Below are 224,423 nucleotides of genomic sequence, written 5' to 3'. Positions count from 1 at the left end.
GAAGGAAGGCTGGGCCGCCTCGCGCAGGGCGACGGCGATGGCGGCGGTGGTCTGGTTGTGCGGGCCGCCCTGGAGGCCGGGGAAGACGGCCTTGTCGAGGGCCTTGGCGTGCTCCTCGCGGCACATCAGCATGGCGCCGCGCGGGCCGCGCAGCGTCTTGTGGGTGGTCGTGGAGATCACGTCGGCGTGCGGCACCGGGGAGGGGTGGGCGCCGCCCGCGATCAGGCCGGCGATGTGGGCGACGTCGGCGACGAGGACGGCGCCGGCCTCGCGGGCGATCTCGCCGAAGGCGGCGAAGTCGATCGTGCGGGGCAGCGCGGTGCCGCCGCAGAAGATCACCTTCGGTCGCTCCCTGAGCGCGAGGTCGCGGACCTGGTCGAAGTCGATGAGCCCGGTGTCCTGGCGTACGCCGTACTGCACGCCCCGGAACCACTTGCCGGTCGCGGAGACGCCCCAGCCGTGGGTGAGGTGGCCGCCCATGGGCAGGGCCATGCCCATCACGGTGTCGCCGGGCTCGGCGAAGGCGAGGTAGACGGCGAGGTTGGCCGGGGAGCCGGAGTAGGGCTGGACGTTGGCGTGGTCGACGCCGAAGACGGCCTTGGCGCGCTCGACGGCGAGGGTCTCGATCCGGTCGATGTTCTGCTGGCCCTCGTAGTAGCGGCGGCCGGGGTAACCCTCGCTGTACTTGTTCTGCAGGACGGTGCCGGAGGCTTCGAGCACGGCGTGGGAGACGTAGTTCTCGCTGGGGATCAGCCGGAGCGTCTCGGCCTGCAGCCGCTCCTCGGCGCCGACGAGCGCGGCGAGTTCGGGGTCGGCGGCGGACAGCGCGGGGTGGTGGTCGGGGTGGTTCACGGTGTTCCTCCGGGCGTTCGGCGGGTCCCGGGGCACTGCGTCGTATCGCGGCGCCACACGGGAGGGGGTCCCGTGGTGCCCAGGCGGGCGGCACCTCGTGCGGTCTGCCGCGCACGGCTCCCCCGGGGTCTCTTCCCCGTACGCCAGTCGCCGTGCGTGTTTCCAGCCTATCGGGCGAGCCGTCATCCAAGTTTCCTCGCCCGTCATCCGAGCGACGATAGGAAAGGGGGCCACACCCACCCCCGGGCCGCAGGACGAACGGAGAACCCGTGTCGAGGACGCAAGACGCGATCGCTTCCGCGGAGGCGCGCAGCGCACACAACTACCACCCCCTGCCCGTCGTGGTCGCCTCGGCGGACGGGGCATGGATGACCGATGTCGAGGGGCGCCGCTATCTCGACATGCTCGCCGGGTACTCGGCGCTCAACTTCGGGCACGGCAACCGCCGGTTGATCGACGCCGCGCGGGCCCAGCTGGAGCGCGTGACGCTCACGTCGCGGGCGTTCCACCACGACCGTTTCGCCGAGTTCTGCGAGCGGCTCGCCGAGCTGTGCGGCAAGGAGATGGTCCTGCCGATGAACACGGGCGCTGAGGCGGTCGAGACGGCCGTGAAGACCGCGCGGAAGTGGGGGTACGAGGTCAAGGGCGTGCCGGACGGGCACGCGAAGATCGTGGTCGCGGCGAACAACTTCCACGGCCGTACGACGACGATCGTGAGCTTCTCCACGGATCACGAGGCGCGGGACCACTACGGCCCGTACACCCCGGGGTTCGAGATCGTTCCGTACGGCGATCTCACGGCGATGGAGGCCGCGGTCACCGAGAACACGGTCGCGGTGCTCCTGGAGCCGATCCAGGGCGAGGCCGGGGTGCTGGTGCCGCCGGCCGGTTATCTGCGCGGGGTACGGGAGTTGACCCGGGCGCGGAACGTGCTCTTCATGGCGGACGAGATCCAGTCGGGGCTCGGCAGGACCGGGAGGACGTTCGCGTGCGAGCACGAGGGCGTGGTGCCGGACGTGTACATCCTGGGCAAGGCGCTGGGCGGCGGTGTCGTCCCGGTCTCGGCGGTGGTGGCGGACCGCGACGTCCTCGGGGTCTTCCGGCCGGGCGAGCACGGTTCGACGTTCGGCGGCAATCCGCTGGCCTGCGCGGTGGCCCTCGAGGTGATCGCGATGTTGCGGACCGGCGAGTACCAGCAGCGCGCGACCGAGCTGGGCGAGCATCTCCACGCCGAGCTGGGGCTGCTCGTGGGCGGAGGAGCCGTGGAGCGGGTGCGCGGTCGCGGGCTGTGGGCGGGGGTGGACGTCGTCCCGTCCCGGGGCACGGGCCGGGAGATCTCGGAGAAGCTGATGGCCCGGGGGGTGCTGGTGAAGGACACGCACGGTTCGACGATCCGGATCGCTCCCCCGCTGGTGATCAGCAAGGAGGACCTGGACTGGGGTCTGGAGCAGTTGCGGACGGTCCTGTCGGACTGAGCCGAGCAGACGGAGGGAGGGGCGCCGGGGCGGCTGTCACATACAGCGCTCCGGCGGCCCGTCCCTCTCGCGGTCTCACAGGATGACGTGCGGCAGGAAGCGGGCGTACTCGTCGGTGATCAGGCCCGCCGACTCCCGGATGCCGAGCCCGGCCGCCTCGTCCTCGACGACCCACGCGCCGAGCACGACCCGGTTGCCGTCGAAGTCCGGCAGGGGGCACAGCTCCTGGTAGCAGCACGGCTCATCGCGTACGACGGCCGGGGCGCCGGGCTCGTGGATCGTGACGCCCGCGCCCTCGCGGCCGAGGAGCGGCTTGGCGACATAGCCGCCGTGCGCGGCGAGTTCGCGCGGTCCGTCCAGGTAGGCGGGGAGCAGGTTCGGATGGCCCGGGTACAGCTCCCACAGGACCGCGAGCAGCGCCTTGTTGGACAGGAGCATCTTCCAGGCGGGCTCGATCCAGCAGGTGGTGCCGGTGCCACCGCCGTTGTCGAGGGTGTCGAGGACGTAGGGGCCGAAGCGGTCCGTGGTCAGCCACTCCCACGGATAGAGCTTGAAGCAGCTGCGGATGAACCGCAGCCGGTCGTCCACGAACCGCCCCGAGAGGCGGTCCCAGCCGATGCGCTCGACCGAGAGGGCCTCCGTGTCGAGTCCGGCCTGCTGGGCGGTCTCACGCAGATACGCGACCGTCATCAGGTCCTCGCCGAGCTCGTCCCCGTCCGAGTGGACGAAATGGACCGGGCTGCCGGGCGGGAGCAGCGCCGCCTGCCGCTTCCAGGCGTCGACGAGCCGCTCGTGGAGGGAGTTCCACTGGTCGGCGCCGGGGAAGCGCTCCTCCATCCAGAACCACTGCGGGCTCGCCGCCTCGACGAGGGAGGTCGGGGTGTCGGCGTTGTACTCCAGCATCTTGGCCGGGCCCGTGCCGTCGTAGCGCAGGTCGAAGCGGCCGTAGAGGGAGGGGAGTTCGGCCCGGCGGCGCCAGGACTCGGCGACGAGGGAGACGAGCCGGGGATCGGTCAGGCCCAGATCGGCGAAACGGTCCTTCTCGACGATGTGGGCGGCCGCCGCCAGACACATGGCGTGCAGCTCCTCGACGACCTCCTCCAGCGCCTCGACCTCGGGGAGGGTGAAGGAGTAGTACGCGCTCTCGTCCCAGTACGGGCGCAGCGAGCCGTCGGGGTAACGGGTCAGGGGGTAGACGAGTCCCTGCTCCTCCACGGTCCGCTGCCAGCCGGGGCGGGGTTCGATGGTGTGCCGTTGCATGGGCGTGGGTCAGCCGCCGCCGGAGCCGGAGCAGCCGAAGCCGCCGGTGTCGACAGCCGACTTGTCGAAGCTGCCGCCGCTGACCCGGTTGTCGCTGACGCTGCCGCCGTAGTAGTACGTGCCGCGCGTGGTGCTTCCGCCGCGGCTCTCGCACTCGTAACTGGGCAGCTTCTCCCGGGTCACCGGGTCGACGCACCGCCTGTCCGGCTCGGAGCCACAGGAGGTGATCGTCGCCGCGAGCACCCCCATACCGCCGAGCACCACGGTGCTCGACCTCAGCCTGCGCATGTCCGTCCTCCCCATCCCGTGGTCGCGACCGCACAGTGTAGGCCGAGGGGTGTGCGCGCTACGGCAGCACCCGGCACAGCGCCCGCAGTGCCCCCGCCCAGCCGCTGTCGGGAGGCGTCGCGTAGCCGACGACCAGGCCGTCGAGCGTCCGGGGAACGTCGGGGTGGCGGAAGCGGTCCAGGCCGAGGACGGCGAGGCCGTGCCAGGCGGCGGAGCGCAGGACGTCGGGCTCGGTTCCGGGGCGGAGCCGCAGGACGGCGTGGAGACCGGCCGCGATGCCGCTCACCCGCGTGTCCGGGGAGTGCGCGGCCACCGCCGCCACCAGCTCGTCGCGGCGCCGCCGGTAGCGCAGCCGCATCGCCCGTACATGGCGGTCGTACGCGCCCGAGGCGAGGAACTCGGCGAACGTCAGCTGCTCCAGCGCGCTGGACATCCAGTCCACCGTTCCCTTGGCCGCCGCGACCTCGTCCACCAGGCTCTCCGGCAGCACCATCCAGGCCAGCCGAAGGCCGGGCGCCAGGGACTTGCTGGACGTGCCCATGTAGACGACCCGCTCGGGGTCGAGGCCCTGGAGGGCGCCGACGGGCTGGCGGTCGTAACGGAACTCGCCGTCGTAGTCGTCCTCCAGGACGAGGCCGCCCGAGGCGCGCGCCCAGTCGATGACGGCGGCCCGCCGGTCCGGCGGGAGGGCGCCGCCGAGCGGGAACTGGTGGGCGGCCGTCATCAGGACCGCGCCGACGTCCGCCATCCCGCCCAACTCCTCGGTGCGGGTGCCGAGTCCGTCGAAGGGCAGTGGCCGTAGCCGCAGGCCCGCGCCGGTCAGCACGTCCCGGTGCACGGAGAGTCCGTACGACTCGACAGCCACCTCCCGCGCCTTCCCGCCGGGTCCTGAGGGCGTGGCGGAGCTCCCGGCCCGCAGCACCTGTGCCATCAGCATCAGCCCGTGCACGAACCCGGAGCAGACCACGATCCGCTCCGGCCGCGCGTACACGCCCCGTGCCCGGGCGAGGTATTCGGCCAGTACGGTGCGCAGTTCGATCCGGCCGCGCGGATCGCCGTAACCGAACGCCTCGTGCGGCGCGGCCGTCAGGGCGCGCCTCGACGCCTTGAGCCACTCGGCGCGGGGGAAGGAGGCGAGATCGGGGACCCCGGGCTTCAGGTCGTACGTCGGGCGGGAGGTGACCGGGCGGGCCGGTGCCGGCCGCGTGCCGGGCCCGGCAGCCGGGCGGGGGGCCGCCCTGCGGGCGACGCGCGTTCCGGAGCCCTGCCGGGCGGTGAGCCAGCCCTCGGCGACCAGCTCGGCGTAGGCGTCGGCGACGGTGTTGCGGGCCACCCCGAGGTCGGCGGCGAGCGAACGCGACGACGGCAGCCGTACCCCCGCCTCCAGACGGCCGCTGCGGATCGCCTCCCGCAGGGCGTCCATCAGCCCCGTGCGCAGCTTCGGACCGCGCAGCTCCAGATGGAGGTCGGCCCCGAAAGTGGCCCAGCCGTTTTCCATGGAAGTGGACCATACTCCCGGGCCATCCGACTCGTACGGTGATCACCATGACCACGATGCCGCAGCACACCGCACCGACCGGACACGCCCACGAGCACGGCCCCCGCCTCCCCTTCGCCGAGCTGGTCCCGGACTTCTACCGGGCGATGGTCCGGCTGGACGCCGCCGCCGCGAAGGATCTCGACCCGACGCTCTACCACCTGATCAAGCTCCGGGCCTCGCAGATCAACCGCTGCGCGTTCTGCATCGACATGCACGCCAAGGACGCGCTGGCGGAGGGCGAGTCGGTCGAGCGGATCGTCCAGCTGTCCGCGTGGGAGGAGTCGCGCCACTTCTACACGGAGCGCGAACTCGCCGCCCTGGCGCTGACGGAGGCCGTCACCGTCCTCACCGACGGCTTCGTCCCCGACGAGGTGTACGCGAAGGCGGCCGCCCACTTCGACGAGACCGAACTCGCCCGCGTCATCAGCGCGATCACCGTCATCAACGCCTGGAACCGGATCGGCGTCACCACCCGTATGACGCCCGGCCATTACGTCCCCGGGCAGTACCGGAAGTGAGTGCGCCGGCGCCCGCCGGGGGCGCCGGGCGGAACGCGGAGCGCCCCCGGCCCTGAAGGGCCGGGGGCGCTCCGCGGCGCTCAGTGCGCGGGGCTCAGTTTCGCCGGGCTCAGATGAGGCCGAGCTCGCGGACCGCGTCGCGCTCCTCGGCCAGCTCCTGGACCGAGGCGTCGATGCGGGCGCGGGAGAACTCGTTGACGTCCAGGCCCTGGACGATCTCGTACTTGCCGTCCTTGCAGGTGACGGGGAACGAGGAGATCAGGCCCTCCGGGACGCCGTACGAGCCGTCCGACGGAATGCCCATGGAGGTCCAGTCGCCCTCGGCGGTGCCGTTGACCCAGGTGTGGACGTGGTCGATGGCGGCGTTCGCGGCCGAGGCGGCCGAGGACGCGCCACGGGCCTCGATGATCGCGGCGCCGCGCTTGGCGACGGTCGGGATGAAGGTGTCGGCCAGCCACTGCTCGTCGTTGACGACCTCGGCGGCGTTCTTGCCGGCGATCTCCGCGTGGAAGATGTCCGGGTACTGGGTCGCCGAGTGGTTGCCCCAGATGGTGAGGCGCTTGATGTCGGTGACCGGGGCGCCGGTCTTCTTGGCCAGCTGCGAGATGGCGCGGTTGTGGTCCAGGCGGGTCATCGCGGTGAAGCGCTCGGCCGGCACGTCCGGGGCGGCGGCCTGGGCGATCAGGGCGTTGGTGTTGGCCGGGTTGCCGACGACGAGGACCTTGATGTCGTCCGCTGCGTTGTCGTTGATGGCCTTGCCCTGCGGCTTGAAGATGCCGCCGTTGGCGGAGAGCAGGTCACCGCGCTCCATGCCCTTGGTGCGGGGGCGGGCGCCGACGAGGAGGGCGACGTTGGCACCCTCGAAGCCCTTGTTCGGGTCGTCGAAGATGTCGATGCCGCGCAGCAGCGGGAACGCGCAGTCGTCGAGCTCCATGGCGGTGCCCTCGGCGGCCTTGAGGCCCTGCGGGATCTCGAGGAGGCGCAGCTTGACCGGCACGTCCGCGCCGAGCAGGTGGCCGGAGGCGATGCGGAAGAGCAGCGCGTAGCCGATCTGGCCGGCCGCGCCGGTCACGGTGACATTCACGGGAGTGCGGGTCATGGCGATCTCCGTAAGACAGCTGGCGGTGGGGGTCCCTGCCCCTGATCCGGACGTCTCTCTTGATCGATCGGTGTCTCGACGTGAAGAGATATCCAGCGGTCAGGCTATCCGACCCGGGCCCGGTCCAACCCCCACCCCCTTGTGGTCCGGCTCACTGCCACCCAAGTGCCCGCCCGCGCGCCCCCGGCAAGTACCGGAATGGTCACCTCCATGCCACAGGCCGCTGACGCCCCTTGAAGCCCTGTTGTCGCGTCCATGACCCTGAATACCGGACGGCGCCCGTCCTCCCTCGGGGGAGAGGACGGGCGCCGTCGTCCGTTCCGGACCGGGGTCGGTGGCTACGTGATCGTGAGGTGGAGGACGTCCTCCAGGAACGGGATCCGCAGCCAGGGGGCCGGCTGCACCATGAGGGCGAGCAGCACGATGAGGGTGCCCATCAACCCGTACGTGATCATGTCGGTGAAGCGCGACCGTACGGCCAGCATGCCCACCGAGGGCAGCGCGCGGCGCAGTCCGGCGCCGGTGAGCAGGGCGACGCCGACGAGGAGCGTGCCCACCCGGAACGACTGCGGGAACAGGTCGGTCCCGACGACGAGCAGGCCGAGGGCGGCCAGGCCCAGGACCGTGAGCAGCGGCCACTGCCGGGCCGGCGCGGGGGCGTCCCCGGGGGCGGCGCGCCCGCCGCCCTCCGGCCGGGCGGTGTCGGTGGTCATGGTGGGCGGCCGCCGCGTCCGCGCGGAGGCCGCGCCTCCACCTGCCTGCGCCTCGGCAGTGGGCGCCTTGGCGGCGGGCCCCTCGGCTCCGGTCCCCGCCCCGGTCCCGTCCGGAGCGGGGGTACGGGCGGCCATCGTCAGAGCGCCGCGGCCGCGCGCTCGGCGGCCTCGACGACGTTGACCAGGAGCTGCGCCCGGGTCATCGGGCCCACACCACCCGGGTTCGGGGAGATCCAGCCGGCGACCTCGGCGACGCCGGGGTGCACATCGCCGACGATCTTGCCCTCACCGTCGCGCGAGACGCCGACGTCGAGCACGGCCGCGCCCGGCTTCACGTCCTCCGGCCTGATCAGGTGCCCCACACCGGCGGCCGCGATGACGATGTCGGCCCTGCGCAGGTGCGCGGCCAGGTCCTTCGTGCCCGTGTGGCACTGCGTCACGGTCGCGTTCTCCGAGCGGCGGGTCAGCAGCAGCGGCATCGGGCGGCCGATCGTCACTCCACGTCCGACCACCACGACCTCGGCGCCCTTGATCTCGACACCGTGCCGGCGCAGCAGCGTGATGATGCCGTTCGGCGTGCACGGGAGCGGCGCGGGCTCGTTGAGCACGAGACGGCCGAGGTTCATCGGGTGCAGGCCGTCCGCGTCCTTGGCCGGGTCCATCAGCTCCAGGACGCGGTTCTCGTCGATGCCCTTGGGCAGCGGGAGTTGGACGATGTACCCCGTGCACGCCGGGTCCTCGTTGAGCTCCCGTACGACGGCCTCGATCTCCTCCTGGGTGGCGGTGGCGGGCAGTTCACGCTGGATGGAGGCGATGCCGACCTGCGCGCAGTCGCGGTGCTTGCCGGCGACGTACTTCTGGCTGCCCGGGTCGTCGCCGACCAGGATCGTGCCGAGGCCGGGCGTGACGCCCTTCTCCTTCAGCACCGCCACGCGGGTGGTGAGATCGGACTTGATCGCGGCTGCGGTGGCCTTGCCATCGAGAATCTGGGCGCTCATACGGCCATCCTCCCGGATGGACCCCGCCTTGTTCCAATTCGGCGGCGGCGGACCTCGGGCGCGCGGAGCCCGAGTTGCACTTGCACAACACCCGGGCAACCGACTGGACAAAAAGTCGACGTTGCGACGACGATGATCCGCGCAGTGTCGCGGCAGCGCAGGGGGGCGGACCGCTCAAGATTCAGTGATGTTCCTCCGCTCGGACCGCACAGTCCCCGCACCACCCCCACGGAGGAAACCCGTCATGAGCTTCGGTGAACCGAACAACCCGTACGGCCAGCAGCCGCAGCAGCCTCAGCAGCCCCAGGGGCAGCCGGGTTACGGCTACCCGCAGCAGGCTCCCCAGGGGGTTCCGCCGCAGTACGGCTACCCCCAGCAGCAGCCCGCCCAGCCGTACGGCGCGTACCCGCAGGCTCCGCAGTACTCCCAGGCTCCGATGGGCTACGGCGGCATGCCGCCGCTGGCGCACTGGGGCTGGCGTGTCCTGTCCCGCCTGATCGACAGCGCGGTCCTGCTCGGCCCGTTCTACCTGCTGTCCGGCATCGGTGCCGCCATCGGTGGCAGCGAGGGCAGCGCCGCCGCGACCGTCCTCGGTCTGATCGGCTTCCTGTACCTGGTCTTCATGTTCTTCTTCCAGATCTACAAGGAGGGCGCCACCGGTCAGACGATCGGCAAGCGGGCCGTCGGCACCCGCACGCTGCGCGAGTCGGACGGCCGCCCGCTCGGCTTCGGCATGGCGTTCGTGCGTCAGCTGGCGCACTTCCTCGACGGCATCGCCTGCTACATCGGCTACCTGTGGCCGATCTGGGACTCGAAGAAGCAGACCTTCGCCGACAAGGTGTGCAGCACCCTGGTCATCAAGGAGAACGGCTGACAGCGGCCGCTCCCCCGCAGAGCGGAAGGGCCCCCGGTTCGACGAACCGGGGGCCCTTCCGCTCTGCGGGGCCTCCGCGGGATCGCCCGGGGCTCGCCGGTCAGACGCGCCGCAGCACCACGAAGTGGCCCGCCTGGAACGACACCGTGTAGCGCGCCTCCGGATGCAGCGACGCCGCCAGTCCGACCGGGTCGGAGACGGGCTGCGACCAGCCAGAGGCGAGGTCGAACGCCAGGTAGTCGGGGGTGACGCCCTTCGCGCCGCCGACCCAGTAGACCGTGTGGTCGGCGGTGAGATGCGCCATGAGCGTCACATTGGTCTCCACGCTCGCCCCCTCGGGCACCGCCTCCACCGCCTTGCGCGCCTCCAGCGTCCGGCTGTCCGTGCGGTACGTCTCCGGTCGCAGCAGGTCCCGCAACGGCAGCTCCAGGGCGAGCACGACCGAGACGGCCGTGACGACCGGCACGACGACCTTCCCGTACGAGACGAGCCAGCCGCGCCGCGAGGTGCGCACGGCCCGGACGGCGTCGACGAGGGCGAGGAAGACGACCGGCATCAGGATGGCGCTGTAGTGCCAGAGCATCCCCCAGTGGTTCGGGTCCTGGGAGAGGAAGCGCCAGCCGAGCGTCGGCAGTACGAGCAGCATCAGCGGCGAACGCAGGGCGAGGAAGCCGGTGATGCCGACGAGGAAGAAGAGCATCTCCCACTTCTCGCCGGCTCCGAGCGCGGTGAGCAGCACCTCGGTGAAGGGGACGTCCGCGCCCGCGCTCGACTTCTCGATCTTGGCCCAGTAGTCGTACTGGCCGACCCGGCTCGCGGCCGGGATCAGGACCAGGACGGTCAGGGCAAAGGCGGCGACGCCGAAGGCGGCAAGGGCGGCGCCCAGCCGGCGGCTGCCGCGCAGGAAGAGGACCGCGCCGACCATGGCGACGGTGAGCCCCATGTCCTCCTTGACCAGGACCAGGGGGGCGGACCAGGCGACGGCGGCGGTCCACCGTCCCAGGAGCAGGGCCCGGCAGGTCAGGGCCAGCATCGGGACGGCGAAGGCGATCTCGTGGAAGTCGGACTTGACCGCTTCCTGCAGACCCCAGGACAGGCCGTAGGCGACGGCGATGCCCAGACCCGCGGCCCGGCTGCCGAGCACCTGCTGGGCGGTACGGCCCACGACGGCGGCGGAGGCGGCGAAGAGCGCGGCCTGGGCGAGGAGAAGCGCGAGCGGAGAGGACCAGATCCAGTACAGGGGCGCCAGGAGGGCGGTCACCGGACTGAAGTGGTCCCCGAGTATGAGGAAGCCCGGCCCCTTGATGTCGACGATGGGCGCGCGGAGCTCGGAGTAGGCCCGGACGGCCTGCTCGAAGATCCCGAGGTCCCAGGAGGGGGTACGGAACCGCTCGTACTGCACCCAGGAGTAGAGGAAGTAGAGGACGCCCAGGGCCCCGGCGAGAAGCGCGTACGGGCGGACGGGCGGGCCGGGCCGGCTCTCCGCGGCCCCGGTGGGGACGGTCTCGTGGCTGGGCGTCGCGGGGGCGGGGATCGCCGTCGCGGCCCCGTTCTGCACATCCAACACCGCGAGCCCCCACTACCAGCCGCCGACAAAAGAGCAACCCATTAGACCAGAGAGCCCGAGGCCGGTGGAATCACCGAGCCGAGCAGGCCGACGGGCCGCCGGACGGGGGCCGGCGGGACACCGGACGGGGAGGGCCCGCCGGTACGTTCTCGTACCGGCGGGCCCTCGGACCCTTCGCGGATCAGCGGATCGCGATCAGCGGATCAGCGGATCAGTGGATCAGTGGAAGAAGTGGCGCGTGCCCGTGAAGTACATCGTCACGCCCGCCTTCTTCGCCGCCTCGATCACCAGCTCGTCCCGGACCGAGCCGCCCGGCTGGACGACCGCCTTGACGCCGGCCGCCGTGAGGATCTCCAGGCCGTCGGGGAACGGGAAGAACGCGTCCGACGCGGCGTACGAGCCGCGCGCCCGCTCCTCGCCCGCGCGCTCGACCGCGAGCTTCGCGGAGTCGACGCGGTTGACCTGGCCCATGCCGACGCCGACCGAGGCGCCGTCCTTGGCGAGCAGGATCGCGTTGGACTTGACCGCGCGGCAGGCCCTCCAGGCGAAGGCGAGCTCGGCGAGCTCCTCGGCGGACAGCGCCTCGCCGGTCGCCAGGGTCCAGTTCTCCGGACGGTCGCCGTCTGCCTGGAGGCGGTCGGTGACCTGGAGCAGCGCACCGCCGTCGATCGGCTTGACCTCGACCGGGGCGGCCGGTGCGCCCTCGGCGCGCAGGACGCGGATGTTCTTCTTCCTGGCCAGGATCTCGACCGCGCCGTCCTCGTACGCCGGGGCGACGATGACCTCGGTGAAGATCTCGGCGACCTGCTCGGCCATCGCCACGGAGACCGGACGGTTGACCGCGATCACACCGCCGAACGCCGACAGCGGGTCGCAGGCGTGCGCCTTGCGGTGGGCCTCGGCGACATCGGCGCCGATCGCGATGCCGCACGGGTTGGCGTGCTTGATGATCGCGACGCAGGGGTCGGAGTGGTCGTACGCGGCCCGGCGCGCGGCGTCGGTGTCCGTGTAGTTGTTGTACGACATCTCCTTGCCGTGCAGCTGCTCGGCCTCGGCGAGGCCGCCCGTGCCGTCGACGTACAGCGCTGCGCCCTGGTGCGGGTTCTCGCCGTAGCGCAGGACGTTGTCGCGCGCGTAGGTGGCGCCCAGGAAGTCCGGGAAGCCGCTGTCGTCGGCGGCCGCGTAGTCGTCGGCGAACCAGGAGGCGACGGCGACGTCGTACGCGGCGGTGTGCTGGAAGGCCTCGGCGGCCAGGCGCTTGCGGGCGGCGAGCTCGAAGCCGCCCTCACGGGCCGCGGTGAGCACGTCGGCGTAGCGGGCCGGGCTGGTGACGACCGCGACGGACGGGTGGTTCTTGGCGGCGGCGCGGACCATCGAGGGGCCGCCGATGTCGATCTGCTCGACGCACTCGTCGGGGGTCGCGCCGGAGGCGACGGTCTCCTTGAACGGGTAGAGGTTCACGACCACTAGGTCGAAGGGCTCGACGCCCAGCTCGGTGAGCTGGTGGCGGTGGTCCTCCAGGCGCAGGTCGGCGAGGATGCCGGCGTGCACGCGCGGGTGGAGGGTCTTGACGCGGCCGTCCAGGCACTCGGGGAAGCCGGTGAGCTCCTCGACCTTGGTGACCGGGACGCCGGCGGCGGCGATCTTCGCGGCGGTGGAGCCGGTGGAGACGAGGGAGACACCCGCCTCGTGCAGACCGCGGGCCAGCTCCTCAAGGCCGGTCTTGTCGTAGACGCTGACGAGTGCTCGACGAATGGGGCGCTTCGTACCTTCGGCGGTCACGGGATTGTTACCTTTCGTCCCTCAATGCGGTAGCCGTGCCGGGCCAGACGCCCCACGACCTCGACGAGCAGTGAGCGCTCGACTTCCTTGATGCGCTCATGGAGAGCGGCTTCATCGTCCTCGTCCCGGACCTCGACCACGCCCTGGGCGATGATCGGTCCGGTGTCGACGCCGTCGTCGACGAAGTGGACGGTGCATCCGGTGACCCGCACGCCGTAGGCGAGTGCGTCGCGCACTCCGTGGGCACCGGGAAAACTGGGCAGCAGCGCGGGGTGCGTGTTGACGATCCGGCCGCCGAAACGGGAGAGGAATTCCTTCCCGAGGATCTTCATGAAGCCCGCCGAGACGACGAGGTCCGGCGCGTGGGCGGTGGTGGCCTCGGTGAGCGCGCGGTCCCACGCCTCACGGGTCGGGTGGTCCTTCACCTTGCACACGAAGGTGGGCAGTCCGGCGCGCTCGGCGCGCTCCAGGCCCGCGATGCCCTCGCGGTCGGCACCGACGGCGACGATCTCGGCGCCGTACCCCCCGGGGTCGGCGGCGATGGCGTCGAGCAGGGCCTGGAGGTTGGTGCCGGACCCGGAGACCAGGACGACGAGGCGGGCGGGGGCCACTGAGTCACTCTTTCCGTGGGTGTTTGTGCGGTCGTACGAACGAATCGTGCCCCTCGATACGGGGAACCCTACGAATGGCTCGACCGTCAGCAACGATACCGGCACACCGGACAGCCCCCACGGGACGGGGGCGGGGCCGGGAGGTAGCGTCTGGGTTCAACGCCAGATGAGACATCCGTTGAGACAGCACGTGCGGCCGTACGCGCGAGCGCACGTGAGACCGCAGTTGCGACGACAGAGGGAAGACGTTCAGCAGATGCCGGAACGCCAGTCCACGGACGACAACAATCCGTTCGCGCCGCCGCCCGAGGGGCAGCCGGACCAGCCGTGGCAGCCACGGCGGCCGGAGGGCTCGGACGACGACTCGTCGTCCGATTCGTCGGGATCCTCCGGGTCCTCCGGGGGCCGTTGGAGCAGCCGCCAGCCCGGCCGCTCCTCCGACGGCTGGGGCCGCCGCCCCGAGCGCCCGACGGGTCAGGGCGGCCCGGGAGAGGGTCAGGGGCCCGGCCTGAAGTGGGACCCGACCGACCCGGCACAGCGACGGGCGCGCTACGCCCTGCTCGCCGGCATGTGGGCGTTCTTCTTCGCCGTCTTCGAGATCCGGGAGCTGGCCCTGCTCCTCGGTGCCCTGGCCCTGTACTGGGCGGTCAGCGCCCTGCGCGCCAAGCCGAGGACGGCCGCGGCCACCGATCCGTCCACTCCGCCGGCTCCCGCCACCCCCGCCGCCACCGCCGCCGGCGGTGCGGGCGCCCGGAGCGCCCCGGCGCGGGCGCAGCGCACGGCGGCCGTCAGCGGTCTGGTCGCCGGAATCCTCTCCCTGCTGATCGTCGCGGGCGGCTTCACCCTCCAGCTCGTCTACCGCGACTTCTACACCTGTGCCGACGACGCCCTGACGGTCTCGGGCCAGCTGGCCTGCAACGACCTGCTGCCGGAACCGCTGCGGGACGTCTTCGGGGTGCGGGAGTGACCTCCGCGCCAAGCGCACCGGAGCGGTAGGCCCCGCGGCTACGCGAAGGGCGCGGGGCGCTCGGGCGGCGGCGGGGGCGGGGGCTGGGCCTGCGACTCGGGCGGAGTCTCAGGCATCGGCGGGGCGGCCGGAGGCGGAGGCTGAGGCGGCGTCGAGGGGAGCGGCGGGGTGGACGGGGGCGGCGGCGGAGCCGGCTCCCAGGCCGCCGGAAGATAGTCGTACGGCTCGAAACCGGAGTCGTCGTCGTCCTCCATCTCGGACTTCCGGCGTCCGGCGGCTTCGCCCGGCAGCGGCTCCGGGACCGTCCCGCGCCCCGGCGCCGGAACCGAGCCCGGGGGAACCGAGCCGGGCGGCGCGGAGGCGCCGGCCGGTGCCGCCGGTCGCGGCCGGGGTGTGAGTCCGCGGCGCGCCCAGAGCCGTACCCCGAGCGCCGTCGGCACCCCCACCACCACGCTCCACAGCACCGCCGCGGCGCCCGTCCGCCACCACACCGGGCCGAACTCCGCCAGCCGGCCGGAGCCCAGCGGCCCGCCGGCGACGGCCGCGAGCACCGCCATCGCGGCTCCGCACAGCCCGGCGGCCACGAGGACCGTCAGAGCCGCCTCCCGGGCCTTCCACAGCCGCGCGGCCCGTCCCACGCTCCAGCCCGGTGCGAGCGCCGCCGCCAGCGGCACGACCGCCGCCGCCCACTGCGGCCAGGAGCCCGGCCCCTCGGGGGGCAGCGCGGCCAGCAGCGGGAACGGCGGAACGGCCGCCGTGCCCGTGAACTCCAGTGGCGTCGCCACGGCGCCGGTACCGAGCGCGAAACCGGGGCCGAGTCCGTACGCCGCTCCCCAGACGGCCGCGTTCGGCAGCAGCGTCACGGCGAGGAGCAGCAGGGAGACCCGCCCGGGCCAGTCCCCCGCGAGGTTCGTGAAGGACTCGCGCGTCGCGCTCGCGTGCCAGCCCAGGGAGACGCCGATCAGCACCGCCCCGCCGCCGAGCAGGGCCAACAGGGCCGGCACAGCGGCCCGCAGTGCCGCGGCGGCGTGCTCCCGCTCCGGCAGCGGTCGGCCGACCGCCGTCCAGACGCCGAGCGCCGCCGACGCCACCACCACGGCGGGCGGCCACAGCGCGGTCGTGAGCGGGTCGGGCGACAGCGGGCCGCTCGCCGCGTAGACCACCACACCAGCCGCGACCAGCAGGTACCCGGCGGTGACCGCGGCCACCGCGCCGCCGATGGAGGGCTTGGGGCCGTCCTCGTCCGATTCCAGCGTGTCCCGAGCGGCGCGGTGCGCCAGCCAGCCCGGCAGGACCATCAGCAGCAGCGGGGAGACCCCGAGGGGCGCGGGCGCTCCGGACAGGGTGTCGCCGCGCACCAGATCGGCGCCGTGGGCGAGCAGCCAGAGCCCGGCGGCCGTGTGCAGCGCCCCGCCCGGCCCGCTGTCCGGGTACGGGGAGCCGATCCACGCCGCCATCACCAGGACCGCCACCGCGCCGAGCCCGAGCCCCGCCGCGACCCCGCCCCGCACGAAGGCGGTACCCAGCGCCGCAGAGCGGCCGCCCCGGACCAGCGGATCGGCCGCCGACGACAGGGGGCGCTCGGTCATTTCGGTCACGCGCCCATGCTGCCAACGACACGCGCTTTTCCCGCGTAACAGGCAAACCGCCGTGGTGTCGCTCAATATACGTTTATGTACTTTTCCGCCCAGAGGAGCTCTGCGGGAGGTCGTCACCGATGAGTCCGAGTCGGAGCACCGCCGATTCCGTCTCCTCCGCCGCGCTGCCCTCGCCGAAGGAGCGGCGCAGACTGCGGGAGGCTCTGGCCCTGAGCGAGGACCAGGTCGCCGATGCCATGGGGGTCACCCGGGCCACCATCCGGTCCTGGGAGACGGGACGGACCGACCCGCGGGGCCGGAAGCGGGAGGCGTACGCGAAGCTTCTCGGCGCGTACGACGAAGAGTCCGCGCCCCCTGGTGCGGACCCCGCGCCTCTCTCGGAGGCGCCCCGGCCCACCCCCGCCGAGCCCCTGGCGCGCACCAAGACCGCCGCGCCCACCCGTCCGAGGACGGCGGTCAAAGGGGCCGCCAAGCCCCCGAAGACCCCGTTTCCGGGCCGCGAGGCGGCCCGGAAGCCGCTGGAACGCCTGAAACCCGCCGGGGACGACCGGGCGGTCCCGGCCGGCCATGAGGCCGACCCGGCGCCGGCCGCCACGGCCACCGGGACCCTGACGGAGCCCGCCCCCGAAGCAGGGGCAGAGCCCGCCGCGCAGCGCTCCTCCCTCACTCCGGAGGAGGCCTTCGACGCGCTCTACGCCTACGCCGCCCCCGCCCTCGTCCACCAGACGTACCTGCTCACCGGCCGCCGCCGGCTCTCCCGCGAGTCCGTGGAGCGGGCCTTCCACCACGCCTGGCAACACTGGCCCGAGGTCGCGGTCGACCGGGACCCGGTGGGGTGGGTGCGGGCGGCCGCGTACGAGTACGCGCTCTCCCCCTGGCACCGACTGCGCCGCGCGCACCGGCACCCCGACGCCCTGCCCACAGAGGCCGGGCGACGGGCCCTGCTCACAGCCCTGCTGGAGCTGCCGCCGCCGTACCGCCGCACCGTCCTGCTCTACGACGGGCTCGGCCTCGACCTGCCGGACACCGCCGCCGAGACCGAGGCGAGCACCCCCGCCACCGCCAACCGGCTGATGCACGCCCGTACCGTCATCGGGCAGCGGGTGCCCGAACTCGCCGACCCGGACGCCCTGCACAGGCGGCTCGTCGCGCTCGTCACCGAGGCGCCGACGGCGACGCTTCCGGCGGCCGGGACCGTACGGACGAAGAGTGAGCGGCGCGCGCGGCTGTGGACCCGGGCGGCGCTCGGCGCCACGGCGGCGCTCATCGGTCTTACGGCCTTCACCCTCGCCACCGCGCCGACCCAGTACCTGCCGGTCCACGCCCCCGGCGAGACGGTCAACGGCGTCCCGGTCCGCGGCGGTTCGCCGAAGCTCACCCCGGAGGACAAGGAGCTGCGGGAGATGCTCCGCGCCCGGCCGCATCCTGGCCCGGAGCGGCTGGTCCCCGACCCGCACTGATGACCGTGTACGCGCCCTGTACGCGAGAGGGCCCCGCCCTTCCCGGAGACCGGGAGGAGCGGGGCCCTCTCACCTGTGCGGCAGTCTGGTTCAGCCCGCGAGAATGGCGCGCGCCAGCTTGGCCGTCTCGGTCGGCGTCTTGCCGACCTTGACGCCGGCGGCCTCGAGGGCCTCCTTCTTCGCCTGCGCGGTGCCGGAGGAGCCGGAGACGATGGCGCCGGCGTGGCCCATGGTCTTGCCCTCCGGCGCGGTGAAGCCCGCGACGTAGCCGACGACCGGCTTGGTGACGTTCTTCGCGATGAAGTCGGCCGCACGCTCCTCGGCGTCGCCGCCGATCTCACCGATCATGACGATCAGGTCGGTGTCGGGGTCGGCCTCGAACGCCGCGAGGGCGTCGATGTGCGTCGTACCGATGACCGGGTCGCCACCGATGCCGACGGCGGACGAGAAGCCGATGTCACGGAGCTCGTACATCATCTGGTACGTCAGCGTGCCGGACTTCGAGACCAGGCCGATGCGGCCCGGCTTCGTGATGTCGCCCGGGATGATGCCGGCGTTGGACTGGCCGGGGGTGATGAGACCCGGGCAGTTGGGGCCGATGATCCGGGTCTTGTTGCCCTTCGACTGCGCGTACGCCCAGAAGGCGGCGGAGTCGTGGACGGCGATGCCCTCGGTGATGACGACGGCCAGCGGGATCTCGGCGTCGATCGCCTCGACCACGGCGGCCTTGGCGAAGGCCGGCGGGACGAAGAGGACGGAGACGTTGGCGCCCGTCTTCTCCATCGCCTCGGCGACGGTGCCGAAGACCGGGACCTCGGTGCCGTCGAAGTCGACGGACGTGCCGGCCTTGCGCGGGTTCACGCCACCGACGATGTTGGTGCCGTCACCCAGCATGAGCTTGGTGTGCTTCATGCCCGTGGCACCGGTCATGCCCTGGACGATGACCTTGCTGTCCTTGGTGAGGAAGATAGCCATGGTGTGCTGTGACCTCGTCCCTTACTTCGCAGCCGCGAGCTCGGCGGCCTTGTCGGCCGCGCCGTCCATGGTGTCCACGCGCTGCACGAGCGGGTGGTTCGCGTCCGAGAGGATCTTGCGACCCAGCTCGGCGTTGTTGCCGTCGAGGCGCACGACCAGCGGCTTGGTGACCTCTTCACCCTTGCTCTTGAGGAGCTCCAGGGCCTGGACGATGCCGTTGGCGACCTCGTCGCAGGCGGTGATGCCACCGAAGACGTTGACGAAGACGGACTTGACGTCCGGGTCGCCCAGGATGATCTCCAGGCCGTTCGCCATGACCTCGGCGGAGGCGCCGCCGCCGATGTCGAGGAAGTTGGCCGGCTTCACGCCGCCGTGGTTCTCACCGGCGTACGCGACGACGTCCAGGGTCGACATGACCAGGCCGGCGCCGTTGCCGATGATGCCGACCTCGCCGTCGAGCTTGACGTAGTTGAGGTTCTTGGCCTTGGCAGCAGCCTCGAGCGGGTTGGCTGCGGCCTTGTCCTCGAGCGCCTCGTGCTCGGGCTGACGGAAGTCGGCGTTCTCGTCGAGAGACACCTTGCCGTCCAGGGCCAGGACGTCGCCGGAGGCGACCTTGGCCAGCGGGTTCACCTCGACGAGGAGCGCGTCCTCGGCGATGAAGGTGTCCCACAGGGTCACGAGGATCTCGGCGACCTTCTCGGCCACGTCGGCCGGGAACTGCGCCTGCGCGACGATCTCGCGCGCCTTCTCGATCGTGACGCCCTCGTTGGCGTTGACCGGGACCTTGGCGAGCTTCTCGGGGGTCGTCGCGGCGACCTCCTCGATGTCCATGCCGCCGGCGACCGAGGCCATGGCCAGGAAGGTGCGGTTGGTGCGGTCGAGGAGGTACGAGACGTAGTACTCCTCGAGGATTTCCGGAGCGGTCTCCGCGATCATCACCTTGTGGACCGTGTGGCCCTTGATGTCCATCCCGAGGATGTCCGTCGCGCGAGCGACGGCCTCGTCCGGGGTGGCGGCCAGCTTCACGCCGCCGGCCTTGCCGCGGCCGCCGACCTTCACCTGCGCCTTGACGACCGACTTGCCGCCAAGACGCTCGGTGGCCTCGCGCGCCGCCTCAGGCGTGTCGATGACTTCACCGGCCAGCACCGGTACACCGTGCTTGGCGAAGAGGTCCCTCGCCTGGTACTCGAACAGGTCCACGCGCGTCCGTCCCTTTTCTGATGATCGCGGTTCGTTGTCTGCGTGGGCGTGCCGCGAAGGGCAACGTGACTGCGCTGTCACAAGGGAGGCGTACACGGTGTCCGTGGACGCGGCATGTCCGTCTCGCAGGTTATCCCCGAGGGACGTGGGTCCCTAAATCGCAGATCACAACGGAGCGGTGATACGGGTCACAGATCGTAGGGGTGGCGAGGCGTTCCGTAGGGGATCCCGAGGGTGCCCTCGATGCCCACCGCACAGGTGGGGACAGGTCGTTGCGGACCTCACGCCACACCGGTCCCCCAGGTGAGGGGCCCGCGGTGCCGGTTGTGACATGGACCTCAGTGCGCCCTGGCACCCCGGTCGGGTGGTGCCGGGACTACGGATTCCGCAGCCCCGGCACGGAGCGTCCGGACCTGTCCTAGAGGGTGTCCGGCACCGGCAGGGGGCGTTTCTCGATCGCCGCCGCCATCACCTCCGGGAAGAGGTCCGGTGTGCAGGCGAACGCGGGGGCGCCGAGCGCGGCGAGCGCGGCCGCGTGCTCGCGGTCGTAGGCAGGGGCTCCCTCGTCGGAGAGCGCGAGGAGGGCGACGACCTGGACCCCGGACGCCTTCATCGCCGCGACCCGCTTGAGCATCTCGTCGCGTATCCCTCCTTCGTAGAGGTCGCTGATGAGGACGACGACGGTGTCGGCGGGCCGGGTGATCCGCGACTGGCAGTAGGCGAGGGCCCGGTTGATGTCGGTGCCGCCGCCGAGCTGGGTGCCGAACAGGACGTCGACCGGGTCGTCGAGCTGGTCGGTGAGGTCGACGACCGCCGTGTCGAAGACGACGAGCCGGGTCGCGATCGACCGCATGGAGGCGAGGACCGCGCCGAACACCGAGGCGTACACCACCGATGCCGCCATCGAGCCGGACTGGTCGACGCAGAGCACGACGTCCTTCTTCACCGACCGCGCGGCCCGGCCGTAACCGATGAGCCGTTCGGGGACGACCGTGCGGTGCTCGGGCAGGTAGTTCTTGAGGTTGGCGCGGATCGTGCGGTCCCAGTCGATGTCCCGGTGCCGTGGCCTGCTGATCCGGGCGGAACGGTCGAGGGCGCCGGTGAGCGTGGCCCGGGTGCGGGTGGCGAGGCGCTTCTCCAGGTCGTCGACGACCTTGCGGACGACCGCGCGCGCCGTCTCCCTGGTCGTCTCGGGCATGGCCTTGTTGAGGGAGAGCAGGGTGCCGACGAGATGGACGTCCGCCTCGACGGCCTCCAGCATCTCTGGCTCCAGGAGCAGGGTGGAGAGGCCGAGGCGGTCGATGGCGTCGCGCTGCATGACCTGGACGACGGAGCTGGGGAAGTACGTGCGGATGTCGCCGAGCCAGCGGGCCACGGAGGGGGCCGAGCCGCCGAGTCCGGCCGAACGGTCCCGTCCGCCGGACGCCCGGGGGCCCGCGCCCGGGCCGTGTCCGTAGAGCGCGGTGAGCGCTCCGTCCATCGCCGCGTCCGTACCGGTGAGGGAACACCCCGTGCCGTCCGCCTCGCCTCCGCCGAGGACCATGCGCCAGCGGCGCAGCCGCTCGTCCTGTCCGGTGCCGTTCACGGGCCGACCTCCAGGGGCGTTCACGGGCCCACCTCCACGGGAGTGGAGAGGGGCTCCCTCACCGGTGGGTTCACGGGGTCCTGCATGGGGCTCTCCATGGGGTCCTCCATGGGACCGGCGGGGTTCTCCACGGGTTCGGCGGGGTTCTCCACGGGTTCGGCGGGGTCGAGCAGCAGGCGCAGGACGGGCAGGATCGCGTCGGCCCGGGCCTCGTCGAGGTCGGGGGCGAAGCCGGGCACGCCTGCCTCCAGGTGCGCCCGGCCGCCGGAGGACGGACCACGGGCGACCAGTTCGCCCAGGGTGCGGCGGACGCCCGGTTCGTACGCGGAGAACGTGCGGCGCAGCAGCGGCAGCACGTCGGTGAAGGCGTGCGCGGGCACCGAGGTGAGCCAGGCGTCGACCAGGGCGAGGAGGCGTTCGTCGTGGACGAGGAGCATGCCTCCGCCCGAGGCGCCGCCGACGAAGCCCTCGATCCAGGCGGCCGCGTCGGCGGGCGGGGTGCCGGGTGAGAGGGCGAGGCCCATGAGGCGGGCGGCCTCGCCCTCGTCGAGCCGCCCCTCGTCGAGAAGGAGCCGGGCGCATCGGCCACGGAGGGTGCCGGGGACGGTGTCGCGGGTGGCGAGCCCGCGCAGCACGCCCGACCAGCGGTCGGTCAGCCGGGCGCTGTCGGGGAGCAGTCCGAGGGCGGTGTGGACGCCGTCGAGATGGCCGCGCATCTCGGCGGCGGCGTCGGTGTCGAGTCCGGTGCAGGCGGGCGGCAGTCCGACGCAGATCCGCTCGGCGAGTCCGGCCGCGACCTCGCCGAGCGCGGCGGTGTCGGTGGCGCGGACGTCTCCGTAGCGCAGGGAGCGGGCGAGCGCGGGGAGGGCCTGGGCGAGGTGGCCGACGTCGGTGTCGAGCGCGGCGCGGTCGGCGAGCGCCGTCATGACCGTGGGCAGCGCCTCGGCGAGTCCGGCGAGGAGGCACCGCTCGGCCAGGGCGGTGATGTCGGCGAGGGCGGTGGCCTCCCGGGCGCGGCTCTCGGCCTTGGCGGTGGCGGCGGAGGCGACGGTGGTGCCCCAGACGCCCGCTTCCGCGACCCGCACATGCAGTTCTGGTTGCCAGCGCAGCCGCCAGCTCTCGCGGAAGGTGCCGGTGCTGCCGCGGCCGGCGACCGGCTCGCCCCAGCCGACGGCGAGCAGGGTCAGCCGGTGCAGGAGCCGGCTGCGGGCGGCGTCGTTCTCCTTGCGCAGATCGAGCTCCAGTTCGCGCTCCCGCGCCTCGGGTCTGAGGCGCAGACCGCGCTGGAGCCTGGTGAGGTCCCGCTGGAGCGGTACGGCGGGGGCGGCGGCCGGGACCTCCCCGAGGACGTCGCCGACGACGAGCCGGTCGCGTACGAGGTCGAGCGGGACGTCTGAGCCGTCGCACATGACGGCCCGTACGGCGTCGGTGGTCTCGCCGAGTCCGGCCAGCGGGCGGCCGCGCATCGCCGCGAGGGTCTCCGCGAGCCGAACGGCTTCGATGACGTGGGCGGAGGACACCATCCGGTCCTCCTCCCTGAAGAGGCGGGCGACCTTGGTCATCCAGCGTTCGACCGGCCGGTCGGGGGCGGCGAAGAGGTGTGCGTACCAGCCGGGCGAGTCGATGCCGGCGCCGTACCCCGAGCGGCGGGCCAGCCGGCGGTGGGTCCAGGGCACCCACGTCATCTCGGTCTTCACCTTGGGCAGGCCCTTGAGCAGGGCGCGGTCGGCGGTGGCGGTGGTCCTCGCGGTGAGCGCCGGCACGTGCCAGGCGCCGCACACGACGGCGACTCCGTCTCCGAACTCCTTGCGGGCGGCGCGCAGCCGGAGCCGCATATGGGCCTCGCGCACGAGGTCGCGGGGGCGGCCGCCGTGGCCGTAGGCCTCCCGCAGGGCTCCCATGGCCTCGGCGAGCGCGGTGAACGGGGCCAAGGGGTCGCCGGGGCCGCGGTGTTCGACGGCGTCCTCCCACCAGCGCTCGGGGTCGTCGTAGCCGGCGGCGTCGGCGAGTTCGGCGATCGGGTCGATACGGACCGCCCGGTCGGCCGCCTCGCCCTCGCTGTCGCCCTCGCCGTCGCTCCAGGTCGGGTCGGTGGCGGCCAAGGTGTGAGCGGCGGGCAGGTCGATGAACCGGACGGGGACGTCGTGGGCCAGCGCCCAGCGGAGGGCCACCCATTCGGCCGAGAACTCGGCCAGCGGCCAGAAGGCGGCACGGCCGGGATCGTCGACCGCGTGCGCGAGCAGCGCCACGGGCGGCCGCATGGCCTCGTCGGCGGCGAGGCCGAGCAGCCCGTCCGCCTCGGGCGGTCCTTCGATCAGCACGGCGGCGGGCCGCTCGGCGTCGAGTGCAGCCCGCACGGCCCGGGCGGACCCGGGGCCGTGGTGCCGGACGCCGAGGACGAGCGGCTCCCGGCGCGGTACGCCGCGGCCCGGGGGCCGGGTCTCGGCCACGGGCCCGGACTCGGCTCCAACTCCGGCTCCGGCTCCGGCTTCGGCGGGGCGCGGGCCGTGGGGGCCGGCCGCGTCGTGGGCGGAGACGGGCGTGAGCGCGCGGGTGGCGGCCGTCATGCGCTCACCTCGCGGCAGGCGCGGTAGAAGTCCTTCCAGCCGTCTCTCTCCCGTACGACCGTCTCCAGGTACTCCTGCCAGATGACACGGTCCGCCGCGGGGTCGCGGACGACCGCGCCCAGGATGCCGGCGGCGACGTCGCCGGGGCGCAGGACGCCGTCGCCGAAGTGCGCCGCCAGGGCGAGGCCGCCGGTGACGACGGAGATCGCCTCGGCCGTCGACAGCGTCCCCGAAGGAGACTTGAGCTTGGTGCGGCCGTCCGTGGTGATCCCGTCGCGCAGCTCGCGGAAGACGGTGACGACCCTGCGGATCTCCTCGACGCCCTCCGGTACGGCGGGCAGGTCGAGCGAGCGGCCGATCTGGTCGACGCGGCGCGAGACGATGTCGACCTCCGCCTCCGGGCTGGCGGGCAGCGGCAGTACCACCGTGTTGAAGCGGCGGCGCAGCGCGCTGGAGAGGTCGTTGACCCCTCGGTCACGGTCGTTGGCGGTGGCGATGAGGTTGAAGCCTCGGACGGCCTGCACCTCCTGCCCCAACTCCGGTACGGGCAGGGTCTTCTCGGACAGGATCGTGATGAGTGTGTCCTGCACGTCCGCGGGGATGCGGGTGAGCTCCTCGACGCGGGCGGTCAGGCCCTCGGACATCGCGCGCATGACGGGGCTGGGCACGAGCGCGTCCCGGCTGGGCCCGTGGGCGAGCAGACGGGCGTAGTTCCAGCCGTACCGGATCGCTTCCTCGGGTGTGCCGGCGGTGCCCTGGACGAGCAGGGTGGAGTCTCCGCTGACGGCGGCGGCGAGGTGCTCGGAGACCCAGGTCTTGGCGGTGCCGGGCACGCCGAGCAGGAGCAGCGCCCGGTCGGTGGCGAGTGTGGTGACGGCGACCTCGACGATCCGGCGCGGCCCGACGTACTTCGGCGTGATCACCGTCCCGTCGGGGAGCGTGCCGCCGAGGAGATAGGTGGCGACGGCCCAGGGTGAGAGCTGCCAGCGGACGGGCCTCGGCCGGTCGTCGGCGGCCGCGAGCGCCTTGAGCTCGTCGGCGAAGGCGTGCTCGGCGTGCGGCCGCAGCACCTCGCTCCCGGCGTCGGGCACAGCGCTCGCGATGGTTTCGGGCACGGTCATGGATCCCCCTCCAGATCGTTCGACCTGATGTGGGATCCACCGTGCACCATGCCACTGACAATCGGCCGTCGCCGCAGCTCAGGGCCGCAACTGGGCGATCTGGGAAGGGCGTCAGCCGGCGATCGGGGAGACCGCGACACAGCCTCCGCTCATCGCCTCCTCGCCCTTCGCCTCCTTGATGACCTTGCCCTCGTGGATGACCTTGCAGGTGATGTCGCCGGGGGTGAGCGAGACCGGCATGACGGCGGGCGGCATGACCCCCTTGAGCGTCACCGTCTTCTTCCACGGCGTGATCGGCTTCTTCTCCGACTCCATCTTCGGCTCCATCGCCGTGCCGCCGCCGGCGTGGTACTCGATCGACTCGATGCCCTTGCCGCTGACTTCGTACGTGACCTCGTAGGTCTCGTTCACTGCCTTGTCGACCTGGTCGACGGCCGTGGAGCAGGCACCGAGGCCGAACGCCAGGCCGGTGACGGCGAGGGCGGAGGCGGCGGTGCGGACGGTGCGTGCGGTGCGCTTCATTGCGGGGTCCCCCTGAACTGCCGCGTGTGCGGCGGATGGTGTGGTGAGCCCTCGCAGAAAATCGTAAAGAGAGAGTAAAGTCAAGCGGCCTTTCGGTCGGCCGCGGGGCGGGAAACAGCAGGCCGGGGGCGTTGTCAGTGGGGCCCCCTACCGTCGGGGGCATGGACACACAGGGGGTGCGCTGGACGGCGGATCAGGTGCTGGCTCTGGCTCCTGACGACGCCTCGCGCAGAGCGGGAAGCAAGCTGGGGACGGCCGGGCCGTGGTCCGGCGCGGGCAGCAGCGACGAGGGCGCCGTCTGGGGCCTGTGCCGGGGCAGCGGCGGCAAGCCGTACCGGACGGTGGTCGACACCACGGGCCCGGCGTACAGGTGCAGTTGCCCGAGCCGGAAGTTCCCGTGCAAGCACGCGCTGGGGCTGCTGCTGCTCTGGGCCTCGGACGGCACGGCCGTCGGCGGGGATGAGGTCCCGGACTGGGCCGCGTCATGGCTGGAGGCGCGGCGGGAGCGCGCCGCCGCTCGCTCGGGCGACGGGGGAGACGGGGCCACTGCCGCGCCCGCCGACCCGGAGGCCGCGCGCCGCCGGGCCGAGCGCCGGGCGGCCAGGATCACGGCGGGGGCCGAGGAGTTGGAGCAGCGGCTCGCCGATCTGCTCTGCGGGGGCCTGGCGTCGGCCGAGCGGTCCGGTTACGCCCTGTGGGAGGAGACGGCGGCGAGAATGGTCGACGCCCAGGCCCCCGGACTGGCCGGCCGTGTCCGCGAGTTGGGGTCGATCCCGGGCTCGGGGCCCGGATGGCCGGTGCGGCTCCTGGAGGAGTGCGCGCTCACGCATCTCCTCGACAGGGCCTGGCTCGGCGTCGACCGGCTGCCCGGCCCGCTCGCGACGACCGTCCGCGCCCGGGTGGGCCTCACCCCGACCGCGCAGGGCCCGACGGTACGGGACCATTGGCTGGTTCTCGCCCAGTACGACGCGGCCGACAGCCGACTGACGACCCGCCGCGTCTGGCTCCAGGGCCGGGAGAGCGGACGGACGGCCCTGCTCCTCTCCTTCGGAGCGGCGGGGCGAGCACCTCAGCTGTCCCTCCCGGTGGGCTCCGTCCTCGACGCGGCGGTCACCCTCCACGCGGGCGCGGGCGCGCTGCGGGCCGAATGGGCCGAGCAGTTCTCCGCCCCCGCGCCACTCGACGCCCCGCCTCCGGGCGGCACGGTCACCGACGCCCTCACGGCCTACGGCAACGCCCTGCGGGAGGACCCGTGGCTGGACTCCTGGCCGGCGACCCTTACCGATGTCGTGCCGATCCCGACGGAGTACGGCTGGCAGCTGGCGGACGCGAGACCGGCGGGCCGCGGTGACCTCGCCGGCGCCTCCGGAGGCCAGGTCGGCGGCGAGGCGGTGCCGTTGAGCGCCCCGGCGCTCGCGCGGCCCGGCCTGTGGCGGTTGGCGGCGCTGTCGGGTGGCCGGCCGGTGACCGTCTTCGGCGAGTGCGGGCACCGCGGCTTCACCCCACTCGCCGCCTGGTCCCCGGAGGCCCCGGGCGAAACGGTCCCACTCCACTGACCGTCCGACCGCCCGGCGAGACCGCTTCGGTGCCGACGCGACTCCCTGCCGGGGGCCGCTCGGCAGCGTTCCCTCCCGACGCCGCCCCGGGTGGCCGCTCAGCCGGCCCGGTCACCACCCGCCTGGGAGCGCCAGGGTCCGGCGCGACTGCCTCGCCGTACGGCGACGGGTCCGGCACCGGCGCCACCACCACGCCCGTAAGGCGACCGGCCCCGCACCAGCGCCGCACCACCGCCACCGCCACCCACCCGGTACGGCGGCCCCTTGAGGCCGAACCGCCTGACACCAACCCACATCCGGCGGCCACCGCTCAACCGACGACAGCCTGGAGGACTTTCATGGACGCCTGGGAAGAGCTCGTCACCTCGGCCCTGCTCGGCACCGATCGACGACCGCCCGCGTCGCCGGCGCTGTCCGGTGCGGCGACGGCCGCTGACGACGCGCCCGTCGTCCTGCTCGACGCCGCGGCCCTTCACACGGTGCGCCGCAGGGCGGGGCTGCGCCCCGGGCCCGCCGCCCCCGCGCCGGAGCCCGCGCCCGCCGATGACCGCCGGCCGCTGCCGGAGGCGGCCCGTCGCCGCCTCGGCCGGCTGCTCGCGGACCGGGCGGCCCCGGCCCCGTCCGGCGGGCGCCGGGGAGCCGCGCCCGACCTCGCCGAGCTGCTCCCGCAGTGGCTCGCCGCCGCCAACGAGCACGGCTACAAGGCGCCCGCGTCCGCGCTGCCCGCCCTCCTCGACGCCGCCCGCGCCCGCACCGACCTGCGGCCCCAGGCCCTGGCCCTGGCCGGGCCGCGCGGACTGTGGCTCGCCGGGCTCAACCCGGAGTGGAAGTTCGCCCTGCGCGGTGCGTCCGGCAGCGCCGTACTGCCCGACGCCCGGGACGACGAGGCGGTCCGGGCCCTGTGGGAGGAGGGCCTGTTCGCCGAACGGGTCGCGCTGCTCTCCTCCCTGCGGGCGGCGGACCCGGCGGCGGCGCTCTCCCTGCTCCGCTCCACCTGGCCTGCCGAACGGGCCGAGGACCGGCTGATGTTCGTGGACTCCCTCCGGAGCGGACTCTCCGACGCCGACGAGGAGTTCCTGGAGGCGGCCCTCTCCGACCGCAGCCGCAACGTCCGTTCCACGGCCGCCGAACTGCTCTCCGCACTGCCAGGATCGGCGCTCGCCGGCCGCATGGCACGCCGGGCCGCGTCCTGCGTCAGCCTGGACCGTACGGAGGGGGCCGAGACGATCGTCGTCGAGGCGCCGCACGAGTGCGACGCGGGCATGCGGCGGGACGGCCTGATACCCACCCCGCCGACCGGGCGGGGCGAGCGGTCCTGGTGGCTCGGCCAGCTCGTCGAGTCGGCGCCGCTGGCCTGCTGGCCGGCCCGGTTCGGCGGGCGCGGCCCCGAGGAGATCGTGGCCCTGCCCGTCGCCGACGAGTGGCGGGCCGAGCTGCACGCGGCCTGGTGCCGGGCCGCCGTACGGCAGGGCGACGCCGCTTGGTCGAGGGCGCTGCTCGGGCGCCCGTCGGCTCCGCCCGCGACGGGGCCGGGCACGGCGTCCCTCGCCGAACGCGCGAAGCTCCTCTCGACCCTGCCGGACGAGGAGCGGGCCCGCTGGGTCGCCTCCTTCATCGCGGCGCACGGCCTGTCGGAGGCGTTCCAGCTGCTCGGCGTCTGCGCGGTTCCGTGGGCGGAACCCCTAGGCGGCGCGGTGATCGACGCCCTGGACATCGCGCGGGAGGCGGGCAGCTACCCATGGAGCTTCAGCGGCGTGATGGGCCTGGCCGAACGCTGCCTCTCCCCCGACGCGGCACCCCAACTGGAGTCCCTCACCGCTCTCCCCGCCGAACCGGAGGACGCCTCACCGGGGGCGGGCGGTTACTGGTCCGAGGCGTTCCAGCGCCTGGTGTCCACGCTGCGCTTGCGCGCGGAGATGCTCGCCGAGCTGACGGCCTGAGACCGGCCCCGGAACTGACGCACAGGCCCGACAAACCCGCCCATCCGGCCCCGGCTACCGGCTACCGGCTGTCGAGCCCGACCGCTCGACAGCCGGTGGTCCGCCGGCTCGGATGCTCTGAGCCCGCGTCACGCCGTACACCACGGCTGCCCGAGGCGCACCTCGGCCGGCCGGCGCCTGAAGGTCCACGACCTCCAAGCACCCGCCGCGCAGCGGCCTCGCGGCCCCGCCGCTACGCCGCGACCCGTACGTTCGCGTTGACCCAGTCGACGATCGACGCCGTCGTCGCGCCCGGGGTGAAGATCGCCGCGACGCCCTTCTCCTTCAGCGGCGCGATGTCCGCGTCGGGGATGATCCCGCCGCCGAAGACCTTGATGTCCTCCGCGTCGCGCTCCTTCAGGAGCTCCAGGACCTTCACGAAGAGCGTGTTGTGCGCACCCGAGAGGATCGACAGGCCGATCGCGTCGGCGTCCTCCTGGATCGCCGTGTCGACGATCTGCTCGGGCGTCTGGTGCAGGCCGGTGTAGATGACCTCCATACCGGCGTCGCGCAGCGCCCGCGCGATCACCTTGGCCCCGCGATCGTGGCCGTCGAGACCCGGCTTGGCCACCACCACGCGGATCGGACCGGTCACACCCATCACTGCCTCCACATGCGACCCCCGGGCCTGGTGGCCGGGGAGGTGAACGAACGTTATCGCCAGCATCCCGCAAGCGGCCGTTTCGCGGTGGGCAGCGAGGGGGAAATCACACGGAGGGACATGTTCGCTCTGCGCCGCACCCTTCCCGGGCCCTCCCTCCTGGGCCCTTCAGCCGCAACCGGGTCGTGCGCAAGGGAGCCGCGACGGGGATCGCGGGCCCCGGGCCGTAGGCACGGGCGCCCGGCGCACCGACCGCCGTACGGCGCCCGCGTGCCGTTCGGGAGGCCGCTCATGGTGCTCACCAGGCTCACCAAGGTCACGACCGCGCTGAAGGCCAACGCCCTGGAGCTGGCGATCCTCACCGGCCACATGCTCCTGTACCCCTCCGGAATCGTCCGGGAGCGGCCCGTGACCGTGTCCGCCTCGGGGCAGGGCTCCGGCCGCCCCGTGGTCCTCCTCCACGGCCTGGTCGACAACCGGTCCGTCTTCGTCCTCCTGCGCCGCGCGCTCATCCGCAACGGCCGTGACTGCGTCGACTCGCTCAACTACTCTCCGCTCACCGGCGACCTGCGGACGGCGGCCGACCTGCTCGGCCGCCGGATCGAGGAGCTCTGCTCCCGCACCGGGCACGAACGGGTCGACCTCGTCGGGCACAGCCTCGGCGGACTCATCGCCCGCTATTACGTACAGCGACTGGGCGGTGACGCGCGGGTACGCACGCTGGTCATGCTCGGCACCCCGCACGCCGGAACCACCGCCGTCCCCTGGGCCGGCGCTCATCCCCTGGTGCGGCAGATGCGGCCCGATTCCGAGGTGCTGCGGGAGCTGGCCGGGCCCGCCCCCGGCTGCCGGACTCGCTTCGTCAGCTTCTGGAGCGATCTGGACCAGGTGATGGTCCCGGTCGAGACGGCCTGCCTCGACCACCCCGACCTGCTGGTCCACAACGTGCGCGTCAGCGGGATCGGGCATCTCGCCCTGCCCGTGCATCCGACGGTGGCCGCCGGGATCCTGGAAGCGCTCGACGAGGAGGAGCGGGAGAGCGACGCGCCGGGGGAGCCCGGAGCCACCTCCGTCGCCTGACGTTCCGCCAGAAGAAGTCTGTTCTTCGAACGTTCCTCGAACACAGAGCCAAAGCTCTTCCCTCAGGCCGCCGAAACACGGCCGATTGCCCGTTTCCTGCGGACCCAAAACCCTCCGAAGATTGTCGCTTGCGCATACCGCCGGGTACAGTCGCGCCACTGCTTACCCCCGGGACACCCCTCGTCGGGCCCGCCCCGGACTGGTCCTGCCGCCGAGGCGAGAGAGAAGTTGGTGAACGACCAGCACCCCCACGCCGGATACGTCGGAGACGACGCCCACACCACCGGCAGCTTCGCCACCGACCCGCTGTTCGGCGCCCTCCCGGGCGGTTACGAAGCAGGTCACAGCGGTCAGTACGACACCACCCAGTGGAACGGCGGCCAGCAGTGGGACGCCGGCACGTACGACACCTACGTCGCGCCACAGCCGATCCCCCAGCAGTACGACGCCACGGGTCAGTACGACACCACCGGGCAGTGGGACGCCACCGCCTGGAGCGAGGCGCAGCAGACCGGCCAGTACGAGACGGCGCACCTCTCCTCGTACGACACCACCGGTCAGTGGACGACCCCCTCCTTCGACACCGGTACGTACGACGCCACCGCCTGGAACTACGCCGCCGCGCCCGAGCCCGAGCCGCAGGTCGCCGAGCCCGTCGTTCCGCAGCAGTACACCCCCGCGTACGAGTTCGTCCCGGACCAGGGCGCCGGTCACGGCACCGGCCACGGTGACGAGCACACCACGGAGGCCGAGCACACCGCGCAGTTCGAGGCCGTTCCTGCCGACGAGCAGCCGTACGACTACGGCTACGACTACGAGAGCCCGGCGGAGGCCGCGGAACCGACCGTCGAGATCCTCACGGAGTCTCCGGCCACCCCCGCCGCCCGCCCCGTACGCCGCTCCTCCGGCGGCAGCCGCGGCCGTCGCCGTACCCCCGCCAAGCGTTCGGCGCTCCTCACCGTCGCCGTCCCGTCTGCCTGCGTGATGGGTGTCGCCGGCATCGCCGCCGCCTCCGTCGGCGGGCTCGCCGAAGCCGGCGAGACCAAGGACGACACGACCGCGCTGGCCGCGGCCGATCCGTCGTCGGTGAAGCCGGTCGCCGCCAACAACGAGCTGGACACCCAGCTCGCGGCGCTGAGCGCCGAGGCCCGCGACTTCGGCGACCGCGCCAGCCGCACCCAGGAGCGCATCGACCTCAAACTGCGGCAGGAAGCCGAGCGGAAGAAGCGCGAGGAGGAGGCGGCCCGCAAGGAGGCGATGCGTCCGAAGTTCGCGCTGCCCGTGAAGCTGCACCAGCTCAGCGCCCGTTACGGCCAGGCCGGCGTCAACTGGATGTCCGTGCACACCGGTATCGACTTCCCGGTCCAGTACGGCTCCAAGGTGATGGCCGCGACCGACGGCACCGTCCGTACTCAGTGGAACAGCGCCTACGGCAACATGGCGATCGTGACCGCCGAGGACGGCACCGAGACCTGGTACTGCCACCTGAGCAGCACCAAGATCCGCTCCGGCAAGGTCAAGGCCGGTGACGTCATCGCGTACTCCGGCAACTCCGGCAACTCCACCGGCCCGCACCTCCACTTCGAGGTACGGCCGAACGGCGGGGCGGCGATCGACCCCGAGTCGTGGCTGCGCAGCCACGGCCTCAGCCCGACCGGCTGACGTACACCCGGCACAGAGCGAAGGGCCCCGGCCGAAGCCGGGGCCCTTCCTCGTGTGCGTACGGTCAGCCGTTCAGAGCTTCTCGACCGGCGCGTACCGCAGCAGCAGTCGCTTCGGCTTCTCGTCGCCGAAGTCGATCGTCGCCTGGGCGTCCGCGCCCACGCCCGTCACCTGCATGACCGTGCCGAGGCCGAACTGGTCGTGCGTGACCCGGTCGCCGACCTGCAGTGCGATCACCGGCTTCTCGCCGGCGCGGCGCGTCGCGAAGCCCGAGGGGCCGGTGCGCGAGCGCGAGGAGGAGAGCTGGGAGGTGATCCCCGAGGTCGGCCCGGCGGGCTTCACCATCGGACCGGTCCGCTTCCACTCCAGATACGTCGCCGGGATCTCCTCCAGGAAGCGCGAGGCCGGGTTGTACGAGGGCTGGCCCCAGGCGCTGCGCATCGAGGAGCGGGTCAGATAGAGCCGCTCGCGGGCGCGCGTGATGCCCACGTACGCCAGGCGCCGCTCCTCCTCCAGCTCCTTGGTCTGGCCGAGCGCGCGCATGTGCGGGAAGACGCCGTCCTCCATGCCGGTCAGGAAGACCACCGGGAACTCCAGGCCCTTGGCGGTGTGCAGGGTCATCAGCGTGATGACTCCGGACCCCTCCTCGTCCTCGTCGGGGATCTGGTCGGAGTCGGCGACGAGGGCGACCTGCTCCAGGAACTCGGCGAGGGTCCCGCCCTCTTCCCCGCGCTCCTGCTCGAACTCCAGGGCCACGGCGGCCAGTTCCTGGAGGTTCTCGATCCGGGTCTCGTCCTGCGGGTCGGTGGAGGCCTGCAGCTCGGCGAGATAGCCGGTCCGCTCCAGTACGGCCTCGAGGACGACGGCCGGGCCCGCGCCGGAGTCGACGACGGTGCGGAGCTCCTCCATGAGGGCGTTGAAACGCTTGACGGCGTTGGCGGAGCGGGCCGCCATGCCGTACGCCTCGTCGACCCGCTTCAACGCCTGCGGGAAGGTGATCTTCTCCCGCAGGGAGAGGGCGTCGATCATCGCCTCGGCGCGCTCGCCGATGCCCCGCTTGGGGACGTTGAGGATGCGGCGCAGCGGGACGTTGTCCTCGGGGTTGGCGAGCACGCGCAGGTAGGCGAGGACGTCGCGGACCTCTTTGCGCTCGTAGAAGCGCACACCGCCGACGACCTTGTACGGCAGGCCGACGCGGATGAAGATCTCTTCGAAGACACGGGACTGGGCGTTCGTACGGTAGAAGACGGCGACGTCGCCGGCCTTCGCCTCGCCCGCGTCGGTGAGCCGGTCGATCTCGTCCGCGACGAACTGGGCCTCGTCGTGCTCGGTGTCCGCGACATAGCCGGTGATCCGCGCGCCCGCGCCCGCGTTGGTCCACAGGTTCTTGGGGCGACGGCTCTCGTTGCGCTCGATGACGGCGTTGGCGGCGGAGAGGATGGTCTGCGTCGAGCGGTAGTTCTGTTCGAGCAGGATCGTCGTCGCGTCGGGGTAGTCCTCCTCGAACTGGAGGATGTTGCGGATGGTCGCGCCTCGGAAGGCGTAGATCGACTGGTCCGCGTCACCGACGACGCACAGCTCGGCGGGGCCCAGGTCTTCGTAACCGGTGCCGACCAGTTCCCGTACGAGGGTGTACTGGGCGTGGTTGGTGTCCTGGTACTCGTCGACGAGGACGTGGCGGAAGCGGCGGCGGTAGTGCTCGGCGACGTCCGGGAACGCCTGGAGCAGGTGGACCGTCGTCATGATGATGTCGTCGAAGTCCAGGGCGTTGGCCTCGCGCAGCCGCGCCTGGTACATGCGGTACGCCTCGGCGAGGGTCTTCTCGAAGCCGTCGGCGGCCTGGTCGGCGAAGGTCTCCTCGTCGATCAGCTCGTTCTTCAGGTTGGAGATCTTGGCGCTGAACGACTTCGGCGGGAACTTCTTCGGGTCGAGGTCCAGGTCCCGGCAGACCAGCGCCATCAGGCGCTTGGAGTCGGCGGCGTCGTAGATCGAGAACGAGGACGTGAAGCCGAGCCTCTTCGACTCGCGGCGCAGGATGCGGACGCACGCGCTGTGGAAGGTCATGACCCACATGGCGTTGGCGCGCGGGCCGACGAGATGCTCGACCCGCTCCTTCATCTCGCCGGCGGCCTTGTTGGTGAAGGTGATCGCCAGTATCTGGCCCGGGTGGACGTGCCGGGTGGCCAGGAGGTGGGCGATGCGGTGCGTGAGCACCCGGGTCTTGCCGGAGCCGGCTCCGGCGACGATGAGCAGCGGGGTGTCGGTGTGCGTGACGGCGGCGCGCTGCTGTTCGTTCAGCCCCTCCAGGAGCGCGGCGGCGTCCACGACGGGGCGCGGGGCTCCGTCGCGGTAGTGCGCGTCCCTGGCCGGGGGCACGTCGAACCGGCCCCCGAAGAGGTCGTGCGGGACCTCCGCCTCGGCCGGGGCGCCGTGCTCGTGGTCCTCGGGCGGGGGCGGGGGCTCCTCCGAGGAGTGGTTCTGGAGGCTTGCCAGGAAGCTGTCGTCAAAGAGGCTGCTCATCGCTTATCGAGTCTAGGCCGCCGCACTGACAGCCCGCTGCCACCTCTCGAAGTGAGGCCGAACTCACCGAGGGTGATCATCCGCTTCAGGTCACGAAAATGTATCGGGCATATCGAACATCGGTCTTCCCAGTGGCCGTACGGGTTGGCTAGCGTGCTCCGCCAAGCAGCCCGTCCCCTTCGACGGCGAATCACGCCGAGCGGGCGGCCCACGCCGAACCCGGCCCTGCCGCGAGGCAGTCGCGCCCGTGGGCACCGGCGTCCACGGAAGGAGATGCCGGTCTTGGCGTCCCATCGCAAGCCGCGCAGCACACGTCAGCACTCCCCCGCCGTCGGGGTCACGACGGCCGCTCTCGCCTCGGTCACGCTGCTGTCCACGCAGAGCGCCGGGGCGGCCCCCGCGGCTCCGGCGAAGCCGACGGTGGAGGAGATCCAGAAGAAGGTCGACGACCTCTACCGGCAGGCCGGCACGGCGACCCAGGAGTACAACCGGGTCAAGGAAGCCACCGACCGGCAGCGGCGCACGGTCGACCGGGTCCTGGACGACGTGGCGCGGCGGACCGACGCGGTCAACGAGTCGCGCCGGACCCTCGGCTCGTACGCGGCGGCGCAGTACCGGGCGGGAGCGGTGGGACCGACGGCTGCGCTGATCTTCGCGGACAGTCCCCAGTCCTACTTCGACCAGACCCACCTGATGAGCCGGCTCTCCGAGCGGCAGCGCGGCGCGGTGGCGGACTACGAGAACAAGCGGGCCGAGGCGGCGGAGCGGCGCGCGGAGGCGACGCGGAGCCTGGAGAGCCTCACCGCGTCGCAGGCGGCGCTGCGCACCAGCAAGCAGACGGTCCAGCGCAAGCTGGCCGAGGCGCGTACGCTCCTGGCCCGGCTCACGGCCGAGGAGAAGGCACGGCTCGCGGAGCTGGAGCGCAGGCGCGAGGCGGAGGCCCGGCGGCTTGCGGAGGAGCGGGCCGAGGCGGAGGCCCGGCGGCAGGCGGCGGCCGTGGCGGAGCGGCGGCGGCAGGAGGAGGCGGCCCGGCGGCAGCAGCCGCCCGGGACGCCCGCGACCACTCCGCCGCCCACCGGCGGCGCCACCTCCCCGTACGCGGTCAAGGCCGCGAAGGCGCTGGCGTTCGCGCGGGGCCAGATCGGCAAGCCGTACGTGTGGGGAGCGACGGGTCCGAGCTCGTACGACTGCTCCGGCCTCACCCAGGCCGCCTGGAAGGAGGCGGGCGTCGACCTGCCCCGTACCACCTGGGACCAGGTGGAGGCGGGGGCACGGGTCGCGACGGACGATCTGCAGCCGGGCGATCTCGTCTTCTTCTACGACGACATCAGCCATGTGGGCCTCTACATCGGCGGCGGGAAGATGATCCACGCGCCGAAGCCGGGCGCGAACGTGCGCGAGGAGTCGGTCTTCTCCATGCCGATCCACGGCGGCGTGCGCCCGGCCTGAGGCGTCAGCGGACGGTCAGGTCCACAGGGTCGTCAGGTCCACAGGGTCGCGATGAAGATGTTGGCGACGGTCAGGCCGCCGACCGCGCCGAAGAGGCCCTTGGCGACCCTTTCCTCGTCCCGCTTCACATAGACGAGGGCGAGGATGACGACGAGCACCGCCATCTTGACGCCGATCTTCACGTTGTCGACGGTCTGGTCGTCCGCCTGGTTCAGGCCGACCAGGGCGATGCCCGTGACCAGCATGGTCAGCGCGCCGTGCAGCATCGCGGGGACGAAGCGGGCCGTGCCCGCGCCCATCGCCTTCATCTGCGTGAGGAACCCGCCGAGCAGGGACGCGATTCCGATGATGTGCAGGGCGACGAAGACATTGATGAGGACGTCCATGGGGCGGAGCCTAACCGGGCCATAGCACCGCCCTCCGGTCGGGGCCGTCTTCTCCGGCGCATCGGTCGCTCCCGAGCCGGAAAGCGGTGCCCACCCGTCGCCGGGGCCGGACGAGATCGGTCCCGGAGCGTCAACTGGCGCCAATAGCGGTCATCTCTCCGCCGGGCCGTGACGGGCGGGTTTAGCGTCCTGCCCCAGGTGGTCGGCTCCCACCACCGCCGGTCCTTCCGGCGGCGCCGACCGCCCCCGCCGAGAAAACCCGGCGGCGGCCCGTCTCCCCTGTGCGGGCCGCCGTCGGGCCCGGCGGGCATCGACCCCCACAGGGAGAGGATGTGACCCGCCCTCGTGGCAGCGCACCGGAAGCCCCAGCAGTACCCCCTCGGCGGCCGGGCGGCACGGACCGCCGCCACACTCGCTCTCGCCTCTGCGGCGACGGCGACGGTGTTCGAGGGCTCCGGGCACGCCGAGCCCCGGCCGCCCCCCGCCCAGGTGAAGGCGCAGGTCGACCGGCTGTACCAGGAGGCCGAGGTGGCCACCGAGAGGTACAACGCGGCGAAGGAGAAGGCCACCGAGGCGCGGAGCTCGCTGGACCGGCTGCGGGACGAGGCGGCTCGCCGGACCGAGCGGCTCAACACCCTCCGCAGCGGCCTGGGTGCGATCGCCACCGCGCAGTATCGTTCCGGCGGTCTGGATCCCGCCGTGCGCCTGGCCCTCACCTCCGACCCCGACCAGTATCTGGCGCGCGCCGCGATCGCCGAGAAGGCCGGGGAGCGGCAGGCCGCCGCCCTCGGCTCCGTACGCCGGGAGCTGACCGGGATCGGACAGTTGCGCGCCGAGTCCACGCGGCGGCTGACGGAGCTGCGCGATCACGAGGCCGAGCTGCGCCGGCAGGAGACGGCCGTACGGGCCAAACTCGGCGAGGCCCGCACACTCCTGGCCCGCCTGACGGCCGAGGAGCGGGCACGGTACGAGGCGGCGGCGACGGGATCGGGGCGGCTCGGGGCGGCGGATCCGAGCAGTGCGTCCGGGGGCCGGGCCGACCGGGACTCCCTGGCACGCGGGCCGGTGACGGCGCCGAACACCCGCGCCGCGCAGGCCGTCTCCTTCGCCCAGGGCCAGCTGGGCAAGCCGTACATGTGGGGGGCCACGGGTCCTTCGGCGTACGACTGCTCGGGGCTGACGCAGGCGGCCTGGCGAGCCGCGGGCGTCGCGCTGCCCCGCACCACGTACACGCAGATCAACGCCGGGCGGCGTATCTCACGCTCCGAACTGGCCCCGGGCGACCTGGTGTTCTTCTACTCGGGCATCAGCCACGTGGGCCTCTACATCGGCGGCGGGCAGATGATCCACGCACCACGACCGGGCGCCCCGGTGCGGGTGGCGCCGATCGACGAGATGCCGTTCGTCGGCGCGACCCGGGTGGGGTGACGCCCCGGCCCGGGCCTCCCGGCCGGCCCGGCCCGGGGGGCGGGGCGTGGGCGCGGGCGCGGGCGCGTCATGGCGCGGCGGGTCAGACCAGGCGGCGGGCGGTCGCCCAGCGGGTCAGCTCGTGCCGGTTGGAGAGCTGCAGCTTGCGCAGCACCGCGGAGACATGCGACTCGACCGTCTTCACCGAGATGTAGAGCTGTTTGGCGATCTCCTTGTACGCGTATCCACGGGCGATCAGCCGCAGCACCTCCCGCTCCCGCTGGGTGAGGCGGTCCAGGTCCTCGTCCACCGGCGGGGCGTCCGTCGAGGCGAAGGCGTCCAGGACGAATCCGGCCAGACGCGGGGAGAACACCGCGTCGCCGTCCTGGACCCGGAAGATCGAGTCGACCAGATCCGTACCGGTGATCGTCTTGGTGACATAGCCACGGGCACCGCCCCGGATGACACCGATGACGTCCTCCGCCGCGTCGGAGACCGAGAGGGCCAGGAAGCGGACCGGGTTCTCGGGCGCGGCCATCAGGTTCGCGCAGCGGCGTAGCACCTCGACCCCGCCGCCACCCGGCAGATGCACGTCCAGCAGGACGACCTCGGGACGGGTGGCGGTGATCACCGTGACGGCCTGGTCGACATCGGCGGCCTCGCCGACGACCTCGACACCGGTGACGTCGGTCCGGCCGATCTCGGCCCGCACGCCGGTGCGGAACATCCGGTGGTCGTCGACGAGGACGACCCGCACCCGGCGCTCCTCGGTCGGCGCCTCCGTCGTCCCGGTCCCGGTCTCGTCGCTCATCCGTCCGCCCTCTCCATCTCAAGCTCCACTTCGGTGCCCCCTCCCGGCACGGACCGCAGCCGCGCCGAACCGCCGTTGCGCTGCATCCGGCCGATGATCGATTCTCGTACGCCCATCCGGTCCTCGGGCACCGAGTCCAGGTCGAAACCCGGCCCCCGGTCGCGGACGGAGACGAAGACCGTACGGCCCTCGACCTCGGCGTAGACCTGCACCGCCCCTCCCTCGCCACCGTACTTGGCGGCGTTGACCATCGCCTCGCGCGCGGCCTGCATCTGCGCGGCCAGTTTCTCGTCGAGCGGGCAGTCGCCGACGACCACGACCTCCAGCGGGACGCCGTGCTGGTCCTCGACCTCGGCGGCGGCCTTCTTCACCGCCTCCGCGAGGGTGTCGGGCTCCTCGTCCTCGTCCTTGCCCGTCCCCTCCGGCTTGTACAGCCAGTTCCGCAGCTCCCGCTCCTGTGCGCGGGCGAGCCGGCGCACCTCCCCGGGCTCGTCCGCGTTCCGCTGGATGAGGGTGAGGGTGTGCAGGACGGAGTCGTGGACATGGGCCGCGACCTCTGCACGCTCCTGGGCGCGGATGCGCATGGTCCGCTCCTCGGAGAGGTCCTGCGACATCCGGACCAGCCACGGCCCGGCGAGCAGGGCGATGCCCGTGAGCACGGCTATCGCGGCGGTGAACGCCGTGCCCAGCTGGGCAGCGGAGCCCCGGACCACCATGAAGGCGGTCAGGCCGAGGCCGACCAGGGCGACGCCCGCGAAGCCGCGGGCGAGTTGGAGCGTGCGCCGCCGGCGGCCCGGCTCCGTCCAGCTGGCCCGGCGGGCGTTGTCCGCCTGCCGCCAGACGAGCACCACACCGACGCCGATCAGCAGCGTCGGCCAGACGTAACGGTCGGCCTGGTTGCCGAAGTCGACGTTGCCGACGAAGACGGCGGCGCCGAGCGCCAGGGCGATCAGCGCGAAGACCTGGCCGCGGTCCGGCTTGCGCAACCGCCGCCGACCGTCCGCCGTCGTCTCGAACACGGGCCGCGGCGTGGCCCGTCCACCGACACCCAGCGGGACGACGATCCAGAAGACCGCGTACAGCAGGGCGCCGAGCCCGTCCGCGAGGAGCAGCGCCACGAACACGGCGCGGACCCAGACGACGGGCAGCCCGAGATGTCCCGCGAGGCCGCGTGCGACACCACCGAGCCACCGTCCGTCGGCGCTCCGGTAGAGCTTGCGCACGGGCGGTTCGTCGGTCTCGGAGACACGGGCGGCTGCTGGCATACACCGATCGTCACACGCCCTCCCAGGCCCGGACATCAGGGTCGGCCCCTGAGATGGCCCCTAGGTGAATGGCCCCGGGGACGCGTCGGGGTGGGCGGGCGGCGGAATATCAGGGTCGGGCCAGGGTCGGTCCCGGTGCCGCCGGGGTTCACGGGCCGTCACCATGGACGCATGACGAGTTCGACGCCTTCCTCGCACGAGGCCCCGCCGCCGGCGGAGGCCCACGCCGTCGCGCCGCTGCGCCGCTCGCCGGGGCACAAGGTCGTGGGCGGGGTGTGCGGTGGTCTCGGGCAGCACTTCGACCTCGATCCGGTGATCTTCCGGACCGCGATCGGTGTGCTGTCGGTGACCGGCGGCATAGGGCTGATCTTCTACGGCTTCGCGTGGCTGCTGATCCCGCTCGCGGGTGAGGAGGAGAACGAGGGCCGCAAGCTGCTCTCCGGCCGGGTCGAGGGTGCCTCGCTCGCCGCGCTGCTGATGGCCCTGGTCGGCTGCGGCGTGTTCCTGTCCATGCTGCACAACGGCGGCACGATCGCGTTCGCGATGATGCTGTCGACAGCGGTGTGCGGGGCGGCCGTCTGGTCGCAGCGGCGTCGGCAGGCCGTGGGCGGCGACGCGGAGAGCCGGCTGGACGCGGCGACCGCCGCCGCGGTCGCCGAGGCGCCGCCGGAGGCCAAGGCGCCGCCGCTCGTGGAGTTCACGTCCTGGTGGAAGGACCCGATCGTCAAGGACGGCTCGACCGGCCCCATAGCCGTCGGCTATCTCTGGGGTCCGCACGGGGTGGACGCCGACGGGCTGACCGCGGACGGCGAGCGGCCGGTGCCCGGCAGCCAGTGGGGCACGTGGGTCCCGGAGTCCGGTCGGCCGGCCCCCGTCACTCCCGCGGCCCGGCGCGGTCCCCGCTCCATCGGCGGCCTGGTCCTCTTCCTGGCCCTGGTGGCGGGCGGCCTGGGCACGTTCCTGGCGTGGGAGGGGCATCCGCTGGGGACGAGCGTGCAGATCGGGCTCGTGGCGGCGCTGGCGGTCTTCGGCCTGGGACTGGTGCTCGCCAGCTTCCTCGGCCGGACCGGCTTCGGCACGATCTTCATGACCGTGGTCACGGCCGGCCTGCTCGCGGTGGCGGCGGCGCTGCCGAAGCAGATATCCACGGACTGGGCCCGTACGGACTGGCGACCGGCGTCGGTCACCGCCGTCCAGCCGCGGTACGAACTGGGCACGGGCGTCGGCACGCTCGACCTGTCCCGGCTGGCGGTCCCCTCGGGCACGACGGTCGGCACCACGGTGGAGGTGGGCGCCGGAAAGCTGGAGGTGGTCGTCCCGGAGAACGTGACCGTGAAGGTGCGGGCGCAGGTGGGTCTCGGAGACCTGCGGCTGCCGCAGCAGCCGCCCGGCGACATCGACATCGCGCCGGACCGCGACGAGACCCGTACGCTCACCCCTCCGGAGGGCACCGCCCCCGCCGGAACGCTCGACCTCTCCCTGGAGGTCGGTCTCGGACAGGTGGAGGTCACCCGTGCTGCTTCATGAGTTCCGTCCGGGGCGTCTCGTCGCCGGCGCGACCGCCCTCGCCCTCGCGGTCCTCTACGCGGGCGACGCCGCCGACGCCTGGGTCGCGCCCTGGTACGGCGTGATCCCGGTGCTCTGCGGCGGGCTGGGCGCGGCCGCCCTGGTGACCTGGGTCGCCTACCGCATACGCCGCCGGTCGGCGCGGACCGCGTCGAGCGAGAACATCGAGGCCCCGGCGAGCACGAGCGGCAGCCAGGACATCAGATAGGCGAGGTCGTTCCCGTAGTAGTACGGGTCGCTCTGCCAGCTGACGGTCAGCCAGAGGCTCAGGGAGATCAGCGCCCCGCCGAGGGCGGCCAGTCTGGCGAAGAGCCCGACCAGGGTTCCGATGCCGACGGCCAGCTCACCCAGCGCGATGGTGTACCCGAAGCCGACGGGGTTCTCGAGCGCCAGGTCGACGAGGGCGGGCACGGCGGAGCTGTCCCGGACGCCCCGCATCATCTCGCCGATCGATCCGTTGCCGGTCTCGGCCATGAAGGAGGAGTCGGTGAGCTTGTCCAGACCGGCGTAGATGAAGGTGACGCCGAGGAAGACGCGCAGCGGCAGGAGCGCGTACCGCGAGGCGGTCTCCCTCCACCCGGCCGCGCCTCCGCCGCGACCGCCCGCGCGACCGCCCCCGCCGGGGCCGTACGAACCGTTCGTCCGCCGCATTCGTGCCATCGCCGGCCCGCCTCTCCACGCCACCCGCCAGTGTCCGGGGAATCGATTGTCCTCGGACGCCCCGTATCTGGATACGTGGGAGACCCGCCGGTGGTTCAGGCGGGCAGGCGGTCCCGCCCGGACGGCTCAGTCGACGACGTCGATCGTGACCCGGTTGGACTCCGCGCCGGCGGCGGTCACCACCCAGACCTCCACCCGTCCCGGCTCGACGTCCGCCGGGAGCGGCACGGTGAGGGACGCGTCGGTCGGGTTGGCGAAGCCGCCGGGGACGGGAACCAGCGGGACGCGGGCGTGGACCGTGCCGATGCGCACGACCAGGCGGGTGAGCGGGTCGGGGCCGTGCCCGCCCGGTGGGACGAAGCCGACACCCCGGATCTCGATGTCGTCGCCGGTACGGATCGGGGCGTCCAGGTCGCCCGCCTCCCGGGAGCGGACGACGGAGAGGATCACGGGCCGGCCGCCCTCGACGCACTTCCCGGCGAGATAGCCCGCCGCGGAGAGGGCGACGAGCAGCACCAGGGACCAGGGAGGCACCGGCAGGCGGTCGGGTTCACGCGCCAGCCGCACGGCGCACAGGAGGAGGACGGCGGTGGAGACCAGGACGTACTGGAGGTCGGTGAAGCAGGCGCGGCCGTCGTCGTCGGAGACGAGGTCGGCGGCCCGGGGGCGGTCGGCCCGGACTTTCTGCAGCCGCTGCCCCAGGATCCTTCCCCACACGATCCGGCGGACGGCGACGGCCACCGCCGACGTCACGGCGAAGGCCGTGAGCAGCCCGGCGGAGCGCGCGAGCCCGAGGCCGACCCCGTCGGCTCCGGTGATCAGGCGCAGCGTGAGGAAGAGGAGGGCGTAGAGGGTGAAGAGGAGCCAGCCGGCGGCGACGGCGCGGGAGGTGGAGAGCCGGTTGTCCTCGCCGATGAGCGGCGCGAGGATTCCTCCGTGTGCCCGGTGGGCGTGGGCGGCGCCGGTGAGCAGGCCGGCCAGGGCGAGCGCGGCGCCCAGCGCCGCGGTGCGCGGACCCGTCCATCCGGTGCCGACCGCGGTGAGCGCCTGCCCGAGGAGCAGCGCGACGACAGCGCCCCAGACGGCCCCGAAGGTGGCCGGACGCACACGCCGGAGCCATGCCTCGCCCGCCTCGCGGCCGCGGGTGGCGACGGTACGGGCGGACTGGCCGAGTTCGTCGGAGACCCACTGGCGGGAGGCGACCGGTGAGTGGGCGACGGCGGCGGGCACGCCGTGCCCCGCGGCGAGATCGTCGCGCAGGGCGAGGAAGGCGGCGACGGCACGCCGGTGCCCCGCTCGCCCGCCCGGTACGCATGGCCCGGCGTCACCGCACAGCGTCGACTCCTGGCACCGTCTCGCCTCTTGCACCGCCACGGCGCTCACTTCCCGATCCGTCAACCAGCCGTCGATCCTTGGCAATTGTCCCGCACCGGAACGCTCCTCGCGTGCTCCGAGCGCCCCGCGCGAGAGTGATTGAACAGTCATCACATTGACGTAAAGGCACGTCCTACGACAGGAGTTCGGGCTCCGTGCGGCTGATCCCGCGCCACAGCGGCTGGTAGTTGATCCATGCGGCGAGATCGGTGCCGAGCTGCTCGCGGGTGGCCAGCGCCTGCCGGTGGCCGATCGGCACCGGCTTGCCCGCGGCTCGCGCGGTCAGCTGCACCTGGGCGCAGCGCTCCATCGTGATGAACCACCAGGCGGCGGCGTCGACGGTGGCGCCGACCGTCAGCAGCCCGTGGTTGCGCAGCACGATCGCCTTGTACGGGCCGAGGGCAATGGCGATCCGCCGTCCCTCCTCCGGGTCCACCGCGACCCCGGTGTAGGCGTCGAACAGGGCGTGGTCCTGGTAGAAGCCGCAGGCTTCCTGGGTGATCGGCTCGATCAGCTCGCCGAGGGCGGCGAGCGCCCGCCCGTAGGTGGAGTGGGTGTGCGCGACGGCGACGACCTCGGGCCGGGCCCGGTGCACCTGGGCGTGGACGGTGAAGGCCGCCTGGTTGACGTGATGAGCGCCGTGGAGGACCTGCCCGTCGCCGTCGACCAGGAGCAGCTCGCTCGCGGTGAGCTCGGCGAACGGCACCCCGAAGGGGTTCACCCAGTAGCAGTCGGGGAACTCCGGGTCCCGGGCGGTGACGTGACCGGACACACCCTCCTCGTATCCCAGCCGCCCGAAGAGTCGAAGGGCGCCCGCGAGTCTCCGCTTGCGGTACGCCCGCTCCTCTTCCGCGGTCTCGTGGACGGGCGGCAGGGCGAAGCGGAGCTGCTCGACCGGTACCGGCGCGGGTGTCTGGCTCATGGGCGGGAAGGTAGCTCCGAGCCGTGCAACTGACCAGAGGGGTCACACGACGACCGCAGCGATCGACCGGGGGTCACACGGCGAAACCGCCGCCCCGTGGAGACGGGACGGCGGTTTCAGACGCGTACGGGAGGGGTCACTCCCACTCGATGGTGCCCGGCGGCTTGCTGGTCACGTCGAGCACGACGCGGTTGACGTCGGCGACCTCGTTGGTGATCCGGGTCGAGATCTTCGCGAGCACGTCGTACGGCATGCGCGTCCAGTCCGCCGTCATGGCGTCCTCGGAGGAGACGGGGCGCAGCACGATCGGGTGGCCGTAGGTCCGGCCGTCGCCCTGCACGCCCACGGAGCGCACATCGGCGAGCAGCACGACCGGGCACTGCCAGATGTCGCGGTCGAGACCGGCGGCCGTCAGCTCCTCGCGGGCGATGGCGTCGGCCTCGCGCAGCAGGTCCAGGCGCTCCTTGGTGACCTCGCCGACGATCCGGATGCCCAGGCCGGGGCCCGGGAAGGGCTGCCGCTGGACGATCTCGTCCGGCAGGCCGAGCTCCTGGCCGACCATACGGACCTCGTCCTTGAAGAGCTGGCGCAGCGGCTCGACGAGCTCGAACTCCAGGTCCTCGGGGAGGCCGCCCACGTTGTGGTGGGACTTGATGTTCGCCGTGCCGGTGCCGCCACCGGACTCGACGATGTCGGGGTAGAGCGTGCCCTGGACGAGGAAGGCGACGTCCTCGCCGGCGCCGGCCGACTCGGCGACGATCTCGGCCTGCGCCTGCTCGAAGACGCGGATGAACTCGCGGCCGATGATCTTCCGCTTCTCCTCGGGGTCGGAGACCCCCGCGAGCGCGGTGAGGAATCGCTCCTGCGCGTCGACGACCTTCAGCTGGACGCCGGTCGCGGCGACGAAGTCCTTCTCGACCTGCTCGGTCTCGTCCTTGCGCATCAGACCGTGGTCGACGTACACGCAGGTCAGCTGCGAACCGATGGCCTTCTGCACGAGCGCCGCGGCAACCGCCGAGTCGACGCCGCCGGAGAGACCGCAGATGGCGCGCTTGGTGCCGACCTGCTCGCGGATGGCCGCGACCTGCTCCTCGATGACGTTGCCCGTGGTCCACGTCGGCTGGATGCCGGCGCCACGGTAGAGGAAGTGCTCCAGGATCTGCTGGCCGTGCGTGGAGTGCATCACCTCGGGGTGGTACTGCACGCCGTACAGCTTCTTCTCGTCGTTCTCGAAGGCGGCGACCGGTACGACGTCCGTGGACGCGGTGACGGTGAAGCCCTCGGGGGCGGCGGAGCAGGCGTCGCCGTGCGACATCCACACGGACTGCTCGGTCGGCGTGCCCTCGAAGAGGGTGGAGCCGGCCTTGGAGACGTGCAGCGGCGTACGGCCGTACTCGCGGGCTCCGGTGTTGTCGACGGTGCCGCCGAGGGTGGTCGCCATCAGCTGGAAGCCGTAGCACATGCCGAAGACCGGGACACCGGCCTCGAACAGTTCTCGGTCCAGGCGCGGGGCGCCCTCCGCGTACACGGACGACGGGCCGCCGGAGAGGATGATCGCCTTCGGGTTCTTGGCCAGCATCTCGGCCACCGGCATGGTGGACGGGACGATCTCGCTGTAGACCCGGGCCTCACGGACTCGGCGGGCGATGAGCTGGGCGTACTGGGCGCCGAAGTCGACAACGAGGACTACGTCCGGGTTGGAGACGTCGGGCGCGGCAGCGGGAGTCGCTGATGACACTACGGCGGCCTTCCGGCGGTAGGAGAGGTTCCCCGAAAGAGGGGGGCTATTTGTCGATTCTACCGGCGCGCCGGTGTCGCTTTTCGTCTCACCATCCGAACCGGGTTTGGCCGCGAGCGCGGGGCGCGGTCCATACTGTCCGCATGCGCAAGCTCACGACCTTCGTCTTTACCTATGGCACCGGCCCGTCCGGCTGCCATGGTCGTGCTGCTTGATCTGACAAGCGACTTCCCAGGCGCCCCGGGCCGACAAGGCCCGGGGCGTTCTGTCGTTTCCGGGCCGTGCCGCTCCGGGGCCCTCCGCACCCGACACCACGAGGAGCCCCCGATGACCACCACGATCACCACGACCGCCGCCACGATCACCACGACCGCCGCCACGAAGACCCCGCCCGCGAAGACCGTGACGGAGAAGACCGTGACGGAGAAGACCGGCGCCCGTACCGACGAGGCCGCCGCGCTCATCGGAGACGCCCGCGAGCGGATCGACGCGCTCGACGACCGGATCATCGGCCTGATCCAGGAACGGATGGCCGTCTCGGCCGTGATCCAGGAGGCCCGGATCGGCTCGGGCGGCCGCCGGGTGAACCTCGCGCGCGAGATGGAGGTCCTCGGCCACTACAGGGACGCGCTCGGCAAGCCGGGCACCACCCTCGCGATGACCGTGCTCGAACTGTGCCGGGGCCGGGTCTGACCCGCGAGGACGGGGGTGCGGACCTGAGTTCGGACCCGCTCTCACCCGTACGGCGCGTGACCGGCTCCCGCACCCCTTCGTTGGTCCCGGTGTCCGTGCCAGCCAGGGGCGGGCCCGAAGAAACCACGCGTGGCTCCGCTGGGGCGTGTGGCGTACCACCGGTACGTCGTGGGACCTCGCCCCAGCGCGTGTGACCGGACGGCAGGGGACAGCAGCCCGGTCACCCATGAAGAGCGGTCGGCCCCGGGGACGCCCTGGGCCGACCGCAACCGGCCCGACGGGTGCCCGGCCGCATCCGCCCAGCACGATGAGATCCACCCCCGCGTTCCGTCCCGCCCCTCCAGTCCCTGAGTCCCCTCCTTCTCCGCTGCGGCGCCTCCTCCCCCCGGGCGCCGCTCTCCGCCGGCACCGCCACCGCCCTGACACCGGTGCCGCCCAAGGGCCCCGCCGCGCGCACCACATCGCGCCGCGGGGCCCTTGCCGTACGCGAAGCCAGCTGGGAGTGACGCGCGTCACACGACGATTCCGTGTATCCGCTACAACCAATCCCCCCGGTCACAGGTCATGCATGCGGCACCACCAGAAGCTGGAGAGGCGCTGCACTCGGAGGGGGGTGCAGCGCCTCTTCCGTGCATGGGGCCTGTCTGGTCAGGTCACGGCGGTGTCGGGGCTCCTCCGCGCCTGCCTCGGCGGGACCGCCGGGATGCCCAGGAACGGCAGGTTCAGCGCGCCGAAGGCGTCCGCCGGGACCGCCGGGGACTTCGGCGCGACCGGGGCGAGCCGGACGTACCCCTCGCCCTGGCGCGGACGCGGATCCTCCTCGCCCTTGTTCGGCCAGAAGGACATCGCCCGCTCCGCCTGCGCCGTGATCGTCAGCGAGGGGTTGACGCCGAGGTTGGCGGAGACCGCCGCCCCGTCGACGACCGAGATGCCCGGGTGGCCGTAGAGGCGGTGGTACGGGTCGATGACACCGGACTCGGCGTCGGCGCCGATCGGGCAGCCGCCGAGGAAATGAGCGGTCAGCGGGGTGCCCATCAGCTCGCCGATGTTCGAACCGGCGAAGCCGTTGATCTCCTCCGCCATCAGGGAGGCGGCGCGGGTGGCCGCCTCGATCTGGGTCGGGTTCGGGGCGCCGTGCCCCTGGCGGGCGGTGAGCAGGCCCTTTCCGAGGCCGCCGGGCTTGCGGTAGGTGGTGAGCGAGTTGTCCAGGGACTGCATCACCAGGCCGATGATGGTCCGCTCCGACCAGCGGCGGTTGGAGAGGGCGCGCAGGGCCAGGGCGGGGTGCTTGACCATCTCCAGGAGCCACTTGCGGACCCGGTGGGCGCCGTAGGGCACCTGGAGGACGGTCAGGCCGCCCATGGAGTTCGAGCCCTTGCCGTAGCGGACCGGCTCGATGTGGGTGTTCTCGTCCGGGTGGATCGACGAGGTGATCGCGACCCCTCTGGTGAAGTCGACCCGGTCCTTGCCGTGCCGTCTGCGGTAGCGCCGGTCGGTGGTCTGCGAGCCCACCAGCGCCTCGGAGTTGGTACGGGTCAGCTCGCCGAGGCGGCCGGAGATCCGGGGCAGCAGGCCGGAGTCCTTCATCCGGTGCAGCAGGGTCTGGGTGCCGTACGTGCCGGCCGCGACCACCACCCTGCGGGCGGTGAAGGTCCGCCCCGCGCCCTTCCTCCGGTTGTCGGTCGGGAGGGTCTTGACGGCGTAGCCGCCGCGCGAGTCCTCGGTGAGGGCGACGACCGACGTCATGGGGTGGACGACGGCGCCGGCCTTCTCCGCGAGGTGGAGGTAGTTCTCGTTCAGGGTGTTCTTGGCGCCGTGCCGGCAGCCGGTCATGCACTCGCCGCACTCGGTGCACGCCTTGCGGGACGGGCCGGCGCCCCCGAAGTACGGGTCGGCCACCTCGCCGCCCGGCTCCGCCCTGGCCGTGCCGTCGGCATCGTCGCCGTCGCCGAAGAAGACGCCGACCGGCGCCATGTGGAAGGTGTCGCCGATCCCCATCGACTGGGCGGTGGCCTTCAGGTGCACGTCGGAGGGGGTCATCGTCGGGTTGAGCCGCACGCCGAGCATCCGCTTGGCCTGGTCGTAGTACGGGGTGAGCTCGTCCCGCCAGTCGGTGATGTCCCTCCACTGCGGGTCCTCGAAGAACGGCGCGAGCGGCTCGTAGAGGGTGTTGGCGTAGTTGAGGGAGCCGCCGCCGACGCCGGCGCCCGCGAGCACCATGACGTTGCCGAGGAGATGGATGCGCTGGATCCCGTACAGACCGAGGGCGGGGGCCCAGAGGAAGTTCTTCAGGTCCCAGGAGTTCTTCGGCAGGGTCGCACGCGTGAAACGGCGGCCGGCCTCCAGGACGCCGACCCGGTAGCCCTTCTCGGTCAGGCGCAGGGCCGTGACCGAGCCGCCGAAGCCGGAACCGACGACGATGACGTCGTAGTCGTACGCACCGTCGTCTTCCTGATTCTGGGCAGGGGGTACCGCGGTCATGGCTCTCCTCGTACGTGAAAGTGCGGGAACGGGCGGATGCGGGCGATGCGGACGGGACGTGCGGATGCGGCGGCGGGTGTCAGCGCAGGCGCAGGGCCTTCATCGCCTTCAGGGACACGCTCATGAACGCGGCGTACTTCTCGTCGTCCATGCCGAAGGACGGCGCGAGTGGGATCAGCCGCTGCTGGGCGACGGTCTGGGCCTCGGTGAACTTGAGGATGCCCTCCGAGCCGTGGCGCCGCCCCAGGCCGGAGTCCTTCATGCCGCCCATCGGCGCCTGGACGCTTCCGTACGCCGGGGCGTACCCCTCGTTGATGTTGACCGTGCCGGTGCGCAGCCGGGCGGCGATGGCGTGGCCGCGGCGCGCGTCCCTGGTCCAGATGGAGGAGTTGAGGCCGTACGGCGTGGCGTTGGCGAGCTCGACGACCTCGTCCTCGTCCTTGAAGCGGTAGATCGAGACGACGGGGCCGAAGGTCTCCTCGGTGCAGACGGCCATCGGCGCCTCGACGCCGTCGAGGATGGTCGGCTCGTAGAAGAGCGGGCCGATGTCGGGGCGGGCGACGCCGCCCGCGACGACCTTGGCGCCCTTGGCGACGGCCTCCTCGACGTGCCGGGTGACCGTCTCCAGCTGCCGACCGCTGACGAGGGAGCCCATGTCGGCGCCGTAGGCGAGGGAGTTGCCGAGCCGCATCGCCTTCGTGCGGGCGGCGAACCGGGCGACGAAGTCGTCGGCGACCGACTCGTGCACGTACAGCCGCTCGATGGAGATGCAGAGCTGTCCGGCCGAGGAGAAGCAGGCGCGGACGGCGCCGGCGGCCGCCTTCTCGATGTCGGCGTCCTTCAGGACCAGCATGGCGTTCTTGCCGCCGAGTTCGAGCGTGACACCGACGAGACGGGCGGCGGCGCCCTGCGCGACCTCGCGGCCGGTGCGGGTGGAGCCGGTGAAGGAGACGTAGTCGGCGTGCTTGACGACCTCGGGGCCCACCACCGGTCCTTCGCCGAGGACGACCTGGAAGACCTCGGCCGGCAGCCCCGCCTCGATGAGCAGGTCCCGGGCCCACAGCGCCGTGAGGGCGGTCTCGGTGTCCGGCTTCATCACCACGGCGTTGCCCGCGACGAAGGCGGGCAGCGCGTCGCCGACGGAGAGCTCCAGCGGGTAGTTCCAGGGGGCGATCTGGCCGACGACCCCGCGCGGCTGGCGCAGCTCGGTGACCTTGGTGAGGGTCGGTACGACACCGGTGTGGTGCTTGGGGCGCAGGTAGGAGGGGGCCTTGCGGCCGTAGTGGCGGGCGGCGACGGCGACCGCCAGGACCTCCTCGTGGGCGTGGAGCCGGGCCTTGCCCGTTTCCAGCTGGATGAGGTCGAGCACCTCGGCCTGGCGCTCCAGGACCAGGTCGTGGAAGCGGAGCAGGACGGCGGCGCGGGCCCGGACCGGGGTCGCGGCCCAGACGCCCTGGGCGGCGCGGGCGCGGGCGAACGCCTCGGCGACGTCCTCGGGGGTGGACTCGGGCAGCTCGGCGAGCTTCTCGCCGGTGAACGGGGTGTGGTTCGCGGTACGGCCGGAGCCGACGACCCCGCGAGTGAGCTGGGCGACCACCTCGGGCGTCACCACGTCGGCCGCGGTGCGCGCACCGGCGGGCGAGGGCGCGAGGGGGTTCGTACCGGTGGTGGTGACCGCCGTGAGCGTGGTGGCGCGAGCCTGCGAGTCCGTCATGAGGGCGAGAGTAGGCCGCATCCCGGTCTTTGGGTACCCGTCGGTAACGCGTTTTCACCGGGTGCGCACAATCGCGCCAGCGATCACTGGCATATAAGCCCTGATCAGGGGCTTACGGTAGGGCGCGCGTGCGATTTCCCGGTTCCGATGGCCACTCGCTCGGCTCGCTCAGTCCGTCTGCTCGCCCGGCGCCCGCCAGTGCCGCAGAACGATGTCGAACTGCTGCCGGGTGGTCTCCCAGCTCGACTCCGGCGAGGACATGTACAGGGCGTACTCGGTGCCGTCGTCCGTGAAGTACAGCTGGTCGATGGCGTGCCTCGGGCCCGGGAACTCCTGCTTCTCGTACCAGGTGAACTCCCACCGGGCGGAGCGGACCTGGTCGCGGTAGGTGTTCTGGTTGAGCTTGATCCGCTGGTACTGCATGCGCTTCTTGAGGGTCTTCTCCAGGTCCAGCACATGCACGTACGGGTTCTCGAAGTCGGGCGTGGGGTCGATGCTGATCCGGATCCGGTGGCGGCCGTTGTCCGGCGTGTAGTCGATGTTGTCGCCGTCGGTCTGCCGCTTCCAGCCGTCGGGGACGAGGAGGCTGAAGCCCTCGGGGTCCTCGACCCTGTGCCAGCCGGCGGGTATCCCGGCCTCGGCCGGGCCGGTGGGGGCCGTGCTCCGCTCCGCGGCACGACGGTCGCGGTCGGCGTCCCGGGCGGCGGAGTAGTTCATCGCGGCGAAGACGGCCCCGCCCGCGACCAGGCCCGCGAGGACGGCCGCCAGGACGGCCGTACGCCACCGTCCGCGGCTCCTGGCGGGGGCGGTGACCGGTACGTCGGCGAGGGTCGACGACGTACCGGCGCCCGTGCCCGCGGGCTCCGGGTGCGGCTGCTGCGCGTGCTCGGGCCGGCCGGTCTCGGGCAGCGACGCGGTGGCGGCGGTCAGCGCCTCCTCCGGCACCCGCTGCGTCGGGACGTACGCCTGCGCCGCTCGCGGCGTGCGGCCCTCCATGGCGTCGAGCAGCATCCGCTCGGCCTCGTCCGCGAGCGGCCGGTGCGCCGGGTCCTTGCGGAGCAGCGCGACGATGACGGATGCCAGCGGCCCGGCCTTCCCGGGGTGCGACGGCTCCTCCGTCACCACCGCCTGCATGGTGCTGATCGGAGAGCTCCGCCGGAACGGCGAGCTGCCCTCCACCGCCGTGTACAGCGTCGCGCCCAGCGACCACAGGTCGGATGCGGGACCGGGGTCCCCGCCCCGTACCCGCTCGGGTGCCAGGTAGTCGATGGAGCCGACGAGTTCACCGGTGCGCGTGATCGTCGAGTCGCCCTCGATCGCCGCGATCCCGAAGTCGGTGAGCAGGACCCGGCCGTCGCGGGCCAGCAGGACGTTGCCGGGCTTGACGTCCCGGTGCAGCACCCCGGCCGCGTGCGCGGCCCGCAGGGCGCCGAGGACGTGCAGGCCGATCCGGGCCGCCTCCCGGGGCTCGATCGTGCCGGACTCCTTTGCGGCGTCGGCGAGCGAGGGCCCGTCGACGTACTGCATCACGATCCACGGACGGTCGTCGTGCTCCAGCACGTCATGGACGGTGACCACGCCGGGGTGAGTGATCCGCGCCGCGGCGCGGGCCTCCTTCTGCGTACGGGCGTGCAGCACCAGGCGGTCGGCCTCGGCCACGAACCGACCCGCCGTCAACTCCTTGACGGCGACGATCCGGTGCAGGACCTCGTCGTGGGCGCGCCAGACCTTGCCCATGCCGCCGCGGCCGATCGTCTCGCCCAACCGGTACCGCCCGGCCAGCAGGAGGCCCTGCCCGGTGTCCGCTCCGGCCCCGGTCCCCGCGCCTGCGCTCTGTGAATGCTCCACTTGCCCCCGCCCGTTCCTTCTGAGGCCAGATTACGGAGGCGGAACGGGCGGCGGAACCTCGGGGCGGGCAACGGAACAAGCCTGTGACCGGGCGGCGGACGGGTCGTCGGGCGAGCGAGTGGCGGGCGGCCGGTAGGCGGGGAGCCGGCCGGTCGACGGTGAGCCGACCGGTAGGCGGGGAGCCGACCGGTCGTCTCAGCGCGTCGCGCGGTACGCCTTCACGGCCTGGTCGTAGATCTCGGACACCTCGTCGCGTTCGGTTTCCGGGCCGATGACCTGGACCACGTGGTAGCGGCCGCCCTCGATCAGGGCCAGGTTGCGGACGAACACCTCGCGGCCCGTGCTGTCCTGCCAGGTGAACTGCCCCACCGCCATGGCCTGTCGGCCGACGTCGATGCGGCGCAGTCCGGAGGCGCTGGACCAGGAGGAGTCCCGCCAGGGCTGGAGCTCGCGCTCCTTGGTGCGCTGGTACGCCATCGGGTCAGCGCCGTGGGTCTGCACGGTGTCCCGTCCGGGCACGACGATGAGGGTGAACTCGCCACCGATGTAACGGACTTGTCCGGCGTCGTTGATGGGGCTGCGCCGCCAGCCGTCGGCGACGCCGACCTGGAAGCCTTCCGGATCCTTGCGCAGTGAGTAACCCGTCGCGAGGTCCGCGCCGGCGGCGGGCGGGGTGGTCGCGCCGGGGCGCGGTGTCGTGCTCGCGCCCGGTTTCGTGCTCGGTTTCGTGCCCGGGGTGGGTTGCGTGCTCGGGGTGGTCTTCGGCGGGCCGGGGTCCGAGGGCACGGTGGACTGCCCGCCCGGCTGCCCGGCGGCTCGTTGGCCCCCCGCGCCACCCTCCTGGGGCATGAACATCACGGCGTACGCGACGGCCCCACCGAGCAGCAGCAGGATCACGAGCAGCAGCGTACGTCCGAGCGCCCGCGGGGAACGGGACACTGCGGGTGACCGCACAGGCCGTGGAGCGCGGGGGGCTCGCTGCGGGAGTTCCTCGTGGAACTCCTCCTGCCGGGACTCCTGGCGGAACTCCCGCCGGGGCTCGTGGCGCCGGTCCTGGCCACGGGCCCGGCGGGGCTCGGCCGGCCCATGGGGCTGAGGGGGCAGGTAGGGCTGCTTGCTCTTCCTCTGCCGGTGGCGGCCGCCGGCCGCTCCCCCACGACGCCTGCGCACCAGTTCGCCACGGCGGCGCACGATGGGCAGCCGGGTGGCGTCGACGGACGGCAGCGGGACGACCCCGACGCCGGCGTCGGGCTCGGGCGCCGACCGGACGAGGGAGCGCAGCCAGCCCCGCACCTCCTCGAAGTCGGGGCGCTCGGTGGGGTCCTGGCGCAGCAGGGACTCGACGACGGGGCGCAGTGGCCCGCACTCCTCGGCGAAGGCGGGGGGCTCGGCGCACACGAGCTGGACCAGCTCGGCCGCGTTGTCCTCCGGGTACGGGGCGTGGCCCTGGACCGCCCGGTAGAGCAGCGCGCCGAGCGCCCAGAGGTCGGTGGCGGGGCCGATGGGCGGAGCCAGCCGCCAGTTCTCGTGGACCGGACCCGCCTGTTCGGGGGCCCAGCGCTCGGTGACGGCGCCGACGACGGCGATCCGCGTCTGGCGGGCCCGCTCGCCGGCGAGCCGGGTGGCGGGACCCCGGTACGGGTGTCCGGGGCCGTCCGCGTCCGGCGCGGGCCCGTCCCAGTGGCTGACGGCCGGCGCGGGCACCGGGGCCGGAGCGGCGGGAACGGGGGCCGTGTGCGGGGCCTGTGGGGCCTGTGCGGGGGTGTAGCCGGCCGGGAGAGCGGGGCGGCCGGAGCCCGGGAGCACCTGGCCGCTTCCCCGGCCTCCGGCCGGACCCGAGCCGCCCGCGGGGATCGGCCCCGAGCCGTCGCGCGAGGCGTGCGGCCCGTCGCTCCAACGGCCCGTGAGCAGCGCGCGGGGCGGTCCGGCGCCCTCGTCCTCGGCGTCGTCGCCCTCGTCGTCCTCGGCCTGGGACCACCACTGCGGCTCGGGACCGAGACCCCGCGCGGGCACGGGCGCGGTTGCGCGGTCCGGGCCGTCACCGGGGCTCAGGTCGGGGCCGGGGCCGGCGTACGGGTCAGGGTGCGGGTCCGCGTACGGGTCGGGGTCCTCGTACGGGTCCAGGTCGGGGTGCGGGCCCGGGTCCGGGCGCGCGTCCAGGTCCGGGTCCGACCGCCGCACCGGCACGGGTCCGGTGTCCGCGAGGCGTGCCGCGGCGCGGGCTCCCGCGCGGTACGCGGCGATGGCACCCGCGCGGGCCGCCCGTACGTCCGTGGTCGGACTCACCACCGGGTTGTCCGACTCGGTGCCCGGCTCGGCGCCCGACTCGTCTGCCGTCCTCGGGCGTTCGGGTCCGGCCGCCTCGATCTCCGCACGCGCGCGTGCGCCGGGCACGGGGACGGGGACGGCCGTACCGCGGTCCGGCCGCTCGGCGGCAGCGGGAACACGCGGCCCCTCGGCGGCCCCGGCGGACCCAGCGGCCCCACCGGGCAGCTCGGCACCCCCCGTGTACCGCCGGTCGTCCTCCTCGGGCTCCGGCACCGGTGCGTACCCGCACAGGGCCTCCTCCGCCGCGCCCGTCGCGAGCCCGGTGAGCACCACCCGTCCGTCGTCGCAGACGAGCACCGTGCGCGGGGTGATGTTCCGGTGGGTCCAGCCATGGGCGTGCAGCGCCCGCAGGGCGGTGAGGACGTCGGCGCCGATCTCCGCCGCCCGGTAGGGAGTGAGGGGGCGTTCGGCGAGGAGCGAGGCCAGCGGCCTGGCCGCCACCAGTTCACTCACTATCCACAGCGAACCGGCTTCGGCGAACACGTCGAAGACCTGGTCGAGTCGGGGATGGTCGGGGATCCGCGCGGCGGCCTGCGCCGCCTCGACGGCCCTCCGCACGGCGGGGTCGGCCGGGCGCCGGGACGCCCGCCCCCGCGCCGGATGAGCCGCGGAACCGCCGCCCGCGTCACCGTCGACGAACTCCGCGTCGAGAAACTCCGCGTCGAGGAACTCGGCGTCGACCACCTCGGGCAGCGGCACCTGGCGGACCAGGACCTCCTGCCCGCTGTACGTGTCGAAGGCGCGCGTCTCCACGGGCTCGTACGCGTCCGACGGCGGCAGCGGCAGGCGGTAGCGGTCGGCGAGCACCCTTCCCGCGTAGTCCTCCACGACGCCTCCCCACCGAGCGCGCTGTGCCCCTGTTCCCACGATCCCATGGACCCCGCACACCCCAGGGATCTCATGGATCGTCGGAACCGTCAATTATGGTCGGAACCCGTGCAGTTGTCGGCTCTGTCCAGCTGCGTACGGTCCCCGACCTCTCACGATACGTGCCGTCGGTCAGTCCTTGGGGCTGAACGTGGCGAACGCCGTGTCCCGCAGCGTCTTGCACTCGGCGGCGTTCCACGCGTCCGCCTTGCAGCTGATCATGATGGAGTAGCCCCGCTTGGCGTCCACCTTGAATCCCCGGTTGAGGATCCGGACCCGGATGCCGCTCTGGTCGCGCTCGAACTCCCAGTCGGCGACGGTCGGATATCCCTTGTACGAGACGGGCTTGATGCCGATGTGGCGGTAGCCGTTGCTGCTGGCGGACACCCCGGCCACGGCACCGGCCCAGGCGCTGGCCGCGTCGTCCTTCGGGCTGTCGTTGAAGTCGACCTGGACGCGCGGGAAGCCGCCGTTCGCGTTGAATATCCCGCCGGAGTTCTGGCCCGCTATGGCGTTGAGCTTGAAGGACGACGGCATCGCCATGCTGAAGTGGAAGCGGTCGTTGGCCACCATGACGTAGCCGGCGGGCAGCGACGCGCCGCCCGTGCCGGGGCCGCCGGTGCTGGGCTTCCCCGACGGCGTACCGCTCTGCTCGCCCGTACCGCCGGGCTGCTCGCCGGGCTCGCTCGGCGTCTGGCCCTGCCCCTGCGTCTGACCCTGCTCCTCGGTGCCACCGTTTCCCGCCGTGGCACCGGCCGAGGTCACCTGGTCGCCGCCGCCCGTGCCACCGCCTTTGTTGCCCGTGCCGTCGTCGCCTCCGCCCAGCGCGACGGCGAGGATGGTGCCGAGCAGGGCGAGGACGACGATCGCGGCGATGATCACCAGCGTGCGGCGCGGCACCACATCCGTGAGCGACGCCCGGGCCTGGGCCGGCCTGTTGCCGCCCCGCACCGGCTTCGGCGCGGTGGCGGCGTTGCGTACGGACTTGAGCGCGCCGAGCATCCGCTCGGCCGCCGCCTCGCCGCTCCGCTCCGTGGTGGCGGGTCCGAACGGCGGCTTCGAGGGCGCCGGCGGCAGGGGAACGACCCGGGTGGCCTCCGGCGACGGCTCGGGCACGAAGGTGGGCGCGGGAGCGTCGAGCACGGCCCTCAGGAGCGCGCGGGCGCCCGCGTCGTCGAGCCGCTGGGCGGGGTCCTTGGCGAGCAGGCCGTAGATGACCTTCTCGAGCAGCGGCCCCGCGTTCTTCGGCGGGTCGACGGGCTCGGTCATCACGGCGGTGAGCGTCGCGATCGCGGAGCCCTTGTCGTACGGCGGGCTGCCCTCGACGGCCGCGTACAGCAGTCCGCCGAGCGACCACATGTCGGCGGCCGGCCCGGGCTTGTGGCCACGAGCCCGCTCCGGCGAGATGTAGGAGGGGGCGCCGACGAGCATGCCGGTGGAGGTGATCGAGGGGTCGCCCTCGACCTGGGCGATGCCGAAGTCGGTGAGGACGACCCGGCCGTCCTCGGCGATCAGGACGTTCGACGGCTTCACGTCGCGGTGCAGGATGCCCTCGCGGTGCGCGGAGCGCAGCACGTCGAGGATGGCGAGGCCGACCTCGGCGGCGCGGTGGGGCGTGAGGGTGCCGTCCTCCCGGACGGCGTCGGCGAGCGACTTGCCCTCGATCAGCTCCATGACGATCCAGGGCCGGTCGTCCTCGTCGACGACGTCGTAGACGGTCACGGCGCCGTTGTTACGGATCCGGGCGATGGCCTTGGCCTCGCGCAGGGTCCGGGTGATGAGGCGTCGCTTCTCGTCCTCGTCGATGCTGTTGGGGAAGCGAAGCTCCTTGACGGCGACGGTCCGTCCGAGCGTCTCGTCGACGGCACGCCACACCGTGCCCATGCCGCCGCGCCCGAGCACGGCGCCGAGGCGGTACCGCCCGGCCAGCAGACTGCCCTCGGCCGTCGCCCCGGCCGCCGCCTTCGCGGCGCGTCCGGGAGCACCGGCCTTCCTGGCGCCCTGGGCCCCTCCGGCGCCGACGCCCGTGCCCTTCACGTCACCGGGCCGCGCGTCGACAGGCGACTTCGCGCCGCCGACAAGCGGCTTCGGGTCGGCAGGCTTGGGCTCGGCCGCCTTCGCGTCGGCCGACCGCGCCTCGGCCGGCTTTTTGAGATCCGCAGGCCTCGCGTCTGCAGGCTTCGAGTCGGCAGGCTTCGAGTCGTCCCGCTGGGCGGACGGTGATCCGGCCGGGCTCTCGCCCTCCGCGACCGCCTTCCCCGGCGCGCTGCCGGTCGGCTTGCCGCCGGCCGTGGCGGCGCCCGACGGAGCCCTGTCCGCGCGTCCCGCGTCCATCTCCGGGGACACGGCGTCCGGGCCCGGCTTCGAGGCCATCGATGCCTCTCCGGCCGTCGCCGGTCCCGGGACCTTGCCCGGCCGGGCGTCCGAGGGTTCGGCGGCGGCTTCGGCGCTGCTCGCGCCGCCCGCCTGATCCCTCTCCGCGCCGTCCGCCTTGCCCGTCTGCGCGCCGGAGCCGCCGTCCCGCTCCGCCTCACGCGCCGCTGGGACCACACCCCGGTCGCCGTCGGTTCCGGCACCCGCGCCGGCGTCCCGCCGAGGGTCCCGCGCCGTGCCCCGCGACTGCTCCGCCTCCGACATGCGTCCCCTCTGCGATCCCTGATCTTCGCCCGCGCCTGCCGCTTCCCGCGCGATGCGGTAACCCGCCCTGGAAGAGAGCCCATTGTCTCTCACTCCGGGACCCGCACTGCTCCCGGGTCCGCAGTCCGAGAAGACGGCCCCGGGGAACGACACTCCCACCATGCCACCCGACGCCCAGCCACCCCCCTGAGGTTCCCCGGCCTCCCGAACGGGGCGTCAGGCGCGGGTGCCAACCCAACGAGCAGCACGGCGAGTTGATGTCGATCCTCCCCCTTGCTTCCCCCTTCCGTACCGACCCGATCCCGACAGGGCGTCAGATCGGCACGATGTCCGGCGCGCCCAGACGCGCCGCGTCCGCCGTCAGGTCGTCCGGCTGCCGCTGCGACTCCCGCTCCGCCTCCACCCGCTTCTCGTAGTGCTCGACCTCCTTCTCGATCTGCTGCGCGTCCCAGCCCAGTACCGGCGCCATCAGCTCCGCGCACTCCCGCGCGCTGCGCGTCCCCCGGTCGAAGGTCTCGATCGAGATGCGGGTGCGCCGGGTCAGGACGTCGTCCAGGTGCCGGGCCCCCTCGTGCGAGGCGGCGTAGACGATCTCGGCGCGCAGATAGTCCTCGGCTCCGGTCAGCGGTTCGCCGAGGCTCGGGTCACTGGCGACCAGCTCCAGGATCTCCTCCGTCAGGGCGCCGTAGCGGTTGAGCAGATGCTCGACCCGTACGACATGGAGCCCGGTTCGGGCGGCGATCCTGGCCCGCGCGTTCCACAGCGCCTTGTACCCCTCGGCGCCGAGCAGCGGGATGTCCTCGGTGACGCAGGCAGCGACCCGCTGGTCGAGCGCGTGCACGGCCTCGTCGACGGCGTCCTTGGCCATCACGCGGTAGGTGGTGTACTTGCCGCCCGCGACGACGACGAGACCGGGGACCGGGTGCGCGACGGTGTGTTCGCGCGAGAGTTTGCTGGTCGCGTCCGACTCTCCGGCGAGGAGGGGCCGCAGCCCGGCGTAGACCCCCTGGACGTCGTCCCGGCCGAGCGGGACCGCCAGCACGCTGTTGACGCGTTCGAGGAGATAGTCGATATCGGCGCTGGACGCGGCCGGATGGGCTTTGTCCAGGTCCCAGTCGGTGTCCGTGGTGCCGACGATCCAGTGCCGTCCCCAGGGGATCACGAACAGCACGGACTTCTCGGTGCGCAGGATCAGTCCGGTGTTCGAGTGAATCCGGTCCTTGGGCACCACCAGATGGATGCCTTTGGACGCCCGTACATGGAACTGCCCCCTCTCCCCGATGAGCGCCTGGGTGTCGTCCGTCCACACCCCGGTGGCGTTCACGATCTGCTTGGCACGGATCTCGTACTCGCCGCCGCCCTCGACGTCCTTCACCCGGGCGCCGACCACCCGTTCCCCCTCGCGCAGGAAGCCGATCACCCTCGCCCGGCTGGCGGCCTTCGCGCCGTAGCTCGCCGCGGTCCGTACGAGTGTGGCGACGAAGCGGGCGTCGTCCATCTGGGCGTCGTAGTACTGCAACGCCCCGACCAGCGCGTCCTTCTTCAGGCAGGGCGCCACCCGCAGGGCGTGACGCCGTGACAGATGCCGGTGGACGGGGAGGCCGCGGCCGTGTCCCGACGACACGGACATCGCGTCGTACAGCGCGACGCCCGAGCCGGCGTAGAGCCGCTCCCAGCCCTTGTGCTTCAGGGGATAGAGGAAGGGCACCGGTTTCACCAGATGGGGTGCGAGCCGCTCCAGGAGCAGTCCGCGCTCCTTCAGCGCCTCCCGCACGAGCGCGAAGTCCAGCATCTCCAGATACCGCAGGCCGCCGTGGATCAGCTTGCTCGACCGGCTGGAGGTGCCGGACGCCCAGTCCCGGGCCTCCACGAGCCCGGTCGAGAGTCCTCTCGTGACCGCGTCGAGGGCGGTCCCGGCGCCGACGACACCGGCACCCACGACCAGTACGTCCAGTTCACGCTCGGCCATCGTCGCGAGCGCTTCCGCACGCTCCGCCGGCCCCAGTGCCGCTGTCCTCACCGCTGCCTCCCGTCGTCCCCCCGTGGTCGGGCTCACAGTCTCGATTCTGTCCCGGCCCTCCGACTTCAGCCACCGCCTGTGGATAACACTCGGCGACCTTCGACCCCACAATCCCGCATATCGGTCATATTTACGCCTAGTCTGACATTGCGCTCGCCCCTCGTTCTGTCCACCGGGCTTGCGCGTCTCGTCCCCTCCGGCTACTGGGAAGGACGTCCCACCTCCATGCCCGCTGATCTCGCCGTCATCGGCCTCGGCCACCACGGACTCCCCCTCGCCCAAGCCGCCGTCGCCGCCGGCATCGACACCATCGGCTACGACACCGACCCGCGCCCCGTCGCCGAACTCGCCGCGGGCCGCCCGCCCGTCGACGGTTCGCTCAGCGCGTCGGAGATCCGCCGGATGCTCGCGGGAGGCTTCCGGCCCTCCACCGACCCGGCGGACCTCGGCCGGGTCCGTACGGCCGTCATCTGCGCCCCCACCCCGCCCGGCCCCGACCGGGCCCTCGACCTCGCCGCCGTCGCCGACGCCGCCCGCGCCCTGGCCGCCCGGCTGCGCCCGCACACCACGGTGCTGCTGGAGTCACCCGTCCACCCCGGCACCACCGAGGGCATGCTGCGCGACCTCCTCGAAGAGGGCTCGGGCCTGCGCGCGGGCCGCGACTTCCACCTCGCGTACTCCCCCGGGCGACTCGACCCCGGCAACCGCACCCACGGCTTCGCCGGGACGCCCAAGGTCATCGGCGGCCTCACCCCCGCCTGCACGGAGTCCGCCGCCGCCTTCTACGGCCGCGTCACCGACAAGGTGGTACGCGCGCGTGGCCCCCGCGAAGCGGAGACGGTCAAGCTTCTGGAGACCAACTTCCGGCACGTCAACATCGCCCTGGTGAACGAGATGGCGGTGCTCTGCCACGAGCTCGGCGTCGACCTGTGGGACGTCATCCGCTGCGCGGAGACCAAGCCCTTCGGCTTCCAGGCCTTCCGCCCGGGCCCGGGCGTCGGCGGCCACGGCGTGCCCGTCGACACCATCGGGGCCCAACGCCCGCTCCGTATGGTCGAGCTGGCGAGCCAGGTCAACGAACGCATGCCGGGGTACGTCATCCAACGCTGCGCCACCCTGCTGAACGAGCACGGCAAGTCGGCCCGCGGCGCCCGGGTGCTTCTGCTCGGCGTCACCTACAAACCCGATCTCGCCGACCGCGAGGGCTCCCCCGCCGACGAGATCGCCCGCCGCCTGATGGACCTGGGAGCCGTGGTCAGCTACCACGACCCGTACGTGCCGGACTGGCGCGTCCGCGACCTGCCGGTCCCCCGGGCGGACTCCCTCTACGAAGCCGCCGCCCACGCCGACCTCACGCTCCTGCTCCAGCACCACCGCACGTACGACCTCCAGGGCCTGTCGGTCAAGGCCCAGCTGCTCCTCGACACCCGCGGCGCCACCCCGGCGGGGGCCGCCCACCGCCTCTGAGACCCGGACACGCGGAAGGGCCCCGCACCACCCGGTGCGGGGCCCTCCGTACGTACGAGAACAGCGTCAGCGCTTGTGCTGCGCGTCCGCGACCGTGACCTCGACCCGCTGGAACTCCTTGAGCTCGCTGTAGCCCGTGGTGGCCATCGCGCGGCGCAGGGCGCCGAAGAAGTTCATGGAGCCGTCCGGGGAGTGCGACGGGCCCGCGAGGATCTCCTCGGTCGTGCCGACGATGCCCAGGTCGACCAGCTTGCCGCGCGGCACGTCCTCGTGGACGGCCTCCATGCCCCAGTGGTGGCCCTTGCCCGGGGCGTCCGTGGCGCGGGCCAGCGGGGAGCCGATCATGACCGAGTCGGCGCCGCAGGCGATCGCCTTCGGCAGGTCGCCCGACCAGCCCACACCGCCGTCGGCGATGACGTGGACGTAACGGCCGCCGGACTCGTCCATGTAGTCGCGGCGGGCCGCGGCCACGTCGGCGACCGCGGTCGCCATCGGGACCTGGATGCCGAGGACGTTGCGCGTGGTGTGCGCCGCGCCACCGCCGAAGCCGACCAGGACACCCGCGGCGCCGGTGCGCATCAGGTGCAGGGCGGCGGTGTACGTGGCGCAGCCGCCGACGATGACCGGGACGTCGAGCTCGTAGATGAACTGCTTGAGGTTCAGCGGCTCGGCGGCGCCGGAGACGTGCTCGGCGGAGACCGTGGTGCCGCGGATGACGAAGATGTCCACCCCGGCGTCGACGACGGCCTTGGAGAACTGCGCGGTGCGCTGCGGGGAGAGCGCGGCGGCGGTGACCACGCCCGAGTCGCGCACCTCCTTGATCCGCTGCCCGATCAGCTCCTCCTTGATCGGAGCGGCGTAGATCTCCTGCAGACGGCGGGTCGCGTTGGCCTCGTCCAGCTCCGCGATCTCGTCGAGCAGCGGCTGCGGGTCTTCGTACCGCGTCCACAGGCCCTCGAGGTTCAGCACGCCCAGGCCGCCCAGCTCGCCGATGCGGATGGCGGTCTGCGGCGAGACGACCGAGTCCATGGGGGCGGCCAGGAAGGGGAGCTCGAAGCGGTAGGCGTCGATCTGCCAGGCGATCGAGACCTCCTTCGGGTCCCGGGTGCGCCGGCTCGGTACGACGGCGATGTCGTCGAACGCGTACGCCCTGCGGCCGCGCTTGCCGCGCCCGATCTCGATCTCAGTCACGATGTGTGGCCTTTCCCTCTATGTCTGCGCCTACCAGTATCCCCGACACAAGCGGGAGGGGCGGTTCCGGCCACATGCCGGAACCGCCCCTCACTCACCCGCGCGTCACTTCCTGCTGTAGTTCGGCGCCTCGACCGTCATCTGGATGTCGTGCGGGTGGCTCTCCTTGAGCCCCGCCGAGGTGATCCGCACGAAGCGGCCCTTCGACTCCATCTCCGCGACGGTGGCGGCACCCACATAGCCCATGGTCTGACGGAGACCGCCGACGAGCTGGTGCAGGACGTTGGAGAGCGGGCCGCGGTAGGGCACCTGGCCCTCGACGCCCTCGGGCACGAGCTTGTCGTCGGAGCTGACCTCGGCCTGGAAGTAGCGGTCCTTCGAGTACGACCTGCCCTGGCCGCGGGACTGCATGGCGCCGAGCGAGCCCATGCCGCGGTACGACTTGAACTGCTTGCCGTTGATGAACATCAGCTCGCCGGGCGACTCCTCGCAGCCCGCGAGGAGGCTGCCGAGCATCACGGTGTCGGCGCCGGCGGCCAGCGCCTTGCCGATGTCGCCGGAGTACTGCAGACCGCCGTCGCCGATCAGCGGGACGCCGGCCGCACGGGCCGCGAGAGAGGCTTCGTAGATGGCGGTGACCTGCGGGACGCCGATGCCCGCGACCACGCGGGTGGTGCAGATCGAGCCGGGGCCCACGCCGACCTTGATGCCGTCGACACCGGCGTCGATCAGCGCCTGCGCGCCGTCACGGGTGGCGACGTTGCCGCCGATCACGTCGACGCTCACGCTCGACTTGATCTTCGCCATCCAGCTCAGGGCGTTGCTGTTGTGGCCGTGCGAGGTGTCGACGACCAGGAAGTCCGCTCCGGCGGCGGCGAGCGCCTGGGCGCGCTCCAGCGCCTCGGGGCTGGCGCCCACGGCGGCGCCGACGAGCAGGCGGCCCTCGGCGTCCTTGGCGGCGTTCGGGTACTTCTCCGCCTTGACGAAGTCCTTGACGGTGATCAGGCCCTTGAGCACGCCCTCGTCGTCGACGAGCGGCAGCTTCTCGATCTTGTGGCGGCGCAGCAGCTCCATGGCGTCGACGCCGGAGATGCCGACCTTCCCGGTGACCAGCGGCATCGGCGTCATGACCTCGCGGACCTGGCGGCTGCGGTCGCTCTCGAAGGCCATGTCGCGGTTGGTCACGATGCCCAGCAGCTTGCCGTCCGGGTTGGTGACGGGGACACCGCTGATGCGGAACTTGGCGCACAGGGCGTCCGCCTCGGCGAGCGTCGCCTCAGGGTGCACCGTGATGGGGTCGGTGACCATCCCGGACTCGGAGCGCTTCACCAGGTCGACCTGGTTGGCCTGGTCCTCGATGGAGAGGTTGCGGTGCAGCACGCCGACACCGCCCAGACGGGCCATGGCGATCGCCATGCGGGACTCGGTCACCTTGTCCATCGCCGCCGAGAGCAGCGGGATCTGGACCCGGACGTTACGGGAGATACGGGACGAGGTGTCGACCGCGTTGGGGAGCACCTCCGACGCGCCCGGCAGCAGCAGCACGTCGTCGTAGGTCAGCCCGAGCGTCGCGAATTTCTCGGGCACTCCGTCGACGTTGACAGTCATGACACCTTCCCCAAATGGCCTTGATCGGTGCGGACGTCCATGCTAACGGGCTACGGCGGTGTCTCATTCCACGAGCAAGATCACCGAGAAGCTTTGTGCGTTCATACGTGTACGTGAGGGCCACCGGCTCTCGTCGACCCTTACTGCTCGGCCAGTGCCCGAAGACGGCTGAGCGCGCGGTGCTGCGCCACCCGTACGGCCCCCGGCGACATGCCGAGCATCTGGCCGGTCTCCTCGGCCGTCAGCCCGACGGCCACCCGGAGCACCAGCAGTTCCCGCTGGTTCTCGGGGAGGTTGGCGAGGAGCCTCTTGGCCCACTCGGCGTCGTCGCTGAGCAGCGCACGCTCCTCGGGGCCCAGTGAGTCGTCGGGCCGCTCCGGCATCTCGTCGGAGGGCACCGCCGTCGACCCCGGATGGCGCATGGCGGCGCGCTGCAGATCGGCGACCTTGTGTCCGGCGATGGCGAAGACGAACGCCTCGAAGGGCCTGCCCGTGTCCTTGTAGCGCGGCAGCGCCATCAGGACCGCGACGCAGACCTCCTGCGCCAAGTCCTCGACGAAGTGGCGGGCATCACCGGGCAGCCGGCTGAGCCGGGTGCGGCAGTAGCGCAGGGCGAGGGGGTGGACGCGCGCCAGAAGGTCGTGCGTCGCCTGCTCGTCGCCGTCGACGGCACGGTGAACGAGTGCACCGATCTCCCCCGGCCCTACGGGCATGGGTGACCCCACGGTCTCGTCGTCGCGCATCGCTCCATGGTGCCTTGACGCCTGAGGATCAGCGGCACCGCGTCCGTAGTTGTGCACCGAAGCGTTATGAGCAGGTGCGCCGGAACTCATCTCCTGCGCCCTCCCCTTCCGCTCGATCGACTCGTCCCCGAGGAACTCCACACCCTCAAGGATGCGGCATCGGGCGAGTTACTGACACAAGCCGCTGCCTCGGTGGGGACAGAAGCCGCCCCGCCCGCCGTGGCGGACGGGGGTGCGACGGGCATGGGACGCCTGGAGCATGTCCGGCGGACCGGGGCCTCACGGACCCCGAGTCACCCGGGCGACGACACCTGAACCCGTCCGGCGGATCAGAGCCGGGCGGATCTAGCGGACCAGGCCCCAGCGGAAGCCCAGCGCGACCGCGTGGGCCCGGTCGGACGCGCCCAGCTTCTTGAACAGGCGGCGGGCGTGGGTCTTGACCGTGTCCTCGGAGAGGAAGAGCTCGCGTCCGATCTCCGCGTTGGACCGGCCGTGACTCATCCCTTCGAGCACCTGGATCTCACGGGCGGTGAGCGTGGGGGCCGCGCCCATCTCCGCCGAACGCAGCCGGCGCGGCGCGAGCCGCCAGGTCGGGTCGGCGAGGGCCTGGGTGACCGTGGCCCGCAGTTCGGCGCGCGAGGCATCCTTGTGCAGATAGCCCCGGGCACCGGCGGCGACCGCGAGCGCGACGCCGTCCAGGTCCTCGGCGACGGTGAGCATGATGATGCGGGCGCCGGGGTCCGCGGACAGCAGCCGGCGGACGGTCTCCACGCCGCCCAGACCGGGCATGCGTACGTCCATCAGAATCAGGTCCGAGCGGTCCGCGCCCCAGCGGCGGAGGACTTCCTCGCCGTTGGCCGCGGTGGTCACGCGCTCCACGCCGGGCACGGTCGCGACCGCGCGGCGAAGCGCCTCTCGGGCAAGCGGGGAGTCGTCGCAGACGAGGACGGATGTCATGGCCGCCCTCCGCAGCTGATGCGCGTCACCTTGAGCCTCCAGGGCTGGTACGTATCGTCACCTGTGCGGTTGACGCCCTCGGACACCTGCCCGAGCGCTTCTTCCTTCAACCGCCTCCGCACTCTCAACGACGGTCACTCGAAAGAGTTACGGGTCGGACGGCCACCTTCGGCACTCTACGTGAGGGAGCGAACGCGGAGCAGAGCGTCGAAGGTCATCCGTCCTCCGTTGGAAGCTATGCCCCATTTAGCGGGTTTTCTTCCCTTTTTGCAGTGTCTGTGGCTAGATTCGCAATGAGTCATATTTACATCTACTTAGACAGTAGTTGTACGGTCGGGTCGAACCCGCGAGAGCGGGTACGCGAGACCCACGGGGGGCGAAGGGCCCCCGCACATCAGCCATCCACCCGCCCACCAATCCGTTCGACACGGTTTCAAGGGGACAAGCGCAATGGCAGATTTCTCCCGCCTTCCCGGACCCAACGCCGATCTTTGGGACTGGCAACTCCTCGCGGCCTGCCGCGGAGTCGACAGCTCCCTGTTCTTCCACCCCGAGGGAGAACGCGGCGCGGCACGGAGTGCGCGTGAGAACTCGGCGAAAGAGGTCTGCATGCGGTGCCCGGTACGCGCGGAGTGCGCGGCACACGCACTCGCCGTACGGGAGCCCTACGGCGTCTGGGGCGGCCTCACCGAGGACGAACGCGAAGAGCTCATGGGACGAGCCCGCAATCGCCTGATCACGGCACCCGCCACGGCATCGGCATCGAGTTCGGCAGGCGTGGGGCGCGCCTGAAGTAACGTTTCTGCAGGTCACTGACATGTTCAGTGAGAGGCCGGGCCCGCACCCCACCCGGCCTCGGAGCACGCGCTACGCGCGCGTGGCCGCGCGGCTCAGCTCGTCGAGCGTCGCCGCGACGGCGGGCACCTGCGCCAGGTCAGGCAGCGTCAGGGCCACGATCTCCCGCTCCACGGCCGGCTCCACGGCCACAGTGCGCGCGCCCTTGGGCCGTACCGATTCGAGGGCGAGCCGCGGCAGGACCGCCACGCCCAGGCCGGCGCCCACGAGTCCCACGACGGCCGGGTAGTCGTCGGTCGCGAAATCGATGCGCGGAGTGAAGCCGGCCTCCTCGCAGACCTCGACCAACTGGCGGCGGCAGCGCGGGCAGCCCGCGATCCACGGCTCGTCGGCCAGTTCCGCGATGGCCACCGACTCCGCGCCGGCCAGCCGGTGCGAGTCCGGGACCAGGCCGACCAGGCGGTCGGCGAGCAGCGGGCGGACGACGAGGTCGTCCCACTCGGCGGGGCCCGCTCCGTACCGGAAGGCGAGGGCCACGTCGCAGTCGCCGTCGCGCAGCATCTCCACCGAGCGCGGCGGCTCGGCCTCCACCAGCGAGACCCGGGTGCCGGGATGGGCCGCGCGCAGGGCGGCGAGGGCGGTGGGGACGAGGGTTGAGCTGCCGCTGGGGAAGGAGACCAGACGGACGCGGCCGGCCCGCAGCCCGGCGATGGCGGCCACCTCCTCCTCGGCCGCGGTGAGTCCGGCGAGGATGCCCGAGGCGTGCCGCACCAGCGCCTCGCCGGCCTGGGTGAGGCGCATCTCGCGACCGGTGCGGATGAGCAGCGGGGTGCCCGCGGAGGACTCAAGCGCCTTCATCTGCTGGCTCACCGCGGGCTGGGTGCAGCCCAGTTCCCGCGCGGCGGCCGAGAAGGAGCCGGTGGCGGCGACGGCGCGCAGGACGCGGAGGTGACGGGCCTCGATCATCCTTCGAGCATAAGCGAGTCTTGGGCTGGGGGGCGAATATCCCTTCCTTGCTTTGGGGCGCCTCCCTTAGGGTGCGCTCATGAAGGTGCTGAGTGTGAATGTCGGCCGGGCCAAGGCCGTGGAGTACACCGACGCCCCCTCGGGGACGACGGGTGTCGACAAGCGTCCGGTCGAGGGGCCGGTACGGGTCGAGGCGCCGGGGCCGCGCGGGGTGGGGGCGAGCGGGGTCGCCGGGGACGACGTGTGCGACCTGCGCTTCCACGGCGGCGACGACCGGGCCGTGTACGCCTTCGCGCGGGAGGACATGGACCTCTGGGAGCGCGAGCTCGGCCGGCCGCTGCCGAACGGCTGCTTCGGCGAGAACCTCACCACGCTCGGGCTCGATGTGAACGGGGCGCTGGTCGGGGAGCGTTGGCGGATCGGCGACGCGCTCCTGGAGGTGACCGGCAGCCGGATCCCCTGCCGTACGTTCGCGGGCTTCCTCGGGGAGAAGGGCTGGGTGCGGCGCTTCACGGAGTCGACGGCGGGGCCGGGGGCGCTGCTGCGGGTGATCGAGCCGGGGGAGCTCATGGCGGGCGACCCGGTGACGGTCGTGCACCGGCCGGACCACACCGTCACGGTCGCGTACCTGTACCGGGCCTCGATGACGGAGCGCGCGCTGCTGCCGAGCACGCTGGTCGCCGCCGAGTGGATGGAGTCGGGCCTGCTGGACCTCGCCCGCACCTACACGGAGAAGTACGGCACCGGCGCCTGAGCCGTACGCGGAGGGGTGCGACGCCCGGGTGTGACCAGGGGTGTGACCGGGGGGTACGACCGGAGGCGGGGCGGGGTGGCGGGGGCGGCTAACGTGCCGCATATGACGACTGCACTGATTACGGGCGCGACGGCGGGGATCGGGGCCGCCTTCGCGCGGAAGCTGGCGGCGGACGGGCACGACGTGGTGCTCGTGGCCCGCGATGTGACGAGACTGCGGGAGCAGGCGACCGAACTGCACGACCGGCACGGGGTGGAGGCCGAGGTTCTCGCGGCGGACCTGGCCGAGGAGAAGGGGATCGCGGCCGTGGAGGCCCGGCTCTCGGATCCGCGACAGCCGGTCGACCTGCTGGTGAACAACGCCGGTTTCGGCAACAAGGGCCGGTTCCTGGACGTGTCCATGGCCGACGAGTTGAAGATGCTGACGGTCCACTGCGAGGCGGTGCTGCGGCTGACGTCGGCGGCGGCCCGGTCCATGCGGGCCCGGGGCCGGGGCGGGGTGGTGAACGTGGCCTCGGTGGCCGCCTTCGTCCCGCGCGGCACCTACGGCGCGTCGAAGGCGTGGGTCGTGCAGTTCACCCAGGGCGCGGCGCGGGACCTGGCGGGCAGCGGGGTGCGGCTGATGGCGCTCTGCCCGGGGTTCGTGCGGACGGAGTTCCACGCGCGCGCGGGGATGGGGACGGAGAACATTCCGGGCTGGATGTGGCTCGACGCCGACAAGCTGGTCACCGAGGCGCTGGCCGATCTGGCGCGGGGGAAGACGCTGTCCGTCCCGGACCCCCGCTACAAGGCGCTGATGGGTGTGGTGAAGCTGGCGCCGCGCGGACTGCTCGGCGGGGTGTCCTCCAAGGCGGGTCGTAAGTACGGCCCCAAGTAGCCCGGCCGAGCGGTCGACGTGGTGGCGGCGGTGGTGGCGGAGAGGGTGGATCTACCGCGCTGCTCACGAAGGATCGAGGGCGAGTCGGGTCGTGGTTCCGTTCCGCCAGGTCACGGCGATCGCGCGGCCGTCGACCCGGACGGTGGCGAGGGTGTCGACCGGGGCCGGTTCGGCTTCGGCGGTGAGGGAGGCCAGGGCGACGAAGAGGGTCTCCGTGCCGGTGGTGGTGCCGTGCAGGGCGGGCGTGCGGCTGTCCGGGCCCTGGAGGGTGGCGCCGGTGGCGAGTTCGACGGTCTCGGTGGCCGGTGGATATCCGTGGACCGGGTGCAGTTGGGACACGGGTCCCCCTGGGGTGGTGGCCCAGCCGGTCTGGCGTACGGGAGTGCCTTCGGGCGCTCCGAGGACGAGATGGGCGCGGACCTCGGCGCGGCCGTGGGCGAGGGTGGCGGAGAGGATCCGGATGCCGGGCCGGGGGGCGTGCAGGGAGGCGGCCCAACCGGGGCCGGTGCCCAGAGGCGTCGCGGGCCCGCGCCGGGTGAGGCGGCCGTCGACCACGAGGGCGAAGTGGTTGTCCGCGGCGGCGGGAGGGGCGGTGGCGCCGGTGCGGGTGGAGTAGGCGAAGCGGGCGTAGCCGGAGTCGTCCTCCCCGGCGGGGTCGCTGCCGACGTGGTTGCTGCCGTGGTTGTGGAGGCGTACGAGTCCGTCGGCGGCGGTGGAGTGGATGAGCAGGCCGGCCGGGGCGACCGGGCGGACGGTGTCGGCCCGTTCGGCGGGCAGGGGCTCTTCGCGGTCGGTCCAGGCCGGGTGTCCGGCGGGGAGGAGAAGTCCCAGGAAGCCCTTGGAGGCCCAGTAGGGCGAGCCGGGCCCGGAGTAGCTCTGGACGATCGGCGGGTGGGGGCCGTGCCAGCCGAGGGTGAGCAGCCCCCGCTCGTCGAGGGCGCCCCGGTCGAGGAAGTACCGCAGGGTGCCGGAGGCGAGTCGGCGGGTGGTCCCCGGGGTGAGCGGGGTGTGGCCGGTGAGGGCTCCGAGCCAGGGTGCGGCGGCCGCGGCGAAGCGGTAGACGAGGGAGCGGCCGTACGGCAGGGGGGCGCCGTGGGTGTCGAAGAGGTGGACGTAGTCGTCGAGATGGGCGCGGAGCCGGGGACCGTAGCGGTCGAGAAGGCCCCGGTCGCCGGCGAGGTGGGCGTGCAGGACGGGGTAGAAGTGCAGGGCCCAGGCGTTGTAGTGGTCGAAGGCGCGGTTGTCGCCGTCGCTGTACCAGCCGTCGCCGAGGTACCACTCCTCGATCCGGGCGAGGGAGCGGTCGATGGTGGCGGCGGCCCGGTCGGTCTCGATGCCGGCGTCCTGGAGGAAGCCCGCGACGGTGAGGCCGAAGAGCCACCAGTTGTTGTCGACGGGGGACGGGGCGAGGGCGGGCAGCAGCCAGTCGACGGCGCGTTGGCGGGTGCGGTCGTCCAGGGTGTCCCAGAGCCAGGGCCGGGTCAGGCGCAGTCCGAAGGCGATCGAGGCGGATTCGACGACCGCCTGGCGGACGTCGGCGAGGAGCGGCCAGGTTTCGGCGGAGGCGATACCGGGCTCCGCCGCGCCCGCCGTACCGGCTGTTCCCGCCGTACCCGCCGTACCCGCCGCGAGGCCTTCGGCATAGCGCGCGAGATGGCCGTGCGGGTCCTGCCCCTGGGCGCCCGCGACGCGGAGTGCGGCGAGGAGGAACGTACGCGCGTACCCTTCGAGGCCGTCGGAGCGGGCGCCGGACCAGCTGGGCCGGGGCCCGGGGAGGTCGACGCGACCATGCCGGGGAGTCGCGTACGGGCGGACGGCGAGGAGGAGTCGGTCGGCGTGGTCCTCCCAGTGGGCGCGGGTCCAGCCGGTGAACGGGCTGAGCTCACGGTTCTCGGGCGGCGCGGGCATGATGCTCCCCTGGGGCGGAGATGGCGCCGCCGGGAATCATGAACGGGGCCTGAGCGAACGTCAATGGTTCGGACCGAATGATCGAAACTCCATACAGTTCGATCATCCTGCATTACAGTCGGGCCGGGGACGGCGCCCCGCCGGACCACCACACCGCGAGGGGAACACGCCGTGCGCGAGAGTGCCGCTGAACGTCACGACCGACTGCTGACCCTGGTGCGCGAGCGCGGTACCGCGCGCGTCGCGGACCTGGCCACCCTGCTCGGGGTCTCCCCCGTCACCGCCCGCCGGGACGTGGAGGCGCTGGCCGGCCGGGGGCTGCTCGACCGGGTGCACGGCCAGGTGTCCTGGCCGGGGCGTCAGAGCGAGCCCGGAGCGGGGCGTTCCGGCGAGGGCCTGGTCCTCGGTCTGCTCGCCCCCTCGGCCACGTACTACTTCGCCGAGGTCATCCGGGGCGCGCACGAGGCGGCGGCGCGGGCGGGCGCCCGGCTCATCCTGCGGATCTCGGACTACCGGCCCGAGGAGGACCGGGCACGCGCGGAGGGCCTGCTGGCGGCGGGCGCCGAGGGCCTGCTCGTGGCGCCCGGCTGGCGCGGGCCCGAGGACAAGCTCGCGTACGGCGACTGGCCGGCCGAACTGCCCGTGCCCGCCGTGCTCCTGGAGCGCCGCGCCGATCCCGGCTCCCCGCTCGACGGCCTGGACCGGGTCGTCTCCGACCACGGCCACGGCGTCCTGCTCGCCCTGCGCCACCTGCTGGGCCTGGGCCATGGCACCCCACTCCTGGTGGCCCGCGCCGACAGCCCGACCGCGCTCGCGGTACGCACCGGGTACACCGAGGCGCTGGCGGCGCTGGGCGTCGAGGCCCCGGGTCCGGTGATCGCCTCCGTACCGGCCGACCAGGACCCGGAGGGATTCGCCCGCGCGGTACGGGCGTTGCACGAGGCGGTCACGTCCGGCCGCGCCAGCGCGGCCCTGGTCCACAACGACGTGGACGCGATCGAGATCGTGCGGCGGCTGGCCGACCTGGGCGTCAAGGTGCCCGAGGACCTGGCCCTGATCGCGTACGACGACGAGGTCGCCGCCCTCGCCGACACCCCGCTGACGGCGGTCGCGCCGCCCAAGCGCCAGGTGGGCCGCCACGCCACGGAGCTGCTGGTGGAGCGGCTGACGGGGGCTCACACCCCGGACGAGGAGCCCGCGCGGCGCCATCTGAGCCTTCTGCCCCGGCTCCGGGTGCGGTCCTCCTGCGGCGCCCCGCGTTCTCCGCTCACCCCAGGGCCCTTCTGATCGAACTGACCTTTTTTCGATCAAACAATCTTTCGCTCTTGACTTCGGTCACGGACGGTCCAAGGATCGCGGCCACAACGTCCTAGCCGCCCGCCTTCAGGAGCTGTGCCGTGAGCCGCAGTTGGAGCAGAACATCCCGTGTCATAGCCGGCACCGCCACCGCCCTCGCCGTCCTCACGGCGTGCGGCGGCAGCGGTGACGACTCCTCCGCCGCCGGGTCCAAGGGGACCGACGGCAAGCCCGTGACCATCACCTTCTGGGGCTGGGCCAAGGGTTCCAAGGACGTGGTGGACGCGTTCAACGCCTCCCACAAGAACATCCAGGTGAAGTTCGAGGAGATCCCCTCCGGCACCGCCGGCGGCTACGCCAAGATCTCCAACGCGGTGAAGGCGGGCAACGCGCCCGACCTGGTCTCCATCGAGTACTCCTCGCTCCCCGAGTTCGTCAGCTCCGGCGCCCTGCAGGACATCGGGGACCAGTTCACCGAGGCCGACCGGAGCAAGCTGCTGCCGCAGGCGGTGGAACTCACCACGCTCGGCGGCCGGATGTGGGCCGTCCCCTTCGACGCCTCCCCGCAGGCCTTCTTCTACCGCAAGGACCTCTTCGCGAAGTACCAGGTCGAGACGCCCACCACCTGGGACGCGTTCAGGACCGCGGCCGAGAAGGTGAAGAAGGCCGACGCCAAGACCCGGATCGCCACCTTCTTCCCCGACGACCCGACGACCTTCGAGGCGATGGCCTGGCAGGCCGGCGCCCAGTGGTTCAAGGCCGAGAACGACACCTGGAAGATCGACACCACGGACCCGGCCACCACCAAGGTCGCCGCCTACTGGCAGGGCCTGATCGACTCCGACCTCGTCCACAAGAACGCCTCATTCAGCCCCGAGTGGACCGGCTCGCTCAAGAACGGCACCACCATCGGCTACCTCGGTGCCTCCTGGGGCGCGGGCGTCCTCAAGGGCACCCTTCCCGAGCAGAGCGGGAAGTGGGCCGTGGCGCCCATGCCGAGCTGGGACGGCAAGCCCGCCAGCGGCATGCTCGGCGGCACCTCCTTCGCCGTGACGAAGGACAGCGGGAAGAAGGCGGCGGCCGTCGAGTTCGCCGAGTGGATGTCCACCACCGAGGCAGGCGTCAAGGCGCGTATCGCCTCCGGCACGTCCAGCGCCTTCCCCGCCGCGACCGCGCTGCGCCCGGTCGCCAAGCAGGTCTTCGACGCCGGCTACTACGGCGGCCAGGACATCTACGCCCTCTTCGAGGAGTCCGGCGCCGCCATCGGCCGGAACTGGGCCTGGGGCCCGACCACCGGCACCACCAACACCGCCATCAAGGACCAGTTCGGCAAGATCACCAAGGGTGGTCCCACCATCGCCGACGCGATCAGGACCGGCCACCAGGCGACCGTCACCGAGCTGAAGAAGCGCGGGCTGAAGGTCGAGGGCTGACCGATGAAGGCCCGCACCCGTGCCGCAGCTTGCCTGCTGACCCCCTTCTTCCTCCTGTTCACCGCGGTGATGGTGGTGCCGATCGGATACGCGGTCTGGCTCAGCCTGTTCACCGAGAAGCAGTCGGGGCTGGGCTTCGGCGGCACCGAGACCGTCTTCACCGGCCTCGACAACTACACCGCGGCGCTGGGTGACCGGGCCTTCCGCGAGGGCTTCGGCGTCCTGCTCGGATACTGCCTCTTCTACATTCCGCTGCTGCTCTCCGGGGCCCTCGCCCTCGCCCTGCTGCTCGACTCGGCGCTCGCCCGCGCCCGCCGCTTCTTCCAGCTCGCGCTCTTCCTGCCGCACGCCGTCCCCGGCATCATCGCGGCGCTGATCTGGGTCTATCTCTACACGCCCCAACTCAGCCCGGTGGTCAAGGCGATGGAGGCCGGCGGCATCGGCTTCGACTTCTTCTCCCCCGAGGGCGCGCTCCCCTCCGTGGTCAACATCGCCCTCTGGGAGTGGCTCGGCTACAACATGGTGATCTTCTACGCGGCGCTGCAGGCCATCGACCGCTCCGTCCTGGAGGCGGCCACCGTCGACGGGGCGGGCGCCTGGCGCATCGCGTTCAGCATCAAGGTGCCGCTGATCCGCGCCTCGCTCGTGATGGTCGGCCTCTTCACCGTCATCGGCTCGCTGCAGCTCTTCACCGAACCGCTGATCCTCAACAAGGGCACGGGCTCCGCCGTCACCTCGACCTGGACGCCGAACATGTACGCCTACACCGCGGCCTTCGACCGCAACGACTACGGACTCGCCGCGGCCGCGTCCGTCCTGCTGGCCCTGACGGCCGCACTGCTGTCCTTCGGCGTCACACGCCTCACCGGACGCCGGAAGGAGAAGGCGGCATGAGCAAGCCCCGTCCCCAGAACGCCTGGCTGTCCAGGACCGCCGTCAACGGCGCGCTCGTCCTCGCCGTCGTCTACATGCTCTTCCCCCTCGTCTGGCTTCTGACCGCCGCCACCAAGGACGCGGGCGGTCTCCTCGCCGGAAACGCCTTCTCCTTCGAGGGCTTCGACCTGGGCGGCAACCTCACCCGGCTCGCCGAGTACAACGACGGCATCTACTTCCACTGGTACGTCAACAGCCTCCTCTACGCGGGCGTGGGCGCCCTCGCCTGCTCCCTGATCAGCGTCGCCGCCGGGTACGCCTTCGACAAGTACGACTTCCCGGGCAAGGAGAAGCTCTTCGGCGTCGTCCTCCTGGGCGTGCTGGTGCCCACCACCGCGCTCGCGCTGCCGATGTACCTCCTCGCCAGCGAGGTGGGCGTCGTCAACACCTACTGGGCCGTGCTGATCCCGGTCCTGGTCAACCCCTTCGGGGTGTACCTCTCCCGGGTCTTCAGCGCCGGCTACATCCCCGACGAGGCGCTCGAAGCGGCCCGTATCGACGGAGCCGGCGAACTGCGCGCCTTCTGGTCGATCGGTCTGCGCATGATCATGCCCGGCTTCGTGACCGTCTTCCTCTTCCAGTTCACCGCGATCTGGAACAACTTCTTCCTCCCCCTGGTGATGCTCTCGGACCAGAAGCTCTACCCCCTGAGCCTCGGCCTGTACGCGTGGAACAGCAACGCCCACGCGGAACCCGACTTCTACCCCCTCGTCGTCACCGGATCCCTGCTGGCCGTCGTCCCCCTCGTCGTCGCCTTCGTCTCCCTCCAGCGCCACTGGAAGGCCGGCCTGACCGCCGGCAGCGTCAAGTGAGGAGCACGACTTCCACCATGCACCACGCCACTGACAACCGGCCGGCGCTCCTGCTCTCCATGGGCCCGGGCATCGCCGAGCGGCTGCTGACCGACGCCCACCGCGAGCGTCTCGCCGCCCTGACCCGCACCGACCCGCACCTGGTCGCCCACGACCTGACCGCGCCCGGCCCCCGCGTCGCCGAAGCCCTCGCGGAGGCCGAACTCCTCCTCACCTGCTGGGGCGCCCCGCCCCTGACCGCCGCCGTCCTGGACCGGGCCCCGCGCCTGAAGGCCGTCGTCCACGCGGCCGGCTCGGTCAAACACCATGTCACCGAGGCCTGCTGGGACCGGGGCCTCACCGTCACCTCGGCCGCGGCGGTCAACGCGCTGCCCGTCGCCGAGTACACGCTCGCCGCGATCCTCTTCGCGGGAAAGCGGATCCTGCACTCGGCGCGGCGGTACGAGGAGGTCCGCGCCGACCACGCCTGGCTCGCCGAGTCGGCGGCCTGGGGCAACTACCGCCGGACGGTGGGGCTGGTCGGCGCCTCCCGGATCGGCCGCCGGGTGATCGAGCTGCTGCGCCCCTTCGACTTCGAGGTGCTGCTCCACGACCCGTACGTGGAGCCCGCCGAGGCCCGCGCTCTGGGCGTGGAGCTCGTCGGCCTCGACACCCTGTGCGCCCGCGGCTCGATCGTCTCGGTCCACGCGCCTCAACTGCCGTCCACGCACCGGATGATCGGGGCGCCCCAGCTGGCCCTGATGCCCGACGGCGCCACCCTGGTCAACACCTCGCGCGGCTCCCTGATCGACGAGAGGGCGCTCCTGCCCCATCTGACGTCGGGCCGCCTCCACGCGGTCCTCGACGTCACGGACCCGGAGGTCCCGGCGCCGGACTCCCCGCTCTGGACGCTCCCGAACGTGCTGCTCACTCCGCACGTGGCCGGCTCTCTGGGCAACGAACTGCACCGGATGGCGGACCGGGCGCTGGAGGAGGTGGCGCGGTACGGGCGGGGGGAGCCGTTCGCGGAGGAGGTGCGGGCGTCGGATCTGACGCGGTCGGCGTAGGGCGACGACGGGGACGGTGCCCGGTTCGAGGCGTGGCCATGCTGCCAGACGGGTCCGACGGCCCTCCGCGCCTAAAATGGAGGTGTCCCACCCGGTCCGGGAGGCGTCATGACATTCGTACAGATCATCGATTGCAAGACCAGCCGGCTCGACGACATGAACCGGCTCATGGACAAGTGGGTCGAACAGACCAAGGGCAAGCGCACCGCCACCCACAGCATCATCGGCAAGGACCGCTCCGACGCCTCCCACCTGGTGGAGATCGTCGAGTTCCCCTCGTACGACGTGGCGATGACCAACTCGCAGCTTCCCGAGACCGACCGGATCTTCCGGGAGATGGTCGCGCTCTGCGACGAGATGCCGAGGTTCACGGATCTGGACGTCGTCCGGGACGAGCAGCTGTACAAGACGACGGCCAGGCGGTTCTTCGAGCTGGCCGCGGCCGAGGGCGGGCTGCCACCGCTCGACGAGGTCTTCGACGAGGACTACCACGACCACGATCCCGCCAATCCGCAGGACGTCATCGGCATGGACGCGGTCCGGCGGGAGCTTGACGAGTGGCGGGGCGGCTTCCGGTTCCGGTTCACCGTCGAGGACCAGATCGCGGAGGGTGACCGGGTCTGCACCCGCTGGACCTGGAACGCCACGCACACCGGCGAGTTCATGGGGATCGAGGCGACCGGCAAGGAGGTCTCGATGTCCGGGACGGTGGTCCACCGGTTCCGTGAGGACGGCAAGATCGTCGAGGGATGGTGGCAGTACGACCTGCTCGGGCTGATGGGTCAGCTCGGCGCCGTGGAGGTCTGAGCGACGGCGCCGTGGAGGTCTGAGCCGCGGGAAAGGCCGAGGCCCGGCGCCCCCCGTCGGGGGCGCCGGGCCTCGGTGATCAGCCGGATGTGCCTCAGTGCGAGTGGCCGTGACCGTGGCCGTGGCCCGCGTCGGCGGACTCCTCTTCCTTCTTCTCCACCACGAGGGTCTCGGTGGTGAGGAGGAGGGAGGCGATCGAGGCGGCGTTCTCCAGCGCGGAGCGCGTCACCTTCACCGGGTCGATGACGCCGGCCTTGATCAGGTCGCCGTACTCGCCGGTCGCGGCGTTGAAGCCCTGGCCCTTGTCGAGCTCCGCCACCTTGGAGGTGATGACGTAGCCCTCCAGGCCGGCGTTCTCGGCGATCCAGCGCAGCGGCTCGACGGCGGCGCGACGGACGACGGCGACACCGGTGGCCTCGTCGCCCTCCTTGCCGAGGTTGCCCTCAAGGACCTTGACGGCGTGGACCAGAGCGGAGCCACCACCGGAGATGATGCCCTCCTCGACCGCGGCGCGGGTCGCGGAGATGGCGTCCTCCAGACGGTGCTTGCGCTCCTTGAGCTCCACCTCGGTGGCGGCGCCGACCTTGATCACGCACACGCCGCCGGCCAGCTTCGCGAGGCGCTCCTGGAGCTTCTCGCGGTCCCAGTCGGAGTCCGTGGACTCGATCTCGGCCTTGATCTGGCTGACGCGGCCCGCGATGTCCTCGGAGTTGCCGGCACCGTCGACGATGGTGGTGGCGTCCTTGGTGACGGTCACGCGGCGGGCGGTGCCCAGCACGTCCAGGCCGGCCTGGTCGAGCTTGAGGCCGACCTCCTCGGCGATGACGGTGGCACCGGTGAGGGTGGCCATGTCGCCGAGCATCGCCTTGCGGCGGTCACCGAAGCCGGGCGCCTTGACGGCGACGGCGTTGAAGGTGCCACGGATCTTGTTCACGACCAGGGTCGACAGGGCCTCGCCCTCGACGTCCTCGGCGATGATCAGCAGCGGCTTGCTGGAGCCGGCCTGGATGACCTTCTCCAGGAGCGGCAGCAGGTCCTGGATCGAGGAGATCTTGCCCTGGTGGATCAGGATGTACGGGTCGTCGAGGACGGCCTCCATACGCTCCTGGTCGGTGACCATGTACGGGGACAGGTAGCCCTTGTCGAAGGCCATGCCCTCGGTGAAGTCGAGCTCCAGGCCGAAGGTGTTGGACTCCTCGACCGTGATGACACCGTCCTTGCCGACCTTGTCCATCGCCTCGGCGATGAGCTCGCCGACCTGCTGGTCCTGCGCGGAGAGGGCGGCCACGGCGGCGATGTCCGACTTGTCGTCGATCGGGCGCGCGGTGGCGAGCAGCTCATCGCAGACGGCCTTGACGGCGGCGTCGATGCCCTTCTTCAGGGCGGCCGGGGAGGCGCCGGCGGCGACGTTGCGCAGACCCTCGCGGACCAGGGCCTGGGCGAGCACGGTGGCGGTGGTGGTGCCGTCACCCGCGATGTCGTTGGTCTTGGTCGCCACCTCCTTCACCAGCTGGGCGCCGAGGTTCTCGTACGGGTCGTCGAGCTCGACCTCGCGGGCGATCGTGACACCGTCGTTGGTGATGGTGGGGGCGCCGAACTTCTTGTCGATGACGACGTTGCGGCCCTTGGGGCCGATCGTCACCTTCACCGTGTCGGCGAGCTTGTTGACGCCGCGCTCAAGGGCGCGACGGGCGTCCTCGTCGAACTTCAGGATCTTCGCCATGGAGCGATTCAGCCCTCTCGGATTTCGTGGTGAAACTGGTGAAACGAACCGCGCCCCCGGACGCCCAGTGCGGGGTCTAGGGGCGCAGCTCAATGCATCTGACTTCGGTGAAGCGGTGTCCGGGAGCGACCCCGGATCCCGGACTACTTCTCGACGATCGCGAGAACGTCGCGAGCCGAGAGGACGAGGTACTCCTCGCCGCTGTACTTCACCTCGGTGCCGCCGTACTTGCTGTACAGCACGATGTCGCCGGTCTTCACGTCGAGCGGCAGGCGCTCGCCGTTCTCGAAGCGGCCCGGGCCCACGGCCAGGACGACGCCCTCCTGGGGCTTCTCCTTGGCGGTGTCCGGGATGACCAGGCCAGAGGCGGTGGTCTGCTCGGCGTCGAGCGGCTGGACCACAATGCGGTCCTCGAGCGGCTTGATGGCAACCTTGGAGCTGGTGGTCGTCACGATCCGACCTCCCCCTTCGGAGATCACGGGGTTGACTGTCTGAGGTGGCGACCAGGTGGATCCGTCGTCGCGGGTGCCGGACCTGCCCGTCGCTGTGTTGGCACTCTCCGGTGGGGAGTGCCAGAGCCGAGACTATGACCGCGGTTAGCACTCGGTCAAGCGGAGTGCCAATTCAGTGCCGCGTGGCGGTTCCCGGAAGGCGGGTCACACGTAGTCCTCCAGCCTGGCGACGGCGTAGCCCTTGGCCGTGATCGTGCTCATCACCCGACGGATCATGTCCGGCATCGAGCCCTTCCAGTCCTCCTTGCCGCGGAAGTGGGTGAGCACGATGTCGCCGGGGTGCAGGTCCCGGTCCCACTCGCGCCACTCCATCCGGTCCGGGAAGGCCTCCGAGGCCCACAGCGGAACCGCCTTCACCCCGCACTCCTTGGCCGCGCGCAGCGTGTTCTCGTTGTAGTTCCCGTACGGCGGCCGGAAGAGCGTCGGCCGCTTCCCGTACCGCTTCTGGATCGTGTCCTGCATCCCGCAGATCTCCCGCTTCTGCGCCGTGTACGAAAGCCCCGGCATGTAGCGGTGGTTGAGGGTGTGGTTGTGCAGGGAGACGCCGGCGTCCTGCATCTTCTTGAAGTAGCCGTAGTCCTCCTTGACCAGGTAGTCGCTGAGGAAGGCGCTGTACGGGATCCGCAGCTCGCTCATCATGCGCAGCAGCTCGGGGTCCTTCTCGGCGCCGTCGTCGATCGTCAGGAAGACGACCTTCTCCTTGGTCGGCACGGTGGTGAAGACGGGCGGCAGACCCTCGCCGCCCGTCTCGAACCCCTTGCGGGTGGTGATCACCGGCTTGACGGCGGGCGGGGCGGGAGCCTCCAGCGGCGGCCGGTCGAGCCCCCACTTCCTGGCGGCGAGCACCCGGGCGGCCCGCTGCTCCCGGACCTTCTCGACGTACGCGTTGAGGGCGGCGGACGCGCCCTGCGGCTGCCCCTGGGGCCCGCCGGGCGCGGGCCCGCCCGGTGCGCCGGGACCGCCACCGGAGCCGTCGGAGGGCGACCCGCAGGCCGAGGCGAGGGCGGCGACGAGCAGCGCCGCGGCCACCGCCCTCCGCGACTGACGCACGCCCCGGGATGCTTGACACCGGAGACCCATTTGCTCTTTTTGTCGTACTAGCTGCATGGCGCCGCATCCTGTCAGCGCCGAGCCCCTCCACCCCCGCGACACCGCCGCGCCACGCGCACCATCCCCCGGCCGGCCCACCGGCGGCCAGGCACCACAATGGGGCGGGTGACCGACCTCGCCGCCTTCACCGCCCTGCTCACCCCGGAGGGCCAGACCCTGCTCGCCGCCCTGCGCGACCACGACCCCGCCCAGGAGCTGGCCGCCGTCTCCCGGCTGCGCCGGGACCACCCGGCGGAGCTGGTCACGGCCGCCGTCGGGCAGGCCAGGCTCCGGCAGCGCGCGGTGGCGAAGTTCGGCGCGGACGACGCGTACCGGATGTACTTCACGCCCCACGGCGTGGAGCAGTCCACCCGGGCGTCGGTCGCGGCCTACCGGGCCCGCCGCTTCAAGGAGCTCGGCGTCCGCTCGGTCGCCGACCTGTGCTGCGGCATCGGCGGGGACGCCATCGCCCTGGCCCGTGCCGGGATCTCGGTCCTCGCCGTGGACCGCGACCCGCTGACGGTCGAGGCGGCCCGCGCGAACGCCGCCGCGCTGGGGCTCGACGAGCTGATCGAGGTCCGCCTCGCGGACGTCACGGAGATCGACACGGCCCCCTACGACGCGGTCTTCGTCGACCCGGCGCGGCGCGGCGGACGCGGCCGGATCTTCGACCCCGAGGCGTACTCCCCGCCACTCTCGTGGGCGATCGAGGCCGCGCGCCGGGTCCCGCACGCGGCGCTGAAGATCGCCCCCGGCGTGCCGCACGAGGCCGTCCCCGAGGACGCGGAGGCGGAGTGGATCTCCGACGGCGGCGACGTGAAGGAGGCGGTGCTGTGGTTCGGCACGTCCCCCGGCACCGTCCGCGCCACCCTCCTGCCCTCCGGCGCCGGCCTGACCGGCCGGGGCCTGCCCGACCCCGCCGTCCGCCCGGTCGGCCGCCACCTCTACGAGCCGGACGGCGCCGTCATCCGCGCCCACCTGGTCGCCGAGGTCGCCGAGACGCTGGACGGCGGCCTGATCGACGAGACGATCGCCTACATCACGGCGGACACGCTCACCCCCACCCCGTATGCCACCGCGTACGAGATCACCGATCTGCTGCCCTTCAACCTCAAGAAGCTGAAGGCGCTGCTGCGCGAGCGCGAGGTGGGCACGCTGACGGTGAAGAAGCGCGGCTCGGCCGTCGAGCCGGAGGAGCTGCGCCGCAGGATCAAGCCGAAGGGCCCGCACTCCGCCACGGTCTTCCTCACCCGTGTCGCGGGCGCTCCGACGATGCTGATCGGTCACCCGGCACGTCATCAGAATCCGGCGAGTGCCCCCGCGAGCCCTCAGGCGCGATGAGCCGGACCGCGAAGCGGTAGTGGCGGATCGCCTTCACGAGCCCGGCCAGACCGGGGATCCACAGCCCCAGGGCGGCGCCCATGAGGTAGGCGACCGTGCCGTACCCGCCGAGGCCCGGCCCGACGAGCTCGGCGGGCGCCGCCAGGGACACCCACAGACCCACCGCGCAGAGCGCGAAGGAGAGCACCAGCCAGGCGGCGCTGAGGACGGGCTCCCGCAGGCGGGCGTCGCCGACGGGGTCGCTGTCCAGGGCGGCCCACCGCAGCAGGCGGTTGTACGCCTCGCGGTCGCGCCACACCCCGCGGGCCAGGAAGGAGACGGCGGGAACGAGGACGCCCAGGCCGATCGCCATGGGGACGAGCACCAGCATGGCCGAGATCAGGTCGATGCTGTCCTCCAGCACGACGAGCCCGCCCCCGGCGAGCCCCCAGCCCAGCTGCAGGGTCGCGACCCACACCAGGAACACCGCCAGCCGTCCGCCGCCCAGCAGACGGCGGTTGAGCTCGCCCATCGCCCGCGCGCGGTCCGCGAGCCGGGCCTCCCGGCCGGGCCAGCTCTGTATCTCTACGGGCGGAGGGGGAGGGGGAAGCGGGGTACGGCGTGACATGTCCAGGAGACTACCGAGCGATCACTCCCCCACCTCGCCCGCCTCATCCGCGGACGAGTCCCCCTCGGACCCGGGCCGCACCCCACCCGCCCGCCGGGCCCGTCCGCGCAGCAGCTCCCGCTCGCGTGCGTTGCGGGTGAGCGAGGCCGCCCGCTCGAACTCCGCCCGGGCCTCCTCCGTGCGCCCCAGCCGCTCCAGCAGGTCTCCCCGTACGCTCGGCAGCAAGTGGTAGTCCGCCAGGGCGGGTTCACCGGCCAAGGCGTCCACGAGCGCGAGCCCCGCCGCCGGGCCCCGCGCCCTCGACACGGCGACCGCGCGGTTCAACTCGACCACCGGCGACGGCGCGACGGCCGCCAGCCGGTCGTACAGCGCGGCGATGGTCCGCCAGTCCGTCTCCTCGTATGTCAGCGCCTTCGCGTGGCAGGCGGCGATGGCGGCCTGGAGCGCGTACGGCCCGTGGACACCGTTCTCGGCCGCCCGTTCCAGGGCCGCGAAGCCGCGCCGGATCAGGGACCGGTTCCAGCGGCTCCGGTTCTGGTCGGCGAGCAGCACCGGCTGCCCGTCCGGGCCGGTCCTGGCCGCCGTCCGCGAGGCCTGGATCTCCAACAGGGCGGCCAGGCCGTGGACTTCGCTCTCCTTGGGCATGAGCCCGGCGAGGACTCTGGCCAGCCGCAGCGCGTCCTCGCACAGCGCCGGCCGCAGCAGGTCGTCGCCCGCCGTGGCCGCGTACCCCTCGTTGAAGATGAGGTAGATGACCTCCAGGACCGACCCCAGCCGGGCCTCCCTCTGCTCTCCGTACGGCACTTCGAACTCGACCCCGGCCTTCGCCAGGCTCCGCTTGGCCCGCACGATCCTCTGCGCGACCGTCGCCTCCGGTACGAGGAAGGCGCGGGCGATCTCGTCCGTCCGCAGCCCGCCGACCAGCCGCAGGGTCAGCGCGGTCCGCGCCTGCGCGGAGAGCACGGGGTGGCAGGCGGTGAAGATCAGGCGCAGCAGGTCGTCGTCGATGTCGCCGGGCCCGGCCGGCTCCGGGTCGTACGCCTCCTCGGTCAGCTCACGCCCCACCTCGGCGAGCTTGCGCGCGTACGTCTCGCGGCGCCGTACGAGGTCGACGGCGCGGTTCTTGGCGGCGGCCGTCAGCCAGGCGCCCGGCCGGTCCGGCACCCCCGTCCGCGGCCACTGTTCGAGGGCGGCGACGAGCGCGTCCTGGGCGATCTCCTCGGCGATGCCGACATCGCGCACGATCCTCGCCACGGCGGCGATGATCCGCGCCGACTCCATCCGGAAGACCGTCTCGACGGCGGCGGGGGCGGGGGCGGGGGCGGTCATGGATCCACCATGACAGCACCCGCCCCGGCGGTGCCTACATCTCTTCGATCTCGCGGACCTCGCAGGTCACCTTCCACTGCGGCGGGTGGATCTCCAGGAAGCGCTTCGCCCACTCGACGGCCTCGGCCATGTCGCGGCACTGGGAGATGGAGTAGCCGCCGACGACCTCCTTCGTCTCGGTGAACGGGCCGTCGGTGTAGCCGATCTTCCCGCCCTCCCAGACGACCCGGGTGGACTCGGCGGTGGGCTTGAGGCCGGCCGTCTCCAGCATCACGCCGGCCTTGGTGATCTCCTCGAAGAGCGCGCCCATGCGCTCGTCGAAGCCGGGGTCGGCCTCCTCCATCTGGAAGGCGCCCTCTTCGATGCGGACCAGCGTCAGGTAGCGGGGCATCGTGTTCTCCTCGGCGGTGCGGTGGGCGGGGCCGTTCCCCGCCTCTCACTCCTGCGTCGATCGGACTCCGCCCGTATCGACACCACCCGGAGATTCTTTTCAAGATTTTTTACGGGTGGGTCCCCGTCACACGTAGTCCTCCAGGCGGGCCACCGTGAAGCCCTGGTCCTGTATGCGGCGGAGCATGTTGGCCGTCATCTCGGTCATGGTCGTGCCCTTGAGCTCGGCCGGGCCGCGGAAGTGGGCCAGGATGATGTCGCCGGGGTGCAGCTTCCCGTCCCCGCGCTGGTACTGCATGTTCGTGATCTGCATCGACTCGCGCCACAGCACGATCGCGTCCACCCCGCAGCTGCCGGCGGCGGCGCGGGTGTCCTCGTTCCAGTTGCCGTAGGGCGGGCGGAAGAGCCGCGGAGCCGTCCCGTACTGCTTCGTCAGCCTGGTCTGCTGGCCGCATATCTCCCGCTCCTGTGCGGCCCGGCCGAGCGTGCGCAGGTTGGGGTGGGTGAGGGTGTGGTTGGCGACGCCGTTGCCGAGGGCGGCGAGCGGCTCGAAGTAGGCGTAGTCGGTGCGGATCGCCGCGTCGGTGAGGAACATCGTCACCGGGACCTTGAGGTCCTTCATCATCTCGACGAACCGGGGGTCCTTCTCGGCACCGTCGTCGACGGTGATGAAGACGATCTTGTCGGTCGTCGGGACGGAGCTGATGACCGGCACGGGCCCGCCCGGCGGCCGTTTCACCGGCTTGGCGGCGGGCGGCGCCGGCGGGGCGGCGAAGGGCTTGAGCCCCCACTTCCGGTACGCGGCGGCCGCCTCGGCCGCCTTGTCGGGGGCCGCGGGTGCCTTGTTCCCGGCCGAGGGCGTCACCGAGGGGGCCGTACGCGGGGCGGCGTCGGCGCCCGACGTGCACCCCGTCACGAGCAGAGCGGCGACGGTCAGCACCGCCCACGCCACGATCTTCTTGTCCACGCCGTGTCTGATGCGGTTTACGGCGAGGAGGTTGCTCCCGTCTCCACGGAGACCGACGTGAAGCGCCACCGGTGCACCGGGCGGGTGACCAGGTCCGCGGCCGGCTCCGGCAGCTCGGGCGGGTCCGCGCCGACGGCGGCGTCCCACCAGGTCAGCACGAGGACCCGGTCCTGCTCGGCGCGGAAGGTCTCACGGCGCAGCGGCGCGTGCGGCAGGGTCTGCGCCCGTGCCCACTCCAGGAGTTCGGCGCCACGGCCCGGAACCGCCCGTGCTTCCCACATCAGGGTCACGGTGGTCACGGATACAGGTTCTCCTTGCTGATCTCGTGCACATGGTCGTGGTCGTGGCTGTGCCCGTGGCCGTGTTCGCCGGGCACGTGCGGGTCCGTCACCGGCAGGGAGGAGTCCGCCGACAGCTCCAGGTCGGAGGCCGGCCGGTTGCGGGCCACCATCTCCGCGCCGAGCGCCGCCACCATCGCGCCGTTGTCCGTGCACAGCCCCGGCCTCGGCACCCGCAGCCGGATGCCCGCCCGCTCGCACCGCTCCTCGGCGAGCGCCCGCAGCCGCGAGTTGGCCGCCACGCCGCCACCGATCATCAGGTGGTCGACGCCCTGGTCCTTGCAGGCCCGGACGGCCTTGCGGGTGAGCACGTCGACGACCGCCTCCTGGAAGGACGCCGCCACGTCCCGTACCGGCACCTCCTCGCCCGCCGCCCGCTTCGCCTCGATCCAGCGGGCCACGGCCGTCTTGAGCCCCGAGAAGGAGAAGTCGTACGCGGGGTCCTTGGCGCCGCTCAGGCCGCGCGGGAAGGCGATCGCGTTCGGGTCGCCCTCCCGGGCGAGCCGGTCGATGACCGGGCCGCCGGGGAAGCCGAGGTCGAGCACGCGCGCGATCTTGTCGAAGGCCTCGCCGGCGGCGTCGTCGATCGTGGCGCCCATCGGCCGCACGTCGGCGGTGATGTCGGGCGCGAGGAGCAGCGAGGAGTGGCCGCCGGAGACAAGGAGCGCCATCGTCGGCTCGGGCAGCGGGCCGTGCTCCAGCTGGTCGACGCAGATGTGCGAGGCGAGGTGGTTCACGCCGTACAGCGGCTTGTTCAGCGCGTACGCGTACGCCTTGGCGGCGGACACGCCGACGAGCAGGGCGCCGGCCAGGCCGGGGCCGGCGGTGACCGCGATGCCGTCGAGGTCCTTCGCGGAGACCCCGGCCTCCTTCAGGGCGCGCTCGATGGTCGGGACCATCGCCTCCAGGTGGGCGCGGGAGGCGATCTCCGGCACCACTCCGCCGTAGCGCGCGTGGGTGTCGACGCTGGACGCGACGGCGTCGGCGAGCAGGGTCGTGCCCCGCACGATGCCGACGCCGGTCTCGTCGCAGGAGGTCTCGATGCCGAGTACGAGCGGTTCGTCAGCAGCCATCAGTCAGTCGTCTCTGTTCCTTGAACGGTCAATCGCATGACAAGCGCGTCCACGTTGCCGGGCTGGTAGTAGCCGCGCCGGAAGCCGATGGGCTCGAAGCCGAAGCGCTCGTACAGCTTCTGGGCCCGGGTGTTGTCCACCCGTACCTCCAGCAGCACCTCGTCGCACTCGAAGGCGGTGGCGTACTGGAGCAGTTCGGTGAGCAGCCGGGCGCCGAGCCCGGTCCCCCACTGGTCGCGGGCGACGGCGATCGTCTGGACGTCGCCGAGGCCGCCGGCGGCGGCGAGCCCGGCGTAGCCGACGAGCCGGCCGCCGGACTCCGCGACGACGTAGCGGCGGGTGGCGCGCGGGCCGCGCGCGTGCGCGAACTCCGACCAGAACATCCCCTCGGACCAGGCGTCCTCGGGGAAGAGCTCGTGTTCGAGTGCGAGCACGGGCTCGATGTCCCACCAGCGCATCTCCCGCAGCACGGCGGCGGTCACGGCGGTCACTTGGGGGTGACCACCTTGTAGTTCTTGGGCACCTGGGCGTCGGGGCGGCGCAGGTACAGGGGCAGCGGGTCGAGGAAGTCCGTCCCGCCGGCCGCCAGCTTCTCGGCCGCGAGGGCGGCGAGCGCACCGGCGGACTGGTGCTCGGGGTCGCGCGGGTCGGCGAAGACCTCGGGGTAGAGGAGCGCTCCGGCGCCGACCGCCGGCAGCCCGGCGACGTCCTCGGCGATGTCGGCGGGGCGGTCGACGGCCGCGTCGCTCACCCGCGTACGGCGGTCGTCGTACCGGGCCCAGTAGACCTCCTTGCGGCGGGCGTCCGTCGCGACGACGAACGGCTCGTCGATCCCGGAGGCGTACGCGAGGCCGTCCAGCGTGCACAGGCCGTGCACCGGGACGCCGAGCGCGGAGGAGAAGGTGGCCGCGGTGACCAGGCCGACCCGCAGCCCGGTGTACGGCCCCGGGCCGACTCCGACGACGACACCGGTGACGGCGTCGAGCTTCAGCCCGGCTTCCTTCATGACCCGGTCGACGGCGGGGAGCAGCAGTTCCCCGTGGCGACGGGCGTCGACCTGGCGCGACTCGGCGACGACGGAGTCGCCGTCGTGGAGAGCGACGGTGACGGCGGGCGTGGCGGTATCCATGGCGAGCAAGAGCACGCGAACAGCCTACGGCTCCCGGCCACCGGGCACGGCGCCCCGTACCGCCGGTCCGCTGCTGCTACCGTCGCCTCGAACAGGACGTGGAGGTACCACCCGGGCCGAAGGCTCCGGGAGAGAAAGGTGGCACGGGTGGGTAGGAGCAGCTCGGGATTCGTGGCCGGGCTCACCGCGGCGGCCGTCGCCGCGGTCGCCTTCCTCGCCTACCAGGCGTCGGCGAACGCCCCGGCCGATGTGTCGGCGAAGCCGCGGACGCCGAGCGCGGCACCGTCGGCGACGGCGACCGGCCCCGCGAAGCCGGTCAGGGACCCGCTGGCCGTCCCGGGGAACTCGGGCACGGGCGCGCGGGTCGTGTACGCGCTGTCCGAGCGGCGGGTCTGGCTGGTGGACGAGAAGAACCAGGCCACGCACACCTTCTCGGTGATGCCGAGCACGGTCCATCCGGCGCCGGGCGCCTACCGCGTGACCTCGCGCTCGGGCGTGGTGAAGGGCTCGGACGGGGTGCGGATCGAACACGTGGTGCGGTTCACGACCGTCGAGGACGTCACGATCGGTTTCAGTGCGGCGGTCGACGGCTCGCTGCCGACACCGGATCCGGCGCGGAAGACGGGCGGCATCCGGATGAAGCGGGCGGACGGCGACGCGCTGTGGACGTTCGCCACCATCGGGGCGAAGGTCATCGTCGTCGGCTAGGGTCTTTCGTTTGGATCAGGCCGGATCAGGGAGCGGGGTCTGGTGCCGGGCTCGCAAGGCGGAGGAGGGAGTCAACGCGGTGGGGGCCCCTCCCGTGCCCGAAGGGCTACGGGGGAGCGGTGCCAGGGCACGCGAGCCCGGCATGATCCCAACGAGAGGCCCTAGGCGCTCACGTCCGCCGTCGCGTGCCCGCGCCGGGGCTCACCGGTCTCGTGCCGGCCGTGCGCGCTCCGGTCGCCCGCCCTCGTACTCCCGCGCGAGCGGTCGGCGCCCGGCCGTCAGGTCGCGGGGCTCGCGGCGGAATCGCTCGTACGGATTACGCCGCCTCGCGCCGGACCGCGCGCCCCTGATCCATCTCGTCGGTCTCCGGCTCGGCCGGTGGCTCCGCCTGCCGCTCGCGCGGCGGAGTCGACACCGCGTCGGCGGCGGCGCAGGACGCCAGCAGATCGCTCATGGAGATCTGGTCCGCTGCGCGTGCCCGCTCTGGCATCGCCATGGTTGCCTCCCGTAGGTTAGGTACACCTAACCAGCTCGTGCCTCCATGTCACCACGGGTCGTACGACCGATGCAACATCTTCCCGACACCTTGTCGGAACCTACGGACGTTCCCCGCCTTTCGGCCGCTCCGAACCGAGCCGCCGTCAGCCGAGTTCCAGGTCCTCGCCGGCCCAGCGGTCGCCGATCCCGCGCAGGACGACCGTGCGCCGGTCGTCGTCCGTGTCCCCGACGACGCGGTGGATCAGCACATGCAGCCGGTCGTCCGTCAGGTCCTCGACCTTGCCGTCGCCCCACTCCACGACGACCACCGACTCGGGCAGCGAGACGTCGAGGTCGAGGTCCTCCATCTCGTCCAGGCCGCCGCCGAGCCGGTACGCGTCGACGTGGACCAGGGCCGGGCCGCCGACCAGGGACGGGTGGACGCGGGCGATGACGAAGGTCGGCGAGGTGACGGCGCCGCGCACCCCGAGGCCCTCGCCCAGGCCGCGGGTGAGCGTCGTCTTCCCGGCACCCAGCTCGCCGGTGAGCATCACGAGGTCACCGGGGCGGAGGAGTTTGGCGAGGCGGCGGCCGATCTCCTGCATGCGCTCCGGGGAGTCGACGTCGAGCGTGGCCGCGGTGTGCCCGGCCGCGTTGTCCGTGGCTGCGTTGTGCGTGGCTGCGTTGTGCGGTGCTTCCATACGGGCCAACTTAGCCGTTGCCCGACCCCGTCTTCGCGCCCGTCGCCGCCGGGACCGCGCCGACCCGGACGAGGAGGTCCGCCAGCCGGTCGGTGACCGCCTCGGGGTGCTCCAGCATGACCAGATGGCCGCCGTCGGGGACGATGACCAGCTCGCTGTCCGGCAGCAGATCGGCGATGGCCTCGGTGTGCGAGCTGGGGGTGACGAGGTCGCGGTCGCCGGCCAGCGCCAGCACGGGGATCTCGCGGAAGACCGGCAGCACATGTGCCCTGTCGTGCTCGGCGAAGGCCGGATAGAACTCGGCGACCACGTCGATCGGCGTCGCCTCGATCATCCGCTCCGCGAACCGGGCGACCGCCGGGTCCACGTCCTTCGACGAGAACGAGTACTTCTTGATGAGCCCGGCGAACAGGTCGGCGGTGGCCCTGCGGCCCCGCTCCACCAGCTCCGCCTGCGAGCCGAGCGCCTTCAGCACGCCGGGCAGCACCCGCCGCACGGCGTTGACCCCCGCCATCGGCAGGCCGTAGTTCACCTCCCCGAGCTTGCCGCAGGAGGTCCCGACGAAGGCGACGCCGACGACCCGTTCCCGGATCAGCTCCGGATACCGCTCGGCGAGCGCCATGATCGTCATGCCGCCCATCGAGTGCCCGACCAGGACCAGCGGCCCCTCGGGCGCGGCCGCGTCGATGACGGCCTTCAGATCGCGGCCCAGCTGGTCGATGGAGACGGGCACTCCGTCGGGCCCGGACTGGGCGGCTCCGCGGGCCGAGCGCCCGTGGCTGCGCTGGTCCCAGTGGACGGTACGGACAAGGCCGCGCAGGGCCGCCCGCTGGAAGTGCCAGGAGTCCTGGCCGAGGCAGTAGCCGTGGCTGAACACGACCGTGACCGGGGCGGGCGACTTGCGGCCGAAGAGGCGCCGCCTGCGCGGAGCGCCGGCCTCCGGGTCCACCTCGTCGACCTCGTAGTACAGCTCGGTGGTGTCGTCGGCGATCGCCTTGCCCGGGGTGCCGCGCAGGGAGCCGTAGGGGCCGGAGGCGTCGAGCGCGAGCCGCGCCTTCTGCCGCATGCCGCGCCCGACCGTGAGCCGCTCTATCGCGACTCCCGCGGCCGCGCCGGCCGCGAGGACGCCCAGCGCGGCGCCGGCGACCCCGGCACGGCGCCAGGTGTCGTTACTGGACTCGCCCACTCCCGCTCCCTGATGACTCGTACCGCTGGTTGCCGGTCGTCCTACCCGTTCAGCTCGTACCGATGGTCGCCGGTCGCGCTACCCGTTCAGATAGACGCGCGGGACGCGCGCGCCGATGCGGGTGACGATCTCGTACGCGATGGTGTCGGCGGCCGCGGCCCAGTCCTCGGCGGTCGGCTCGCCCCGGTCGCCGGGGCCGAAGAGCACGGCCTCCGCGCCGGGCTCGACGGTGTCCCGGCCGAGGTCGACGACGAACTGGTCCATGGCGACCCGGCCGGCCACCCGGCGGACCCGGTCGCCGACGAGCACGGGACCGCGTCCGGAGGCGTGGCGCGGGACCCCGTCGGCGTAGCCGAGGGGCACGAGGCCGAGCCGGGTCTCGTCCTCGGTGACGTAATGGTGTCCGTAGCTGACGCCGTGCCCGGCCGGGACCAGCTTCACCAGGGCGATGCTCGCCTTGAGCGACATCACGGGCCGCAGACCGAAGTCGGCGGGGGTGCCGAGCTCGGGGCTGGGCGAGACGCCGTACATGGCGATGCCGGGCCGGACGAGGTCGAAGTGCGTCTGGGGGAGGGTGAGGGTGGCCGGCGAGTTCGCGATGTGCCGGACCTCGGGCTCGACGCCGGCCTTCTCGGCGTACTCCAGCATCGTGTGGAAGACGTCGAGCTGGGAGGCGATGGAGGGGTGGCCGGGCTCGTCGGCGCAGGCGAAGTGCGACCAGAGGCCGGTGACCCGGACCAGGCCCTGGCTCTCGGCCTTCAGGGCCTCGCCGACGAGCTGGGGCCAGTCGGCGGGCTGGCAGCCGTTGCGGCCGAGCCCGGTGTCGGCCTTGAGCTGGATGCTCGCCCGCTTCCCGGTGGCGCACGCCGCGTCGACGACCTCCCGCAGGGCCCACAGGCCGCTGACGGACATGTCGAGACCGGCCTCGATGCCGTCGGCCCACGGGTCGCCGGGGGTCCACAGCCAGCACATGACCCGGGCGTCCGCCTCCGTGATCCCGGCCGCGCGCAGGGCGAGCGCCTCGTGCGGGGTGGCGGTGCCGAGCCAGGTGGCGCCGGCTTCGAGGGCGGCGCGGGCGCAGCGTACGGCGCCGTGTCCGTACGCGTCCGCCTTGACCACGGCCATGACCTGGGCGTGGGGCGCGACGCGGGCGCGCAGGGTGCGGACGTTCGCACGCAGCGCGCCGAGATCGATCTCGGCGCGGGCTCGGCGGGGCGGCGGTGTCTCAGTCATCGCGCCCAGTCTCTCAGGTGTCGGCCCCCGGACCGCTTTCCCCGGCTGTAGCCCCGGTCACCCCGGGGGCGGCGTCCCGGCGGGCGCGGTCGGCGGGCGCGGCCGGCGGGCGCGGTCGGCCGGGCAGGCGGGCGCGGTCGGGCAGGCGGCCGGGCAGGCGGTCGGTCGGCCGGGCAGGCGGGCGGGCAGGCGGGCGGTCGGGCGGCCGGACAGGCGGGTGGGCGCGGCCGGTCGTCCCAGCGGGCGCGCCCGTGGACGCGCCGGGGCGCCTCGGCGCCGCCCCGCCCGCACCACACCGCACGTGGGGCGGCCCATAGGCCTACCGGCGGCACGCCGACCGGGCCGGGACCGCAGCCGCGCGCCGCCCGTCACGACGTCACGTCGCGCCACGCGTCCGGCAGGGCCGTCGCCACCTGTGCCGCCGTGATCGGGGCGCCGCCGGACGCGCGGCGGGCCGCGAGGCCGTGGAGGTAGGCGGCGGCCGAGCCCGCGTCCAGGGCCGGCAGGCCCGCCGCGAGGAGCGAACCCGCGAGCCCCGACAGCACGTCGCCGCTGCCCGCCGTGGCCAGCCAGGAGGTGCCCGTGGGGTTGACCCGTACCGCCGTGTCCGGCCCCGTCACCAGCGTCGTCGAGCCCTTGAGCAGCACCGTCGCGTCGAAGCGCGCCGCCAGTTCCCGTACCGCGTCGAGCCGCCCCGCCTCCACCGCCTCCCGGGGGACGCCGAGCAGCGCCGCGGCCTCCCCCGCGTGCGGGGTGAGCAGCGTCGGGGCCGTACGGCCGCGCACCACGGAGACCGGCAGGTCGCGCAGACCGTCCGCGTCCACCAGGACCGGTACGTCCGAGGCGAGGACGTCCGCGACGCCGGGGCCGTCCCCGAGCCCCGGGCCCACCACCCATGCCTGGACCCGGCCGGCCTTCTCCGGCGGCCCTGCGTGCACCAGCGTCTCGGGGAATCGGGCGATCACCGCGTCCCCGGCCGGGCCCACGTACCGCACCGCGCCCGCACCGCCCCGCAGCGCTCCCGCCACCGCGAGGACGGCCGCGCCCGGGTAGCGCGCGGACCCGGCGACCACGCCCACCACACCCCGCCGGTACTTGTCGCTCTCCACGCCCGGCACGGGCAGCAGCCGCGCCACGTCCTCGTGCTGGAGCGCCTCCAGGTCGGGCACCGAGGGCAGGAAGTCCGCGAGCCCGATGTCGACGAGCCGCAGCGCCCCCGCGTACTCCCGCGCCGGGTCGATCAGCAGCCCCGGCTTGTACGCCCCGAACGTCACGGTCGCGTCCGCTCGCAGCGCCTCCCCCGCCACCCGGCCCGTGTCCGCGTCGACGCCGCTGGGCAGGTCGACGGCGACCACGACCGCGTCCGAGCCCCGTGCCGCCCGCGCGACCGGGACCGCGTCCGGGCGCAGTCCGCCGCGCCCGCCGATGCCGGTGATCCCGTCCAGGACGAGATCGGCGGCGGCGAGCGGCTCGAACGGGTCCTCCGCGACCCGCCCGCCGGCCGCCCGCAGCGCGCCGAGACCGCCCTCGTGGGCGCGCGAGCCGAGCAGGACGGCCGTCACTCCGGCCCCGCGCCGGGCGAGCCGCGCGCCCGCGTACAGCGCGTCGCCGCCGTTGTCCCCGCTGCCGACGAGCAGCACGACTCTCGCCCCGTACACCCGGCCCCGCCCGAGGAGGGAGACACAGGCGGCGGCAAGCCCCGCCGCCGCCCGGTGCATCAGCGCGCCCTCCGGCAGACGGCTCATCAACTCGGCCTCTGCGGCCCGTACGGACTCCACGCGGTAAGCGGTACGCATGTCCCGCAGTCTGCCGCACGTGCCGCGAGCCCGCCCGCAGAAGCGGGCCGTCAGCCCTCGGCGATCACCACCGCCGAGGCCACGCCCGCGTCATGACTGAGGGACACATGCCAGTGCCGTACCCCGAGTTCGGCGGCCCGCGCCGCCACCGTCCCGCGCACCCGCAGCCGGGGCCGCCCGCTGTCCTCGACGTACACCTCGGCGTCCGTCCAGTGCAGGCCGGCGGGCGCGCCGAGCGCCTTGGCCACCGCCTCCTTCGCGGCGAAGCGGACCGCGAGCGAGGCGGGTCCGCGCCGCTCCCCGCTCGGCAGCAGCAGCTCGCGCTCGACGAAGAGCCGCCCGAGCAGCCCGGGGGTCCGCTCCAGAGAGGCCGCGAAGCGGTCCACCTCGGCCACGTCGATCCCCACCCCGATGATCATTCGCTCATCACTCCACGGTCACAGATTTCGCCAGGTTCCGCGGCTGGTCCACCTCGTTGCCGCGCGCCGTCGCCAGCTCGCAGGCGAAGACCTGCAGCGGCACGGTGGAGACCAGCGGCTGGAGCAGCGTAGGCGTTGCCGGGATACGGATGAGATGGTCGGCGTACGGGACGACGGCCTCGTCGCCCTCCTCCGCGATCACGATGGTCCGCGCCCCGCGCGCGCGGATCTCCTGGATGTTGGAGACGATCTTGTCGTGGAGGACGGACCGGCCCTTGGGGGACGGTACGACCACGACGACCGGCAGATCCTCCTCGATGAGCGCGATCGGCCCGTGCTTGAGCTCACCGGCGGCGAAGCCCTCGGCGTGCATGTAGGCGAGCTCCTTCAGCTTCAACGCGCCTTCCAGGGCCACCGGGTAGCCGACGTGCCGTCCGAGGAAGAGGACCGTGTTCTTGTGGGCGAGCGAGCGCGCCAGCTCGCGTACCGGCTGCATGGTCTCCAGGACCCGCTCGACCTCGTCGGCGATCCGCGCCAGCTCCCGGATCACGGCGTGGATCTCGTCGCCCCACTTCGTCCCGCGCACCTGACCCAGGTACAGCGCGACGAGGTAGCAGGCCACGAGCTGCGTCAGGAATGCCTTCGTCGACGCGACGGCGACCTCGGGGCCGGCGTGCGTGTAGAGGACGGCGTCGGACTCCCGGGGGATGGTCGAACCGTTGGTGTTGCAGATGGCGAGCACCTTCGCGCCCTGTTCGCGCGCGTGTCGCAGCGCCATCAGGGTGTCCATGGTCTCGCCGGACTGGGAGATGGCGATGACGAGGGTGCGCTGACCGAGGATCGGGTCGCGGTAGCGGAACTCGCTGGCCAGCTCCACCTCGCAGGGGATCCGGGTCCAGTGCTCGATGGCGTACTTCGCGATGAGGCCGGAGTGGAAGGCGGTGCCGCAGGCGATGATGACGACCTTGTCGGCCTCCCGCAGCACGGCGGCGGGGATGCGCACCTCGTCGAGCGTGAGCCGGCCCTCCGCGTCGATCCGCCCCAGCAGCGTGTCGGCGACGGCCTTGGGCTGCTCGGCGATCTCCTTGAGCATGAAGTAGTCGTAGCCGGCCTTCTCGGCGGCGGAGGCGTCCCAGTCCACGTGGTACGCCCGTACGTCGGCGGGCGCGCCGTCGAAGTCGGTGACGGTCACCCCGTCCCGGCGCAGCTCGACGACCTGGTCCTGTCCGAGCTCGATGGCGGACCGGGTGTGCGCGATGAACGCGGCGACGTCCGAGGCGAGGAAGCACTCGCCCTCGCCGACGCCGACCACGAGGGGTGAGTTGCGGCGGGCGCCGACGACCACGTCCGGGTCGTCCGCGTGCACGGCGACGAGGGTGAACGCCCCCTCCAGGCGCCGGCACACCAGCCGCATCGCCTCGGCCAGGTCGCCGCAGGAGGAGAACTGCTCGGCGAGGAGATGGGCCACGACCTCGGTGTCCGTCTCGGACGCGAGGTCGTGGCCGCGCTCCTGCAACTCGCCGCGCAGGGCGGCGAAGTTCTCGATGATGCCGTTGTGGACGACGGCCACGCGCCCCGCGTTGTCGAGGTGCGGGTGCGCGTTGGCGTCGGTCGGCCCGCCGTGCGTGGCCCAGCGGGTGTGCCCGATACCGGTGGAGCCGCTCGGCAACGGCCGGTCCACCAGCTCCTTCTCCAGATTGACGAGCTTGCCCGCCTTCTTCGCCGCGGCCATGCCTCCGTCGGAGAGCACCGCGACGCCGGCCGAGTCGTAGCCCCGGTACTCGAGCCGCTTGAGGCCCGCGATCACCACATCAAGCGCCGACTGCCCGCCGACGTAACCCACGATTCCGCACATGGCGGCAGCCTACGGCCGAAGTCGGCCGCGGGCCGGGACTCAGCGCAGCTTGGCGGCCTGCGCGTCGATGACGGCCTTGGGCAGCGCCTTGACCTCGCCACCGAAGCTCAGGGTGAAGAGGGAGGCCAGCGTGTTGCCCTTGCGGAACACCACGAGCTTGGTGACGAAGGGCTGGCCCTCCATGTCACTGGCGACCGTCCAGGCGAGCGCCTCCTCACCGGCGGTCACGGTCTCCGGGGTGACCTTGCTGACCTTGGTCTTGACGCCGCTCGCCATGATCGTGAAGCCGCTCGCGCAGTCGGTCCCGGCGGTCTTGAGAGAGGCGAAGGCCTTCTCGGCGCCCTGACCGTTGTACGAACCGAGGGTCACGGTGGTCACGGGGGTGGCGAGGGCGCCCATGATGTCCTCCGCGGAGGCCCCGGTGCCCTTCTTCGCCTCGGCCGCCTTGCGGTGCGTGCTGACGCCCGCGTCGCCGGGGGCGACGGACGACATGGCCTCGGCGAGCGGCTCGCAGGCGGGCTTGTCGGCGCCGACGTCCCCGGCGTTCAGGACATCGGCGGGCTTGGCCTTCTCCACCCGGTAACCCTTGAGGTCGGCCTGCTCGACGATGAGCTTCTCCAGCTCGGCGGCGGAGAGAGCCTTCACGTCCGGCTTGGCAGCAGCGGACGCGGAGGCGTCGTTCTCGCCCTTCGGCTTGCCGTCGTTCGCGTCCCCACCACAGGCGGTGAGCAGCATCGCCAGCGAGGTGGCGGTGGCGGCGACGGCCGCGGTGCGGCGAAGGGTGGTGGCTCTCATGGTTCAACTCTCTACTCGGGCGCGTGAATCAGTGAGCAGCCTATGCAAGCGATCACCCCGCTGATCATCGGATTACCAACCGGTATGCGATCGCAATCATCGCGCGAGGACTTCCATATTTGCCCCTGTTCGCCGGGAATCGACTAACCGTCAGGGCGGACAAATCGCCATATGACAAGCATCCGATCGGCTCTCGCGGCCGTGATAGCTTCGCGCGGCGGGGGTGGGAGTTGCAACGTAAACCAACCGGTGGTCCGTCTACGGACTTTCCGCGACGCGGGCTGCCGAGTCCCTTCGCCGATCGCACGCCGTCGGACGTGGGGCACATCGAAAGGTGGGCTCATCTCTTCTGTCATCGACCACCGTCACCCGCCGGCACCGAGCGAAGCGCGAGGCGGATCACCACGCTCGCCGCACACCTCGCTCCGGGCGATGCCTCTGGGCGGGACGCGGGTGGACTCGCTGACGGGGCTGCGCTGGTTCGCGGCACTCGGCGTGTTCCTCTTCCACGCACGCTGGTACTTCGGCGAGTCGCCTGAGCTCCTGCAGCTCGCGTCGATCGGATACGAAGGCGTACCGTTCTTCTTCATCCTGTCCGGTTTCGTCATGGCGTGGGTGGCCCGTCCCCATGACACACCCCTGAGTTACTACTGGCGCCGATTCGCCCGTATCTGGCCCCTGCTCGCCGTCACGACGGTGGCCGTCGTGGCGCTCCGGACGTGGTGGTGGCAGCTGCCGGTCTCCAAGACGGACATCCTGTGGACGCTCACGTTCGCGCAGGCCTGGAGCACCGACCACTTCTTCGCCCTGAACGCGGTCACCTGGACGCTCTCCGTGGAGGCGTTCTTCTATCTCGCCTTCCCCCTGCTCTTCCGGCTGCTCGTCCGCTGCCCCTCCTGGCTGCTGGCGGTGGTGGCCCTACTGGCGGTGGCCACCACGGCGGGCACGCGCCTGGTGGCCGAGCGGTACGAGTTCGGCCACCAGCTGGAGCGCCTGGTCGTGGCCTCGCCGCTCGCCCTGAGCCCGATGTTCGTCCTCGGACTGTGTGCGGCGATCCTCGTCCGGCGCGGTCGGCAGCCTGCCTTCGGCTCCGGTGTCGCCCTCGCCCTGACCGCGGGATCGCTGCTGCTGTGCTGGCTCTGGACACGCCATCCCGACGCCGTTCCGTACCTCACCGCGGAGTACGGCGTCTTCGACGCCCTCCTCATGCCGGCCTTCACCCTGCTGATCGTGACAGCGGCGCTGCGCGACGTGCGGGGTGAGCGTTCCGTCCTGCGCGCCAAGCCGCTGCTCAAGCTCGGCGAGTGGTCCTTCGCCTTCTACATCTGCCATGTGGTCGTCCTCGCGGTGTGCGAGCACCTCGGGATGGTGCCGAGCGACGGGCTGGGCCTGGACGCCCTCGAAGTGACGGCGGCGGCGCTGGCCACCCTGGCCGTCGCCGCGTTCCTCCACGAGTACGTCGAGAAGCCGGCCGAGCGACGGCTCAGGTCCCTGCTGCCCGGCCGCGGGCCCCGCCCGGCCGGACGGTCCGCCACGTGACCCAGCCCACCACCCACGACGGCCCCGTACCCCCGACAATGGCGGTGTGATCACTTCGCCGCCACGAAGCGCCCAGGGCAACGGCAACGAGCCCGGCTCCGGCACAGGCAACGGCTCCTCCCCCGGTCCAGGTCCCGCAAACGGACCCGGTCCCGGCAAGGGGAACGGCGCCGGCCAGCGCCGGGCCGAGGCTTCGCCGTACGTCGACCTCACCCGGGCCGAGTGGAGTGCGCTGCGCGACAAGACGCCGCTGCCGCTCTCCGCCGACGAGGTCGAGCGGCTGCGCGGCCTCGGGGACGTCATCGACCTCGACGAGGTGCGGGACATCTATCTGCCGCTGTCGAGGCTGCTCAATCTGTACGTCCAGGCCACCAGCGGTCTGCGGGGCGCCCTGAACACCTTCCTCGGCGAGAACGCCGAGCAGCGCGGCACGCCGTTCGTCATAGGAGTCGCCGGCTCCGTCGCCGTCGGCAAGTCGACCGTGGCCCGGCTCCTGCAGGCGCTGCTCGCCCGCTGGCCCGAGCACCCGCGCGTGGAGCTGGTGACCACCGACGGCTTCCTGCTGCCGATGGAGGAGCTGAAGGCGCGCGGGCTGATGTCCCGGAAGGGCTTCCCGGAGTCGTACGACCGCCGTGCGCTGACCCGGTTCGTCGCCGACATCAAGGCCGGGAAGGACGAGGTCACCGCCCCGGTCTACTCCCACCTGATCTACGACATCGTGCCCGGCGAGCGGCTCGTCGTCCGCCGCCCCGACATCCTGATCGTCGAGGGGCTCAACGTCCTCCAGCCCGCGCTGCCCGGCAAGGACGGCCGCACCCGGGTCGGGCTCGCCGACTACTTCGACTTCTCGGTGTACGTCGACGCCCGCCCCGAGGACATCGAGAGCTGGTACCTCAACCGCTTCCGCAAGCTGCGCGAGACCGCGTTCCAGAACCCCTTCTCGTACTTCCAGCGCTACACCCAGGTCTCCGAGGAGGAGGCCCTCGACTACGCCCGCACGATGTGGCGGACCATCAACAAGGTCAACCTCCTGGAGAACGTGGCCCCGACCCGCGGCCGGGCCACGCTCGTCGTCCGCAAGGGCCCCGACCACAAGGTCCAGCGCCTCTCCCTGCGCAAGCTCTGATCTCCGTGAGAAGGTGCGGCCATGCTGCATCTGCGGATGATCACCCCGGCCGACCGCACGGACGCCGTCCTCGAACTGATCGACAGGACGGTGGGCACCACCCATCTGGCGGTGTTCACCGGTGCCGCGCGCGATCCGGTCGGCGACATCGTCCTGTGCGACGTGGCCCGCGAGGCCGGTGACGGACTCCTCAACGGGCTCCGGGACCTGGGGATCGACAAGGACGGGTCGATCGCGGTCGACCACATCGACCTCTCCCTCTCCTCGCGCGCCGACCACGCCGAGGAGGAGGCCCCCGGCGAAGGGGCGGACGCGGTGGTGTGGGAGCAGCTCACCGAGGCGACCCACGAGGAGTCCAGCCTCAGCATCACCTATCTGCTGTTCCTCACCCTCGCGACGATGATCGCGGCCTGCGGTGTGGTCCTCGACAACGCGATCCTGATCGTGGGCGCGATGGCCGTCGGCCCGGAGTTCGGTCCGCTCGCCGGGATCTGCACGGGTCTGGTGCGGCGCTCTCCCCGGCTGACCTGGCGCTGCCTGGTCGCCCTCCTGGTCGGCTTCGCGGTCGCGATAGCGGCCACCACCGTGTTCAGCGTGGTGATGGACGCCTGGGGCCAGTTCGACGAGGGCATGCTCGAGAACCCGCGCCCGAACACCAGCTTCATCTGGCAGCCGGACCCGTTCTCCTTCATCGTGGCCCTGCTGGCGGGCGCGGCCGGCGTCCTCTCGCTCACTTCCTCGAAGTCCGGCGCGCTCGTGGGGGTGGCGATCTCGGTGACGACGGTCCCGGCCGCCGCGAACGCGGCGGTGGCGCTCAGCTACGGCGACGTGGGCCAGATGTGGGGCTCCGCCGAGCAGTTGCTGCTGAACCTGCTCGGCATCATCCTCGCCGGCGTCCTCACCCTCGTGGGCTGGAAACTGCTGTGGCGCACCCAGCGGGGACGGATGACCCGCCCGCCGGGTGCGCCACGAGGCAGGTAGCCGACGCCCGCGGTCAGCCGAGCGCCGACTTCACCACGTCCGCCAGGCGGCCCGCCACCGCGCGGGCCTGCTCGATGTCGGCGGCCTCCACCATCACGCGTACCAGCGGCTCCGTGCCGGAGGAACGCAGCAGTACGCGACCGGTGTCGCCCAGCTCCCGCTCGGCCTCGGTGACGGCGCCGGCCAGCTCGGCCGAGGTCGTCACCCGCGACTTGTCGACGTCGGGCACGTTGATGAGGACCTGCGGCAGCCGCTCCATCACGGAGGCCAGCTCCGCGAGCGACCTGCCCGTGGCCGCGACCCGGGCCGCCAGCATGAGACCGGTCAGCGTGCCGTCGCCGGTGGTCGCGTGGTCGAGCACGATCACGTGGCCGGACTGCTCGCCGCCGAGCGCGTACCCGTGCTCCTTCATGGACTCCAGGACGTACCGGTCGCCGACCGCCGTCTGGACCACCCGCAGCCCCTCCCGCTCCATGGCGAGCTTGAAGCCGAGGTTGGACATCACGGTCCCCACGACGGTGTCGCCGCGCAGGGTGCCCGCCTCGCGCATGGCGAGCGCCAGCACCGCGAGGATCTGGTCGCCGTCGACCTCGTGACCGTCCGCGTCGACCGCGAGGCAGCGGTCCGCGTCGCCGTCGTGGGCGATGCCGAAGTCCGCGCCGTGCTCGACGACGGCGGCCTTGAGCAGCTCCAGGTGGGTGGAGCCGCAGCCGTCGTTGATGTTGAGGCCGTCGGGGGCGGTGCCGATCGTGACGACCTCGGCGCCGGCCCGCGAGAACGCCTCGGGCGACACGCGCGCCGCGGCGCCGTGCGCCTCGTCGAGGACGACCTTCAGTCCGTCGAGCCGGTTCGGCAGGACGGCGATGAGGTGGGCGACGTACTTGTCGAAGCCCTCGTCGTAGTCCCGGACCCGTCCGACGCCCGCGCCGGTCGGCCGCTCCCACGGGGCGCCGGTGCGGTGCTCCTCGTAGAGGGACTCGATCCGGTCCTCCAGCTCGTCCGCGAGCTTGTGGCCGCCGCGGGCGAAGAACTTGATGCCGTTGTCGGGCATGGCGTTGTGGCTCGCGGAGAGCATCACGCCGAGGTCGGCGCCGAGCGCTCCGGTGAGATAGGCCACGGCGGGGGTGGGCAGCACGCCGACGCGCAGCACGTCCACACCCGCGCTCGCGAGGCCCGCCACGACGGCGGCCTCCAGGAACTCTCCCGACGCACGCGGGTCCCGCCCGACCACCGCGGTCGGCCGATGGCCTTCAAAGGTTCCCGCCTCGGCGAGCACATGCGCCGCGGCGACCGACAGGCCGAGCGCGAGCTCCGCCGTCAGATCCGCGTTGGCAACACCGCGCACGCCGTCCGTGCCGAAGAGTCGTCCCACAACTGTCCTCCGAAACTGCTCCGAAAATGCGATCCCGTGCAGATCCTCTGACCGGCTGAAGCCCGTTTCGATGCCGATGCCGCCCAGAAGTGCCCAAGGTGATGAAAAAACGTACGCCCCGGCGGCACGGACAGTGCCGCCGGGGCGTACGTACAAGCAGACCGAGCAGGCGATTAGCGCTTGCTGTACTGCGGGGCCTTGCGAGCCTTCTTGAGACCGGCCTTCTTGCGCTCGACCGCACGGTCGTCGCGGGAGAGGAAGCCGGCCTTCTTCAGCGCCGGGCGGTTGTTCTCGACATCCGCCTCGTTCAGCGCACGGGCCACGCCGAGGCGCAGGGCGCCGGCCTGGCCGGAGACGCCGCCACCCGCGATGCGGGCGATGACGTCGTAGCGGTTGTCGAGCTCGAGCACCTTGAAGGGCTCGTTGACTTCCTGCTGGTGCACCTTGTTCGGGAAGTAGTCCTCGAGGGTGCGACCGTTGATCTTCCACTTGCCGGTGCCCGGAACGATCCGGACGCGGGCGATGGCGTTCTTGCGACGGCCCAGGCCGGCGGCCGGCTGCGGGTCGCCGAAGCGGGACGCCAGGGACTCGGAGGTGTACTCACCCTCGACGGGGACCTCGGACTCGAAGGTGGTGACCTCGGCGTAGGTCTCCTCGCCCTCGACGGGGTTCTCAACAGTGGTCTCGGCCACGATGCTCCTCAGATTTCTTTTCGTCTTAGGGGGTGGCCGGAACTACTGCGCGACCTGGGTGATCTCGAACGGGACCGGCTGCTGAGCAGCGTGCGGGTGGTTCTCGCCCGCGTAGACCTTCAGCTTCGAGAGCATCTGACGGCCCAGGGTGTTCTTGGGGATCATGCCCTTGATGGCCTTCTCGACGGCCTTCTCGGGGTTCTTCTCCAGCAGCTCGTCGTAACGGACGGAGCGCAGACCACCCGGGAAACCGGAGTGGCGGTACGCCAGCTTCTGGGTCTTCTTGTTGCCGGAGAGGTGGACCTTGTCAGCGTTGATGATGATGACGAAGTCGCCCATGTCCATGTGGGGGGCGTAGACCGGCTTGTGCTTGCCTCGGAGGAGGTTCGCAGCCGTCGTCGCCAGACGTCCCAGGACAACGTCCTGCGCGTCGATGATGTGCCACTGGCGAGTGACATCGCCGGGCTTGGGGCTGTACGTACGCACTTCGTAGCCTTCGCTTCTTCAGTGGATGGAGTCCAGACACACCTGAAGCGATCATGCAGCTGGGGCCTGCACTGCCGGGATCACCACCCGTATGCGAGCCACTGGTAACTGCTCCAGGGAACCTGCGTAAGGGCCCTTCGCGTGAGAACGACGAAGCCACTACGCATAACAAACCGCAACAGTACCCGCGCCGCCCCCGACGGGTCAAAACGCCGGGGGACTCGAGGTCAGCGCGCCCGCTCGACCCTGCGCTCGTCCCAGACCGGCTCGCTGGTCTCCCGTACGACACCGTCGGAGCCGAAGACCAGATACCGGTCGAAGGTCTTGGCGAACCACCGGTCGTGCGTGACCGCCAGGACCGTCCCCTCGTACGACTCCAGGCCGTCCTGGAGGGCCTCCGCCGACTCCAGGTCCAGGTTGTCCGTCGGCTCGTCGAGCAGCAGCGCCGTCGTCCCCGACAGCTCCAGGAGCAGGATCTGGAACCGGGCCTGCTGGCCGCCCGACAGCTTCTCGAAGGGCTGGTCGCCCTGCCCCTCCAGCTCGTACCGCCGCAGGACCGACATCGCCCCGCCCCGGTCCTTCGCGTGCTCCGACCAGAGGATGTCCACGAGCGACCGCCCCTGGAGCTCCGGGTGCGCGTGGGTCTGGGCGAAGTGGCCCGGCACGACCCGCGCGCCGAGCTTCCACGTCCCCGTGTGCGCCACCGACGGGTCGCCGGCGAGCAGCCGCAGGAAGTGCGACTTGCCGGACCCGTTCGAGCCGAGGACGGCGACCCGCTCGCCGTAGAAGATCTCCAGCGAGAACGGCTTCATCAGACCGGTCAGCTCAAGGTTCTCGCAGGTCACCGCCCGCACACCGGTACGGCCGCCGCGCAGCCGCATCCGGATGTCCTGCTCACGCGGCGGCTCGGGCGGCGGCCCGGCCTCCTCGAACTTCCGCAGCCGCGTCTGCGCGGCGGCGTACCGGGACGCCATCTCATGGCTGACCGCCGCCGCCTGCCGCAGGTTGATCACCAGCTTCTTCAGCTGGGCGTGCTTCTCCTCCCAGCGCCGCTTCAGCTCCTCGAAGCGGGCGAACCGCTCCCGCCGCGCCTCGTGGAAGGTCTCGAAGCCGCCGCCGTGCACCCAGACGTCCGACCCGGCCGGGCCAGGCTCGACGGCGACGATCTTCTGGGCGGCGCGGGCCAGAAGCTCCCGGTCGTGGGAGATGAAGAGCACGGTCTTACGGGTCTCCCGCAGCCGCTCCTCCAGCCACCGCTTGCCGGGCACGTCGAGGTAGTTGTCCGGCTCGTCGAGCAGCAGCACCTCGTCGGTGCCCCGCAGCAGGGACTCAAGGACCAGCCGCTTCTGCTCACCGCCGCTGAGCGTCCGCACCTCGCGGAACTGCGCCTTCTCGTACGGGACGCCCAGGGCCGCCATCGTGCACATGTCCCAGAGGGTCTCGGCCTCGTACCCCTGCACCTCGGCCCAGTCGCTGAGCGCCTGCGCGTACGCCATCTGCGCGGCCTCGTCGTCCACCGTCATGATGAGGTGCTCGGCCTCGTCGACCGCCTTCGCGGCCTCGCGGATCCGGGGCTGGGCGACGGAGACCAGCAGGTCGCGGACCGTACGCTCGTCGCGGACCGAGCCGACGAACTGCGGCATCACGCCGAGGCCGCCGCTGACGGTGACCGTGCCGCCGTGCGGCTGGAGCTCACCGGCGATCATCCGCAGCAGCGTCGTCTTCCCGGCGCCGTTGGCCCCGACCAGGGCGACCACCGCGCCCTCCCCCACCCGGAAGGAGGCGTCGGCGAGAAGCACCCTCCCGTCCGGAAGGTAGTACTCCAGATGCGCGGCCTCGACATGTCCCATGGGGTGCATTGTCGCCGCCGACGCCCCCGTCTCCCAACCGGATTAGGATGCGCGGCATGAGCTTTGGGGGACCGCAGTGGCCGCAGGAGCCGCAGCAGCACGGCGCGCAGCCGTACGGACAGCAGCAGCCCAACCCGTTTCCCGGCGCGCACGCGCCGGACACACCGGACTGGAGCGCGCTCGCGGAAGCCTCGGCGGCCCGTAGCCGCCGCAAGCGCCGGATGATCTTCGGCGGCGGCGCGCTCGCCGTCCTCGTGGTCGGCGCGATCGTCGCCACCGCGATCGTGAGCGCCGGCGGGAGCGACGACACGGCCAAGAACGGCTCGGTCACCCCGACCGGCTCCGCCACGCCCGACGACTCCCTCACCCCCACCCCGACGTTCTCCTCCGTGGCGCCGCCGCCCCCGCCCGACCCCAAGGACTTCATCTCGACCGAGACGAAGGACAAGGCGCCGCTCAGCGCCGAGGGCCTCTTCCCGGGCAAGAAGCTCACGATGGACGGCCGCGCCTACAAGAAGGGCGCGACCTCGTCGACGACCAACTGCGCGAGCGTCGCGCAGGGCGCCCTCGGCTCGATCCTGGAGAAGAACGGCTGCGACCGGGTGCTGCGCGCCACGTACGTGAAGGACGGGGTCGCCGTCACCGTCGGCGTGGCCGTCTTCTCCACCGAGGCCGAGGCGCTGAAGGCGAAGCAGCAGGCCAAGGGCGGTATCGCCCCGCTCGCCGGCGCGGGCGTCAACGAGTTCTGCCGCGCGACGGTCTGCCTGCGCCGCTCGAACTCGATCGGCAGGTACGCCTACTTCACCCAGTCGGGCTTCACGAGCGGCAAGAAGGTCACCGAGGCGGAGAAGGCCGTCTACCAGGTCAGCGACGACCTCGGCACCTTCGCCTTCAACCAGATCTACGCCCGCGGCCGCGCCCAGGCCTCAGCAGCAGCCGGCGCTCCCGGGGAGTGACCGCTTGTTCCTGGCCTCCAGATTGCGGGCGGCCAGGAGATCGTCGGCCGGGTAGCCGACCTCTTCGAGGGTGAGGCCGTGCGGGCGGACGACGTGCACGGCCGAGTCCCGTACACCCGCCGCCAGGACCTTCGCCGGCCAGTCGACCGGCCGGTGGCCGTCACCGACGAAGAGCAGCGCGCCGACCAGCGAGCGGACCATGTTGTGGCAGAAGGCGTCCGCCTTGACGGTGGCCTCCAGGATGCCGCCGGGCCGCCGCTCCCAGCGCAGCTCCTGGAGCGTACGGATGGTGGTGGCGCCGTCGCGCTTCTTGCAGTAGGCGGCGAAGTCGTGCTCGCCGACGAGCCGCTCGGCCGCGGCGTTCATCGCGTCCATGTCGAGGGCCCAGTCGTGCCACAGGACATGGCCGCGCAGGAGCGGGTCGACGCCGCCGGGGTTGTCGGTGACGCGGTAGGCGTAGCGGCGCCAGACGGCGGAGAAGCGGGCGTTGAAGCCGCTGGGGGCCTCGGTCAGCCGCCAGACGCGTACGTCGTGCGAGAGGCGCCCGGCGAGCCGCCGCAGCAGCTTGTCCCGGTGCTCGGCCCACAGCTCGACGGGCAGATCGACGTGGGCGACCTGGCCGCGGGCGTGCACCCCGGCGTCGGTGCGGCCCGCGACGGTCAGCTCGTACGTCTCCTTGGAGCGGGTCACGGTCTTCAGGGCGTCCTCGATGTCGCCCTGCACGGTCCGCTGGCCGCGGGCCTGCTTGGCCCAGCCGGAGAAGTCCCTGCCGTCGTAGGACAGGTCGAGCCGGATGCGTACGAATCCGGGCTGCACGTCGTCGCTCACGCGCTGATTCCTCTCAAAACCTCTGCGTACGGGAGCGGGCCCGTACCCCCAGGGGTACGGGCCCGCCCACGAGAAAAACGGAAGAACGCTTACGCGTCCTTCGCCTCCTCGGCCGGAGCCTCGGTGGCGTCCTCGGCCTTGGTCTCCTCGACCTTGGCCTCGTCCTCCTTGACCGCACGCTTGGTGGCGGCCTCGGCCTCGGCGACGGTCGCCTTCTTGGCGATCTCGCCCTCGACCAGCTCGATCACGGCCATCGGGGCGTTGTCGCCACGACGGTTGCCGATCTTGGTGATACGGGTGTAGCCACCGGGACGCTCGGAGTAGCGCGGCGCGATCTCGGTGAAGAGGGTGTGGACGACGCCCTTGTCGGTGATCGTCTGCAGCACCAGGCGACGGTTGTGGATGTCGCCCTTCTTCGCCTTCGTGATCAGGCGCTCGGCGACCGGACGCAGGCGGCGGGCCTTGGCCTCGGTCGTCGTGATGCGGCCGTGCTCGAAGAGCGACTTCGCCAGGTTGGCGAGGAGCAGCTTCTCGTGCGCGGCGCTGCCGCCCAGACGGGCACCCTTGGCGGGCTTCGGCATGGTGTTTCTCCTTGTGATCTGCCCCGGCCGTATCAGGTACCGGGGTCAGGGCCCCGCAGGCGGTCGCCTGCGGGCAGCGATCAGTACTGCTCGGTCTCGACGAAGCCCGCGTCCGCGTCGTCGTCGGCGCCGAAGGCGTCGGCGGCGGCGGTCGGGTCGAATCCGGGCGGGCTGTCCTTGAGGGCCAGGCCCATGCCGGCCAGCTTCGCCTTGACCTCGTCGATCGACTTCGCACCGAAGTTGCGGATGTCGAGCAGGTCGGCCTCGGAGCGCGCCACGAGCTCACCCACGGAGTGGATGCCCTCACGCTTGAGGCAGTTGTACGAACGAACGGTGAGCTCGAGCTCCTCGATCGGCAGCGCCAGGTCGGCGGCGAGGGCGGCGTCCGTGGGGGACGGGCCCATGTCGATGCCCTCGGCGTCGATGTTGAGCTCGCGCGCCAGACCGAACAGCTCGACCAGGGTCTTGCCGGCGGACGCCATGGCGTCACGCGGGCGCATGGCCTGCTTGGTCTCGACGTCGACGATCAGCTTGTCGAAGTCGGTGCGCTGCTCGACACGGGTCGCCTCGACCTTGTACGTGACCTTGAGCACCGGCGAGTAGATGGAGTCGACCGGGATACGGCCGATCTCCTGGCCCACCTGCTTGTTCTGCACGGCGGAGACGTAGCCGCGACCGCGCTCGACGGTCAGCTCCATCTCCAGCTTGCCCTTGCCGTTGAGCGTGGCGAGCACCAGGTCGGGGTTGTGCACCTCGACACCGGCCGGCGGGGCGATGTCGGCAGCGGTGACCAGGCCGGGGCCCTGCTTGCGCAGGTACATCACGACCGGCTCGTCGTGCTCCGAGGAGACGACCAGCTGCTTGATGTTCAGGATGAGGTCGGTGACGTCCTCCTTGACGCCCGGCACGGTGGTGAACTCGTGCAGGACACCGTCGATACGGATGGACGTGACGGCCGCACCCGGGATCGAGGAGAGGAGCGTACGACGGAGGCTGTTGCCGAGCGTGTAGCCGAAGCCCGGCTCCAGGGGCTCGATGACGAACCGCGAGCGGTACTCGTCGACGACCTCTTCGGTCAGCGAGGGACGCTGAGCGATCAGCATGATGTGAATCCTTCAGTCATGGACACCCACTATTTGATGTCCCGAGGTACTGCAAGGGTACGGGCGGCACGCCTCCGAAGAGCCGTACCGCCCAGTCCCTCGGACCGTTGCCGGTCGTGCGTCAGACGCGACGACGCTTCGGCGGACGGCAGCCGTTGTGCGGCGTGGGGGTGACGTCCTGGATCGAACCGACCTCGAGGCCCGTGGCCTGGAGGGAGCGGATCGCGGTCTCGCGGCCGGAGCCCGGCCCCTTGACGAAGACGTCGACCTTGCGCATGCCGTGCTCCTGCGCGCGGCGAGCGGCCGACTCGGCGGCCATCTGCGCGGCGAACGGGGTCGACTTGCGCGAGCCCTTGAAGCCGACGTGGCCGGCGGAGGCCCAGGAGATCACGTTGCCCGAGGGGTCCGTGATCGAGACGATCGTGTTGTTGAACGTGCTCTTGATGTGCGCGTGGCCGTGAGCGACGTTCTTCTTTTCCTTGCGGCGCACCTTCTTGGCAGCGCCCTGACGACCCTTGGGGGGCATCTATATCTCCTACGGGAGGTGGTCGGTCCTACAGCGAAGACCGTGTGGTCAAGCGTCCGCTGAGGACTACTTCTTGCCCGGCTTCTTCTTGCCGGCGATGGCGCGACGCGGGCCCTTGCGGGTACGAGCGTTCGTGCTGGTGCGCTGGCCGTGGACCGGAAGGCCACGACGGTGACGCAGACCCTGGTAGCAGCCGATCTCGACCTTGCGGCGGATGTCGGCCTGGATCTCGCGGCGGAGGTCACCCTCGGTACGGAGGTTGGCGTCCACGTACTCGCGGATCTTGACCAGGTCCTCTTCGGCCAGGTCACGAACGCGGGTGTTCGGGTTCACGCCGGTGGAGGCGAGGATCTCCTTGGACCGGGTGCGCCCGATACCGAAGACGTAGGTGAGTGCGATCTCCACACGCTTTTCGCGCGGGATGTCAACACCGGAAACGCGTGCCATTCAATGGCTCCTGTGTGTTCGGGGGTCTTCCGCAAAGCCACTCCCGCCACGCCGTATGAGGTACGGAACGGGTCCCCGGCCCCCGCCGGAGGTGCCGTCAGCCGTGGAACACGGCCCGACGGGCTCTGCGTATGTACGTTTGCTTGCGTCGCGCGAAGAACTGCGGAGGTGCAGGTCGGTCGGCGTGCGTCAGCCCTGGCGCTGCTTGTGGCGCAGGTTGTCGCAGATGACCATGACCCGGCCGTGACGGCGGATCACCTTGCACTTGTCGCAGATCTTCTTGACGCTCGGCTTGACCTTCATGGGATGTGAGGTTCTCCGGGTCAGTGCCACCACCCGCGCACGGAAGATGCGGGGTGCGGGCAAGATCTACTTGTACCGGTAGACGATCCGGCCACGCGTCAGGTCGTACGGAGAGAGCTCCACCACGACCCGGTCGTCCGGAAGGATTCGGATGTAGTGCATCCGCATCTTGCCGGAGATGTGCGCGAGGACCTTGTGACCGTTCTGGAGCTCCACCTTGAACATGGCGTTCGGGAGGGACTCGATCACGGTGCCCTCGATTTCGATGGCACCTTGCTTCTTGGCCACGCTTCGCCTTTCGAATCGGCTACCTTGATCGACTCCCGCCCCCGTATGCGGACACACGGGTACACGAGAGCCGACGCATCAGTCTACGCCAGGCCCTTGGAAAAGACGAATCCGGGAAGTCTGCCCACCCGGGAAGATCCCTACGCAAGGAGCCACGCGGCGGTTGGAGCCGCTACGCCAGGGGATCGGGCGCCGCGGTGACGCCCAGCTCCGCCAGCTTCGCCTTGCCACCGTCGGGGGCCGTCAGGACCAGCGGTCCGTCCTCCGTGAGGGCCACGGAGTGCTCCCAGTGGGAGGACCAGGTGCCGTCGGTCGTGATGACCGTCCAGTCGTCCGCCAGGACCTCCGTGCGCGGCGTGCCCAGCGAGACCATCGGCTCGATCGCCAGACAGAAGCCGGGGACCAGCTTCGGGCCCTTGCCGCGCTTGCGGGAGACGTAGTTCAGCAGGTGCGGGTCCATGTGCATCTCGGTGCCGATGCCGTGGCCGCCGTAGTCCTCGACGATGCCGTACTTGCCGCCGCCCGGCTTCGGCTGCCGGCGGATGTACGTCTCGATCGCGCGCGAGATGTCCACCAGCCGGTTGCCGTTCCTCATCGCGGCGATGCCGGCCCACATCGACTCCTCGGTCACCCGCGAGAGCTCGATCAGCTCCGGGGCGTGCCCCGTGCCCACGAACGCCGTGTACGCCGCGTCGCCGTGCCAGCCGTCGATGATCGCGCCGCAGTCGATCGAGATGATGTCCCCGTCCTTGAGGACCGTCTTCTCGTCCGGGATGCCGTGGACGACGACCTCGTTCACCGAGGTGCAGATCGTCGCGGGGAAGCCGCCGTACCCCAGGAAGTTCGACTTCGCCCCGTGGTCGGCGATCACCTTCCGCGCGACCTCGTCCAGGTCCTTCGTCGTGGCGCCCGGCACGGCCGCCTCACGGGTCGCCGCATGGATGGCGGCGACGACCAGCCCCGCCTCGCGCATCTTCGCGATCTGCTCGGGGGTCTTGATCTGCACCATCGTGGCCGGGGCCTTTCCATCGAGTACGGGAGACAGAACAACGATACGGCCGCGGCGCCCCTGAGGGGCACCGCGGCCGTATCGCACGAACCGTGTGGGTCAGCTCTTCTTCAGGGCCGCCATCGCGCGACCGGTGACCTCGTCCACCTTGCCGAGCGCCGAGATCGTCACGACCAGGTTCTGCGCCCGGTAGTAGTCGATGATCGGCTCGGTCTGCGTGTGGTAGACCTCCAGCCGCCGGCGGACGGTCTCCTCGGAGTCGTCGTCGCGCTGGTAGAGCTCGCCGCCGCACACGTCACACACGCCCTCCGCCTTCGGCGGGGTGTACGTCACGTGGAAGACGTGCGCGCTGTCGTTGCGGCAGATGCGGCGACCCGCGATCCGCTTCACGACCTCGTCCTCGGGGACCTCCAGGTCCAGGACCGCGTCCAGCTGCATGTCCTCGGCCTTGAGAACCACGTCCAGCGCCTCGGCCTGGGCCACGTTGCGCGGGAAGCCGTCGAGCAGGAAGCCGTTCGCGGCGTCCGACTGCTCCATGCGGTCCTTGGCCATGCCGATGGTCACCTCGTCGGGTACCAGGTCGCCGGCGTCCATGAACGCCTTCGCCTTCAGACCCAGCTCCGTGCCCTGACTGATGTTGGCGCGGAACAGGTCACCCGTGGAGATGTGCGGGATGTCCAGGTTCTTGGCAAGGAACGCGGCCTGCGTACCCTTGCCGGCCCCGGGCGGTCCGACGAGGACGATTCGCATCAGCGGAGGAACCCTTCGTAATTGCGCTGCTGGAGCTGGCTCTCGATCTGCTTCACGGTCTCCAGCCCCACACCCACGATGATGAGGATGCTCGTCCCGCCGAAGGGGAAGTTGGCATTGGCACCGCCGAAGCCCGCCAACGCCATCGTCGGCACAAGAGCGATCAGACCCAGATACAGCGAGCCCGGCCAAGTGATCCGGTTGAGCACGAAGCTCAGATACTCGGCAGTAGGTCGACCAGCCCGGATACCCGGGATGAAGCCACCATACTTCTTCATGTTGTCCGCGACTTCCTCGGGGTTGAACGAGATCGCCACGTAGAAGAAGGCGAAGAACACGATCAGGAGGAAGTACGTGGCGATGTAGTAGGGGTGGTCGCCCTTGACGAAGTGGGCTTCGATCCAGGTCTTCCAGCCCGCGGTGGAGCTGGAGAACTGAGCGATCAAGGCCGGGATGTAGAGCAGCGACGAGGCGAAGATGACGGGAATCACACCGGCCTGGTTCACCTTGAGCGGGATGTAAGTGGACGTTCCGCCGTAGGACCTGCGGCCGATCATCCGCTTCGCGTACTGCACCGGGATACGCCGCTGGGCCTGCTCGACGAAGACGACGAGGGCCACCATCACGAAGCCGATCAGGATGACGGTGCCGAACTCGATCCAGCCCTTGGCGAGCTTGCCGCTCTCCTTGATGGCCCACAGGGCGCCCGGGAAGCCGGCGGCGATCGAGATGAACATCAGGATCGACATGCCGTTGCCGATGCCGCGGTCGGTGATGAGCTCACCGAGCCACATGACGAGGGCGGTACCGGCGGTCATCGTGATGACCATGGTGACGGTCACGAAGATGGACTGGTCGGGAACGACCTGGTTGGCGACGTTGCAGCCACTGAAGAGCGCACCCGTGCGGGCGGTCGCCACGAGTCCGGTGCCCTGGAGGATGGCGAGCGCGATCGTCAGGTAGCGCGTGTACTGAGTGATCTTCGCCGTGCCGGACTGCCCCTCCTTCTTCAGGGCTTCCAGACGTGGGATCACGACGGTCAGCAGCTGCAGGATGATGCTCGCCGTGATGTACGGCATGATGCCGAGCGCGAAGATGGTGATCTGCAGCAGCGCCCCACCACTGAACATGTTCACCAGGCCGAACAGGGAGTTGTTCCCCTGGCTCGCCTGGTCGACACACTGCTGGACGGCCTCGTAGCTGACGCCGGGTACGGGGATGTGTGCCCCGAGCCGGTACAGCACGATGATGCCGAGCGTGAAGAGCAGCTTCTTGCGCAGGTCGGGCGTCTTGAACGCCCGGGCGAACGCGGTGAGCACGGTGCCTCCTGCGACCCCCCGCGCCATGCGCATGAGGTGACGGTCTTGAGGTTCGACGAATAGGTAACGGTCACGAAAACCGTGCGGGCATACCGCACGGAGCCTAGACAGTGCACGCCACCTTACCGGCGAGTGTGCCCCCCTAGGAACGACCAACCGGGGATGCCCCTTTTGGGAGGCATCCCCGGTCGGATGTTCAGGCCATCGAGTCGTCTCAGACGAGCTCGGTGACGGTGCCGCCGGCAGCGGCGATCTTCTCCTTGGCGGAGCCGGAGACGGCGTCGACCGTCACCTGCAGCGCCACGGAGATCTCGCCGGTGCCGAGCACCTTGACGAGCTGGTTCTTACGAACCGCACCCTTGGCGACCAGATCGGCCACCGTGACCTCGCCACCCTGCGGGTAGAGCGCGGCCAGCTTGTCCAGGTTCACGACCTGGTACTCGGTGCGGAACGGGTTCTTGAAGCCCTTGAGCTTCGGGAGACGCATGTGGAGGGGCATCTGCCCACCCTCGAAGCGCTCCGGAACCTGGTAACGGGCCTTCGTGCCCTTGGTACCACGACCGGCCGTCTTACCCTTCGACGCCTCACCACGACCGACACGGGTCTTCGCGGTCTTGGCGCCCGGGGCGGGACGGAGGTTGTGGACCTTCAGCGGGTTGTTCTCCGCCATGTCAGTCGACCTCCTCGACCGTCACGAGGTGGCGGACGGTGTGAACCATTCCGCGGAACTCGGGGCGGTCCTCCTTGACGACCACGTCGTTCAGGCGCTTGAGCCCGAGCGAACGCAGAGTGTCGCGGTGGTTCTGCTTGCTGCCGATGTACGACTTCGTCTGCGTGATCTTGAGGCGAGCCATTACGCACCCGCTCCCGCACGCGCACGGAGCAGAGCCGCGGGGGCGACGTCCTCGAGGGGCAGACCACGGCGAGCCGCGATCTCCTCGGGACGCTGCAGGCCCTTCAGGGCCTCCACGGTCGCGTGCACGATGTTGATCGCGTTGTCGGAGCCGAGCGACTTCGACAGGATGTCGTGAACGCCGGCGCACTCGAGCACGGCACGCACCGGGCCACCGGCGATGACGCCGGTACCGGGGGAAGCCGGCTTGAGCAGGACGACGCCCGCGGCCTTCTCGCCCTGGATCGGGTGAGGGATGGTGCCCTGGATGCGCGGAACCTTGAAGAAGTTCTTCTTGGCTTCCTCGACACCCTTGGCGATGGCCGCGGGAACTTCCTTGGCCTTGCCGTAACCGACACCTACGGTGCCGTCACCGTCGCCCACCACGACCAGCGCGGTGAAGCTGAAGCGACGACCACCCTTGACAACCTTGGCGACGCGGTTGATCGCGACAACGCGCTCAACGTACGCGGTCTTCTCGGCGGCAGCGCCACCGTCGCGGCCCTTCCGGTCCCGCCGCTCGCCGCCACCGGCACCGCTTCCGCGGCGCTGGGGTCCAGCCATTGGATTACCTCTCTCTGTTACGTCCGTTAGTCCCGGAACCGGGGCTTAGAACTTCAGCCCGGCTTCGCGGGCGGCGTCAGCCAGAGCGGCAATGCGCCCGGCGTACCTGTTGCCACCACGGTCGAACACGACAGTCTCGACACCCGCGGCCTTGGCGCGCTCGGCGACGAGAGCGCCGACCTGCTTGGCCTGCGCCGACTTGTCACCCTCACCGCCGCGGATCGACGCGTCCAGGTTCGACGCGGACGCAAGGGTGTGGCCCTTGAGGTCGTCGATGACCTGAGCGGTGATACCGCGGTTGGAACGCGTCACGACGAGGCGCGGACGCTCCGCCGTACCCGACACGTTCTTACGGATGCGGATGTGACGGCGGGCCTTGGCCGCACGCTTGTAAGCGTCGCCCTTGGCGATCTTCACACCGTATGCCATGGCTTACTTACCAGCCTTTCCGACCTTGCGGCGGATGACCTCGCCGGCGTACTTGACGCCCTTGGCCTTGTACGGGTCGGGCTTCCGCAGCTTGCGGATGTTCGCCGCGACCTCGCCGACCTTCTGCTTGTCGATGCCCTCGACCGAGAACTTGGTCGGCGACTCGACCTTGAAGGAGATGCCCTCGGGGGCCTCCACCAGGATCGGGTGGCTGTAGCCGAGCTGGAACTCCAGGTTGGAGCCCTTCGCGGCCACGCGGTAACCGACACCGCTGATCTCGAGCGCCTTCACGTAACCCTGGGTCACACCGGTGATCATGTTGGCCACCAGCGTGCGGGACAGGCCGTGAAGGGCCTTGTTCTGACGCTCGTCGTTGGGACGGGTGACGTTGAGAACGCCGTCCTCACCCTTGACGATCTCGATCGGCGCGGCGACGGTGTGGCTCAGGGTGCCCTTGGAACCCTTCACCGTGACCGTGCGGCCATCGATGGTGACGTCCACGCCGGCGGGAACCTGGATAGGCAGCTTGCCAATACGCGACATTAGCTATTCCTCCGTTCCCGACTACCAGACGTAGGCGAGGACTTCCCCACCTACGCCCTTCTTGCCTGCCTGCTGGCCGGTCAGGAGACCGTGGGACGTGGAGATGATCGCCACGCCCAGGCCGCCGAGGACCTTCGGCAGGTTGGTGGACTTCGCGTAAACCCGGAGGCCCGGCTTCGAGATCCGCTTGATGCCCGCGATGGAGCGCTCACGGTTCGGACCGAACTTGAGCTCGAGGACGAGGTTCTTGCCGACCTCGGCGTCCTCGACCTTCCAGCCCGTGATGAAGCCCTCCTGCTGGAGGATTTCCGCGATGTGAGACTTGATCTTGCTGTGCGGCATCGTCACGGTGTCGTGGTATGCCGAGTTCGCGTTACGCAGACGCGTGAGCATGTCTGCGATCGGATCAGTCATGGTCATGAATTGGCCTTCGGCCTCTCTCGCCGGGGTTTCCAGTGCGCCATCCCTCTCCCCACACAGGGGCGGGACGGGTGCGGCGCGGGGACCTACGGCGTAGTAAGTCGTACGGGCGGCAGACGCCCAACCCTCCTAGCCTAAGCCATGGAGAGGTGGGCCTCCGCCAACCCTCTGCTTACCGAGAGACTCCGGTTATCCCGTGATTACGGGGATTACCAGGAGCTCTTGGTCACGCCCGGCAGCTCGCCACGGTGAGCCATCTCACGAAGGCACACGCGGCACAGGCCGAACTTGCGGTACACGGAGTGGGGACGACCACAGCGCTGGCAGCGCGTGTAGCCGCGCACGCCGAACTTGGGCTTGCGGGCAGCCTTCGCGATGAGAGCCTTCTTCGCCATCTCGCTTACGCCTCCTTGAACGGGAAGCCGAGGTGACGGAGAAGGGCACGGCCCTCAGCGTCGTTGGTCGCCGTGGTCACCACGGTGATGTCCATACCCCGGACACGGTCGATCTTGTCCTGGTCGATCTCGTGGAACATGACCTGCTCCGTGAGACCGAAGGTGTAGTTGCCACGCCCGTCGAACTGCTTGGGGGACAGACCACGGAAGTCGCGGATGCGCGGAAGCGCGAGCGACAGGGTGCGGTCGAGGAACTCCCACATGCGGTCGCCACGGAGGGTGACGTGCGCACCGATCGGCTGGCCCTCACGCAGCTTGAACTGCGCGATGGACTTGCGAGCCTTGGTGACGGCCGGCTTCTGGCCGGTGATCGTGGTGAGGTCGCGGATGGCGCCCTCGATCAGCTTGGAGTCGCGGGCGGCGTCGCCCACACCCATGTTGACCACGACCTTGACGAGGCCGGGGATCTGCATGACGTTCTCGTACGAGAACTCCTCACGCAGCTTGCCCGCGATCTCCTCGCGGTACTTCGTCTTGAGACGCGGAGTGGTGGTGGTAGCCATCAGATGTCCTCACCCGTCCGCTTGGCAACGCGGATCTTGTTGCCCTCGTCGTCGAAGCGGTAACCGACGCGCGTGACAACCTTGTTGCCGTCCTTCTCAACGACCAGCTGGACGTTGGAGACGTGGACGGGCGCCTCGGTCGTGACGATGCCACCGGCCTGCGAGGGGCCGGCCTTGGTGTGCTTCTTGACCCGGTTGACACCCTCGACCAGGACACGGTCCTCACGGGGGAAGGCCGCGATGACCTTGCCCTGCTTGCCCTTGTCCTTACCGGTGATGACCTGGACCAGGTCGCCCTTCTTGATCTTCATGCTTACAGCACCTCCGGCGCGAGCGAGATGATCTTCATGAACTTCTTCTCGCGCAGCTCACGGCCCACGGGGCCGAAGATACGGGTGCCGCGAGGGTCGCCGTCGTTCTTGAGAATGACAGCGGCGTTCTCGTCGAAGCGGATGTACGAGCCGTCCTGGCGGCGGCGCTCCTTGACGGTGCGAACGATGACCGCCTTGACGACGTCACCCTTCTTCACGTTGCCACCGGGGATCGCGTCCTTGACGGTGGCGACGATGACGTCACCGATGCCCGCGTAGCGGCGACCGGAGCCACCGAGAACACGGATGCAAAGGATCTCCTTGGCACCAGTGTTGTCGGCGACACGCAGTCGCGACTCCTGCTGGATCACGTCTATCTCCTGATTGTCTGCCGGTTCCCGGCGGGGACCCGTCCCTGACGAGGCGGGGCCCCACCGAGCCTGGCGGAACTGACCTGAGGGAAACCCCTCAGGTGATTACTTGGCCTTCTCGAGGATCTCGATGACGCGCCAGTGCTTCGTGGCGGACAGCTTCCGGGTCTCCATCAGGAGGACGCGGTCGCCGACGCCGGCAGCGTTCTGCTCGTCGTGAGCCTTGAGCTTGTTCGTACGGCGGATGACCTTGCCGTACAGCGCGTGCTTGACGCGGTCCTCGACGGCGACGACGACGGTCTTGTCCATCTTGTCGCTGACGACCAGGCCCTCGCGGACCTTGCGGGCGTTGCGCTCGGTCTTCTCAGTCACGTTGTTCTCGCTCATCAGGCGCTCTCCACCGTCTCGATGCCCAGCTCGCGCTCACGCATCAGGGTGTAGATCCGCGCGATGTCCTTGCGGACGGACTTGAGCCGCCCGTGGTTCTCGAGCTGGCCCGTCGCCGCCTGGAAGCGGAGGTTGAACAGCTCTTCCTTGGCCTCGCGGAGCTTGTTGAGAAGCTCCTCGTTGCCCAGCTCGCGCAGCTCGGACGCCTTGGTACCGGCCGACATCACAGCTCACCTGCCTCGCGCTTGACGATCTTGCACTTCATCGGCAGCTTGTGAGCCGCTCGAGTCAGGGCCTCACGCGCGATCTTCTCGTTCGGGTAGGACAGCTCGAACATCACCCGACCGGGCTTGACGTTCGCGATCCACCACTCCGGCGAACCCTTACCGGAACCCATGCGGGTCTCGGCAGGCTTCTTGGTCAGCGGGCGGTCCGGGTAGATGTTGATCCAGACCTTGCCGCCACGCTTGATGTGGCGGGTCATCGCGATACGGGCCGCCTCGATCTGGCGGTTGGTCACGTACGCCGGGGTGAGGGCCTGAATGCCGTACTCGCCGAACGCAACCTGCGTACCACCCTTGGACATACCGCTGCGCTTCGGGTGGTGCTGCTTGCGGTGCTTGACCCTACGGGGGATCAGCATTTCGGTCAGGCCTCCGTTCCGGTGCTCTCAACCGGAGCAGCGGCGGCAGCCTCGGCCTTGGGGGCCTCGGCGGCGGGAGCCGACTGCTGCGGCTTGCGACCGCGACCGCCACGCTCGCCACCGCGGCCACCACGGCCGGCGGGGCGCTCAGCGCCACCGCGGGCCGGACGGTTGCCGGCGCGGGCAGCGGCGTTCTCGGCGCGGACCTCGGCGATGTTCTTGACGTCGCCCTTGTAGATCCAGACCTTCACACCGATGCGGCCGAAGGTCGTCTTGGCCTCGAAGAAGCCGTAGTCGACGTTCGCGCGGAGCGTGTGCAGGGGCACGCGGCCCTCGCGGTAGAACTCCGAGCGGGACATCTCGGCGCCGCCGAGGCGACCGCCGCACTGGATCTTGATGCCCTTGGCGCCGGCCTTCATCGTGCCCTGCATGCTCTTACGCATGGCGCGACGGAAGGAGACGCGGGAGGAGAGCTGCTCGGCAACGGCCTGCGCGACCAGCTGAGCGTCCATCTCGGGGTTCTTGACCTCGAGGATGTTCAGCTGGACCTGCTTGCCCGTGAGCTTCTCGAGGTCCCCGCGGATGCGGTCGGCCTCGGCGCCACGGCGGCCGATGACGATGCCCGGACGAGCGGTGTGGATGTCCACCCGCACGCGGTCACGGGTGCGCTCGATCTCAACCTTCGAGATGCCGGCGCGCTCCATGCCGGACGTCATCATCCGACGGATGGCGACGTCTTCCTTGACGTAGTCCTTGTACAGCTTGTCGGCGTACCAGCGGGACTTGAAGTCCGTGGTGATGCCGAGCCGGAACCCATGCGGGTTAACCTTCTGGCCCATTACCGGGTTCCTTCCTTGCTGCTGACGACCACGGTGATGTGGCTGGTCCGCTTACGGATCCGGTAGGCACGGCCCTGAGCACGCGGACGGAACCGCTTCAGGGTCGGGCCCTCATCCACGTACGCCTCGCTGATGTACAGCGAAGAGGCGTCACTGTGGTCGTAGTTGTGCGCGGCGTTGGCAATGGCGCTGTCAAGCACCTTGCCGACCGGCACGCTCGCGGCCTGCGGGGCGAAACGCAGGACCGCCTGAGCCTCCGTGGCGTCCATGCCACGGATAAGGTCCACCACGCGGCGGGCCTTCATGGGCGTGACGCGGATGTACCGCGCCTGGGCCCTGGCTTCCATGGTTGTCCTTCCAGTGTCTGTCATGGTCATTCCACCCCGCTACTAGCGGCGCTTCGACTTCCGGTCGTCCTTCACGTGACCCCGGAAGGTGCGCGTCGGCGAGAACTCGCCGAGCTTGTGGCCGACCATCGACTCGGTGACAAACACCGGAATGTGGGTCTTGCCGTTGTGCACCGCGATCGTGTGGCCGAGCATGGCCGGGATGATCATCGAGCGACGGGACCAGGTCTTGATGACGTTCTTGGTACCGGCTTCGTTCTGAGCGTCCACCTTCTTCACGAGGTGGCCGTCAACGAAGGGTCCCTTCTTGAGACTGCGCGGCATCTAAACCCGCTCCTAGCGCTTCTTGTTCGTCTTGCGGCGGCGGACGATGTACTTGCTCGAAGCCTTCTTCGGCGAGCGAGTACGACCCTCCTTCTGACCCCACGGGGAGACCGGGTGGCGACCACCGGAGGTCTTGCCCTCACCACCACCGTGCGGGTGGTCAACCGGGTTCATCGCCACACCGCGAACGGTCGGGCGAACGCCCAGCCAGCGCTTGCGGCCGGCCTTGCCCCAGTTGATGTTCGACTGCTCGGCGTTGCCGACCTCACCGATGGTGGCGCGGCAGCGGGCGTCGACGAGACGGATCTCGCCGGACGGCATGCGGAGGTGGGCCATCGAGCCCTCCTTCGCGAGCAGCTGCACGGAGGCACCCGCGGAACGGGCGAACTTGGCGCCACCGCCGGGACGGAGCTCGATCGCGTGGATCGTGGTACCGACCGGGATGTTGCGGAGGGCCAGGTTGTTACCGGGCTTGATGTCGGCGCCGGGGCCGTTCTCGACCCGGTCGCCCTGCGACAGGCCACGCGGGGCGATGATGTAGCGCTTCTCGCCGTCCGCGTAGTGGAGCAGCGCGATGCGCGCGGTGCGGTTCGGGTCGTACTCGATGTGAGCGACCTTGGCCGGCACGCCGTCCTTGTCGTGACGACGGAAGTCGATCACGCGGTAGGCGCGCTTGTGGCCACCGCCCTGGTGGCGGACGGTCACACGACCGGTGTTGTTACGGCCGCCCTTGCTGTGCAGGGGGCGGACCAGCGACTTCTCCGGCGTGGACCGCGTGATCTCGACGAAGTCGGCTACGGAGGAGCCACGGCGGCCCGGCGTAGTCGGCTTGTACTTGCGGATTCCCATTTCTCAGTCCTCGTCCGATTCCGGACGACTCGACCGCCGTCAGGCGGTCGGGCCGCCGAAGATGTCGATACGGTCGCCCTCGGCAAGGGTCACGATGGCGCGCTTGGTGTTGGCGCGCTTGCCGAAACCGGTGCGGGTGCGCTTGCGCTTGCCCTGGCGGTTGATCGTGTTGACCCCGGTGACCTTGACCGAGAAGACCGCCTCGACGGCCTGCTTGATCTGGGTCTTGTTGGAGCCGGGCGCGACGATGAACGTGTACTTGTTCTCGTCCAGCAGGGCGTAGCTCTTCTCGGAGACAACCGGCTTGACGAGAACGTCGCGCGGGTCCGTGAAGGTCTTGCTGGTGATCGTGGCCTCGGACATCAGGCCTCGCTCCCTTCGGTGTCAGCAGCCGACGACTTCGCAGCGCCGGACACGAAGGACTCGAGAGCGGCCTGGGTGAAGACCACGTCGTCGGATCGCATCACGTCGTACGTGTTCAGCTGGCCCGGCTCCAGGATGTGCACCTGGGGCAGGTTGCGGGCGGAGAGCCACGCGACCTCGTCCGAGCGCTCGACGACCAGGAGCAGGTTCTTGCGCTCCGAGATCTTGCCGAACAGCGTCTTGGCGGCCTTGGTGGAGATGTCACCCTCGACCACGCCGGTGACGACGTGGATGCGGGAGTGGTTCGCCCGGTCGGAGAGGGCACCGCGCAGGGCGGCGGCCTTCATCTTCTTCGGGGTGCGCTGGGAGTAGTCACGCGGCACGGGGCCGTGGACGACGCCACCGCCGGCGAACTGCGGCGCACGGGTCGAACCCTGACGGGCGCGGCCGGTGCCCTTCTGGCGGTACGGCTTGCGGCCACCACCACGGACTTCGCCACGGCTCTTGGTCTTGTGCGTGCCCTGGCGGGCAGCGGCCAGCTGTGCGACGACGACCTGGTGGATCAGCGGAATGCTGATCTTGGCGCCGAAGATCTCCGTGGGGAGCTCGACGGTCCCGGCCTTGTCGCCTGCCGGCGAAAGGATGTCAATGGTGCTCATCGGTTCCTCAAACCCCCTTGGCCGCGGTGCGGACCAGGACGAGGCCACCGTTCGGGCCGGGGACGGCGCCCTTGATGAGCAGCAGACCCTTCTCGGCGTCAACGGCGTGGACGGTCAGGTTCTGGGTGGTGACCCGCTCGTTGCCCATGCGACCCGCCATGCGCATGCCCTTGAAGACACGGCCGGGGGTGGCACAACCACCGATGGAACCAGGCTTGCGGTGCACGCGGTGGGCACCGTGAGACGCCTTGCCACCACGGAAGTTGTGACGCTTCATGACACCGGCGAAGCCCTTGCCCTTGCTCTTGCCGGTGACGTCGACCTTCACGCCGGCCTCGAAGACCTCGGCGGTGATCTCCTGGCCGAGCGTGTACTCGGAGGCGTCAGCGGTGCGGAGCTCCACCAGGTGGCGGCGCGGGGTGACGTCGGCCTTGGCGAAGTGACCCTTGAGGGGCTTGTTCACCTTGCGAGGGTCGATCTCGCCGAAGGCGATCTGGACCGACTCGTAGCCGTCGATGTCGTTCGTACGCACCTGGGTCACGACATTCGGACCGGCCTTGACGACGGTCACCGGGACGACCCGGTTGTTCTCGTCCCAGACCTGCGTCATGCCGAGCTTCTCGCCCAGGATGCCCTTGATGTTCTTAGCCATCTCGCGCGTCACCTCAGAGCTTGATCTCGATGTCGACGCCCGCCGGCAGGTCGAGGCGCATGAGCGAGTCAACCGTCTTCGGCGTGGGGTCGAGGATGTCGATGAGGCGCTTGTGCGTGCGCATCTCGAAGTGCTCGCGCGAGTCCTTGTACTTGTGCGGCGACTTGATGACGCAGTACACGTTCTTCTCAGTGGGCAGCGGCACCGGGCCCGCGACCGACGCACCAGTGCGCGTCACCGTCTCGACGATCTTCTTCGCCGAGGAGTCGATGACCTCGTGGTCGTAGGCCTTGAGCCGGATGCGGATCTTCTGTCCCGCCATGGCTACTCAGTAGTCCTTTGTCTTGGTTAACGCTCTGGACTCGGGGGTTCTCGTAACTCTGTCTCCGACCCACGCGGTCGGGCGTGTCGCACTCCCTCTACGCAGAAATCCCTAAGGATCTCCCAACCAAGGGGGTGCGGTCCCAGAACCGCGAGCCGGGGGCAGAACACCCACCGAGTGCCTGGTCGGCACCCCGCTGACGCTTCCCCGAAGATTCCCGTACGTCCGCTCCTGAGAAGAAGCGACGAGTACTGTGGGACTCGCTTCAGGTCCTCCCGACGGGAGGCGCGCAGCATCGGCACTCAACCGAGCAACCCCGACAGTCTGCCACACGTGACGCGCCGGTGGCCAATCGGGCCGAAGAGAGTACCCCGGACGTGACGGAGATCAAACCTGGGGTACGACACGCGGGGCACGCCCCGCCAGGTGTTCCAGCGTCGCACACGGGACGCACGCACGACCTCCGCGGGCACTCGCACGACATGCCGGGCATGTACGGATCCCGCCACGCGCGAAGCCGCCCCGTCGCCCTGGTCCCCCGGTGTGCGTCACCCGGGCCGAGCGGGAGCCTCCGAGGACCCGGAGGCGGAAGCCTACGGGGAAGTGCCCTCGAGTCCCGGCAGACGTACCACTCCGACTGGCTTGGGGAGTTGTGGCGCAAGGCGGGGGCGCCCGACCCCCCGTCGTACATCGCGTTCGGGTGGGACGAATGTCTGCGCGCCCTCGACAAGGTGGCCGAGGCCCTGCGGGAGCCGGACATGGGCAGGGACCCCAGCGCAGCCGTCGGGCCCGGCTGGGTCGCCGAGGAAGCCCTGGCGACGGCCCTGTACTGCTTCCTCGTCGTCGGGGGTGATGCCCGCGGGTCGATCATGCGAGGTGCGCATTCGTCGGGGGACTCCGACGCCATCGCCGCCCTCGCCGGCGCGTTCGCCGGGGCCAAGCACGGATCGCACTACTGGCTGCACGAGTGGACCGAGGTACTGGAGTACCAGGACCGCATCCGCGCCCTGAGCCAGCTCTGGGACTGAGTACCGAGGTGAAGGACATGGACGCGGAGGCGGCCCCGGCCCCCGCCGGGCCACCACCGCGCGCGAGACCGCCGCCCGTGTCCGGAACCAGGCGCGCCGGATCAACGCACGTGGCTGCGTGGCCGCCGTGCACTCCGCACTCGGCGGGAACCCGTCGGTCGCCCTGCCCTGGCGGCCCGCCCATGAGGCCCCGGGCTGGTGGGACCGGTTGAACCGCCGGTACTTCGAGGGCTTCAGCCGCGTCCCGGTGGGCGACTGGAACGACGTGATCAGGGCCCTGCGCGGGCCGGGCCCGGACACACGCGGGCTGGTGTGGGTACGGCGTGAGATCGGCGGTCGGGAGCCGAGCGGGAACCTCCTCTACGCCCACGACGACAGCGGCCGGGTCGTCCTTCTGGACGGCGTCACGGGCTCCCTGGCCGTCCTGGACACCTCCCACATCCGCGAGCTGAACCTGCTCCGGGCCCTTTCGGCGCAGCGGGACGGTGCGGAACGCGTCAGATACGGGTGACCGTGCCGCACTTCTTCGGGAGATCTCCGAGGTCCTTGCTGCGGTCGTACGGATCGATCTCCGGTCCTCCGGGGGGCACCGCGCTGATCAGGTCCTCGCTGAACTGGGGACGCAGGAAGCCGTCCCCGTCCCTGGCGCAGTCGCTGTTTCCGGCGGACTCGTCCATCCGCAGCACGAACAGCGCGCCTCGCGTCGCCACGATCTTGGCCGGGTCGTAGAGAGCGAAGGTCATCTGGCGCCGTACGACGGTACGGGCGACCTCGTCGAAGCCGGGGCGGGTCTTCACCAGCGGATAGACGAAGGTGTAGTCGGCGTGCACCTGCACCTCGCCGCTCCGCTCACCCGCCTCGAAGGTCATCCGCCCGCGCGTCTTGACGACGTCACCGGCGAGACGCACCTCGGCCGGGTCGAACCGGCTGAACAGCCACAGCGGGTCGCTGTCCCGGCCCGGCTTCGCGAGCCACCGGTCGATGCGCGGACGGACGTCCTTCTGCAGGGGATCGAGCAGCTCGATCGCGTCGGTCGGCCGTTCCCCGCGCAGCGTGGCCCGGTCCAGGTTCGCGGCGACGAGGAACCGCCCGACCGTGTCGAGCGCGGCGGCGACCTCCTTCTTGGACATCCCTCCGACGGCCCGGGCCCGGGGCAGCTCGATCCCCGCGGCCCCGTCCGCCCACCGGAGAGCCGGCGATCCCTTGAACGGTTCCTTCAGCGTCGGACGGTCCGGGAGGATCTCCTGGGACGGCGCCGCGCTCGGACGTGCGGTCTCCGCGGACAGGGGGGTGGTCGCGCCCGGGCCGCCGAGCCCCTCGGGCCACCGGTCCGTGACGAGGTCCGGGCGCACAGCGAACAGCAGGAGGCCGGCGGCCAGGGTGATCCCGACGGCACCCTTGACCTGGCGCCGCGCCTTGCCCCGTCCGTTCATCTCCCGCCAGGCCGGCCCGGTCCGCCACCCCTCGGGCTCGTGCCGCTTCGGCCGCCGAGGCCGCCGCCGGCGGGGCTCCGGGACAGGGCCGGTACCCACCCCGTCCTTCCTCGCCGCCTCGACGAACGCGGCCCATTCCTCGTCGGAGACCGACGGGTCCTTCTCGCTCATGTTCCCCACCCCTGATCGTGCTCGCGGTCAGGAGGGTTTCACGGGGCGTGGCGGAGGATGCGGGCAGGTCGGGTTCGTTGATCTTTCCGAGATCGGGGGGCTCAGCCTCGGGCGTCATGCGCCGCCCCAGGACCTGCCCCGCTGCCCCGGAGCGGCCTCGGCCGCCCACTGAGACGGCCCCGTCCTGGGCAGTCGACGGGTGTGCACACCAGTGACGAGATCTACCACCGGGTGCTGTGGGACCCCCGCTTCGATCCCGAGCGCTTCGTGATGGGCATCGCCGAGCGCGGTGCCGGGCCGCAGCGGATGCCGTTGGTCGATTTCGTGCCCGGGGGCGAGATCCCCTGGCATCGGGTGGTCTTCTTCGAGGCCGACGGGCGGGTCGTCTGGGACCGGGCGACAGGGGTCGACCGGCTCGACGGGCTTCTCGCGCCCCGGGCCGTCGAGCCGCCCGGTCCCCGGGAGGTTCTGGCCGTCGCGCCGACGAACCGTACGGCCGTGGCCTGGATCCCGCCGTCCGAGCTGTGGCCGCCGATCCAGCACATCCGCCGCGAGCACGACCGTCAGATCCACCGCTGGCCGCCGCACGTCAACGTGCTCTTCGGCTTCGTGCCCGAGGACGACTTCGCGCGGGCGGCCCCGCTCGCCGCCGCGGCGGTGGCCGAGGTGCCGGCGTTCAAGGCCCGGCTCGAGGGCGTGCACTGGTTCGGCCACCGCGAGGACGCCACCGTCTGGCTCGATCCGGCGGCGGCCGGCGAGGAGCCGTGGGCCCGGCTGCGGAACGCCCTGGAGACCCGCTTCCCCCTCTGCGGAGGCCGGCGGGGCGGGGGCTTCACCCCGCATCTCTCCCTCGGTCGCACCCGGGACCCGCACGCTCTCGCGTCGAAGGCCGACGCCCTGCTCGGGGCGGTGACCGCGCGGGTCACCGAGCTCGTCCTGCTCTCCCGCCGGGGCGACGGGCCGATGCGCGTCCGGGCGAGAGTGCGGCTCGGCACGGGCGAGGTGCGATGGTCCGCGCCCGACGCCGAATGAATTCCTCGGGCACACTCGCGACTCCCCGCACAACCTCTCGTACCGGAAATCCGTCTACCAAGGCGCTCAGGGACCGGTACACAGCGCGGGGGAACCTCCACCAGTGGACGACATATCCGTCTCCGGGGCCTTCCGGCCCCGGCGGCGCAGCATGCTCGCGGCCGCCGTCGCGGTGGCCGCCCTCGCCGGGTGTTCCGTGCCCGCGCCCCGCCGCACCGGCCCGACCGCCGATCCCGCGCCCGGGATGGCGATCGCCGGCTCGCGGCGCGCGCAGTTGGTGCAGTTCGCCGCGCACCCGGACGACGACCTGTACTTCATGAACCCGGACACCCAGCGCATGCTCGACGCCGGTGTCCCCCTCGCCTCCGTGTACGTCACCGCGGGCGAGCACACCGGCAGGAACTGGATCAAGGGCATGCCGGAGACCGCCCCGGACAAGGCCGCCTACTCCGCCGCCCGTCACCAGGGCCTGCGGCAGGCGTACGCCGAGGCCGTCGGGCTCCACCGGTTCACGCCCTGGCAGAAGGACGTCATCACCCTGCGCGGCGGACGACGGGCCGAGATCAACACGCTCACCCATGGCGGTCGCCGGGTCGAACTGGTCTTCCTCAACCTGCCGATGCACAGCTCCCGGCGGTACATGGCCCTCCCCGCGCTCTGGCACGACCGGGCCCTCGAACTGAGGACCCACCTTTCCGCCGGCTCCCCCGTCGACCGCTCGGACACCTACGACCACGACCAGCTGATCGACGTCCTCGTCGGCCTCCTGGAGCGGTACCGGCCGACGGTCGTCCAGACCCTCGACCCGGACCCGGACATCCAGCTGAGCGACGAGGCGACGCGCAAGCGGGACAGCGAGCAGCCCGGCTACTCCGACCACGGCGACCACACCGCCGTCGCCTGCTTCTCCTGGGCCGCGCTGATCCGCTGGGTCGCGGAGTCCGCGCGGGACGGCGCGGCCATACCGGCGTTCACGGCGCACGCCTTCCGCGGCTACTACAACCGCCACTGGCCCAAGAACCTCCCCCCGCAGGTCCTGCGAGAGAAGGCCGCGCATCTCGTCCCGTACGGCGGCGATCCGTCCTGGCAGTGCGGCGACCCCTCCGGCTGCGGCGACTACGGCGTCGGCGGCGAGCGCCCCCTCACCAACAAGAAGGGCTGGGTGCGCTCCACGCACCACCGCTGGCCCGGCGCCGGCCCCGCCCTCGTCGCGGAGCCCGACGGGCGGCTCGTCGCCCACGCAGTGCTCGGACTGCGCGCGGTCCGCTGGCGGGAGACGGAGAAGGGCTCCGGCCTCTGGGGCGATCCGGAGGACCTCGGCGGCGGGCCGCTCGTGCCGGAGCTGGGCTCGGCCGTGCTCCCCGACGGCCGGGTGCTGCTCCTCGGCGTGCGCTTCGCCGCGCTCGGCGGCCGCGGTGGCCCGAACAGACGGGAGGTCGTGCTCCTGGAGCAGCCCTCCCCCGGCGGTCCCTTCCTCGCCTGGCGCGGCCTGGGCAATCCCGAGCGCGGCGACGACCGGGGCCGCCGCATCGGTGTGCCGGTGGCCGTGACCGCACCCGACGGCCGGGTCCATCTCTTCGTACGCAACGCCGACAAGGGGGTGTCGACGCGGGTACGGGACACCTCCGGCGCCTGGAGCCCCTGGCAGTCCCTCGACGGGGAGGCGGAGGTGCAGGACGGGCTGACCGCCCTCGTCGACGGTGCCGGGCGCGTCCACCTCCTGGCGGCGGCCCGGGACTCCGTCGCGCACTGGATCGACGGCGCGCCCACCGAGCCGCTGCCCCTCGCCGGCGGCCCCGTCGCCGCCGTCCCCGGCACCGGCGGCGTCGAGGTGTACTACCGCGAACCGGCGGCCGCCGCCCTGCTCAGGACCGGGCAGGACGTCTCCTTCGACGGGTACGGCGCCGTCACCGCGGGGCTCGTCGACGGCGAGACGGTACTCCTCGGCCGGGACCTCCGCGGACGCGTGCGGCTGCGCCGGGGGGCGCGCACCCACACCCGTACGCAGGGGGTCGCCGCCGTCGGGAACGCCGCGCTCCACGGCGCGGCCGCCGCCGGTCTCGGCGCCGACGGCCATCCGTGGCTGTGGCGGCCGACGGAAAGGGCCCGCCTCCCTCGATGAGGGAGACGGGCCCGGGCCCGGCGCCGAGGCGCTCAGGTCACCGCTGTCACTCGCTTCACTTGGTGAAGTAGCCGGTGATGTCGGCGAGCAGGTCGACCGAACCCGACTTGTTGTAGAAGCTGACCTTGCCGTTCACGACCGGGACGACGACCAGGTTCGGGATCGTCTGACCGGCGGTGAAGTTCAGGTTCGACGCGCTCGTACGGGTCGTACCGTCCGGGTAGACCGACACGAAGCTGCCCGCGGTCGGGTTCGTCGCCGTCACGTTCAGGACGACGGCGGTGACGCCGGAGGCGGGAACGCCCTCGACACCCGCGACCGGGAGGGTCACGACGCCGCCGGGACCGACCTTGGCCTTCGGCACTCCGAGACCGGAGCGCGTGTCCATCAGCCGCTTCGGGCCCAGGTTGATGTGGGACGCGCCCTCCTGGCCGGCCGTGAAGTAGCCGGTGATGTCGGCGATCAGGTCGACCGAGCCCGCGCGGTTGTAGAAGTCCACCTTGCCGTTCACGACCGGGACGACGACCAGGTTCGGGATCGTCTGACCGGCGGTGAAGTTCAGGTTCGACGCGCTCGTACGGGTCGTGCCGTTCGGGTACACCGACACGAAGCTGCCCGCGGTCGGCGCGGTCGCCGTCACGTTCAGGACCACGGCGGTGACGCCGGTCTCCGGAACGCCCTGGACGCCCGCGACCGGCAGCGTCACGACACCGCCGGGGCCGACCTTGCCCTGCCGCACACCGAGGCCGGAACGCGTGTCCATCAGCCGCAGCGGGCCGTGGTTGAGGTGCGTGGAACCGGTGGTGTCGGTGGTGTAGTAGCCGGTGACGTCGGCGAGCAGATCGACGGTGCCGGCGTGGTTGTAGAAGCTGACCTTGCCGTTCACGACCGGGACGGTCACCAGGTTGGGGATCGTCTGACCGGCGGTGAAGTTCAGGTTCGACGCGCTCGTACGGGTCGTGCCGTTCGGGTACACCGATACGAAGCTGCCGGCCGTCGGGTTGGTCGCCGTCACGTTCAGCACGACCGCGCCCACGCCCGTGGCCGGTATGCCGTTGGCCCCGGTGACCTGCAGCGTCACGACGCCGCCGGCACCGACCTTGGCCTTGGCCACGCCGAGCCCGGTACGCGTGTCCATCAGCCGGGTCGGCGTGACGGGCTTGAACGTCTTGGGACCGGGGACGGTCACGGTGATCGCCGGGGTGGTGGTCGTCTTCCCGGAGGTGTGGATGCCCCGGATGGCGACCTGGTGGGCGCCGTAGCCCGTGAGCGTCGTCGAGGTGCTCCGCGTGCTGCCGGTGACCCACTTGACCATCTGGCCGTCGACCAGCAGCTCGAAGCGGTGGACGAGGTTGGCCGGCGTGGTCGAGGACCAGTTGAGCGTCAGCGGCCCGGGCGTCTCGTACCCACTGCCGGCGACGGTCGCGCCGCCACCCACGGAGTCGATCTTCAGGTTGGCGACGGTGCCGGTGGCGTAGCTGCGGATGGTGGGCAGCTGGGGGTAGAGCATGGTGCCGGGGCAGGCCGTGTTGAAGCCGTCACGGTGCCCGGAGACCGCGTCGAAGGTGTACGACTGGCCGGACGTGTAGCTGATGCCCGTGCCGCTCTTCTGCGTGGCGCCCGCGACCAGCGTGGTCTTGCCCGCCGGGTTCACGCCGTACTGGCCGAGCTTGTACGCGATGACCCGCGAGGCCGACACGAGCGCGGCGTTCGACGCCGACTGCTCCATGTAGTTGCCGATGACGGCGACGCTGGTCGACTCCGAGTTGAAGCCATAGGTGTGCGCGCCGAGCACCGGCTGGTCGATGCCGCCCTCGCGGCCCTCGAAGATCGTGCCGCACTTGTCGACGAGGAAGTTGTAGCCGATGTCGCGCCACGGCGGGTTCTGGCCCGTGACGTGGTAGACGAGGATGCTTCGGACGATGGCCGCCGACTCCGAGCAGTCGTAGTCGGCACTCGTCGTGTGGTGAACGAAAGCGGCCTTGATCTTGCCGCCCGGCAGATAGACCGGCTCCTCGGGGGTGGCTACGGCCGTGTCCGCACCCCACTCCTCACGAGTGACGATCCTCGGCTGCGGCGCGGTCGACGGCGGACCCGGAACGCTCGGAGGCGTGGTCGGCGGCTCGTCGGCGGCGAAGGCGGCGGGCGCGGCGTTCAGATCGCCGTTCCGCTCCGCGGCCGCTCCGGCGCCGTTCGGGTCGACCATCACCAGCTTGAGGCCGTCGGGGAGCGTGCCGGCGGCCGCGCCGTCGCTCACCCGCGCCTCCGCGCCGTCGGAAGCGCCGACCCAGACGGGCTCGGTCGCGCCGCCTGCTCCGGGTCGCTTGCCGTCCATGCCGACGGGATAGGGCTCGAGGTCGATCCAGTCGGACCATTCACCGGTCTCGACGCTGCGGGTACGGACCTCGATCGTGCCCTTGATCTTCGTGTTCGGGTCCGTCCAGGACACCCCGAGCAGACCGAACGGTGCCGTGTCCCGCTGGGACAGCACCGCCTCGCCCTTGCCCTTGTCGGTCAGCGGCAGCTTGTGCAGCTGGTCCTTCGCCGACCCCTTCTTCGCGACCTCAGTGCTGTACGGGCTGGGCTGGTCCGCGGGCCCGGTGTCCTCGGTCCCGAAGACCGCACCGTTCGCGGCGGCCTGGAAGCCCAGAACCGTGGCGGCTGCGAGGGCAGCACCTATGGCGGTGCGACGGACGCGCTTCCCGGTCGTACGACGTGCTCGACGTCCCGATCTCAAGTTGTCTCCACCCCTAATGGTCATGACACAACTGACCGGCGCATGCTACATGCCGTCAGGTTTGCTTCTGTCACCCGGGGGTAAAACAAAAGGCCCCGCGCCGCCGAAGCGGTGCGGGGCCCTCGTTTGACGCTCCGTCAGGAGCGGCTCAGGTCAAGCCAACAATTACTTGTTGATCTTGGTGACCTGGCCGGCGCCCACGGTCCGGCCACCCTCACGGATGGCGAACTTCAGGCCCTCCTCCATGGCGACGGGCTGGATCAGCTCGACGGTCATGGAGGTGTTGTCGCCCGGCATGACCATCTCGGTGCCCTCGGGGAGGGTCACGACGCCGGTCACGTCCGTGGTACGGAAGTAGAACTGCGGGCGGTAGTTGTTGAAGAACGGGGTGTGACGGCCACCCTCGTCCTTCGACAGGATGTAGGCCTGGGCCTCGAACTCGGTGTGCGGCGTGACCGAACCGGGCTTGATGATGACCTGGCCGCGCTCGACATCCTCGCGCTTGATGCCACGGAGGAGCAGACCGACGTTCTCACCGGCCTGGCCCTCGTCGAGCAGCTTGCGGAACATCTCGATGCCGGTGACCGTGGTGGTGGTCTTCTCCTGCTTGATACCGACGATGTCGACGGTCTCGTTGACCTTCAGGACACCACGCTCGATACGGCCGGTGACGACGGTGCCACGACCGGTGATCGTGAAGACGTCCTCGATCGGCATCAGGAACGGCTTGTCGACGTCACGCTCGGGCTGCGGGATCGCCTCGTCGACGGCGGCCATCAGGTTCAGGACCGACTGGCCCCACTCCTTGTCGCCCTCGAGCGCCTTGAGCGCCGAGACCTTGACGACCGGCAGGTCGTCGCCCGGGAACTCGTACTCGGAGAGGAGCTCACGCACCTCGAGCTCGACGAGCTCCAGGATCTCCTCGTCGTCCACCATGTCGGCCTTGTTCAGGGCGACGACGATGTACGGAACGCCGACCTGGCGGGCCAGGAGCACGTGCTCCTTGGTCTGCGGCATCGGGCCGTCGGTGGCCGCGACCACGAGGATGGCGCCGTCCATCTGCGCCGCACCCGTGATCATGTTCTTGATGTAGTCCGCGTGACCGGGGCAGTCGACGTGGGCGTAGTGACGCGACTCGGTCTGGTACTCGACGTGCGCGATGGAGATGGTGATACCGCGCTGGCGCTCCTCAGGAGCCTTGTCGATCTGGTCGAAGGCCGAGGCCTCGTTCAGGTCCGGGTACGCGTCGTGCAGCACCTTGGTAATGGCGGCCGTGAGGGTCGTCTTACCGTGGTCGATGTGACCGATGGTGCCGATGTTGACGTGCGGCTTAGTCCGCTCGAACTTCGCCTTCGCCACGGGGGTCCTCCTGGAGAGTGGTTCTGTACGCCTTGCTTCATCGGCGCCAGGTGATCTTTGCTGGGATGCCAGTGGCCGGGGCCCGGTTCCTCGGGTTACGGGGATGAGCCCCGGCGACTGGGTCAAGCCTAAAGCGTGAACTCGGGAGAGTTACTCGCCCTTGGCCTTCGCGATGATCTCCTCGGCGACGTTCCGCGGAACCTCGGCGTAGGAGTCGAACTGCATCGAGTAGCTTGCGCGACCCGAGGTCTTGCTGCGGAGGTCTCCGACGTAGCCGAACATCTCCGAAAGGGGCACGAGGCCCTTCACGACGCGAGCGCCGCTGCGCTCCTCCATGGCCTGGATCTGACCACGGCGGGAGTTGATGTCACCGATGACCTCACCCATGTAGTCCTCGGGCGTGACGACCTCAACGGCCATCATGGGCTCAAGGATGACGGGGGAAGCCTTGCGCGCGGCCTCCTTGAAGGCCTGCGAACCGGCGATCTTGAAGGCGAGCTCGGAGGAGTCGACCTCGTGGTAGGCACCGTCGAGAAGGATGACGCGGACGCCAGTCATCTCGTAGCCGGCCAGGATGCCGAACTGCATGGCCTCCTGCGCACCGGCGTCGACCGAAGGGATGTACTCCTTCGGGATGCGGCCACCGGTGACCTTGTTCACGAACTCGTACGAGGCGTCGCCGCCCTCGATGGGCTCGATCGCGATCTGCACCTTGGCGAACTGACCGGTACCACCGGTCTGCTTCTTGTGGGTGAAGTCCACGCGCTCGACGGCCTTGCGGATCGTCTCGCGGTACGCGACCTGCGGCTTGCCGACGTTCGCCTCGACCTTGAACTCGCGACGCATACGGTCGACGAGGATGTCGAGGTGAAGCTCGCCCATACCACCGATGATGGTCTGGCCGGTCTCCTCGTCCGAGTGAACCTGGAAGGAGGGGTCCTCCTCCGCGAGACGCTGGATGGCGACACCCAGCTTCTCCTGGTCACCCTTGGACTTGGGCTCGATGGCGACCTGAATGACCGGCGCCGGGAAGTCCATGGACTCCAGGATGACCGGGTTCTTCTCGTCGCACAGCGTCTCACCGGTGGTGGTCTGCTTGAGGCCCATGACGGCGACGATGTCGCCGGCGCCCACCGAGTCGATCTCCTCACGCTTGTTCGCGTGCATACGGTAGATCTTGCCGATGCGCTCCTTCTTGCCCTTGACGGAGTTCAGCACCGAGGTGCCGGCCTCCAGGCGACCGGAGTAGATCCGGACGAAGGTGAGCTTGCCGAGGTGCGGGTCGCTCGCGATCTTGAAGGCGAGCGCCGAAAGGGGCTCCTCCTCCGAGGGCTTGCGCCGTACGACGACCTCGGCGTCCTTGACGTCGTGGCCCTCGATGGCCTCGACGTCCAGGGGGGAGGGGAGGTAGCGCACGACCGCGTCGAGCAGGGGCTGGACGCCCTTGTTCTTGAACGCGGTGCCACAGAAGACGGGGGTGATCGTCTTCTCGCCGCCACCCTTGCCGGACGCGATGGTGATACGACGGATCGCGGCGTACAGCTGCTCCTCGGTGGGCTCCTGGCCCTCGAGGAAGAGCTCCATGATCTCTTCGTCGTTCTCCGCGACGGTCTCGACCAGCTTGCCGCGCCACTCTTCAGCGGCCTCGGTGTGCGAGGCGGGGATGTCGACGACGTCGTACATCTCGCCCTTGGTCGCTTCCGCGGACCAGACCAGGGCCTTCATGCGGACGAGGTCCACGACACCCTGGAAGTCCATCTCGGCACCGATGGGGAGCTGCATGACGATCGGGACGGCGCCGAGGCGGTCCACGATCATGTCGACGCAGCGGTGGAACTCGGCGCCCGTACGGTCGAGCTTGTTGACGAAGCAGATACGCGGGACGCCGTAGCGGTCCGCCTGACGCCAGACAGTCTCGGACTGGGGCTCAACACCGGCGACGCCGTCGAACACCGTCACGGCACCGTCGAGCACGCGCAGCGAACGCTCCACCTCGACGGTGAAGTCGACGTGGCCCGGGGTGTCGATGATGTTGATGGTGTGGTCGACGTCCTCGAGCGGCCAGTGGCAGGTCGTCGCGGCGGACGTGATCGTGATGCCGCGCTCCTGCTCCTGCTCCATCCAGTCCATCGTGGCAGCGCCGTCGTGGACTTCACCGATCTTGTACGAGACACCGGTGTAGAACAGGATTCGCTCGGTGGTGGTCGTCTTGCCCGCGTCGATGTGGGCCATGATGCCGATGTTGCGCACCTTGGCCAGGTCAAGCGAAGTGGTAGCCATATCGGCTCAGTCTTCTCTCGGTCTCGATGTGGGTTGCGACTACCAGCGGTAGTGCGCGAAGGCCTTGTTGGACTCGGCCATCTTGTGCGTGTCCTCACGCTTCTTGACCGAAGCACCGAGGCCGTTGGAGGCGTCGAGAAGCTCGTTCATGAGGCGCTCGGTCATGGTCTTCTCGCGACGGGCGCGGGAGTAACCCACGAGCCAGCGGAGCGCGAGGGTGGAGGCGCGACCGGGCTTGACCTCGATCGGCACCTGGTAGGTGGCGCCACCGACACGGCGGGACTTGACCTCGAGGGACGGCTTCACGTTCTCGAGGGCGCGCTTCAGCGTGATGACCGGGTCGTTGCCGGTCTTCTCGCGGAGGCCTTCCATGGCGCCGTAGACGATGCGCTCGGCGGTGGAGCGCTTGCCGTCCAGCAGGATCTTGTTGATCAGCGAGGTGACAAGAGGAGAGCTGTAGACCGGGTCGATGATGACCGGGCGCTTCGGGGCGGGGCCCTTACGAGGCATTCTTACTTCTCCTTCTTGGCGCCGTAGCGGCTGCGAGCCTGCTTACGGTTCTTGACGCCCTGCGTGTCGAGGGAACCGCGGATGATCTTGTAACGAACACCCGGCAGGTCCTTCACACGGCCACCACGCACGAGCACGATGGAGTGCTCCTGCAGGTTGTGACCCTCACCCGGGATGTAGGCCGTGACCTCGATGCCGGAGGTCAGACGCACACGCGCGACCTTACGGAGGGCCGAGTTCGGCTTCTTCGGGGTGGTCGTGAACACACGCGTGCAGACGCCGCGGCGCTGAGGGGAACCCTCGAGTGCGGGCGTCTTGTTCTTCTCGACCTTGTCCTGCCGGCCCTTCCGGACCAGCTGCTGGATCGTAGGCACTACTTCTCCGGTTTCTGTGTGCCGTCGTAAAACTAACCTGGAACACTGCGCCGACCCACGCGGTCGGGTGTGTCGAATACTGCGGACCTCCGCCGAGGGCGAAAAAGCGCAGATTGCGGTGGCCGTACTCGAACTCGCAGTGCGGTTGAGGACACGCACACGAGCCCAGGCACACCCCAGGCACAAGGTCTGAGCGTACCTACCGCATGGACTCCGGTCAAAACAAATGCCCGCGCGCACCGGGGCCCGGCCGGAGCCCGGGCCGACCTCGGGTAACGCGGGCGTCCGACACGCGAGGGAGCCGGGGCGTCATCACCCCGGCTCCTCCCGGCACTTCGCGGCGGCGGCCCGCTCAGCGGGCCACCGCTCACTCCCTCGCGGCACGTCCCGGATCAGTCTGTTCGTCGCCGTCCGCGTCCTCGCCGTCGGTCTCGAGGAACTCGTTCACCACCTTGGTGAAGACGCCGAGCCGTTCGTCGGGGACGCCGAGCCAGCGGGCGAAGTCCTCCATCGACGGCTGCCAGTCGTTCGGCGGGAGGAGATCCTCCGCCAGCGGCAGTTCCTCCGGGGTCACGCGCCCCGACCGGATGAGCATGTCGCGGACGGACACCCCGAGCAGCGGGGCGATCCTGCGCATGGTCTCCAGGTCGGGCATGCTCTGCCGCTGCAGCAGCCGGGTCACGGCGGCGCGATGCACGCCGGCCTCGTCCGCGATCCGGGACTTCCCGCCGCCGCGCGGGCTGTCGATGTCGTATCCGCGTTCGCGCATCAGCCCTTCGACCCAGCCCGCGAACTGGTCCAGCCCTTGAGTGGTCATGTAACGCTCCTCACTCCACTCCTCCAGGCGGCCAACTCTAGCGTGCTTGCGCGCAAGGAATTACGTAGTTTCGGCAGCACAATCGTGTCAAACCGGTGAAGGTGCCCCAGAAAGATTGTTGCGCGCTCGCACGCAACATGCGACTCTAGCTCGCCGCCGCACTCGCCGGCCTCCTGAGTCCCATGGGCCCCATCGGCCCCGTGGGACGCGCTGGTGGCCCCGGACCGTGGAGAACCACCTTGCTCCTCACCGACTCCTCCCCCTGGCAGGCCGCCGCCGCGTGCGCCGGCCTGTCCCCGTCCATCGTCTTCGCCCGCCGCGCCCAGCACGCGGCCCCGGCGCTCCGCGCCTGCGCCGTCTGCCCGGTCCGCCGTGAGTGCGAGGCGGCGGTGGCACCCGCCGAGAGCTACTTCGACGGCGTCTGCGCGGGCCGCCTGTGGCGCAACGGCCGCCCGGCGGACGCGGCACGCGTGGCCAGGGCGGTCGCGACGACGCCGACGGCGCCGCGAGCGGCGCCGCGGGGCGCCGCGCATGGCGTGACATGGGGCGCCGACTCCGGCGGACAGCGGGCCGCAGCGTCGGCCGTGGCCCCGGATGCCGGGCATGGCGCGCATGGCGTGAGGCCGGTCGTCGCGTCGGGGCGGAAGCCGGGCGCCGCGCAGGGCGCGCATGCCGGGGCGCCGGTCGGTACGTCGGGCGGGAGCGGTCGTCGTGGCTGATCGCGCCGTCGAGCTCGTCCTCCGTGACATCACGCTGTGGACCGCCTCCCTCGCACGACAGTTCCCCGAGCTCAGCGAGGAACTGGCACCCGGTCGCCGCGGCCCTGCCGGGTCCGCGCCCACCGCGTCCCACTCCGGCCGCGACGAGCTGATCCGCGAGGAGCGCCGTGAGGCGCTGCTCCTCCAGCAGCGGCACGGGCTCGCCGTCCCCGGCCACGGTGCCGCCCCCATCCGCCTGCACGTGTCCGACGCCATCCGGGACATCACCGACGGCGTGGTGGAGCTGGAGGAGGCGGTACGCGCCCGGCTCGGCCTCCCCCGCCCCGGGCGCGCCCCGGTCGTCGAGCGGCTCCGGCGGACGTTCGCGCTGCTCGATGACATCGCCGCTCACCCCGACCTGGCCCGTCACATGCGCGACGAGCTGCGCCGGATGGCCCGGCGGTGCGCCCGCACGCTCGGCGACGCGGAGACGGTCGTACGGGTGTCGGGGCGCTGCCCCTGGTGCGACTCGGTGTCGCTGCGGGCCTTCCCGGACCGGCGGGCGGTGCTGTGCGTGAACCCGGCGTGCACCTGCACCGACGAGGAGTGCGGTTGCCAGGACGACCCGTCGTACCGCCACCTGTGGCCGCAGGAGCGGTGGGACGAACTGGCGGAGGCTTCCGGCACTCCGACCGACGAGATCGCCACGGCGATGGAGGAGACCCCGTGCTGACGTCCCTGCCGCTGCCCGCCCTGATCCCGGGCCCGCTCGCCGCCGAGGAGGCGGGGGTCGCTCCGGCCACGATCCGCAAGTGGGTCCAGCTGGGCCATCTGAAGGCCGTCGGCAAGTCGGGGAGGGCGCAGCTCTTCCGCCTGGAGGACGTCTTCGCCGCCGAACGCCTGGCCCGCCGCCGGCTCCCGCGCCCCGCGGGGGCGTAACCCCAGATCCGCAGAACCTGCCCGACCCGAAACGCCCCGCGTCCACCAGGACGCGGGGCGTTTCTTCGTACGCCCGGGCTCGGCGCCGGGGCATCCGGGAGCCCGCGCACCGGGTCCCACGCAAGCACCCACCCGAACTAGTTGCGTGCGCGCACGCTCTCTGTCACAGTTGGTGCAGCGGCGGAGCTGTGCCCACACCGGGAACGGCTTCGCCGTTCGCCGTCCGGGTGCGCTCCGCGCCCCCTCCCCCTTCCCCGCGTCGAGCGCCCCGGACGGCGCCCCGTCCCGCATCCCCTCCGAGGAGATCCGTCATGACCACTCCCCCGAGTGCTTTCCCAGACGTCGAGAAGCTGGTCGTCGACGTCCTCAAGGCCGACCCGGCCATGGCCGGCGTCACCGTCGCCGTCCAGGCGCCGAGCGGCTTCGACGGTACGCAGAGCGCCGTCCTGGTGAACCGCCGCGGCGGGGCCTGGATCGGCGATCTGCACGTCGACAAGCCGCTGATCGAGTTCGAGGTGTACGGGCCGACCAAGAACGCGGCCCACGTCCTCGCCAACGCCGCCCGGCGCGCCCTGCTCGCCACCATCGGCAAGCAGATCGGCGTGAACTTCGTCAGCGACGTGGAGGAGCAGGACGGGCCCCGCTGGATGCCCGACTACCTCTACCGCGGCGCCAACCGCTACCTCTGCGTCATCCAGCTCTCCGTGAGCGTCTTCTAGACGCTCAGCCCCGGGCGCCGCGACCGGCGCCCCCGACGTCGCCGTACCCGACGTCCCCACAGACCAGGCCTCGCCGTCCGGCGGGGCCTTTGCCGTACCCGGGCCCCACGCCCGGGGCGGTCGAACCCTCTCACCAAGGAGAAACCCACCATGGCAGGAAACAACTCCGCCGAGATCCGCGTCGCCGGCGTAGGCAAGCTCTACGTGGCCAAGGCCGACACCGCCGTCCCGTCCTTCGGCAGCGGCGAGTCCTCCGCCGACTGGAGCGCCTGGACCGACCTCGGCTACACCACCGGCGAGGGCGTCACCTTCTCCAAGAAGGACAAGCTGGAGGCCATCGACGCCTGGCAGTCGGTCTCCCCGGTCCACTACATCTACTCGGCCCGTGACCTCTCGCTGAAGTTCGCCATGCTCCAGTTCAACGAGGACACGCTGCCGTTCTTCATGGGCGGCGGCAAGGTCGCCCCCGAGCCGGCCACGTCGACGGAGATCTTCAAGTACGAGATCTCCGAGCGTCCGTACGCGGACGTGCGCGCCCTCGGCCTGGAGTTCACCGACGTCAAGGCCACTGGCGCCGCGGTCACCTACCGCTTCGTCATCCCGCGCGGTCAGGTCACCGCCTCCGACGACATCAAGCTGGCCCGTAAGGCGGCGTCCACCCTGGGCATCACCTTCTCCGCCATGTCGAACGGCGCGGGCAAGCCGCTGGCGACCTTCCTCATGAAGGACAACCAGTACAGCGCCACGGTCTGATCCAGCCCCACCCGGGGCGGGACGGCCGACCGCCGTCCCGCCCCGCCCCCTCTCCTCCTCACTCACTCGAATCAAGGAGTACGCACACCATGGCCCGTTTCGACGTCAACGCCGCCCGCGCCCAGCGCCTGGAGGCCAGCGGCCGCAGCTGGTCCTTCGAGCTGGACGGCGAGTCCTTCACCCTGCCCACCGAGCTCTCCCGCGCGACCGCGAAGGGTCTGCGCAAGCTCGACGACAACGACGTGGACGGCCTGCTCGCGCTTCTGATGGGTGAGGAGCAGTTCGCCCGCTTCGAGGAGCACGACGTCACGATGCAGGACATCGCCGCCATCCTGGAGGCGTACGGCAAGGAGACCGGGCTCGGCCTGGGGGAAGACTGAGCCTCGTCGAGTTCGTCGACGAACACGCCGAGGCCCTTGAAGCGGACCTCCTCCGCTATTACGGAACCGATCTCCTCGACTGGTACCGGGGCGACCTCTCCAGCCGGCGCCTGCTGGTCCTGATCAAGAACCTTCCGCGGGAGGGTGCCGTACAGCGGGAGCTGCACGGCGAGGCGGCGGAGTGGTCGCTCGGCGACCATCTGCTCGCGGCGGCGGTGGACCACCTGGCCGTCGCCAACTGGATGTTCCAGTGCGTCAACAGCAGTGAGGACGACGACGCTCCCGAACCGCCGAAGCCTGTTCCCCGTCCGGGCGTCAAGGACGAGGACGGGGAGGAGGAGCGGGGCGAGGGCTCCACGGAGGAGGGCGCCGGCGAGGCGGTCACCCCCGGCGCGCTCGCCCGGTTCTTCGGCTGACGCACCGACGGCACCCCCGCGCCACCCCCCACGGCCCCCGGAGCCCGTTCCCGTCAGGGATCGGGCTCCGGGGGCGCTTCCTGTGCTCCCCGATCGACCATGTCCTCCTCCAGAGCTCTGGCCCGCTCCGACAGCCGTCGCCCCCTGCGCCCGCGCGTTTCCCGTTCGTCGGGTCCGGGGGTACGGCGCTCGGCGGAGGGCCCGGCCTGTCCGGGGACCCCGGCGAGCGGGGGCACGACGGGGCGGCCGCCCTTGCCGCGTACGACCTTCCGCACCGGCTGGGCGCTCCTGCGGTTCCGCAGTTCCTGGGCGGTGAGCAGGACGTCCGTCTCAGCGTCGGACTCCTCGGCGCGCGGGCGGGGCGGCTCGTCGTCACCCCCGGGCGCGGTGGCGTGTTCGAGCCCGGGATCGCGGTCCGCGTCCACGTCACCGTCGGCATCGGCGTCCCGCTCGGTCGCCCCCTCCTCCGAGGAAGGCTGTGCGGGCCGCCCTTCGAACATCTCGCGTTCCCGGCGGAGGCGCTCCTCGGCCTGGATCACGGCGGCGGGCGGTTCGAGGAGCCGGGCGAAGGGGAGCGGGATGACCCGGGCACCGTCCTCGCCCTCGCCGGCGCGGCGCTGCGGACGGCGCACTCCACGCGCGTCACGCTGGCCCTGTGCGTAGGCGTCGGCGACGCGCCTCTCGTACTCGCGGCGTATCCGGGGGAGCTCCTCCGACATGGCCTCGGCCCAGCCGCCGGTGAAGGCGGAGGTCTCACGCCGTTCGAGTTCGGCTCGGGCGATCACGACGAGGTCCTCGGGCGCGTACCCGTGGACGTGGACCAGTTCGGAGATCCAGGCGAACAGATGGGGTAGGTCGGAGTTCGTCTCGAACCAATCGACGACCCGTCCGCGGCGGCCACCGCCCCGCTCGCTGTCCATGCGTCCGTATGCCTTCCGCCCCCTGGGGTCCCCTCGCGCCGCTCGCGCCCCTCGCGCCCCGGGGTGGTCCGGTCCTCGGAACGCGTATCCAGCGTACCCGGTCGGTCCGTACACCTGTTCAAGTCTCAACCGGTCCGCGTTCACGCTGAGCAGACGCGCCGTCAGTCCATTCCCGCTCGACAAACACCGAACAGGTGTTCCACACTCTGTTCGCACAGTAGTTCGAACATGTGGTGCCCCCGCTCCTCGTCGCGGCGCCGCCACGCACGCACGGGCAAGCAACCGGAAGGCAGGCGTCCATGGCTCAGCAGGCCGAGGCATCGCGACCGTACATCCCGCTCCAGGACCGCCTCCGCCAGCTCCTCGACGGACCCGTCGCCCTCGACAAGAGAGCGCTGCTGGGCACGCTGTACGCGGAGGTCTCCCGCTACGAGACCCAGGCGTACGCGGCGGGCTGGAACGACGCGCTGGCGACGGTGCGCCGCAGCTCCCGCCGGGACGAGGACGCCTAGCCGCCGCACGCTGCCCCTCACGCACGAGCCCCTGCCGAAGTTCCATGCCGGCAGGGGCTTTTCGGCGCTTGGCCGTCACAGGCCGGAAGCGGAGCAACTCATGGCAGACCCAATGATCACGGAAGTCCTGGCGCAGATCACCCAGCTGAGAAGCGACCTCCAGACCGCCACCCTCGACGTCAAGAACATCGAGATGGAGACGACGGAAAAGGAGAGGAAGGAAGCTGAGGAGCAGTGGAAGAAGAAGGTAGAGGAGGCGAAGAAGAAGGGGGAGACACTCCCGGAAGATCCCATGGTGAAGATCTCCCGGTTCAAGCACTCCCTCATCGAGGCGGAGCCGAGGATCCTCACCGAACGGCATCTACCGTCGGACTTCGTCACGAAGTTCAACGAGATGCATCAGGAGCTCAAGAAGGAGCTGTCGTCCGAGCTATGGGAGGCCGCCGGTTTCGACACGATCGGCGCCGCCGTGGAAAAGGTCCACGAGGGCAACAAGGAGGCCTGGAAGTACTGGGTCGCGGCCCTCGGTAGCCTCGTCATCCCCGCGATCCTCGCGGGGATCGGTCTCGTACTGCTGGCCAGGTTCACCGACATACAGAGGGTCATCCAGGGTGGCCTTCTCAACGTGGCGTCGAGAATCAGCCGCGGCCGTATCGCGCGCGATCTCATCCTGGCCAAGAACGCCAATGGGGACGGCTGGGCGTTCCAGAACAAGACGGAGGTCAAGAACCGCGAGGCCGCAGCCGCCGCGGGCGTCCCCATCGCCGACCTCCCCGACGAGCAGAAGCTGAAGAGTCTGCGGGACACGATCGGCAGCGTCAACACCAAGATCGCGACCTTCAACACCGAGGTACGCAAGCTCCCGAACGCCCGCTCGCTCGAAAAAACGGCGACAGCCGTCGGCAAGGTCAACACGGCCATCACAGCCGCCGTCCCCACCAAGATGGCCTCCGTCGCCGACAAGCTCGTGAAGATCGCCGAGGGCGTGGAGCAGTACAACCAGCACCGGTTGGACACGAAGGCGCTCGACAAGGCCAACAAGGCCGTCGAGAAGTCCAACCCCACCAAGATCGGTGAACTCGCCAAGGCCACCGGCAAGCTCGCCAGCGCCCAGCGGCATTTCCAGCCGGACAAACTCCCCAACGCCGGCAACCTGCGCTCGGCCGCCAGGGCCGCCAACGACCTCGCGAAGGCGGGCGGGAACGTGACCCAGGCGTTCAACGCGTTCAAGATCGCGGTCCAGCGCGCCGAAGCGGCGCTCTGATCCTCCCCCACCCCCGAAAGGAGGTAACCCATGTCCCTCGTCAGAAACCTCAAGAATGCGTCCACCGGTCTGCGCACCCTCAAGACGCAGGCATCCGGCGCCGGCACCTCGGTCAAGAAGGTCGGCGACGCCGGTCGCGCGGCCGACGGGCAGCTCAAGAACCTCAAGTCCAGCGCCCAGGGCACCAACACCCAGCTCAAGAACCTCAAGACCGCCTCCGACCAGGCCGAGAAGGCCATGCGGAAGGCCGGGCAGACCGCCGAGTCCGCCGGCAAGAAGCTCGGCAAGTACGAGTCGGGCGCCGGCAAGGCCGCCAAGGGCCAGGACAAGCTCAACCGGTCCATGAAGGGCAATCTTCTCGCCCGGCTGCTCGAACTCTTCATGCCGCTCATCGAGAAGATCGTCGAGATGGCGCTGCAGTCGAAGACGATGCAGAAGGTCCTGAAGAAGGCCTTCGACGCCATCAAGACCGTCATCAGCTCGGTCATGAAGGCCGTCGGCCCGATCATGAAGAAGGCCGGCCAGCTGATCAAGACGGTCTGGAACGGCATCAAGAAGGCCATCTCCACCGTCGTCAAGGCCGTCGCCACCGTCATCAAGACCTACGTGAAGATCTGGAAGACGGTCATCACCACGGTCATGAAGGCGATCAAGACGGTCATCAGCACCGTCTGGAACGGCATCAAGGCCGTCATCACCCCGGTGGTGAACTGGATCAAGACCGCCATCCCGAAGGCGTTCAGCGCCGTCAAGGACAAGATGTCCTCGATCTGGAACGGCCTGAAGGACATCGCGTCCCGGGCGTTCGAGGGCATCAAGACCGGTGTGAAGGGCCCCATCAACGCCGTCATCGGCCTGATCAACAAGATGATCAGCGCCGTCAACGGGGTCAAGGTCAGCGTGCCGCCGTGGGTGCCGATCGTCGGTGGCAAGACCTTCGGCGTCAACATCCCGACCATCCCCATGCTCGCCACCGGTGGTGTCGTCATGCCGCGCACCGGCGGTGTCCCGGCGATCCTCGCCGAGGCCGGCGAGGCCGAGGCCGTCCTGCCGCTCTCCAAGCTGGACCGGCTGCTCGCCCTCACCGCCCGCCGTGCCCGCATGGCGGCGCAGGCCAAGGCGGGCGGGCGCGCCGGGGCCGGGCTGCACATCGAGCACTACCACGCGGCCCGGGGCAGTGACCCGCAGTCCACGGCGGACGCCCTGATGTACCTGGCGAAGGCACGCGGATGAGTGCCGCGGTGATCGCCATGCCGCGCTTCCGGGCGGTCACTCCGGTGATGTCCTCCCTGCGGCAGGGCGCCGGCCAGGCCGGCGATTCGCTCAAGCGGTTCAAGCAGGACGTGCAGCGGGCGGCCGGTTCCCTCGGCTCCCTGGGCCCCCAGGCGCGCGGCGCCGGCACCTCCGTACGCACCCTCGGTACGAACGCGTCCGGCGCCGCCGGCGTCGTCCGTAAGATCCAGCAGTCCAAGGCGCCCACCGGCGTCAAGAAGGCCGGCACCGCCGCCGGCAAGGCCCGCACCGCCGTCGGGAGGATCGGCACCGGGGTCGGCGGCCTCGTCGCCCTCCTCGCCCCCCTGCTCCCGGTCACCGACGTCATCAGCAAGCTGATGGAGAGCTACGGCACCGCCATGACCGTCGCCTCCATCGCCATGACCGGCGTCAATCTGGCGATGCGCGCCAACCCGATCGGCTTCATCGTCGGCATCCTCCTGCCCGTCGCCGCCTGGTTCATCGAGTACGCGATGACCAGCGAGACCGGGCAGAAGATCATGAAGCAGGTCTTCCAGGCGGTCCTCAAGGGCTTCCAGGCCGTCTGGAAGTTCCTGTCGCCGCTCATGAAGGCGGTCGGGAAGGCCGTCGGGACGTATGCCAAGGCGTATCTGACGCTCTTCAAGACCGCGCTGAAGCTCGTCGGTTCCGCGATCAACGGCATCTCCAGGATCCGTTCGGCGATCAGCTCGGCCGTCACCGCGCTGCGCGGGATCGCCCAGCGGACCATGGGCGCGATCAAGAACGTCGTGAAGCCGGTCCTCTCCTTCATCACCGACAAGATCCCCGGGTTCTTCCGCACCGCCAAGGACGCGGTGAGCAAGGCCCTGAACGGGATCGGCGAACTGGTCAAGGGCGGTCTGAACGCCGTCCTCGGCGTCGTCAAGGGACCGATCAACGGTCTCATCGCCTTCGCCAACTGGATCATCGACGGCCTCAACGAGCTGAGCGTCACCAACCCGTTCACCGGCAACAAGTTCGGCGTCGACATCGACAAGATCCCGATGCTCGCCGAGGGCGGTGTCGTCTTCCCCGGCCACACCGAGAGCTGGCGCATCGACCCGCTCACCGTGCTCGAGAACCGCCGTGTCCCGGCCCTCGACGAGGCTCCCCGACCGCCGCACCGCATCAGGGAGTTCCGCGAGGAGCCGGGCGCCGGCCCGCGGGCGACCGCCGAGGACCTGCTCTTCCTGGCGTCCGCGCACTCCTATTGCTGACCGCCGACCCTGACACCCCCTCAGAAGTGAGGTGACGGCCCCATGGCCGAGACCACAACCGCATACGCCGGAAGCGATCTGACCGCCGACCTCGCGCCCGGCTCACTCATCACCCAGGACGGGCAGATGCAGTGGGCCGGGCTTCTCATCGGCCCCGGCACACCGTTCGCCATCGACCGGTCGGGTCTGTCCGGCTGGGAGGACCTGCCCGAGTACGACTCCTCCGACGCCGACCGGCCCACCTCGCACGGCGCCTGGCCCGGTGCCCGCTACGCCAAGCCGCGCAAGATCGGCGGCACGATCGTCCTGATCCCGGAGTACGGCGCGGCCACCGAGGCCATCCGCGCGCTGCGCCAGGCGCTCGCCCTGCTCGACGCCGAGCGCTGGCTCACCGTCCGGCTGCACGGCGAGATGCTCACGGTCCGCGCCCGTATCGCCCAGCGGGTGGTCCCGGCCGACCAGGGCTTCGCCACCCAGGGCAGCTCCAAGATGTCCGTCCAGTGGCTGGCCGCCGACCCGCGCCGTTACTCGGTCGAGGAGCAGGCCGTCACCACCAGCGCCCCGCTGCCGGAGATCGGCCTGACCTGGCCGCTGACCTGGGCCCTCGACTGGGGTCAGGCGCAGTCCACCGGTGACGCGGTCGTCGAGAACACCGGCTCCGCCCCCACCCACCCGGTGATCACCTTCCGCGGCCCGTGCTCCATGCCGACCGTCACCGAGCGGATCAGCAAGCGCCGGCTGCGGTACGCGATCGACCTGGCCACGGGCGAGGAGCTGACCGTCGACACCGCCAACGGCACGGTCACCCTCAACAACACCGCCTCCCGCCGGCACACCGCGATGGCGGACTCCAGCCCGGAGGAGCTGTTCGTGCTCGAACCGGGCCGCGCGGAGCTCTCCTTCCGGCCGGACGACAGCCCGGAGGCCGTGATGACCGTCCGCTGGCGCAGCGCCGAATGGTGACCGAACTCCCGCCCTCCACTCTCCTGAGAGGTGAACCATGACCGTACGGGCAGCCTGGCTCCAGCCCACCGGCCAGACCCGTGAGGACACCCGTCTCACCCTGGCCGCCCTGCTCACCCCCAGCGGCCAGAGCGCGGAGGAGACGCCGCTGCGCTCCCGGTCGGGCATCGTGCCGGGCGGCTTCGTCCTGACCGGGACCGCCGCCATGGAGTGCACGATCGGCACCGGCCGGGCGATCATCCAGGGCAAGGAGACCCGTCAGGGTGCCTACCTGGTGAGCGCCGTCTCGCCGGAGAAGATCACCATCGAGGACGGTGACCCGCAGTACGACCGGATCGACCTCATCGAACTGGCCGTCCTCGACAACGACTACGACAAGACGGGCACCACCGACGCCGTCATCCGCCTGGTCAAGGGCGCCCCGGCGGCCAACCCGGTCGCCCCGGCCGCCGGCCCGGGCAGCACGCAGGCGCTCTACACGGTCCGGGTCCCGAAGAACACCTCGGCCGGCACCGGCGGCATCGCCTGGACCGGCGGTGCGGTGACCACCCAGCACTGGCCGGTGGTGGCGCTCGGCGGCATCCTGCCCACCAGCGGGTTCAAGGGCGCGTACGTCGGCCAGTACCGCGACGCCGGCGGCATGCTCCAGCGCTGGGACGGCTCGACCTGGGTCTCGTACCCGAAGGCGATCGGCGGCATCGCCCCCAGCACCCTGTCGACCGGCGGCTACGCCGGCCAGTACCGGGACAACGCCGGGATCCTGCAGCGCTGGGACGGCTCGAACTGGCAGTACGCCGAGGGCGCGTCGAAGATCCTGCTCGCCGTCACGCAGTGGACCACCTCCCAGCAGCAGACCGTCCAGCCCAACACCTGGACGACGCTCAGCCTGCCGACGGTCGAGGGCGACGACGCCAAGGGCTGGAACGGCACCAACACCTACACCGTGCCGCGCACCGGCTGGTGGCGGATCTCCGCGCACGTCACCTGGGCCAACGACGGCCAGACCGGCATGCGGGGCGCCCGCGTCCTGGTCGGCGGCGTCGGGCAGTCCCGGATGACCTGGCTCACCCCCGCCGGCAACGGCGCCATCTCCGTCGGCGGCCAGGGCCTGATCCACCTCACCGCCGGCACCACGGTGCAGCTCGCCGGCTTCCACAGCCACACCGCGGCGGTCAAGACCCTCGGCGGCTCCGGCTACGCCTGCGTCCTCACCGCCGAGTGGCTCAAGTCCTGACCCCGGTCCGGATCTCCGTCCCGACCACCCCGTTCCTCCTCCCCGATTGGAGAAGCCCATGAACCTGCGCAGCAGCTGGGTCAAAGAGACCGGCCAGACCCGCGAGGACACGCGTCTCACCCAGATCGGCGCCACCAACGCGCTCAACCCCGTCCAGGTCCGCTCCGGCATCCTGCCGGGTTCCTACGACGGCAAGTACCGGCTGTCCGGCTTCTGGATGACGGGCTCCTCCGCCATGGCGGCGACCGTCTCCGAGGGCCGGGCCGTGATCCAGGGCGACGTCTCGCAGGGCGCCTACCCGGTGACGCTGCCCCTCTCCCAGCAGGTCACCTTCACCGCGGGCAACGCCCAGTACGGCCGGATCGACCTGGTCGTCCTGCGGATCTACGACCCGCTGTACGAGGGCACCCGCAACGAGGCCGTCGTCGAGGTCATCGAGGGCGTGGCGGACGCGGCCCCGAAGGCCCCGCTCGTCCCGCCGCGCAGCCTCCCCCTCTACGAGGTGACCGTGCCGGCCGGGGCCAGCGCCGGCAACGGCGGCATCCCGTGGGCCACCTCGCTCAGGGACCTGCGGACCTCCGTGGTCTCCGTCGGCGGCATCCTGCCGGTCGAGGGGCCGGTCGCCCCGGGCGCGTACCCCGGCCAGTACCAGGACACCCCGGACGGCCAGCTCCAGCGCTGGGACGGCGGCAAGTGGGTGTCGTACCCGCAGGCCATCGGCGGTATCGTCCCGCCGTCGGTCAACATCGCGACCCCCGGCAGCTACAACGGCCAGTACCGGGCCGCCATCGACGGCACGCTGCAGCGCTGGACCGGTTCGGCGTGGGCCTCGGCGTTCCCCGGTCCGTACTTCAACGACTCGCTGGACGCGGGCTACACCACCTCGACGACGTACGTGAACACGCTGACCGAGCGCGTCACGAACCCGCTGTCGGTGAGCTTCGTCGCCCCGCACACCCGGCAGGCGATCCTCACCTTCGGTTCGCGGATGGAGCTGGCCCTCAACTCCGGCACCACCGGCATCGCCAGCTCCGCCTACATGTGCGTGCGCATCACCCAGGGCAACACCGTCCACCGGGAGGTGGAGGACGAACTGGCCGCCATGGCCTCGAAGTCGGCCGACCCGACGGACGCCTTCTCCGCCTCGACCACCCAGCGCATCCACAGCATGACACCGGGCCTGACGTACACGTGCACCGCGTACTACCGCAGCTCCAACGCCAACGTGCGGGCGTGGTTCGACAACACCTACATCCAGGTCACCCCGCAGTACTGAGCCGCCCAGCCCAGGCCGCCCCACCCTTCGAGGAGTACCCATGCCCGTACGCTCCGGCTGGCTGCTGCCCACCGGTCAGACCCGCCAGAACACCCGCATCACCAACATCGGCGCCACCACCCCCGCCGGCCAGCTCGGCGTCCGGTCCGGCATCCTGCCCGGTACGCACGACGGCAAGTACCGGGTCGGCGGCCTGTGGCTGAGCGGCAACGGCCCGATGACGGCCATCGTCTACGCCGGCAGGGCCGTCGTCCAGGGCCCCACCACCGCGGAAGGCGCCTACCCCGTCGCCCTCGACGGGGACGTCACGATCACCTTCGCCGACGGCGACCCGCTCAACCCGCGCATCGACCTCGTCGTCCTGCGCGTGTACGACAACGACACCGACTTCCCCGGGCGGTACGAGGCGGTCGTCGAGATCGTCCAGGGCCAGCCGGCGGCCGCCCCGGTGGCCCCGGCGGCGCCCCCGCGCTCGCTCACGCTCTTCTCCGTCCGGGTGAAGGCCGGGGCCTCCGCCGGCACCGGCGGCGTCGGCTGGGGCACCACCGGCACCGTCACCGACCTGCGGACGACGACCGTCGCGGCCGGCGGCATCCTGCCCGTCTACAACAACGCGGGCGTCGCCGGGGCCTACGCCGGCCAGTACCAGGACAACGACAACTCCCACTACCTCCAGCGCTGGGACGGCACCCAGTGGGTGCCGTACCCGAAGGAGATCGGCGGCATCGCCCCCGCCGGGACCCTGTCGACGGGCGGTTACACCGGCCAGTTCCGGGAGAACAACGGCGTCCTCCAGCGGTGGAACGGCAGCACCTGGGTCAACTACCAGCCGCCGGTCGAGGTGGAGACCACCACGACCGGCGTCACCGCGCAGACCGGCTGGGCGCTGGTGAGCTTCTCGGCCCGCCGGACCCGCGGCATCGCCACCATGACCGTCACCGTCAACCGCACCGGAGCCGAGATCACCGCGAGCAGCTCCGGCCAGATCGCCGACCAGCCGCTGTGCACCCTGCCCGTCGGCTGGCGGCCCGCGATCGGGATGGAGTCCGTGGCCTCCGACGGCTACGCCGACGGCGCCGCCGACATCACCCCGGGCGGTGTCGTCAACCTGCGGACCTGGTCCCCGACCGGCGTCCTGACCAACGGCCGCGCCCTCCGCGTCTCCGCCACCTACGTCCTCTAAGGGAGGCCCGACATGGCACTCGAAACGCCCTACCGGGCGATCTTCTGCGACCTGATCAGCGATCAGACCATCGACATCCTCCCCCTGCGGGACGTCTCCTTCGACGACTACATCGGCAAGGCCGGCTCACTGTCCGGCACCATCCCCATCCCGAACAAGGAGATCGCCGACCGCGTGAAGAAGGTCCGGGAAGGCCGCACCGCGGTCTACCTGGAGCGCGGCGGCGACCTGTGGTGGGGCGGCATCATCTGGACCACCACCCTGCAGTCGAGCGGGCGCGGGGTGCTGACCCTCGGCATCCAGGCCGCGACCTTCGACTCGTACGCGACCCGCCGCCGCATCCGTACCGACATCTCCTTCACCACCCCGACCGACCAGCTGGAGATCGCCCGGGCGCTGTGGAAGGAGCTCGACCTCCAGGCCGACCCGAGCAGCCCGCCGAAGGAGGGCGAGCAGCCGCGCCGCCTCGGCATCAGCTACGGCCAGGAGACCTCCGACGTCCAGCGGACGGCCTCCTGGCGCAAGGGTGACGAGACCGTCTACCAGGAGGCGCTCGACCAGCTCGCCGCCCTGGAGAACGGCTTCGAGCACCAGATCCTGGTCTACCGCGACCCGGTCAGCGGCAAGCGGATCCGGCAGCTCCGGCTCGGCTGGCCCAAGATCGTCAACGGCGCGACCGACCTGCTCTTCGACCGGCCCGGCACGATCCTGTCGTACTCCTTCCCGTACGACGCGACCCGCGGCGGCACCACCGCCCTGGCCCGCGGCGCCACCACCAACGCCAACGCCGCCGCCGAGTCCCGGCCGATCGTCTCCACCCAGCAGATCGCGAGCGACCTGCTCGCCGACGGCTGGCCGCTGATCGACCTCTCCTCGGACCACAACGAGGTCACCGACACGCTCACCCTCGACTCGCTGGCCAAGCGGTCGCTCGACGAGTCCCGCGGCACGGTCGTGATCCCCGCGATCAGCATCCACCTCGACGGGGTCGTCCCGCCGGCGCTCCTCGGCCGGGTGGCCCGGATCCGGATCACGGACGAGTGGTACTCCCAGGGCCTCGACGCCCGCTACCGCATCATCGGTGTCAAGGTCACTCCCCCGGAGCGCGGCCGGCCCGACACCGCCGAGCTCTACCTTGAGGAGGCCTGATGCCCAAGCTGCCCGAGGACATCATCGACCGGCTGAACCAGATGGAACGCCGGCTGAAGGCCCTGTCCACGGCCGTGAACACCCGGCCCGCGGTCAACGAGGTCCGTCCGCCCCAGCAGACCGGCAGCGTCACCGTCAACCGGCCGCTGTTCCGGATCTTCGACGGCTACGCCCACGAGATCTTCGCGGACGACATCATGACCGGCGGCCTCGCCCGGCCCTGGCTGCAGCTGATGCCGCCGCTGCCGACCGACGTGGCCAAGTGGCCCTCCACCACAAGCGGCACCTTCGTCACCATCGCCCGCTGCTCCAACCCCATCTGGCAGCCCAAGATGCGCCTCGCGATCAACACGGCGGTCTCCACGGGCGCCACCGGCCAGGTGCGGGTCCTCGTCGACGGCTCCCCGTTCGGGGCCCCGGTCACCGCCGGCACCACCTTCGACCACCTCGGGCTGATCCCCGGGGACATGAAGACGCGGTTCGGCCAGACGATGACCATCGAGATCCAGGCGATGGCGAGCGGCGGCACGGTCTACGCCCAGCCGGTGCTCATCCACGGCGCCCAGACCTGACCGCCCCAGACCCGAGGAGCACACCATGAACACCGACCCCACCCTGCCCTGGGGCGTGGCCATCGACTACGCGGGCCGCGCCACCGTCACCGAGGGCGGCCACACCCTGGCCGTCCGCGTCTACGACAACACCCTCGGCTACACCCTGGAGCGCGACCCGGTCACGGGCCAGTACCCGTCGGTGTACGTCACCGCCGACCTCGACGAGAGGGGCGAGGGCGACTCCGTCCTGCGCGGCTCCGGCGTGGTCGTCGTCCACGCACAGAACAGCGAGCCGGCCGTCCCCGACCCGACCGCCGTCCAACGGGCCGTTGAGGCCGCGCTCGCCGACTTCGAGACCCGCCGCGACGCCTACGCCGCGCTCTGCGCCACCTGGACCCCGGCCCCCACCCCCGCCCCGGAACCGGAACCGGCGCCCGAGCCCACCGAGTAATCGGCGCACCCGCCCCACCCCGTACGCCCGCCCCGTGCCGATCCGGCCGGGGCTTTTCGCTTGCCCGGAGGACACCAGATGGCCACTCCCCTGTCCGCGGACCGGCTCGTCGCCGCGCTCCGCGCCGAAGGCGTCAAGGTCGTCGAGCACGACGGCTGGCGCACCCACAACCGCAACCAGGCCGGCGCCTGGGGCCCGGTGAGCGGTGTGATGATCCACCACACCGTCTCCAGCGGCACCGCCTCGTCCGTCGAGCTCTGCTACCACGGCTACGCCGGCCTGCCGGGCCCTCTCTGCCACGGCGTGATCGCCAAGGACGGCACGGTCCACCTGGTCGGCAACGGCCGCGCCAACCATGCCGGAGGCGGCGACCCGTCCGTCCTTCGGGCCGTGGTCAGCGAGACCTACGGCGACCGGCCGCCCGCCCCTCGCGAGCACCAGGGAAGCGCGGGCGCCGTCGACGGCAACTCCCGCTTCTACGGCTTCGAGTGCGTCAACCTCGGCAACGGCTCCGACCCCTGGCCGGCCGCCCAGCTCGACGCCATCGAGCGGGCCTCCGCGGCGCTGTGCCGGGCGCACGGCTGGGGCGCGAAGTCCGTGATCGGGCACCTGGAGTGGTCCGACTGGAAGAGCGATCCGCGCGGCTTCGGCATGCCCGGTATGCGCGAGCGGATCCAGAAGCGGCTCGGCGCCGCCCCCTCGAAGGACACGACCGCCCCGGCGAAGCCGGCCGCCCCGCGCTACCAGCCGTTCCCCGGCACCTCGTTCTTCAAGAACAAGCCCAGCTCGCCGATCGTCACCGCGATGGGCCGCCGCCTGACGGCCGAGGGCTGCGGCCGCTACCGGGTCGGCCCGGGCCCGCGCTGGTCGGAGGCCGACCGGCAGTCGTACGCCGCGTGGCAGCACAAGCTCGGCTTCCGCGGCGCCGACGCCGACGGCTGGCCGGGCGCCGCCTCCTGGAACGCGCTCAAGGTCCCGTACAGCAAGTAGAGGTCCCGTACCCCCAGGACCCGTACCACCACCGTCAAGGAGTTCCCCATGTCCGACGCCGCCAGGCGCACGGCCCGTACCGTCCTGCAGTCCGCCGTCGGCATCGCCGTCGTGCTCCCCGCGATCGTCGATGCCGCCGGCATCCCCGCGACCCTCCCCTGGGTCGCCGCCGCCCTGGCCGTGGCCGGTGGTCTCACCCGCGTCATGGCCGTCCCGGGTGTCCAGAACCTGCTGCCGACGTGGCTGCGCAGCTCCCCGGGCGGTGCAGATGACCGAGTCTGATCAGCACGACCCGGTCACCGTCGCCCTCGAACTGGAACGGCTGCGCGGCACCCTGGAGGCCGGCTTCGCCCGTGTCGACGGCTCGCTCGCGCTGCTCGTGCAGCGCAGTGACCAGACCGACAAGCAGCTCGCCGACATGGAGACCCGCCTCGACGCCCTGGAGCGCGCCCGCTGGCCCCTGGCCAGCATCGCCGCGCTGACGGCGAGCGCGGGTCTGATGCTCGCGGTCTGGGAACTGGCGGGCCGGTAGCCCCTTTCCGTTGCGCACACGCCGAAGGGCGGCCACCCCACGGGGTGACCGCCCTTCGGTTTCGAGCTACTTACTGGTTGTACGGACCGTAGTCGTAGTCCTCCAGCGGAACGGCCTGGCCGGAGCCGGTGCCGAACGGCGAGTAGTCGATGTCGTCGTAGCCGACGGCCGAGTACATCGCGGCCTTGGCCTCCTCGGTCGGCTCGACCCGGATGTTGCGGTAGCGGGACAGACCCGTACCGGCCGGGATGAGCTTACCGATGATGACGTTCTCCTTGAGGCCGATCAGGGAGTCCGACTTGGCGTTGATCGCCGCGTCGGTCAGAACCCGGGTCGTCTCCTGGAAGGACGCCGCCGACAGCCACGACTCGGTGGCGAGCGAGGCCTTGGTGATACCCATCAGCTGCGGACGGCCGGAGGCGGGGTGACCGCCCTCGGTGACCACACGACGGTTCTCGGTCTCGAACTTCGACCGCTCGACGAGCTCGCCCGGCAGCAGCTCCGCGTCGCCGGACTCGATGATCGTCACGCGGCGCAGCATCTGCCGGATGATGATCTCGATGTGCTTGTCGTGGATCGACACGCCCTGCGAGTTGTAGACCTTCTGGACCTCGCCGACCAGGTGGACCTGGACCGCGCGCTGACCGAGGATCCGCAGCACGTCGTGCGGGTTGGTGGCACCCACGGTGAGCTTCTGGCCCACCTCGACGTGGTCGCCCTCGCCCACCAGCAGACGGGCACGCTTCGAGATCGGGTACGCCGTCTCGTCGCTGCCGTCGTCGGGGGTGACGACGATCTTCTTGGTCTTCTCGGTCTCCTCGATACGGACGCGGCCGGCCGCCTCCGAGATCGGGGCGACACCCTTGGGCTGCCGCGCCTCGAAGAGCTCGACGACACGGGGCAGACCCTGGGTGATGTCGTCACCGGCCACACCACCGGTGTGGAAGGTACGCATCGTCAGCTGGGTACCGGGCTCACCGATGGACTGGGCGGCGATGATGCCGACGGCCTCACCGATGTCGACCAGCTTGCCGGTGGCCAGCGAACGGCCGTAGCAGAAGGCACAGGTGCCGACCGCGGACTCACAGGTCAGGACCGAGCGGGTCTTGACCTCCTCGACGCCCGCGTTGACCAGGGCGTCGATGAGCACGTCACCCAGGTCGACGTTGGCCGGCGCGATGACCTTGCCGTCCACGACGACGTCCTCCGCGAGCATCCGCGCGTACACGGAGGTCTCGACGTCGTCCGTCTTCCGCAGGACGCCGTCGGCGCCCTTCTCGGCGATCCGCAGCTTCAGACCGCGCTCGGTGCCGCAGTCCTCCTCGCGGATGATCACGTCCTGCGAGACGTCCACCAGACGACGGGTCAGGTAACCCGAGTCGGCGGTACGCAGGGCGGTGTCGGCCAGACCCTTACGGGCACCGTGCGTCGAGATGAAGTACTCGAGGACGGAGAGACCCTCACGGAAGGACGCCTTGATGGGACGCGGGATCGTCTCGTTCTTGGCGTTCGACACCAGACCACGCATACCGGCGATCTGCCGCATCTGCATCATGTTTCCTCGGGCACCCGAGTCAACCATCATGAAGATGGGGTTCGTCTTGGGGAAGTTCTCGTTCATGGCCTCGGCAACCTCGTTGGTCGCCTTGGTCCAGATCGCGATGAGCTCCTGAGTGCGCTCTTCCTTGGTGATGAGACCGCGCTCGTACTGCTTCTGGACCTTCTCGTCCTGCGCCTCGTAGCCCTTGACGATCTCCTTCTTCGCCTCGGGAACGACGACGTCGGAGATGGCCACGGTGACACCGGAACGGGTCGCCCAGTAGAAGCCCGCCGCCTTCAGGTTGTCGAGCGTCGCCGCCACGATGACCTTGGGGTAGCGCTCGGCGAGGTCGTTGACGATCTCGGAGAGCTGCTTCTTGCCGACGGAGTAGTCGACGAAGGGGTAGTCCTCGGGCAGCAGCTCGTTGAAGAGCGCGCGGCCCAGCGAGGTCCGCAGACGGAACGAGTCACCCTGCTGCCACTGCGGCTCGCCCTCCTCGGCGACCGGGGGAACCCAGCCGCGCGGGGGAACGGTGCCGATCGGGAAGCGGATGTCGATCTGCGACTGCAGCGCGAGCTCGCCGGCGTCGAACGCCATGATCGCCTCGGCCGTGGAACCGAACGCGCGGCCCTCGCCCTTGGTGTCACGGAGCTCACCGTCGGTGGTCAGGAAGAACAGACCGAGGACCATGTCCTGGGTCGGCATCGTGACCGGACGGCCGTCGGCCGGCTTGAGGATGTTGTTCGAGGACAGCATCAGGATGCGGGCCTCGGCCTGCGCCTCCGCGGAGAGCGGCAGGTGCACGGCCATCTGGTCACCGTCGAAGTCCGCGTTGAACGCGGTGCAGACGAGCGGGTGGATCTGGATGGCCTTGCCCTCGACCAGCTGGGGCTCGAAGGCCTGGATGCCGAGGCGGTGCAGCGTGGGCGCACGGTTCAGGAGAACCGGGTGCTCGGCGATGACCTCTTCGAGGACGTCGTACACGACCGTGCGGCCGCGCTCGACCATCCGCTTGGCGCTCTTGATGTTCTGCGCGTGGTTCAGGTCGACCAGGCGCTTCATCACGAACGGCTTGAAGAGCTCCAGGGCCATGGCCTTGGGCAGACCGCACTGGTGCAGCTTCAGCTGCGGACCGACGACGATGACGGAACGCGCGGAGTAGTCCACACGCTTACCGAGCAGGTTCTGACGGAATCGACCCTGCTTGCCCTTCAGCATGTCGCTGAGGGACTTCAGCGGACGGTTGCCGGGGCCCGTGACCGGGCGACCGCGACGGCCGTTGTCGAAGAGGGCGTCGACCGCCTCCTGGAGCATCCGCTTCTCGTTGTTCACGATGATCTCGGGGGCACCGAGGTCGAGCAGACGCTTCAGACGGTTGTTGCGGTTGATCACACGGCGGTACAGGTCGTTCAGGTCGGAGGTCGCGAAGCGGCCACCGTCCAGCTGCACCATCGGACGCAGGTCCGGCGGGATCACCGGCACGCAGTCGAGAACCATGCCCTTGGGGCTGTTCGCGGTCTGCAGGAACGCGGAGACGACCTTGAGGCGCTTGAGCGCACGGGTCTTCTTCTGGCCCTTGCCGGTACGGATGATCTCGCGGAGGCGCTCGGCCTCCTCCTCCAGGTCGAAGGACTCCAGGCGCTTCTGCAGCGCCGCGGCACCCATCGAACCGTCGAAGTACGTGCCGAAGCGGTCACGCAGCTCGCGGTAGAGGAGCTCGTCGCCCTCCAGGTCCTGGACCTTGAGGTTCTTGAAGCGGTTCCAGACCTCGTCGAGACGGTCGATCTCGCGCTGCGCACGGTCGCGCAGCTGCTTCATCTCACGCTCGGCACCCTCGCGCACCTTGCGGCGCACATCGGCCTTGGCACCCTCGGCCTCGAGCTCGGCCAGGTCGGTCTCGAGCTTCTTGGCGCGGGCCTCCAGGTCGGAGTCGCGACGGTTCTCGATCTGCTGACGCTCGACGGAGACGTGCGCCTCCAGCGACGGGAGGTCGCGGGTGCGACGCTCGTCGTCGACGAACGTGATCATGTACGCGGCGAAGTAGATGACCTTCTCGAGGTCCTTCGGCGCGAGGTCGAGCAGGTAGCCAAGGCGCGACGGGACGCCCTTGAAGTACCAGATGTGGGTGACGGGGGCGGCGAGCTCGATGTGGCCCATCCGCTCGCGGCGCACCTTGGCACGGGTGACCTCGACGCCACACCGCTCACAGATGATGCCCTTGAAGCGGACACGCTTGTACTTGCCGCAGTAGCACTCCCAGTCCCGGGTCGGACCGAAGATCTTCTCGCAGAAGAGTCCGTCCTTTTCGGGCTTGAGCGTGCGGTAGTTGATGGTCTCGGGCTTCTTGACCTCGCCGTGGCTCCACTGACGGATGTCGTCAGCGGTGGCCAGACCGATCCGGAGCTCATCGAAGAAGTTGACGTCGAGCACTATGCGTCAATCCCTCTCAGGGTTGTAAGTCTTAGGGGTCTGATACGGGGGTCCTGGGGCCGGCCGGGGAACCATCGCTGGTACCCCGGCCGGACTCCCGTCAGACCTCTTCGACGCTGCTCGGCTCGCGCCGGGACAGGTCGATACCGAGCTCCTCCGCTGCGCGGAAGACGTCCTCGTCGGTGTCGCGCATCTCGATGGACATGCCGTCCGAGGACAGCACCTCCACGTTGAGGCACAGGGACTGCATCTCCTTGATGAGCACCTTGAAGGACTCGGGGATGCCGGGCTCAGGGATGTTCTCGCCCTTGACGATGGCCTCGTAGACCTTCACGCGGCCGGTGACGTCGTCGGACTTGATCGTCAGCAGCTCCTGGAGGGCGTACGCGGCGCCATAAGCCTCCAGCGCCCACACCTCCATCTCACCGAAGCGCTGGCCACCGAACTGGGCCTTACCACCCAGCGGCTGCTGGGTGATCATCGAGTACGGACCGGTCGACCGGGCGTGCAGCTTGTCGTCGACCAGGTGGTGGAGCTTGAGGATGTACATGTACCCGACCGAGATCGGGTCCGGGAACGGCTCGCCGGAGCGGCCGTCGAACAGACGCGCCTTGCCGGAGGGGAGCACCATGCGCTCGCCGTCGCGGTTCGGGATGGTGTGCTGGAGCAGACCGGCCAGCTCGTCCTCACGCGCACCGTCGAAGACGGGGGTGGCGACGTTGGTACCGGGCTCCACCTTGTCGGCGCCGATCGCCTGGAGGCGCTGCGCCCACTCGTCCGCGAGGCCGGAGACGTCCCAGCCGCGGCTGGCGAGCCAGCCGAGGTGGATCTCCAGGACCTGTCCCGGGTTCATTCGGGACGGGACACCCAGCGGGTTGAGGATGATGTCGACCGGGGTGCCGTCCTCCAGGAACGGCATGTCCTCGATCGGCAGGATCTTGGAGATGACGCCCTTGTTGCCGTGACGGCCGGCGAGCTTGTCACCATCGGTGATCTTGCGCTTCTGGGCGACGTAGACGCGGACCAGCTGGTTCACGCCCGGGGGAAGCTCGTCGCCCTCCTCGCGGTCGAAGACGCGGACGCCGATGACCTTGCCGGTCTCGCCGTGCGGCACCTTCAGCGAGGTGTCACGGACCTCGCGCGCCTTCTCACCGAAGATCGCGCGGAGCAGACGCTCCTCCGGGGTCAGCTCGGTCTCACCCTTGGGCGTGACCTTGCCGACGAGGATGTCGCCGGCGACGACCTCGGCACCGATACGGATGATGCCGCGCTCGTCGAGGTCGGCGAGGACCTCCTCGGAGACGTTCGGGATGTCCCGGGTGATCTCCTCCGGGCCGAGCTTGGTGTCACGGGCGTCGACCTCGTGCTCCTCGATGTGGATCGAGGAGAGGACGTCGTCCTGCACGAGGCGCTGCGACAGGATGATCGCGTCCTCGTAGTTGTGACCCTCCCACGGCATGAACGCCACGAGCAGGTTCTTGCCGAGCGCCATCTCACCGTTCTCGGTGGCCGGACCGTCGGCGAGGACCTGGCCCTCGATGACCCGGGAGCCCTCGTCCACGACAACCTTCTGGTTGACCGAGGTGCCCTGGTTCGAGCGGGAGAACTTGTGCAGGCGGTACGTGGTGTACGTGCCGTCGTCGTTGGCGGTGGTGATGTAGTCCGCGGAGACCTCCTGGACCACACCGTCCTTCTCGGCCTTCAGCACGTCGCCGGCGTCGGTGGCACAGCGGTACTCCATGCCGGTACCGACGAGCGGGGCCTCGGACTTAATCAGCGGCACCGCCTGACGCATCATGTTCGCGCCCATGAGGGCACGGTTGGCGTCGTCGTGCTCGAGGAACGGGATCATGGCGGTCGCGACCGACACCATCTGGCGCGGCGAGACGTCCATGTAGTCGACGTCGGTCGGCGGGACGTAGTCGACCTCGCCACCACGGCGGCGGACCAGAACGCGGGGCTCGGTGAACTGGAGCTCGTCGTTCAGGGTCGCGTTCGCCTGGGCGATGACGAAGCGGTCCTCCTCGTCGGCGGTCAGGTAGTCGACCTCGTCGGTGACCTGGCCCTCGGTGACCTTGCGGTACGGCGTCTCGACGAAGCCGAACGCATTGACGCGGCCGTACGAGGCGAGCGAACCGATCAGACCGATGTTCGGGCCTTCGGGGGTCTCGATCGGGCACATGCGTCCGTAGTGGGACGGGTGCACGTCTCGGACCTCGAAGCCGGCCCGCTCACGGGACAGACCACCCGGGCCGAGCGCGGACAGACGACGCTTGTGCGTCAGCCCGGACAGCGGGTTGTTCTGGTCCATGAACTGCGACAGCTGGCTGGTGCCGAAGAACTCCTTGATGGAGGCGACGACCGGCCGGATGTTGATCAGGGTCTGCGGCGTGATCGCCTCGACGTCCTGGGTGGTCATGCGCTCACGCACGACGCGCTCCATACGAGCCAGACCCGTACGGACCTGGTTCTGGATGAGCTCGCCGACGTTGCGCAGACGACGGTTGCCGAAGTGGTCGATGTCGTCGGTCTCGACGACGATCTCCGAGCCGTTCTCGCCGACCGTCTCGGTCTCGCCCGCGTGGAGCTTCACGAGGTACTTGATGGTCGCGATGATGTCGTCGGTGGTGAGGACACCCGCGTCCAGCGGCTCATCGGCGCCGAGCTTCTTGTTCACCTTGTAGCGGCCGACCTTCGCGAGGTCGTAGCGCTTGGGGTTGAAGTAGAGGTTCTCGAGCAGCGTCTGAGCGGCCTCACGCGTCGGCGGCTCGCCCGGACGCAGCTTGCGGTAGATGTCGAGCAGCGCGTCGTCCTGGCCCTGGGTGTGGTCCTTCTCCAGGGTGGCGCGCATGGACTCGTACTCGCCGAACTCCTGCAGGATCTGCTCGGTGGTCCACCCGAGCGCCTTGAGGAGGACGGTCACGGACTGCTTGCGCTTGCGGTCGATGCGGACACCGACCATGTCGCGCTTGTCGATCTCCATCTCCAGCCAGGCACCCCGGGACGGGATGATCTTGGCGGAGAAGATGTCCTTGTCGGACGTCTTGTCGATGGAGGAGTCGAAGTAGACACCCGGCGAGCGGACGAGCTGCGACACCACGACACGCTCGGTGCCGTTGATGACGAAGGTGCCCTTGTTCGTCATGAGCGGGAAGTCGCCCATGAAGACCGTCTGGGACTTGATCTCGCCGGTCTCGTTGTTGGTGAACTCGGCGGTGACGAAGAGCGGGGCGCCGTACGTGAAGTCACGGTCCTTGCACTCGTCGATCGAGTTCTTCGGCGGCTCGAAACGGTGGTCGCGGAAGGTCAGCGACATCGACCCGGAGAAGTCCTCGATCGGGGAGATCTCCTCGAAGATCTCCTCCAGACCCGACTTCCTGGGGACGTCCTGTCCCGACTCGAGAGCTGCCTCGACGCGAGCCTTCCAGGCGGCGTTACCGAGCAGCCAGTCAAAGCTCTCGGTCTGCAGCGCGAGGAGGTTCGGAACCTCGAGGGGCTCCTTGATCTTTGCAAAGGAGATGCGCAGCGGGGCGGTGCTGGCGCCGTTGTTCGTATTGGTCGAGGCGTTGCGCGAGGCGGCCAAGAGGGGGTCCTTCCGAGGGCTCGGACTCACTACGCGCGTACCGGTCCCAAGCGGTGCACAGAGACGGACGTTCCAGACATCGGCCGAAAGGCCAGGTCAGGGCGGTCGTGTCCACGATGCTATTGCGAGGGGATGCCCCTGGTGACGGGCAGGGGGCAGCTAACAGGCAGCGCAAAGGGTCAGTGTAGCCACTCGGCTCACTGATGTCCAGGGCGTGCTTTTCTCGACCCTCGTTGTTCTCAACTCCGCGGTACCACGCGCCATGCGGCGCACCTCGATACTGCCCGTTCCGCCGTCGATCCATGCCTCGGATACGGATCGTTGTGACGACGCGTCCTGAGAATTGCGCGCTGCGTGCGGTTCGTCAAGGCCCCCCGGTCAGCGGGGCGCACGGCGAAGATCACCATACTCCGCCACGGGCGGGCTCCACGACCCCCGACGCGCCCGGTCAGGGGAACGCCGAAGGGCGACCACCCGGATGGGTGATCGCCCTTCTGAAGGCGCCTGAGCGGCGCCTGAGGCGGTTCCTGACATGCGCCTAACCGGCACGTGGCAGAAGACTCGCGAGGTGTTACTTGACCGTGACGGAGGCGCCGGCGGCCTTGAGGGACTCGGCAGCCTTCTCCGCGGCCTCCTTGGCGACCTTCTCGAGGACCGGCTTCGGGGTGCCGTCGACGAGGTCCTTGGCCTCCTTCAGGCCCAGGGAGGTCAGCTCACGCACGACCTTGATGACCTGGATCTTCTTCTCGCCGGCACCCTCGAGGATGACGTCGAACTCGTCCTGCTCGGCCTCGGCCTCGGCCGGGGCGCCCGCAGCGGCGGGGCCGGCGACGGCGACGGCCGCGGCGGCGGTGACGTCGAACTTCTCCTCGAAGGCCTTCACGAACTCGGAGAGCTCGATGAGGGTCATCTCCTCGAACTGCGCGAGCAGGTCGTCCTGGGACAGCTTCGCCATGATGGCGTCCTTCCACTAATTCGGCAGGTGCCGGATGTACATGTAGGCGGGCGTACGTTCGGCCCGCTGCGACCGTCGCCCTAGTGGGCGGCGATCATTGCGCGAGCCGAGTTACTCGGCACCGCCCTGCTCGGCGAGCTTGACGCGAAGCGCCTCCGCGGTGCGGACGAACTTCGACGGCAGCGCCTGGAGGAGCGAGGCAGTCTGGGACTGCTTGCCCTTGAACGCGCCGGCCAGCTTGCTGAGCAGAACCTCGCGGGACTCGAGGTCCGCAAGCTTCTTGAACTCGTCGGCGGACAGCGCCTTGCCGTCAAGGACACCGCCCTTGATGACGAGGTTCGGGTTGTCCTTGGCGAAGTCACGCAGAGCCTTCGCCGACTCCACCGGGTCACCGGTGACGAAGGCGGCCGCGGTCGAACCAGCAAGCTGGTCGTCCAGCGCGGCGATCCCGGCCTGGTTGGCCGCAATCTTGGTCAGCGTGTTCTTCACCACGGCGTACTGGGCGTTCTCACCGAGCGAACGACGCAGCGTCTTGAGCTGCGCCACGGTGAGCCCCGTGTACGAGGTCAGCACGACGGCGTTCGAGCTGCGGAACTTGTCCTCCAGCTCGGCTACCGCGGCAGCCTTGTCGGGCCTTGCCATAGAGCGTCGGCCTCCTTCCGGGTGATGAGGACCGCTCAGAAGGGGCTGACAAAACAAAACGCCCCGGCGCAGGCGCACGGGGCACAGCTCGACCGGCTCAAAAGATCCGGGAACTCTTCCACGATCACCTGCGCGGGCCGTTCGCATCTCAGCGAACCTTCGGCCACCGCACCCTCTTACGAGCACACGGCAACGACCAGCGGTCTTTGGCTTCTTCGGAAGAGTACGCGACACCTACGGCAAGGAGCAAATCCGCCCGTACGGCTCAGTCGCCCCGGGCCTGACCGACGTCCACGGCGCCGGCAGACCCGTACGAGAAAACCGGCCCCCTCAGCCCTCCGGAGAGGGTTGAGGGGGCCGGTTCACCACTCAGCGAGCCTGTGGGGCTCAGACCGGTGCGGATCAGACCGCGGCCGGGTCCTCCTCGACGAGGAGGTTGCGGGTGCGGTTGGAGTCCAGCGGGATGCCGGGGCCCATCGTCGTCGTCAGGGTCGCCTTCTTGATGTAGCGGCCCTTGGCGGCGGACGGCTTCAGACGGAGGATCTCCTCCAGAGCCGCGGCGTAGTTCTCGACCAGCTTCGTCTCGTCGAAGGAGACCTTGCCGATGATGAAGTGCAGGTTCGAGTGCTTGTCGACGCGGAACTCGATCTTGCCGCCCTTGATGTCGTTGACAGCCTTGGCGACATCGGGGGTGACGGTGCCGGTCTTCGGGTTCGGCATGAGACCACGCGGGCCGAGGACACGGCCGAGGCGGCCGACCTTGCCCATGAGGTCCGGGGTGGCCACAACGGCGTCGAACTCGTTCAGGCGGTTGCCCTTGGAGATCTCGTCGATGAGCTCGTCGGAGCCGACGATGTCGGCGCCCGCGGCGATCGCGGCCTCGGCACGGTCACCGGTCGCGAAGACCAGGACCCGGGCGGTCTTACCGGTGCCGTGCGGAAGGTTCACGGTGCCACGGACCATCTGGTCGGCCTTGCGCGGGTCGACACCCAGGCGGAAGGCGACCTCGACGGTTCCGTCGAACTTGGTGGAGGCGGTGTCCTTGGCGATACGGACGGCCTCGAGGGGGGCGTAGTTCCGCTCCCGGTCGATCTTGGCGTCCGCGGCGCGGAGTGCCTTGCTGCGCTTCACTGCTTCTCCTGCTTGGTTCAGGTGTGGAGTCGTGGTGCGGACCAGCGCTGGTCCTGCCACAGAGGTCACAAGGGGGCTGATCAGCCCTCGACCGTGATGCCCATGGAGCGGGCGGTGCCGGCGATGATCTTCGACGCGGCGTCCAGGTCGTTGGCGTTCAGGTCGGGCAGCTTGACCGTGGCGATCTCGCGGACCTGGGCGGCCGTGAGCTTGGCGACCTTGGTCTTGTGCGGCTCGCCGGAGCCCTTGTCCACACCTGCGGCCTTGAGGATCAGCTTGGCGGCCGGCGGAGTCTTGGTGATGAAGGTGAAGGAGCGGTCTTCGTAGACCGTGATCTCCACCGGCACGACCATGCCACGCTGCGACTCGGTCGCGGCGTTGTAGGCCTTGCAGAACTCCATGATGTTGACGCCGTGCTGACCGAGCGCGGGGCCGACCGGCGGGGCCGGGTTGGCCGCACCGGCGTTGATCTGGAGCTTGATAAGCCCCGTGACCTTCTTCTTCTTGGGAGGCATTGCTCTCTCCGGGTCCTAGTGAGAGTGTTCAGCCCGCCATCCGGTCATCCGGATGGAGGCATACCGCACCACGATAACGGGTATAGACGTGCGGCTAAAAACCGAGCAGGTCAGAGTGGCTGCGGGAGCCACTCTGACCTGGTCGGAAACCTGTGAGGGTCGCGGGTCAGTTCTTCTGGATCTGGTCGAAGCTGAGCTCGACCGGGGTCTCGCGACCGAAGATCTCGACGAGGCCCTTGACCTTCTTGGAGTCGGCGTTGATCTCGTTGATCGTGGCCTGAAGGGTGGCGAAGGGGCCGTCGGTGACGGTGACCGAGTCGCCGACCTCGAAGTCCAGGACCTGGACCTCGACCTTGCGGGCCGGAGCCGGCTTGCCCTCGGCCTCGGCGGCCTCGCGGGCTGCCTTCTCCTCGGCCTCCGGGGCGAGCATCTTGACGATCTCGTCGAGGGTCAGCGGGTACGGGTCGTAGGCGTTGCCCACGAAGCCGGTGACGCCGGGGGTGTTGCGGACGACGCCCCAGGACTCGTTCGTCAGATCCATGCGGACGAGAACGTAACCGGGCAGCTTGTTCTGCCGGACGTTCTTGCGCTCGCCGTTCTTGATCTGGACGATCTCTTCCTCGGGCACCTCGGCCTGGTAGATGAACTCCTCGACGTTCAGCGAGACGGCACGCTGCTCGAGGTTGGCCTTCACGCGCTTCTCGTAGCCCGCGTAGGTGTGGATCACGTACCACTCGCCGGGCAGGCCGCGGAGCTCGTCACGCAGGGCCTGGACGGGGTCGACCGCAGCGGCGGGCTCCTCGTCGGCGTCCTCGACCTCTTCGGCCTGGGCCTCGGTGTCCTCGTCGGACTCGCCCTCGGCGTCGGAAGCCTCGGCCTCGACGGCCTCTTCGGAGTCGTCCTCGTCGGAGTCCTCGGACTCGTCGTCGACGGTCAGGGCGGTCTCTTCGGCCGCCTCGCCCGCAGCGGCGTCAGCAGCCTCAGCCTGGTCCTCGTCGGCCGCCTCGACGATGTCGAGCTCGTCCTCAACGGACTCGACAGAATCGACGGCGTCGTTCAGGTTCGGGTCAGACACGGTGGCTGCTTCTTCCTGGATACAGATGGGGTGGAACAAGAAGTCAGCCGAAGACGTACTTGACTGCTTCCTGGAAGCCATAGTCAATCACGGTCACCAGACCGATCATGATGACAACGAAGACAATCACTACCGTGGTGTACGTCGTCAGCTGGCTACGAGTGGGCCAGACGACCTTGCGGAGCTCGGCGACGATCTGGCGGTAGAAGAGCGCGAGGCGGCCCAGAGGGCCCTTCTTCCCGCGCTTGCCGCCCTTACGGGCCTTCTTCTTCGACTCCAGCGCCTCGTCCTCGGCATCAGGCATGTCGATGGAGCCCACGGCGTCCGTCACGCTTCTCACCTGATCCCGGGTCATGGCAGAGCCGTGCCGGGTGGATCCGCACGGCGGTGCATTGAAGTACGTACATGCGCACACATCCTGGCGGTGTGTGTAGCAGGGCCGGAGGGACTTGAACCCCCAACCGCTGGTTTTGGAGACCAGTGCTCTACCAATTGAGCTACGACCCTTTGTGGCTACCCCAACCTACCGCATCCTGAGACGTGGTCGGTGAGGGCCAACGAGCAGTGAGTGTACGTGTTCATGAGCGCTGCGTCGAACAGAAAGCACGTCGGAGGCCCGCGGGCCCGGTGAGAGGTCCCCGCCGGGGGTCTTCCCGGGGCCCCCGGCGGCCCCCCGTACGACCGGGAATGACCGTTCCTGTCCGCTCCTCGAAACCTGTGTGCCGCGTCGCGAGACGGTCTGGGACGATGGGCCGCATGAGCGCTGCTACCCCTCCGACCGAGCGCCGGGTCTCCGCCCGCATCGGTGCGATCTCCGAGTCCGCGACCCTCGCCGTCGACGCCAAGGCCAAGGCCCTCAAGGCCGCCGGGCGGCCGGTGATCGGTTTCGGCGCGGGTGAGCCCGACTTCCCGACGCCCGACTACATCGTCGACGCCGCCGTCGAGGCGTGCAAGAACCCGAAGTACCACCGCTACACCCCGGCCGGCGGCCTGCCCGAGCTGAAGGCCGCGATCGCCGCCAAGACGCTGCGCGACTCCGGCTACGAGGTCGACGTCTCCCAGATCCTGGTGACCAACGGCGGCAAGCAGGCGATCTACGAAGCCTTCGCCGCGATCCTCGACCCGGGCGACGAGGTCATCGTCCCGGCCCCGTACTGGACGACGTACCCCGAGTCGATCCGTCTCGCGGGCGGTGTCCCGGTCGAGGTCGTCGCCGACGAGACGACCGGCTACCGCGTCTCGGTCGAGCAGCTGGAGGCGGCCCGCACGGAGCGGACCAAGGTCGTCCTCTTCGTCTCCCCGTCGAACCCGACCGGCGCCGTCTACAGCGAGGCCGAGACCGAGGCCATCGGCCGCTGGGCCGTCGAGCACGGGCTGTGGGTGCTGACGGACGAGATCTACGAGCACCTGGTGTACGGCAACGCCTCCGCGGTCTCCCTGCCGGCGGTCATGCCGGAGCTGCGCGACAAGTGCATCGTGGTCAACGGCGTCGCCAAGACGTACGCGATGACCGGCTGGCGCGTGGGGTGGATCATCGGCCCGAAGGACGTCGTGAAGGCCGCGACCAACCTGCAGTCGCACGCCACGTCGAACGTCAGCAACGTGGCGCAGGCCGCCGCGCTGGCCGCCGTCTCGGGGAACCTGGACGCGGTCGCGGAGATGGGGCGCGCCTTCGACCGGCGCCGCCAGACGATCGTGCGGATGCTCAACGAGATCGAGGGCGTCCTGTGCCCCACCCCCGAGGGCGCGTTCTACGTGTACCCGTCGGTGAAGGGGCTGCTCGGCAAGGAGATCCGCGGCAAGCGCCCGCGGACCTCGGTCGAGCTGGCGGCGCTAATCCTGGACGAGGCCGAGGTCGCGGTCGTCCCGGGCGAGGCCTTCGGCACGCCGGGCTACCTGCGTCTTTCGTACGCGCTGGGTGACGAGGACCTGGCGGAGGGCGTCTCCCGGATGCAGAAGCTCCTCGCGGAAGCGCGTCCCTAGTCGTCGGCCTTGGGTCTTCGGTCTTCGGACTTCGGACTTCGGTCGCGGGAACGGGCCCCCGGCGTCGCGCCGGGGGCCCGTTCGTGCGTTCTAGCAAGGTCCCGATCGGGGAAAGGGGCTGTCGTCGTCCATTCGGGTGCGGCAAGATCCTTCAATGGAGCACGTTTCCGAGCACGTTTCCGACCACGTTCCCGCGCCTGGCGTCCGCGACATCAGCCTGCTGCCCAAGGCGCATCTGCATCTGCACTTCACCGGTTCGATGCGGCCCACGACGCTGCTCGAACTGGCCGACAAGTACGGCGTCCATCTGCCGGAGGCGCTGAGCAGTGCCACTCCGCCCCAGCTGCGGGCGACGGACGAGCGCGGCTGGTTCCGGTTCCAGCGCCTGTACGACATCGCGCGGTCCTGTCTTCGGGAGCCGGAGGACATCCGGCGGCTGGTCCGCGAGGCGGCCGAGGAGGACGTGCGGGACGGCTCGGGGTGGCTGGAGATCCAGGTCGACCCGACCTCGTACGCCCCGCTGCTCGGCGGTCTGATCCCGGCGATGGAGATCATCCTGGACGCCGTGGACACGGCCGCGCGCGAGACGGGGCTCGGGATGCGGGTCCTGGTCGCCGCGAACCGGATGAAGCACCCCCTGGAGGCCCGCACGCTGGCGCGGCTCGCGGTGCGGTACGCGGACCGGGGCGTGGTCGGCTTCGGGCTCTCCAACGACGAGCGCCGCGGCATGGCCCGCGATTTCGACCGGGCCTTCGCGATCGCCCGCGACGGCGGTCTGCTGGCGGCTCCGCACGGCGGCGAGCTGACGGGCCCCGCGTCGGTGCGGGACTGCCTGGACGACCTCCGGGCGACCCGGGTGGGTCACGGGGTGCGGGCCGCGGAGGACCCGCGGGTGCTGCGCAAACTGGCCGAGAGGGGCGTGACCTGCGAGGTCTGCCCGGCCTCCAATGTGGCCCTCGGGGTGTACGAGAAGCCGGAGGACGTTCCGCTGCGCACGCTGTTCGAGGCGGGGGTCCCGATGGCCCTGGGTGCGGACGACCCGCTGCTCTTCGGTTCCCGCCTGGCGGCCCAGTACGAGATCGCCCGTAGGTACCACGGCTTCACGGACGCCGAACTGGCCGAGCTGGCCCGTCAGTCGGTACGGGGTTCGGCGGCGCCGGAGGACGTCAGGCGGAAGCTGCTGTCGGGGATCGACGACTGGCTGGCGAACCCGGCGCGCTGAGTCGACGCGGAGTCCTCGCGAAGCGCGGGCCCGGGGTCAGAGGCTGACGCCGACCGTCACCGGCTCGTTGACGAGGGTGATCCCGAAGGCGTCCCGCACCCCGGCGACGACCTCGCGGGCGAGCGCGAGCAGGTCCTCGGTGGTGGCCTCGCCACGGTTGGTGAGGGCGAGCGTGTGCTTCGTGGAGATCCGGGCGGGGCCGGAGCCGTACCCCTTGGTGAAGCCGGCCTTGTCGATCAGCCAGGCGGCCGAGGTCTTGGTGAAACCGTCGCCGACGGGGAAGGCCGGGGCCTTCACGTCGGGGCCGAGCCGCTCGGCCACGCGCGCGTGGAAGGCGGAGAACTCCTCGTTCGTGAGGATCGGGTTGGTGAAGAACGACCCGGCCGACCAGGTGTCGTGGTCCTCCGGGTCGAGCACCATGCCCTTGCCCGCGCGCAGCTTCAGGACGGTCTCGCGGAGGGTGGCCAGCGGGACCCGGTCACCGACCTCCACGCCGAGGGCCCGGGCGGTCTCCGCGTACGCGATGGGCGTGCTCAGCCCCCCGGCGTCCTCCAGCTGGAAGCGGACGCGCAGCACGACGTAGGAGTCCGGCAGCCTCTTGAAGAGACTGTGCCGGTAGGAGAAGTCGCACTGCTCGTTCGTCAGCGTGACCACCCGGTGGTCGATCGTGTCGTACGCGACCACCTCGGTGATCGTGGACGAGACGTCCTGCCCGTACGCGCCCACGTTCTGGATCGGCGTCGCGCCCGCGCACCCCGGGATCCCGGCCAGGCACTCGATGCCCGCGAGACCCGCCTCGACGGTGCGCTCCACGGCGTCGGTCCAGACCTCGCCGGCCGCCAGCTCCAGCTTCGTGCCGTCGAGCTCGAAGCCCTTGGTGGCGATGCGCAGAGCGGTGCCCGGGAAGCCCTTGTCGCTGATGACCAGGTTGCTGCCACCGCCGATGATCAGCAGCGGGGTGGCCGTCACATCGGCGTCGCGGATCGCCTGGATCACCTCGGCGTCGGTCGTCGCGGTGACCAGCCGGGCGGCCGGGCCGCCGAGCCGGAAGGTGGTCAGGGGGGCGAGGGGGGCGTCGTGGAGTTCCTGCACGGGCTCAAGAGTACGGGGGCGGCCCCGCCGGTCCGGTCGGGGCCGCGCGTCCGAAGCGGTGGGGGCGGCCACCCGGGCGCGCCCCCGCGGCGGCCGCCCCGCTCCGTCAGGAGCTACGCGAGCCGGACCACGGCCCGGGACATGCCCAGGACCTTCTGGCCCGCCGACATCGCCGTCAGGTCCACCCGGACCCGCCCGTCGTCCAGCTTCGCCGCGACCTTGCCGCTGACCTCGATCAGCGCGCCCTTGTCGTCGTTCGGCACGACGACCGGCTTGGTGAAGCGCACGCCGTACTCGACGACGGCCGCCGGGTCGCCGGCCCAGTCCGTCACGACGCGGATCGCCTCGGCCATGGTGAACATGCCGTGCGCGATGACGTCGGGGAGACCGACCTCACGCGCGAACTTCTCGTTCCAGTGGATCGGGTTGAAGTCCCCGGAGGCACCGGCGTACCGCACCAGCGAGGCGCGCGTCACGGGGAAGGACTGCGCCGGCAGCTCGGTGCCGACCTCGACCTCGTCGTAAGCGATCTTCGCAGCCATGGGTTCAGGCCTCCTCGGGCGCTCGGGACACGAGCTTGGTCCAGCCGGTCACGACGTGCTCGCCGGTCTGGTCGTGCACCTCGCCGCGGATGTCCAGGATGTCGTTGCCCGCCAGGGTCTTGATCGCCTCGATGGTGGAGGTGACCGTGAGCCGGTCCCCGGCCCGCACCGGCCGGGTGTAGGCGAACTTCTGGTCGCCGTGCACCACACGGCTGTAGTCGAGACCGAGCTGCGGATCCTCGATGACCTGCCCGGCCGCCGCGAAAGTGATGGCGAACACGAAAGTCGGCGGAGCGATCACATCGGGGTGACCGAGCGCCTTCGCCGCTTCCTGATCGATGTAGGCGGGATTCGCGTCCCCCACCGCTTCCGCGAACTCGCGGATCTTTTCGCGGCCGACCTCGTAGGGCGCGGTGGGCGGATAGGTCCGGCCCACGAAGGACTGGTCGAGCGCCATGGACTCGATACCTCCTGGATTTATTGCCGATGTTGCCGGTGTTGCCGATCGTGCCGACAAACGACACGAGGCCGCCCCCTGGTGGGGACGGCCTCGTGTACGAGCCTGATTAACGAGTCTCGCGGTGCGCAGTGTGCGAGTTGCAGCGAGGGCAGTGCTTCTTCATCTCAAGACGGTCCGGGTTGTTACGCCGGTTCTTCTTGGTGATGTAGTTCCGCTCCTTGCACTCCACGCAGGCCAGCGTGATCTTCGGGCGGACGTCGGTGGCAGCCACGTGAGTGCTCCTTGACGGACGGGTGGACGGATGAACGCATAGAAGAGTAGCCGATCGAAGGACCGACCCCACAATCGGCTACTGTGTGTAGCGGTGACCGGACTTGAACCGGTGACACAGCGATTATGAGCCGCTTGCTCTACCGACTGAGCTACACCGCTTTGATGATCTGGTTCCCGCCCGAAGGCGGGGTCCTTCTCACCAGAGCCCCAATACGGAATCGAACCGTAGACCTTCTCCTTACCATGGAGACGCTCTACCGACTGAGCTATTGGGGCGAGCGATGAAGACATTACACGGTCCTCCGCCGATCGCCCAAATCCGTTTCTGCGGCCGCCTCCGCGCGCGCGTTCGCGCCCGCGTCCTCCCACGCGCACGCGGTGTCCCGTCCGCCTCGTACGCCACTCGTGGCCTCATCAGTACGACTATTGCGCTCCTGCGCGAAGGGGGGCCGGACCGCCCCTAGGCTCGGCTCCACGCTGCGTGATCTTGATCTTGAGGAGCCTTGAGGAGCCCGATGTCAGCCGACAGCAAGCAGCCCCAGCCGCCCGACGACTGGGCCGCCGACACCGCCGACTCCACCTCGCTCCTGCTCTCCAACGCCCGTCTCACCGACGGGCGGACGGTGGACGTACGCCTCGTCGGCGGCCGGATCGAGGCCGTCGGCACGGCCGGCAGCCTGACCGCCCTCGGCGCCCGCGTCGACCTCGACGGATACCTCCTGCTGCCCGCGCCCGCCGAACCGCACGCCCACGCCGACACCGCGCTCAGCGCCGACACCCCCGGTCCCGTCTCGTACGCGCCCGAGGAGGTGCAGCGGCGCGCCACCGAGGCGGCGCTGCTCCAGCTCGGCCACGGCGCCACCGCCCTGCGCGCCCACGTCCGGATCGGGGACGTCCAGGGGCTCGGCCCCCTGGAAGCCGTCCTCCAGGCGCGGCGCTCGCTGCGCGGCCTCGCGGACCTGACGGCGGTCGCGGTGCCGCGCCTGCTGACCGGTGCGGCGGGCGCCGACGGGCTCGTGATGCTGCGGGACGCGGTGAAGATGGGCGCCGGGGTGGTGGGGGGCTGCCCGGACCTCGACCCCGATCCGACCGGCTACGTGGAGGCCGTCCTGGAGACCGCGGCGGAGCACGGCTGCCCGGTCGACCTCCACACGGACGGTGACGACCCGGCGCGCCTGGCCCGGCTCGCCGCGATGGCGGGCGGTCTGCGGCCCGGAGTGACCATCGGGCCCTGCGCGGGGCTCGCCCGGCTGCCCTCCGACGTGGCTCGGCGCGCGGTCGACCAGCTGGCGGCGGCCGGGGTGACCGTCGTCTGCGTGCCGCAGGGCGGCTGCGGGGCGACCGAGCTGCGCGGCGCGGCGCCTGTGCGGCTGCTGCGCGCGGCGGGGGTACGGCTGGCCGCGGGCGGCGGGGCCCTGCGGGACGTCTCCAACCCGGTGGGGCGGGGGGACCCGTTGGAGGCGGCCTATCTGCTGACCTCGCTGGGGGGCCTCGCGGCCCAGGACGCGTACGACACCGTGAGCGCGGCGGCGAGGACCGCGATGGGGCTGCCGGAGGTGCGGGTGGAGGCGGGGTTCCCCGCCGAGCTGCTCGCGGTGCGCGGTGAGCGGCTCACGGGCGTGCTGTCCCTCGCGTACAGCCGGATCGTGGTGCACCGGGGGCGGGTGGTGGCGCGCACGAGCGCGGTGCGGGAGTACTGCGACTCGGCGGCGGCGCTCGACCTCCCGCGCCAGTCGCGGCCGGAGTCGGGAAGCCCACCGGGCGGGCCCGACGTACGGTCGTGAGTATGCGCATTGTCATCGCTGGAGGACACGGACAGATCGCCCTGCGTCTTGAGCGGCTGCTCTCGGCGGGCGGGCACGAGGCGGTCGGGATCATCCGCAGACCGGAACAGGCCGAGAACCTGCGTGCGGCGGGCGCCGAACCGGTCGTCCTGGACCTGGAGTCGGCCTCGGTGGACGAGGTGGCCGAGGTGCTGCGGGGCGCCGACGCGGCGGTCTTCGCGGCGGGCGCGGGACCGGGCAGCTCGGTGGAGCGCAAGGACACCGTGGACCGCGCGGCCGCGGTGCTCTTCGCGGACGCCGCCGAACGGGCGGGCGTACGGCGCTATGTCGTCGTCTCCTCCATGGGAGCCGACGCGGCCCACCCGGGCGACGAGGTCTTCGACGCCTACCTCCGCGCCAAGGGCGAGGCGGACGACGCCGTGCGCTCCCGGAACGCCCTGGACTGGACGATCCTGCGCCCCGGCATCCTCACGGACGACGCCGGCAAGGGCCTGGTCCGCCTGGAGGCCCACACGGGCCGCGGCCCGATCCCCCGCGACGACGTGGCGGCGGTCCTCGCGGAACTCCTCGACACCCCGGCCACGGCCGGCCTGACCCTGGAACTGATCAGCGGCTCGGCCCCGGTCTCGGTCGCGGTGAAGGCCGTGGCGGGCGAGTAGCGGCCCGCCGGTCCAAAATCAACAAGACGGCCCCTGATCGCGTTTCCGCAGATCAGGGGCCGTCTCTATCGCGTGGCGGCGCCAGGATTCGAACCTGGGTAGGCTAAGCCGACGGATTTACAGTCCGCTCCCATTGGCCACTCGGGCACACCGCCATGGGATGTCGCTGCCGGGAGCCGCTTTTCGGCGGTGCTCCGTGGCAACGACGTAAACGATACCCGATGCGTGGGGGTGGTTCGCCACCGGATTGATCAGCGGTTCGGGTGGGTGCGGGTGACTAGGCTTGCGTCGTAACGCCAACGGAACCCAACGCATTCGACGCAAGGAGCCACACGTCATGGCCGACTCCAGTTTCGACATCGTCTCCAAGGTCGAGCGGCAGGAGGTCGACAACGCCCTCAACCAGGCCGCTAAGGAGATCTCGCAGCGCTACGACTTCAAGGGCACGGACGCCTCGATCTCCTGGCAGGGCGAGAAGATCCTGATGCAGGCGAACGGCGAGGAGCGGGTCAAGGCGATCCTGGACATCTTCCAGACCAAGCTGATCAAGCGCGGGATCTCGCTGAAGTCGCTGGACGCGGGCGAGCCGCAGCTGTCCGGCAAGGAGTACAAGATCTTCGCCACGATCGAGGAGGGCATCTCCCAGGAGAACGCCAAGAAGGTCTCCAAGGTCATCCGCGACGAGGGCCCCAAGGGTGTCAAGGCACAGGTCCAGGGTGACGAGCTGCGGGTCAGCTCGAAGAGCCGGGACGACCTGCAGGCCGTGCAGGCGCTGCTCAAGGGCAAGGACTTCGATTTCGCCATCCAGTTCGTGAACTACCGGTAGGTCCACGACCTGCGTGTCCGGAAACCGCCAGCCGCCCGTGGCGGCCCCTCGCACACTGGACGACGGATGAGCGTGCGAGGAGAGGAACCAGCCATGACGCCGCAGACCGTGTACGCCCCCGTCGACGGCCCCCTCGGGGAGATGCTGCTGGTCGGTGGCGTCACCGAGGACGGTTCCACGGAGCTGGCGTCGCTCTCGCTGCCCGGCCAGAAGGGTGCCGTCACCGTCCAGGACGGCTGGCGGCACGCGCCCGAACTGTTCGCGGAGATCGCCGGGCAGCTGGGCGAGTACTTCGCCGGGCGGCGGGACCGTTTCGACGTCGTGTGCGCCGTGAGCGGTACGGACTTCCAGCGGCGCGTCTGGCGGGCCCTCGAGGACATTCCGTACGGCTCCACCGTCTCGTACGCGGACATCGCCCGCAGGGTCGGGGTGTCCGGGGCCGGGGTGCGGGCGGTCGGCACCGCGATCGGGCGCAATCCGCTGCTCGTGGTGCGGCCCTGCCACCGGGTGATCGGCGCGGACGGGACTCTGCGCGGGTACGCGGCCGGTCTCGAGCGCAAGGAGCGGTTGCTCGGGCTGGAAGGCGCCCTGGTGGGATGAGCGCGGAAGGGCTCTTTCCCCGCGAGCGGGCGGTCGTCGCGCCGGGCGCGGTGCATGTGCCCGGGTGGCTGCCGGGCGCGCGGCAGCGGGAGTTGGTCGCCGCCTGCCGGGAGTGGGGCCGTGGGCCCGTCTCGTACCGGCACACCGTGCTGCCGGGCGGCGGGGTGATGTCCGTGCGGTCGCTGTGCCTGGGCCGGCGGTGGGAGCCGTACCGCTATCTGCCGGGGATCGGTGTCGAACTGCCCGCCTGGCTCGCGGAGCTGGGGCGGGAGGCGCTGGTCGAGGCGTACGGCGAGCACGGGGGGTTCGCGCCGGACACGGCGTTGGTGAACTTCTACGACGCCGGGGCGAGGATGGGCATGCACCAGGACCGGGAGGAGCGGTCCGGTGCGCCGGTGGTGTCGTTGAGCCTCGGCGACACCTGCGTGTTCCGGTTCGGGAACACCGAGAGCCGCGGGCGGCCCTATACGGACGTGGAGTTGGCGTCGGGCGATCTCTTCGTCTTCGGCGGGCCGTCGCGGCTCGCGTACCACGGGGTGCCGAAGGTGCTGCCCGGCACGGCCGATCCGGAGCTGGGACTGACCGGCCGGCTGAACATCACCCTGCGGCAGACAGGGCTTTAGGGCGTTCGTCGAGCGGCGCGGGAGGGGGCCGTGCGCCGCGGTCCGGTCGTGGGACTGGTTAGGGTGCGGCGCATGACACAGGAACTGCGCCGTTCGCTCGGGGTGTTCGACGCCGTCGTCATCGGGCTGGGTTCGATGGTGGGGGCCGGGATCTTCGTGGCGCTCGCGCCGGCCGCCGGGGCGGCCGGTTCGGGGCTGCTTCCGGCGCTCGGCGTCGCCGCGGTCGTGGCGTACTGCAACGCCATGGCGTCGGCCCGGCTCGCGGCCCGCTATCCGGCCTCCGGGGGCACCTATGTGTACGGTCGCGAACGCCTGGGCCCGTTCTGGGGGTACCTGGCGGGCTGGGCGTTCGTCGTCGGCAAGACGGCCTCCTGCGCGGCGATGGCGCTGACGGTGGGGGCGTATCTGTGGCCGGAACAGGCCAACGCGGTGGCGGTGGCGGCCGTGGTGGCGCTGACGGCCGTGAACTACGGCGGTGTGCAGAAGTCGGCGCTGCTGACCCGGGTGATCGTGGCGCTCGTGCTCGCGGTCCTGGCGGCGGTGGTGGCGGTGTCGTTCGCGTCCGGGTCCGGGGAGTTCGAGCGGCTCGGGCTGGGCGCGGACGTGTCGGCGGGCGGGGTTCTGCAGGCGGCGGGGCTTCTCTTCTTCGCGTTCGCGGGGTACGCGCGGATCGCCACCCTCGGCGAGGAGGTGCGCGATCCGGCCCGGACGATCCCGCGAGCGGTGCCGCTGGCGCTCGGGATCGCGCTGGCCGTCTACGCGGCGGTCGCGGTGTGTGTCCTCGCCGTTCTGGGCCCGCAGGCCCTGGCCGCCTCGTCCGCGCCGCTCGCGGAGGCGGCCCGGGCGGCCGACGCGGGCTGGCTGGTGCCGGTGGTGCGGGTGGGGGCCGTGGTGGCGGCCCTGGGATCGCTGCTGTCGCTGATCCTGGGGGTGTCCCGTACGACGCTTGCGATGGCGCGTGACGGTCATCTGCCGGCCGGGCTCGCCGCCGTGCACCCGCGTTTCCAGGTGCCGCACCGGGCCGAGCTTGCGGTGGGTGCCGTGGTGGCCGTGGTGGCGGCGACGGCCGATGTGCGGGGCGCGATCGGCTTCTCCTCCTTCGGCGTGCTGGTCTATTACGGCATCGCCAACGCCTCCGCGTGGACGCTGGGCCGCTCGCACCGGGCTCTGGCGGCCGTGGGTCTGGCCGGCTGCGCGGTCCTGGCGTTCGCGCTGCCGCTGACCTCCGTGCTCGCGGGAGTGGGGGTGCTCGCGGCGGGTGTGGTGGCGTACGCGGTCACGCGGGGACGGCCCGTACGCCCGCGGCCGTGAGGGGCGTGGGCGGGGGCCCGTACACCCGCGGCCGTGAGGGCGCCCCACGCGGGGCTAAAAAGCCCTTTAGCGGGCCGCGTAGCCGTACGGGTAGGGCTCGTCCGTGGGGACGATCTCCTTGCCGAGGGGCAGCAGGGAGACCGGGACCAGCTTGAAGTTGGCGAGGCCCAGCGGGATGCCGATGATCGTGACGCAGAGCGCGATGCCGGTGACGATGTGGCCGAGCGCCAGCCACCAGCCGGCGAGGACCAGCCAGAGAACGTTGCCGACGCAGGAGGGCGCGCCCGCGTCGCGCCGGTCCACGACCGTGTGGCCGAAGGGCCACAGGGCGTAGACGCCGATGCGGAAGGCGGCGACCCCGAACGGGATGCCGATGATCGTGACGCACAGCAGGGCGCCGGCCAGGAGGTAGCCGAGGAACATCCACAGGCCGCACAGAACCAGCCAGATGACGTTGAGGATTGTCTTCACGGGCGGCGACCTGCCATCTGTTCGAGTCGGGAGATGCGCTCCGCCATCGGCGGGTGCGTCGAGAACATCCTGGACAGTCCCTGTCCTGGCCGGAACGGGTTCGCGATCATCATGTGGCTCGCGGTCTCGATCTTCGGCTCGGGCGGCAGCGGGAGCTGCTTCGTGCCGGCTTCGAGCTTGCGCAGGGCACTGGCCAGGGCCAGCGGGTCGCCGGTGAGCTGGGCGCCGGAGGCGTCCGCCTCGTACTCCCGGGAGCGGCTGATGGCGAGCTGGATGACGGAGGCGGCGACGGGGCCGAGGATCATGATCAGCAGCATGCCGAGGAGGCCGGGTCCTTCGTCGTCGCTGGAGCGGCCGACGGGGATCAGCCAGGCGAAGTTGACCAGGAACATGATCACGGACGCGAGGGCGCCGGCGACCGAGGAGATCAGGATGTCCCGGTTGTAGACGTGGCTCAGTTCATGGCCGATGACGCCGCGCAGCTCGCGCTCGTCGAGGAGCCGCAGGATGCCCTCCGTGCAGCAGACGGCGGCGTTGCGCGGGTTGCGGCCGGTGGCGAAGGCGTTGGGGGCCTGGGTGGGCGAGATGTAGAGCCGGGGCATCGGCTGGCGGGCCTGGGTGGAGAGCTCGCGCACCATCCGGTAGAGGGCGGGGGCCTCGAACTCGCTGACCGGCCGGGCCCGCATGGCGCGCAGGGCCAGCTTGTCGCTGTTCCAGTAGGCGTACGCGTTGGTGCCGAGCGCCACGAACAGCGCGACGATCAGCCCCGTACGTCCGAAGAAGCTGCCGATGACGATGATGAGGGCCGAGAGCCCTCCGAGGAGTACGGCGGTCCTCAGCCCGTTGTGCCGGCGGTGCACGGTACGCCCTCCAAGTCGTGCGGCAGGGGAACCCTTGCTCGGTGCTGGTCCACTGGTCCAGTGGACCCTCCCGTACTGGTCAACGCCAGGCGGGAGGCGCGGGTTCCCCTGGGGGCACGGAGGGCGGCGTGGGCCGTCCGGGTGACGGGGGGCGGTCGGTCAGCGCGCGGCGGGGACCGCGGTCTTCTCCAGGGGGCTGTCCAGGGAGCTGTCGAGGGCGCTGCCGATCGCCGTGGCCACCTCGACGTGGCTGGTGCAATGCGCGCAGCGGGTGGCGACGGCCGGGATCTCGCTGAAGCAGTCGGGGCAGTCGCGCTTCTCGGACTTGATGTCGGTCTCCTGGCGGGCGAACCGCTCCTGGATCTTCGTCATGGGGACGACGACGAGGAAGTAGAGCACCGCGGCGGTGATGACGAAGGCGATCGCGGCGGCGATGAGCAGGCCGTACGGGAAGACGGCGCCGCGGATGGTGAAGCTGGCCTCGCTGAAGTCGCCGACCGAGCCGGTGGCGAGGCCGATGAGCGGGGTGATGAACGCCTTGCTGAAGCCGGTGACGACGGCCGTGAACGCCGATCCGACGGCCAGACCGATGGCCAGGGAAATGACGTTTCCGCGGAGGATGAAGTCCTTGAAGCCGTTCAGCACGGGTGATGCTCCTTGGTGCGTCTCTGTCGGGGCGACAGGGTCAGAAGAGGCTGTTCGCCGCGAAACGGAGGGCGAACTGCGGGTAGCCCGACAGTACGACGCCCGCGACGGCGGTCAGCGCGATCGCCGCGGTCAGCGGAGCGGGGACGCGGTGGCTGACCGGCTCCGCCTTCGGGGCGCGGAAGAGGAGCGCCGTCCACCGAAGGTAGTAGTAGAGGGCGATCACGACGTTGACGCCCATGACGACGGCCAGCCAGCCGAGTCCGGCGTCGACCGCCGCCGAGAAGACGGTGACCTTGGCGAAGAGGCCGATGATGCCGGGCGGCAGGCCGGCCAGGTTGAGCAGGAAGAAACCCATGGTGAGGGCGGTCAGCGGCCGGGTGGCGTACAGGCCGCGGTAGTCGGCGATCCGGTTCTCGGGCCGGCTGCGGGCGACCAGCGCGGCCACCGCGAAGGCGCCGAGGTTCACGACGGCGTACATCAGCGCGTACGCGACGGTGGCGCCGATCTGGTCGTCGCTGGAGTACGCGGCGGCGGCGATCGGCACCAGGAGGTAGCCGGCCTGGGCGACGGAGGACCAGGCGAGCAGCCGGACCGCGCTCCACGCGCGTGTGGAGACCTGCCGCAGGGCGGCCACGTTGCCGACGGTCATGGTGAGCGCGGCGAGCACGGCGAGCGCCGGGCCCCAGACGTGCGCGTACGAGGGGAAGGCGACGACGGTCACGAGGATGAGGCCGGTGAAGCCGACGGCCTTGCCGACCACGGAGAGGTAGCCGGCGACGGGCAGCGGGGCGCCGACGTAGGTGTCGGGGACCCAGAAGTGGAAGGGGACGGCGGCCGTCTTGAAGGCGAAGCCGATCAGGGTGAGGACCACGCCCGCCTCGGCGAGGGTCTGCAGCTGGGCGGGGACGTCGTCGAGCCGCTGGGCGATCTCGGGGAGGTGGAGGGTGCCGGTGGCGGCGTACACGAAGCTGACGCCGAGCAGGGTCACGGCGGTCGCGGCGACCGAGGAGAGGAAGAACTTCAGCGCGGCCTCGCTGGACATCCGGTCGCCGCGGCGCAGGCCCACGAGGGCGAAGGCGGGCAGCGAGGCCACTTCGAGGGCGACGACGAGGGTGGCGAGGTCCCGCGAGGCGGGCAGCAGCGCGGCGCCCGCGGCCGAGGAGAGCAGCAGGAACCAGTACTCCCCCGCCGGCAGCTTCTCCTCGGTGTCGGGGAGCGAGAGCAGGGCGGTGAGGAGCGCCCCGCCGAGCACCAGGAACTGGATGACCAGCGTGAAGTGGTCGGCGGTGTAGCTGCAGCCGGCGGCTCCGGAGGCGGCCCGCGCCATGGAGGCGGCCTCGGCGGCCTCGGGGGTGAGGCAGAAGGTCGAGCGGTCGCCGGCGCGCAGCGGGATCAGCAGGGCGATCGCGGCGACGAGTCCGGCGATCGCGGTCCAGCCGAGGAGCCGCTTGCGGTGGGCGGGGACGAAGAGGTCGGCGACGAGTACGGCGAGGCCGGCCACCGCGGTGAGGGTGGGCGGCGCGATCGTGAGCCAGTCGACGGACTGGACGAGGCTCGCGGCTGTTGGGGTCACTGCTTGCCTCCGGCGAGGAGCTGCTGCACGGCCGGGTCGGTGAGGCCGAGGAGGACCGCGGGCCACAGGCCGGCGAGGACGGTGAGGGCGACGAGCGGGGTCCAGGCGGCGAACTCGTAGCCCTGGACGTCGGCGATGGCCGTCTCGCCGCTGGGGCGGGGGCCGCCCATGCAGACGCGGCGGACGACGACGAGGAGGTAGGCGGCGGTGAGCAGGGTGCCGAAGGCGCCGATCGCCATGAAGGTGAGGAAGGCGGGGCGGCTGAGGCCGTCCGCCGGGTCGAAGGCGCCGAACAGGGCCAGCATCTCGCCCCAGAACCCGGCGAGTCCGGGCAGGCCGAGGGAGGCGACGGCGGCGAACGCGAGCAGTCCGCCCAGGCGGGGCGCGCGGCCGTAGAGGGCGGCGCCGGTGGCCCCGGCGAGGGTGTCGAGGTCGGCGGTGCCGTACCGGTCCTTGAGGGCGCCGACGAGGAAGAACAGCAGGCCGGTGATGAGGCCGTGGGCGATGTTGGCGAAGAGGGCGCCGTTGACGCCGGTGGGGGTCATGGTCGCGATGCCGAGGAGCACGAAGCCCATGTGGCCGACAGAGGAGTACGCGATCAGACGCTTCAGGTCCCCCTTGCCGCCGGGCCTGGCGAGGGCGAGGCAGGCGAGGGATCCGTAGATGACGCCGGCGACGGCGAAGGCGGCGAGGTAGGGGGCGAAGACCCGCATGCCGTCGGGGGCGATCGGCAGGACGATCCGTACGAAACCGTACGTGCCCATCTTCAGCAGGACGCCGGCGAGGAGGACGGAGCCGACGGTCGGGGCGGCGGTGTGGGCGTCCGGGAGCCAGCTGTGCAGGGGCCACATCGGGGTCTTCACGGCGAGCCCGATCCCGATCGCCAGAACGGCGATGACCTGCACGGATGTGGTCAGTCCACGGCCGTTGTCAGTGGCCAGTGCCACCATGTCGAACGTGCCCGCCTTCAGGCCGATGAGGAGCAGGCCGAGCAGCATGACGACGGAGCCGAGGAGGGTGAAGAGGATGAACTTCCAGGCGGCGGCCTGCCTGCCCTCGCCGCCCCAGCGGGCGATGAGGAAGTACATCGGGATGAGGACCATCTCGAAGGCGAGGAAGAACAGCAGGAGGTCGGAGACGGCGAAGGTCGCCAGGGTGCCGGACTCGAGGACGAGCAGCAGGGCGACGAAGGCCTTGGGGGAAGGCCCGCTCGGCATCTTGAAGTAGCTGTAGAGCGCGCAGAGGAAGGTCAGCAGCGCGGTCATGACCAGGAGGGGGAGGGAGATGCCGTCGACGCCGAGGTGGATGCGCACGTCGAGTGCGGGGATCCAGGTGATGTCCGTGCTCGCCTGCATCCTCGACGGCCGGCTGTGGTCGAAGCCGAGGGTGAGGACGATCGTGGCGGCGAGGATCACGCCGGTGACGATCACGCCGTGGCGGAGCACGGCCTGGTCGGGTGAGGTGCCTTTCAGCCCGGGCGGGGCCGGGAGGAGAGCGGCGGCGGCGCCGACGAGCGGGCCGGCGACGATCAACGCGAGAAGGAACTGCATCACGGATTCGCTGATATCGATCACGGCTCACGCTCCGGCGGCGACGAGGACGGCGGCGATCGCCAGGACGACGGAGCCGGCGAGCAGGGCGCTGAGGTAGGTCTGCACGTTGCCGGTCTGGGCGCGGCGGACGAGCCATCCCAGCCAGTTGGTGCCGGTGCCCGCGCCGCTGACGTAGGTGTCGACGACCTCGCGGTCCAGGAAGCGGACCAGGGAGGCGGCGGCCAGGACGGGGCGGACGAAGAGGGTGCGGTAGACGGCGTCCAGGTGGAAGCCGGTGACCGCGTGGCGGTGCAGCGGGCCGAGGAGGACGCGGCCGGGGTCGGCGGGGTCGGGGGCGGAGGCCACATCGCCGTAGACGGGGGCGTGGGCGGCGATCGCCTCGGCCTCGACGTGGCCGGCGTCGCCCTCCGGGTGGGCGGCGACGGCACCGAGCGGGGTGCGGGCGGCGAGGGCGCGGGTGCGCTGCCAGACGGCGTAGGTGACGGCGGCGCCGATGACGGCGATGCCCGTGCCGAGGACGGCGGTGGTGGCGGTCGGGGTGAGGGCCTGGCCGTCGAACCAGTCGTCGAGGTGGGTGACGGTGAGACCGAAGCCGAGGGAGGGGACGGCGAGCACCCAGAGGACCGTGGTCATGGCGATCGGCTGGCGGCCGTGGTCGGGGACCTCGGTGCCACGGCCGCGGAAGGCGAGGAGCCAGAGGCGGGTCGCGTAGGCGGCGGTGAGCAGGGCGGTGAGCAGGCCCGCGACGAGGACGGTCCAGCCGGCCCCGGCGGGGGCGACGGTCCGGTCTCCGAGGGCGGTGTGCTCGGCGGCCACGAGGACGGCTTCCTTGGAGAAGAAGCCGGCGAACGGCGGGAGGGCGGCCAGGGCGAGCAGGGCGACGGTCATCGTCCAGTACGCGTCGGGGATCCGCTTGGTCAGGCCGCTCATCCGGGACATCGCGGAGAGCGAGTTGGTGCCGGCGGCGTGGATGATCGCGCCGGCGGCGAGGAAGAGCAGCGCTTTGAAGGCGCCGTGGGACAGGAGGTGGAAGACGGCGGCGCCGCGGTCGCCGACGGCCAGGGCGCCCGCCATGTAGCCGAGCTGGCCGATGGTCGAGTAGGCGAGGACCCGCTTGATGTCGTCCTGGGCGAGGGCGGCGAGCGCCGAGCCGACCATCGTGACGGCGGCCATCACGGCGAGCACGGTCAGCGCCGCGGCGGAGGCGGCGAAGACGGGGAGGAGCCGGGCGATGAAGTAGATGCCGGCGGCGACCATCGTGGCCGCGTGGATCAGCGCCGAGACGGGGGTGGGGCCGGCCATCGCGTCGGGGAGCCAGGTGTGCAGCGGGAACTGCGCGGACTTGCCCGCCACGCCGGCGAGGAGCAGCAGCGCGATCAGCGTGGGGTGGTCGAGGCCGCCCGCGGCGACGGCGCCGAGGATCCCGCCGATCCGGAAGGTGCCCGCGTCGGCGGCGAGCGCGAACAGACCGATCAGGAACGGGACGTCGCCGAGCTTGGTGACCAGGAAGGCCTTCAGGGAGGCGGCGCGCGCCTCGGGGGTCTCCCAGTAGTGCCCGACGAGGAAGTACGAGCAGATGCCCATGATCTCCCAGCCGACCAGCAGCACCATCAGGTCGCCGGAGTAGACGACGAGCAGCATCGCGGAGGTGAAGAGGGAGACGAGCGAGGCGTACGAGGGGTAGCGCGGGTCGTCGCGGAGGTACCCGGTGGAGTAGATCTGCACGCAGCCGGCGACGACGCAGACCAGGACGGCGGCGAGGGCGGCGAAGCCGTCGAGGCGCAGGGCCAGGTCGATGGGGACCGAGCCGGTGGGGGTGAGCTGGGTGGCTGCCTCGATGGTCCGGCCGCCGCCCTGGCGGACGGCGACGAGGACGGCGAGGACGGCCGCGGCCAGGGTCGGCAGGACGGCCAGCGGGCGGACGAAGCCGGGCGCGGTGCGGCCCAGGAGGAGACCGGCGGCGGCGCCGAGGAAGGGCAGGAGGGGGACGAGGACGGCGAGGGTCGTGGTGGTCACGCGGTGGCCTCGGCCTTCTCGTCGCCGGACGTGGAGGTCTCGTCGGACGCGGGGGCCCCGTCGGTCTCCGCGGTGTCGCGGAGCCGGTCGACGTCCGAGGTGCCGCCGTTGCGGTACACCATCAGGACGATCGCGAGGCCGATGCCGATCTCGGCGGCGGCGATGGCGATGACGAAGAGGGTGAGTGCCTGGCCGGCGTGGAGGGTGTCGCGGAGCCAGACGTCGAAGGCGACGAGGTTGAGGTTGACGGCGTTGAGCATCAGCTCGACGGACATCAGGACCAGGATCGCGTTGCGGCGGGCGAGGACGCCGTAGAGGCCGACGCAGAAGAGGAGGGCGGCGAGGACGGCGGGGTAGGCGAGGTGCATCAGCGCGGTCCTTCCTCGGGGCGGTCCTTGCGGGAGAGGACGATCGCGCCGACCAAGGCGGCCAGGAGGAGGACGGACAGGGCCTCGAAGGGCAGCACCCAGTGCCGGAAGAGGATCTCGCCGGTCACCTTGGTGGAGCCCTGGGCCGGTCCGTCCAGGTCGATCCAGGTCGTACGGAACGCGTCGACGACGACCCAGACGAGTGCGGCGGCCGCGGCCAGGGCGACCGCGAGGGCGACCGGGCGGTTGCCGGAGTCGGCATCCGGGGAGCGGCCGATGGGGGCCTTGGTGAGCATGAGACCGAAGAGGAGGAGGACGACGACGGAGCCGACGTAGATCAGCACCTGGACCCAGGCGATGAACTCGGCGGTGAGGAGGAGGTACTCGACGGCGATGCCGCCGAGCGTCACGACCAGCCACAGGGCGGCGTGGACGAGCTGCCGGGTGGTGACGGTGACGAGGGCCGCGCCGAGGGTGACGAGGCCGACGAGCAGGAAGGCGATCTCGACGCCGGAGGGCGAGAGGAAGCCGGGCTGGGCGGCGGCGAGGCTCACGCGGGGCCTCCCTCGGGGGTGCCGGGGGTCTCGGGGGTGGCGGGACCGCCGGGAGCCTCCGAGGCGCCGGGGGTCTTCGGGGTGGCGGGACCGCCGGGGGCCTCCGAGCCGGACTCAGCCTTGGGCTGCGCCTCGGCCTGGGACTGGGCCTCGGCCTGGACCTGGGCCCGGGTCGCGGCTTCTGCGGCGGCCTGCTTCTCGACCGCCTTGCGGGCCGCGGCGATCTCCTTCGGCTCCTCCGCCGCCGGGTCGAGCGCGGGCGGCTCGGGGACCGTCCACATCCACTCCCGGAGCTTGTCGCGCTCGTGTGTGAGGTCGTGGATGTCCGTCTCCGCGTACTCGAACTCGGGCGACCAGAACAGCGCGTCGAAGGGGCACACCTCGATGCAGATACCGCAGTACATGCAGAGGGAGAAGTCGATGGCGAAGCGGTCGAGGACGTTGCGGCTGCGCTCACGGCCGCCGGGCGCGGCGGCCGGGATCGTCTCCTTGTGGGAGTCGATGTAGATGCACCAGTCGGGGCACTCGCGGGCGCAGAGCATGCAGACCGTGCAGTTCTCCTCGAACAGCCCGATGACCCCGCGGCTGCGGGGCGGCAGCTCGGGCTGGACGTCGGGGTACTGGGCGGTGTGCGCGCGCTTGGTCATCGTGCGCAGGGTGACGGCGAGGCCTTTCGCCAGGCCGCTGCCCGGGAATGAACGGGGCCGCCCGGAGGGCGTCGTTGCGGGGTGGTGGCCGGGAGACGGGCGGGACATCAGTTGATCGCCACCTTCACGATGCCGGTGAGCGCGATCTGCGCGAGGGCGAGGGGGACGAGCGTCGTCCAGGCGAGCTTCTGGAGCTGGTCCTCGCGCAGGCGGGGGTAGCTCACGCGCAGCCAGATGACGACGAAGGCGAGGACCGCGGTCTTGAGCAGGGTCCAGACCCAGCCGAGGCCGTCGGCGCCGAAGGGGCCGTGCCAGCCGCCGAGGAAGAGGACGGCGGTCAGACCGCAGAGGACGACGATGCCGGCGTACTCGGCGAGGAGGAAGAGCGCGAAGCGGAGGCCGGTGTACTCGGTGTACGCGCCGAAGATGATCTCCGAGTCGGCGACGGGCATGTCGAACGGCGGGCGCTGGAGCTCGGCGAGGCCGGCGACGAAGAAGACGAGCGCGCCGACGATCTGCCAGGGCAGCCACCACCACTCGAAGGCGTTCAGGATGCCGGGGAGGGAGACGGTGCCGGCGGCCATCGCGACGGAGGCGGCGGCGAGGAGCATCGGCAGCTCGTAGGAGAGGAGCTGGGCGGCGGTGCGGAGCCCTCCGAGCAGGGAGAACTTGTTGGCGGAGGCCCAGCCGGCCATGAGACTGCCGAGGACGCCGACGCCCATCACGGCGAGGACGAAGAAGATGCCCGCGTCGACGAGTACGCCGACGGCTCCCTCGCTCGGGCCGATGGGGATGGCGACGAGGACGAGGAGGTACGGGAGGAGGGCGACGGCGGGGGCGAGCTGGAAGACGCGGCGGTCGGCGTTGGCCGGGACCACGTCCTCCTTCTGCGCGAACTTCACCCCGTCGGCGACGAGCTGGGCCCAGCCGTGGAAGCCGCCGGCGTACATGGGGCCGAGGCGGCCCTGCATGTGGGCCATGACCTTGTGCTCGGTCTGCCCGATGACGAGGGGCAGGACCAGGAACACGCCGAAGACGACGAGCAGCCGGAGGGCGACGTCGAGTGCGTCGTTCACGCGGGATCGCCTCCGGCGGGGTGGTGGGTGGACGGGTTCTCCGGCGAACCGCCCTCGGGGTCGGGAGCGGGGGCCGGTTCGGGGGCCGGGGTCGGCTCGGCGGCCGGGGTCTCGGGGCCCGGTTCGGGGGCCGGGGTCGGCTCGGCGGCCGAGGTCTCGGGGCCCGGTTCGGGGGCCGGGGTCGGCTCGGCGGCCGGGGCCGATTCGGTGGCCGGGCTCTCCGGGGCCGATTCGGTGGCCGGGCTCTCCGGGGCCGGTTCGGGGGCCGGGCTCTCCGGGGCCGGTTCGGTGGCCGGTTCGGCCGACGGCTCGGGGGCCTGTGCCGGTTCTCCGGCAGCCGCGGGCTCGTCCTCGAAGGCCGGGCGGGCGTGGTGCCAGGGGGCGTCCGCGCTGCGGGTGCGGCGCGGCGGGGTGGGCGGGGTCGTGCCGGCCTGGCTCGCCGAGCCGTCGGCCGCGCTGCGGGTGCGGCGCGGCGGGCGGGTCTGGGGAGTCGCCTCCGTACCAATGTCCGTACCGCTGTCCGTGCCGTCGGCGCTCGGTGTCTCGGTGCGCTGCGTCGCCGAACCCTCGCTCACGGAGCGCGAGCGGCGGGCCGGGCGCGCGGCGCCCGCTTCCGGGGCTGCCGCCGGGGCCTCGGCCGCCTGGCTCGCCGAGCCCTCCGCCGTCGTACGCGCGCGGCGCGGGGTGGCCACGGCCGGTGCCGCGCCCTCCGTCGCCGTGCGGGCGCGCGCCGTGCGGGCGGGGCGGGCCGGGGCAGGGGGGAGCTGGCCCTTGAGGGGGCCCCAGTCGTTGGGGTCGGGGACGCCCGGCGGGAGCATCTGACGGCGCTTCGGGCCACCGTGCTCGGACTCCCCCGGCTCCTTCGCGCCCGGCCACGCCTTCGCGACGCGCGCCGCAAGCACGAAGTCCTTGCGGAGGGGGTGGCCCTCGAAGTTCTCCGGGAGGAGCAGCGGTGCGAGGTTCGGGTGGTCGGTGAAGGTGACGCCGAACATCTCGTGCGTCTCGCGCTCGTGCCAGGCCGCACCGGCGTAGACCCCCACCGCCGTCGGCAGGGACGCCGCCTCGTGCGGGACGGTCGTGCGCACCAGGAGGCGGCGGACCGTGCCGCCCTCCAGCGCGACCACGTGCGCGCAGACGCGGAAGCCCGTGCCCGGCTCGTCGACGGCGCTCAGCCAGTCGAAGTACGTGCAGCCCAGCGTGGACCGGGCGGTCTCCAGGGCCGCGATCCACGAGTCCGCCGGCACGTCGACCGTGAGCAGGTCGTACGCCCGTTCCGCCGTCGCCTCCTCACCGAAGACCTCGGTGACGGCGTCCGGCAGGGTGTCGTACGCGTTCACTTCTCACCGCCCGGCGGGGTGACCAGACCGCTGGTCAGCTGGCCCACGGAGGGACCCGAGTACCGCTCCCCCAGGGACTCCCGGGCGATCTTCTCCTGGAGCTTCAGGATCCCCTGGAGCAGCGCCTCCGGCCGCGGCGGGCAGCCGGGGACGTAGACGTCGACGGGGATGATCTGGTCGACGCCCTTCGTCACCGCGTACGAGTCCCAGTAGGGGCCGCCGCAGTTCGAGCAGGCGCCGAAGGAGATGACGTACTTGGGCTCGGGCATCTGTTCGTAGAGACGCCTCACCGCCGGCGCCATCTTGTCGGTCACCGTGCCGGAGACGATCATCAGGTCGGCCTGACGCGGTCCGGGCGCGAAGGGGATGACACCGAGCCGGATGAAGTCGTGGCGGGCCATCGACGCGGCGATGAACTCGATCGCGCAGCAGGCGAGGCCGAAGTTGAAGACCCAGAGGCTGTAGCGGCGGCCCCAGTTCAGGACCACCTTCATCGGCTCGGGAGCGAGCCGGGCGAGAGGACCGAGCGTGGGGGCCGGCAGCGGTGTCGGATGCGACGGCCGCCCGGCTGCCGGGACGGGCCCGGTCCGGGGCGTCTGCGAGGTCTGCGGGGTCACGTCCATGTCAGGACGCCCTTCTTGTACGCGTAGAGCAGTCCCACGGCCAGGAAGCCGAGGAAGATGAACATCTCGACCAGCGTCGTCGCGCCGTAGCCGGGCGCCGCGAAGACCGTCGCCCAGGGGAAGAGGAAGATCGAGTCCACGGCGAAGATGACGTACAGAAAAGCGTAGACGTAGTAGCGGACCTGTGTGTGCGCCCAGCCCTCGCCGACCGGGTCGACGCCGCACTCGTACGTCAGCAGCTTCTCCGGCGTCGGCGCGACGGGCCGCAGCAGCCGGCCCGCGCCGAAGGCGATGGCGACGAAGAGCACGCCGAGGGCGGCGAGCAGCCCGACGACGGAGTACGTCTGGAAGTAGTCCGCCGCGAGTCCCGCCCGTACGGTCGGATCCGGCACGTCCACCCCTCGCTCCCTGCCCGTATCGACGATCTGTACGCACGGGAGTCTAGGCCCTCGTAAAGAGCGGGTAAGCGGTTGTGTCGAGGAGTGGGCACGGGCGGGTCACGGGTGGGGATATCCCTACTTCCGCCCACCCACGGACCCCATGGCGCCGCCGGACTCCCGACCGGCAGGCTTGGGCCCATGAGCGTCGACACCGAAAGCCCCGACAGCGAAAGCCCTGACAGCGACGGCGACAGACTGCCGCCCGCGCGCCTCGCGTACGGCCGGCACACCTGGAAGGAGGTCTCCTTCCTCCTCGCCAATCTGCCGTTCGCGCTGGTCGGTTTCGCGTACGCGGTGGTGTCGGTCCTCCTCGGAGTGGGCCTGGCCGTCACCGTGATCGGTCTGCCGCTCCTCGCCCTCGGTCTGGCCGGGGCGCGCGGGATGGGCCGGGCCGAGCGGGCGAGGGCCCGGGCGCTGCTCGGGGTACAGGTGGAGGAACCCAGTCCGCTCCCCCGCCGGCACGGCCTCCTGCCCTGGCTGTGGACGGCGTTGAAGGATCCGGTCGCCTGGCGGGCCGTGCTGTACGGGTTCATCCGGCTGCCCTGGGGAGTCGTGACGTTCGCCGTGACCCTGGTCGGGCTGATCGTGCTCTGGCCCGTACTGCCGTTCATCGCGCGCGGTCTGGCCAACGCCGACCGGGCCATGGTCCGCGGCCTGCTGTCACCCTCGGACGAGCTGGAGCGACGGGTCGCCGAACTGGAGTCGGACCGGGGCGTGGTCGTGGACACGGCCGCCGCCGACCTGCGCCGGATCGAGCGCGATCTGCACGACGGCGCGCAGGCCCGGCTCGTGGCGCTGGCGATGGGGCTCGGGCTGGCGAAGGAGAAGCTCCTCGAGGACCCGGAGGCGGCGGCCGCGATGGTCGACGAGGCGCACGGCGAGGTGAAGCTGGCGCTGCAGGAGCTGCGCGATCTGGCGCGGGGCATCCATCCGGCGGTCCTCACCGACCGCGGTCTGGACGCGGCCCTGTCCGCCGTCGCCGCCCGGTGCACGGTGCCGGTGAGGGTGACCGTCGATCTGGACCGGCGACCGGCCGAGGCCATCGAGGGCATCGCGTACTTCACCGTCTCCGAGCTGCTCCAGAACGTCTCCAAGCACGCGCGGGCGCGCTCCGCGTCGGTGGAGGTGTGGCGCCGGGACGACCGGCTGCTGCTCCAGGTACGGGACGACGGCCGCGGCGGGGCGCGGCTGGACGGCGGCACGGGGATGGCGGGCCTTGCGGACCGGCTGGGGGCGGTGGACGGGGTCTTCGTCCTCGACTCGCCGCAGGGAGGTCCGACGACGGTCACGGCGGAGCTGCCGTGGCGGGAGCGGGCGGGCGCGTGAACCAGACGGCGTGAGCCCGGCGGGCGGGGCGTGAAAGGGCGGGCGCGTGAGCCCGGCAGGCGCCGGGGAGCTGCGCGTTTCGCGCGCGGTCCGGCGCCCGTGCCCGCCCGCGGCCCGGCGCCGGTATCCACCTCCGCCCCGTCCCGGGTGGTAGGGAAATCCCCCGCCCCGGGACGCCGACCCTCCTCATGGTCCGGCGCGCGCCGGACCGGAAGTCTTGAGGCATGCACCGCATGGACCTCTCCGAGCAGAAACGGACACCAGCGATGGCCACCCACCGCCTTCCCGCCGCGATCCGCGCGCCGTTCGAGGCCCGCACCTGGCGGGAGTTCGGCTACCTGTTGCTCGGGCTGCCGCTCGCCTGCCTCTATTTCGCCCTCTCCGTCGCCATGGTGGCGGCCGGCGCGGGTCTGCTGATCACCTTCCTGGGGATTCCGGTCCTGGCCGCGGGCCTGGCGATGTGCCGCGGCTTCGGCGCGGTGGAGCGGGCCCGGGCACGCGTTCTGCTGCGGCTGGACGTGGGGGCGCCCGAGCCCGTGCGGGGCCGTCCCGACGGCGGACCCATGGCGTGGATGGGCGCGATGCTGAAGAGCGGGGCGTCCTGGCGCCATGTGCTGTACGCGATCCTCCACTTCCCGTGGGCGGTGTTCGCCTTCTCGGTCGCGGTGGCCTTCATGGGGTGGGGCTGGTCCCTCTTCACGTATCCGCTGTGGCAGTGGGTGTTCCCGCTGTACGGGGGACAGGACGGCCTTCAGCTGTACGGCGACAGGACGCACGCCTTCTATCTCGACTCGCCCTTCGAGATCGCGGTCACCAGCGCCGTGGGGCTGCTCTTCGTGCTCGTGGGGCCGTGGCTGATCCGCGGGCTGGCCGCCGTGGACCGGCTGATGGTGTCGGGGCTGCTCGGGCCGTCGCGCCTGGCGACGCGGGTGACGGAGCTGGAGTCGGACCGGGGCGTGGTGGTGGACACGGCCGCCGCGGATCTGCGCCGGATCGAGCGCGATCTGCACGACGGCGCGCAGGCCCGGCTCGTGGCGCTCGCCATGGATCTGGGTCTGGCGAAGGAGAAGCTGGCCGAGGATCCGCGGGCGGCGGCGCGGATGGTGGAGGAGGCGCACGACGAGGTCAAGATCGCGCTGCGGGAGCTGCGCGATCTGGCCCGGGGCATCCATCCGGCGGTCCTGACCGACCGCGGTCTGGACGCGGCGCTGTCGGCGGTGGCCTCGCGGTGCACGGTCCCGGTGTCGGTGCAGGTGGATCTGGCGACCCGGCCGGCCCCGGCGATCGAGGGCATCGCCTACTTCACCGTGTCGGAGCTGCTGCAGAACGTCTCCAAGCACGCGCGGGCGCGGCGCGCGTGGGTGGAGGTCTGGCGGACGGGCGACCGGCTGATGCTCCAGGTCAGGGACGACGGCCGGGGCGGCGCGGACGCCGCCGCGGGCAGCGGTCTGGCCGGTCTCATGGAGCGGCTCGACGCGGTCGACGGCGTCCTGGCGGTCGACTCGCCGGCCGGCGGCCCGACGACGGTCACGGCGGAGCTGCCGTGGCGCGCGTGACCGGCGGCGCCGTGACGCGCGCGTGACGGGCGACTCCGGCCCGACGCGCGCGTGAGGGGCGCCGCACCCGCAGGCGCCAAAGGCGCCAAAGGCACCGCAGGCACCGCAGGCACCGGGAGCGCCCCAGCGGAACAGTTGCCCACAACCGGGAACCGCGTTGCTGCGATGCTGGGGGCTCATCGGAACATCGACATGGGGGCTGCGGGATCGTGGGCGTGGAAGACGTGGCGGACAGGGTGCGGGTGGTCATCGCCGAGGATTCGGTGCTGCTCCGGGAGGGGCTGACCCGGCTGCTGACCGACCGGGGGCACGAGGTCGTCGCCGGGGTCGGTGACGGCGAGGCGCTGGTGAAGACCGTGGCCGAGCTGGCCGGGGAGGACGCGCTGCCGGACGTGGTGGTGGCGGACGTACGGATGCCGCCCACCCATACGGACGAGGGCGTGCGAGCGGCGGTACGGCTGCGCAAGGAGTACCCCCGCGTCGGGGTCCTGGTCCTTTCGCAGTACGTGGAGGAGCGGTACGCCACCGAGCTCCTGGCCGGTTCCAGCCGGGGCGTGGGCTATCTGCTGAAGGACCGGGTGGCGGAGGTCCGGGAGTTCGTGGACGCGGTGGTCCGGGTGGCCAGGGGCGGTACGGCGCTGGACCCTGAGGTCGTGCAGCAGCTCCTCGGCCGCAGCCGGAAGCAGGACGTGCTGGCCAACCTCACCCCCCGTGAGCGGGAGGTTCTCGGCCTGATGGCGGAGGGCCGGACCAACTCGGCGGTCGCGAGGCAGCTCGTGGTGAGCGACGGCGCCGTGGAGAAGCACGTCAGCAACATCTTCCTGAAGCTGGGACTGGCGCCGAGTGACGGGGATCACCGTCGGGTACTCGCGGTGTTGACCTACCTGAACTCGTGACGACCTGACACCCTGCCGGACGAGGAAGCGACCGGAACGGTCGTAGGACCGAAGTACGAGCGGAGCGTCACGCTCCGTTCACAGTAAGGGCACGACATAACGTAATAATCCAGGGCAAGTGGGCGTCTCAAAAAGAGGTCCGCTCTGCGAGAAGTCCCGGGAAGGCCCCCCTTACCGTCGTAGGGTGGGCCACGGGACGACCGGTCCGACCGGCCGTCACCCGAGCCTTCTCCCGCCACGGGCGGAGGAGACCCTTGCCGCGAGGGAGGTCCAGTTCAGTGACCAGCCAGGTCAGCAACGAGGCCGGTGAGGCCCTGGTCGGGGAGCAGCGCAGCGCTCCGGCGGCGCCCCACCACGGCACAGAGAAGGAAGTCCGGCGTCTCGACCGGGTGATCATCCGTTTCGCGGGGGACTCCGGCGACGGCATGCAGCTCACGGGTGACCGGTTCACCTCCGAGACGGCGTCCTTCGGGAACGACCTCTCGACGCTGCCGAACTTCCCCGCCGAGATCCGGGCGCCCGCCGGGACCCTGCCGGGTGTCTCCTCGTTCCAGCTGCACTTCGCCGACCACGACATCCTGACCCCGGGCGACGCCCCGAACGTGCTGGTCGCGATGAACCCGGCCGCGCTGAAGGCCAACATCGGGGACGTGCCGCGCGGCGGCGAGATCATCGTCAACACGGACGAGTTCGCCAAGCGCGCCATGGCCAAGGTCGGCTACGAGACCTCTCCGCTGGAGGACGGCTCGCTGGCCGGGTACCGGGTCCATCCGGTGCCGCTGACGACGCTGACGATCGAGGCGCTCAAGGAGTTCGGCCTGTCCCGGAAGGAGGCCGAGCGCTCCAAGAACATGTTCGCGCTCGGGCTGCTGTCCTGGATGTACCACCGGCCGACCGAGGCCACGGAGACCTTCCTGCGCCGGAAGTTCGCGAAGAAGCCGCAGATCGCCGAGGCGAACGTGGCCGCGTTCCGGGCCGGGTGGAACTTCGGCGAGACGACCGAGGACTTCGCCGTCTCCTACGAGGTCGCCCCCGCCACCGCGGCCTTCCCGGCCGGCACGTACCGGAACATCTCCGGGAACCTGGCCCTCTCCTACGGTCTGATCGCCGCGTCCCGGCAGGCGGATCTCCCGCTCTACCTGGGCTCGTACCCGATCACCCCGGCCTCGGACATCCTGCACGAGCTGAGCCGGCACAAGAACTTCGGCGTCCGCACCTTCCAGGCCGAGGACGAGATCGCCGGCATCGGCGCCGCGCTCGGCGCGGCGTTCGGCGGCTCGCTGGCCGTCACCACCACCTCCGGTCCCGGGGTGGCGCTGAAGTCGGAGACGATCGGCCTCGCGGTCTCCCTGGAGCTGCCGCTGCTGATCGTCGACATCCAGCGCGGCGGCCCGTCGACCGGTCTGCCCACCAAGACCGAGCAGGCCGACCTCCTCCAGGCCATGTACGGCCGTAACGGCGAGGCGCCGGTACCGGTCGTGGCGCCCAGGACCCCCGCCGACTGCTTCGACGCGGCCCTGGACGCGGCCCGGATCGCGCTCGCGTACCGCACGCCGGTCTTCCTGCTCTCCGACGGCTACCTCGCCAACGGCTCCGAGCCCTGGCGGATCCCGGACCTCGACGAACTTCCGGATCTGCGGGTGCAGTTCGCCGCCAGCCCCAACCACGAGCTGGCGGACGGCACCGAGGTCTTCTGGCCGTACAAGCGCGATCCGCGGACCCTCGCCCGGCCGTGGGCCGTGCCCGGCACGCCCGGTCTGGAACACCGCATCGGCGGAATCGAGAAGCAGGACGGCACCGGCAACATCAGTTACGACCCGGCCAACCACGACTTCATGGTCCGCACCCGCCAGGCCAAGATCGACGGCATCGAGGTCCCGGACCTCGACGTCGACGACCCGGACGGCGCGACGACGCTGGTCCTCGGCTGGGGCTCCACCTACGGCCCGATCACGGCGGCCGTCCGCCGGCTCCGCCGCGACAAGGCGCCCATCGCCCAGGCCCACCTGCGCCATCTGAACCCCTTCCCGAAGAACCTCGGGGAAGTGCTCAAGCGGTACGAGAAGGTGGTCGTCCCCGAGATGAACCTGGGCCAGCTCGCCACCCTCGTCCGGGCGAAGTACCTCGTCGACGCCCAGTCGTACACCCAGGTCAACGGCATGCCGTTCAAGGCCGAGCAGCTCGCCACGGCACTCAAGGAGGCCATCGATGCCTGAGTCACTCCTGAACCTCGTGCCCAAGGCCGAAGCCGCCCAGTCGATGAAGGACTTCAAGTCCGACCAGGAGGTGCGCTGGTGCCCGGGGTGCGGCGACTACGCCGTCCTCGCCGCCGTGCAGGGCTTCATGCCGGAGCTGGGTCTTGCGAAGGAGAACATCGTCTTCGTCTCCGGCATCGGCTGCTCCTCCAGATTCCCGTACTACATGAACACCTACGGGATGCACTCCATCCACGGCCGCGCCCCCGCCATCGCCACCGGTCTGGCCACCTCGCGCCGCGACCTGTCGGTCTGGGTCGTCACGGGTGACGGCGACGCGCTGTCCATCGGCGGCAACCACCTCATCCACGCCCTGCGCCGCAACGTCAACCTCAAGATCCTGCTGTTCAACAACCGGATCTACGGCCTGACCAAGGGGCAGTACAGCCCGACCAGCGAGGTCGGCAAGATCACCAAGTCGACCCCGATGGGCTCGCTCGACGCGCCCTTCAACCCGGTGTCGCTGGCGATCGGCGCGGAGGCGAGCTTCGTCGCCCGGACCGTCGACTCCGACCGCAAGCACCTCACCGAGGTGCTGCGGCAGGCCGCCGACCACCCGGGCACGGCGCTGGTGGAGATCTACCAGAACTGCAACATCTTCAACGACGGCGCGTTCGAGGTCCTGAAGGACAAGGAGCAGGCGCAGGAGGCCGTGATCCGGCTGGAGCACGGGCAGCCGATCCGCTTCGGCACCGACCTGGCCAAGGGTGTCGTCCGGGACCCGGCGACGGGCGACCTGAAGGTCGTCACCGTGACGGCGGAGAACGAGAGCGCCGTCCTGGTGCACGACGCACACGCCGCCTCCCCCACCACCGCGTTCGCGCTCTCCCGTCTCGCGGACCCGGACACCCTGCACCAGACGCCGATCGGGGTGTTCCGGTCGGTGGTCCGGCCGGTCTACGACACGCTGATGGCCGACCAGCTGGACACGGCGATCGAGCAGCACGGCAAGGGAGACCTGGGCCAGTTGCTGACGGGCAACGACACCTGGACCGTCGTCGGCTAGGACAAGCGTCGTAGCAGCGTGTGAGGGGCGCGGCAGCCGGGCTGCCGCGCCCCTCACGTCTGCCCGTCGCCGTCCGGCTCGCCACCCTCCCGCCCCCGGGCGGGATCAGCCTGCGCTCTCGCGCCTGGCTTGGTCGTACCGCGCGCGGGCCTCCTGCACCGCGGCGACCCGGCGCTCAGTCCAGCGACCGAGCTCCGCGACCTGCCGGGCGGCCTCCTCGCCCAGCTCGGTGAGGCTGTAGTCGACCCGGGGCGGGATCACCGGCTTGGCGTCGCGGTGCACGAAGCCGTCGCGCTCCAGGGTCTGGAGGGTCTGGGTCAGCATCTTCTCGCTGACGCCGCCCACTTCGCGGCGCAGTTCGCCGAAGCGGTACGAACGCTCCAGGAGGGCGATCAGGATCAGGACGCCCCAGCGGCTGGTGACGTGCTCCAGAACGAGCCGCGACGGGCACGACGGGTCCTTGATGTCGGGCCGCCAGACGCCGCCCTGCGTGCTTCCCTCGACTCCAGCAACACTTACTCCCATGCCAGTACCTTACTTCAAAGTGGGTACTTTCGAATAGTTGGCGCCCCACTTACGGTGAGTGGACCCCCGAACGAACCCCTCTCCAGGAGTGAGAACGCCATGAGCATCGTCGTCACCGGAGCCACCGGACAGCTCGGCCGTCTCGTCATCGACGAGCTGCTGACCCGCGTCCCCGCCGAGTCCGTCGCCGCCGTCGTGCGCGACAAGGCGAAGGCGGCCGACCTCGCCGAGCGCGATGTCGACCTGCGGATCGCCGACTACAGCCGGCCGGAGACGCTGGCAGGCGTCTTCGAGGCCGGTGACCGGGTGCTGCTGATCTCCGGCAGCGAGGTCGGGCAGCGCGTCCGGCAGCACTCCGCGGTGATCGACGCGGCCAAGGCCGCGGGCGTGGCGCAGCTCGCGTACACCGGCGTTCTGGGCGGCCCGGAGGCCGACTTCGACCTGGCCGCCGAGCACAGGGAGACCGAGCGGCTGATCCTCGCCTCCGGTCTGCCGTACACCTTCCTCCGTAACGGCTGGTACAGCGAGAACTACACCGCCAACCTCGCCCCGGTCCTGGCGCACGGCGCCGTCGTCGCCAACGCGGGCGAAGGCCGGGTCGCCTCGGCCTCGCGCGCCGACTACGCGGCCGCGGCCGCCGCCGTCCTGACCGGCGAGGGGCACCTCGGGCGGGCGTACGAGCTGAGTGGCGACGTCGCCTGGTCCTTCACCGAGTACGCGGCCGAGGTCGCCCGCCTGACCGGCAAGGAGATCGTCTACCGCGCCGTCCCCGCCGAGACGCACCTGGCGATCCTCACCGGCGCGGGCGTCCCGCGGCCCTTCGCGGAGATCCTGGTGGACGTCGACAGGGCCATCGAGCGCGGCGCCCTCGCGCGCGGCGACGGCGACCTGGCGCGGCTGATCGGGCGCCCGACCACGCCGATCGCCGAGACGATCGGCGCGGCGATCGGCGCGGCGGCCACCGAGGCCGCCTGAGCCCTCGCCTGAGCCCTCGCCGGAAGGTCATGACCGTATCGCGGTACGGACATGACATCGCCCCCTGTGCGGCGCTACCGTCTTCGGGACGGCGCGGCACAGGGCAGGAGGTTCGGTGAAGACGGACGACGAGGGGCGAGCAGGACTCCTGTACGGGATCGGCGCCTATGGAATCTGGGGGCTGTTCCCGCTCTTCTGGCCGCTCCTCGAGCCGGCCGGGGCGGTCGAGATCCTCGCCCACCGGATGGTCTGGTCACTGGTCGTCGTCAGTATCGCGCTGGCGGTGCTGCGCCGATGGGGCTGGATCCGCGAACTGCTCCGCAACCCGCGCAAGCTGGGTCTGATCGCCCTGGCCGCGGCCGTGATCAGCGTCAACTGGGGCGGCTACATCTGGGCCGTGAACTCCGGCCAGGTCGTCGAGGCTTCCCTCGGGTACTTCATCAACCCGCTCGTCACGATCGCCATGGGCGTCCTGCTCCTCAAGGAACGACTGCGGCCCGTGCAGTGGGCGGCGGTCGGCATCGGCTTCGCGGCCGTGCTCGTCCTCGCGATCGGCTACGGGCGGCCGCCGTGGCTCTCGCTGATGCTGGCCTTCTCCTTCGCCGTCTACGGCCTGGTGAAGAAGAAGGTCAACATCGGCGGCCTGGAGTCGCTGGCGGCCGAGACCGCGGTCCAGTTCCTGCCGGCCCTGGCCTATCTGCTCTGGCTCGGCTCGACCGGAGCGGCCGCCTTCGGCGCCGAGGGGGCGGGCCACGCGGCCCTGCTCGCGGCGACCGGCGTCGTGACGGCCGCGCCGCTGGTCTGCTTCGGCGCCGCGGCGATCCGGGTGCCGCTGTCGACGCTGGGGCTGCTGCAGTACCTGGCGCCGGTCTTCCAGTTCCTGCTGGGGGTCGTCTACTTCCACGAGGCGATGCCGCCGGAGCGCTGGGCCGGCTTCTCGCTGGTGTGGCTGGCCCTGACGCTGCTGACCTGGGACGCCCTGCGGACGGCCCACCGGAACCGGGCGGCCGTCGAGGCGGCGGCGCGGGCCGCGCTCCGGGGCACCGGACTCCCCGCGGGCGCGGGCGCGGACTCCGCCGACGACCCGGACGGTACGCCGGTTTCCACTCCATCGGCCCAGCCGGGGCGCTGACCGGAGGCACAGTCGAGGGGGGCGGTGTTACGTCGGGAGTCCAAGGCCTCGCTGCCCGTGCGGGCCCATCCCGAGCGGAGTGAACGCGTCATGTCGCAGCCCCTCGCCCTCTCGGTCGACTTCGGCCGCGGATTCACCGACGCCTGGTCGGCCGTCGCCGAGTTCGTACCGAAGTTCATCGGCTTCCTCGCGATCCTGCTCATCGGCTGGTTCGTGGCGAAGATGATCGCCAAGATCGCCGACCGCGTGCTGCGGAAGGTCGGCTTCGAGCGCATGGCCGAACGCAGTGGCGTCGCCAACACCCTCCGGGGTTCCAAGTACGACGCCACCGGGATCATCTCCAAGATCCTCTACTACGCGGTCCTGCTGATCGCGCTCCAGCTCGCCTTCGGGGTCTTCGGCCCCAACCCGGTGAGCGTCATGATCAACGGCATCGTCTCCTGGCTGCCGAGGGCGATCGTCGCCGTCGTCATCGTCGTGGTGGCGATGGCCATCGCCCGCGCCGTCCGGGACATCGTCACGGGCGCGCTGGGCCAGATGCCGTACGGCAGGGTCGTGGCCACGGCGGCCTGGACGTTCATCGTGGGTCTCGGCGTGATCGCCGCCCTCAGCCAGGCCGGCATCGCCACCGCCGTGACCGGTCCGGTGCTCACGGCGGTCCTCGCGACCATGGCGGGCATCATGATCGTCGGCGTCGGCGGCGGCCTGATCACCCCGATGCGACAGCGGTGGGAGCGCTGGCTCTCGGCCGCCGAGACGGAGACGGGGCACGCGAAGGACCAGATCTCCGCGTACCAGCGGGGCCGCGAGGACGCGAAGCGCGGTATGCCGGCCCCGCAGGAGCGCATGGACCAGGGGCGCGACACGGGAGGCCGGGACATGGGAGGCCGGGACCAGGGCGGCCGGGGCGGCCGGGACATGGGTCAGGGTCCGGAGCCTGTGGACCCGATGTAGCCAGTGGTGCGCATACGGCCGGGGGGCCACCGGTGTTACGAGCCCAGCAGGTCGTACTCGCGGATCAGCCAGCAGACGGCCGTCAGCCGCAGCGTCGCGAAGTCGTACCCCACCGGCTCCACCCAGTCCGCCTCCGACAGCCAGTCGGTGAACCCGAGGACGTAGTCCGACAGGTCCTCCCGACGGACGGTCCCGCCCTCCGGGCTCCGCTGAGCCGGGACGGCCGGGACCAGGGCGTCACGGACCGCCGCGGCGTGCTGGTCCACGGCGGCCACAAGCCCCGGCTCGAAGGAGAACTCCGAGAGCCGGGGCATGTACGTGGCGGCGACGCCCACCAGCGGGCAACTGGGCGAATCGTTCATTCCCCCACACTAAGGGCGCGTCCCGGCTACGAGACCGTGACCTTGGTCGCAGCGGCCGGGGCCCCGGACACGGCCCGGTCCGGCCGCAGTCCGGTCGCCGTGACCACCGCGCCGAGCACCACCATCGCCACCGGCACCACCAACGCCGCCCGGAAACCGCCGAGTCCGCCGCCGACGATCCCGTACACCGCCGTCACCGCCGAGATGCCGACCGCGGACCCGAACTGCGTCGCCGTGGTGAGCAGTCCACTGGCGAGCCCCTGCTCCTCCTCGGCGACGTCGTCGGTCGCGGCGATCGTCAGCGGCCCGTAGGCCAGGGCGAAGGCGAGTCCGGTCAGGAGCAGGGTCGGGAACATCGCCGCGTACGACCAGTCGGGGCCGACCGGCAGGAACAGCGCGTACGAGACGACCGCGAGGACGAAGCCGCCGAGGATGACCCTGCCGTTGCCGAACCGTGCGACCAGCCTCGGTGTCAGCGTCGGGGCGAGGACGGCGTCGATGCCCATCACCATCAGGGCGAGCGCGGTCTCCAGGGAGGACCAGCCGCGCAGTTCCTGGAGGTAGAGCGTGGCCACGAACTGGAAGCCGAAGAACGAGCCGACGAAGAGGAGCGCTCCGAGGTCGGCGCGGACCATGGACGCCTTGCGGAGCAGACCGAGCCGTACGAGCGGGGCCGCCGTGCGCCGCTCCACGGCGACGAACACCCCGCCGAGCGCGAGTCCGGCGGCGAGGACGAGCGTCGTCAGCGCCCAGCCGTCGAGCCCGTGCTCCAGTCGTACGATCGCGAACGCCAGCAGCAGCATCGCCCCGGCGGCCGTGAGCGCGCCGCCCACGTCGAAGCCGCCCGCCGCCTTCTCGGGCCGCGGCTCCTTCGGGATCAGCCGCAGCGCGGCGAGCAGCACCGCCCCGGCGAGCAGCACGGGCGCGAAGAAGACCCAGCGCCAGCCGAGCTGGGTGAGCAGTCCGCCGATGACGAGGCCGAGTGAGAAGCCGCCGGCGGCGGTGCCGGCGAAGACCAGCAGGGCCTGGTTGCGCTGCGGTCCCTCCTCGTAGGAGGTGGTGATGATCGACATCGCGGCGGGGGTCATGAAGGCGGCGGCGACACCGGTCATGAAGCGGGCGACGATCAGCATCCAGCCCTCGGTCGCGAAGCCGCCGAGACCGGAGAAGAGCAGGAAGACGGTGAGCCAGAGGAGGAACATCCGGCGGCGGCCGAGGAGGTCGGCGGCGCGGCCGCCGAGGAGGGTGAAGCCGGCGTAGCCGAGGACGTAGGCGGACATCACCCAGGCCGCGGTGGAGGTGGACAACTCCAGGTCGGATCTGATCGAGGGAACCGCGACGGCGAGCATGGCCACGTCGATGCCTTCGAGGAAGATCGTGCCGCAGAGGACGAGAAGAAGGCTCCAGGCGCGTACGGACACAGCTGTCTCCAGGGCGGGAGGGGGCAGGGATGGTTACCAGCCAGAGGGTCGGTTCCCTCTTGTAACCACCTGCATCCTGGTGCAGCATCAGATGCCATGGAAGAAGGCACTTTGAAGTCACCGAGTCACTGCGAAGTGACCTACGGCGCCGGGGGCGACGGAGACACCGATCCCTTCCAGTGGGACACCCGGGAGGACTGCGAGGTACGGCAGATCCTCGACCGGGTGGCCGACAAGTGGTCGCTGCTGGTCATCGCCCTGCTGGACCGGCGCAAGCTGCGCTTCACGGAGCTGCGGCGGGAGATCGACGGGATCAGCCAGCGGATGCTGACGGTCACGCTGCGGCAGTTGGAGCGGGACGGCCTGGTGAAGCGGACGGTCCATCCCGTGGTGCCCCCGCGCGTGGACTACGAACTGACGCCGCTGGGCGGGACGCTGCACACGACGATCCGCTCGCTGGTGACGTGGACGGAGCGGCACCAGAACGAGATCGCGGCGGCGCGGCAGGCGTACGACGCACGGGAGGCGGCGGAGCGGGAGGCGGTCACGGCCTGAGCGCGGGCCGTGGTCCGGAACGGGCCCGCAGCCTTCACACCTCTCCCTCCCCTTCACCGTCGCGGGCGGTACGGGCCCGGTGCGCCCGCACCTTGTGCCGGTTGCCGCACCGCTCCATCGCGCACCAGCGGCGGCGGCCGGGGCGCGAGGTGTCCACGAAGAGCAGAGCGCAGTTGTCGGCGCCGCAGACGCGGACCCGGTCGGCGTGGGGGCCGGTGAACAGCTCGATCGCGTCGCGGGCGACGGTCGAGAGCAGCGCGGACCCGGTCGCCCCGGGGGCCCAGACGTGCGCGCCGCCCGGGGTGAACCGGGCGACGAGCGGCGGATGGGCGGCCGCCGCGTTGACGGTGTCGACGTCGTCCGGGGCGAGGGGCCGCCCGTGCGCCCGGGCACCGGCCAGCCGCCACAGCGCGTCCCGTACGTCCCGTACCCGCGCGAGCTCGGCCGCGGTGACCGTCAGATCGAGTCCGGGCGCGAGCCGGCACCGCCGGACCCAGTCGAGCAGCCCGTCGACCCGGTCGAGGACTTCGAACCGCGAGGCGACCGGGCCGGGGCCGCCGGTCACCAGCAGTTCCATGCAGAGGGAGCCCGCGTCGAACGGGAAGGTCTGGCCGTCCGGGTGATGGAGGGTCATCGCTGTTGTGGTCCGCGTCACGAAACCAGTATAAGTAGTTACATGACTCCGATCCACTGGAAGCTCGTGATCGACGCCGCCGATCCGCACGCCCAGGCGGCCTTCTGGGCCGCCGCCCTCGGCTACACGGACGAGGACCACAGCGCCCAGATCACCCGGCTCCTCACCCTGGGCGTCGTGACGCCCGAGATGACGCTCTCGGTCTCCGGCCGCCTCGCATGGCGAGATCTGGCCGCCGTCCGCCATCCGGACGACCCGTACGACGAGCAGAGCGGCGCCGGGCTCGGCCGCCGTCTGCTCTTCCAGCGCGTCCCGGAGAAGAAGACGGTCAAGAACCGCCTCCACATGGACCTCCACCCGGGCCCGGACGCCCGCGACGCGGAGGTGGACCGCCTGACGGCACAGGGAGCGTCGGTCCTGCGCCGCGTATCGGAGCCGGGGGGCACGTGGGTGGTGATGACGGACCCGGAGGGGAACGAGTTCTGCGTGCAGTGACCCACGCGCCCCCGGCGCACCCCGCCCACCGCAGAGATCAATCCAGACAGTAGATGTCCTGTATCCGCAGTTTGATGGAAGCCATGGAGATGCAGACATCCGGTTGGGCGGAGTTCGAGGCAGCTGAGGCGACGTTCGCCGAGGCCGTGCGGAAGCGATTCGCGCAGTACGAGCACCCTGTCCTCGCGACCCTGCGCGCGGACGGCAGCCCCCGTCTCACCGGCCTTGAGGCGGATATCCGCTTCGGCGAGTTGTGGCTCGGCATGATGGCGAACTCCCGCAAGGCTCTGGACCTGCGCCGCGACCCGCGCTTCGCGCTCTACGCGAACCCGGGTCCGGACGACGGGACGCGGGACGGGGACGTGCGGGTCAGCGGTCGGGCAGTCGAGATCACCAACGCCGAGGCGCTTTCGCGGTACGCGGACGACGTGCACCCGCCGCAGCCGTTCCATCTCTTCCGTACCGAACTGACGGAGGTCGTGCACACAGCAGTCGACAACGACGAGCTGGTCATACGGGTGTGGCGTCCCGGCACCGCTCTACGGACCATCCGTCGAGGCAATGGCGCCGAGCCGCCGCGCGAGGACACCCGACATCCCGCATCGAATGAGTCGGTCACAGCCACTCGTTGATGGCCGCGACGGGAACGGTTCATCCCGCACTCGACCGCGTGGCGCTCGCTGTCGCGGGAATCAAGGCAGGTGGCGCACCGTCAGTCCGTCGGGGGCTCCTCCGCCTCCCAGCGGAGGAGGTCTCCCGGCTGACACTCCAGTACCTCGCACAGCGCGGCGAGTGTCGCGAAGCGCACCGCCTTGGCGCGGCCGTTCTTGAGGACCGCGAGGTTGGCGGGGGTGATTCCGACGCGTTCGGCGAGTTCGCCCACGGACATCTTCCGCCTCGCGAGCATCACGTCGATGTCGACGGCGATCGGCATCAGATCACCTCGTCCAGCTCGGCCTTCATCTGCGCCGCCTCCGCGTCGCGGGCCACGGCCTGGGCGAGCAGCATCCGCAGCACCAGCACGATGAGCGCGACCCCGAGGACGGCCACGCCGACCCCGCCGATCAGGAGGACGACGCCCGGCGCGACCGCCTCGCCGGGGGCCAGGACGACGCCGAAGGCGAAGACCAGCAGCGCGGCCGCCACGATCGCGCCGATCACGATGTGCACGTACCGGAAGGCGGCGTGGGAGAAGACGGTGCCGCGCCGCACCATCGTCACCAGCCGCCACACGGAGACCAGGACGACCTGGGCGGCCACGATGCCCAGGACCGTGATCACGAGGACCGGGGTGCGCAGATGGGCGACGTCGGGGTCGAGCCCCTCCATGTCACTGGCCAGCAGGGGCACCATCACCGCCTGAACGAACACCGAGCCGGCGAGCAACGCCACGAGCACGGCGCGCAGCGCGAGCACTGTCAGCTTTCCCATCGCTTCTCCTTCGATCGAGCAACGATGGAAATCTATCGAAAAACGATAGGCGCTACAAGTCCCGGCGGACCTCGTAGTGGAAGCAGCCGTACTCGACGGCCCGGACATGGACGAGCGCCACCTCCGGGTCGGCGAAGGCCTCCGCGAAGGCCGCGTCGAACGCCTCGGTCGCGGCCTCCGGGATCCGCAGGAACCGGCCGCCGACGATCCGGCCGTCCGCCCCGTACCGGCGCAGCGTGCGCAGGGCGCCGGGGCGGGAGAAGGGGTACGCGTCGGTGCCGCCCGGCCGCCGGCACTCCTCGGCGTGGATGAAGACCGGCCCCTGCTCGTCGTACGCCCCCGGCTCCGCACCGGTGGCCGCCGCCCAGCGGCGCAGCGGCGCGTACGAGACGAGCGCGACGCGCTCCCCGGCGCGCGCGGGCCGCAGACAGCAGCGCAGCGGATCGCCGCCCTCCTCGTGGACGAACGGCACGCAGGGCCGGCCCGCGTCGTCCGCGACGCGGAGCTCGGCGAGGGCGGCGGGTTCGATGGCGCGTGCGGTGTAGGTGGTCATGGCCTCAGCCTCACGCCCGGCCACCCCGCACCACCGGCGGAATTCGGACGTCACGTTACGGGGCGATCTGTCCGGTCAGCGAACGGGGCTGACCGGTTTTCGCTCTTGACGGAGAGTCAAACTCTCGCTGAACATTCAGCACGCACAGCCGTACGACACACAGCCGTACGACGCACAGACGCGCAACCGCACCACGCACAGCTCCAGCGCCTCGTGGCACCCACGCCGCGGGGCGTCTCGCACGTTCCGTCCCATCCCCGTTCGGAATCCGGAGCCCCCACATGAAACTCTCCGTTCCCAGACGTACCGCCGCACTCGCCGCCGTCGCGGCGATGGCCCTCGGCGGGCTCGCCGGGACCACGGCGTCCGCGGCCCCCGCCACCCCCGCCGGCGCACTCGCCGCGCCCGACATCCCGTTGGCCAACGTCAAGCAGCACTTGGCCGACTTCCAGTCGATCGCCAACGCCAACGGCGGCAACCGCGCCCACGGCCGTCCCGGCTACAAGGCGTCCATCGACTTCGTGAAGGCCAAGCTGGACGCGGCCGGATACACCACGTCCGTCCAGCAGTTCAGCTACAACGGCACCACCGGCTACAACCTCATAGCCGACTGGCCCGGCGGCGACCCGGGCCAGGTCATCATGGCGGGGGCCCACCTCGACTCGGTGTCCTCCGGCGCCGGGATCAACGACAACGGCTCCGGTTCCGCCGCCGTCCTGGAGACCGCGCTCGCCGTCTCCCGGGCCGGCCTCAAGCCCACGAAGCATCTGCGCTTCGGCTGGTGGGGCGCCGAGGAGCTCGGGCTCGTCGGGTCGAAGTACTACGTCAACAACCTTCCCACCACCGAGCGTTCGAAGTTCAGCGGCTATTTGAACTTCGACATGATCGGCTCGCCGAACCCCGGCTACTTCGTCTACGACGACGACCCGACGATCGAGCAGACCTTCAAGTCCTACTTCGCCGGCCTCGGTGTCCCCACCGAGATCGAGACCGAGGGCGACGGCCGCTCCGACCACGCCTCGTTCAAGAACGTCGGCATCCCCGTCGGCGGTCTGTTCACCGGCGCCAGCCGGGTCAAGACCAGCGCGCAGGTCCAGAAGTGGGGCGGCACGACCACGGCCTTCGACCGCTGCTACCACTCCTCCTGCGACACCACGTCGAACATCAACGACACCGCCCTGGACCGCAACAGCGACGCCGTCGCCCACGCGGTCTGGACGCTGTCGGCCGGTTCGACCACCCCGCCCGGGCCGGTCTTCGAGAACACCGCCGACGTGTCCATCCCGGACAACGGCGCCGCGGTGACCTCCACGGTCGACGTCACCGGTGTCACCGGCAACGCGCCCTCCACCCTCAAGGTGGACGTGAACATCGTCCACACCTGGCGCGGTGACCTCGTCGTCGACCTCGTCGCCCCGGACGGCTCGGTCTACAACCTCAAGCCGTACTCGTCCTCCGACTCGGCCGACAACGTGATCGCCACCTACACCGTCAACGCCTCCAGCGAGGTCGCCAACGGCGCCTGGAAACTCCGCGTCCAGGACAGGGCCGCCCAGGACACCGGCTACATCAACAGCTTCAAGCTGACGTTCTGAGCAACGGCTTCGAGCTCATGTGCTGAGCCGAGGCCCGCAAGAACTCCCGGGTGGGCCGGTGACCTCAAGCCCCGACCCACCCGGGGTCCCACTCACTTCGCCGCGTTCGCCGCGTCCACGAGCGCGTCCTGGGTGACCGCGCCGACGTAGACCTTGCCGTCGTCCGTCATCAGCGCGTTGACGAGCTTGGTCTTGAAGACCGTGCCCGAGCCGAACTTCCCGCTGACCTTGTCGCCCAGCGCGTCCAGGAAGCCCTTGACCTCCGCAGGGGCCTCGTCGGTCTTCGGCGCCGGAGCACCGGTGTCCAGCGTCGCGATCGTCGTCCAGCCCTCGCCGATGACGTTCATGCCGGCGAAGTCCGCGAAGCCCTTCTCCAGCTCCTCGGCGTGCTTCCCGTGCTCGGCGGAGGAGTCCCCGCCCTCCGACACCTCGCCCTCGGTCACCTTCGCGCCCTTCGGCGCCTTGAAGTCGAACGTCGAGGCGGCCGGCCGGCCGAAGTCGACCTTGGTGAAGCCGGCGTCCACGACGGGCTTCCCACCGGCCGTCGAGGCGAGCGTGAACTTCAGCGGCACGCCGTTCTCCGCGTCCACCGCCACCTTCACCGACTCGACCGTGGAGCCGCTCTGCTTCGGCTTGATGACGAGCTGGTACGCGTCCCGGCCGGCCACCTTCGCCGTACCGCCCACCGTGATGGACGTCGTACCGTCGGCGGCCTTCAGGATCTCGTCCGCCATCTCCTTCGGGGTGCTCGGGAGCTCCTTCTCCTCCTTCGCCCCGCCGGTCTCCGCCTTCTCGTGGAAGACCTCGTTCGACTTGCTGTCGTACGCCCAGACGTCCTCGCCGTTGTGGATCAGGCTGTACTCGTCCGAGCCGTCGAGGACGGTCAGCTTCTGGCGGTCCGGGCCGTCCGCCGCCACGCGCAGCGTGTGGGTGCCCGAGACCAGCTCGGCCAGCTTGTCCTGCGGGTCCGCCGAGGAGGCCCCCGCCCCGCCGCCGGCCAGGCCCTCCGCGAGGCCGGCGATCGACGGCAGCCCCAGGTCGGTGCTGATCTTGAACGTGCCGGACACCGTCTGCGTGTCCGACGCGGCGATCTTCTCGACGAGCTCCTGGGCCGTGATCTCCGGCAGCTTCGGGTCTCCGGACGCCGCCAGGGCCGGCACGAGTCCGATGGTCGCCGCGGCCACTCCGGCCACCGCGACCGGGACGACGTAACGGCTCATCTTCCGGCTCGCGCGGCCGCTCGTGCGCTCGGTGGTCTCAGTGCTGTCGTTCGGTGCCATGGTCTGCCCTACCTCCGTGGTCGATGACATCCATCTGACCAAAACGGCGGTACGGAATCGTCAGACTCCGGGCGCAACCTCGCCTACTGCTACGGGATGACGGAACCCCGAGACGCCCTAACCCGCGCGGTGGACCACCGCGTCGCACAGCTCCTCCAGAGCCGCCTTCGCGTACCCCGCGGGCAGCGGCGCCAGCATGGCCCGCGCCTCCTCGGCGTAGCGGACGGTGTCCCGGCGGGCCTGTTCGAGGGCCGGGTGGGCGCGCAGCCGGCGCAGGGCCTCCGCGTGGCGCGCGTCGTCGGTGAGGTCGCTGTCCACGAGCTCGACCAGTTCGACGTCCTCGGGGCGTCCGTGCGCCGCCGCCGCGGCGCGCAGACGCAGCACGGGCAGGGTGGGGATGCCCTCGCGCAGGTCGGTGCCGGGGGTCTTGCCGGACTCGTGGGAGTCGGAGGCGATGTCCAGGACGTCGTCGGCGAGCTGGAAGGCGACGCCGAGCCGCTCGCCGTACTGGGTGAGGATGGCGACGACGCTCTCGTCCGCGCCGGACATCATGGCGCCGAAGCGGCAGGAGACGGCGACCAGGGAGCCGGTCTTGCCGCCGAGGACGTCGAGGTAGTGGTCGATCGGGTCGCGGTCGGCCTGCGGGCCCGCGGTCTCCAGGATCTGGCCGGTGACCAGCCGCTCGAACGCCTCCGACTGGATGCGCACGGCCTCCGGTCCGAGGTCCGCCAGGATGTGCGAGGCGCGGGCGAAGAGGAAGTCACCCGTCAGGACGGCGATCGAGTTGCTCCAGCGGGCGTTCGCGCTGGGGACACCGCGCCGTACGTCGGCCTCGTCCATGACGTCGTCGTGGTAGAGCGTGGCCAGGTGGGTGAGCTCGACCACGACGGCCGAGGGCACGACACCGGGCGCGTGCGGGTCGCCGAACTGGGCGGCGAGCATCACCAGGAGCGGCCGGAAACGCTTGCCGCCCGCCAGGACGAGGTGCTGGGCGGCCTCGGTGATGAAGGGGATCTCGCTCTTGGTGGCGTCGAGGAGACCCGCCTCCACAGCCGCCAATCCGGCCTGGACATCGGCCTCAAGAGCCTGGTCCCGCACGCTAAGACCGAACGGCCCGACGACGGTCACGAGGGGGTCTCCTGTCTGCTGACGCCTGCTGACGATCACACGGATTGTCGATGTGTCGCTCGATTCGCTCAAGTCAGCGTATCCGGTCGCGTTTCGATCACCATGGGCGCCTTCCCGCCACCCCCGGTATGTTCGTGATCAGCCGATACGGCCATAAATAAGCGGTTTGTCCCGAAGAGTGATCGACATCGACACCGGCGGTGAGCGGCCTCCACCCGAAGCCGATCAGGCGCCGCACCCCTCACCCCGTCCACCGAGGCCCTGACATGCGCATCCGCACCGCGTTCCCGTACGAGACCACCCGCACCGACCTCCGCATCCCGCTGCCGGACGGCACCAGGCTGTACGCGCGCGTCTGGCGGCCGGTCGCGGACGAGCCGGTACCGGCCCTGCTCGAATACCTGCCGCACCGCCTCACCGACGGGACGGCCCCCCGCGACTGGCAGCGCCACCCCTGGTACGCGGGCCACGGCTACGCCTCCGTACGCGTCGACGTCCGCGGCCACGGCAACAGCGAGGGCCTGCCCGGCGACGCGTACGACGCCACCGAGCTCGCCGACGGGGTGGCGGTGATCGACTGGCTCGCCGAGCAGCCCTGGTGCAGCGGCGGGGTCGGCATGTTCGGCATCTCCTGGGGCGGCTTCGACGCGCTGCGGATCGCCGCGCTCGCCCCCGGACCGCTCAAGGCGGTCGTCGCCGTCTGCTCCACCGACGACCGCTACGACAACGACGTCCACTACCTCGGCGGCTCCGTCCTCGCCGCCGGTATGCACGCCTCGGCCGCCACCCTGCTCGCCTCCGTCTCCCGCCCGCCCGACCCGCTGTACGTGGGCGAGGAGTGGCGCGAGATGTGGCTGCGCCGCCTGGAGGCCGTCCAGCCCTTCATCCACACCTGGCTCGCCCACCAGACCCGCGACGACTACTGGAGGAACGGCAGCGTCCGGGAGGAGTACGGCGCCGTCCGGGCGGCGGTCCTGGCCGTGGGCGGCTGGCACGACCCGTACCGGGACACCGTGCTGCGGCTCGTCGAGCAGCTGCCCCCGGACCGGGTCCGCGGGATCATCGGGCCCTGGTCGCACCAGTACCCCGACCGCGGCCTGCCGCCGGGCCCGGCGATCGGCTTCCTCCAGGAGACCCTGCGCTGGTGGGACCACCACCTCAAGGGCGCGAGGAACGACGTCATGGCCGAGCCCCTGCTCCGCTCCTGGATCAGCGAGTCCCATCCGCCCGCCACGGTGTACGAGGAGCTGCCGGGCCGCTGGGTCGCGGACCCCGCCTGGCCCTCGCCGCACGTCATCCCCGTGACGTACGCCTTCCAGGGCGAGCCGGTCCTGGTCCGCTCGCCCCAGCGGACCGGCCTGGACGCGGGGCGCTTCCGCCCCTTCGGCAACGACGCCGACCTGCCGCCCGACCAGCGCGCCGAGGACGCCCACTCGGCCTGCTTCGACTTCGCCGTACCGAAGGGCGGCGGGCCCGTCGAAATCCTCGGCCGGCCGCGCGTGAGCCTCTCGCTGCGCCCCGGGGCGGCGACCGGGCAGGTGATCGCCCGCCTCTGCGACGTCGCTCCCGACGGTTCCTCGACCCTGGTCACCCGGGGGGCGCTCAACTTCTCCGCCCGCCACGGCGGTGACCGGGCGGTCCCGGCGCGGGTCGGCGAGAGCGAGGACCACGTCTTCGAGCTGAACGGCATCGGCCACGCCTTCCCGCCCGGTCACCGCGTCCGCCTCGCGGTCTCCTCCACGTACTGGCCGTGGATCTGGCCCCGGCCGGACGCGGCGGGCTTCACGCTCGACCCGGCCGCCTCGCACCTGGTCCTCCCGATCCGCCGCCCCACGGTCGACGCGGTGAGGTGGGACGAGCCGGAGCAGTCCGCGCCGCTGGGCGTCAGCGTCCCGGCGACGCTGGAGGAGCCACGGCCGGAGCGGCTCGTGGTGCGCGACGTCGCCAAGGGCGAGTGGCGGCTGGAGGTCGACCCCCGGTACGGAGGTACGCGGGTCTATCCGGACGGCCTCGAATGCGGCGAGGACGTCCTGGAGACGTACACGATCGAGGAGAGCGGCCCGCTGAGCGCCCGGACGCGCTCGGAATGGTCGATCCGGCTGCACCGTCCGGATCTGGCGTGGGACGTCACGGTCGACACGCGTTCGGAGATCTCGTGCGACGCGGAGGTATTCCGCACGTCGGACGAAGTGGTGTGCAAGGAGGGCGGCGAAGTCCTCTTCCACCGCACCTGGGAGAAGCGGATTCCGCGAACAGCGGGGTGAACTCCCGGTGTGTGAAAGGGAAAGGGCCCGCATTCCGTCAGGAATGCGGGCCCTTTCTCATACCGCGTGTCAGGCGTTCGAACCGGCCTTACGGCGGCGGACGACGAACATCGCGCCGGCACCGAGGACGAGGGCCGCGCCACCCGCGAGGGCGATCTGCGGAACGACGTCGCTGGAACCGGTCTTGGCGAGCGAACCGTTGGTGGACGTGTTGCCGTTGCCGCCACCGGTCACCGGGGTGGTGGAGGTGCCGCCCTGCTCGGTGGTGTTGCCGTTGCCGCCACCGGTGCCGGTGCCGCTGCCGGTGCCCGGCTTCGACTTGGCGACGATGTCGAACTCGGCCGAGCCGGCGTCCTTGGACCAGCCGCAGGAGCCGTCCTTGTTCTCGTAGCCGCCCGCGGCGAACAGGATGCCGTCACCGGCCGGGGACTTCGCGTCCACCGTGAGGCGCAGCTTGATGTCGGCGTGGCCGCCGGGCTTGACGGCACCGGCGATGGCGCCGGTCTCGTCGTCGAAGTGCTGCCACTTCGGGTTGGCGGCGGTGGACCAGGTCAGGTCCAGGTACTTGTCGAGGTCCTTCTCCTCCATCGAGTCCATGTTGAAGACCTCGGCGTAGGCGCCGACCTCGTCCAGCGACTTGGTCGTGCCGTTGGTGATCTTCAGCGTGAAGACGGCGCTGGTACCGGCGACGACCTTCTTCGGGCCGGTCAGGCCGATCTTCAGCTTGGACTCCTCGACGCAGTCGTCGCCGGGCTCCTCGCCCTCGGCGGCCTCGGCGTCGGCGAGGGCCTTCTCGGCGGCCTTGAGCGCCTTGAGGGCCTTCTTCTGCTCGTTCTGGGCAACACCGATCGCCCGGACGGCGGCGACGCGCGCGTCGTCGAGGTCCTCGGACGCCTCGGACGCCTTGGTGTCCGCGGCGGTCTTGGCGGTCGCGGCCTCCTCGGCGGTCTTCTTCGCCTCGTCGAGGGCCGTCTGCGCGGCGGCCTTGTCCTCGTCGGTGGTGGCGGCGTCCAGCTTCGCCTGGGCCTCGACGACCGCGGCGTCGGCGGCGGTCTTCTTGGCGGCGGCCTCGTCGGCGGCCTTCTTGGCGGCGGCCTTGGCGACCACCAGCGGGTGCTCGGCGTTCTCCAGCGCCTTGAGCGCCTTCTCGGCGTCGGCGACGGCGACGACAGCGGCGTCGTACGCCTTCTGCGCGGCGGCGACCTCGAGCTTCAGCTGCTCGATCGACGGCTTCTGGTTCTGCGTCTGGGCCCCGGCCGGCTTCGTGTCCGCGAAAGCGGGAGCGGCGGAGAGGAACACGACGGGCGTGGTCACAGCGGCGGCCACGGCGGTCGCGAGAATGCGGCGGATCTTCAAGGTGGACCTTTTCTGGTCGAGAAGATGAAAAGAGTGGTGGGCGTCGCGCCTGCGGATACCTCACGCGGCCCGACGCCGACGCGATCGTATGACCCGCATAAGGACATGGAATAGGGAGAATTCAGAGCCCTCACCGGCACCGGAGCTTCACAGGCTGAACAAAGGCCGCCAACACGGACAGTTGTGCACGGAGGCCTCAGTTTTTGTGTGATGCATGTCATGCCGCTCCGGTGCCGGGGCGCGGACCCGTACGGCTACGCGTCGGCGCCGGTCCTGCGGCGGCGGGCGACGACCATGGCGCCGGCACCGAGCGCGACGGCCGCGGCACCGGCGAGCGCGATCTGCGGTACGGCGTCGCTGGAGCCGGTCTTGGCGAGCGTGCCGCCGGTCGTAGTGCCGGTCGTGGTGCCCTTGCCCGTCACCGGGGTGGTGGAGGTGCCGCCCTGCGGCGTGGTGCCCGTGCTGCCCCCACCGCCGGAGCCGTTGCCGGAGCCGTTGCCGCCGGCCGGTGTCTTGGGCGCCTTCGCGAGCGAGAACTCGTAGACGTTCATGCCGATGGTGAGGCCGCAGCCGCCGTCGTTGTCTCCGACGTGGTGACCGGAGGCCTGGACGGTGCCCTGTCCGGCGGGTGACTTGGCGTCGATCTTCAGTCGGAGCTTGACGTCGACGGAGGTCTTGGCCTTCATCGCACCGAGCGCGAGCGAGCCGTAGCGGTCGACGTCCTGCCACTTCGGGTTGGCGTCGGTGGACCACTCCAGGTCCAGGTACTTCTCCAGCGTGCCCCTGGTGTCGTGGGCCGAGATGTCGATCTCCGGGTACACGTTGTCCAGGGTCTCGTCACCGCCGTTGGTCACGCGGAGCGTGAAGGGGACGGTCGTGCCGGCGACGAGCTTCCCGGGCAGCCCGCGGACGACGGTGGTGAACTTCTCGTCCACGACGCACGGGTCGGTCGGAGGCAGCTCGTCGTAGTCCTCAAGCGCCTTCTCGGCCTTGTCGAGGGCCTTGAGGGCCTCCTCCTCCGCCGTCTGCAGACGGTGGATCTCCTGCGACGCGGCGACCCGCGCGTCCAGGTACGTGTCGGACGCCTCGGACGCCGTGGTGTCGGCGGCGGTCTTGGCGGCCGCGGCCTCCTCGGCGGTCTTCTTCGCCTCGTCGAGGGCCTTCCGGGCCTCCGCCTCGGCCGTCTCGTCGGCGGCGGCGTCCAGCTTGGCCTGGGCCTCGACGACCGCGGCGTCGGCGGCGGTCTTCTGGGCGGCGGCCTCGTCGGCGGCCTTCAGCGCCGCTTCGGCGGCGGCCTTCAGCGGGGACGTCCTGTCCATGTCTTTGAAGGCCTGGAGCGCCGCGTCCACCTTGGCGGCGGCCTCGTCGTAGGCCTTCTGCGCGGCGGCGACCGCCGCCTTGAGCTCGTCGGGCGTCGGCGTCTTCTGCGTCCCGGCGGCCGGCGCCGGCTTCGTGTCCGCGAAGGCGGGTGCCGCCGAGAGGAGGAGGACAGGGGTGGTCACGGCGGTGGCCACGACGACCGCGAGAGTACGGCGCATGTTCACAACGAACCCGTCTCTGGTGTGGAAGAAGAGGAAACGATGGTGGGGGCGAGCGCCTGCGGGTACCTCACGCGGCGCTTCGTCCCGGCGATCGTATGACCTGAAAAGCCCCGTCGACGAGGGAAGTTGCCGACCGGTTCGCCCCACAGGACCCTCACAGGAGGTACGAATCTCCCGAACAGGGATAGTTGCCCACGGAGGGCGCACCTTCTGTGTGACCCATGTCATCCGCGCCGCGCGACCCGCCCCGTAACGTGTCCCCCACACCCGTGGAAAGCGAGGCAAGCACCGATGCCCGAGCAGTCCCCGCTCGACCTGGCCGAGGGCGATCCCTTCGGCCCGCACAACCTTCCGTACGGCGTCTTCTCGACCGCCGACGAGCCCGACCGGCGGAGGGTCGGCGTCCGCATCGGCGGGCATGTGCTCGACGCGGGTGCCGCCGCGCACGCGCTCGGTTCGCCCTATGCCGCCCTGCTCGCGCAGCCCAGCCTCAACCCGCTGCTCGCCGCCGGGCGCACCGCCTGGCGCGATGTGCGCCGGGCGCTGACCGCCTGGGTGACGGTGCCCGCCCACCGGCCCGACATAGAGCCGCTGCTGCACCCGCTGGACTCCGTCACGCTGCACCTGCCGTACGAGGTCGCGGACTACGTCGACTTCTACGCGAGTGAGCACCACGCCACCAACGTGGGCCGGATCTTCCGCCCCGACGGCGACGCGCTCACCCCGAACTGGAAGCACCTACCGATCGGTTACCACGGCCGCGCGGGCACGGTCGTCGTCTCCGGCACCGATGTCGTACGCCCCGCCGGGCAGCGCAAGGCGCCCACCGACCCGGCGCCGGTCTTCGGCCCCTCGGTGAAGCTGGACATCGAGGCGGAGGTCGGCTTCGTCGTCGGCACCCCCTCCACCCTCGGCACCCCCGTCGCGCTCGGCGACTTCCGCGAGCACGTCTTCGGTCTGACGCTGCTCAACGACTGGTCGGCGCGGGACATCCAGGCGTGGGAGTACGTACCGCTCGGCCCGTTCCTCGGGAAGTCGTTCACGACGTCCGTCTCGGCCTGGGTGACCCCGCTGGAGGCGCTGGACGCGGCGCGCGTCCGCCCGCCGGCCCGGACCCACGACCTGCTGCCGTACCTCGACGACTCCACGGAGGAGGAGCCCGGCGGCTTCGATCTGCGGATCACGGTCCGGATCAACGGCGAGGTGGTCTCCGAGCCGCCGTTCTCGACGATGTACTGGACGGCCGCCCAGCAGCTCGCCCATATGACGGTCAACGGCGCCTCGCTGCGGACCGGCGACCTGTACGGCTCCGGTACGGTCTCGGGCCCCGAGACGCATCAGCGCGGTTCGCTCCTCGAACTGACGTGGAACGGCCGCGATCCGCTCGAACTGCCTTCGGGGAAGCGGACGTTCCTGGAGGACGGCGACGACGTCACCCTGACCGCCTGGGCTCCGGGGCCGGACGGCACGCAGGTCGCGCTCGGCGAGGTGGCGGGCCGGATCGTTCCGGCTGCCTGACCCCTCCAATGGGCCACCCCGCGTGCGGGCCCCTCACCGGCGGCCCATGCTGCTGTCGGTGGGGGGACCCCGACACTCCCGTCCAAGGAGCACGCAGATGCCCGCACGACCCCGTCCGCTCATAGCCGCGCTCGGCCTCGCCGCCGCCACCTCGATGGCCCTGGCGACCGCCCCGGCCTCGGCCGCGAAAGGCCACGACCGGTCCCATCCGGACCTGAAGAAGGCCTACCACGCCACGGTGAAGTACAAGTCCGAACAGGCCGCCCTGGACGACGGCTACCAGCGGACGGACGAGTGCGTCGAGGACGAGAAGCTCGGCGGCATGGGCTACCACTACGTCAACCCGGCGCACATCGGCTCGACCGACCCGACCAAGCCCGCCGCCCTGCTCTACGAGGACGACCACAAGGGCAAGCGGAAGCTCGTCGCGCTCGAGTACATCGTCCTCAACACGGGCCAGCCGAGGCCGGGGATCTTCGACCGGGGCTTCGACGGCCCGTACGTCCTCCCCGGCCTGGGGAGCCACTACTCCCTGCACGCCTGGATCTTCAAGAAGAACCCGAAGGGTGTCTTCGCCCCGTACAACCCGCGGGTGGACTGCTGCCCGCCGGAGCAGGCGAAGCCGTAGCCACGCCGCAGGGCCCGGCCCCCCCCTTCGCGGGGCCCGGGCCCTGAGCGGTGTCGTCGACCGGCTAGCGGACGAACACGCTCGCCTGGTTCGCCAGGTCCAGGAAGTACTGCGGCGCGACGCCGAGCACCAGCGTCACCGCCACACCGGCCGTGATCGCGACCGTCGTGAAGCCCGACGGCACGGCGACCGTGGGGCCGTCGGCCTTCGGCTCGCTGAAGAACATCAGCACGATCACCCGGATGTAGAAGAACGCGGCGACCGCCGACGAGACCACGCCGACCACGACCAGCGCGCCCGCGCCGCCCTCCGCCGCCGCCTTGAAGACCGCGAACTTCCCGGCGAAGCCGGAGGTCAGCGGAATGCCGGCGAAGGCGAGCAGGAAGACCGCGAAGACGGCCGCAACCAGCGGCGAACGGCGCCCGAGCCCCGCCCACTTGGACAGGTGCGTCGCCTCACCGCCCGCGTCGCGGACCAGGGTGACCACGGCGAAGGCGCCGATCGTCACGAAGGAGTAGGCGCCGAGGTAGAACAGCACGGACGAGACGCCGGTGGGCGTGGCCGCGATGACACCGGCCAGGATGAACCCGGCGTGGGCGATCGAGGAGTACGCGAGGAGCCGCTTGATGTCGGTCTGGGTGATCGCGACGACCGCGCCGCCCAGCATGGTGACGATGGCGACGCCCCACATGACCGGCCGCCAGTCCCAGGTGAGGCCGGGCAGCACCACGTACAGCAGGCGCAGCATCGCGCCGAACGCGGCGACCTTCGTCGCGGCGGCCATGAAGCCGGTGACGGGGGTCGGCGCGCCCTGGTAGACGTCCGGGGTCCACATGTGGAACGGGACGGCGCCGACCTTGAACAGCAGCCCCATGAGGACCATGGCGAAGCCGATGAGCAGCAGGATGTCGTTGCCCATGGTGGCGGCGAGCGCCGGGTCGACCGAGGCGACCGTGCCGTCGACGACGTTCGCGATGGTGGCGTACGAGACGGAGCCGGCGTAGCCGTAGAGCAGGGCGATGCCGAAGAGCAGGAACGCCGAGGAGAAGGCGCCCAGGAGGAAGTACTTGACCGCGGCCTCCTGCGACATCAGCCGCTTGCGGCGGGCGATGGCGCACAGGAGGTAGAGCGGGAGGGAGAAGACCTCCAGGGCGATGAAGAGCGTCAGCAGGTCGTTGGCGGCCGGGAAGACCAGCATGCCCGCGACCGCGAACAGTGCCAGCGGGAACACCTCGGTGGTGGTGAACCCGGCCTTGACCGCCGCCCGTTCCTGCTCGCTGCCGGGGACGGCGGCGGCCTCGGCCGCGAAGGAGTCGACCTTGTGGCCGTGGTCGGCCGGGTCGAGCCTGCGCTCGGCGAAGGTGAAGACCGCGACGATCGAGGCGAGGAGAATGGTGCCCTGCAGGAAGAGCGCCGGGCCGTCGACGGCGATGGCCCCCATGGCGGCGATGTGCGCCTTGGTGGAGCCGTATCCGCCTGCCGCCAGGCCGACGATGGCGGCGAAGGCGACGGCCAGGGCCAGGACGCTGAGGAACACCTGGCTGTAATAGCGGGCCTTGCGGGGCACGAAGGCCTCGACGAGGACGCTGAGGACGGCGGCGCCGACCACGATGAGTACGGGCGAGAGCTGGACGTACTCGATGTGAGGGGCCGGGATCTTGTTCAACGGCTCGGCGGCCGTCGTCCACAGGCTGTGGACAGCTGGCGCGACGGCAGATGCGCTCACTTGGCCGCCTCCACTTCGGGTGCAGGGTCCTTCTGCTGGACGTCGGACATGGTGTGGGTGACGGCCGGGTTGACGATGTCGGTCAGCGGCTTCGGGAACACCCCGAGGAAGATCAGCAGGGCGATCAGCGGGGCGACGACGGCCAGTTCGCGCACCCGCAGGTCCGGCATGGTCCGGACCTCCTCCTTGACCGGGCCCGTCATCGTCCGCTGGTAGAGGACGAGGGTGTAGAGCGCGGCGAGGACGATGCCGGTGGTGGCGATGACGCCGGCCACCGGGTAGCGGGCGAACGTGCCGACGAGGACCAGGAACTCGCTGACGAAGGGCGCGAGGCCCGGCAGCGAGAGGGTGGCGAGCCCGCCGATCAGGAAGGTGCCGGCGAGCACCGGGGCGACCTTCTGCACACCGCCGTAGTCGGCGATGAGCCGCGAACCGCGCCGGGAGATCAGGAAGCCGGCGACCAGCATCAGCGCCGCAGTCGAGAGCCCGTGGTTGACCATGTAGAGCGTGGCACCGCTCTGGCCCTGGCTGGTCATCGCGAAGATGCCCATGATGATGAAGCCGAAGTGGGAGATCGAGGCGTACGCGACCAGGCGCTTGATGTCCCGCTGGCCGACGGCGAGCAGCGCGCCGTACACGATGCTGATCAGGGCAAGCGTGATGATCACCGGGGTCGCCCACTTCGACGCCTCGGGGAAGAGCCCGAGGCAGAAGCGGAGCATCGCGAAGGTGCCGACCTTGTCGACCACGGCGGTGATGAGGACGGCGACCGGGGCGGTCGCCTCCCCCATCGCGTTCGGCAGCCAGGTGTGCAGCGGCCACAGCGGCGCCTTCACCGCGAAGGCGAAGAAGAAGCCGAGGAAGAGCAGCCGCTCGGTGTTGGTCGCCATCTCCAGCCGGCCGCTGGCCCGCGCCTCCGCGATCTCCGTGAGGGAGAAGTTCCCCGCGACGACGTAGAGCCCGATGACGGCGGCGAGCATGATCAGTCCGCCGACCAGGTTGTACAGCAGGAACTTGACCGCCGCGTAGGAGCGCTGGGCGGCCGCATGCTCGTCGGAGCCCGCGTGCGCCCGGTCTCCGAAGCCGCCGATGAGGAAGTACATCGGGATGAGCATGGCTTCGAACAGGATGTAGAAGAGGAAGACGTCGGTGGCCTCGAAGGAGAGGATCACCATCGCCTCGACCATCAGGATCAGGGCGAAGAAGCCCTGCGTGGGCCGCCAGCGCGACGACTTCGTCTCCAGGGGGTCGGCGTCGTGCCAGCCGGCCAGGATCACGAAGGGGATCAGCAGCGCGGTGAGCGCGATCAGCGCCACCCCGATGCCGTCCACGCCCAGTTCGTAACGGACCCCGAAGTCCTTGATCCAGGAGTGCGATTCGACGAGCTGGTAGCGGTCGCCGCCCGGCTCGAAGCGGACCATGACGAGCGCGGCGAGCACGAGCGTGACCAGCGAGACCAGCAGCGCCAGCCACTTGGCCGCCGTACGGCGGGTCGCGGGCACGGCGGCGGTGAGGATCGCACCGACCGCCGGTACCGCCGCCGTCACTGTCAGAAGAGGGAAGGACATGAGAGTTACACCGCCCTCATCAGCAGGGTCGCGGCGATCAGCACCGCCGTACCTCCGAACATGGAGACCGCATACGAGCGGGCATAGCCGTTCTGCAGCTTGCGCAGCCGGCCGGACAGGCCGCCGACGGAGGCCGCGGTGCCGTTGACCACGCCGTCGACCAGGCTGTGGTCGACGTAGACGAGCGAGCGGGTGAGGTGCTCGCCACCGCGGACGAGGACGACGTGGTTGAAGTCGTCCTGGAGCAGGTCGCGGCGGGCGGCCCGGGTGAGCAGCGAGCCGCGCGGGGCGACCACCGGGACGGGCCTGCGCCCGTACTGGAGGTAGGCGATCGCGACACCGATCACCATGACGGCGACCGTGGCGGAGGTGATGGCTCCGGCGCTGATCGGCGGGTGTCCGTGCTCGAACTTCGTCACGGGCTCCAGCCACTTCACGAAGCGGTCGCCGATCCCGAACAGGGCGCCCGCGCCGACCGATCCGACGGCCAGCAGGATCATCGGGATCGTCATCGACTTCGGGGACTCGTGCGGGTGCGGCATCTCGCCGGGCTTCGCCTCGACGCCGGGCTCGACGCCGGGGGCCGTCGCCGGGTCGGGGGCGGGCTGCCAGCGCTTCTCACCGAAGAACGTCATGATCATCACGCGGGTCATGTAGTACGCGGTGATGGCCGCGCCCAGCAGAGCCACTCCGCCGAGGATCCAGCCCTCGGTGCCGCCCTTGGCGAAGGCGGCCTCGATGATCTTGTCCTTGGAGAAGAAGCCGGACAGGCCCGGGAAGCCGATGATCGCGAGATAGCCGAGACCGAAGGTGGCGAAGGTGACGGGCATGTACTTCCGCAGCCCGCCGTACTTGCGCATGTCCACCTCGTCGTTCATGCCGTGCATGACCGAACCGGCGCCGAGGAAGAGCCCGGCCTTGAAGAAGCCGTGCGTCACCAGGTGCATGATCGCGAAGGCGTAGCCGATGGGGCCGAGGCCGGCCGCCAGGATCATGTAGCCGATCTGCGACATCGTCGAGCCGGCCAGCGCCTTCTTGATGTCGTCCTTGGCGCAACCGACGATCGCACCGAAGAGGAGCGTGACCGCGCCGACCACGGTGACGGCGAGCTGCGCGTCGGGGGCGGCGTTGAAGATGTCGGCGGAGCGGACGATGAGATAGACACCGGCGGTGACCATCGTGGCCGCGTGGATGAGGGCCGAGACCGGGGTCGGGCCCTCCATCGCGTCCCCGAGCCAGGACTGCAGCGGCACCTGGGCCGACTTGCCGCAGGCGGCGAGGAGGAGCATCAGCCCGATCGCGGTCAGCGTGCCCTCGGAGGTCTCCCCCACCGAGGAGAGCACCGGCCCGAAGGCGAAGGTCCCGAAGGTGGTGAACATCAGCATGATGGCGATCGACAGACCGATGTCACCGACCCGGTTGACCAGGAACGCCTTCTTGGCGGCGGTCGCCGCGGTGGGCTTGTGCTGCCAGAAGCCGATCAGGAGGTACGAGGCGAGGCCGACGCCCTCCCAGCCGAAGTACAGCAGCAGGTAGTTGTCGGCGAGGACGAGCAGCAGCATCGCCGCGAGGAAGAGGTTCAGATAGCCGAAGAAGCGGCGGCGGCGCTCGTCGTGCTCCATGTAGCCGATGGAGTACACGTGGATGAGCGAGCCGACGCCGGTGATCAGCAGGACGAAGGTCATCGACAGCTGGTCGAGCTGGAAGGCGACGTCCGCCTGGAAGCCCTCGACGGGGACCCAGCTGAACAGCCGCTGGTGCAGGGCCCGGTCCTCGGCGCCCTTGCCCAGCATGTCGGTGAACAGGACGGCGCCGATGACGAAGGAGGCGGCCGCGAGGAGCGTGCCGAGCCAGTGCCCGGCCTTGTCCAGGCGGCGGCCGCCGCACAGCAGGACGACCGCTCCCAGCAGGGGCGCCGCGACCAGCAGCGCAATCAGATTCTGCACGTTTCAGCCCCTCACAGCTTCATCAGGCTGGCGTCGTCGACCGAGGCCGAGTGGCGGGAACGGAAGAGCGACACGATGATCGCGAGCCCGACCACGACCTCCGCGGCGGCGACGACCATCGTGAAGAAGGCGATGATCTGGCCGTCGAGATTGCCGTGCATACGGGAGAAGGCGACGAACGCGAGGTTGCAGGCGTTGAGCATCAGCTCGACGCACATGAAGACCACGATCGCGTTGCGCCGGATCAGTACTCCGGCCGCGCCGATGGTGAACAACAGGGCGGCGAGATACAGGTAGTAGACGGGGTTCACCGCGTGGCCTCCTCATCGTCCCGGTCCCGGCCCAGCCGCTCCTCGGCGCGCTGTTCGAGCGCCTTGAGGTCGGCCAGCGCCTCGGTGGACACGTCGCGGATCTGACCGCGCTTGCGCAGGGTCTGCATCACGGTCAGTTCGGCGGGGGTGCCGTCCGGCAGGAGACCGGGGATGTCCACGGCGTTGTGCCGGGCGTAGACACCGGGCGCCGGCAGCGGCGGTACGTGCTTGCCCTCGCGCACCCGCTGCTCGGCGAGCTCCCGCTGGGTGCGGGCCTTCTCGGTGCGCTCGCGGTGGGTGAGGACCATCGCTCCGACGGCCGCGGTGATGAGCAGCGCGCCGGTGATCTCGAAGGCGAAGACGT

At 71.0% G+C, this 224,423-nt stretch carries 219 protein-coding genes, 4 tRNA genes and 1 riboswitch (2 of these 224 running past the window's edge); of the genes, 78 read left to right on the top strand and 145 right to left on the bottom strand.

All coding sequences use genetic code 11. The features are described from left to right. Window positions 1-852, bottom strand: partial view of a serine hydroxymethyltransferase gene (glyA, locus tag ACIRB4_RS02770; RefSeq protein ID WP_403288011.1) — the 5' portion only. 417 nt of this gene lie to the left of the window's left edge; the window shows 852 of its 1,269 coding nt (coding positions 1-852); its start codon is at window positions 850-852; the stop codon falls past the left edge of the window. Between the two features lie 70 nt (window positions 853-922). Beyond that, a riboswitch (ZMP/ZTP riboswitch) is annotated at window positions 923-1,013 on the bottom strand. Window positions 1,014-1,121: 108 nt separating this feature from the next. On the opposite strand from glyA, the gene rocD reads away from it, so the two are divergent. Further along, complete coding sequence (gene rocD, locus ACIRB4_RS02765) at window positions 1,122-2,327, top strand: ornithine--oxo-acid transaminase (protein ID WP_403288009.1); 1,206 nt, start codon at window positions 1,122-1,124, stop codon at window positions 2,325-2,327. Between the two features lie 75 nt (window positions 2,328-2,402). Here rocD and ACIRB4_RS02760 read toward each other — a convergent pair whose 3' ends face one another. Genes ACIRB4_RS02760 through ACIRB4_RS02750 form a run of 3 tightly spaced genes read right to left on the bottom strand, consistent with a single transcriptional unit; the run spans window position 2,403 to window position 5,373 of the window. Beyond that, entirely contained in the window at window positions 2,403-3,587 is a 1,185-nt protein-coding gene (locus tag ACIRB4_RS02760) for a glutathionylspermidine synthase family protein (protein WP_403288008.1), read from the bottom strand. Between the two features lie 9 nt (window positions 3,588-3,596). Next, window positions 3,597-3,875, bottom strand: a complete 279-nt coding sequence (locus ACIRB4_RS02755; RefSeq protein ID WP_403288007.1) for a hypothetical protein — start codon at window positions 3,873-3,875, stop codon at window positions 3,597-3,599. Window positions 3,876-3,933: 58 nt separating this feature from the next. Beyond that, on the bottom strand, window positions 3,934-5,373 hold the full coding sequence (locus ACIRB4_RS02750; protein ID WP_403288005.1) for a PLP-dependent aminotransferase family protein: 1,440 nt from the start codon (window positions 5,371-5,373) through the stop codon (window positions 3,934-3,936). Window positions 5,374-5,420: 47 nt separating this feature from the next. On the opposite strand from ACIRB4_RS02750, the gene ACIRB4_RS02745 reads away from it, so the two are divergent. Beyond that, window positions 5,421-5,933, top strand: coding sequence for a carboxymuconolactone decarboxylase family protein (locus ACIRB4_RS02745; RefSeq protein WP_403288004.1), 513 nt, complete (start codon window positions 5,421-5,423; stop codon window positions 5,931-5,933). 109 nt (window positions 5,934-6,042) lie between these two features. Here the strand turns inward: ACIRB4_RS02745 and ACIRB4_RS02740 are convergent, their stop codons facing one another. The 3 genes from ACIRB4_RS02740 to ACIRB4_RS02730 all read right to left on the bottom strand — a co-directional run bounded on the left by ACIRB4_RS02740 (window position 6,043) and on the right by ACIRB4_RS02730 (window position 8,743). Then, a complete protein-coding gene (locus ACIRB4_RS02740) occupies window positions 6,043-7,032 on the bottom strand; it encodes a malate dehydrogenase (RefSeq protein WP_403288003.1) in 990 nt (329 codons plus the stop codon). A 338-nt stretch (window positions 7,033-7,370) separates the two neighbouring features. After that, complete coding sequence (locus tag ACIRB4_RS02735) at window positions 7,371-7,880, bottom strand: DUF3017 domain-containing protein (RefSeq protein WP_403288002.1); 510 nt, start codon at window positions 7,878-7,880, stop codon at window positions 7,371-7,373. Between the two features lie 2 nt (window positions 7,881-7,882). After that, window positions 7,883-8,743: a bifunctional methylenetetrahydrofolate dehydrogenase/methenyltetrahydrofolate cyclohydrolase gene (locus ACIRB4_RS02730; RefSeq protein ID WP_356885929.1), complete on the bottom strand. Its 861-nt coding sequence runs from the start codon at window positions 8,741-8,743 to the stop codon at window positions 7,883-7,885. A 244-nt stretch (window positions 8,744-8,987) separates the two neighbouring features. Between ACIRB4_RS02730 and ACIRB4_RS02725 the strand changes: the two genes are divergently transcribed. Continuing rightward, the gene (locus tag ACIRB4_RS02725) at window positions 8,988-9,617 is read left to right on the top strand and encodes an RDD family protein (RefSeq protein ID WP_403288001.1); all 630 of its coding nucleotides are present in this window, start codon (window positions 8,988-8,990) and stop codon (window positions 9,615-9,617) included. Window positions 9,618-9,717: 100 nt separating this feature from the next. Here ACIRB4_RS02725 and ACIRB4_RS02720 read toward each other — a convergent pair whose 3' ends face one another. The 3 genes from ACIRB4_RS02720 to purN all read right to left on the bottom strand — a co-directional run bounded on the left by ACIRB4_RS02720 (window position 9,718) and on the right by purN (window position 13,577). Then, complete coding sequence (locus ACIRB4_RS02720) at window positions 9,718-11,184, bottom strand: DUF2079 domain-containing protein (RefSeq protein ID WP_403288000.1); 1,467 nt, start codon at window positions 11,182-11,184, stop codon at window positions 9,718-9,720. A gap of 219 nt (window positions 11,185-11,403) precedes the next feature. After that, window positions 11,404-12,966, bottom strand: a complete 1,563-nt coding sequence (gene purH, locus ACIRB4_RS02715; protein ID WP_403287998.1) for a bifunctional phosphoribosylaminoimidazolecarboxamide formyltransferase/IMP cyclohydrolase — start codon at window positions 12,964-12,966, stop codon at window positions 11,404-11,406. Beyond that, the gene (gene purN, locus ACIRB4_RS02710) at window positions 12,963-13,577 is read right to left on the bottom strand and encodes a phosphoribosylglycinamide formyltransferase (RefSeq protein ID WP_403287997.1); all 615 of its coding nucleotides are present in this window, start codon (window positions 13,575-13,577) and stop codon (window positions 12,963-12,965) included. Before purN ends, purH begins: the two co-directional genes overlap by 4 nt. 256 nt (window positions 13,578-13,833) lie before the next feature. On the opposite strand from purN, the gene ACIRB4_RS02705 reads away from it, so the two are divergent. Continuing rightward, window positions 13,834-14,544: a hypothetical protein gene (locus ACIRB4_RS02705; protein ID WP_403287996.1), complete on the top strand. Its 711-nt coding sequence runs from the start codon at window positions 13,834-13,836 to the stop codon at window positions 14,542-14,544. A gap of 38 nt (window positions 14,545-14,582) precedes the next feature. Here the strand turns inward: ACIRB4_RS02705 and ACIRB4_RS02700 are convergent, their stop codons facing one another. Further along, the gene (locus ACIRB4_RS02700; protein WP_403288651.1) at window positions 14,583-16,133 is read right to left on the bottom strand and encodes a DUF6350 family protein; all 1,551 of its coding nucleotides are present in this window, start codon (window positions 16,131-16,133) and stop codon (window positions 14,583-14,585) included. 128 nt (window positions 16,134-16,261) lie between these two features. On the opposite strand from ACIRB4_RS02700, the gene ACIRB4_RS02695 reads away from it, so the two are divergent. Continuing rightward, complete coding sequence (locus tag ACIRB4_RS02695; RefSeq protein WP_403287994.1) at window positions 16,262-17,602, top strand: sigma factor-like helix-turn-helix DNA-binding protein; 1,341 nt, start codon at window positions 16,262-16,264, stop codon at window positions 17,600-17,602. Window positions 17,603-17,692: 90 nt separating this feature from the next. On the opposite strand, the gene sucD is transcribed toward ACIRB4_RS02695, so the two are convergent. From sucD to ACIRB4_RS02665, 6 genes are all read right to left on the bottom strand, one after another. Continuing rightward, the gene (gene sucD, locus ACIRB4_RS02690; RefSeq protein WP_356885943.1) at window positions 17,693-18,577 is read right to left on the bottom strand and encodes a succinate--CoA ligase subunit alpha; all 885 of its coding nucleotides are present in this window, start codon (window positions 18,575-18,577) and stop codon (window positions 17,693-17,695) included. A 21-nt stretch (window positions 18,578-18,598) separates the two neighbouring features. Continuing rightward, window positions 18,599-19,777: an ADP-forming succinate--CoA ligase subunit beta gene (sucC, locus tag ACIRB4_RS02685; protein ID WP_403287993.1), complete on the bottom strand. Its 1,179-nt coding sequence runs from the start codon at window positions 19,775-19,777 to the stop codon at window positions 18,599-18,601. Between the two features lie 418 nt (window positions 19,778-20,195). Continuing rightward, the gene (locus tag ACIRB4_RS02680) at window positions 20,196-21,320 is read right to left on the bottom strand and encodes a VWA domain-containing protein (protein ID WP_403288650.1); all 1,125 of its coding nucleotides are present in this window, start codon (window positions 21,318-21,320) and stop codon (window positions 20,196-20,198) included. A gap of 62 nt (window positions 21,321-21,382) precedes the next feature. Further along, a complete protein-coding gene (locus ACIRB4_RS02675; RefSeq protein WP_403287992.1) occupies window positions 21,383-23,929 on the bottom strand; it encodes a DUF5682 family protein in 2,547 nt (848 codons plus the stop codon). Next, on the bottom strand, window positions 23,926-25,050 hold the full coding sequence (locus ACIRB4_RS02670; RefSeq protein WP_403287991.1) for an AAA family ATPase: 1,125 nt from the start codon (window positions 25,048-25,050) through the stop codon (window positions 23,926-23,928). Before ACIRB4_RS02670 ends, ACIRB4_RS02675 begins: the two co-directional genes overlap by 4 nt. Before the next feature lie 111 nt (window positions 25,051-25,161). Further along, window positions 25,162-25,572 (bottom strand): hypothetical protein, encoded by a 411-nt coding sequence (locus ACIRB4_RS02665; protein WP_403287989.1) that lies wholly within the window; start codon window positions 25,570-25,572, stop codon window positions 25,162-25,164. 161 nt (window positions 25,573-25,733) lie between these two features. Here ACIRB4_RS02665 and ACIRB4_RS02660 point away from each other — a divergent pair, with 161 nt between their 5' ends. Both ACIRB4_RS02660 and ACIRB4_RS02655 read left to right on the top strand, forming a co-directional pair. Then, on the top strand, window positions 25,734-27,128 hold the full coding sequence (locus ACIRB4_RS02660; protein WP_403287988.1) for an SWIM zinc finger family protein: 1,395 nt from the start codon (window positions 25,734-25,736) through the stop codon (window positions 27,126-27,128). Between the two features lie 338 nt (window positions 27,129-27,466). Continuing rightward, window positions 27,467-29,068, top strand: a complete 1,602-nt coding sequence (locus tag ACIRB4_RS02655; RefSeq protein WP_403287987.1) for a DUF5691 domain-containing protein — start codon at window positions 27,467-27,469, stop codon at window positions 29,066-29,068. Between the two features lie 232 nt (window positions 29,069-29,300). Here the strand turns inward: ACIRB4_RS02655 and ACIRB4_RS02650 are convergent, their stop codons facing one another. Next, window positions 29,301-29,708 (bottom strand): cobalamin B12-binding domain-containing protein, encoded by a 408-nt coding sequence (locus ACIRB4_RS02650; RefSeq protein ID WP_128976030.1) that lies wholly within the window; start codon window positions 29,706-29,708, stop codon window positions 29,301-29,303. Between the two features lie 291 nt (window positions 29,709-29,999). On the opposite strand from ACIRB4_RS02650, the gene ACIRB4_RS02645 reads away from it, so the two are divergent. Both ACIRB4_RS02645 and ACIRB4_RS02640 read left to right on the top strand, forming a co-directional pair. Then, window positions 30,000-30,788 (top strand): lipase family alpha/beta hydrolase, encoded by a 789-nt coding sequence (locus ACIRB4_RS02645; RefSeq protein WP_403287986.1) that lies wholly within the window; start codon window positions 30,000-30,002, stop codon window positions 30,786-30,788. A gap of 231 nt (window positions 30,789-31,019) precedes the next feature. Further along, entirely contained in the window at window positions 31,020-32,450 is a 1,431-nt protein-coding gene (locus ACIRB4_RS02640; RefSeq protein ID WP_403287985.1) for a peptidoglycan DD-metalloendopeptidase family protein, read from the top strand. A gap of 72 nt (window positions 32,451-32,522) precedes the next feature. On the opposite strand, the gene pcrA is transcribed toward ACIRB4_RS02640, so the two are convergent. Further along, window positions 32,523-34,970: a DNA helicase PcrA gene (gene pcrA, locus ACIRB4_RS02635; RefSeq protein WP_403287984.1), complete on the bottom strand. Its 2,448-nt coding sequence runs from the start codon at window positions 34,968-34,970 to the stop codon at window positions 32,523-32,525. Between the two features lie 273 nt (window positions 34,971-35,243). Here pcrA and ACIRB4_RS02630 point away from each other — a divergent pair, with 273 nt between their 5' ends. Then, window positions 35,244-36,419: an NlpC/P60 family protein gene (locus ACIRB4_RS02630; RefSeq protein ID WP_403287983.1), complete on the top strand. Its 1,176-nt coding sequence runs from the start codon at window positions 35,244-35,246 to the stop codon at window positions 36,417-36,419. A gap of 32 nt (window positions 36,420-36,451) precedes the next feature. On the opposite strand, the gene ACIRB4_RS02625 is transcribed toward ACIRB4_RS02630, so the two are convergent. Further along, window positions 36,452-36,805: a hypothetical protein gene (locus ACIRB4_RS02625; RefSeq protein WP_403287982.1), complete on the bottom strand. Its 354-nt coding sequence runs from the start codon at window positions 36,803-36,805 to the stop codon at window positions 36,452-36,454. Window positions 36,806-37,150: 345 nt separating this feature from the next. On the opposite strand from ACIRB4_RS02625, the gene ACIRB4_RS02620 reads away from it, so the two are divergent. After that, window positions 37,151-38,233: an NlpC/P60 family protein gene (locus tag ACIRB4_RS02620; protein ID WP_403287981.1), complete on the top strand. Its 1,083-nt coding sequence runs from the start codon at window positions 37,151-37,153 to the stop codon at window positions 38,231-38,233. An 82-nt stretch (window positions 38,234-38,315) separates the two neighbouring features. On the opposite strand, the gene ACIRB4_RS02615 is transcribed toward ACIRB4_RS02620, so the two are convergent. Both ACIRB4_RS02615 and ACIRB4_RS02610 read right to left on the bottom strand, forming a co-directional pair. Next, window positions 38,316-39,023, bottom strand: a complete 708-nt coding sequence (locus tag ACIRB4_RS02615; RefSeq protein ID WP_403287980.1) for a LuxR C-terminal-related transcriptional regulator — start codon at window positions 39,021-39,023, stop codon at window positions 38,316-38,318. Further along, window positions 39,020-40,288 (bottom strand): PspC domain-containing protein, encoded by a 1,269-nt coding sequence (locus ACIRB4_RS02610; protein WP_403287979.1) that lies wholly within the window; start codon window positions 40,286-40,288, stop codon window positions 39,020-39,022. The genes ACIRB4_RS02615 and ACIRB4_RS02610 overlap by 4 nt, the downstream gene beginning before the upstream one ends. 171 nt (window positions 40,289-40,459) lie before the next feature. Here ACIRB4_RS02610 and ACIRB4_RS02605 point away from each other — a divergent pair, with 171 nt between their 5' ends. Continuing rightward, on the top strand, window positions 40,460-41,815 hold the full coding sequence (locus ACIRB4_RS02605; protein ID WP_403287977.1) for a PspC domain-containing protein: 1,356 nt from the start codon (window positions 40,460-40,462) through the stop codon (window positions 41,813-41,815). Beyond that, window positions 41,802-42,062, top strand: a complete 261-nt coding sequence (locus ACIRB4_RS02600) for a hypothetical protein (RefSeq protein ID WP_403287976.1) — start codon at window positions 41,802-41,804, stop codon at window positions 42,060-42,062. Before ACIRB4_RS02605 ends, ACIRB4_RS02600 begins: the two co-directional genes overlap by 14 nt. Here ACIRB4_RS02600 and ACIRB4_RS02595 read toward each other — a convergent pair. The 4 genes from ACIRB4_RS02595 to guaA form a co-directional block, all read right to left on the bottom strand. After that, on the bottom strand, window positions 41,972-42,514 hold the full coding sequence (locus tag ACIRB4_RS02595) for a DoxX family protein (RefSeq protein ID WP_403287975.1): 543 nt from the start codon (window positions 42,512-42,514) through the stop codon (window positions 41,972-41,974). The genes ACIRB4_RS02600 and ACIRB4_RS02595 overlap by 91 nt on opposite strands. Window positions 42,515-42,640: 126 nt before the next feature. After that, a complete protein-coding gene (locus ACIRB4_RS02590; RefSeq protein WP_403288649.1) occupies window positions 42,641-43,888 on the bottom strand; it encodes a hypothetical protein in 1,248 nt (415 codons plus the stop codon). A 133-nt stretch (window positions 43,889-44,021) separates the two neighbouring features. Then, on the bottom strand, window positions 44,022-44,810 hold the full coding sequence (locus tag ACIRB4_RS02585) for a class II aldolase/adducin family protein (protein ID WP_403287974.1): 789 nt from the start codon (window positions 44,808-44,810) through the stop codon (window positions 44,022-44,024). 136 nt (window positions 44,811-44,946) lie between these two features. Further along, on the bottom strand, window positions 44,947-46,548 hold the full coding sequence (guaA, locus tag ACIRB4_RS02580) for a glutamine-hydrolyzing GMP synthase (RefSeq protein ID WP_403287973.1): 1,602 nt from the start codon (window positions 46,546-46,548) through the stop codon (window positions 44,947-44,949). 327 nt (window positions 46,549-46,875) lie between these two features. Here guaA and ACIRB4_RS02575 point away from each other — a divergent pair, with 327 nt between their 5' ends. Beyond that, the gene (locus ACIRB4_RS02575) at window positions 46,876-47,241 is read left to right on the top strand and encodes a chorismate mutase (protein WP_403287972.1); all 366 of its coding nucleotides are present in this window, start codon (window positions 46,876-46,878) and stop codon (window positions 47,239-47,241) included. 648 nt (window positions 47,242-47,889) lie between these two features. On the opposite strand, the gene ACIRB4_RS02570 is transcribed toward ACIRB4_RS02575, so the two are convergent. The 6 genes from ACIRB4_RS02570 to ACIRB4_RS02545 all read right to left on the bottom strand — a co-directional run bounded on the left by ACIRB4_RS02570 (window position 47,890) and on the right by ACIRB4_RS02545 (window position 61,136). After that, complete coding sequence (locus ACIRB4_RS02570; protein ID WP_403287971.1) at window positions 47,890-49,722, bottom strand: GMC oxidoreductase; 1,833 nt, start codon at window positions 49,720-49,722, stop codon at window positions 47,890-47,892. A gap of 79 nt (window positions 49,723-49,801) precedes the next feature. Continuing rightward, window positions 49,802-51,436 carry a succinic semialdehyde dehydrogenase gene (locus tag ACIRB4_RS02565; RefSeq protein WP_403287970.1) on the bottom strand — a complete coding sequence of 545 codons (1,635 nt, stop codon included), beginning with the start codon at window positions 51,434-51,436 and terminating at the stop codon, window positions 49,802-49,804. A gap of 168 nt (window positions 51,437-51,604) precedes the next feature. Further along, on the bottom strand, window positions 51,605-53,284 hold the full coding sequence (locus ACIRB4_RS02560) for a protein kinase (RefSeq protein ID WP_403287968.1): 1,680 nt from the start codon (window positions 53,282-53,284) through the stop codon (window positions 51,605-51,607). A 195-nt stretch (window positions 53,285-53,479) separates the two neighbouring features. Then, window positions 53,480-56,440, bottom strand: a complete 2,961-nt coding sequence (locus ACIRB4_RS02555) for a hypothetical protein (protein ID WP_403287966.1) — start codon at window positions 56,438-56,440, stop codon at window positions 53,480-53,482. Window positions 56,441-56,611: 171 nt separating this feature from the next. Continuing rightward, window positions 56,612-59,116, bottom strand: a complete 2,505-nt coding sequence (locus ACIRB4_RS02550; protein ID WP_403287965.1) for a protein kinase — start codon at window positions 59,114-59,116, stop codon at window positions 56,612-56,614. Window positions 59,117-59,429: 313 nt separating this feature from the next. Next, entirely contained in the window at window positions 59,430-61,136 is a 1,707-nt protein-coding gene (locus ACIRB4_RS02545; protein ID WP_403287964.1) for a glycerol-3-phosphate dehydrogenase/oxidase, read from the bottom strand. 225 nt (window positions 61,137-61,361) lie between these two features. On the opposite strand from ACIRB4_RS02545, the gene ACIRB4_RS02540 reads away from it, so the two are divergent. Continuing rightward, window positions 61,362-62,603, top strand: a complete 1,242-nt coding sequence (locus ACIRB4_RS02540) for a nucleotide sugar dehydrogenase (protein WP_403287963.1) — start codon at window positions 61,362-61,364, stop codon at window positions 62,601-62,603. A 66-nt stretch (window positions 62,604-62,669) separates the two neighbouring features. Here ACIRB4_RS02540 and ACIRB4_RS02535 read toward each other — a convergent pair whose 3' ends face one another. The 4 genes from ACIRB4_RS02535 to ACIRB4_RS02520 form a co-directional block, all read right to left on the bottom strand. Then, window positions 62,670-63,794, bottom strand: a complete 1,125-nt coding sequence (locus ACIRB4_RS02535; protein WP_392287976.1) for a GuaB3 family IMP dehydrogenase-related protein — start codon at window positions 63,792-63,794, stop codon at window positions 62,670-62,672. Between the two features lie 105 nt (window positions 63,795-63,899). Next, window positions 63,900-65,402 carry an IMP dehydrogenase gene (gene guaB / locus ACIRB4_RS02530; RefSeq protein ID WP_403287962.1) on the bottom strand — a complete coding sequence of 501 codons (1,503 nt, stop codon included), beginning with the start codon at window positions 65,400-65,402 and terminating at the stop codon, window positions 63,900-63,902. A gap of 140 nt (window positions 65,403-65,542) precedes the next feature. Continuing rightward, a complete protein-coding gene (locus ACIRB4_RS02525; protein ID WP_403287961.1) occupies window positions 65,543-66,145 on the bottom strand; it encodes a sigma-70 family RNA polymerase sigma factor in 603 nt (200 codons plus the stop codon). A gap of 345 nt (window positions 66,146-66,490) precedes the next feature. After that, window positions 66,491-67,102, bottom strand: coding sequence for a response regulator transcription factor (locus ACIRB4_RS02520; protein WP_003948568.1), 612 nt, complete (start codon window positions 67,100-67,102; stop codon window positions 66,491-66,493). A gap of 450 nt (window positions 67,103-67,552) precedes the next feature. Here ACIRB4_RS02520 and ACIRB4_RS02515 point away from each other — a divergent pair, with 450 nt between their 5' ends. Further along, window positions 67,553-67,894, top strand: a complete 342-nt coding sequence (locus ACIRB4_RS02515) for a WhiB family transcriptional regulator (protein WP_403287959.1) — start codon at window positions 67,553-67,555, stop codon at window positions 67,892-67,894. Window positions 67,895-67,969: 75 nt separating this feature from the next. Here ACIRB4_RS02515 and ACIRB4_RS02510 read toward each other — a convergent pair whose 3' ends face one another. Then, a complete protein-coding gene (locus ACIRB4_RS02510; RefSeq protein WP_403287958.1) occupies window positions 67,970-68,863 on the bottom strand; it encodes a LysR family transcriptional regulator in 894 nt (297 codons plus the stop codon). Window positions 68,864-68,942: 79 nt separating this feature from the next. On the opposite strand from ACIRB4_RS02510, the gene ACIRB4_RS02505 reads away from it, so the two are divergent. Together ACIRB4_RS02505 and ACIRB4_RS02500 are read left to right on the top strand one after the other, a co-directional pair. Beyond that, window positions 68,943-69,617, top strand: a complete 675-nt coding sequence (locus tag ACIRB4_RS02505) for an MOSC domain-containing protein (protein WP_403287957.1) — start codon at window positions 68,943-68,945, stop codon at window positions 69,615-69,617. 102 nt (window positions 69,618-69,719) lie between these two features. Continuing rightward, entirely contained in the window at window positions 69,720-70,493 is a 774-nt protein-coding gene (locus ACIRB4_RS02500; RefSeq protein WP_403287956.1) for an SDR family NAD(P)-dependent oxidoreductase, read from the top strand. Window positions 70,494-70,556: 63 nt separating this feature from the next. Here ACIRB4_RS02500 and ACIRB4_RS02495 read toward each other — a convergent pair whose 3' ends face one another. Continuing rightward, a complete protein-coding gene (locus ACIRB4_RS02495) occupies window positions 70,557-72,401 on the bottom strand; it encodes a DUF2264 domain-containing protein (RefSeq protein ID WP_403287955.1) in 1,845 nt (614 codons plus the stop codon). A 171-nt stretch (window positions 72,402-72,572) separates the two neighbouring features. On the opposite strand from ACIRB4_RS02495, the gene ACIRB4_RS02490 reads away from it, so the two are divergent. The 6 genes from ACIRB4_RS02490 (at window position 72,573) to ACIRB4_RS02465 (ending at window position 78,728) form a co-directional block, all read left to right on the top strand. Then, window positions 72,573-73,688 (top strand): LacI family DNA-binding transcriptional regulator, encoded by a 1,116-nt coding sequence (locus tag ACIRB4_RS02490; protein ID WP_403287954.1) that lies wholly within the window; start codon window positions 72,573-72,575, stop codon window positions 73,686-73,688. Window positions 73,689-73,798: 110 nt separating this feature from the next. Beyond that, on the top strand, window positions 73,799-75,130 hold the full coding sequence (locus ACIRB4_RS02485) for an ABC transporter substrate-binding protein (RefSeq protein ID WP_403287952.1): 1,332 nt from the start codon (window positions 73,799-73,801) through the stop codon (window positions 75,128-75,130). 3 nt (window positions 75,131-75,133) lie between these two features. Next, window positions 75,134-76,024, top strand: a complete 891-nt coding sequence (locus tag ACIRB4_RS02480; protein ID WP_403287950.1) for a carbohydrate ABC transporter permease — start codon at window positions 75,134-75,136, stop codon at window positions 76,022-76,024. After that, a complete protein-coding gene (locus ACIRB4_RS02475; RefSeq protein WP_403287949.1) occupies window positions 76,021-76,875 on the top strand; it encodes a carbohydrate ABC transporter permease in 855 nt (284 codons plus the stop codon). The genes ACIRB4_RS02480 and ACIRB4_RS02475 overlap by 4 nt, the downstream gene beginning before the upstream one ends. 17 nt (window positions 76,876-76,892) lie before the next feature. Beyond that, window positions 76,893-77,921 carry a hydroxyacid dehydrogenase gene (locus ACIRB4_RS02470; RefSeq protein ID WP_403287948.1) on the top strand — a complete coding sequence of 343 codons (1,029 nt, stop codon included), beginning with the start codon at window positions 76,893-76,895 and terminating at the stop codon, window positions 77,919-77,921. 108 nt (window positions 77,922-78,029) lie between these two features. Beyond that, window positions 78,030-78,728 (top strand): ester cyclase, encoded by a 699-nt coding sequence (locus tag ACIRB4_RS02465; protein WP_403287946.1) that lies wholly within the window; start codon window positions 78,030-78,032, stop codon window positions 78,726-78,728. 94 nt (window positions 78,729-78,822) lie between these two features. Here the strand turns inward: ACIRB4_RS02465 and groL are convergent, their stop codons facing one another. The 3 genes from groL to ACIRB4_RS02450 form a co-directional block, all read right to left on the bottom strand. Continuing rightward, the gene (groL, locus tag ACIRB4_RS02460) at window positions 78,823-80,451 is read right to left on the bottom strand and encodes a chaperonin GroEL (RefSeq protein WP_403287945.1); all 1,629 of its coding nucleotides are present in this window, start codon (window positions 80,449-80,451) and stop codon (window positions 78,823-78,825) included. A 143-nt stretch (window positions 80,452-80,594) separates the two neighbouring features. Then, window positions 80,595-80,903: a co-chaperone GroES gene (groES, locus tag ACIRB4_RS02455; protein ID WP_010471835.1), complete on the bottom strand. Its 309-nt coding sequence runs from the start codon at window positions 80,901-80,903 to the stop codon at window positions 80,595-80,597. A gap of 204 nt (window positions 80,904-81,107) precedes the next feature. Then, window positions 81,108-82,043 carry a polysaccharide deacetylase family protein gene (locus ACIRB4_RS02450; protein ID WP_403287944.1) on the bottom strand — a complete coding sequence of 312 codons (936 nt, stop codon included), beginning with the start codon at window positions 82,041-82,043 and terminating at the stop codon, window positions 81,108-81,110. Window positions 82,044-82,169: 126 nt separating this feature from the next. Between ACIRB4_RS02450 and ACIRB4_RS02445 the strand changes: the two genes are divergently transcribed. Further along, window positions 82,170-83,393, top strand: a complete 1,224-nt coding sequence (locus ACIRB4_RS02445; protein WP_403287943.1) for a methyltransferase domain-containing protein — start codon at window positions 82,170-82,172, stop codon at window positions 83,391-83,393. Here ACIRB4_RS02445 and ACIRB4_RS02440 read toward each other — a convergent pair. From ACIRB4_RS02440 to tsaB, 8 genes are all read right to left on the bottom strand, one after another. After that, window positions 83,299-84,000: a hypothetical protein gene (locus ACIRB4_RS02440; protein ID WP_403287942.1), complete on the bottom strand. Its 702-nt coding sequence runs from the start codon at window positions 83,998-84,000 to the stop codon at window positions 83,299-83,301. The two genes, ACIRB4_RS02445 and ACIRB4_RS02440, sit on opposite strands and share 95 nt — an antisense overlap. A gap of 21 nt (window positions 84,001-84,021) precedes the next feature. Then, on the bottom strand, window positions 84,022-85,329 hold the full coding sequence (locus tag ACIRB4_RS02435) for an RNA polymerase sigma factor (RefSeq protein WP_403287941.1): 1,308 nt from the start codon (window positions 85,327-85,329) through the stop codon (window positions 84,022-84,024). A gap of 34 nt (window positions 85,330-85,363) precedes the next feature. After that, window positions 85,364-85,720, bottom strand: a complete 357-nt coding sequence (locus ACIRB4_RS02430; RefSeq protein WP_403287940.1) for a YciI family protein — start codon at window positions 85,718-85,720, stop codon at window positions 85,364-85,366. Between the two features lie 126 nt (window positions 85,721-85,846). After that, window positions 85,847-86,686, bottom strand: a complete 840-nt coding sequence (locus ACIRB4_RS02425) for a polysaccharide deacetylase family protein (protein WP_403287939.1) — start codon at window positions 86,684-86,686, stop codon at window positions 85,847-85,849. 17 nt (window positions 86,687-86,703) lie between these two features. Next, complete coding sequence (locus ACIRB4_RS02420) at window positions 86,704-86,967, bottom strand: hypothetical protein (protein WP_403288648.1); 264 nt, start codon at window positions 86,965-86,967, stop codon at window positions 86,704-86,706. A 14-nt stretch (window positions 86,968-86,981) separates the two neighbouring features. Next, the gene (gene tsaD, locus ACIRB4_RS02415; RefSeq protein WP_403287938.1) at window positions 86,982-88,097 is read right to left on the bottom strand and encodes a tRNA (adenosine(37)-N6)-threonylcarbamoyltransferase complex transferase subunit TsaD; all 1,116 of its coding nucleotides are present in this window, start codon (window positions 88,095-88,097) and stop codon (window positions 86,982-86,984) included. Next, window positions 88,097-88,579: a ribosomal protein S18-alanine N-acetyltransferase gene (rimI, locus tag ACIRB4_RS02410; RefSeq protein ID WP_403288647.1), complete on the bottom strand. Its 483-nt coding sequence runs from the start codon at window positions 88,577-88,579 to the stop codon at window positions 88,097-88,099. Before rimI ends, tsaD begins: the two co-directional genes overlap by 1 nt. A gap of 5 nt (window positions 88,580-88,584) precedes the next feature. Beyond that, complete coding sequence (tsaB, locus tag ACIRB4_RS02405) at window positions 88,585-89,241, bottom strand: tRNA (adenosine(37)-N6)-threonylcarbamoyltransferase complex dimerization subunit type 1 TsaB (protein WP_403287937.1); 657 nt, start codon at window positions 89,239-89,241, stop codon at window positions 88,585-88,587. 156 nt (window positions 89,242-89,397) lie between these two features. Here tsaB and ACIRB4_RS02400 point away from each other — a divergent pair, with 156 nt between their 5' ends. Then, window positions 89,398-89,934, top strand: a complete 537-nt coding sequence (locus ACIRB4_RS02400) for a hypothetical protein (protein WP_403288646.1) — start codon at window positions 89,398-89,400, stop codon at window positions 89,932-89,934. A gap of 316 nt (window positions 89,935-90,250) precedes the next feature. Here the strand turns inward: ACIRB4_RS02400 and ACIRB4_RS02395 are convergent, their stop codons facing one another. The 8 genes from ACIRB4_RS02395 to ACIRB4_RS02360 form a co-directional block, all read right to left on the bottom strand. Continuing rightward, complete coding sequence (locus ACIRB4_RS02395; protein WP_403287936.1) at window positions 90,251-90,430, bottom strand: hypothetical protein; 180 nt, start codon at window positions 90,428-90,430, stop codon at window positions 90,251-90,253. 145 nt (window positions 90,431-90,575) lie between these two features. After that, window positions 90,576-91,112, bottom strand: a complete 537-nt coding sequence (gene tsaE / locus ACIRB4_RS02390; protein ID WP_403287935.1) for a tRNA (adenosine(37)-N6)-threonylcarbamoyltransferase complex ATPase subunit type 1 TsaE — start codon at window positions 91,110-91,112, stop codon at window positions 90,576-90,578. 10 nt (window positions 91,113-91,122) lie between these two features. Beyond that, the gene (locus tag ACIRB4_RS02385) at window positions 91,123-92,298 is read right to left on the bottom strand and encodes an alpha/beta fold hydrolase (RefSeq protein ID WP_403287934.1); all 1,176 of its coding nucleotides are present in this window, start codon (window positions 92,296-92,298) and stop codon (window positions 91,123-91,125) included. A 78-nt stretch (window positions 92,299-92,376) separates the two neighbouring features. Next, a complete protein-coding gene (alr, locus tag ACIRB4_RS02380; RefSeq protein ID WP_403287933.1) occupies window positions 92,377-93,531 on the bottom strand; it encodes an alanine racemase in 1,155 nt (384 codons plus the stop codon). Window positions 93,532-93,899: 368 nt separating this feature from the next. Further along, complete coding sequence (locus ACIRB4_RS02375; protein ID WP_403287932.1) at window positions 93,900-95,327, bottom strand: NAD(P)H-hydrate dehydratase; 1,428 nt, start codon at window positions 95,325-95,327, stop codon at window positions 93,900-93,902. A gap of 50 nt (window positions 95,328-95,377) precedes the next feature. Continuing rightward, on the bottom strand, window positions 95,378-95,746 hold the full coding sequence (locus tag ACIRB4_RS02370; RefSeq protein ID WP_403287931.1) for a holo-ACP synthase: 369 nt from the start codon (window positions 95,744-95,746) through the stop codon (window positions 95,378-95,380). Between the two features lie 7 nt (window positions 95,747-95,753). After that, window positions 95,754-97,601, bottom strand: a complete 1,848-nt coding sequence (glmS, locus tag ACIRB4_RS02365; protein WP_403287930.1) for a glutamine--fructose-6-phosphate transaminase (isomerizing) — start codon at window positions 97,599-97,601, stop codon at window positions 95,754-95,756. A 39-nt stretch (window positions 97,602-97,640) separates the two neighbouring features. Beyond that, a complete protein-coding gene (locus tag ACIRB4_RS02360) occupies window positions 97,641-98,396 on the bottom strand; it encodes a hypothetical protein (RefSeq protein ID WP_403287929.1) in 756 nt (251 codons plus the stop codon). A gap of 432 nt (window positions 98,397-98,828) precedes the next feature. On the opposite strand from ACIRB4_RS02360, the gene ACIRB4_RS02355 reads away from it, so the two are divergent. From ACIRB4_RS02355 to ACIRB4_RS02345, 3 genes are read left to right on the top strand one after another with little or no spacing between them, the layout of a single operon-like run. Beyond that, complete coding sequence (locus tag ACIRB4_RS02355) at window positions 98,829-99,935, top strand: acyltransferase family protein (protein ID WP_403287927.1); 1,107 nt, start codon at window positions 98,829-98,831, stop codon at window positions 99,933-99,935. 46 nt (window positions 99,936-99,981) lie between these two features. Beyond that, window positions 99,982-101,061, top strand: coding sequence for a type I pantothenate kinase (gene coaA, locus ACIRB4_RS02350; protein WP_403287925.1), 1,080 nt, complete (start codon window positions 99,982-99,984; stop codon window positions 101,059-101,061). A 21-nt stretch (window positions 101,062-101,082) separates the two neighbouring features. Further along, window positions 101,083-102,042, top strand: a complete 960-nt coding sequence (locus tag ACIRB4_RS02345; RefSeq protein ID WP_403287923.1) for a DUF389 domain-containing protein — start codon at window positions 101,083-101,085, stop codon at window positions 102,040-102,042. 13 nt (window positions 102,043-102,055) lie between these two features. Here the strand turns inward: ACIRB4_RS02345 and glmM are convergent, their stop codons facing one another. The 4 genes from glmM to ACIRB4_RS02325 all read right to left on the bottom strand — a co-directional run bounded on the left by glmM (window position 102,056) and on the right by ACIRB4_RS02325 (window position 106,442). Then, window positions 102,056-103,414 carry a phosphoglucosamine mutase gene (gene glmM, locus ACIRB4_RS02340; RefSeq protein ID WP_403287921.1) on the bottom strand — a complete coding sequence of 453 codons (1,359 nt, stop codon included), beginning with the start codon at window positions 103,412-103,414 and terminating at the stop codon, window positions 102,056-102,058. A 173-nt stretch (window positions 103,415-103,587) separates the two neighbouring features. Beyond that, window positions 103,588-104,106: a 30S ribosomal protein S9 gene (rpsI, locus tag ACIRB4_RS02335; RefSeq protein WP_403287920.1), complete on the bottom strand. Its 519-nt coding sequence runs from the start codon at window positions 104,104-104,106 to the stop codon at window positions 103,588-103,590. A gap of 42 nt (window positions 104,107-104,148) precedes the next feature. Next, window positions 104,149-104,592, bottom strand: a complete 444-nt coding sequence (gene rplM, locus ACIRB4_RS02330) for a 50S ribosomal protein L13 (RefSeq protein WP_260229383.1) — start codon at window positions 104,590-104,592, stop codon at window positions 104,149-104,151. Window positions 104,593-104,819: 227 nt separating this feature from the next. Then, window positions 104,820-106,442, bottom strand: a complete 1,623-nt coding sequence (locus tag ACIRB4_RS02325; protein WP_403287919.1) for an ABC-F family ATP-binding cassette domain-containing protein — start codon at window positions 106,440-106,442, stop codon at window positions 104,820-104,822. A gap of 56 nt (window positions 106,443-106,498) precedes the next feature. On the opposite strand from ACIRB4_RS02325, the gene ACIRB4_RS02320 reads away from it, so the two are divergent. Beyond that, window positions 106,499-107,398: a hypothetical protein gene (locus ACIRB4_RS02320; RefSeq protein WP_403287917.1), complete on the top strand. Its 900-nt coding sequence runs from the start codon at window positions 106,499-106,501 to the stop codon at window positions 107,396-107,398. Here the strand turns inward: ACIRB4_RS02320 and truA are convergent. The 31 genes from truA to rpsJ all read right to left on the bottom strand — a co-directional run bounded on the left by truA (window position 107,369) and on the right by rpsJ (window position 124,425). Beyond that, complete coding sequence (gene truA / locus ACIRB4_RS02315) at window positions 107,369-108,226, bottom strand: tRNA pseudouridine(38-40) synthase TruA (protein WP_403287916.1); 858 nt, start codon at window positions 108,224-108,226, stop codon at window positions 107,369-107,371. The two genes, ACIRB4_RS02320 and truA, sit on opposite strands and share 30 nt — an antisense overlap. Before the next feature lie 89 nt (window positions 108,227-108,315). Continuing rightward, the gene (gene rplQ / locus ACIRB4_RS02310; protein ID WP_403287915.1) at window positions 108,316-108,807 is read right to left on the bottom strand and encodes a 50S ribosomal protein L17; all 492 of its coding nucleotides are present in this window, start codon (window positions 108,805-108,807) and stop codon (window positions 108,316-108,318) included. Between the two features lie 80 nt (window positions 108,808-108,887). After that, a complete protein-coding gene (locus ACIRB4_RS02305) occupies window positions 108,888-109,910 on the bottom strand; it encodes a DNA-directed RNA polymerase subunit alpha (protein WP_003956430.1) in 1,023 nt (340 codons plus the stop codon). A gap of 121 nt (window positions 109,911-110,031) precedes the next feature. After that, window positions 110,032-110,436 (bottom strand): 30S ribosomal protein S11, encoded by a 405-nt coding sequence (gene rpsK, locus ACIRB4_RS02300; protein ID WP_003956432.1) that lies wholly within the window; start codon window positions 110,434-110,436, stop codon window positions 110,032-110,034. Window positions 110,437-110,502: 66 nt separating this feature from the next. Continuing rightward, window positions 110,503-110,883, bottom strand: coding sequence for a 30S ribosomal protein S13 (gene rpsM / locus ACIRB4_RS02295; protein WP_146481856.1), 381 nt, complete (start codon window positions 110,881-110,883; stop codon window positions 110,503-110,505). A gap of 189 nt (window positions 110,884-111,072) precedes the next feature. Continuing rightward, window positions 111,073-111,186, bottom strand: coding sequence for a 50S ribosomal protein L36 (gene rpmJ, locus ACIRB4_RS02290; protein ID WP_003956441.1), 114 nt, complete (start codon window positions 111,184-111,186; stop codon window positions 111,073-111,075). A 66-nt stretch (window positions 111,187-111,252) separates the two neighbouring features. Then, the gene (infA, locus tag ACIRB4_RS02285; protein WP_003956442.1) at window positions 111,253-111,474 is read right to left on the bottom strand and encodes a translation initiation factor IF-1; all 222 of its coding nucleotides are present in this window, start codon (window positions 111,472-111,474) and stop codon (window positions 111,253-111,255) included. 172 nt (window positions 111,475-111,646) lie between these two features. After that, window positions 111,647-112,483 (bottom strand): type I methionyl aminopeptidase, encoded by an 837-nt coding sequence (gene map, locus ACIRB4_RS02280; protein ID WP_403287914.1) that lies wholly within the window; start codon window positions 112,481-112,483, stop codon window positions 111,647-111,649. Window positions 112,484-112,582: 99 nt separating this feature from the next. After that, window positions 112,583-113,233 carry an adenylate kinase gene (locus ACIRB4_RS02275; RefSeq protein WP_356886087.1) on the bottom strand — a complete coding sequence of 217 codons (651 nt, stop codon included), beginning with the start codon at window positions 113,231-113,233 and terminating at the stop codon, window positions 112,583-112,585. Continuing rightward, window positions 113,233-114,552, bottom strand: a complete 1,320-nt coding sequence (secY, locus tag ACIRB4_RS02270) for a preprotein translocase subunit SecY (protein WP_403287913.1) — start codon at window positions 114,550-114,552, stop codon at window positions 113,233-113,235. Before secY ends, ACIRB4_RS02275 begins: the two co-directional genes overlap by 1 nt. A 214-nt stretch (window positions 114,553-114,766) precedes the next feature. Next, a complete protein-coding gene (gene rplO, locus ACIRB4_RS02265) occupies window positions 114,767-115,222 on the bottom strand; it encodes a 50S ribosomal protein L15 (protein ID WP_403287911.1) in 456 nt (151 codons plus the stop codon). A gap of 1 nt (window position 115,223) precedes the next feature. Next, window positions 115,224-115,406: a 50S ribosomal protein L30 gene (gene rpmD, locus ACIRB4_RS02260; protein ID WP_005313525.1), complete on the bottom strand. Its 183-nt coding sequence runs from the start codon at window positions 115,404-115,406 to the stop codon at window positions 115,224-115,226. Continuing rightward, complete coding sequence (gene rpsE, locus ACIRB4_RS02255; RefSeq protein WP_015035588.1) at window positions 115,406-116,008, bottom strand: 30S ribosomal protein S5; 603 nt, start codon at window positions 116,006-116,008, stop codon at window positions 115,406-115,408. The genes rpmD and rpsE overlap by 1 nt, the downstream gene beginning before the upstream one ends. Before the next feature lie 45 nt (window positions 116,009-116,053). Continuing rightward, complete coding sequence (rplR, locus tag ACIRB4_RS02250; RefSeq protein ID WP_351793016.1) at window positions 116,054-116,437, bottom strand: 50S ribosomal protein L18; 384 nt, start codon at window positions 116,435-116,437, stop codon at window positions 116,054-116,056. A gap of 3 nt (window positions 116,438-116,440) precedes the next feature. Then, on the bottom strand, window positions 116,441-116,980 hold the full coding sequence (gene rplF / locus ACIRB4_RS02245) for a 50S ribosomal protein L6 (protein WP_388687939.1): 540 nt from the start codon (window positions 116,978-116,980) through the stop codon (window positions 116,441-116,443). 21 nt (window positions 116,981-117,001) lie between these two features. Next, complete coding sequence (rpsH, locus tag ACIRB4_RS02240; protein ID WP_030209003.1) at window positions 117,002-117,400, bottom strand: 30S ribosomal protein S8; 399 nt, start codon at window positions 117,398-117,400, stop codon at window positions 117,002-117,004. A 209-nt stretch (window positions 117,401-117,609) separates the two neighbouring features. Next, complete coding sequence (locus tag ACIRB4_RS02235) at window positions 117,610-117,795, bottom strand: type Z 30S ribosomal protein S14 (RefSeq protein ID WP_003948630.1); 186 nt, start codon at window positions 117,793-117,795, stop codon at window positions 117,610-117,612. A gap of 5 nt (window positions 117,796-117,800) precedes the next feature. Next, complete coding sequence (gene rplE, locus ACIRB4_RS02230) at window positions 117,801-118,358, bottom strand: 50S ribosomal protein L5 (RefSeq protein ID WP_260229393.1); 558 nt, start codon at window positions 118,356-118,358, stop codon at window positions 117,801-117,803. Then, on the bottom strand, window positions 118,358-118,669 hold the full coding sequence (gene rplX, locus ACIRB4_RS02225) for a 50S ribosomal protein L24 (RefSeq protein WP_158989426.1): 312 nt from the start codon (window positions 118,667-118,669) through the stop codon (window positions 118,358-118,360). The genes rplE and rplX overlap by 1 nt, the downstream gene beginning before the upstream one ends. A 2-nt stretch (window positions 118,670-118,671) precedes the next feature. Further along, on the bottom strand, window positions 118,672-119,040 hold the full coding sequence (rplN, locus tag ACIRB4_RS02220) for a 50S ribosomal protein L14 (protein ID WP_003956455.1): 369 nt from the start codon (window positions 119,038-119,040) through the stop codon (window positions 118,672-118,674). Window positions 119,041-119,145: 105 nt separating this feature from the next. Continuing rightward, window positions 119,146-119,427, bottom strand: coding sequence for a 30S ribosomal protein S17 (gene rpsQ, locus ACIRB4_RS02215; RefSeq protein WP_403287909.1), 282 nt, complete (start codon window positions 119,425-119,427; stop codon window positions 119,146-119,148). After that, entirely contained in the window at window positions 119,427-119,651 is a 225-nt protein-coding gene (gene rpmC, locus ACIRB4_RS02210) for a 50S ribosomal protein L29 (RefSeq protein WP_015035581.1), read from the bottom strand. The genes rpsQ and rpmC overlap by 1 nt, the downstream gene beginning before the upstream one ends. Next, window positions 119,651-120,070, bottom strand: coding sequence for a 50S ribosomal protein L16 (rplP, locus tag ACIRB4_RS02205; RefSeq protein WP_015035580.1), 420 nt, complete (start codon window positions 120,068-120,070; stop codon window positions 119,651-119,653). Before rplP ends, rpmC begins: the two co-directional genes overlap by 1 nt. A gap of 5 nt (window positions 120,071-120,075) precedes the next feature. Next, window positions 120,076-120,909 (bottom strand): 30S ribosomal protein S3, encoded by an 834-nt coding sequence (gene rpsC / locus ACIRB4_RS02200; protein ID WP_403287908.1) that lies wholly within the window; start codon window positions 120,907-120,909, stop codon window positions 120,076-120,078. Beyond that, window positions 120,909-121,256, bottom strand: a complete 348-nt coding sequence (gene rplV / locus ACIRB4_RS02195) for a 50S ribosomal protein L22 (RefSeq protein WP_030208989.1) — start codon at window positions 121,254-121,256, stop codon at window positions 120,909-120,911. Before rplV ends, rpsC begins: the two co-directional genes overlap by 1 nt. 42 nt (window positions 121,257-121,298) lie before the next feature. Next, window positions 121,299-121,580 (bottom strand): 30S ribosomal protein S19, encoded by a 282-nt coding sequence (rpsS, locus tag ACIRB4_RS02190; RefSeq protein ID WP_015035577.1) that lies wholly within the window; start codon window positions 121,578-121,580, stop codon window positions 121,299-121,301. A 12-nt stretch (window positions 121,581-121,592) separates the two neighbouring features. Beyond that, window positions 121,593-122,429: a 50S ribosomal protein L2 gene (gene rplB / locus ACIRB4_RS02185; protein WP_403287906.1), complete on the bottom strand. Its 837-nt coding sequence runs from the start codon at window positions 122,427-122,429 to the stop codon at window positions 121,593-121,595. 39 nt (window positions 122,430-122,468) lie between these two features. Continuing rightward, window positions 122,469-122,792: a 50S ribosomal protein L23 gene (gene rplW / locus ACIRB4_RS02180; RefSeq protein ID WP_327374685.1), complete on the bottom strand. Its 324-nt coding sequence runs from the start codon at window positions 122,790-122,792 to the stop codon at window positions 122,469-122,471. Next, a complete protein-coding gene (gene rplD / locus ACIRB4_RS02175; protein ID WP_403287905.1) occupies window positions 122,792-123,451 on the bottom strand; it encodes a 50S ribosomal protein L4 in 660 nt (219 codons plus the stop codon). The genes rplW and rplD overlap by 1 nt, the downstream gene beginning before the upstream one ends. 7 nt (window positions 123,452-123,458) lie before the next feature. Continuing rightward, window positions 123,459-124,103 (bottom strand): 50S ribosomal protein L3, encoded by a 645-nt coding sequence (gene rplC / locus ACIRB4_RS02170; RefSeq protein ID WP_041664123.1) that lies wholly within the window; start codon window positions 124,101-124,103, stop codon window positions 123,459-123,461. A 13-nt stretch (window positions 124,104-124,116) separates the two neighbouring features. After that, window positions 124,117-124,425, bottom strand: coding sequence for a 30S ribosomal protein S10 (gene rpsJ / locus ACIRB4_RS02165; protein ID WP_003948644.1), 309 nt, complete (start codon window positions 124,423-124,425; stop codon window positions 124,117-124,119). A gap of 650 nt (window positions 124,426-125,075) precedes the next feature. Between rpsJ and ACIRB4_RS02160 the strand changes: the two genes are divergently transcribed. Both ACIRB4_RS02160 and ACIRB4_RS02155 read left to right on the top strand, forming a co-directional pair. Continuing rightward, window positions 125,076-125,453: an ADP-ribosylglycohydrolase family protein gene (locus ACIRB4_RS02160; RefSeq protein ID WP_403287904.1), complete on the top strand. Its 378-nt coding sequence runs from the start codon at window positions 125,076-125,078 to the stop codon at window positions 125,451-125,453. Between the two features lie 100 nt (window positions 125,454-125,553). Next, window positions 125,554-125,964 carry a toxin glutamine deamidase domain-containing protein gene (locus ACIRB4_RS02155; protein WP_403288645.1) on the top strand — a complete coding sequence of 137 codons (411 nt, stop codon included), beginning with the start codon at window positions 125,554-125,556 and terminating at the stop codon, window positions 125,962-125,964. Here the strand turns inward: ACIRB4_RS02155 and ACIRB4_RS02150 are convergent. Continuing rightward, window positions 125,951-127,057, bottom strand: coding sequence for a hypothetical protein (locus ACIRB4_RS02150; RefSeq protein WP_403287903.1), 1,107 nt, complete (start codon window positions 127,055-127,057; stop codon window positions 125,951-125,953). The two genes, ACIRB4_RS02155 and ACIRB4_RS02150, sit on opposite strands and share 14 nt — an antisense overlap. Before the next feature lie 201 nt (window positions 127,058-127,258). Between ACIRB4_RS02150 and ACIRB4_RS02145 the strand changes: the two genes are divergently transcribed. Together ACIRB4_RS02145 and ACIRB4_RS02140 are read left to right on the top strand one after the other, a co-directional pair. Continuing rightward, on the top strand, window positions 127,259-128,089 hold the full coding sequence (locus tag ACIRB4_RS02145) for an RNA repair domain-containing protein (protein WP_403287902.1): 831 nt from the start codon (window positions 127,259-127,261) through the stop codon (window positions 128,087-128,089). A gap of 151 nt (window positions 128,090-128,240) precedes the next feature. Next, the gene (locus tag ACIRB4_RS02140; protein WP_403288644.1) at window positions 128,241-130,211 is read left to right on the top strand and encodes a PIG-L family deacetylase; all 1,971 of its coding nucleotides are present in this window, start codon (window positions 128,241-128,243) and stop codon (window positions 130,209-130,211) included. A 55-nt stretch (window positions 130,212-130,266) separates the two neighbouring features. Here the strand turns inward: ACIRB4_RS02140 and ACIRB4_RS02135 are convergent, their stop codons facing one another. The 6 genes from ACIRB4_RS02135 to ACIRB4_RS02110 form a co-directional block, all read right to left on the bottom strand. After that, on the bottom strand, window positions 130,267-132,948 hold the full coding sequence (locus tag ACIRB4_RS02135) for a peptidoglycan recognition protein (protein ID WP_403287901.1): 2,682 nt from the start codon (window positions 132,946-132,948) through the stop codon (window positions 130,267-130,269). 165 nt (window positions 132,949-133,113) lie between these two features. Further along, on the bottom strand, window positions 133,114-134,307 hold the full coding sequence (gene tuf / locus ACIRB4_RS02130; RefSeq protein WP_137993946.1) for an elongation factor Tu: 1,194 nt from the start codon (window positions 134,305-134,307) through the stop codon (window positions 133,114-133,116). A 150-nt stretch (window positions 134,308-134,457) separates the two neighbouring features. Beyond that, window positions 134,458-136,587, bottom strand: a complete 2,130-nt coding sequence (gene fusA, locus ACIRB4_RS02125) for an elongation factor G (protein ID WP_403287899.1) — start codon at window positions 136,585-136,587, stop codon at window positions 134,458-134,460. Window positions 136,588-136,626: 39 nt separating this feature from the next. Then, window positions 136,627-137,097, bottom strand: a complete 471-nt coding sequence (gene rpsG, locus ACIRB4_RS02120) for a 30S ribosomal protein S7 (protein WP_003966970.1) — start codon at window positions 137,095-137,097, stop codon at window positions 136,627-136,629. Window positions 137,098-137,099: 2 nt separating this feature from the next. Then, a complete protein-coding gene (rpsL, locus tag ACIRB4_RS02115; protein ID WP_003948652.1) occupies window positions 137,100-137,471 on the bottom strand; it encodes a 30S ribosomal protein S12 in 372 nt (123 codons plus the stop codon). Between the two features lie 367 nt (window positions 137,472-137,838). After that, window positions 137,839-138,288 carry a helix-turn-helix domain-containing protein gene (locus ACIRB4_RS02110; protein ID WP_403287898.1) on the bottom strand — a complete coding sequence of 150 codons (450 nt, stop codon included), beginning with the start codon at window positions 138,286-138,288 and terminating at the stop codon, window positions 137,839-137,841. A 239-nt stretch (window positions 138,289-138,527) separates the two neighbouring features. Between ACIRB4_RS02110 and ACIRB4_RS02105 the strand changes: the two genes are divergently transcribed. The 7 genes from ACIRB4_RS02105 (at window position 138,528) to ACIRB4_RS02075 (ending at window position 142,193) form a co-directional block, all read left to right on the top strand. Beyond that, window positions 138,528-139,007 carry a WhiB family transcriptional regulator gene (locus tag ACIRB4_RS02105; protein WP_403287897.1) on the top strand — a complete coding sequence of 160 codons (480 nt, stop codon included), beginning with the start codon at window positions 138,528-138,530 and terminating at the stop codon, window positions 139,005-139,007. Beyond that, entirely contained in the window at window positions 139,000-139,719 is a 720-nt protein-coding gene (locus ACIRB4_RS02100; RefSeq protein ID WP_403287896.1) for a hypothetical protein, read from the top strand. Before ACIRB4_RS02105 ends, ACIRB4_RS02100 begins: the two co-directional genes overlap by 8 nt. Next, a complete protein-coding gene (locus ACIRB4_RS02095; protein WP_403287894.1) occupies window positions 139,713-139,925 on the top strand; it encodes a hypothetical protein in 213 nt (70 codons plus the stop codon). Before ACIRB4_RS02100 ends, ACIRB4_RS02095 begins: the two co-directional genes overlap by 7 nt. Before the next feature lie 311 nt (window positions 139,926-140,236). Beyond that, window positions 140,237-140,644, top strand: coding sequence for a hypothetical protein (locus tag ACIRB4_RS02090; protein ID WP_403287893.1), 408 nt, complete (start codon window positions 140,237-140,239; stop codon window positions 140,642-140,644). 150 nt (window positions 140,645-140,794) lie between these two features. Then, window positions 140,795-141,397 (top strand): phage tail protein, encoded by a 603-nt coding sequence (locus ACIRB4_RS02085; RefSeq protein ID WP_403287892.1) that lies wholly within the window; start codon window positions 140,795-140,797, stop codon window positions 141,395-141,397. A gap of 89 nt (window positions 141,398-141,486) precedes the next feature. Then, window positions 141,487-141,777 (top strand): hypothetical protein, encoded by a 291-nt coding sequence (locus ACIRB4_RS02080; RefSeq protein WP_403287891.1) that lies wholly within the window; start codon window positions 141,487-141,489, stop codon window positions 141,775-141,777. A gap of 215 nt (window positions 141,778-141,992) precedes the next feature. Next, the gene (locus ACIRB4_RS02075) at window positions 141,993-142,193 is read left to right on the top strand and encodes a hypothetical protein (protein WP_403287890.1); all 201 of its coding nucleotides are present in this window, start codon (window positions 141,993-141,995) and stop codon (window positions 142,191-142,193) included. A 53-nt stretch (window positions 142,194-142,246) separates the two neighbouring features. Here the strand turns inward: ACIRB4_RS02075 and ACIRB4_RS02070 are convergent, their stop codons facing one another. Further along, complete coding sequence (locus tag ACIRB4_RS02070) at window positions 142,247-143,113, bottom strand: hypothetical protein (protein WP_403287889.1); 867 nt, start codon at window positions 143,111-143,113, stop codon at window positions 142,247-142,249. A 299-nt stretch (window positions 143,114-143,412) separates the two neighbouring features. Between ACIRB4_RS02070 and ACIRB4_RS02065 the strand changes: the two genes are divergently transcribed. The 14 genes from ACIRB4_RS02065 to ACIRB4_RS02000 all read left to right on the top strand — a co-directional run bounded on the left by ACIRB4_RS02065 (window position 143,413) and on the right by ACIRB4_RS02000 (window position 155,710). Beyond that, window positions 143,413-143,625, top strand: coding sequence for a hypothetical protein (locus tag ACIRB4_RS02065; RefSeq protein WP_403287888.1), 213 nt, complete (start codon window positions 143,413-143,415; stop codon window positions 143,623-143,625). 100 nt (window positions 143,626-143,725) lie between these two features. Next, on the top strand, window positions 143,726-144,889 hold the full coding sequence (locus ACIRB4_RS02060; protein WP_403287887.1) for a hypothetical protein: 1,164 nt from the start codon (window positions 143,726-143,728) through the stop codon (window positions 144,887-144,889). 30 nt (window positions 144,890-144,919) lie between these two features. Beyond that, window positions 144,920-146,122, top strand: a complete 1,203-nt coding sequence (locus tag ACIRB4_RS02055; protein WP_403287886.1) for a phage tail protein — start codon at window positions 144,920-144,922, stop codon at window positions 146,120-146,122. Next, window positions 146,119-147,378: a tape-measure protein gene (locus tag ACIRB4_RS02050; protein WP_403287885.1), complete on the top strand. Its 1,260-nt coding sequence runs from the start codon at window positions 146,119-146,121 to the stop codon at window positions 147,376-147,378. The genes ACIRB4_RS02055 and ACIRB4_RS02050 overlap by 4 nt, the downstream gene beginning before the upstream one ends. 42 nt (window positions 147,379-147,420) lie before the next feature. After that, entirely contained in the window at window positions 147,421-148,341 is a 921-nt protein-coding gene (locus ACIRB4_RS02045; protein WP_403287883.1) for a phage distal tail protein, read from the top strand. 37 nt (window positions 148,342-148,378) lie between these two features. Next, window positions 148,379-149,575, top strand: a complete 1,197-nt coding sequence (locus ACIRB4_RS02040; protein ID WP_403287882.1) for a hypothetical protein — start codon at window positions 148,379-148,381, stop codon at window positions 149,573-149,575. A 58-nt stretch (window positions 149,576-149,633) separates the two neighbouring features. Then, window positions 149,634-150,851 (top strand): hypothetical protein, encoded by a 1,218-nt coding sequence (locus ACIRB4_RS02035; protein WP_403287881.1) that lies wholly within the window; start codon window positions 149,634-149,636, stop codon window positions 150,849-150,851. Window positions 150,852-150,891: 40 nt separating this feature from the next. Continuing rightward, window positions 150,892-152,034 carry a hypothetical protein gene (locus tag ACIRB4_RS02030; protein ID WP_403287880.1) on the top strand — a complete coding sequence of 381 codons (1,143 nt, stop codon included), beginning with the start codon at window positions 150,892-150,894 and terminating at the stop codon, window positions 152,032-152,034. A 12-nt stretch (window positions 152,035-152,046) separates the two neighbouring features. Continuing rightward, window positions 152,047-153,183 carry a hypothetical protein gene (locus ACIRB4_RS02025; RefSeq protein WP_403287879.1) on the top strand — a complete coding sequence of 379 codons (1,137 nt, stop codon included), beginning with the start codon at window positions 152,047-152,049 and terminating at the stop codon, window positions 153,181-153,183. Continuing rightward, a complete protein-coding gene (locus ACIRB4_RS02020) occupies window positions 153,183-153,755 on the top strand; it encodes a hypothetical protein (RefSeq protein WP_403287878.1) in 573 nt (190 codons plus the stop codon). The genes ACIRB4_RS02025 and ACIRB4_RS02020 overlap by 1 nt, the downstream gene beginning before the upstream one ends. Before the next feature lie 25 nt (window positions 153,756-153,780). Further along, window positions 153,781-154,188, top strand: coding sequence for an ATP-binding protein (locus ACIRB4_RS02015; protein WP_403287877.1), 408 nt, complete (start codon window positions 153,781-153,783; stop codon window positions 154,186-154,188). 78 nt (window positions 154,189-154,266) lie between these two features. Continuing rightward, on the top strand, window positions 154,267-155,178 hold the full coding sequence (locus tag ACIRB4_RS02010; protein ID WP_403287876.1) for a peptidoglycan-binding protein: 912 nt from the start codon (window positions 154,267-154,269) through the stop codon (window positions 155,176-155,178). A gap of 48 nt (window positions 155,179-155,226) precedes the next feature. Further along, window positions 155,227-155,460: a hypothetical protein gene (locus tag ACIRB4_RS02005; protein WP_403287875.1), complete on the top strand. Its 234-nt coding sequence runs from the start codon at window positions 155,227-155,229 to the stop codon at window positions 155,458-155,460. Then, on the top strand, window positions 155,447-155,710 hold the full coding sequence (locus ACIRB4_RS02000) for a hypothetical protein (RefSeq protein WP_158989357.1): 264 nt from the start codon (window positions 155,447-155,449) through the stop codon (window positions 155,708-155,710). The genes ACIRB4_RS02005 and ACIRB4_RS02000 overlap by 14 nt, the downstream gene beginning before the upstream one ends. Before the next feature lie 70 nt (window positions 155,711-155,780). Here the strand turns inward: ACIRB4_RS02000 and ACIRB4_RS01995 are convergent, their stop codons facing one another. The 9 genes from ACIRB4_RS01995 to ACIRB4_RS01955 form a co-directional block, all read right to left on the bottom strand. Then, a complete protein-coding gene (locus ACIRB4_RS01995; protein WP_403287874.1) occupies window positions 155,781-159,680 on the bottom strand; it encodes a DNA-directed RNA polymerase subunit beta' in 3,900 nt (1,299 codons plus the stop codon). A gap of 100 nt (window positions 159,681-159,780) precedes the next feature. Beyond that, window positions 159,781-163,263, bottom strand: a complete 3,483-nt coding sequence (rpoB, locus tag ACIRB4_RS01990; RefSeq protein ID WP_403287873.1) for a DNA-directed RNA polymerase subunit beta — start codon at window positions 163,261-163,263, stop codon at window positions 159,781-159,783. Between the two features lie 571 nt (window positions 163,264-163,834). After that, window positions 163,835-164,218: a 50S ribosomal protein L7/L12 gene (gene rplL / locus ACIRB4_RS01985; protein WP_329117219.1), complete on the bottom strand. Its 384-nt coding sequence runs from the start codon at window positions 164,216-164,218 to the stop codon at window positions 163,835-163,837. Between the two features lie 111 nt (window positions 164,219-164,329). Further along, window positions 164,330-164,860, bottom strand: a complete 531-nt coding sequence (rplJ, locus tag ACIRB4_RS01980) for a 50S ribosomal protein L10 (RefSeq protein WP_403287872.1) — start codon at window positions 164,858-164,860, stop codon at window positions 164,330-164,332. A 402-nt stretch (window positions 164,861-165,262) separates the two neighbouring features. Continuing rightward, window positions 165,263-165,991, bottom strand: coding sequence for a 50S ribosomal protein L1 (gene rplA / locus ACIRB4_RS01975; protein WP_403287871.1), 729 nt, complete (start codon window positions 165,989-165,991; stop codon window positions 165,263-165,265). A gap of 80 nt (window positions 165,992-166,071) precedes the next feature. After that, complete coding sequence (gene rplK, locus ACIRB4_RS01970; RefSeq protein ID WP_030318720.1) at window positions 166,072-166,506, bottom strand: 50S ribosomal protein L11; 435 nt, start codon at window positions 166,504-166,506, stop codon at window positions 166,072-166,074. A 166-nt stretch (window positions 166,507-166,672) separates the two neighbouring features. After that, window positions 166,673-167,581 carry a transcription termination/antitermination protein NusG gene (gene nusG / locus ACIRB4_RS01965; RefSeq protein WP_403287870.1) on the bottom strand — a complete coding sequence of 303 codons (909 nt, stop codon included), beginning with the start codon at window positions 167,579-167,581 and terminating at the stop codon, window positions 166,673-166,675. 43 nt (window positions 167,582-167,624) lie between these two features. Continuing rightward, the gene (gene secE / locus ACIRB4_RS01960; RefSeq protein WP_356886166.1) at window positions 167,625-167,912 is read right to left on the bottom strand and encodes a preprotein translocase subunit SecE; all 288 of its coding nucleotides are present in this window, start codon (window positions 167,910-167,912) and stop codon (window positions 167,625-167,627) included. Window positions 167,913-168,015: 103 nt separating this feature from the next. Beyond that, a tRNA-Trp gene (locus ACIRB4_RS01955) sits at window positions 168,016-168,088 on the bottom strand. Window positions 168,089-168,328: 240 nt separating this feature from the next. On the opposite strand from ACIRB4_RS01955, the gene ACIRB4_RS01950 reads away from it, so the two are divergent. Both ACIRB4_RS01950 and ACIRB4_RS01945 read left to right on the top strand, forming a co-directional pair. Next, complete coding sequence (locus tag ACIRB4_RS01950) at window positions 168,329-169,564, top strand: pyridoxal phosphate-dependent aminotransferase (RefSeq protein WP_403287869.1); 1,236 nt, start codon at window positions 168,329-168,331, stop codon at window positions 169,562-169,564. A gap of 154 nt (window positions 169,565-169,718) precedes the next feature. Beyond that, complete coding sequence (locus ACIRB4_RS01945; RefSeq protein ID WP_403287867.1) at window positions 169,719-170,786, top strand: adenosine deaminase; 1,068 nt, start codon at window positions 169,719-169,721, stop codon at window positions 170,784-170,786. Between the two features lie 36 nt (window positions 170,787-170,822). On the opposite strand, the gene ACIRB4_RS01940 is transcribed toward ACIRB4_RS01945, so the two are convergent. The 6 genes from ACIRB4_RS01940 to ACIRB4_RS01915 all read right to left on the bottom strand — a co-directional run bounded on the left by ACIRB4_RS01940 (window position 170,823) and on the right by ACIRB4_RS01915 (window position 173,429). Further along, complete coding sequence (locus ACIRB4_RS01940) at window positions 170,823-171,950, bottom strand: UDP-N-acetylmuramate dehydrogenase (protein WP_403287866.1); 1,128 nt, start codon at window positions 171,948-171,950, stop codon at window positions 170,823-170,825. 41 nt (window positions 171,951-171,991) lie between these two features. After that, window positions 171,992-172,420 (bottom strand): MaoC family dehydratase, encoded by a 429-nt coding sequence (locus tag ACIRB4_RS01935; protein ID WP_403287865.1) that lies wholly within the window; start codon window positions 172,418-172,420, stop codon window positions 171,992-171,994. A gap of 4 nt (window positions 172,421-172,424) precedes the next feature. After that, window positions 172,425-172,877, bottom strand: coding sequence for a MaoC family dehydratase N-terminal domain-containing protein (locus ACIRB4_RS01930; RefSeq protein WP_403287864.1), 453 nt, complete (start codon window positions 172,875-172,877; stop codon window positions 172,425-172,427). A 109-nt stretch (window positions 172,878-172,986) separates the two neighbouring features. Then, on the bottom strand, window positions 172,987-173,151 hold the full coding sequence (gene rpmG / locus ACIRB4_RS01925) for a 50S ribosomal protein L33 (RefSeq protein ID WP_003956487.1): 165 nt from the start codon (window positions 173,149-173,151) through the stop codon (window positions 172,987-172,989). An 88-nt stretch (window positions 173,152-173,239) separates the two neighbouring features. Then, window positions 173,240-173,312: transfer RNA gene (locus ACIRB4_RS01920), tRNA-Met, on the bottom strand. A gap of 44 nt (window positions 173,313-173,356) precedes the next feature. Next, window positions 173,357-173,429, bottom strand: a tRNA-Thr gene (locus tag ACIRB4_RS01915). 239 nt (window positions 173,430-173,668) lie between these two features. Here ACIRB4_RS01915 and ACIRB4_RS01910 point away from each other — a divergent pair. After that, window positions 173,669-174,937, top strand: a complete 1,269-nt coding sequence (locus ACIRB4_RS01910) for an amidohydrolase family protein (RefSeq protein ID WP_403287862.1) — start codon at window positions 173,669-173,671, stop codon at window positions 174,935-174,937. A gap of 2 nt (window positions 174,938-174,939) precedes the next feature. Beyond that, window positions 174,940-175,596, top strand: a complete 657-nt coding sequence (locus ACIRB4_RS01905; protein ID WP_403287861.1) for an NAD(P)H-binding protein — start codon at window positions 174,940-174,942, stop codon at window positions 175,594-175,596. Between the two features lie 73 nt (window positions 175,597-175,669). Here ACIRB4_RS01905 and ACIRB4_RS01900 read toward each other — a convergent pair. Beyond that, window positions 175,670-175,751, bottom strand: a tRNA-Tyr gene (locus ACIRB4_RS01900). Between the two features lie 182 nt (window positions 175,752-175,933). Here ACIRB4_RS01900 and ACIRB4_RS01895 point away from each other — a divergent pair. The 4 genes from ACIRB4_RS01895 (at window position 175,934) to ACIRB4_RS01880 (ending at window position 178,956) form a co-directional block, all read left to right on the top strand. After that, entirely contained in the window at window positions 175,934-176,422 is a 489-nt protein-coding gene (locus ACIRB4_RS01895; RefSeq protein WP_403287860.1) for a YajQ family cyclic di-GMP-binding protein, read from the top strand. A gap of 93 nt (window positions 176,423-176,515) precedes the next feature. Then, window positions 176,516-177,022, top strand: coding sequence for a methylated-DNA--[protein]-cysteine S-methyltransferase (locus ACIRB4_RS01890; RefSeq protein WP_403287859.1), 507 nt, complete (start codon window positions 176,516-176,518; stop codon window positions 177,020-177,022). After that, window positions 177,019-177,645 (top strand): alpha-ketoglutarate-dependent dioxygenase AlkB family protein, encoded by a 627-nt coding sequence (locus ACIRB4_RS01885; protein ID WP_403287858.1) that lies wholly within the window; start codon window positions 177,019-177,021, stop codon window positions 177,643-177,645. Before ACIRB4_RS01890 ends, ACIRB4_RS01885 begins: the two co-directional genes overlap by 4 nt. Before the next feature lie 72 nt (window positions 177,646-177,717). Continuing rightward, window positions 177,718-178,956: an APC family permease gene (locus ACIRB4_RS01880; RefSeq protein ID WP_403287857.1), complete on the top strand. Its 1,239-nt coding sequence runs from the start codon at window positions 177,718-177,720 to the stop codon at window positions 178,954-178,956. Between the two features lie 66 nt (window positions 178,957-179,022). Here ACIRB4_RS01880 and ACIRB4_RS01875 read toward each other — a convergent pair whose 3' ends face one another. From ACIRB4_RS01875 to ACIRB4_RS01815, 13 genes are all read right to left on the bottom strand, one after another. Then, window positions 179,023-179,427 carry a YccF domain-containing protein gene (locus ACIRB4_RS01875; RefSeq protein ID WP_403287856.1) on the bottom strand — a complete coding sequence of 135 codons (405 nt, stop codon included), beginning with the start codon at window positions 179,425-179,427 and terminating at the stop codon, window positions 179,023-179,025. Next, window positions 179,424-180,287, bottom strand: a complete 864-nt coding sequence (htpX, locus tag ACIRB4_RS01870; RefSeq protein WP_403287855.1) for a zinc metalloprotease HtpX — start codon at window positions 180,285-180,287, stop codon at window positions 179,424-179,426. The genes ACIRB4_RS01875 and htpX overlap by 4 nt, the downstream gene beginning before the upstream one ends. A gap of 159 nt (window positions 180,288-180,446) precedes the next feature. Further along, window positions 180,447-180,932 (bottom strand): large conductance mechanosensitive channel protein MscL, encoded by a 486-nt coding sequence (gene mscL, locus ACIRB4_RS01865; protein ID WP_403287854.1) that lies wholly within the window; start codon window positions 180,930-180,932, stop codon window positions 180,447-180,449. Between the two features lie 40 nt (window positions 180,933-180,972). Further along, complete coding sequence (locus tag ACIRB4_RS01860) at window positions 180,973-182,508, bottom strand: NADH-quinone oxidoreductase subunit N (protein WP_403287853.1); 1,536 nt, start codon at window positions 182,506-182,508, stop codon at window positions 180,973-180,975. Beyond that, window positions 182,505-184,058: a NuoM family protein gene (locus ACIRB4_RS01855; protein WP_403288642.1), complete on the bottom strand. Its 1,554-nt coding sequence runs from the start codon at window positions 184,056-184,058 to the stop codon at window positions 182,505-182,507. The genes ACIRB4_RS01860 and ACIRB4_RS01855 overlap by 4 nt, the downstream gene beginning before the upstream one ends. Before the next feature lie 27 nt (window positions 184,059-184,085). Next, window positions 184,086-186,077, bottom strand: a complete 1,992-nt coding sequence (locus ACIRB4_RS01850; protein ID WP_403287852.1) for an NADH-quinone oxidoreductase subunit L — start codon at window positions 186,075-186,077, stop codon at window positions 184,086-184,088. After that, window positions 186,074-186,445: an NADH-quinone oxidoreductase subunit NuoK gene (gene nuoK, locus ACIRB4_RS01845; RefSeq protein WP_403287851.1), complete on the bottom strand. Its 372-nt coding sequence runs from the start codon at window positions 186,443-186,445 to the stop codon at window positions 186,074-186,076. The genes ACIRB4_RS01850 and nuoK (ACIRB4_RS01845) overlap by 4 nt, the downstream gene beginning before the upstream one ends. Beyond that, entirely contained in the window at window positions 186,445-186,999 is a 555-nt protein-coding gene (locus ACIRB4_RS01840) for an NADH-quinone oxidoreductase subunit J (protein WP_403287849.1), read from the bottom strand. The genes nuoK (ACIRB4_RS01845) and ACIRB4_RS01840 overlap by 1 nt, the downstream gene beginning before the upstream one ends. Next, window positions 186,996-187,646: a 4Fe-4S binding protein gene (locus ACIRB4_RS01835; RefSeq protein WP_403287848.1), complete on the bottom strand. Its 651-nt coding sequence runs from the start codon at window positions 187,644-187,646 to the stop codon at window positions 186,996-186,998. Before ACIRB4_RS01835 ends, ACIRB4_RS01840 begins: the two co-directional genes overlap by 4 nt. A gap of 107 nt (window positions 187,647-187,753) precedes the next feature. Then, on the bottom strand, window positions 187,754-188,722 hold the full coding sequence (locus tag ACIRB4_RS01830) for an NADH-quinone oxidoreductase subunit H (RefSeq protein ID WP_403287847.1): 969 nt from the start codon (window positions 188,720-188,722) through the stop codon (window positions 187,754-187,756). Next, window positions 188,719-190,059: an NADH-quinone oxidoreductase subunit C gene (locus ACIRB4_RS01825; RefSeq protein WP_403287846.1), complete on the bottom strand. Its 1,341-nt coding sequence runs from the start codon at window positions 190,057-190,059 to the stop codon at window positions 188,719-188,721. The genes ACIRB4_RS01830 and ACIRB4_RS01825 overlap by 4 nt, the downstream gene beginning before the upstream one ends. Beyond that, window positions 190,056-190,682, bottom strand: coding sequence for an NADH-quinone oxidoreductase subunit B (locus tag ACIRB4_RS01820; RefSeq protein WP_403287845.1), 627 nt, complete (start codon window positions 190,680-190,682; stop codon window positions 190,056-190,058). Before ACIRB4_RS01820 ends, ACIRB4_RS01825 begins: the two co-directional genes overlap by 4 nt. Continuing rightward, window positions 190,673-191,074 (bottom strand): NADH-quinone oxidoreductase subunit A, encoded by a 402-nt coding sequence (locus ACIRB4_RS01815; RefSeq protein ID WP_356886292.1) that lies wholly within the window; start codon window positions 191,072-191,074, stop codon window positions 190,673-190,675. Before ACIRB4_RS01815 ends, ACIRB4_RS01820 begins: the two co-directional genes overlap by 10 nt. A gap of 186 nt (window positions 191,075-191,260) precedes the next feature. Here ACIRB4_RS01815 and ACIRB4_RS01810 point away from each other — a divergent pair, with 186 nt between their 5' ends. The 5 genes from ACIRB4_RS01810 (at window position 191,261) to ACIRB4_RS01790 (ending at window position 198,161) form a co-directional block, all read left to right on the top strand. After that, on the top strand, window positions 191,261-192,448 hold the full coding sequence (locus ACIRB4_RS01810; RefSeq protein WP_403287843.1) for a sensor histidine kinase: 1,188 nt from the start codon (window positions 191,261-191,263) through the stop codon (window positions 192,446-192,448). A gap of 266 nt (window positions 192,449-192,714) precedes the next feature. Next, a complete protein-coding gene (locus tag ACIRB4_RS01805; protein ID WP_403288641.1) occupies window positions 192,715-194,004 on the top strand; it encodes a sensor histidine kinase in 1,290 nt (429 codons plus the stop codon). A gap of 236 nt (window positions 194,005-194,240) precedes the next feature. Next, window positions 194,241-194,900 (top strand): response regulator, encoded by a 660-nt coding sequence (locus tag ACIRB4_RS01800; RefSeq protein ID WP_403288640.1) that lies wholly within the window; start codon window positions 194,241-194,243, stop codon window positions 194,898-194,900. 278 nt (window positions 194,901-195,178) lie between these two features. Continuing rightward, on the top strand, window positions 195,179-197,116 hold the full coding sequence (locus tag ACIRB4_RS01795) for a 2-oxoacid:acceptor oxidoreductase subunit alpha (protein WP_403287842.1): 1,938 nt from the start codon (window positions 195,179-195,181) through the stop codon (window positions 197,114-197,116). After that, window positions 197,109-198,161, top strand: coding sequence for a 2-oxoacid:ferredoxin oxidoreductase subunit beta (locus ACIRB4_RS01790; protein ID WP_403287840.1), 1,053 nt, complete (start codon window positions 197,109-197,111; stop codon window positions 198,159-198,161). Before ACIRB4_RS01795 ends, ACIRB4_RS01790 begins: the two co-directional genes overlap by 8 nt. A gap of 105 nt (window positions 198,162-198,266) precedes the next feature. Here the strand turns inward: ACIRB4_RS01790 and ACIRB4_RS01785 are convergent, their stop codons facing one another. Next, on the bottom strand, window positions 198,267-198,686 hold the full coding sequence (locus ACIRB4_RS01785; protein ID WP_403287839.1) for a winged helix-turn-helix transcriptional regulator: 420 nt from the start codon (window positions 198,684-198,686) through the stop codon (window positions 198,267-198,269). 99 nt (window positions 198,687-198,785) lie between these two features. Here ACIRB4_RS01785 and ACIRB4_RS01780 point away from each other — a divergent pair, with 99 nt between their 5' ends. The 3 genes from ACIRB4_RS01780 (at window position 198,786) to ACIRB4_RS01770 (ending at window position 201,747) form a co-directional block, all read left to right on the top strand. Beyond that, window positions 198,786-199,661, top strand: coding sequence for an SDR family oxidoreductase (locus ACIRB4_RS01780; RefSeq protein ID WP_403287838.1), 876 nt, complete (start codon window positions 198,786-198,788; stop codon window positions 199,659-199,661). 115 nt (window positions 199,662-199,776) lie between these two features. Next, window positions 199,777-200,793: an EamA family transporter RarD gene (gene rarD / locus ACIRB4_RS01775; RefSeq protein WP_403287837.1), complete on the top strand. Its 1,017-nt coding sequence runs from the start codon at window positions 199,777-199,779 to the stop codon at window positions 200,791-200,793. A 90-nt stretch (window positions 200,794-200,883) separates the two neighbouring features. After that, a complete protein-coding gene (locus ACIRB4_RS01770) occupies window positions 200,884-201,747 on the top strand; it encodes a hypothetical protein (RefSeq protein WP_403287836.1) in 864 nt (287 codons plus the stop codon). Between the two features lie 35 nt (window positions 201,748-201,782). Here ACIRB4_RS01770 and ACIRB4_RS01765 read toward each other — a convergent pair whose 3' ends face one another. Both ACIRB4_RS01765 and ACIRB4_RS01760 read right to left on the bottom strand, forming a co-directional pair. Further along, on the bottom strand, window positions 201,783-202,109 hold the full coding sequence (locus ACIRB4_RS01765) for a DUF6401 family natural product biosynthesis protein (protein WP_403287835.1): 327 nt from the start codon (window positions 202,107-202,109) through the stop codon (window positions 201,783-201,785). A 26-nt stretch (window positions 202,110-202,135) separates the two neighbouring features. After that, complete coding sequence (locus tag ACIRB4_RS01760; RefSeq protein WP_403287834.1) at window positions 202,136-203,530, bottom strand: MFS transporter; 1,395 nt, start codon at window positions 203,528-203,530, stop codon at window positions 202,136-202,138. A gap of 96 nt (window positions 203,531-203,626) precedes the next feature. Here ACIRB4_RS01760 and ACIRB4_RS01755 point away from each other — a divergent pair, with 96 nt between their 5' ends. Then, the gene (locus ACIRB4_RS01755; RefSeq protein WP_403287832.1) at window positions 203,627-204,085 is read left to right on the top strand and encodes a winged helix-turn-helix transcriptional regulator; all 459 of its coding nucleotides are present in this window, start codon (window positions 203,627-203,629) and stop codon (window positions 204,083-204,085) included. A 34-nt stretch (window positions 204,086-204,119) separates the two neighbouring features. Here the strand turns inward: ACIRB4_RS01755 and ACIRB4_RS01750 are convergent, their stop codons facing one another. Then, a complete protein-coding gene (locus ACIRB4_RS01750; RefSeq protein ID WP_403288639.1) occupies window positions 204,120-204,719 on the bottom strand; it encodes a CGNR zinc finger domain-containing protein in 600 nt (199 codons plus the stop codon). A gap of 42 nt (window positions 204,720-204,761) precedes the next feature. Here ACIRB4_RS01750 and ACIRB4_RS01745 point away from each other — a divergent pair, with 42 nt between their 5' ends. Continuing rightward, window positions 204,762-205,214 (top strand): VOC family protein, encoded by a 453-nt coding sequence (locus tag ACIRB4_RS01745; RefSeq protein ID WP_403287831.1) that lies wholly within the window; start codon window positions 204,762-204,764, stop codon window positions 205,212-205,214. A gap of 74 nt (window positions 205,215-205,288) precedes the next feature. Then, window positions 205,289-205,846 (top strand): pyridoxamine 5'-phosphate oxidase family protein, encoded by a 558-nt coding sequence (locus ACIRB4_RS01740; RefSeq protein WP_403287830.1) that lies wholly within the window; start codon window positions 205,289-205,291, stop codon window positions 205,844-205,846. An 80-nt stretch (window positions 205,847-205,926) separates the two neighbouring features. On the opposite strand, the gene ACIRB4_RS01735 is transcribed toward ACIRB4_RS01740, so the two are convergent. From ACIRB4_RS01735 to ACIRB4_RS01725, 3 genes are read right to left on the bottom strand one after another with little or no spacing between them, the layout of a single operon-like run. After that, window positions 205,927-206,148, bottom strand: coding sequence for a helix-turn-helix domain-containing protein (locus ACIRB4_RS01735; RefSeq protein WP_403287829.1), 222 nt, complete (start codon window positions 206,146-206,148; stop codon window positions 205,927-205,929). Next, complete coding sequence (locus ACIRB4_RS01730) at window positions 206,148-206,645, bottom strand: DUF2975 domain-containing protein (RefSeq protein ID WP_403287828.1); 498 nt, start codon at window positions 206,643-206,645, stop codon at window positions 206,148-206,150. The genes ACIRB4_RS01735 and ACIRB4_RS01730 overlap by 1 nt, the downstream gene beginning before the upstream one ends. A gap of 52 nt (window positions 206,646-206,697) precedes the next feature. After that, window positions 206,698-207,198, bottom strand: coding sequence for a DUF1203 domain-containing protein (locus tag ACIRB4_RS01725; RefSeq protein ID WP_403287827.1), 501 nt, complete (start codon window positions 207,196-207,198; stop codon window positions 206,698-206,700). A gap of 281 nt (window positions 207,199-207,479) precedes the next feature. On the opposite strand from ACIRB4_RS01725, the gene ACIRB4_RS01720 reads away from it, so the two are divergent. Then, window positions 207,480-208,793 carry a M28 family metallopeptidase gene (locus ACIRB4_RS01720; protein ID WP_403287825.1) on the top strand — a complete coding sequence of 438 codons (1,314 nt, stop codon included), beginning with the start codon at window positions 207,480-207,482 and terminating at the stop codon, window positions 208,791-208,793. 92 nt (window positions 208,794-208,885) lie between these two features. On the opposite strand, the gene ACIRB4_RS01715 is transcribed toward ACIRB4_RS01720, so the two are convergent. Beyond that, window positions 208,886-210,073, bottom strand: coding sequence for an outer membrane lipoprotein carrier protein LolA (locus tag ACIRB4_RS01715; protein WP_403287824.1), 1,188 nt, complete (start codon window positions 210,071-210,073; stop codon window positions 208,886-208,888). A gap of 117 nt (window positions 210,074-210,190) precedes the next feature. Beyond that, the gene (locus tag ACIRB4_RS01710; protein WP_403287823.1) at window positions 210,191-211,201 is read right to left on the bottom strand and encodes a polyprenyl synthetase family protein; all 1,011 of its coding nucleotides are present in this window, start codon (window positions 211,199-211,201) and stop codon (window positions 210,191-210,193) included. A gap of 266 nt (window positions 211,202-211,467) precedes the next feature. Here ACIRB4_RS01710 and ACIRB4_RS01705 point away from each other — a divergent pair, with 266 nt between their 5' ends. Further along, on the top strand, window positions 211,468-213,465 hold the full coding sequence (locus ACIRB4_RS01705) for a CocE/NonD family hydrolase (protein ID WP_403287821.1): 1,998 nt from the start codon (window positions 211,468-211,470) through the stop codon (window positions 213,463-213,465). Between the two features lie 69 nt (window positions 213,466-213,534). On the opposite strand, the gene ACIRB4_RS01700 is transcribed toward ACIRB4_RS01705, so the two are convergent. Together ACIRB4_RS01700 and ACIRB4_RS01695 are read right to left on the bottom strand one after the other, a co-directional pair. After that, entirely contained in the window at window positions 213,535-214,821 is a 1,287-nt protein-coding gene (locus ACIRB4_RS01700; RefSeq protein ID WP_403287819.1) for an LPXTG cell wall anchor domain-containing protein, read from the bottom strand. Window positions 214,822-215,075: 254 nt separating this feature from the next. Next, window positions 215,076-216,359, bottom strand: a complete 1,284-nt coding sequence (locus tag ACIRB4_RS01695; protein ID WP_403287818.1) for an LPXTG cell wall anchor domain-containing protein — start codon at window positions 216,357-216,359, stop codon at window positions 215,076-215,078. A gap of 294 nt (window positions 216,360-216,653) precedes the next feature. Between ACIRB4_RS01695 and fahA the strand changes: the two genes are divergently transcribed. Then, window positions 216,654-217,880, top strand: coding sequence for a fumarylacetoacetase (gene fahA, locus ACIRB4_RS01690; protein ID WP_403287817.1), 1,227 nt, complete (start codon window positions 216,654-216,656; stop codon window positions 217,878-217,880). Between the two features lie 97 nt (window positions 217,881-217,977). Then, on the top strand, window positions 217,978-218,508 hold the full coding sequence (locus ACIRB4_RS01685) for a hypothetical protein (RefSeq protein ID WP_403287816.1): 531 nt from the start codon (window positions 217,978-217,980) through the stop codon (window positions 218,506-218,508). Window positions 218,509-218,572: 64 nt separating this feature from the next. On the opposite strand, the gene nuoN is transcribed toward ACIRB4_RS01685, so the two are convergent. The 5 genes in view from nuoN to ACIRB4_RS01660 are tightly spaced (at most 11 nt apart) and all read right to left on the bottom strand, a layout consistent with a single transcriptional unit that may run on beyond the window. Further along, a complete protein-coding gene (nuoN, locus tag ACIRB4_RS01680) occupies window positions 218,573-220,234 on the bottom strand; it encodes an NADH-quinone oxidoreductase subunit NuoN (RefSeq protein ID WP_403287814.1) in 1,662 nt (553 codons plus the stop codon). After that, window positions 220,231-221,802, bottom strand: a complete 1,572-nt coding sequence (locus tag ACIRB4_RS01675; RefSeq protein ID WP_403287813.1) for an NADH-quinone oxidoreductase subunit M — start codon at window positions 221,800-221,802, stop codon at window positions 220,231-220,233. Before ACIRB4_RS01675 ends, nuoN begins: the two co-directional genes overlap by 4 nt. A gap of 5 nt (window positions 221,803-221,807) precedes the next feature. Further along, entirely contained in the window at window positions 221,808-223,748 is a 1,941-nt protein-coding gene (nuoL, locus tag ACIRB4_RS01670; protein ID WP_403287812.1) for an NADH-quinone oxidoreductase subunit L, read from the bottom strand. An 11-nt stretch (window positions 223,749-223,759) separates the two neighbouring features. Beyond that, window positions 223,760-224,059 (bottom strand): NADH-quinone oxidoreductase subunit NuoK, encoded by a 300-nt coding sequence (gene nuoK, locus ACIRB4_RS01665; RefSeq protein ID WP_403287811.1) that lies wholly within the window; start codon window positions 224,057-224,059, stop codon window positions 223,760-223,762. Beyond that, window positions 224,056-224,423, bottom strand: the 3' end of a protein-coding gene (locus tag ACIRB4_RS01660) for an NADH-quinone oxidoreductase subunit J (protein WP_403287810.1). The gene runs 475 nt beyond the window's last position; 368 of the gene's 843 nt are visible here — the last part of the coding sequence; its start codon lies beyond the right edge, outside the window; it ends in the stop codon at window positions 224,056-224,058. The genes nuoK (ACIRB4_RS01665) and ACIRB4_RS01660 overlap by 4 nt, the downstream gene beginning before the upstream one ends.

The organism is Streptomyces sp. NPDC093600 (assembly GCF_044764755.1).
Classification (GTDB): Bacteria; Actinomycetota; Actinomycetes; order Streptomycetales; family Streptomycetaceae; genus Streptomyces.
Note: the sequence above shows the minus strand (reverse complement) of the source record. Positions and strands in the feature narration are given on the sequence as shown.

Bases quoted from the DNA above. Each gene is read 5' to 3' on its own strand.
- ACIRB4_RS02275 (WP_356886087.1), bottom strand. From the start codon at position 113,233: ATGCGAATCGTCCTCGTCGGACCGCCCGGGGCCGGCAAGGGTACGCAG.
- rplE (WP_260229393.1), bottom strand. From the start codon at position 118,358: ATGGCTACCACCACCACTCCGCGTCTCAAGACGAAGTACCGCGAGGAG.
- fusA (WP_403287899.1), bottom strand. From the start codon at position 136,587: ATGGCTACCACTTCGCTTGACCTGGCCAAGGTGCGCAACATCGGCATC.
- ACIRB4_RS02670 (WP_403287991.1), bottom strand. From the start codon at position 25,050: ATGACCGTGCCCGAAACCATCGCGAGCGCTGTGCCCGACGCCGGGAGC.
- rplJ (WP_403287872.1), bottom strand. From the start codon at position 164,860: ATGGCAAGGCCCGACAAGGCTGCCGCGGTAGCCGAGCTGGAGGACAAG.
- ACIRB4_RS02570 (WP_403287971.1), bottom strand. From the start codon at position 49,722: ATGACCGCGGTACCCCCTGCCCAGAATCAGGAAGACGACGGTGCGTAC.
- rpmJ (WP_003956441.1), bottom strand. From the start codon at position 111,186: ATGAAGGTCAAGCCGAGCGTCAAGAAGATCTGCGACAAGTGCAAGGTG.
- rpsE (WP_015035588.1), bottom strand. From the start codon at position 116,008: ATGGCTGGACCCCAGCGCCGCGGAAGCGGTGCCGGTGGCGGCGAGCGG.
- ACIRB4_RS02650 (WP_128976030.1), bottom strand. From the start codon at position 29,708: ATGGGTGTGACCGGTCCGATCCGCGTGGTGGTGGCCAAGCCGGGTCTC.
- ACIRB4_RS01745 (WP_403287831.1), top strand. From the start codon at position 204,762: ATGACTCCGATCCACTGGAAGCTCGTGATCGACGCCGCCGATCCGCAC.
- rplQ (WP_403287915.1), bottom strand. From the start codon at position 108,807: ATGCCGAAGCCCGCCAAGGGTGCCCGTCTGGGCGGCAGCGCCGCGCAC.
- ACIRB4_RS02435 (WP_403287941.1), bottom strand. From the start codon at position 85,329: ATGACCGCCCCCGCCCCCGCCCCCGCCGCCGTCGAGACGGTCTTCCGG.
- ACIRB4_RS01910 (WP_403287862.1), top strand. From the start codon at position 173,669: ATGTCAGCCGACAGCAAGCAGCCCCAGCCGCCCGACGACTGGGCCGCC.
- rpsK (WP_003956432.1), bottom strand. From the start codon at position 110,436: ATGCCCCCCAAGGGTCGTCAGGGCGCTGCCAAGAAGGTGCGCCGCAAG.
- rplL (WP_329117219.1), bottom strand. From the start codon at position 164,218: ATGGCGAAGCTGTCCCAGGACGACCTGCTCGCGCAGTTCGAGGAGATG.
- ACIRB4_RS01765 (WP_403287835.1), bottom strand. From the start codon at position 202,109: ATGAACGATTCGCCCAGTTGCCCGCTGGTGGGCGTCGCCGCCACGTAC.
- rplV (WP_030208989.1), bottom strand. From the start codon at position 121,256: ATGGAAGCCAGGGCCCAGGCGCGGTACATCCGCGTCACGCCCATGAAG.
- sucD (WP_356885943.1), bottom strand. From the start codon at position 18,577: ATGGCTATCTTCCTCACCAAGGACAGCAAGGTCATCGTCCAGGGCATG.
- ACIRB4_RS01880 (WP_403287857.1), top strand. From the start codon at position 177,718: ATGACACAGGAACTGCGCCGTTCGCTCGGGGTGTTCGACGCCGTCGTC.
- ACIRB4_RS01855 (WP_403288642.1), bottom strand. From the start codon at position 184,058: ATGCAGTTCCTTCTCGCGTTGATCGTCGCCGGCCCGCTCGTCGGCGCC.
- ACIRB4_RS01905 (WP_403287861.1), top strand. From the start codon at position 174,940: ATGCGCATTGTCATCGCTGGAGGACACGGACAGATCGCCCTGCGTCTT.
- ACIRB4_RS02420 (WP_403288648.1), bottom strand. From the start codon at position 86,967: ATGTGGGAAGCACGGGCGGTTCCGGGCCGTGGCGCCGAACTCCTGGAG.
- ACIRB4_RS02675 (WP_403287992.1), bottom strand. From the start codon at position 23,929: ATGACGGCCGCCACCCGCGCGCTCACGCCCGTCTCCGCCCACGACGCG.
- tsaE (WP_403287935.1), bottom strand. From the start codon at position 91,112: ATGGAAGCACCGCACAACGCAGCCACGCACAACGCAGCCACGGACAAC.
- ACIRB4_RS02630 (WP_403287983.1), top strand. From the start codon at position 35,244: ATGCCGGTCTTGGCGTCCCATCGCAAGCCGCGCAGCACACGTCAGCAC.
- ACIRB4_RS02035 (WP_403287881.1), top strand. From the start codon at position 149,634: ATGAACCTGCGCAGCAGCTGGGTCAAAGAGACCGGCCAGACCCGCGAG.
- ACIRB4_RS01770 (WP_403287836.1), top strand. From the start codon at position 200,884: ATGTCGCAGCCCCTCGCCCTCTCGGTCGACTTCGGCCGCGGATTCACC.
- ACIRB4_RS02085 (WP_403287892.1), top strand. From the start codon at position 140,795: ATGGCAGGAAACAACTCCGCCGAGATCCGCGTCGCCGGCGTAGGCAAG.
- rpmC (WP_015035581.1), bottom strand. From the start codon at position 119,651: ATGTCGGCCGGTACCAAGGCGTCCGAGCTGCGCGAGCTGGGCAACGAG.
- ACIRB4_RS02020 (WP_403287878.1), top strand. From the start codon at position 153,183: ATGCCCAAGCTGCCCGAGGACATCATCGACCGGCTGAACCAGATGGAA.
- ACIRB4_RS02110 (WP_403287898.1), bottom strand. From the start codon at position 138,288: ATGACCACTCAAGGGCTGGACCAGTTCGCGGGCTGGGTCGAAGGGCTG.
- ACIRB4_RS02065 (WP_403287888.1), top strand. From the start codon at position 143,413: ATGGCTCAGCAGGCCGAGGCATCGCGACCGTACATCCCGCTCCAGGAC.
- ACIRB4_RS02740 (WP_403288003.1), bottom strand. From the start codon at position 7,032: ATGACCCGCACTCCCGTGAATGTCACCGTGACCGGCGCGGCCGGCCAG.
- ACIRB4_RS02725 (WP_403288001.1), top strand. From the start codon at position 8,988: ATGAGCTTCGGTGAACCGAACAACCCGTACGGCCAGCAGCCGCAGCAG.
- ACIRB4_RS02070 (WP_403287889.1), bottom strand. From the start codon at position 143,113: ATGGACAGCGAGCGGGGCGGTGGCCGCCGCGGACGGGTCGTCGATTGG.
- ACIRB4_RS02345 (WP_403287923.1), top strand. From the start codon at position 101,083: ATGCTGCATCTGCGGATGATCACCCCGGCCGACCGCACGGACGCCGTC.
- ACIRB4_RS01730 (WP_403287828.1), bottom strand. From the start codon at position 206,645: ATGGGAAAGCTGACAGTGCTCGCGCTGCGCGCCGTGCTCGTGGCGTTG.
- ACIRB4_RS02235 (WP_003948630.1), bottom strand. From the start codon at position 117,795: ATGGCGAAGAAGGCTCTCATCGCGAAGGCTGCCCGCAAGCCCAAGTTC.
- ACIRB4_RS01950 (WP_403287869.1), top strand. From the start codon at position 168,329: ATGGGCCGCATGAGCGCTGCTACCCCTCCGACCGAGCGCCGGGTCTCC.
- rplD (WP_403287905.1), bottom strand. From the start codon at position 123,451: ATGAGCACCATTGACATCCTTTCGCCGGCAGGCGACAAGGCCGGGACC.
- ACIRB4_RS02615 (WP_403287980.1), bottom strand. From the start codon at position 39,023: ATGAGCGACGAGACCGGGACCGGGACGACGGAGGCGCCGACCGAGGAG.
- rpsG (WP_003966970.1), bottom strand. From the start codon at position 137,097: ATGCCTCGTAAGGGCCCCGCCCCGAAGCGCCCGGTCATCATCGACCCG.
- ACIRB4_RS02045 (WP_403287883.1), top strand. From the start codon at position 147,421: ATGGCCGAGACCACAACCGCATACGCCGGAAGCGATCTGACCGCCGAC.
- ACIRB4_RS01890 (WP_403287859.1), top strand. From the start codon at position 176,516: ATGACGCCGCAGACCGTGTACGCCCCCGTCGACGGCCCCCTCGGGGAG.
- ACIRB4_RS02015 (WP_403287877.1), top strand. From the start codon at position 153,781: ATGAACACCGACCCCACCCTGCCCTGGGGCGTGGCCATCGACTACGCG.
- rplF (WP_388687939.1), bottom strand. From the start codon at position 116,980: ATGTCGCGTATTGGCAAGCTGCCTATCCAGGTTCCCGCCGGCGTGGAC.
- rplK (WP_030318720.1), bottom strand. From the start codon at position 166,506: ATGCCTCCCAAGAAGAAGAAGGTCACGGGGCTTATCAAGCTCCAGATC.
- ACIRB4_RS02050 (WP_403287885.1), top strand. From the start codon at position 146,119: ATGAGTGCCGCGGTGATCGCCATGCCGCGCTTCCGGGCGGTCACTCCG.
- ACIRB4_RS02440 (WP_403287942.1), bottom strand. From the start codon at position 84,000: ATGTCACGCCGTACCCCGCTTCCCCCTCCCCCTCCGCCCGTAGAGATA.
- ACIRB4_RS01715 (WP_403287824.1), bottom strand. From the start codon at position 210,073: ATGGCACCGAACGACAGCACTGAGACCACCGAGCGCACGAGCGGCCGC.
- ACIRB4_RS02430 (WP_403287940.1), bottom strand. From the start codon at position 85,720: ATGCCCCGCTACCTGACGCTGGTCCGCATCGAAGAGGGCGCCTTCCAG.
- ACIRB4_RS02500 (WP_403287956.1), top strand. From the start codon at position 69,720: ATGACGACTGCACTGATTACGGGCGCGACGGCGGGGATCGGGGCCGCC.
- ACIRB4_RS02540 (WP_403287963.1), top strand. From the start codon at position 61,362: ATGCCCGCTGATCTCGCCGTCATCGGCCTCGGCCACCACGGACTCCCC.
- ACIRB4_RS02680 (WP_403288650.1), bottom strand. From the start codon at position 21,320: ATGGTCCTCGGCGGAGGCGAGGCGGACGGCACGGGGTGTTCCCTCACC.
- ACIRB4_RS02150 (WP_403287903.1), bottom strand. From the start codon at position 127,057: ATGAGCGAGAAGGACCCGTCGGTCTCCGACGAGGAATGGGCCGCGTTC.
- ACIRB4_RS01790 (WP_403287840.1), top strand. From the start codon at position 197,109: ATGCCTGAGTCACTCCTGAACCTCGTGCCCAAGGCCGAAGCCGCCCAG.
- ACIRB4_RS02475 (WP_403287949.1), top strand. From the start codon at position 76,021: ATGAGCAAGCCCCGTCCCCAGAACGCCTGGCTGTCCAGGACCGCCGTC.
- ACIRB4_RS02060 (WP_403287887.1), top strand. From the start codon at position 143,726: ATGGCAGACCCAATGATCACGGAAGTCCTGGCGCAGATCACCCAGCTG.
- pcrA (WP_403287984.1), bottom strand. From the start codon at position 34,970: ATGAGCAGCCTCTTTGACGACAGCTTCCTGGCAAGCCTCCAGAACCAC.
- ACIRB4_RS01935 (WP_403287865.1), bottom strand. From the start codon at position 172,420: ATGGCTGCGAAGATCGCTTACGACGAGGTCGAGGTCGGCACCGAGCTG.
- rplR (WP_351793016.1), bottom strand. From the start codon at position 116,437: ATGGCATACGGTGTGAAGATCGCCAAGGGCGACGCTTACAAGCGTGCG.
- ACIRB4_RS02320 (WP_403287917.1), top strand. From the start codon at position 106,499: ATGAGCTTTGGGGGACCGCAGTGGCCGCAGGAGCCGCAGCAGCACGGC.
- ACIRB4_RS01810 (WP_403287843.1), top strand. From the start codon at position 191,261: ATGAGCGTCGACACCGAAAGCCCCGACAGCGAAAGCCCTGACAGCGAC.
- ACIRB4_RS02055 (WP_403287886.1), top strand. From the start codon at position 144,920: ATGTCCCTCGTCAGAAACCTCAAGAATGCGTCCACCGGTCTGCGCACC.
- ACIRB4_RS01930 (WP_403287864.1), bottom strand. From the start codon at position 172,877: ATGGCGCTCGACCAGTCCTTCGTGGGCCGGACCTATCCGCCCACCGCG.
- ACIRB4_RS02745 (WP_403288004.1), top strand. From the start codon at position 5,421: ATGACCACGATGCCGCAGCACACCGCACCGACCGGACACGCCCACGAG.
- rpsC (WP_403287908.1), bottom strand. From the start codon at position 120,909: ATGGGCCAGAAGGTTAACCCGCATGGGTTCCGGCTCGGCATCACCACG.
- ACIRB4_RS01835 (WP_403287848.1), bottom strand. From the start codon at position 187,646: ATGACCAAGCGCGCGCACACCGCCCAGTACCCCGACGTCCAGCCCGAG.
- rpsM (WP_146481856.1), bottom strand. From the start codon at position 110,883: ATGGCACGCGTTTCCGGTGTTGACATCCCGCGCGAAAAGCGTGTGGAG.
- ACIRB4_RS02665 (WP_403287989.1), bottom strand. From the start codon at position 25,572: ATGAAGCGCACCGCACGCACCGTCCGCACCGCCGCCTCCGCCCTCGCC.
- ACIRB4_RS01820 (WP_403287845.1), bottom strand. From the start codon at position 190,682: ATGGACGTGACCCCGCAGACCTCGCAGACGCCCCGGACCGGGCCCGTC.
- ACIRB4_RS02645 (WP_403287986.1), top strand. From the start codon at position 30,000: ATGGTGCTCACCAGGCTCACCAAGGTCACGACCGCGCTGAAGGCCAAC.
- ACIRB4_RS01720 (WP_403287825.1), top strand. From the start codon at position 207,480: ATGAAACTCTCCGTTCCCAGACGTACCGCCGCACTCGCCGCCGTCGCG.
- rpsH (WP_030209003.1), bottom strand. From the start codon at position 117,400: ATGACCATGACTGATCCGATCGCAGACATGCTCACGCGTCTGCGTAAC.
- ACIRB4_RS02520 (WP_003948568.1), bottom strand. From the start codon at position 67,102: ATGACATCCGTCCTCGTCTGCGACGACTCCCCGCTTGCCCGAGAGGCG.
- ACIRB4_RS02370 (WP_403287931.1), bottom strand. From the start codon at position 95,746: ATGATCATCGGGGTGGGGATCGACGTGGCCGAGGTGGACCGCTTCGCG.
- ACIRB4_RS02755 (WP_403288007.1), bottom strand. From the start codon at position 3,875: ATGCGCAGGCTGAGGTCGAGCACCGTGGTGCTCGGCGGTATGGGGGTG.
- ACIRB4_RS02585 (WP_403287974.1), bottom strand. From the start codon at position 44,810: ATGAGCCAGACACCCGCGCCGGTACCGGTCGAGCAGCTCCGCTTCGCC.
- ACIRB4_RS01725 (WP_403287827.1), bottom strand. From the start codon at position 207,198: ATGACCACCTACACCGCACGCGCCATCGAACCCGCCGCCCTCGCCGAG.
- rplW (WP_327374685.1), bottom strand. From the start codon at position 122,792: ATGTCCGAGGCCACGATCACCAGCAAGACCTTCACGGACCCGCGCGAC.
- ACIRB4_RS02575 (WP_403287972.1), top strand. From the start codon at position 46,876: ATGACCACCACGATCACCACGACCGCCGCCACGATCACCACGACCGCC.
- ACIRB4_RS02515 (WP_403287959.1), top strand. From the start codon at position 67,553: ATGGCAGATTTCTCCCGCCTTCCCGGACCCAACGCCGATCTTTGGGAC.
- ACIRB4_RS02595 (WP_403287975.1), bottom strand. From the start codon at position 42,514: ATGGCACGAATGCGGCGGACGAACGGTTCGTACGGCCCCGGCGGGGGC.
- rpsJ (WP_003948644.1), bottom strand. From the start codon at position 124,425: ATGGCGGGACAGAAGATCCGCATCCGGCTCAAGGCCTACGACCACGAG.
- rplP (WP_015035580.1), bottom strand. From the start codon at position 120,070: ATGCTGATCCCCCGTAGGGTCAAGCACCGCAAGCAGCACCACCCGAAG.
- rpmD (WP_005313525.1), bottom strand. From the start codon at position 115,406: ATGGCTCGCCTCAAGATCACGCAGACGAAGTCGTACATCGGCAGCAAG.
- ACIRB4_RS02395 (WP_403287936.1), bottom strand. From the start codon at position 90,430: ATGGCGATGCCAGAGCGGGCACGCGCAGCGGACCAGATCTCCATGAGC.
- ACIRB4_RS02550 (WP_403287965.1), bottom strand. From the start codon at position 59,116: ATGTCGGAGGCGGAGCAGTCGCGGGGCACGGCGCGGGACCCTCGGCGG.
- ACIRB4_RS02565 (WP_403287970.1), bottom strand. From the start codon at position 51,436: ATGACGGACTCGCAGGCTCGCGCCACCACGCTCACGGCGGTCACCACC.
- ACIRB4_RS02730 (WP_356885929.1), bottom strand. From the start codon at position 8,743: ATGAGCGCCCAGATTCTCGATGGCAAGGCCACCGCAGCCGCGATCAAG.
- ACIRB4_RS02605 (WP_403287977.1), top strand. From the start codon at position 40,460: ATGACGAGTTCGACGCCTTCCTCGCACGAGGCCCCGCCGCCGGCGGAG.
- groL (WP_403287945.1), bottom strand. From the start codon at position 80,451: ATGGCGAAGATCCTGAAGTTCGACGAGGACGCCCGTCGCGCCCTTGAG.
- fahA (WP_403287817.1), top strand. From the start codon at position 216,654: ATGCCCGAGCAGTCCCCGCTCGACCTGGCCGAGGGCGATCCCTTCGGC.
- tsaD (WP_403287938.1), bottom strand. From the start codon at position 88,097: ATGGCTGCTGACGAACCGCTCGTACTCGGCATCGAGACCTCCTGCGAC.
- ACIRB4_RS01895 (WP_403287860.1), top strand. From the start codon at position 175,934: ATGGCCGACTCCAGTTTCGACATCGTCTCCAAGGTCGAGCGGCAGGAG.
- ACIRB4_RS01750 (WP_403288639.1), bottom strand. From the start codon at position 204,719: ATGACCCTCCATCACCCGGACGGCCAGACCTTCCCGTTCGACGCGGGC.
- ACIRB4_RS01785 (WP_403287839.1), bottom strand. From the start codon at position 198,686: ATGGGAGTAAGTGTTGCTGGAGTCGAGGGAAGCACGCAGGGCGGCGTC.
- ACIRB4_RS02655 (WP_403287987.1), top strand. From the start codon at position 27,467: ATGGACGCCTGGGAAGAGCTCGTCACCTCGGCCCTGCTCGGCACCGAT.
- ACIRB4_RS02000 (WP_158989357.1), top strand. From the start codon at position 155,447: ATGACCGAGTCTGATCAGCACGACCCGGTCACCGTCGCCCTCGAACTG.
- ACIRB4_RS02090 (WP_403287893.1), top strand. From the start codon at position 140,237: ATGACCACTCCCCCGAGTGCTTTCCCAGACGTCGAGAAGCTGGTCGTC.
- ACIRB4_RS02510 (WP_403287958.1), bottom strand. From the start codon at position 68,863: ATGATCGAGGCCCGTCACCTCCGCGTCCTGCGCGCCGTCGCCGCCACC.
- ACIRB4_RS02470 (WP_403287948.1), top strand. From the start codon at position 76,893: ATGCACCACGCCACTGACAACCGGCCGGCGCTCCTGCTCTCCATGGGC.
- rplC (WP_041664123.1), bottom strand. From the start codon at position 124,103: ATGGCTAAGAACATCAAGGGCATCCTGGGCGAGAAGCTCGGCATGACG.
- ACIRB4_RS02700 (WP_403288651.1), bottom strand. From the start codon at position 16,133: ATGACCGAGCGCCCCCTGTCGTCGGCGGCCGATCCGCTGGTCCGGGGC.
- ACIRB4_RS02525 (WP_403287961.1), bottom strand. From the start codon at position 66,145: ATGCGCGACGACGAGACCGTGGGGTCACCCATGCCCGTAGGGCCGGGG.
- ACIRB4_RS02450 (WP_403287944.1), bottom strand. From the start codon at position 82,043: ATGGGTCTCCGGTGTCAAGCATCCCGGGGCGTGCGTCAGTCGCGGAGG.
- ACIRB4_RS02010 (WP_403287876.1), top strand. From the start codon at position 154,267: ATGGCCACTCCCCTGTCCGCGGACCGGCTCGTCGCCGCGCTCCGCGCC.
- ACIRB4_RS02375 (WP_403287932.1), bottom strand. From the start codon at position 95,327: ATGCGTACCGCTTACCGCGTGGAGTCCGTACGGGCCGCAGAGGCCGAG.
- ACIRB4_RS02040 (WP_403287882.1), top strand. From the start codon at position 148,379: ATGACCGTACGGGCAGCCTGGCTCCAGCCCACCGGCCAGACCCGTGAG.
- ACIRB4_RS02465 (WP_403287946.1), top strand. From the start codon at position 78,030: ATGACATTCGTACAGATCATCGATTGCAAGACCAGCCGGCTCGACGAC.
- rplB (WP_403287906.1), bottom strand. From the start codon at position 122,429: ATGGGAATCCGCAAGTACAAGCCGACTACGCCGGGCCGCCGTGGCTCC.
- ACIRB4_RS02735 (WP_403288002.1), bottom strand. From the start codon at position 7,880: ATGGCCGCCCGTACCCCCGCTCCGGACGGGACCGGGGCGGGGACCGGA.
- ACIRB4_RS02505 (WP_403287957.1), top strand. From the start codon at position 68,943: ATGAAGGTGCTGAGTGTGAATGTCGGCCGGGCCAAGGCCGTGGAGTAC.
- ACIRB4_RS01675 (WP_403287813.1), bottom strand. From the start codon at position 221,802: ATGTCCTTCCCTCTTCTGACAGTGACGGCGGCGGTACCGGCGGTCGGT.
- ACIRB4_RS01945 (WP_403287867.1), top strand. From the start codon at position 169,719: ATGGAGCACGTTTCCGAGCACGTTTCCGACCACGTTCCCGCGCCTGGC.
- ACIRB4_RS02610 (WP_403287979.1), bottom strand. From the start codon at position 40,288: ATGCCAGCAGCCGCCCGTGTCTCCGAGACCGACGAACCGCCCGTGCGC.
- ACIRB4_RS02305 (WP_003956430.1), bottom strand. From the start codon at position 109,910: ATGCTGATCGCTCAGCGTCCCTCGCTGACCGAAGAGGTCGTCGACGAG.
- ACIRB4_RS01755 (WP_403287832.1), top strand. From the start codon at position 203,627: ATGGAAGAAGGCACTTTGAAGTCACCGAGTCACTGCGAAGTGACCTAC.
- ACIRB4_RS02750 (WP_403288005.1), bottom strand. From the start codon at position 5,373: ATGGAAAACGGCTGGGCCACTTTCGGGGCCGACCTCCATCTGGAGCTG.
- ACIRB4_RS02705 (WP_403287996.1), top strand. From the start codon at position 13,834: ATGCCGGAACGCCAGTCCACGGACGACAACAATCCGTTCGCGCCGCCG.
- alr (WP_403287933.1), bottom strand. From the start codon at position 93,531: ATGACTGAGACACCGCCGCCCCGCCGAGCCCGCGCCGAGATCGATCTC.
- ACIRB4_RS01695 (WP_403287818.1), bottom strand. From the start codon at position 216,359: ATGCGCCGTACTCTCGCGGTCGTCGTGGCCACCGCCGTGACCACCCCT.
- ACIRB4_RS01780 (WP_403287838.1), top strand. From the start codon at position 198,786: ATGAGCATCGTCGTCACCGGAGCCACCGGACAGCTCGGCCGTCTCGTC.
- ACIRB4_RS02760 (WP_403288008.1), bottom strand. From the start codon at position 3,587: ATGCAACGGCACACCATCGAACCCCGCCCCGGCTGGCAGCGGACCGTG.
- ACIRB4_RS01735 (WP_403287829.1), bottom strand. From the start codon at position 206,148: ATGCCGATCGCCGTCGACATCGACGTGATGCTCGCGAGGCGGAAGATG.
- ACIRB4_RS02480 (WP_403287950.1), top strand. From the start codon at position 75,134: ATGAAGGCCCGCACCCGTGCCGCAGCTTGCCTGCTGACCCCCTTCTTC.
- rpsS (WP_015035577.1), bottom strand. From the start codon at position 121,580: ATGCCGCGCAGTCTCAAGAAGGGACCCTTCGTTGACGGCCACCTCGTG.
- ACIRB4_RS02080 (WP_403287891.1), top strand. From the start codon at position 141,487: ATGGCCCGTTTCGACGTCAACGCCGCCCGCGCCCAGCGCCTGGAGGCC.
- ACIRB4_RS02495 (WP_403287955.1), bottom strand. From the start codon at position 72,401: ATGCCCGCGCCGCCCGAGAACCGTGAGCTCAGCCCGTTCACCGGCTGG.
- ACIRB4_RS02695 (WP_403287994.1), top strand. From the start codon at position 16,262: ATGAGTCCGAGTCGGAGCACCGCCGATTCCGTCTCCTCCGCCGCGCTG.
- map (WP_403287914.1), bottom strand. From the start codon at position 112,483: ATGGTGCAGATCAAGACCCCCGAGCAGATCGCGAAGATGCGCGAGGCG.
- ACIRB4_RS02660 (WP_403287988.1), top strand. From the start codon at position 25,734: ATGGACACACAGGGGGTGCGCTGGACGGCGGATCAGGTGCTGGCTCTG.
- rplX (WP_158989426.1), bottom strand. From the start codon at position 118,669: ATGAAGATCAAGAAGGGCGACCTGGTCCAGGTCATCACCGGTAAGGAC.
- ACIRB4_RS02025 (WP_403287879.1), top strand. From the start codon at position 152,047: ATGGCACTCGAAACGCCCTACCGGGCGATCTTCTGCGACCTGATCAGC.
- rplO (WP_403287911.1), bottom strand. From the start codon at position 115,222: ATGGCGGAGAACAACCCGCTGAAGGTCCACAACCTCCGTCCCGCCCCG.
- ACIRB4_RS01805 (WP_403288641.1), top strand. From the start codon at position 192,715: ATGGCCACCCACCGCCTTCCCGCCGCGATCCGCGCGCCGTTCGAGGCC.
- ACIRB4_RS01705 (WP_403287821.1), top strand. From the start codon at position 211,468: ATGCGCATCCGCACCGCGTTCCCGTACGAGACCACCCGCACCGACCTC.
- ACIRB4_RS02355 (WP_403287927.1), top strand. From the start codon at position 98,829: ATGCCTCTGGGCGGGACGCGGGTGGACTCGCTGACGGGGCTGCGCTGG.
- ACIRB4_RS02005 (WP_403287875.1), top strand. From the start codon at position 155,227: ATGTCCGACGCCGCCAGGCGCACGGCCCGTACCGTCCTGCAGTCCGCC.
- ACIRB4_RS02325 (WP_403287919.1), bottom strand. From the start codon at position 106,442: ATGGGACATGTCGAGGCCGCGCATCTGGAGTACTACCTTCCGGACGGG.
- glmS (WP_403287930.1), bottom strand. From the start codon at position 97,601: ATGTGCGGAATCGTGGGTTACGTCGGCGGGCAGTCGGCGCTTGATGTG.
- ACIRB4_RS02625 (WP_403287982.1), bottom strand. From the start codon at position 36,805: ATGGACGTCCTCATCAATGTCTTCGTCGCCCTGCACATCATCGGAATC.
- ACIRB4_RS02140 (WP_403288644.1), top strand. From the start codon at position 128,241: ATGCTCGCGGCCGCCGTCGCGGTGGCCGCCCTCGCCGGGTGTTCCGTG.
- ACIRB4_RS01885 (WP_403287858.1), top strand. From the start codon at position 177,019: ATGAGCGCGGAAGGGCTCTTTCCCCGCGAGCGGGCGGTCGTCGCGCCG.
- ACIRB4_RS02360 (WP_403287929.1), bottom strand. From the start codon at position 98,396: ATGAGAGCCACCACCCTTCGCCGCACCGCGGCCGTCGCCGCCACCGCC.
- ACIRB4_RS01685 (WP_403287816.1), top strand. From the start codon at position 217,978: ATGCCCGCACGACCCCGTCCGCTCATAGCCGCGCTCGGCCTCGCCGCC.
- ACIRB4_RS02030 (WP_403287880.1), top strand. From the start codon at position 150,892: ATGCCCGTACGCTCCGGCTGGCTGCTGCCCACCGGTCAGACCCGCCAG.
- ACIRB4_RS02445 (WP_403287943.1), top strand. From the start codon at position 82,170: ATGGGGCGGGTGACCGACCTCGCCGCCTTCACCGCCCTGCTCACCCCG.
- guaB (WP_403287962.1), bottom strand. From the start codon at position 65,402: ATGACTGTCAACGTCGACGGAGTGCCCGAGAAATTCGCGACGCTCGGG.
- rpsQ (WP_403287909.1), bottom strand. From the start codon at position 119,427: ATGAGCGAGAACAACGTGACTGAGAAGACCGAGCGCAACGCCCGCAAG.
- nuoK (WP_403287851.1), bottom strand. From the start codon at position 186,445: ATGCACCTCGCCTACCCCGCCGTCCTCGCCGCCCTCCTCTTCTGCGTC.
- ACIRB4_RS01740 (WP_403287830.1), top strand. From the start codon at position 205,289: ATGGAAGCCATGGAGATGCAGACATCCGGTTGGGCGGAGTTCGAGGCA.